We start from the raw sequence: 171,793 nt of genomic DNA on the forward strand, positions 1-171,793 counted from the left end.
TCCAGAAAAATAAAAAGGTGTAGTTACAAACTACACCTAGTCAAATTTAACGCTCTACACCCAGAAGGGGAATAAAGTGAATCTACCCCCTGCTGAGTGTAGTCTACGCTTTGAGGTGGCCCTTCCCACAGACTCAAACAACACGAATTACTTCTACAAGAACAGTTCTAAATCTACCTAATGCCTATTTCTGACGAAAGGTATCTGATACAAATGATAACACTTCGGGAAGGGACGTTCTCCAATAGGTCCAATTATGAGCGCCATCCCTTATTCTGAACTCATGGGGGATATCTTTTTTCTTCATTGCGATATGAACTAAGCTATTTCCTTCATAAAGGAAATCATCATCCCCACAATCAAAATACCATTTTACAGATTTCATCGCTTCCACTTCATTCAATTCGATTTGCCTTAGTGCGGAATGCCGGTCATAATAGCCTTCGAGGTTATCAGTATTTTTTACCTCGGTTTTATTGGTTTGAAGTCCTTGATTGAATTCTTCAAAAGTGGAATTCCTCAATGATGCACTTAAAGGGCAAGCGGAAGAAAACAAGTCAGGGCGGTGCATGGCATAGAAAAATGTACCACCGCCTCCCATGGACAATCCAGCTATTGCCCTATACTTTTTCTCAGATTTGATTCGGTACTTTTTTTCTACCTCAGGCATCAGTTCCTCAAAAAAGAAATCTTCATATCGCCATTCATTGTTGATATCATTGAAGTTACCCCGCTTACCTGTATTGGCATCCGGCATGACAATAATCATGGCCGTAGATTTTCCTTCTAAGATGGCTTTGTCAGCGATATGTTGGACTTCTCCAAACTGTACCCAACCTGTCTGATCGTCTCCGGCTCCATGAAGGAGATACAAGACAGGGTAAGAGCGCTGCGAGGTCTCATATCCGGGTGGCAGATAGATCGCATATTTACGCTCCATATTGAGTATTTTACTCTGCATTGTCATTTGGTCAAAAACCTTACTGTCTTGTGCAAAAGCAATTATTGAAAACAATAAACAGAAGGATAAAGCAAGTGTGTATTTTTTCATATCGGTTGGGGAATTTGGATTGAGTAGCTGTTTGATTTTTTGGATAAAAAAATATGAATGCATTAATCTACCATAAAGATGAATATATAAAAATCGTTACTTTTTTTTCGGACTTGCAGATTTTCCGACGGTCACTTTTTGTTTTTTTACTTAGGTTAAAGGATTAAGCGACTACCTCCACTGAGCGTAGTCTAGGCGTTGAGTCTGCTAGGAGTAGATTCCAGCGCTGGATGCTGGCCTCTCGCTAAAATGCTATACCAAAGCATTTTTTACGTTCGATCCTACTTTTTATCCTTATCAATTTGAAATTGAATGTCATGCTGAACTTATTCCAAAATTCAAGTTCGTTAGTAGCATTCTTGCCTGGGTCGTAATTCTTGCAGGTTTTCTAATTGCCTGCCAGCTGGCAGGTTCGTTTATAATCGCTAACTTAAATGCGACATAATCATATTATAAATTAACAATGAAATTAAAAGTATTGACACTTTTGTTTGCAATCACACTTACGGTTTGCAACGCACAGGAAACCAGACCAGGACCTCAGCTACCTCCTGAAACTGGTGAAAGTTTTAAAGTAGGAATAGCGGGTTTCACCTTCGCAAAATTCGATCTCGACAAAGCACTTGAAACATTAAAAGCTGTAGATGTACATTATTTATGCATCAAGGATTTTCATTTGCCAATGACGAGCAGCGATGAGGAAATTGCTGCTTTTCATGCTAAACTGAAAGCCAATGATGTTGTCGGTTACGCAATCGGCCCAATTTATATGAAAACCGAAGAGGAAATTGACAGGGCTTTTGACTATGCAAAAAGAGTTGGGGTAAAGCTGATTGTTGGCGTTCCCAATGTTGAGCTGCTTCCTTATGTCGATAAAAAAGTAAAGGAGTATGATTTTAAATTTGCCATCCATTTGCACGGACCGGATATTAAAATCTTTCCAGATGCCGAAGATGTTTGGAACCACACCAAAGATCTCGATCCTAGAATTGGAATGTGCTTGGACGTTGGTCACGATACACGCAACGGTAAAGACGCTGTGGCAGACCTTGAAAAATACCACACCCGCGTTTTCGATATGCACATAAAAGATGTAACCGCACCAACTAAATTGGGTTATTCACTCGAAGTAGGCCGTGGTGTAATCGATTTTCCTTCACTAGTGAAAATGATTAGAAAAGTAGGTTACACAGGTGTTTGCGCTCTGGAACACGAAAGAAACATGGACAATCCATTTATGGGAATTGCCGAATCTGTGGGTTATTTTAGGGGTGTAATAGAAGCCACTAAATAATAGTTAAACACAATATTTTTGTTGTATAAAAGGCTGAATTCTTTAGAGTTCAGCCTTTTATTTTTAGGATTTTAAAAAACAACTTTTATACGATAGCAAATGAAATGCGCCCCATTGAGCGTAATCTAGGCATAGATTATAACCACGCCTTTATTCATTAGAATTTGTGATTCTCTCAATATTGAACGTCCTTAATTTGATGTGTTTATAAAAAGGTCAGAAAGTTAATTCGTGGAGACTCATTTTTCTAACACTATTTGTTGGTGTGATTTCGTTTAAACTCTTCACGTTAGTAAAAAAAAATACTTCTATAGTAAACCTTCGCATTTGGATTAAATTAAATTTTATACCGACTACTCTATTTGAGATCTCTTTTTTAAATTCATTAAATGCTTAACCAATTAACTTAAACAAAATGGATACAAAACCTTGGACGCAGCAAGAACTCATTAATGAGATTGAAACGACCCATCGAAACTTCAATAAGACACTTTCAAATTTTTCAGAGAAAGAACTCAACACTGTTCCCTTCGAGGGGAGTTGGACAGCAGGGCAAGTAGCAGAGCATATTACAAAGTCAAATGGAGGTATACTTCAACAATTGTCAAACGGGAAAACAGAGTCTACAAACCGCCCCTATGACGAACAAGTCAGTGTAATTCAAAACATCTTTCGAAGCAAGGATAAAATGAAATCTGCATTACCCTTGGAGCCCGAACAACCGCCTCATAATGTTGAAGACTTATTAAAAAACTTAAAGCAACAAAAAGAAAGTCAAATTGAAGTGATAAAAAACTATGACCTAAAAGCCTTGATTTCAGAACTGGAATTTCCACCATCTCCAGATGGTTTGACACGATACGAATGGCTTCACTTAATGATTGAGCACGCTCAAAGACACAGCAAGCAACTTGAAAATATTCAAAAAAAATTGTAGCTATGAAACAAGAAGCATCTAGTTTTCCAGATATTGTTTCAAGAGAAGAATGGCTATGAGGTGTATGAGTAAATTTTGAATTTGATGAATGAATTGACAAAAAACAAGGATAGTTTTTACGAGAAAATCGCTGACTTACTTAAAGGAGCTAGACAAGCTGTGATTAAATCAGTTAATCACACCATGGTAGTCACCTACTTTGAAATTGGTAAGTTGATTATCAATCAAGAGCAAGAGGGAGAAGAAAAAGCTAAGTATGGGCAGAATTTGATAAGTGAACTCTCCCTTAAATTATCCCTAGAATTCGGGAAAGGGTTTTCGGCTACAAACCTTAAACAAATGCGGACATTTTATTTGACGTATTCAAAAGGTCAGATGGTTTCTGACCAATTCAACTTAAGTTGGTCACATTACTTAAAGCTTATGCGGATTGAAGATGAAAATGAACGTAAATTTTATGAGATAGAGAGCTTTAAGAGTAATTGGAGTTTGAAGGAGTTGCAAAGACAATATGACACTGCATTATACACAAGGTTAACTTTAAGTAGAGAAAAAAATAAAGTATCAGAGCTAGCGGAAAAAGGATTGATTATTGAAAACCCAAAAGATGCGATTAAAGACCCATATGTCTTGGAATTCATAGGATTACCAGAATATTCAAGTTATTCCGAAAGTGATTTGGAACAAAAGTTAATAGATAAGCTTGAGCATTTTTTACTTGAATTAGGCACTGGATTTACATTCGTTGCTCGTCAGAAGCGAATTACATTCGATGACAAGCATTTTCGGATTGACCTAGTCTTTTACAATAGATTTTTAAAGAGCTTTGTTCTAATAGATTTAAAAATTGGTGAATTGAAACACCAGGATATTGGGCAAATGCAGATGTATGTAAACTACTATGACAGAGAGGTTAAATTGAAGGATGAAAATAAGACAATAGGGTTGATCCTATGTCAAAACAAGAATGAATCTGTAGTTCAATATACTTTACCCGAAAATAACGAGCAGATTTTTGCCAGTAAATATCAAACGGTTTTACCTACAAAAGAGAAGCTGAAGGAATTGATTTCCTGAATAAGAGTCATTTTATAGGTGTATATAGATGATAGGCTCCAAACTCTCGACAATGTTGAGAGAAAGCTCCACTGACCTTAGTCTAGATTTAGAGCTAAGTATCCTTTCCAGCCTTCCCCTTTTTCTTTACCCCTTCTATCAACTTTATCCTACTATCCTATTACCTCCGATTTTCTTCTAGATCACTTGCATATAAACCCACTTTCTAATCACCCGCTAAAACTGTAATTTAACTTTTTCATTACCCCTGATAACCCACTCTCAATGAGATTTAAGAAAGTATCCAGCTTAGTTACCCTTATCGTCAGTCTTTTTAGTACTGCCACTTTTGCACAAAGAACTGATTCCATACCGGTAAGGCATGACGTCACTTTACCGCAAGCACACAAGGGAACGTTGGAAATTGACAGTTTGCTGCTCGATAGTTATGTGAGATTACCTGAGAATATTAGAAAGTTTTATTTGGAAGCTAGGTCGGTATTTGAGGAGAATGAAGTTGATTTTACAGACGAGAGAATTGTAGCAGCTGCTGTCAAAAATGGCATTCCTTTGATTTCAGGCCCGATGTTGGGTGATTTGAAAGAGAATAGCGTAACTATCTGGTTTAGACCAGCAAGTATAAATCTGATTGAAATTGAAATAGCTGATTTAGCTGGTAAAGAAACAAAGCTATATATTTTTAATCCCAGCGTGGCCGGACAAGCTGAGCGAATCGTCTTAGGGAATTTGTCATCATCGACGAAGTATTCCTATTTAATGAAAATACAAGGTGCAGAGGTTGCTAAAGGTACTTTCCAAACATCCTCAAAAATCGGAGAAACAAGCGAGTTACGACTAGCTTTTGCTTCTGATTTTCATAAAATAGGTCTGCACAATCCTAACTTGATGGACGCTATTTTAGCGAGAAATCCAATCGCGATGCTGCTACTCGGAGACCTTGCTGTGGATGATAGAGATACTAAGCTGAGCATGCATAGAGCTGATTACTTGCTTCGGGATGTTTCGCAGCCTTGGAGAAAATTGGCTGCAAATGTCCCACTTTATGCTGCTTGGGATGATCATGATTATCTAAACAATGATCTTAGTGGTTTGCCAGAAGGAGTTAGCGAGGTGGACAGAGATGCGCTCCGCCGCCTGTGGAAGGAAAACTGGAATAACCCTAAAACTGAGGTGGATGGGATTTACTTCAATACGCGGATAGGAGCTGTAGAGGTAATTATGCTGGATACCCGTTCTTTTCGTGAGAATGACAGAAGAGGCGAATACAATTCCTATTTGGGCGCAGCCCAACTCAATTGGCTAAAGGATGTGCTGGCAAAATCCACCGCTCCGTACAAGCTGATCACTAGTGGAACGATGTGGAGTGATTACATCTCTGAAGGAAAGGATTCCTGGGGAACTTGGGATACGCTGGGACGGGAGGAGATACATAAATTGATAGAAACAGAAAATATACCTGGGGTACTGTTGCTGAGTGGGGACCGCCATGGAGCGAGAGGCTTTACTATTCCCAGAAAGGGAGATTTTGAGTTCTACGAATTTGGCCCAGCTTCCTTAGGTGGCGTTCCAGGACCAGAAGCGATTGCAAAGAATTCATCGACACAACTATTCGGGTATCTTGGATTGGGATTAAAAGCGTTTGGAGAATTAGTATTCGATAGGGAAGGCGAGTTGCCTCGGGTCACCTTCAGATTGATCGATGAATATGGGAATATCATGGAGGAGCATCAGTTGTCTTATGATCAATTAATCCCACGAAATAAGTAATTGGCAATTGCTAACAAGGATAGACATTCGTTCAAAGAATTAACTTTACATCTAGCAAAGCTCCGATTCACAAGTAGCCGTTAAATATCCTTTTCAGGCAGATTTTACTTTTATTTTTCCTGCCGACATTATTCTAGCATATAATCTTAGCTATATAAAGCCATGCATTCTACCACTTTTAGCCAATTGACAAATTACTCTAACCTTACTAAAAATAATTCAAATGGAAATACAAGTTTGGTTAGATAATTCTAACTCCCTATTCCATCAAATTTTTATGATTGTTATGGGAGGACTTTATGGGGTTTCCTTCCTGTTTGGAACTACTTACAACGTAGTAAATATTTTTGTGTACTACCTATTAATTCCATCCTCATGGATTTATTTAATCAGTAGAAAAACGAGTTATTGGTTGAATCTTATTTCGTTAGGGCTTTTAATGGCATTCTCACTACTTCCGAATATCAGAACAAGCTGTGATTATTTTTTTCAACAAAGTGTTGACTTCCTAAATTGGACAGCCGAAATTTTTGATTCAAACTACATTGATATGTCGGTTCATATTTGTGTGACTGGTGTCGGAATTATATATCTAATCCTGATTCTATTTACCTTGACAAAAAAGATTGCAAAAATCACTCTGATTACTACTGTTGTGATTTTTGTGCTATATATGATCCTTGTGTATCCTAATTTTAAGGATCTTATGCTATTTGGCCTAGAGAAAACGGGTGTCCAATACTAGTATATAAATAAATCCCTATAGCCCAATAGTAGTAGTTAGACTTCCATATCAGGCAGATTTCCCTATTATCTTTCCTACCGAGTTTATACTTATCATCCAATTTCACAAAACAGAAACATGAATCAAAATAACTTAACAGCATTAACAGATTAAGAATTATTGCAAAAAGTAAAGACAAGTAAATCCTCTAAAATCTATGATGCTGCCATCATCGGACTATTAATTGGAATTGCTATTTATGGTTATCTTAAAGCAGGATGAGGAAATGAAGATTCTCTGGTTTCCTTATTGTCTGCTAGTGAGTTAACCCAATATCAAGTTAAATCTCTACTCTTTTTCTCGAGTAATCTATCTGAACATTAAGTCCAAAATCGGGTTTAAATCTCTTTAAGAGATATTTCCCACAATTATTCATTTAAAGATGCACAGTAAAATTTCCTATTTGATTGTAAGATTAGCGATAGGCCTCAGTATGTTTGGCCATGGATTGGTTCGCTTACCAAAGCTTCAAGCATTCAGCCAAGGCATGGTGAAGACTTTTGAAAATTCCATGTTACCCGAGTTACTGACAACACCTTTTTCTTATGTTTTACCATTTGCAGAATTGATTTTTGGTTTTTTACTTATCATCGGATTATTCTCTCGAGTGTCTGCTATAGGTACAGCAGCAGTGTTATTGACGCTGATTTTTGGTTCTACCCTGATAGAAAATTGGGATGTAATAACATCTCAGTTAGTTCATATTGCTTTTGTAGCATATCTAGTACATAATGTGAAGGATAACAGCTATGCTGTTGACTGTCTTCTTAGTAAGAAGAGAGCCGGATAAAAAATTAAATGCCCAATCTCTGTTAGTGTGATGAAGCTCGGGCGTTAAATCTCTGTGTGCGATCCGTAGATCCTAGCAACTAGTATTGTATTGTGCCTAGCACAAAACATTTTCGCTTCTAAACTACTTAAGAATTGGAATGATGCCTTCAGTTTAATCTTACAGGCAAGTTTTTGATAAATAGTAGCAGCAAGATGACTGAGCGCGAATTAGATAGAATCATAGAAATGGCCTGGGAAGATAGGACTCCTTTTGAAGCTATAGAAACACAATTTGGAGTGAATGAAGCTGAGGTAATCAAACTCATGCGAAGAGAGTTGAAGGAAAGCAGCTTCAAAATGTGGCGAAAGCGAGTGAATAGCGGAGTAAGTCAGAAACATCTCAAAAAGAGAAATCCTGACATCGAGCGATTCAAGTGCTCCAGACAAAGAAGTATCTCTCTCAATATATTTTCCTAGTGGCTTATTTTCCAACCGATTTAGAATCCATAAAAAAAAGGATTCGAGCGATAGACCTTGAGAACTATGGGGCGACCAGAAATTTTAAAGACGGTGCCGTGACTCGGTTAAGCCCATATATTTCTCGTGGTGTGATTTCTACCAAGCAGATTTATGATTATATCAAAAGCCTAGGTTTACCTTGGTACAAATGCGAAAAGCTTATTCAGGAATTGGCTTGGCGAGATTACTGGCAACAGGTGTGGCGAGCAAAAGGGGAGGCGATTATGTCGGATTTGAAGCAGGAGCAATTTCCTGTTGCTAATCATCAGATTCCTGAGGCAATAGTCAATGCAGAAACAGGAATAGATGCTGTGGATCATGCGATCAAACAGTTTTACGAGAGTGGATACATGCACAACCACATGCGGATGTATGTAGCCTCGATCTGCTGCAACATGGCTAATTCTCACTGGCTTCATCCGGCTAAATGGTTGTATTTCCATCTTTTGGATGGGGATTTGGCAAGTAATCACCTAAGCTGGCAGTGGGTAGCGGGTGCTTTTTCCAGCAAAAAATACTATGCTAATCAATGGAACATAAACAAGTATTTCGACGGGAGCCAGCAGAATACCTTTTTGGATGTAGAATATGAAGCATTTGATCAGCTAGAAATACCTGCTCAATTGAAAAGCACCGTTAATTTTGACTTAGAGACAGTTTTGCCAATCGGCAAAAAACCGCAGCTGGACAAAGAGAGAATTACTCTTATCTATACCTATTACAACATAGATCCTTACTGGCATGCTGGGGAGGAAGTTCAGCGAGTTTTATTGTTAGAGCCTTCATTCTTCGTTACTCATCCTGTGAGTCAGAAGTGTATTGACTTCACTCTCGAGCTCGCCAAAAACATTTCAGGGATTCAGCTGTTAGTTGGAGAGTTTTCGGAAGTAATCGATCAAGTTGGACAAGAATTTATCATCTATAAAGAACATCCGACTACACGTCACTTTCAGGGAAAAGAAGAACCTAGAGATTGGCTCAGTGCAGTAGATGGCTATTTCCCTTCATTTTTTGCTTTCTGGAAAAAATGTAAAATGGAGATCGATTTTAAGACTGATTAAAAAGGGGTTTGTATAAAGTATAAGATAATAACCAGTAAAATGCAGCTGCACAAAATACAAATTGAAAGCTTAGAGCGAAAGTACAAACTGAATCTGATCAACTCGATCTCTGGTATCAAGCCAGCCAATCTCATAGGCACTAAATCACTGGCAGGAAATGAAAACGTAGCAATTTTTTCATCAGTGGTGCATCTGGGATCAAGCCCTGCTCAGCTGGCCTTTATCATGCGCCCACAATCTGAATTCCCTAGAGATACCTATTCCAATATTTTGGAAACCGAGTTTTACACGATCAATCACGTATCTGAATCATTTATAGAAAAAGCACATTACACCTCCGCCAAACTGGAAAGAAGCGAGTCTGAATTTGATCGGATGAAATTGGAAAAGGAGTTCATCGGAGGATTTCATGCTCCTTTCGTAAAAGACAGCCCAGTAAAAATTGGGATGAAACATCTGGAAAGTATTCCCTTGCCCAACGGATGCCTATTTGTGATCGGTTCCGTGGAGATGCTTGTGCTTCCTGATGAAGCTATAAATGAATTAGGACAGTTGGATCTGCAGCATTCTTCCGGCGTCGGGATTTCCGGCCTGAACAGCTATTATGGTTTAACTAGATTGAATTCCTTTCCGTACGTGAGAGAGGAAGAAATCCCCAACTATAAATGAAAAAATCTGATCTCCCAACTAAGATCTGTCTGATCTGTCAGAGACCTTTTACTTGGCGAAAAAAGTGGGAAAAGGATTGGGAAGCGGTGAAATACTGTAGTGAGAGGTGTAGAAGAAATAAGGATAGTAAGCTATGATTAGCGCTTTTTCTTCACATATCCATAAATCCCCGCCACACCGATAATGAGCAAAGCAATGCCAATCCCCCATTGTAATGGGCTATTCATAGATTCTTTGGCAGCCAGATAAGAACTCGCCAGAACTCCCGCAGCGAATGCGAGCACGGTTCGGGTAAGCATCCCTGGGATCCCGTATACCAACACTTTCCACAACTTGATGTTCATCGATGCAAAGAGGAAATTGGAAACTGCAAAGGGGACAATAGGAGAAATCCTCACGAAAAAGACCAGTGATCCTTCCTTTTCCTTTCGGGCTTCTATTTCACGATGAAATTTAGGGTTCTTCCTGAAAAGTAATTCCGTAAAACCCAGATTAGTGAATTTACCCAATGCATAACCTAATACTGAACCTAAGCTGTAGCCAATAACTAAGAAAAGTAAGGACGACCATCCGAAGTAAAATCCAGAGGCAATTGCAATCAGGGTAGTTGGTAAAAATGCTAAACCCATCAATAAAGCACCTAATGTGGTGTAGATAAAATAATCTAAAGGCGTGAGAAGTTGATACTGTTCTAAGAAGTCGTAATTAGTAGCAAAAATCAAACTTCCCACAAAAGGCATTGCTGTGATCCATAGCCAAGCGAAAATTCCCGCAGGATGCTTGCCGAAGTACCGACGGATAGTTTTGAATATCCTGCCCTTTTTTGTCATATTTGATTTGTAATCTATCAGTTCACCGGGAATTCTGACTGCAAGTTTAACACGAGCATTCTAAAAATCACCTCGAAAATCTCAAAAGGTTTTCTTTTCTCTAAGGACAAAAAACTTCTTTATCACCTACAAATGAAATTTGGAACAAAAGCTATACATGCAGGAATAGAGCCCGATCCATCCACGGGAGCTATTATGACGCCTATTTATCAGACTTCCACATACATACAACACACCCTTGGTGGACATCAGGAGTATGCGTATGCACGTTCACAAAACCCTACCCGTACAGCTTTGCAGAATAACTTGGCGGCACTGGAAAACGGTAAGCATGGAATTTGTTTTTCCTCTGGCGTTGCAGCTATCGATGCAGTGATCAAGCTATTCAATCCCGGTGATGAGATTATCAGTACAAATGACTTGTATGGCGGTACTTATCGACTTTTCACCCAAGTATATGAAAGATACGGGATCAAATTTAAGTTTGTATCCATGTTAGAGGCTGAGGGAATAGCGGCTCATATCACAGATAAAACCAAAATGATCTGGGTAGAAACACCTACGAATCCCATGATGAATATCATCGATATCGCGGCGGTGGCAAAGCTGAGTACTGGGAATAAAATAATTCTTGCTGTGGACAATACGTTTGCCTCACCCTACTTGCAAAATCCACTAGATCTCGGTGCTGATATCGTGATGCACTCGGTGACCAAATACCTAGGTGGCCACTCCGATGTGGTGATGGGAGCTTTGGTGGTAAATGATGATGAATTGGCTCAAAAGCTTGCTTTTATCCAAAATTCTTGTGGTGCGATACCAGGACCTCAGGATTGCTTCTTGGTAATTAGAGGAATCAAAACACTTCACCTACGAATGGAACGTCATTCTCAAAATGGCAAAACCATCGCTGCATATTTGAAAAACCATCCAAAAGTAGAAAAGGTCTATTGGCCGGGTTTCGAAGATCATCCTAATCATGAAATTGCCAAAAAACAAATGCGAGATTATGGTGGAATGATCTCCTTTTCTCTGGTGGGAAACATGGAATCAGATGTGAAAAAGGTGATGGAGAACTTTCAGATTTTTGCACTTGCCGAGTCTCTAGGCGGTGTAGAGTCACTTTGTGGTCATCCTGCTTCTATGACTCATGCGAGTATCCCAAGAGAAGAGCGTGAGAAAGTTGGTTTGGTAGATTCCCTGATTCGATTGAGTGTGGGCGTGGAGGATGCCGAAGATCTGAAGAATGATTTGGCGCAGGCATTGGGGAAGATTTAAGGTTTTTAACCGCGGAGGACACGGAGGACAACGCGGAGAGCGTTAGACGGATATATAATATCGATCGTGCCTTTGGCACTCTAATAACTTCCTTTTGGCTTAATACCCCGAATTTCGCAGCACTGTATTCGGGGCTGCTATGGGTTTTGCCTTTGGCAAAAGATTACCGAACCAAAGTCCTATTGTCATACGATTTCGGTTTGTATTGGAATTATTTGTATCAACGATTTTAAAGACTTTTAATTAATATTCGAGCCCTTACCAACGGCAAGACCAATAAAAGCCCAGAATGCAATTCTGGGTTTTAAATGAGATTCATTTTGAATTAGAGTCCCAACGGTACGATCAATGTTTTCTGTCTTAACAAATTATGGTTTAGATAAATTATCGATCGTGCCTTTGGCACTCTAATGACTTCCTTTTGGCTTTAATGCCCCGAATTTCGCTACGCTGTATTCGGGACTGCTATGGGTTTTGCCTTTGGCAAAAGACTTGATATAAGTGGATTTTAAAATGATCAGATTGTTTTTGATTTAGAGTAGTTGTACTTGGATAGAATATTTTGCTTTGGAAAAACAAGCTGAATATATCTTTGAATCCTTGCCAACGGCAAGGCCAGTAAAAGCCCAGAATGCAATTCTGGGTTCAAATCAGAGTAGAAGATTTATAGAGTGCCAACGGTACGATCAATTTTAAAAATAAAATACCTTATCAACCATCTCCGCAAGATTCGGGTTTTGGTATTCTTCGAAACAGGCTACTTTTGGGGAACCTAGCATTCAGGACATGCACGCAAGCCAATCCATCAATTATCAGCGAATTGCCGAAGCAATTGCCTTCATCCAGGCAAACTTTAAAAGCCAGCCTTCTTTAGAACAAATTGCGGAACATGTGAATCTGAGCCCTTTTTATTTACATCGAATGTTTAGTGAGTGGGCTGGAGTCAGCCCTAAGAAGTTTATGCAATACCTCAGCCTGGAATACGCAAAACAGCTTTTGCAAGGAAAAGAGGTCACACTTTTTGAAGCAGCACAGGAAACCGGATTATCAGGGACAGGAAGACTTCATGATTTATTTGTAAAAATAGAAGGAATGACCCCTGGTGAATTCAAGAATGGAGGAGAGAATCTTCAGATCAATTATAGCTTTGCGGAAAGTCCATTCGGAGATATTATAATGGCTTCTACAACAAAAGGAATTTGCCACCTAGCCTTTTTCTCAGAGCAAGAAGAGGGAGAAGCAACGATGAAAGCCCGATTTCCAAATGCAACTTATCAGGAGTCATTGAACGACATTCAGAAAGAAGTTATGCAAATATTTCAGCTTGATTGGAGCAAGATCAACCAGATTAAGTTGCACTTGAATGGCACTCCTTTTCAACTGAAAGTGTGGGAAGCATTGCTAAAGATCCCTATAGGAAATTTGACGACTTACGGTAGCATTGCTTCTGAAATAGAAAAGCCAAAAGCCTCCCGAGCGATTGGAACTGCTATTGGAAGCAATCCTGTTGCTTTCCTTATTCCATGTCATCGCGTGATTCAATCCTCTGGCAAACTTGGTGGCTATATGTGGGGGAATACACGTAAGTCAGCAATTATCGGTTGGGAAGCTGCTCAATTAAACCAAGACACATAAGAAAAAGTATGGATTTATTCAATAAGGATTTGGGCGATACTATAAATCTGCTCCCAAAGGATGGAGAAGTAAATTACTATGGTAAAATCATGCCCTCTGCGAAAGCTCTGAGCTATTTAGACTACTTATTGAATGAGATTCAATGGAATAATGATGTGGCTATTATTTTTGGAAAGCGTATTGTAACCAAGCGTAAAGTGGCATGGTATGCAGAGGAACCCTTCAATTACACTTATTCCAATACCACCAAAATAGCTTTGCTGTGGACTAAGGAATTGCTGGAGCTTAAAAAGATTGTAGAAGATATATCAGGTGAGACGTTCAACTCATGCTTGCTGAACTTATATCACAACGGAACTGAAGGGATGGCTTGGCATAGCGACGCAGAGAAGGATCTGAAAAAAAATGGAGCAATTGCTTCAATGAGTTTTGGAGCTGAGCGAAAGTTTGCTTTTAAGCATAAAGTATCCAAAGTGACGATATCGAAGATTTTGGAAAATGGCAGTTTACTTGTAATGAAAGGAACTACTCAGACACATTGGCTACATAGACTTCCGCCTACTAAAGTTGTATCAAAGCCTAGAGTAAATTTAACTTTCAGGACAATTGAGAGTTGATAAGAAGTAGCTTCGGCAAATGGCTAAAGCAAATACTTTTCAATTCAGGTTAAAATCAGTTTTATATTATGTGCTTACAGGCCCACCTGGGTATCACTTTTTGAAACGTCAAATTCAGCCGCTATTTTTTTACAACATATTAGTGGTGGGAACAGGTTAAGCATTGATTTTTGATTTCGCTTTATTAAGTATTCTTGGGTAAAAATTGATGTGTTTTTAAATTCTCAACAGGCATTTTTCAATTTGGACCCCTAAATTTTACCGAGTCTGTATTTTTATTTTTCTTAATCCATGGATAAGAGTACTTTGAAAGAGAATATAATCCATACACTTTAAACAAGAGTTCAATTGAAATCTAGCAAGACGAAATAGGTATCAATCAGGAATAATAATAGTCCCTGTAAGATTCCATGACCGTTGAAAAATTGTAAAACACATGAAAAGAAGAGATTTTATCCAACGATCCGGAATGGGGCTCGGTGCCCTAGCCACCTCCGGACTATTTATGATGGGCAATCCCGTCTCAGCTGAGCAGTTGCTAGAACCAGGAATTGACACAGCTGCCAAAAAATTATTAGCTGATACTGCCTTGAATGCGGCAAAAGCTAAAGGGGCAACCTATACCGATGTAAGAATTGGCAGGTATTTATCCCAAAGTGTATTTACTCGAGAAAAGAATGTCCAAGGAATTTCTAACGCAGAGACTTTTGGTGTTGGTATTCGAGTGATCGCAAATGGCACTTGGGGCTTTTCTGCCACTTCAGATGTGACGCCTGATGGCATCAAGGCTTGCGCTGAAACAGCTGTTGCTATAGCAAAAGCAAATTCTAAATTACAAACTGAGCCCGTAGTGCTCGCTCCTGAAAAAGGACATGGTGAAGTGACATGGAATACGCCTATTGTGAAGAATCCAATGGAAATTCCTGTAAAGGAGAAAATTGACTTACTGCTCAAAGCAAATAATGCTGCCATGGACAATGGTGCGGCATTTGTCAATTCTGCCATCTTTATGATTAACGAGCAGAAGTATTTTGCTTCTACGGATGGATCTTACATTGACCAGGATATTCATAGACTTTATCCAACCTTTTCCGTAACTGCTGTGAATAAAGCAGCTGGAGGGTTCAGGTCAAGACAGGCGCTAAGTACTCCGATGGGTATGGGTTATGAATACATGGATGGCCTTGCCAAGGACAAAATCATGAATCCAGCAGGGTTTGTGAGCTATAACAACTCGTACGATATAGTAGAGGATGCAATCTCAGCAGCTAAGCAAGCCAAAGAGAAAATCAATGCAAAATCCGTAACTCCAGGCAAATATGACTTGGTATTGGATCCGGATCACTTAGGATTGACTATTCACGAATCTGTGGGTCACCCACTGGAATTGGATCGTGTACTCGGATACGAAGCTAATTATGCTGGAACAAGCTTCGCGACTTTGGACAAATGGAAATCAGGTGATTTCAAATACGGATCTGATATCGTAAATATTTTCGCAGATAAAACTCAGGATTATTCCTTGGGTAACACCGGGTATGATGATGAGGGTGTGAAGTGTAAAGAGTGGGATTTGATCAAAGACGGTGTCTTGGTTAATTATCAAGCTATTAGAGATCAAGTAGCAATTTTGGGAGGAACTGAATCTAACGGTTGCGCATTTGCTGACAGTTGGGGTTCTGTACAGTTCCAAAGAATGCCTAATGTCTCTTTACGTCCTGGTACGGAGAAATATTCCCCTGCCGATATGGTTAAGGATGTGGAGAAAGGTATTTACATCTTGGGTAGAGGTTCATTCTCTATTGATCAGCAGCGTTACAATTTCCAGTTTGGAGGAACCGTATTTTACGAAATCAAGGATGGTGAAATTGTTGGCATGCTAGAAGATGTAGCGTACCAGTCCAATACACAGGAGTTCTGGAATTCTTGTACCAAGATTTGTGATAAGGATGACTATCGATTCATGGGAACATTCAATGACGGAAAAGGACAACCTTCACAATCATCAGCAGTTTCTCATGGCAGTTCCACTACCCGATTTGACGGAGTGAACGTGATCAATACGGGAAGAAATATTTAACCTCAACGCGGAAATTATGGCCATATTAACTAAAGAACAAGCAAAGCAAATTATAGATAAAGTACTTTCCTATTCGACGGCAGATGAGATGGAAGTATCCATCTTTGGAGGGCGAACAGGTAATATTCGTTATGCTAGAAATACAGTAAACACGAGTGGAGAAACGAATGAAATTCGTTTGAGTGTCAATTCGGTTTATGGCAAAAAAGTTGGTTCATCTTCTACAAACGAGATGGATGATGCTTCTTTGAAAAAATTAGTAGCTCGTGCGGAAGAAATAGCCAAGCTCGCTCCAGAAAACCCGGAGTATATGCCGATGCTAGGTCCTCAGACTTATCCTGATTCGACTACTTTCAGCCCGGCTACAGATAAGATCGATCCAGATTTCAGGGCACAGGTAGCTGCAGATAGTATTGGCATCACTCGAGGTGATGACCTTACGGCAGCAGGTTACTTGGAAGATTTTTCTGGATTTGTTGCGAGTGGAAATAGCAAAGGACAATTTAACTACAATACAAGTACTTCAGTTGACTTTTCAGTGACTGTAAGAACTACAGATGGAAAAGGTTCTGGATACGCTATCAGAGATTTCAATGATGTCAGTCTATTGAGCTCCAAGGATGTGACGAACATCGCGATGCAGAAAGCTCAGGCATCTTCCACCGCTCAGGCAATTGAACCGGGTAAATATACGGTGATTCTGGAGCCAACAGCTGCAGGAGATCTATTGAGCCTATTGACTCGAGGGTTTGATGCCAGAAGTGCAGATGAAGGAAGAAGCTTCATGAGTAAAAAGGGTGGAGGAACTCGTATTGGTGAGAAACTATTTGATGAGCGCGTTACCATTACATCTGATCCTACAAATACGGAAATTCCGATGTCACCATGGGATGGTGATGGTTTGCCTAGACAAAAGACTACCTGGGTAGAAAATGGTGTAGTGAAAAATCTAGCCTATTCTCGCTATTGGGCAGAAAAACAAGGAGTAGCACCACTTTCAAGTGCTGGCGGAAGAGGATTTGGTGGAGGTGGATACATTTTTGCCGGAGGCGATGAATCTATTGCTGACATGATCAAAAGCACCGAAAGAGGTATCTTGGTTACGAGATTCTGGTATATCAGAGCTGTAGATCCACAGACCTTGTTATTCACAGGTTTGACACGTGACGGTACTTTCTATATCGAGGATGGTAAAATCAAATTCCCGGTGAAGAACTTTAGATTCAATGAGAGCCCAATCATTATGCTTAATAACATCGAATCTATGGGTAAGCCACAACGAGTAGGAGGAAGCTTAATTCCGCCTATGAAGATTCGTGACTTTACCTTCACTAGTTTATCAGACGCTGTTTAAGAAAGTATTCAGTTTACAGTGATAACCTTTGAGGTTTTTTTATAAACCTCGAAGGTTTCATTGTTTACTGAATTTTCAGAATGCGGTATTCAGGTCACGAAAGAACAGCACTTCTCTTCGAAAAAAGATTGCTTCGGATATAGAAGGGATACTTCAAAAACGAACTTATAATTTATCCTCGCAATGACGTAAGCTGCTGATTGATTACTTGAAACTGCTCATTGATAACTGCCAACTAAAATGCAAGCCTTTTTCTTTACCAGAATAAAATACAATTCCGGCAATTGGGATACAGATCAGCGTATGCCGATCAACTTGCTCAACTCTATCGTGGAGTACACTACAATTCCGGTAGATGAGAAAGAAAAAATAGTAGAGTTGAGTAGCAAAGAGATTTTCAAAAGTCCTTTTAGCTATATCAGCGGACATAAGTTGGTAGAGTTCTCCTCTGAAGAGCGTAGGAACTTCAAGACTTATGTAGAAAATGGAGGCTTTGTCTTTGCCGATGATTGCAATCACGACATCGATGGGCTTTTCGCAAAATCCTTTGAGGCCGAGATGGCCAAAACCTTTGGAGAAGATGCGCTCCAAAAAATCCCCAATAATCACCCAATTTATTCAGCCTTCTTTGAATTCGAAGATGGCCCACCTCCCACCTCATTCGAGCTTAATGGTTGGGGGGATGACCTGATCCATGATTACTTGAAAGCAATTGTCGTAAATGGTAAAATCGGAGTTCTTTACAGCAACAAAGATTACGGCTGCGAATGGGATTATGACTTCAGAAACAAGCGCTTCTTAAAAGTTGACAATACCAAGTTTGGTGTCAACATCGTGGTCTATGCATTAACACACTAATTTTGGAAAACACAGATTTAACAGCCTATAAAGAGCTTGTCGGGAGAATCCCACAACTCAAAACTGAAATAGCTAAAGTCATCGTCGGTCAAGAATCTGTGATCGAAGAAATCATCATCACGCTTCTTGCGGGAGGTCACTGTCTTTTGGAGGGAGTGCCGGGCTTGGCGAAGACTCTGATGGTTAATTCTCTTTCTCAGGGAATGGACTTGAATTTCAAACGAATTCAGTTTACGCCTGATCTGATGCCTGGTGATATCTTGGGTACGGAGATATTGGAAGAAGACCATGAGACCGGAAAGAAGTTCTTCCAGTTCAACCGTGGGCCAATTTTTGCCAATATGGTGTTGGCAGATGAGATCAACCGAACTCCACCGAAAACTCAAGCTGCATTGCTTGAAGCGATGCAGGAGAAAATAGTGACTTATGGTGGACAGCAGCATCCATTACCAGTTCCTTTTTTGATTATCGCTACGCAAAATCCTATCGAGCAAGCAGGAACCTATCCATTGCCAGAAGCACAGCTTGACCGCTTTCTTTTATACATCAAATTAGGCTACCCATCAGAGCAGGAGGAATTAGATGTTTTGGAACGGACAACCGGAACTTATAGCGGCAAACCTGAAGTGGTCTTCACTGGACGGGACATTCAGAATCTGCAAAAACTCACTAGGGAAGTTCATATAGATTCTCATCTATTGGTTTACATCAATAAGTTGATTCGGGCGACACGCCCTGATGATTCAAAAATACAATCCGTGATAGATTACGTGGAGTGGGGAGCAGGTACCCGAGCAGGACAAGCATTAATTCTTTGCTCCAAAGCTAGAGCTCTGGTGAAAGGAAGGTATGCTGTAACTCCAGAGGATATTAAGACACTTGCTTACCCAGTGCTGAGACATAGACTTTCGCTACACTTCAGAGCAGAAGCTGAAAATATCCATGCTGACGCGGTCATCGCTAAAATCCTCGAAGCGCTACCAATCCATGCAAGCAAGTAATCTGGAAATCATCAAACTCAACAACTTGAAGTTGGCCGCAAAGATTATCAGCGAGCAACTCAAGAATGGCGTCCATCTAGGCAAGCGCGTAGGAGTGGGATCTGAGTTTGAGCAGTACAGGTATTACGAGCCTGGAGATGATCCCAAACGCATCGACTGGAAGTACTTTTCGCGTTCAGGAAAACACATGATCAAAGAATCTCAAACAGAGAGCCATTTGCACGTGCGTGTGATGCTTGATTTGTCTGGATCGATGAACTACGAGGAAAATGGAATTAGACGCTTAGACTACGCTAAAAACCTTATTGCTTCGCTTGCTTACCTAGCGAATCAGCAAGGAGATGCATTGAGCTATTTTACCTGCCAAGAGGGGAGAGTGGAGAAGAAGGTTGCTGAATCCCCAAAGGCTTTTCAACGCATGCTTTATTTTTTGGAAAAGGATAAGGCATCGGGCAGTTGGCCGGTGGAGAGGCAGGACTTCCCAGCATTGAAAAGTAAGCAAAAGGAATTGGTGATCTTGGTTTCTGATTTCTTGCAAAAAGATAACGAGTGGATAGATATCATAGAACAAATGAGACACCCCAAAAAAGAGATCGTGTTATTTCAGATTTTGGGAAAGCAGGAGGAGAAATTTGAACTCAAGGGAAATTTCAATTTTCATGATTTAGAGTCTGACCACAAGATTATTTTGGATAAAAAAGCGATAGAGAAAACCTATAATGAGTCTATAACTTCTTACTTATCAGAATTCAAACAGTCGTTACTTCTACCTCAAGTTCACTTATTTCAAGTGCGATTGACAGATTCAATCGCCGGTGTGATCAGTAAGTTTCTCTCCGAAAGATCCCTATCCTGATGCAATTTCTTCAACCCATATTACTCTGGGGTTTGCTGGGAATCAGCATTCCAATCCTTATCCATCTCTGGAAAGGCAAGCAAGGAAAGGTAATCCATTGGGCAGCTATGCATTGGCTCTCCACGGAGGAAAGTTCTGTGGCAAAAGGGATTCGATTAGAGAATATATTGGTGCTATTGCTACGGATCTTGATGCTCGTTTTGCTCGTGTTACTGCTCAGTCAGCTGTTTTTCACAGAACAGAGCAAGGTAGCTGAAGATCGAATTATTCACTTGGTTCAGCCGAATAGACAGATCACAGAAGAGTTTAAATTCGAGCTTCAGCAAGCCTTTGAAAATGGTCAAGAAGTCTTTTGGATGGATGACAATCTGTCACCCATAGAAAATATAGATGATTTAGAATCAGATGGTAAGGTAAATTCAATTCAAGCCTCACTTAATAATATCCCAGCTACTTCTACCCAACTGAATCTCTACTTGAGTAACTCCCAAAATGCACTGAAATCTGAGTTTTACCTCAGTCCAATCAAGCCAAACCTACTATTGGGAAGTGCTGACTTCTCAGAGTTGCCCAAGCAGATGATCTCAGTAGAAGGAGGAAAAGAACTCTATATTAATGAAAAGGGTCTTCTGGATTCATTACCGGATGAAGGCAATGGTGCCAAATCAGTTGCTTTGAAGAAGGAAGATTTCGCTTACTTTTTGGGTGAAATATCGAATGCAGAGCAAGTATTTATCAAGGCTTCGCTAGATGCGATTCGAGATATTTATGGATTTAATTTCTTGGAAATTGATCAGATCCGGGATGCAAATTTGGTTTTCGACAGTCAATTACCGGCGGAAAACAGCAGTGATAAACTCTATTTTATCTCTGGTACTTTCTCCTTTTCGGAGGCTTCAAATGTGGTTTCCTTTTCTGATCAACTCGACTTTGAGCATGCAGAATTGGTGCAAACAGGTAAGTTGCCTGAAGTGATTTTGGAGAGATTTTTGGCATTTTTAGGAGTTGAAAAACATGATATTGCCTTAAGTAAATCTCAACTTGAGCGTAGATTTTTAGTTAAAAATCACGTCGGTCAAGACAAGAAAGCTAATACCAATATGCTTCTTTTGGGACTTTTTATTCTTTGTTATGGAGCTGAAAGATACCTTGCAAATCGTCAAAGGATATGAGTATAGTCGAACACTACATCGCCAAAATTGAGCTGCAACTCCGAGTGCAGGCAGGTCTCAAAGCAGTGCTTTCTGGTTTGGTAATAGGTGTGTTTTCTATGGTTTTTTTTGCATCAAATCTCCTTGTAGGGCTTCTTGCTTTGGTAGGATTTCTGATAGCTGGGTACTTTTTAGGATTGTTCCAAAGTAAGAGAATTCAAGCAATTCGGGTGATGCATGAGCAGTTCCCAACGCTGGAATTTAGTTTGGAATTACTCGAAAAACCCACCAAAAACATAGCCGAGCAATTGCAATGGGAGCGTGTGAATTCGTCCTTTCAAGGAGGCAAAATCCATCTTTGGTACAAAAAAATCGGGTACTATCTGATTGCCTTATTACTAGCAATCGGTGTATATAGTCTTACCTTTTTGAGTTTTAAAGCCGAGAAATCTCCTACAATTCAAGCTGAAATAGGAGATAAAACAGAAGCATTTACTGTAGCTAATTCGCCTGTAGAGATGACATCTGCACAAGTGACCATCATTCCTCCAGGCTATACCGGCTTGCCAAAACTGAGTCAATCCAACCTTGATATCAAGGTGCTCAAGGGTTCTAGGATTGAGTGGGTGATTTCTCTTGCTAACGCTCAGGATGCTGACTTAGAGCTGATCAATATCAATGGAGAGGGATTAGCATTCGGCAGGCAAGAAGATCGTTATGTCCTTCGGGATCAGGTGATTAATTCAGGGATTTATGCTCTTCAAGCGAGCAAATCAGGTGTAGTCGTTTACAAAACTGAGTATTATCCGCTTGAAGCTATAGACGATTTGGCCCCTGTGATTGTACCTACTGAGAAGGAGGTTTACAAGTACCATTTTGCTAAAGACCTGAAAATCATCAATGTCACAGCCAAAGTGACTGATGATTTTGTGGTTAAGGAGGTTTATCTGGTTGCAACTTTAGCTAGGGGATCTGGAGAGAATGTGCGGTTCAGAGAAAGTCGAATAGCGATATCAAACACCAATTTTAAGTCTGCTGATCTCAGTGTAAAACTTGATTTGAATTCTTTTGAATTCAGCCCAGGGGATGAATTGTATTACTATTGGGCGGCTATGGACAATAAATCTCCAGACCCTAATTTTTCACGATCTGACACTTATTTTCTCAATTATGTGGATTCTACGGGTGTAACTGAGACTGACTTAATAGGAATGGCGATTCATGTGATGCCTGAATATTTCCGAAGTCAGCGACAGATTATCATTGATACTGAAAAGCTCTTAGCAAGTAAAAAAAGCAAAACTGAAAAGGAGTATAACTCTACTTCAAATGGGATAGGAGCCGATCAAAAAGTACTCAGAATGCGGTATGGACAGTTTCTAGGGGAGGAATATTCAGAACCACAAGATGGCTCAGAGCCTGTGGATTTTCTCAATGGGCACGATCATGATCACAGCAGCCATGCAGCTGGAATGCATGAAACTCCTACAGGGCCGGAATTGTCGGGGGAAGAAAAAGCTGAGGTGGATAGTATCAGAAATTCAGGTGATGATGGTTTGGGTGGTCTGATGAATTCATTTCTTAACACTACTCAAAACAAGGCTCAAGCTGAGGTGGATGAGGTTTCTTCGATTGCTTTGTTGAAAATGGCAATTGAGGAAATGTGGGAATCTGAACTTCACCTGAGGCTTTTGGAACCTGAAAAAGCCTTACCATTTCAATACAAAGCGCTGGAATATTTGAAAACCGTGCAGCAGAAATCAAGAGCCTATGTGAAAAGATCAGGCTTTGATCCGCCACCTCTGAAGCAGGAGGAGAAGCGGCTGACAGGTGAATTGGAGGATTTAAAGGCCCAATTAGATAAGGAGCAGATGATATTAGAAGGGCAATTGGCTCCTCTGGCAGCAAAAATTTTGGGTTTACTGCCCAAGCAGCAGCTCTCGGCATCTGATAAAGTAGCTGTGCAGCAATTTGGAGAGCTCTGGACTGCTCGAATGAACTATTCAGGAATACAGGATTGGTCAGTCTTGTTGAGACTTCAAGAACTCTCTGCTGGTAAAATTACTGAGGAAGGAAAGAAGGAGTTATATCAAAAACTTAATCCATTAGTTATCAAAAACAGTGGTGTCAATTCCTCTTTTCTCAAACAAAAAGAATTAGAAAAAGCCTTTTGGAGTAAGCTACAATGATTCAATTTGAACCTTTAGTATCTGGGATTTGGTCCTGGCTTTTCGCTGGGATGATGCTGCTTATCTTAAGCTTCCAACTAGTCTGGGTTCTTAAATCCAGTTTATCGTTGGGTAGAAAGACAGCTAGAATTGCTTTGAATACACTTTTAGCGCTAGTATTGATTGCTTATGTTTTTCAGCCAGTTTGGAAGTCAATCAAGCCGGAACAAGGTGTTATAGTGTATGCTTCTAATGTAGTTAAGGAAGATATTTCTTTTTGGAAAGATAGTCTGAACATCAAAAAAGCAATAACTATCCAAAAATATACGGGTGAAGGAAATCCGGTCTATTTGATTGGAACTGAATTTTCCAGTACTGATTTATTGGAAATTGGTAGAAAAGATATTCATTGGATAGGGGAAAATGAACTGAATTCAATTTCTTATCTGGAATGGAAAGGAATACTTCGCCAAGGTGAAAATCAGACAGTTGCGGGAAGGATTGAAAAACAAGATTCTGTTACTGTATCCCTTTCCCAGCAAGGTGTATTAGTATCTGAAACTATCTTGATTCCTAATTCAGGGAGTTTTAAACTTGAATTCCCAACACGAGTCCTTGGGAAAAATGAGCTGGATTTAATGGTGAATGATAGTTTGTATGGATCTGTCAACTTTTTTGCGACAGCTAAAATGCCAATTCGGTATAACTTGAAATTTGCGTTTCCTGATCCTGATGTTCGGTTCTTGAGTCAATATCTTGTCAACTCTGGAGAGAACATCACTGAGCGGATCGATATCTCAAAAAATGTTGCTATTCACTCGGGAATTGCTACGACGGATTCACTTCAATTTCTGATTATCGACCCGAGTCAATTGGCTGAAAAAGCAACTCAAGAGGCAATTAAGGCTGGAGCTTCCGTTTTGCTGATTAATATAAATGAAGTCGGTAATGATATTTCAGCGATAAATAAGGCTTTCGAAACTAGTTTTAAAACCAAACGAATTACTTCAGAAGAGCGTAGAGATATAGAGTCAGATCTTGACGCTGAGCCATTTGCGTTTGAAACTCTGATAGCCCAAAAATTATTTTATGAAAATGCAGTTGCAGTCCAGCAAATCGGAAATTCCAAAGTTGGTGTAAGTTTATTGGGGAAGACTTTTCCGATCAAATTGGCCGGAGATAGTATACGATATCAAGCGATTTGGCAGAAAATTCTAGGAGCAATGATGCCTCAGGAATCTGGTGCTGTTCAGATCACTCAACCTGTTTTCATGGGATTAAAGGCTGAAATTCAAGTGAATCAAGCGGAGTTTCTAGATGATTTTGTAGCGATTGAATCTGATTCAGTTTTTCTTCAGCAATCACTTATCAACCCTTTTTCTAAATCAGGAAGCTTTATCAGCTTAGATTCAGGATGGGTATCGATAGGAGATAGCTTAGAATTCTATAGCTATGGCGCAGCAGAATGGCCAAGTCTGAGAGCTTCAAAGTTGAGAGCAGATTTTTTAACGGAGTATTCCAAAAAAGCTATTATTTCACAAGATTTGGATTTTAAAAGGAAGATTTCAGACTGGGTTTGGTTAAGCTTATTTTTAGCTCTGTTGACAATGGTCTGGGTGGAGCCTAAGGTTAGATAGACATTTAATACAAAATGTTTTTGCGTGGTACAAAAATTCAAACTGTTTTTAATAGAAAACAATCGCTTAAATATTTATCCCAAAGCCATGCATTAAGACTAGCCGTAAGCCTACATATATAACCAGTATGGCTGTCAGCCCACCGAGTATTCTCAGGTTAAATTTTTTACTGGATAGGTAAGAGCCAATACCACCGCCTATAACTACCGCGAGAATTAGTTTCCAAATCAATTCAGGATCTACCTGTAACGTACCTGCAACGGTCAGTCCCACCAATCCTGAGATCGAATTCACCAAAATGAAGATGGATGCTAATGCCGCGACGGTTCTAGGATTTGACCAGTTCAATAGATTAAGTGATGGGCTCAGGAATATACCTCCTCCAATCCCGGAAACACCCGCTAGAAAACCTACACTTCCTCCCAAACTCAGCTTCTTTGCCAAGCTAAATTCATGAGATTCTAGCTTGGCGTTGATGTAGCGAAGTATCATAGCTACGCCAGAGAGAATTAGTGCCGAACCGAGAATTAAAAAGAATACTTCCTGTGAAAGTTTCAATTGCGCTCCGAAATAGGCCAAAGGGATGCTGGAAACCAGGAAGGGCCAAAAGAGCTTAAAATCGAACACTTTATTTCGAATGAAAATGATGGTGCCTATGGACACCACACAGATATTTAGGATGAGTGCTGTAGATCTTATCTCATAGAAATCTGTGAGAAAAAGGCTCATAATAGCCAAGTAACTTGAACCACCTCCAAATCCGACGGAACTATAGAATAACGCTATGATGAAAAATATGAGGGGAAGGTATTCTATAGAAATCATTCAATTAGCGGATTGTTATTGAAATTTACTGCTTCAAAAACCTAGTGATGTTGAAGAATCAGTTGGGGTTGCGGTCTTGAAATTGACTATTTTTTATTAATCAACCTACGATCCTTTAAAAGGGCACACAATTATTCCTATAGTTGATTACATGGGCTTTTCCCAAAAGTATTCAATAAATCATCTCATATTATGAGAAGAATTAGTCTTTCCAAATACATGTTTTAAAACATTGAGCCTTAAATTCGCAGCTGAAACTGTACCAATCCTATTATGTCAATCTTAAATACCCAAATGCTAGCGAAATTATCACTCGCCGCAGGAATCTGTTTAGCTTCCCAGATTTCTTTTGCCCAAACCAACGATACCATTCCTGAAACTCAGCTCGGTGAAGTCATGGTAACTGCTCAGAAGGAATCTGAAAACCTACAAAAAGTACCTTTCAGTGTATCCGCCATCGACGATCGTAAAGTCGAGGAAATGAACCTGTGGCAGACCAAAGATCTCCGTGGCTATATTCCCAATCTATATTCGTCCAATCCTGGAGATAACCGAAACGTGATCTCCATTCGTGGTATTACCACTACTTCATACGAGCCTGCGGTGGCTACTTATGTGGATGGTGTGAATCAATTTGGATTGGATACGTATTTTTTCCTTCTAAATGATGTGGAAAGAATCGAAGTGCTTCGTGGTCCACAGGGAACACTTTATGGTAGAAATGCGATGGGTGGGGTGATGAACGTCATCACCAAACCCAAGTCGGATGAGCTTACTGGCTTTGTACGTGCAGATATCGGGAATTACGGATTTACCCGATTTGCAGGTGGATTGAAGACTATGCTGTTGCCGAAAAAGTTGTACATGGGCGTCTCCGTATTGTCAGACAAATTGGACGGTTATTACACTAATTTATATGATAACAGTGATTTCGATAGCCAAAAGAACTTCTTGATCGCAGGAAATATCAATTACCTTTTTGCAAAAAACTGGGAGGCAATTCTGAATGTGAAATCTAATGCTGGGCGAAATAATGGACCATTTTCTCTTGCGCCAGATCCTGGATCTGCTATAGAAAACCCGTATGAGGTCAATCAAAATGCTATTACCCAAATGGTGGACAATAGCCAAAATGTTTCTTTTGTACTCAAAAACTCTGGGCCAAGATTTAATTTCTCTTCTCAGACTTCCTACCAGAATAACTACCGCTACTATAAGACGCCAATAGATGGAGATTTCTCGCCAATTGACGGCGTTTCTATCGTGAATAATTATGGAAGTGATTGGAATACAGTTTCCGTTTGGACTCAAGAATTCAGATTGGCTTCCGCAAATACAGGTCAGAAGTTGAATTGGCAGGTAGGTTTTTTTGGCTTTAATTCAGATGCACCGACTAGACAGGGAGTTTATTTTGGAGATGATGCGGAATTGATTGGTTCGCCTATCCCCAATTTCACGATGCTCAATACTAATGTAGCTTCAGGTTACGGACTGGCATTTTTCGGACAGGCTACTTATAGCTTAACTGAGAAATTTAACCTGACTGCTGGTTTAAGATCTGACTATGAGAGCAAGAAATTAACTGTGGGGCAGGAGCTGGACTTTGGGCAGGGAGACCCAATGGTAACCCAGCCGGATACTACCGGAAATGTGAGTTACAATGCAATTTCACCAAAACTGGCCCTTGCTTACCAGTTGGCAGCTTCCAATGAGATATACGGAAGTTATAGCCGCGGCTTTAGACCTGGAGGTTTGACGCAGATCGGTTCAGATCCGAGTAATCCACCTTTATTTGGATATGACCCTGAGTTCTCAAACAACTTTGAAATTGGCAGCAAAAACTACTTTTTCAACCGGAGAATGAGAGTCAATGTCTCCGCATTTATTACCACGATTTCAGACGTTCAGGTTCCGGGATTGATTTTACCAGATGCGATAGTTGTAACTCAAAATGCCGGAGATTTGACCAGCACTGGAGTGGAGTGGGAGATCAACACGATTCCTGCAAGAAACGTGAGCTTAGATTGGAGCTTCGGATATACCCATGCAACTTTTGATAAGTTAATGCTTCCAAGCGAATCTGGAGAGGTGGATTACGCTGGTAACAGACAGATTTTCACACCAGAGCTGACCTCCATGATAGCAGCACAATGGACGCCACAGTTTTTCAGTTCCAAAGATTTGACCTGGATAGCAAGAGGTGAGTGGTTATACTTCGGTGAGCAGTTCTTCAACCTGGAAAACACCATCAGCCAAAATGCCTATCAGATCGCAAATGCTAAGTTTGGTGTGGTATCCGACGCTGTGGAGTTAACCTTTTGGGCTAAAAACATCTTTAATGAAACGTACATTGACTACGCTTACAGCTTTGGGCCAGCGCATTTAGGCAACCCAGCAACCTTTGGGATGACAGCGATGTATAAGTTTTGATTAGGTTGAAAAACGTTGTCCTGCTTCTCCCGAAGCTGGACTTCATTGTTGAATTATAATAAGTGAAGCCTCTGAAATCGGATGATTTCAGAGGCTTTTTTTATGGGGAGAACTAAGAATATGAACGAGAACCAGGAATGGACATGTCCTGATGGAGAATTCTATTTCGTAGCTGGGTTACCGAACAGATCATCTGATTCTTTTAGAGGGCTCAAAAGAACTCTAAATATTACTCTCGGCATGAACCTCTACATATGTGGCGGTTTATAAACCTTCAAATTTTTGTCATTCAATCTTCAGAAACTCCTTGAAGTACTTCGACAGATACATGTATTCTTCATTTTCAATTTTCCTATTCCCTATTGCATGCTCCACTACTTCATAGATTTCATTAAATGGATAAGTTGCACTTAAGTACTCATTTTCATCCATCCACTTTTTAAGCTTTTCGAGTTCATATTTGTTAATATCTCCATCTGCCATGATACCGTAGCAGACACCTTGGAGAAAGTGTAGATTCGATTTAGTTTTATCCTTTTCTTGGAAGCTAAGCGCATGTTTTTCGAGAATCTCTTGGAGTTCAATAATCTCTTCGGAACCAATTGTACCAGTTTTTACTTTTGAAGAAATTTCTTCAAAAAAAGTATTGAAAGGCTCTTCAGAACAAAGACTTTGATGCGTCTTACACCAAGCTTTTAGCACCTCATATTCGCTTTTTGTGATTGTGCCGTCCATGGCGATGCCATTTACTAAGCCGTTTAAATTGTGAAAAGCTACTTGGGTTCGGGTTAAAAAGTTGTTATCCATTTCCTGTTAAGTTTTTTATAAGTTACAAAGTCTTGATTAACAATGAAATGAAGTAGCCACGGTATTTTATGTTCGCTATGGCATATTTAAAAAAAGACTTGCACTGCATTGACCTCCTTACCAGACTAAATGCAGAAAGACTTCTCTTATCGAAGAAGCCTTTCTGCATTTATTAGAAACCTTTAACCGTATTAATTATCAAACAATCTCAGCTTTGAGCGTTAAGCTAAATGCCTCAATTTCATTTTTAAGGTTGTGGAACTGTCCTTTCATTTTCTGCAAAATTTCATCAGAATCCACCTGAACTGAGCTGATCATTTCCTGATAGTAGCTTACGCCTTCGATTAGATTGTTTCTGAATTTCTCCAAATAGACTTCCCTCTTAGCTACTTTCTCTGTGATTTTTGTGTCAAATTCTTTTTTCAAATAAGACACATATAGTTGCAGTTCTTTCACAAAAACATGCGGTCTATCTAGATCCATGTTGATTGCCAGCTTGCCATAGATATGATCCGCCATTTCTTTGAGTGTGAAGCTGCCTTTGAAATAAGCTAAATTTGGCCCAGGGCAAATTGTCACTGCTTTGAGATTTCGTCTTGGCATTTCTCCTGCCGCCAGAATTGCTGGTGCGCTCAAGCCTTCACAAAGACAATCTTTAGCTTTCACTTTTTCTATTTCTTCCGCATCAATTTCCCCTGCTTCAAATTGCTTGGCTTTCAGGTTTTGATACTGTCTGGAAGCAGTGCAAATAGGCTTATCAGTGAACTCCGTGTTATTCATTAGGAACTTCTTGTAGCAAGGACTACCTGAGCGGTTTTTTTCAATTCTGGACATACGTTGCTCCTCACCGGAGGAAGTTCTGAGGTTGTTGAACGGCACTCCAAGAGGAGAAGCGTGACTCAGGTAATAATCAGATTTCTTTGCGTGGAACAGGCGCTCAAGTGTGTCGTCATCTACAGAAGTAGCCTCTGGCACGAGCAGAAATGGGCTTCCCCAGCCAGTACCGTCAAGTTCATAGTACTCACGCAGGAAGCTATCTTCAGTCGCCGTCCCAATTCCGCCTTGATAAGTTATTTTAAAGGTTGGACTCTGTGAAAGCGGATTTGCTTCTTTGGATTGCAAAGCGCTTTGACAGGTTTCATACAGCGTTTGAAAAAGCTCAGACCTGTTGGTTTTGAATTCTTCCAGAATCGGCCCAATCAAAAATCCATCAGTAGCAAAGGCGTGCCCACCACAGTTTAAACCTGATTCAATTCTGAATTCTGAAACCCAAAGGCCCTTTTTTGCCAAAAATTTCCCTTGGATTAGAGCTGATCTGTAATCGCTTACTTTCAGGATTATTCCCTTTGAAATCTCTCCAAATTGATTTGGGTAGAATTCTGAAAATTGCTCAGCATAGCCATAAAGTGATGGGTTCATTCCAGCAGAGAAAACTACAGATCCATTGGCTTTGCTTAGTGCAAATCCTCTTAAAGCCGATAAGGCATCGGAATACTCTCGGGGTAATTCATTTCCAGACTTGTCATGGTTGATCTTATCGATTTTGGTCATGATGTTCACATCGACAGCACCCATACTAAGCTTGGATTTGAATTCCTCTTTGAGCTGGAATTTCTGTGATTCTGAGGCAGTTTCTAGCTTTTCAAACAAGTTTATCAACAGCGTATTCTCTGGCAAAAGATCAAGATACTTTCGGAATTCTGTATTGTTGGACCAGTCCTCATTGATCAATTTATTGAATTGTTCTTCCACGAGCGATTGAGTTAAATCTAGGTAGGCTGTGATTCTTTTGGCTCGATAATCTTCTTCGGTATCAGAGATAGGAATGAATTCCCGAACATATTTCTTAGAGTAGATTTTTCGCATATCTTCCAAAAGATGATCATCCATGATGGAGACCACGCTTGAAATCCCGTATTTGGCTACTTTGATCGGAGTGTCCACAGTATATCCAAGACCCATCACAGGTATGTGGAAACTATGTGCGTTGGTTTGATAAGGCATATCTAAAGAGAGAAATTATACTTGTTTATGAAAAAGTAAAATTAGGCCTAGCCGTCTCTTTTTAGGGTAGCAGATCTCATTGCTACAAGTGACTTTTATCAGTTTTTAGAGGTTGACATTCATGCATTATTATGAAAAAAGCTCAAGTCTGAAGACTTGAGCTAATTGTTTTGAATGATTTTAGGACTGTTTTATTCCTTAGCTTTTTCGGCATAGCCAAATACCTTCTGTAAAAGCATGGTACTTCTGGCCGCAGCATTTTCGCGGATTTTCAATTCTTCTTTCGCTATCTCATAAAATAATCCGTCAATCGCTTTTTGAGTAACGAATTTTGATAAGTCCGTATCAATCGGTGTCATTAGTGGTATTTTGTTATACCTCCCGATTACGTCACTCCAATACCTGGTTGCGCCAACTTTGGTTAAACTGCTTTCAATGATAGGCTTGAATTTACCTTCAAGAGATGTAGTCGTTTTTCCTGCAAAATATTGCGTAGCAGCATTGTCTGCTCCTAGCAGAATGTTCTTCACATCATTGATGCTCATATCTTTGATAGCAGCTACAAAAATGGGTTTTGCCTCGATGGCTGCATCTTCAGCGGCCCTATTTAAACTCGTGATCACCTGATCGCACAGGTCGCCTAAACCTAAAGATCGAAGTGTATTCTCTACTTTTTTGGCCTCTTCTGGAAAGGCAATTTTGACAGCTAAATTACCTAGATATCCGTCTTCTTTCGAAAGACGATCCGAGGCGTAGCTTGTTCCATATTCCAAAGCTTGCTTTAAACCTGAGTTTATTTCCGAATCGGTTGGTGTTCCGAGGTCCAAGGCCTTGCTTAGCTGACTTAGCGTATCGCAACTTGAAAGAAACATTGCGGTGACTAGCGTAAACGTAATTGAGATTTTTTTGAAAGTAGTATTTTCTGATTTCATAGTGATTTGCTTAGGTGATTCTAACATCCTTTCAACAATGATACCCGAGATTGCATTTTATAGAAAATTAAGGAGCTTAGTCGATTCAATAAATTGAATGTGGGTAAAAATCACTTCATCATAAACCCACATTATGCCAAGCGCATTATTAGAAAACTTATTTCATTCCAATGAATTTATAGGCATGTTTACGTATCAGGATTATTTGTTGGTAGATTTTATTTTAAGATAAATAATTGGTTTCATAAAGGAGCTGCAAGTTTAATTTGAGAAAAATATGAGTGCAAAAGAGCTTTATCTTCTTAACCTTTCTAGGATTACTAAGTACTATGATAAATAGAAAAAACATGACTACTAGGAGGAGAATAACAAATTTGTCTGCGGATAAGATGACAGAGGAATCAGCAATCAAAGGCTTTAAACTATCATTTCTCCTAATTTTAATTGCTTTACTAGGATGTCCCTTAGTCAAAGCTCAGACTGATAGGCCCAATATTATTTTAATTTATGCAGATGATTTGGGAATAGGATTGCTAAGTCATGAAGGTCAAAAAATAATTAGTACGCCTCACATTGATCAATTAGCGATGGATGGGATTAGGTTCCAAAGAGCTTACGCTAATATGCTTTGCGCTCCAGCTAGAGCTTCCCTGATTACAGGACTACACGATGCGCATTCAGTTCCGTTTCCTATTTCCAATGGAGCGGCATATATGCGAGCGGAGGAATCCACCTTGGCAATGATTGAAAAATCAATCAATGAAAAGTTGCCAGCAGTTTCTGCTGATCAGGTTTTCTTGGGTCAGGTAGCTCAAGGGATGGGGTATAAAACCGCTCAGTTTGGTAAATTGGAATGGGGTTTTTCTACCACTGACGAGCAAATGAAGCGGCATGGATGGGATTATTATCTGGGGTATTTGGATCACGTTCGTGCACATGGATTTTATCCGCCATTTTTATTTGAAAATGGTAAAATACTACGATATGAAGGTAATACTCTTGTCAACGCAGGGAAATCTATAGAGCCAGAGACGGAGGAAAGTTATCAAGAACGCTGGGATAGAACTGGAAAAGAAACATATTCTCAGGATATTTTTATGGAAGGGATACTTGACTTTATTAATTCAAATAGAGACAATCCATTTTTCATCTATTTCCCTACTCAGTTGCCTCATGGTCCAGTTTCCATTCCTGAAATACATGCCGATTTTGTTGCTAATGATCAATTGACTTCTATTGAAAAAGAATATGCCTCCATGGTCAAGATGCTTGATGACAATGTGGGGCAGATCGTGCGAAAACTTAAGGAGTTAAACTTGGATGAAAATACGATTGTGATTTTCACTTCTGACAATGGACATGAGATTTACTATAGTAAAGAAGGAAGGATAGAGAAGCCTTACACCAATATCCAAACAGGAGAACGATTTGACGACCATACCAATAAATATTACAGTGAGCTAGCAGGGGATGTTTTTGATGGCAATGGCGGGCAGGCTGGGATGAAGCGGAGTAATCTGGAAGGTGGCATCAGAGTGCCATTGATTATCAAATGGCCTGATAAAATTGAAAAAGGAAGGGTGAGCCAACGCCTGACTGCCAATTATGATTTACTAGCCACGATTGCTGAGCTGACTGGTTATTCAGAAGATTTCGAAACAGATGGGCTTTCTTTTTTGAACGAGCTAATGAGCGTTGGGAGTAAAGACCCACAGCATGAATTCCTTGTTTACTCTTCTTTTACTGGCCCGACCTTAATTACACAGGATGGTTGGAAATTGAGGACAATTTTAGCAAAAGATATATTCGAATTATTTTATTTACCAGAGGATTTAAAGGAACAGCATGATTTATCTGTACTTCATCCAGCTAAATTAGAATCCTTAAAAAAGAGTCTATTAGAAGCCTGTGATGGAGATTATCAAAATGGACTTTACTCAACTACTAAAAGCCAGATCAAGCTGAACTGATAGGTGTCAACAGGCTGATTCAATGGAATCTAGTTCCAAGCAAAACTTTATTAATTGAGATGTAAAGTTCAAAAATAAGGACTTAGAAATTCTCCCTACTCTTAGTTATCAAAGAAGGATCTTCTTCTAGAGACTTTCAAATCCTGCAGGATAGTTGATTTCACGCGGATGTCAATATTGTAGGAAGTGAATGCACCAAAAGGCACCCAGTTGACATTCATTTGCCAGCAATGCAGGTCTCTGGCAATACCGATCATGGTTTGAGTCAGCTTTTTTGTTTGCGCGTCAAAGCCTGTATTGAAGTTGATTTTCCACTTTTCAGATAGGGAAAAATCGCCATTCATGCTGATCGTCTGCGTGATGTTTTGACTTCCGGATACTTGTTTACTGTATGAAAGCACATAGCCAAAGGAGACGTTCCACGGAATGTCCCAATCGATATAAAGACTAGGGTCGGTTGCTATTCTATTGATTTCACTTTCCACAAAATCATTCATCACTCCCCCTTGCTGGAGAAAATCACTTGTCATTTCATCTCTGACTTCTCCCTGATTTTGAGCACTGTTAGGATTTATTGAGGCGTTCATATTCAGTGAGGCACTACGAATAGTACCGATCCCACCACCGTTTTTCCAGGCAAATTCATTGATAGATCTGTACGAATCTACACCACCCGTGGTGACATATGCTTGGCTCGCATAGGGATCAAGTGTTGAACTCATATTTACAGAAAGTTTTCTGTTGAAAAAGCTTGTTCTGGCGCTGATTCGAATAGGAGCAAGCTGAAAAGAATCAGCGGCAAAGTTATAGCTGGTTCCTAGATCAAGATTTTCTAATAAGGGGATTTTCTTCGTTTTTCCTTCTCCGGTAGAATCAGCTTTGTCAAGAATTTTAGCTTCCAGTACACTTCTAAGGCTGAAACTCATTGCTCTACTTTCACCTTGTGGAGCACCACTGTACGCAAATCCATCTTGGCGAGAATATCTACGTATATCACCTTCATCATTGACTCTCACGTCCTGAAAATAGCCGTAGGATGGGTCTGAGAAATCCGGAGTGAAGTTGAAACTAATAGCAGGCTGGATCAGCTGACGAATTGTTCGGATGTTTCCTTTATTGAAATTGAAAAAACCATAAATATTCGTATTCATGCTGAACGAGGTATTGTAATAAGTCACCCGATTAAATCCGTCCTCCAGAATTTTATCCACACGCTCCTCTGCTGGGTTATAGAAGTAATTGATACGTTTCAGATACCAAATCTCAGTTAAACTAGCCGATGCAGTACCAGTGAAATATTTGAGGAGTCTAAAATTTGAACTTACCGGAATTCTGGTTCTAGCGCCATTGTTTGCATTTTCTAACAAATACCCGAAGTTCGCTGGCGTAAAAGGCACCAAGTCTGGCGTCCCGTCACTGTCCACTAAATCTGGATCCACGCCAAAATCCTGAGTGACTTTATTTGTTATAGAGTTCTGCAAATCAAAACTGTAGCCAATATTGAAGGTTTTTAAAGGCTCAAATTTAGAGTTTTTGAAAGGGCTTTGCCTGTTCATACTCAGGTTCATCGTAGGTAAGCTGAGTTGCACTTCTCCCGTTTGCACACTCTGAGAATGCCTCATACTTGCGCCAAACGAGAACGGCGTCCCTGTAAAAGTTTTGGTGTAGTTGACGGAAGAAGACAAATCCGAAGTCACGTTGTTATAGAAATTATTTGGGTTGACGATATTATTGAAGTAACTCGTCGATCCGGCATTTACAGAAGCAGAAAAACTGCTATTTCCTCGAGAAACGGGGTTATGAGACCATTGAATCCGGAACGTGTTATAGTCAACAGGATTCAGCTCAGTTTCTGGAGACTTGAATTTCTGAAAGTCAATATTGAATGAACCACCGAATCTATAGCGTTTTTTATAAGCAGCTTGAGACTTTAAACCCCAGCCTCCATTGGAATAGATGTCTCCTGTGATTCGAGCATGTATGAAGTCATTAAAGGCAAAATAGTATCCCAGGTCACGTAGATAAAGCCCTCTTTTTTGCTCTTGCCCATAGGAAGGGAAGATCAGACCTGAAGCTTTTTCCTCTGGAGTGTTTGGGATGATACCAAAAGGTAAGCCGAGTGGAGTAGGGATGCCATTGAAATAAAGATTAAATGGGCCAGCCACAACCTGCCCGCCTTCTATAGATTTGATTTTATTGGCTGCCACATGGTAGTGAGGCGTAGTGAGTTTACACGTGGTATAATATCCATTCGCCAAATATATACTTCCATCTGCCGTCTTTTTAATTGTCTCCCCACGAAGAATTCCGTCTTGTTGCTCAGTGACTACATCTTTGATAATTGCTTTCTGAGTTTTAAAATTATACCGCATTTCCTTTCGGATCTCATAGGAGGCATTGCCATCTTTGAAGAAGGGGCTACCAGAGATATTTCCTAAGCTATCAGTGACTCCTGAGGCGTAGAGTTCAGAGTTTTGCCAATCGATCACGATCAAATCAGCTTCTAGCCTCATTGTCCCATACTCAAACCAAGCTTGCTTATGTAGGTAAATTTTGTTTTCAATAAAATCAGAAACGATACTATCTTCACCGTAATAAGTAATATCTGTAGCGATAAAACTCCCGGGCATCATTTTTGTCGAATCAGAAAGTGCGAGGGTATCGGAAGTAGTGGGCAAGGTGTCTAAAGCAATGAGATCTCGCGAAGGCGGCATCAAAGAATCGGGAAGTACAAGTGGCTTTTCTTCAAGTTTGCCAACAGGTTTTTGAGCAGTCGCTATCAGCGGAACAATCAATAGCCCAAAAAAGCAAAATAAAAAGAGCCTGAATTCCTGCACTGTTGCTTACGCTTTATTTAAATTTGAGTGAATTTTCGTGTAAAGTTAATTTTATTGCCCTCATGGAACGGTCGAAAAACAAAAAAATTCTTCTTAGTCTAATATTATGTATCCCCTTTGTATTTGGGGGATTCATTACAAACGATTCAATGATGCCGTATTTCCGGATGAAAAAAATCGTTTTGGATGCCGGTCACGGCGGCAAAGACCCTGGTAATGTGGGTTCTAAAGCTCGGGAGAAAGACATTAATTTAGCAGTCACACTCTTGGTTGGAAAATATATTAAGGAAAACATGCCTGACGTTCAAGTTATCTACACTCGTGATGATGATAGCTTTCCTACGTTAAAAGAACGACCAACGATCGCAAATAATAATAAAGCGGATTTATTCGTGTCCATTCATTCAAATTCTGCACCTAACAAATCAGCTTTCGGTACTGAAACATTTGTGATGGGAACCAAGCACTTTGACGCCAACTTTGATATTGTAAAGCGAGAAAATTCGGTGATACTGCTGGAGGACAATTATAAGGAAAATTATGAAGGTTTTGATCCCTCATCTCCAGAGTCCTACATGATGTTCAACTTGATGTCAAAAGTACACTTTGAGAATTCAGTGGTACTTGCAGACCATGTAGAGACACAATTTAGAGATAGAGTAGGCCGTAAAAGCCGAGGAGTTAAGCAAGGTCCTTTCTATGTATTGTGGACTCCGTCTATGCCATCTGTTTTGGTTGAATTAGGATTTCTTTCTAATTCTGAAGAAGAAAGATTCTTAATGAGTCAGGAAGGTAAGGAGTATATGGCATCAGCGATTTACAGATCTATTCGAGATTATAAAGAAGCAATTGAGAAAAATTGATTATCTCATTTCATAGTAAAAAAAGCCCTTTTTCGTAAGAAGAAGGGCTTTTCGGTTTAATGTGTTTTATGTAAATCCGCATTTGCAACATTAAAAGCTATAATGATGCTCAATTAGACAGTGTTGAATTGAGACTACTTCGGTCACCCGTCTTCGGTCTTCCAGCCTGTTAATCAAAGGAAACAATAATACAGGCAAGATGGCGGATAATCGTCCTGTTTTTTATCTCGGATCAACTCTCAAAGCCGGGCTTCACATTCTCCCAAAATTCGTCCAAAGCGATAATTCGAGGTTTGAGAAAAGAGATTATGGCTGGCCAATCGTCTGTATTCATCACATTAACATTTGGAAGAATTTTCTCGATTCTTGAAACGGGTTGTCCAAATTCATTTTGAACTAGCAGATTCCAGTCCCATTTCTCACCGACGATTGACTCCAACATTCCTCTAAACTGTGCAAACTGGTCAAAGTACAGTTCCTGCAATTCTTCGTCGGCATGGCCTAATTCTATGCCTATTGACGCAAAATCGTTCTCTGCTTTCATGCGGAAGTAGATATGTCGAACACCAGTTTTGTAATTCGGCCAATTGATACGTCTTCCTTCCGAATTCGGAATTGGCTTCATGTATTGCCCAAAAGCAATCCAAAACTCCGAACGGATTCTCGATGTTTCAGCTTTATTGTACAAGATTAATAAGTCGTGTGGCTGTCGCTTGGTAGGACAAGGATGATTTCCCCCGATTTGGTATTTTCATCATCCAGCTTTTCCAATTGATCCTGCGTCACCATATGGATATTCAAGGCTTTCAAAGTTGGAAATTCTCTTTTCAGATACCAAAGTATCCCTTCTCCATCTTTGGAATGATAGGATCCATTAATGTGGTAAATTTTTTTGCCTGCATACAGCGGCTCGAAGAGTGATTCTGCCATTGTTGCATCTTTCAATGCCTGTGCCTGAATCATGTAATCTGAGTTTCCCGGGGCTCCATGCATCATATCTTTCATCGCAACATATCCTGGCAAGCTCATATCTATTGCCATTGGAAGCTTTGCAAAGTAATTTTTCGCCTCTCGAGAAAGTGAATCCAAACCAGATAAACCTGCTTTACTTACCAATGATGCATATTTCCGAGGCACATTTGTCGCAATAAATCTTAAATTTTTCTCTTTCGCAAAGCGTAGAACAGGACGGTAATCCGTGCTGTAATTTTTCCAAAGTTTGGCTTCACCTTCGAAACTACTTTCGGTTATTTGATCCGAAAACCACTCGTCGAGATTTAACTGATCTTCACGCTCGAAAATCTCTGAGCCCACGACCAACTCTGGGTTTTCAGCTTGTAAGCCTTTCAAAACCTGCAGCTGTAACCAATGCCCCAAACTATTATTGTGAAGCTCACCGAAAAATACAACATCCGCACTTTTTGCCTCTTTGAGTACTTGCTTTAGAACGACTTTTTTGCCTTTTTTGGTGAAAAACTGATAGGCTTCACCTTGTGCTTTTACAGTTCCAATAGATACAAACACAAAAAGTAAGGCTAAGAAATGGTTACGCATAATCTTCTGGATATTGTATTTGAACTGACGAAAAACTCACTAATCCGCCGAGCGCTGGGTGGTGTTTCTTGAGGGTAAGTCTGATTTGCTTGGTGTCCGGGTAAGTCTCCAGGATATCTGTGACGATCATATGGCCGAGATGCTCCAGCAGCTTCACCTTCACGTCCATTCTGGATTTTATCAATTTATACAATTTGGAATAATCCACCGTGGCACTGAGATCATCATGTAGCATAGCTTGACGGAAATCAGTTTCTAATTCCAGATCTAATGTGAAGCGATTACCGAGAATAGATTCTTCTGGATAAGCACCGTGATAGGCATGAAACTCAATACCCTCTAAACTTACTTTTCCCATTAGTTGAACTGGTCAAAAAATGATCCCGATTGGTTCTTCGGTTCATCATTGTATTTTGGTTGAGTGGCTTGAGGTTTGACTGGTTCTTCGAATGGACTTTTGTCTTTGGCTTCGTCTAGGTCATCTATATCCTCTTCGAGTGCTTCATCTTCCAATTCCATCCTTGTATCCTCAATTTCTAGCTCATCTTCAGCTTTTTCAGCTTCCATTTCCCAATCAGGATTTGTTTCCTCTTCCTCCAATTCTAATTGTTCTTCGATGACTTCCACTTCCACAAGTTGATTTTCCTCAATTTCCTGCTCAACAACTTCCTCTTCGTATCCGAGTTTTTCCAAGTTTGCAAAAGTATAGGTCTGTGATCTACTCAATTCATCTATCGCTCGTGCATGTGCTTTGGCATCGATTCTGGAGAAATGTGCTTCAGACAAATCAATCTGGTTTGCAGTATCCTGTGCAATTCTTCTCAGACTCTTCACCATAGATTCTCTTTGCTCTGCAAGACCTTCATACGATCTCACCAAACCTTGCATGCTTTCTCTTAGCTCTACGATGGTTTCTTTAGCTTTTATTTCTGCTGCGCCTATGATAGCCGCTGCTTGTTCTTCCGCCTGTCTTCTGGTGTCTGCAACTAGCTGATCTATATGTTTAGTAGCATTATCAGCTATCTCGTTTGCGTCCGCGATGATCAAATCTGCTGCTTCGTTTGCCTCCACAATTATGGCTGCGCCTGTATCTTCGGCAGTTTTTAAGGTGCGGAATAGTGATTCCTCTACGTCTTTCAGGCGCTTAGCCTCCGTTTCCGTATTCTGAAGCTTCGTTTTGAGCTCCATATTCTCTTTGTGTAGTCCATCGACCACTTCACTTATTTCATCCAAAAAAAGCGTGACTTCTTTTTTCTCATATCCTCTGAATCCAACTTCAAAGTTTCTCTGCCGAATGGCTGCTGGTGTGATCTTCATAGATTAATTTTCTTCAATTTGCCAAATAGAAATAGTACGGTCATCAGATACGGATATGACATGGCCATGATAGCTACTCCAAATTACTTTATTTATTGAAGTGCCATGACCAGCATTCCGCGCTTTGTCGATGACTTTAAGGAGTTTTTTCTCACCAGCATCCCAAATCTTAATCGATTTGTCCATGGAACAAGTGACTAGGAGATTTCCGTCCTCCCGGAAATATAAATAATTAATGGCATACATATGTGCCACGATGGTTTCTTGTAATGAATAGTCGGTTGTATCCCAAAATTTCAATCGTGCGTCCCGTCCTGCACTGACTAACATAGACTCATCTGGAGAGAAAGAAAGTGCAAATACAGAATTGGTGTGTTCCGCCATATTAGCAATGGGATGAAAATCGTTTGATAGATCCAGAATCTTAACCGTATGATCGCTCAAACCAATTGCAAGCTGTCTTTTCTCTTTTGCAACAGACATCACACGAATACTTTTTAAACTCAGTTTGATATGCTTTTTGACGGTTTTTGTGTTGATATTAACTACAATTAGAACTCCATCTCCAGTTCCGATATAGGCTTCATCTCCAAAGACTTTAATGTCAAAAATTGCTTTATCAGTTAATTTCAGTGACCAGATTTCCTTGCTTTCATTTAAGTCTATGACATTGATTCCCTCGAAATTATGACCTATGAAAAGTAAATTTCTAAGTGGGTCAGTTGCAAGTGCATAAACGGAGTGTGGTAATCTTGCGATCAACTTTCCATTTTTAGGATGGTCCAAATCCCACGCTACTACCATTCCATCTCCGGCCCCAGTATAAAAATATCTGGGATCACAGCCTTCTACCAGCGCGTAGATGCAGTCATTGTGCCCGGTTAGTGTTTGTAATTTATTAACTTCTATTTTTGACATATATTGGACGGAGCCTTTCGGTGCCCTTCTAGCCTATGCAGACAAAAATAGAAAAAATAGATTCGTCCTCGGCTTTAGCCATCAAGATTATCGAGGCTCAGGATGAAAATGATCTTGATTTCCTCAGCTTTCGTGAAAAACTTGCCTATGCAAATATTTCGCATCATGAAAAAAAACGTGAATGGGCCACTGCTCGTATGGCGATCCGGGATGCCTTGAAGGTATTGCATGTCCCATACCCTGGTTTTTTCAAAGATGAACATGGCAAATCTCAGGCGATGAATGGTTACGGATTTATTTCGCTTACCCACACGATAGGCTATGCAGGAGCAATCTATCATCGTGACAATCCAGTGGGAATAGATATGGATTATGTTCGGGAGAAAATACTTAGAATTGGGCGTCGTTTCTTAGATCATTCGGAATTGGACTTTCTGGAAAATGATCCATTACATTATACAATGGCTTGGTCGGCTAAAGAGTCTATCTTTAAGTGTCAGGGAAAACGTGGTGTTTCCTTTCGAGAAAACATATTATTGGAACCCTTTGATTCTAAGACTGGAATCATCAAAGGCAAGATCCGAGGAACGGATTTTACCGATCATCATTATACAGTACAAGTTAGGGTGCTCTCTGACGTTGTACTCACTTACACCATCTGGTAAATGTATTTGAGCCTACCTGCCGGGCTGACCTTTGAAAATCAAATTAGATACAGATGAAAAAAATAAGCTTAGCACTTCTCCTAATTCTTTTCACATCACTCTCTCTTTTTGCACAAACACTGCAAGAAATAAATCTGACAGATGCGGTGACAGGTAAAGTTATCAACATCCAATCACAGGTAAAAGGGAACGGATTGGTATTAGTTTTTCACAGTGTGGCCTGTCCTTTTGCTAAAATGTACGAGGCGCGAATGATAGCTTTGCGCAGCAAATACCAAAATCAAGGCTTTACCTTTATTCTGGTGAATCCAGAAGTCAGTGGAAATGATGCTGATAAAACTGTATTAAGAAGTTATATAGATGATTCTGGTATGAAAATGCCCTACTTGATAGACGAAAATCAGGTATTATCCAAGCATTTCAAAATCACTAAAATCCCAGAAGTAATTCTCATTACTCCAGGGTCAGAAGGGACAATAATTAGCTATAGAGGAGCCTTGGACAATAATCCTCAGGCAGAGAGTGCGGTGTCAGAAAAATACCTGGATCGAGCAATGGATTCTATTCTCAAGCGTGAATCACCACTTCCCAGTCAGGTCAGAGCAGTAGGTTGTAATGTGCGGACGTTTTAAGAATTCAGCAGGTTAATAAGTTCCTTGATCTCTAGAACTTTGTCAGTTTCTCCGAGTTTCTCGAAGGAATTCTCTAGGTTTCGAAACATCCGCAGCATCATTTGTAAATGTGCACAAGGCTCAAAGTAATCTTCCTTCACATCTATTTTTAATTGCTCTAAGTAATTGATAATATCCTTTCTGCTGAAAATTAAGCCCTTATTGAAAGCATTAATGTAAAAAGTGATGTCTGCTGATTTATAGGTAAGCACAAATAGATTTGGGAGATTCACGCCGTAAATAGGCAGGCCCAGCTTCTTTGCAACAAGCAAATAGATAGAGCATAAAGTAAGTGGGTTGCCACGCTTGGAATCCAAGACAGAGGAAAGCATGCTATTGGCAGGGGAGTGGAAGTTTTTAGTGTTGGCAGAGAAGCGAAGCCTATTATACAACACATCATTGATAGAACGAACCTGCTCATAAGGGTTTAGATCATTCTTGAAAGCAGTCCAAACTTCAAAATAAATCTGATGCATTTCAGCATTCAACTTGGAATACTCAAGATCTGGGTACTGATAGGTATTGATAATCCAAAGGCCCGTAAGCAAATCACGATCATCAGTATCTCTCCAATCGGTGAGTCTGGCTTTTAAAAGCGAAAATTGAAGATCGTGTACCAATTCCTCTATTTCCTTCTGAATATCCGGGTTAAAGCTATTCTCCCACTTATTTTCCAAAAAAGGGATAATATCATTCCCAATTGAAAGGATTCGATCCCGAACATGCATTCTCACTTCTTGATCTGAATCATCCAATAAGGAAACTAAAGCATTTAATTCTCCGGGAGTCAATTCGTTCATATCTATAGGCTACGGAAATAAAAGGATATTAGATTACCAGGGGTTATGTGGTTAGGTTGATAAATAAAGTAAGAAATTAAAATGAGAACTATACAGTTTGTGCTGTTATTTCGATTAATAAAGGACCACATGTAAGCTATATTATTTGACGATTAATGCATCAACACGTTCGTTTTCCGCAGGCTTCTCAAACCATCCTTCCATAAAATCAAAGTCTTCTAGACTCACTTTAAACACAAATGTTTCACCTTTTTCATTATTTCTCTTGACCACACGCCTGAGCCTGGTTTCTTTTGAAATATCCAAATAATGAAGCTTCAGCTCAAACCCATTTTTATGAGCAAATTCTCTGAATTTCTATCGGTGGTCATATTTGGAAAGCCCTAGGTCTTAGATTGAATCTGTTCCTGAATCCTCAAGCTGTACAAACAATGTCATCATTAATTTTTCTGCTCGATCAAGTCTCTTGAGGGAACATTCCAGTCCATCGCTTGGCTTTTTATCGATAAGGAAAAGAGTGTTATTCCATTGATCTATTGAGAAAATAACACCTGCTAATTTGCTCTTTAATTGGTGTGCATAAGTCGTTTTTCCAGAACCAGTATTTCCAACTATAAGATGTATCATTTTAATTGGTTCAAATGTGAGCCAAACCTTTAAAGGCCTAGGTTTGAATTACACCAACATTAAATCTTTCCGTAATCGGTGAATGATTCGCCGCTTCTATTCCCATACTGATTACTTTTCTAGTTTCCCGAGGATCGATCACCCCGTCTACCCAAAGTCTGGATGCAGCATAATATGGGCTCAATTCCTCGTTATATTTTGAGGTGATTTCATCTAGTAATTCCTTTTCATCTTCGGGGGATATCTCAAGACCTTTCTTTTTCAGTCCTGCTACTTTGATTTGCAAAAGTGTATTTGCAGCAGCTGCACCAGACATTACTGCCATTTGCGCTGTGGGCCAGGAATAAATTAATCGAGGATCGTACGCTTTGCCACACATAGCATAGTTACCTGCGCCGTAGCTATTTCCTAACAGAAAGGTGAATTTGGGAACCACAGAATTTGCCATAGCATTCACCATTTTCGCTCCGTCTTTGATGATGCCTCCATGCTCAGCTTTGCTTCCCACCATAAATCCACTGACATCTTGTAAGAAAATCAACGGGATTTTGCGCTGATTACAATTCATTATAAAACGCGCTGCTTTGTCTGCTGAGTCAGAGTAAATCACACCGCCCATCTGCATTTCGCCTTTGGCGGTTTTGACAATTTTACGCTGATTCGCTACGATTCCCACAGCCCAGCCATCTACTCTTGCAGTTCCACAAATTAGAGTCTTTCCATAATCCTCTTTGTACTCATCAAAGTCGCCTCCGTCTACCAACCCTTTAACTATCAAAAGCATATCATAAGGTTTGACACGCTCGGTTGGGAAATTTGCAATTAATTCTTCTCCGCTGAAACCAGGTGCCTGAGATTCTGCACGGTCAAAACCAGCTGTAGGATTATGCCCTATTTTATCAAAAATCTTTCGGATCGCATCTAAGCAATCCTGATCTGTATCATATTTATTGTCTGTGACTCCAGAGATTTCGCAGTGCGTAGTCGCTCCACCTAGTGTTTCATTATCAATCGTTTCTCCGATTGCTGATTTCACTAAATAAGAACCAGCAAGGAAAATAGAGCCCGTCTTATCCACTATCATCGCTTCGTCAGACATGATAGGTAAATATGCTCCTCCAGCTACACAGCTGCCCATAATTGCGGCAACTTGTACAATTCCCATGGCAGACATTTTTGCATTATTTCTGAATTGACGGCCAAAGTGCTCCTTGTCAGGGAAAATTTCATTTTGCATAGGGAGAAAAACTCCAGCGCTATCGACTAAATAGATCACAGGAATTTTGTTCTCCATGGCGATCTCCTGAGCACGAAGGTTTTTCTTGGCTGTCATAGGAAACCAAGCTCCCGCTTTCACAGTGGCATCATTGGCTACAATCATGCACATTCTGCCACTCACATAACCAATACCTGTCACTACTCCACCTGATGGACAACCGCCCTCTTCGGCATACATTCCATCAGCGACAAATGCTCCAACTTCTAAAAATTCCGTATTCTGATCACGTAAATAGTCTATTCGCTCTCGAGCGGTAAGTTTGCCTTTTGCATGTTCTTTTTCTATTCTTTTGGTTCCTCCGCCTAGCTTTACTTGCTCATATTTTGCCTGCAAAGACTGGAGTAATCCCTCCATTACTGAGTTTGAATTATTGGTAGTTGGTGTCATTTGTAATATTTGGGTTTATTAAATCAAAAACTATTGCGTTACACAAATAGTTTATCCTCGAAGGTAAAAAAACAATCCTGAATTGGGGCTCAAAAGGTCAGAATGAAGGGTAAATTTCATCAGGAAGATTTAATAGACACAAACCTGCTCATTGATTCAGCATCATCAACAGTCATGAATTTTAATTATCTGCGTGCTACTAAAACTTCTTCTTCACATAGTTCAACTCTTCCTTTGTCCTTACTCCATTTTCTGTAAGTGCTAGCCAGAGTTTGAGTTTGTCACCTTCTCGATTCATAGTCAAGCCATGAAAATAAATAGTATTTTCTGCTATTTCTACCAACCGAAAGGTCGTCCACTCTTCTTTTTTTTTTTCCAGGGAGAAAGGTCAGCATTGAAGTGCTTAATTTTAAGGGAAAAGTTTTTTCCTTCTTGGACGATATTCATATACTCTGAAAAAATGAGTTTCCTTTCACTCCAATAGCGAAAATTACCAATCATATTTCCATCTACTGCAGGCATCCACACTTCCTCATAATCTCCCCCAAACCCGGTTCCGGTCCAGAAACCCTCTAGCTATGATAAATCAGAAACCTGGCCTTTCCCCGGATCTTGGTCTTTTTCGAGTTGTTCCACTTGGGAAAAGGCGATGAATCTGATGAGAAATAGAAGGGAGGTAAGAAGGGGATTTTTCTTTGGAGAGAGGGATTTAATACTAGCTGAAGTTAGATAAACTATTGAGTGTAAATAGTCAGAAAGACACGGTAATGTGGCGTAGCACCAATGACTCCTAACCATTCAGGGTTTTGAATGGGAGTGAATAAAAAATGATAAGCGCCTGATCTAGAGCCATGAAAAGACTATGATTTGAAAAATTTGAAGTTTTACCCTTTTCGGGGCTCCTATTCTACAACTAGTTATATCGCTCCCGGCTTTGTCGAGGGTTCTGCCACAGCGGACAGATGTAAATAGTTTCAATCCTTCGGATTTATTTTTGAGGGATTATAAATAATATGTATATCCGCTTTTCTACCAGTAAGACGTCAAAAGCAATGTAAGATATGTTAAACTTAAGAATTGAGGCCACTTCGGTCTTCGGTCATCGGTCTTCCAACCTGATAAGCAAAGAATCTAAGGTGACTGGCATCATTGCGGATAATCATAATAAATAAATATGTAATTATAAAACAGTGCTCTCTCTGTATCCCGACGTCCTTAATAAATATTGGTAGAACTCTGTATTCCTACATGTTAATACGTTGCGCCGTTGCGCTGCAGCGAGAGATTTTTTAGGAGAGTATATTGTACTTACACATCATGTCGCACTGGAATCTCAGGATTGATGAAAGTAAAACCTCGTGCTTCATCTCCTTCAAAAAAATCTATTTGCATCCCCATCAAAAACATGTAGTGCCTCTTTTCAATAAGCACAGGGATGTCTGAAATTGTAAATTTTTGATCATCGTCCTTCGCTTTATCAAAGCCGAGCGCGTAAGACATTCCACCACATCCACCGCCTTTGGTTCCTATCCGCAAAAAATAGTCAGTTGGAATATTTTTATTTTCCATGATGTTTTTGATTTCTGCTATGGCTTTTTCGGTAATTGTAATTGGCGCTATCATGGGATTCAAATGATTTTGGCAGGAAATTGGTTCGTGTAAAATTAAATTTACCATCCTCGAAGTTTTCTAACGGGGATAATTTGTGCAAATTCGAGCTTAATCCCCAAAAATGGAATATACAGTCGATTTATTGAAAATTCTTTTGCCAGCCGGCATCGTCCTATATGGCATGTATCTCGTGGTCGTATCTTTCCTTTCGAAAGAAAGAGAAAAGATGCTAGTGGAGTTGAAAACGCAAAATTCTCAGACAATACTTCCAATTCGATTGCAGGCTGCTGAGAGAATGTGCCTTTTTCTGGAACGCATTACTCCGAATAATTTGGTACGTAGATCTAATCCTGGAGGACTAACATCTGGTGAATTGCATTCACTTTTGCTTGCAGAAGTTCGAGAGGAGTTCAATCATAATTTTTCCCAGCAAGTATATTTCTCGGAGGAAACATGGGAGGCAGTAAAGCGTGCAGTGGAAGAAGTGACGACGATCATCAACCAAAGCCGTCAACTCCTTCATGAGGAGTCTACTGGCCTAGATATGGCTAAGGCAATTTTTGGACAATCACTGGAGAGAAAAAACGATCCCGTTGGATATGCGTTGAAACAAGTGAAATCTGAAATTCAAATTTATTTCTAGAAATGACATCCATTAGATCAAAAACCTCCGCAACCATAGAAGATGCCAAAGCCCTTTTTGGAAAAAAAGTGGAGGCTCTTGGGAAGCAAAAAGAGAAAGTCACAGAACTGATTGCTGGGGTAGGAAATAAAATTTTGAGATTTGGAGATGATTCACGAGTAAAAAAATTGATTGAGCCTGTTTCAGTATTTGTTCGGATGCTTAAAGCTCATTTTAATGGCTCGCATAAGCTTACAAATAGTACTCTGGGGTTGATTTTACTAGCCTTAGTATACTTTGTGTCGCCTATAGATATCATCCCGGATTTTTTAGGTTTCCTAGGTTTTGCTGATGATTTGAGCGTGATTTTGGCAGTTTATGCGAAGATTAAAGATGAGATAAGTCAGTTTCTCGATTGGGAGAGAACTCAAGTTTAAGTACGGCTGTTACTCCCCAAATCACCTATTTATGCAAGATCAAGAAACACACTTAATCAATCCTGAATTAATTGCTTCTGCACAGAATTATTCTGACTACCGCGCAATGATTGACTCACTTCTGGTAGAAAATAAAACCACCGGAAGCGATCATTCTGAGAGCTATTTAGCCTATACCAAAATGAATGTACAGCGTATGAGTCGCTGGGACAAAACGGCTAAGATTTCGCCTGAACTGGAAAAGATCGTTTCTTCGATTTCTGCTCCCCAAGTATGGCTAGTAATTACTGAAGCTTGGTGTGGTGATGCAGCGCAAACTATTCCCTTTATGGCGAAACTTGCGGAATTGAATTCATTGATAGATTTGAAACTGGTGCTCAGAGATGAGAATCCAGAACTGATGGATGCTTATTTGTCAGAAGGAGCTAGGTCAATACCTGTATTAATTGCCTTGAGCGGAGATTTGAGCCAGGAGTTATTTGTGTGGGGACCAAAGCCTGAATTTCTTAAAACACGCATGAAAGCCTACAAGCTCGATCCACAAAATATTACTTCCCAAGAATTTTCTGACGGTACACATCTTTGGTACGCAAGAGACAAAAATAAAGCATTGGCTGAGGAATTGACTCCACTCATTGCCGCAACTATATAATTTATGAAAATCGCATTGATTTCTGGGGCTTCAGGCCTTGTTGGCAAGGAAGTTCTCCACCAACTTTTCAAAAACTCAGCCTATGATTATGTGCTTAGTATTGGTAGGAGAAAACTTGCGATTAAGCAGCAGAAGCTCGTCCAGATTGAAGGTGATATGACAAAGTTAGGGAGTTGGAAGTGGGAGGATAAGATCACATCACAGAGTTTGGGCGGAGCGTATAACGCTCTTGTTGAGAGCTTGAATGAGGGAAAAGCTGAGATTCATGCTTTTTCCTCACTAGGCACGACGATCAAGCAGGCCGGCTCCAAAGAGAAGTTTTATGCGGTAGATCATGAGCTGGTTATAGGCTTTGCAAACTGGGCCAAAAAGCTTGGTGCAAGCAAATTTCTCTATGTTTCTTCTTCAGGAGCAGACATGAACTCTTCGATTTATTATAGTAAGGTGAAAGGCGAAGTGGAGCGGGATCTGAAGATCATAGGGTTTGATTACGTCGCCATTTTCAGACCTTCCTTGTTGATGGGAAATAGAAGTGAATTCCGACTTGGAGAAAGCGCTGCACAAATTCTAATGAAGCCTTTAATCTGGTTAAAGCTTTTCAAAAACGTGCGCCCGATCTATGATTATCAAGTAGCCAAAGCTTTGGTTAGAACTGCATTGGCAAAACAATCAACTTCTTCTGAAATCATCAGTTCTGGAGAGATGCAAGATTTAAGCGAATGATAGTAGTACTCCAGCGAGTATCAGAAGCATCGGTGAAAATCGATGGTGAATTCAAAGCAGAAATCGGAATTGGTTTGATGATTCTAATAGGAATCGAGGAGGCAGATGGAGAAGAGGATATAATTTGGCTTGCTAATAAAATTTTAAACCTCCGAATTTTCCCTGACGAAAATGGAGTGATGAATAAAAGTTTGATTGATGTGGACGGAGAAATTTTACTGATTTCTCAGTTTACACTTCAAGCCAGTACTAAAAAAGGCAATCGGCCTTCCTACATTAAAGCGGCTAAACCCGACATCGCTATTCCACTTTATAACCAAATGATTCAGGTTTTGGAGAAAGATCTTGGCAAGCAAATCGGCACGGGTGAATTCGGTGCAGATATGAAAGTTGCATTGGTGAACGATGGGCCAGTGACGATTTTAATAGATAGCAAGAATAGGATTTAACGGAAATTAAGTAGGAAGCAAGAGAGTTGAAGTCGTAACCTTCTAGTTTTGAAAATGTTGATTTGCACAGATATCTTAACTCTTCTTCTTCTTTTACTCGCTTTATGAATTTGAATTTGAGCGATTGTCAGGAGAGAACAGGATAGAAGGGAAGCGTGATTTTTTCATTTTGGGCATAGTCATCCAAAATTCACTTCTCATGAAAGCTACTTCAGCCTTACTACTTTTTACAGCATTTCTATTTATTCTATTCTTTTTTACCTCCTGTGGTTCCAGCCAAAAAGAGACTCAAGAGGCAGAGGTAAAGCCCAACGTGATCATTATCCTAGCGGATCAATGGAGAGCTCAGGAAGTTGGGTACATGGGGAATACCCAAATAAAGACACCAAACTTGGATAAGCTCGCTGCGCAAAGTTTGATTTTCGATAATGCTGTTACGACCATGGCTGTATGTGCTCCGTGGAGAGCGAGTTTTTTGACAGGTCAATATCCGCTCACCAATGGGGTTTTCTACAATGACAAGCCACTTCCAAATGAAGCACTGACGATGGCGGAAATCTACAAAGAGCAAGGTTATGTAACTGGGTATATTGGCAAATGGCATCTGAATGGGCATGCTAGAGGGGAGGAGTCTGCAAGGGATTTGCCAGTTCCGAAAGATAGAAGACAGGGGTTTGATTACTGGAAAGTCAGAGAGGTCACACACAATTATAACAACAGCTTTTATTTTGATGAAAATGACGTGAAGCAGACCTGGGAGGGTTATGACGTTTTTCCTCAGACGGACAGCGCGATCAGCTATATCCAAAAGAATAAGGAGCATCCTTTTGTGCTGATGCTTTCGTATGGTCCTCCTCACGATCCCTACTTTTCTGCTCCCCAAGAATATCAGGATATGTATGACGTGAATACGCTGGAAGTTCGCCCGAATGTGCCAATTGCTTATCAGGACTCTGCTCGCAAAGTTCTGGCTGGATATTATGCGCATGCTACGGCGATTGATTTTGCGATCGGGAATTTGCTAGATGCCTTGGATAAAGCAGGAGTGGCAGATAATACCATCCTTGTATTTACCTCGGAGCATGGTGATATGCTGATGTCTAAAGGTGTATTGAAAAAGCAGCGACCTTATGACGAAGCGATCAAAGTGCCCATGTTAGTAAGGTATCCGGCGAAGTTAGGTACAAAAAGTCGGCACGTGATAGACCCGATAGGTACGCCGGATTTACTGCCGACACTCTTGGGATTAAGTGATATTTCTTCGCCTAAAAGCGTTGAGGGAAAAGACTTTTCTCGTGAATTACTTGCTGGTAAGGATCTGGGAAATGAAGCTGCATTGATCATGCTACCTGTTCCTTTTCACGAGTGGAAGTTTTCAAACGGAGGTAGAGAATTCCGTGGTATTCGCACCAAAAGATACACTTATGTGAAAGATCTTAAAGGGCCTTGGTTGTTTTATGACAATGAAAAAGATCCGTATCAGGAAAACAATTTGGCAGATAATCCAGAGGTAAAAGACTTACAAGATGAGCTGGAAGCTATTTTGATGGAAAAATTGAAAGCGACAAATGATGACTTTCTCCCTGCGGATGATTACATGACTCAATACAATTACCTCTACGATGCGAAGGATAGTTTGAGAACAGCTAATTATTTGGACTTGGGTAGATAAATAGGTTTTGTCACTGGGAAAAATTCCTCCTAGTCTTTTTTGCTAAGGATTAAAGAAGATATTTCGATATCAGATGGTAGTCAGTTGTTAACTTTGAATTTTTCAATTTTAAAATTTTCCAATCTTCGAATCATTTCCATTTTGCAATCTCTTTTACAAATCAATTCCGCAAACATCCAATTTAAAGCCCAGCAGGCATTTCAGAATTTAGAATTCAAATGGCAAGAAGCTCAGCACTGGGCTATCATTGGGATTTCAGGTTGGGAGCTAACTGCTTTTATTGAATCCATCCGAGGAAATTCGGTTGTATCTAGCGGAGAAATCTCTAGACCCTTTGCGGTAGCCTATTCTACTGAGAAAAGTCAATCCAAGGAAATTCACAGCTTTCGCGATTTGATCGCATATGTCTCGCAGAAATACGAATTCCACAACAAATCCCATCAGCAAAACTTCTACTTCCAGCAGCGCTTCAATTCCACCGAATCTGAAGAAGCGGCCACTGTACTCGAATATTTGAAAGAAGTTGATGCCAAAATAGCTGGGCTTTGGACGTTGGAATCTGTATCCAAATTACTTCGTTTGGAGCACTTGTTAGATAAGGGGATCATCAAACTTTCCAATGGTGAAACTCGAAGACTTGCCTTAGCACTAGGTCTTTTGCGCCAGCCAAAAATCTATCTGATGGATCAGCCGATGACTGGTTTGGATGTGAAAAGCAGAGAAGAATTTGGTGAGGTCTTAAAGGAAATAATCGCCGCCGGGGTTCATGTACTGATCAGTACTTCGGCAGATGAAATCCCCGAAGGAATCACGCATATAGCCAAAATTGATAAATCAGGAATTCTAGAAACGTGGACCAAATCGGAATATCATGGGTTAGGAGTTCAGCTTAAAAGTACTGCTTCATGGGGTTGGCAGGAATTAGGAACTTTGCTTCCAACGTCTTTTCCTCAGCGAGAATCCATCATCAAACTGGAAAATGTAACCATCAAGTACGGAGAAAAGACCATTCTCAATCAGCTAAATTGGGAAGTTAAACCTGGAGAGCGCTGGTTGCTCAAAGGCCCAAATGGCTCGGGGAAATCCACCTTACTGAGTTTGCTGATCGGAGAAAACCCACAAGCCTATTCACAGGATTTCTGGTTATTTGATAGAAAGAGAGGAACAGGCGAAAGCATCTGGGATATTAAGAGACCGACAGGTTTTGTAGCACCCGAACTCAGTCGCTATTTCCCAACCAATCAAACGTGCCGGAAAGTCATTCTTTCTGGTTTTTTTGACACGATGGGTTTGTTCAAAAAAGCAAGTAAAGAACAGGAAGCTTTGGGTTTACGATGGATGAAATTGTTCAACCTAGAATCTCTGGCTAATCTTCCAATTTCGAGACTTTCTCTCGAAAATCAGCGCTGGACACTACTAGCCCGAGCCTTGATCAAAAAACCAGAGTTGCTGATATTAGATGAGGCTTCACAGGGAATGGATGAGTTTCAAAGACGCCTTTTTAAAGACACCATACAGCAAATCTGCGAACGAAGCACCATGACCTTGGTCTATGTCAGTCACTATGCAGCCGATGTGCCTGATGCGGTGGGGAAGGTGATGGAGTTGAGATAATGAATGATTTTATAGCTAAGATCTCACTGATTAGCTTTATTTATTCTAATTGTTAAGCCCTGAAAGGGCTAAATAGCGCAGCGATGGGCGAAGCCCATCGATATTGATATAGTGGCTAGCCCTGAAAGGGCGCCATCAAAAACAGTTTCATCCCCAAACATATCGCTCGTCATAATCCACCTTATATTTTTTCAAAAAAGCTCTGTACTCATCTTGGAACGATTTGCGTTGATGATGTTCTCGCTGGTTTTTAATATAGTCAGTCACAGTATCAACCTGACTCGGATTAACTGAAAATGCACCATATCCATCCTGCCAATAGAAATCTCTCAGTTCGTTTGCTCGCTTTTTCATCCATTTGGAAGAATCTGTTTTTACTTCTTCCAGTAGATCTGCAATAGTCATTCTTTTAGATAACAGGCATAGGATATGCACATGATCCAGATGACCTCCAACTTGAATTGGAGTACATTCATGAGCTTTGCAAACACCACCGAGGTACTTGAAGAGTTCGTCCTCATATTCCTGAATGATGTATGGCTGTCTATTTCTGGTGCTAAAAATAATATGCACATAATTTTTTACGAGTGATTGTCCCATTATCTATTGCGCCCTTTCAGGGCTTTAAAAATGATCATTACTTTTCTTGACAACGGCCTTGCGACCGTTGCTCTTTTATTTTGCCCTTTCAGGGCTAATAAATTTAATAATTATTGCTCTCAATTTCTTGATTTGTGTTGTGGTCTGTGAGGGCACAAACCACTGTCAAAGCGCCCTCACCTAAGCGTGTGGTCATCTCAGGGCTTTAAAAATGAAATCTACTCATTCCCTTACAACGGCCTTGCGACCGTTGCTCTGTTATTTTGCCCTTTCAGGGCTAATAAATGTAATAATTAGTGATCTCAAATTCTTGATTTGTGTTGTGGTCTGTGAGGGCACAAACCACTGTCAAAGCGCCCTCACCTAAATGTGTGGTCATCTCAGGGCTTTAAAAATGAAATCTACTCATTCCCTTACAACGGCCTAGCGAACCTTGCTTTGTTATTATGCCCTTTCAGGGCTAATAAATATTATATCTTCAGATCTGCCATGTGTTTAAGATTATTGAAGACAAGACCATTATGCGTAGGGATTTCATACTTTCATCCTTGTTCACTAAAAGGGCTCGATACCTTAGACGGGAGTAGACCATCGATATTGATATTATCATCATTTAGTGGCTAGCCCTGAAAGGGCGCCATCAAAAACAGTTTCATCCCCAAACATATCGCTCGTCATAATCCACGTTATATTTTTTCAAAAAAGCTCTGTACTCATTTTGGAACGATTTGCGCTTATGATGTTCTCGCTGGTTTTTAATATAGTCAGTCACAGTATAAACCTGACTTGGATTAACTGAAAATGCACCATATCCATCCTGCCAATAGAAATTTCTCAGTTCATCTGCTCGCTTTTTCATCCATTTGGAAGAATCTGTTTTTACCTCTTCCAATAGATCTGCAATAGTCATTCTTTTAGATAGCAGGCATAGGATATTCACATGATCCAGATGACCTCCAATCTGAATTGGAGCACATTCATGTGCTTTGCAAACACCACCGAGGTACTTGAAGAGTTCGTCCTCATATTCCTGAATGATGTATGGCTGTCTGTTTTTGGTGCTAAAAATAATATGCACATAATTTTTTACGAGTGATTGTCCCATTATCTATTGCGCCCTTTCAGGGCTTTAAAAATTATCATTACTTTTTTTGACAACGGCCTAGCGACCGTTGCTCTGTTATTTTGCCCTTTCAGGGCTAATAAATGTAATAATTATTGCTCTCAATTTCTTGATTTGTGATGTAGTCTGTGAGGGTACAAACCACTGTCAAAGTGCCCTCACCTAAGCGTGTGGTCATCTCATTGCTTTAAAAATGAAATCTACCTATTCCCTTACAACGGCCTAGCGAACCTTGCTTTGTTATTATGCCCTTTCAGGGCTAATAAATGTAATAATTATTGCTCTCAAATTCTTGATTTGTGTTGTGGTCTGTGAGGGTAAAAACCGCTGTCAAAGCGCCATCACCTAAGCGTGTGATCATCTCAGGGCTTTAAAAATGATCATTACTTTTTTTGACAACGGCCTAGCAACCGTTGCTCAGTTATTTTGCCCTTTCAGGGCTAATAAATGTAATAATTAGTGATCTCAAATTCTTGATTTGTGTTGTGGTCTGTGAGGGCACAAACCACTGTCAAAGCGCCCTCACCTAAGCGTGTAGTCATCTCAGGGCTTTAAAAATTATCATTACTTTTCTTGACAACGGCCTAGCGACCGTTGCTCTGATATTTTGCCCTTTCAGGGCTAATAAATTTAATAATTATTGCTCTCAATTTCTTGATTTGTGTTGTGGTCTTTGAGGGCACAAACCACTGTCAAGAGTTGCAACATAAAGGAGAGTCTTTTGTGAGAAAAGTAAACTTAGTGGTTAATTAATCACTTTAATGGGAAATCTATACGATATCATATCGTATTTTTATTTAAATTATAAAACTATGAAAGTCACAGCATTAATTGAAGATGAATTGATCCAAGAAGTCATAGATCTCTCAGGTGCGAAGAATATCACTGAGGCCTTAAAAATAGCCTTGAATGATTATCGGTCCAGGAAGTTGATGCGTAACTATTCCAATAGCATAGTAGCTGAGCCTCTGCAATTTACTTATGGAGCAAAGCAGCTTCGTGATTTAAACCAGAAATGAATCGAGTCATAATTGACACTTCTGTCTGGATAGAATTCTTCAAAGCTAATCAGCCCTATTTTGATAGGTGTCTGGAGTTAATTGATAACGCAGATATTTACTCGGTAGAGTTGATTTTTGCAGAACTGCAGCAAGGAGCTAAAGGGAAAAGAGAATTTGATATGATCAATAGTTTCTTTGCACAGATGAAAATTCTTGATGCGCCAGGTTTGATATACCATGCTGGAATTTTTTCTAGAGAACAGAAACTGTTGGATCGTGGGATTGGATTGATAGATGCCTTAATTATTTTCACTGCGATTCGATATAATTTGAAAGTATGGACGCTGGATAAAAAGGTCTTAGGATTTTTGGATGAAAAGAATATATTTTCAGGGTAATCAAAAGTCAGTACAAACCTGAAATCCTGTAATTTAATCTGTCTCCTTTTCAATTTGTGATCCTATAAATGGGATTTTCGGAGCCAGAAAATACCCTGTCAAACTTGCAAAAAGAATCGGAATAAAGTAGGTGAATCCAGTAAGCGAAGCCAGCAGAATGGTGGTGCTCATCGGCGTTCTCGTAACGCATGCATTGATGCCGGCCATGCAGCTAACGATAGTTAGGGTGAGATTGGTCTCAGGAAAAATCTGATGGATAATTAAGCCAAGCGTAGCTCCTACAAAAAACAGAGGGATAATAAATCCGCCTCTCCAGCCAGAAGTGACGGTAATTGAAATTGCCAAAACTTTAAAAATCAGTATTGCGATCAACGCTTTTAAAGCGAAATCCTCTGCCAATAATTCGTTGATCTCTTCATGGCCAAAATACCGTGTGATCGGAAAATAATAGGAGATAACTCCTAGAATTACGCCACCGATTAGCGTTTTTATGTAGATCGGAAGTGATCTTTTGTTAAAGAGATTTTTGAGGATTTTAGTGCAGAGAATAAAGCCCCAACCAATTGCGGTGGCTGCCATGGCAAATAAAACAGCATAACCAAAGTCAAATACACCAGCGTATTCGTAGGCAGCGACATTCCACGTGGCTCCTAAACCAAGTTGAATGATAATCGCAAAAACTAGGTAACTGAAGCAACTGGCAACTAATGCTGGAATGATGGCTTTGTAATACTCTACAGCATGCTTGTGATGCAATATTTCCAGCGAAAAGAGGCTTCCTCCAAGTGGTGCTCCAAACAGAGCCGTGAATCCTGAAGCCATTCCTGCAATACTCATAGATCTCAAATCTTCACCTTTTAATCGAAATACTTTTCCCAACCAAGTTCCTGTGGAACCAGTCACTTGGACAAGTGGTGCCTCCGGGCCAAGGCTGCCTCCTGATGCCACGCATAGAAGTGAGGAAATGATCATAGAAGGATTGTTCTTTGGATCGAGCTTTCCTTTATTGAAGCGAATATTGTTGACAATCAGATGGATTTCTCCAGGATCACCGATAAAGTGAATTACTAAGCCAGCTAATAAGCCGCAAATTGCCATGACTGGAATCACTTCCCAGCCTTGAAAAATTGATATTTTGTGTGTGAGAAATTCCAGTACAATCCAATAAACTCCAGCGATGGCACCACCGATCAATCCAAGTAAAGCCCACAATAAAAAGCTGCGGCTAAACAAAAAGGGATTGAATCGGATGGGCTGATCAAGTATATCAAGTGCTTTAACCAGTTTTCTTCTTTTCCTTAATTTCAATTGCTGACTAGAGTTTGTGAGTTTAAGACAAATTTCCAAAAAGCGAAGTAACCAAGACTAGTCCGATTTTACAACTATAAGCGCTTAAGTGAGATTTGAGGAGTCTTAGGATTAAACCTGAGGCCCTTTATACCGAATGAATAAGTAAAGATCTTTACTCCAAACTCCCTTCGAACGGCTCAATATGAATCAATACATTACCGAGTTCAGGGATGACTTCACAAAGTTTGTCCTTCAGCCTATGAGAGATATTATGTCCTTCGGTGACAGTCAGTTCACCTGATACTAACGCATGCAGGTCAACATGATATTCCATTCCAGCTTTGCGGATGTAGCATTTTTCGGTTCCTTTCACGCCCGTTACGGTTAATGATACTTGTCTTATCTGCAAGGTGAGTTCCTCATAATTATTTTCGTCCATCACCTCACTTAGTGCTGGGCGAAAGATTTTATAGCAATTATATAAGATAAAAATTACTGCAAATAAAGCTGCGTAGTCATCAGCTACTTCAAATCCTTTTCCGCCAAAAATCGCAATGGTAATCCCTATAAAGGCAGCTACTGAAGTAATAGCGTCGCTACGGTGATGCCAAGCTTCTGCTCTCAGCGCAGTGCTGTTAAGCTTTTTGCTTCGTTGCATTACTATGTGAAAGGAGAGTTCTTTCCAAATAATAATTCCGGCCAATACGATTAAGGTGAACGGCTTGGGTAATTCATGTGGTATGATGATGTGCTGATATGCCTGCCACGCTATAGTACCAGCAGAAATAATCAGAAAAACTACCACCAAGAATGTCACTAAAGGCTCAGCTTTCCCGTGGCCGTAAGGATGATTTTCATCGGCTGGTCTTGCAGAGTATTTCAACCCAAAGAGAACAAGCAAAGAAGCAAAAACGTCCACTACTGACTCAATTCCATCAGCGATTAGGGCATAGGAATTTCCAAAAATACCCGCAAGAAATTTGATTATCGCCAGTGCAATATTCCCCAGCATGCTGAAAATGACTGTTCTTATTGCAAGATTGGATCTACTCATGGGTTGTACTGAAGGCGGGCATTCAAAAGTAGGGAAAATTGTTAACTGAAAAGATTAGCTATGCTAAGTGGTAAAAACAATTTCTTGCCTTATAAATAGAGATTAGGATGCGAAGGATTTGCTGTTTTGTTTTCTACTGATCGTTCCCGGGATATATTGATCCATTTTCAACACTACAAAACCTCCAAGCGCGCAGATTGCCATACCCATCACCATAGGAAATGCAGAGGAAGCATGGAGCAAACTTACGATAGCCGTAACGATACCACCGAATGCCATACGCATACTTCCGAGCATAGCTGAAGCAGAACCTGCATTCTTAGAAAATGGCGTCATCGCAAGTGCTGTTGTATTTGGACTGTTCAATCCATGAGCGGTCAGGAACACAAACATCAACCCAATCAGACCGGTGACATTCAGCAAATTGAAAAATATGCCTATGACTAAGAGCAAACCAGTAAAACTTTGATAGTGCAGAGAAAAATAGATGATTTGGTGAGAACTATATTTCTTCAACAAAATATGGTTGAGCTGAGTCGAGCCGATCATGGCAAAAGCTAAAATTGCGAAAAGCCAGCCAAACTGATGTTCTGTAAATCCATACAAATTCATGAATACATCTGCTGAACTCGCGATGTAAACAAAGGGTGCAGAACCTGCTATCCCTCCCACAAGCATATAAACCAGGAATTGACGATTCTCTAAAACCTTGAGGTAGCCTTTCCAGACCTGCTTGGGTTTTAAAGAAACTTCTCCATCAGGAACTGCTCCTGATGGAAGTACCACCACTGCTGCAATCCAAATCAGGGCAGTCAGAGCTGCTAAAATGATAAACACCCAGTGCCAATCATAGGCTGAAGTCACAAATCCACCCAAAGTTGGAGCAATCATCGGGGAAACTGCGATCACCAAAACTAGCAATGACATGGCTTGCGCAATTTTCTTTACAGGGAAAATATCCCTAACAATTGCTTGAGCTGAAACCATCCCTGCACAGCCACCGACTGCCTGTAGGAAACGCATAAAAATCAAATTCTCTACTGACTGCGACATAGCACAGCCTATTGATGCTAAGATATAAATTGCAAGTCCTACATATAAAGGCTTTTTACGGCCATATTTATCTAAAAGCGGCCCGTAAAATAGTTGACCGATTGCAATACCAACGAGATAGGCAGTTAGCGAAAGCTGAATATTAGAAATTGGAGTATTGAGTGCCACTGCCATCTCCGGAAAACCCGGAAGGTACATGTCAATAGAAAAAGGGCTAATTGTACATAAAGCCCCTAATACTAGGATAATTTTGAAGTATTCCTTTTTACTGTATTTCTTTTCCACTCTAAAAATAAATTGACTCGAATCATTAACTAATTAACTATTTGGGATAAACAGGCTAGGGCGTTTATGAGTTCGTAAATTTTAGCTTTATTTTTTTGTAGAATAGTTAAGTGAAATTAGAATATGTTGAGAAATCAATAAAAGCTAAAGTTATCTGGCAATCAGATAGTTCTCATTTATAGAAAGCTTCTGAAATTTTGAACAGAACAAAAGAATCATTTTATGATTAAGCAGTTTTATCTGCTTCTATTATTTTTTCTATCCGTAAGTCTGGTATTAGCCACATTAGAGCAACTAATACGTAAATGACTCCTGCAATCATAGGATGTACCCAAGTTGATGCTATTGCCATCAAATAAAGTAGTGGCGAGATTAAACCCTTTTTATCATTTCCAACTGCTTTTGCTAAAATAGAATTTTGTCCTTGACAACGTAATAAGGTGGTTTGTAAGATTTTATATGCAACTGCCGACATAAAAAGCACAACTCCATAAAGCGCCATGGGAGCCGCACCAAAGTTATTCTCTCCCATCCATCCTGTAGAAAATGGTATCATTGATAGCCAAAATAAGAGATGAAGATTAGCCCATAGAACCTTTCCACTTATTTTAGTTGCGGTGTGCATCATATGATGATGGTTGTTCCAATAGATTCCTATGTAAATAAAACTCAAGACATAACTTAAAAACACGGGTGTCAAGATCTGCAAATCTGACCATTTGTCTCCGTGCGGCACCTTAATCTCAAGCACCATGATTGTAATGACGATCGCTAAAACACCATCGCTGAAAGCTTCTAGCCTGTTTTTGTTCATATTGAATCAATTTTATAACGGTCTATTTTTTCTCAAGCTCCACCCAAAATGGGAAATATCGCTTGCCTGCTACTGTATAAAAAGGGAGTAAATCACCGACAGTCTGTTCGAGTTTCACATTTTTCATTTCCAAAATATCAATAGGGGCAGATGACTGATCAACCTCAATGCTTGCATAATTCCCTGTTTCCAAAGTCATTTTTCCTTTTGGAGGCACCGGTTTCACAAATTTGAATTTGATGTCATAGACTCCTGGCTCTATAGCCACTTTCCAATAGCCAAAAATATCCTCCTGATCCCAGATCCCTCGCTCACCTGCGGCATCGTTTCGATTGAGAAATACTGGGTTTTCGGCTTTATTCCCGATTTGAATTACTGGCGGATTTACTAGATTTTCCTCGTTTATCAATTCTCTATAGATCCCATCCATTTCTGACTTCAACTCAAGAGCTTTCGCGGAGTTGCTTGCTGATAGATTTTGCTGCTCATAAGGATCTTTGCTCAGATCAAAGAGGTCAAAGCTTTCTATACTGGAATTGTAATCCGTATTCCCAACCAATTTCCAACCTTCTTTCTGAATGGAAATGTTCTCATAAAGCTCAGGGTACTTACGCGTCCAGTAGGCAAAATAGCTTCGATCTGGTGTGCTGCTTTTTTCTCCCTTAATCAAAGGAAGCATGCTATGACCATCAATTTTCCGATCAGTTGGCACCTCAAATCCAACGAGCTCTGCCAGCGTAGGCATCACATCCAAGTGCGCAGATAGTGTGTTGACTTCCTTATTGCCTTTGAAACCGTCTGGGTAACGAATGAAAAAAGGCGCTCTTATTCCGCCTTGATAAGCACTGCCTTTACGTCCTTTTAATCCTGCTACAAAGCGCTGTTGCTGGGGACCATTGTCAGTCATGAAGATAACTATGGTATTTTCTTCTATTCCTAGCTCTTCGAGTTTTAGGAAAAGCTTTTTCAGATTATCATCGATGTTTTCCACCATCGCATAGACTTTTCTCGCGGCCTCTTTATCCCCTTCTGACATAGGATAGAATGGCTTCCCATCTTCGCCAAAACCGGCTGACGGATCTATGTCCTTATATTTTTGATAATACTCATCTGGAACTTGAAGTGGCGTATGGGGCGCATTGAAGGATAAATAGGTGAAAAATGGTTTGTCTTTATTCTTCTCTATGAAGTTGATCGCCTCAGTTGCGAAAATATCGGAGCAGTATCCCTCATAGCTTTCTTGCTCATTGTTATGCCAAAGAACCGGGTCAAAATAGCTTCGATCTCCTTGATAATAGGTAGTGAAATCACCCACTTGGCCCATTCCGCCAGAAAGGTGAATGACTGACTCATCAAACCCCTGATCGCTCGGACGCATAGGGTAATTGTCTCCCAAATGCCATTTTCCGAAAATTCCAGTTACGTAATTTTTAGATTTTAAAAGTTCGGCAATCGTGACTTCGGACTCTGCCATCATCGCGCCGCCATTGTAGGTGTCACGAACTCCAGTTCTCAGAGAATATCTTCCTGTCATCAGGCTAGCTCGTGTAGGAGCACAAACTGGAGATACATAGAAATTGGTGAATCGGACACTCTCCGCTGCAAATGCATCTATCGTTGGCGTATTGATATGAGGATTGCCATTTGTTCCCAAGTCACCGTAGCCTTGATCATCGGTGATGATGAGGATTACATTGGGAGATTTAGTTTTTTGCTGCGCAAAGCTAAAACTGAAGGAGATGAAAAAAACTAAGGTAAAAAGGGAACGATGAATGTGCATTAGACTAAAATTAGGTGGTAACAATAGTCTAAAAATATATTCTTTTGGGAGAAATGCTATCCTGTTATGAATTTGGGCGGTCATAAAGATCAGTAATTTTATGACCTACCTATCAGAATTAGAAGTTTTTTGGCAAGGATAAATCCCCCTGATCCCGTTTAAAAAAAAAGGGAAATTGCCAAATTGCACCATCAATAATTTATTCTAGGAATACAGGTATTGTAAGCTGATTTAAAACTCAATCTCATCTATACTTCTCAGCTGAACATGCTTTTTCATCTTCTTTTGGATGATTTTGAAGTGATGCAATTCTTCCTCTGATACCAAAGAAATAGCCTCTCCAGTTGCTCCTGCACGCCCAGTTCTACCGATTCTATGCACATAGTCTTTTGGTGAGCGAGGCAATTCGTAATTGATCACCAATGGTAAAAACTTGATGTCAATTCCTCTTGCTGCCAAATCAGTGGCTACAAGAATTCTTGTTTTCCCAGATTTGAATGTATGCAATGCTTCGGTTCTAGCACCTTGGCTTTTGTCCCCATGAAAAGCCAATGCTTCAATCCCGTTTTTGTTGAGTTTGGTAACGATGTTGTCCGCTGCACGGATAGAAGATGCAAAAACCAAAATCTGTGACCAGTCGCCTGAGTTTATCAAATAACGAAGAAAAGGCCCTTTTGACTCCATAGGAACACGGTACGCATACTGTTCGATAAGATCAGGAGAAACAGTGTCTGGTTCGGCAGAGATTCTAACAGGCTCATGGAGCATCTCGTTGATCAAATCTTCTACAGATTCTTCACTTGTCGCCGAGAAAAGTATGTTTTGACGTTTTTTAGGAAGTCTTTCTAGAATTTGATCCACTTCTTCTTTGAAGCCCATATTCAAAACCTTATCTGCTTCATCCAAAACTAGAACTTCCACTTGATTAAGATTAAGCGAGTTCTTTGAAAGTAGATCCAATAATCGACCCGGTGTGGCTACCAAAATATCCGTTCCGTAGATCTTCATCATCTGCGGGTTGATTGAAACTCCTCCGAAAACAGCCAAAGCTTTTACTGGTCTAGTCAAAAAACGCGCAAAGTTCTCCGTGACTTCAGCAACTTGGCTAGCCAGTTCCCGAGTAGGAACAAGCACAAGAATAGGAATCATTCTACCTTTATTTGGCTCTTTTTCCTGAAGTCTCTGAAGAATAGGGAGGATGTATGAAGCAGTCTTTCCAGAACCAGTAGGCGCGATACCAAGCACATCTTTCTTCTGCAAAATAGCGGGGATAGCTTCTATCTGTATAGGATAAGGGCTATCATAATTAGCCTTTTTGATAGCGTCAAGTATTTGCTTGGAAAGTCCTAAATCTGAAAAGTTCATGAGTTTGTATTTTGCGCAAAGTTAAGTGATAGAAATTAGAGCCGAGTTGTTAGGAAGTTTGATTATCGAAAAATCAATTCATTAGTTAAATATCTAATCTGCTATCTACGACTAGCCAGCTTGTGCCTTCTAATTCTGAGGTGATTTCCAATTGACAGGAAAGTCTAATCGAAGCATAATCTTCATTGGGATACTCGGACAAGAGATTTGCTTCCTCTGTATCAATTGGTCCAGTTGCACTGCCTTTTACTTGCTTGACTATGCAGGTGCCGCACCAAATTCTCCCTTTACAATCACCAATATCTTCCAGAAGCTCATTGACGATCAGCTCCATCAAAGATGGGTAGGACTTCTGCTGGGTTACTATTTCATGTATTTTCCCAATAGTATCTATAAGTGTAAAGGTGATTCGCGACATTAGAACTTAGCGTGCTTCATAGCGGGATTGGATTTTACTTTTTTTCATAAAAGCAGACTGTCTAAAGTAAAGAAAATGTATTAAAGCGTGGTAGAAAAGGAATAAACCTAAGTTTGTATGAAATCATCAGTTTTCTATCTACCGTTATTGTAATTCCTGTTTGTGTATCAGCCGAATATGTGTCAAATTGTACAGACCCTTTTTTATGCTTTCCATATTTATATAGACAAGCTTGAATTAGGTTGCCTAGATCAAACCCAAAATCCAGTAGTTGTAGTATGTCGATTACCCGAAGTATATCTTACTTTTTTGCAGTAATGATTTTGGCCTCTTGTGCCAAAAATACCAGTGATGATCCCTCAAACCCTTCTCCTGCAAGAACTGCTGAGGAAGAATTAGCGACTTTTCAATTAGAATCTGGATTTGCTATTCAGTTAGTAGCGGCCGAACCTATGGTGGAGGAACCTGTTTTTATCACTTTTGATGAAGATGCAAGACTATGGGTAATAGAGATGCGCGGATTTATGACCGATACATTGGGGTCTGAAGAGGATAAACCCATAGGGAGAATCTCCATTTTGGAAGATAAAGATGGGGATGGGGTGATGGACAAAAGGACCATTTACATGGATAGTTTGATTATGCCTCGTGCCCTTGGTTTTTTTGCGGATGGAGTTTTGGTAGCGGAAAATAGTGCGCTTTGGGTGACACAGGACTTGGATGGAGATATGAAAGCTGATACCAAGATTTTGTTGGATTCAACATATGCTTCATCAGGAAATCCGGAGCATTCAGACAATGGCTTGCTTCGAAACGTTGATAACTGGTATTACAATGCAAAGTCAAAAATCAGATATAAATATCAGAGTGGGGAATGGATCAGAGAATTGACCGAATTCCGTGGGCAGTGGGGAATTAGCCAAGATGATCAGGGAAGACTGTTTTACAATTACAATTGGTCGCAACTTCATGCAGACTTAGTTCCTCCCAATTATCTTTCTCGAAACCCCAACCATAGTCCATCCACTGGGATCGATCATGGAGTGGCGCAGGATCGTAGAGTTTATCCTATTCGGGCCACTCCTGCAGTAAATAGGGGTTATATACCGGGAGTTTTGGATGAAAATCAAAGGCTCATGGAATTCACAGCTGCCTGTTCTCCTTTGGTTTTCAGAAGCACACTTTTTCCGGAGGAATATTATGGAAATGCATTTGTGGCTGAGCCAGCAGGTAATCTTGTGAAGAGGAATGTCTTGGCAGAGAATGGGAATACTATCACTGGAATTGATCCAAATCCTGGGAAGGAGTTCTTGGCTTCAACTGATGAGCGTTTTCGTCCTTCCGATTTTGCAACTGGACCTGATGGCGCGCTATACGTTGCCGATATGTATCGCGGTTTGATCCAGCATGGAGAATATCTCACGCCATATTTGGCTCAGCAAACAGCGGATAGAGGTTTGCTGATGCCTATTCATTTGGGTAGAATTTGGAGGATTGTTCCTGAAGGAAAAAGCAAACGAGCAATGCCAAAACTTTCTCAAGCGACTAATGAAGAGTTAATCGCATTTCTTTCTGACAAAGACGGCTGGTACAGAGATATGGCTCAGCGACTGTTGGTGGAGAGAAATGATAAAAGTGTGAAGGAAGAATTGATGAAAGTCATTTCTGATTCAAATTCTAGCGAGATGGGCCGATTCCATGCACTGTGGACTTTGGAAGGGCTGGGCGTACTTTCCGAAAATTTTCTTATTTCAGTTTTCGAGCAATCTTCTGGCTTGATACAAAGTACTGCGCTTAGACTGTTAGAGCCATTTGCGCAAGCATCTTCTGCAATAGGATCAAAACTAGCTATAGCTATGCAGGATGCAGCTGCAGAAGCAACACATGAAGAAGCTCTTCAACTTGCCTTGAGTAGTTATGTGCTTTCTGCAGATGAAGCTGGAAAAATGCTAACTGCAATTTTTAAGTTATATGGAGAAGATGCCCTTATTCGGGATGCAATGATGAGCAGTTTGGCTGGGAGAGAATATGGTTTCTTGAAAAAGCTCTGGGTGTCTGCAGATTGGGAGAAGCAGGATCAGATCAAAGAGATTTTGCTTGAAACACTTGCTACTTCAGTATTGAAAAATGGAAATGCTTCTGAAGTTAATTGCCTTTTGAGCATGGCTGATGCTAAAAAGCTAGGTTGGAAAGAGAATATATTGATTTCCGGAATGTCTATTCAGGCTGCCAATTTAAAGGACAAGGAACCAATAGCGCTAAAATTTGAACCTTCGCTTTTCAAGCGAACTGACCTCCCGATCGATGGAAATCGTCTGGATATGTTAATGAGAATATTTTCTTGGCCTGGCTTTGAACCTTCTCAGGTAGCTGTGGCTGAAAGCCAGTTGGATGAAAAGGGAATGCAGCAATTTGCACAAGGCCGGCAGAAATTCCTCATAACCTGTGCAGGATGCCATGGGTCTGATGGAGGAGGAGCTCCGAGAATGGGGCCACCTTTGACGAATTCTGAGTGGGTATTGGGAGATGAGCGAAGACTTGCGATGATTTTACTGCATGGTTTGGAAGGTCCAATTGATGTGGCTGGAAAAACCTACGATGCGCCTGATATTCTACCTGTTATGCCAGCTCATTCTACCATGGATGATGGAAGTATAGCAGCAATTTTGACTTATATTAGAAATGAGTGGGGCAATCAAGCTCCACCAATATCAGGTCGTACAGTCAGCAAAACTCGCCTCACCACTCAAGGGAGAGTATATCCTTGGAAAGCAACTGAGTTGAATGAGTATATCGAAGCTTTGCCTCCTGAGGAAGCCCCAAAACCCTGACCTATGAAAGACCTGAATGCTAATTTTACCGGTTTTGATTCTAACAGAAGAAATTTCATCAAGACCGCAAGCTTGGGAGCAATGGCGATGAGCTTTCCAATGCCTAGTATTCCAGATTTTCTAAAGGATGATCCGATGGGAATAGTCGTGCATTCCTATGCTGCTAGATGGCATTCTGATACCCCTAGCTCAAAATATCCCGGATTTGAAAATGCACTCAGTTTGATGCAGCATTGCAAGGCTATAGGAGCAGGAGGGGTTCAGACAGTGGTGAATGGATGGGCTACCGATTTTGCAAAACAAGTGCGGGATGTACGCGAAAAAACTGGTTTGTATCTGGAAGGAAGCATTGCGCTTCCCAAGTCAAAAGATGAGTTAGCGAAATTTGAATCAGAAGTTTTAGCTGCGAAGGAAGCTGGTGCAAGCCTACTTAGAACTGCCTGTTTGAGTGGACGTAGATATGTGAATTTTAAGACAAAAGAGGAATTTCAGGAGTTTAGAAAAAACGCGTTACAATCCATAGAACTGGCCGAGCCTATAGTAAGAAAACACAAGATCAAATTGGCGGTAGAAAATCATAAGGATTGGACTGCAAAAGAGCTGGAAGCAATTATTGTTAACCTTGGAAGTGAATGGGTGGGAGTGACCTTGGATTTCGGTAATAATCTATCTTTCATGGAGAATCCTAATGAAGTTATCGAAACTTTGGCTCCCTATGCGTTTTCCACGCATGTGAAAGATATGGGTGTGAAAAGCTATGCCGATGGTTTTTTGCTTTCTGAGGTGCCCTTGGGAGAGGGAGTTGTTGATCTGAAATCAGCTGTTGCATTATGCAAAAAGCATAATCCAGACATTAACTTTAGCTTGGAAATGATCACACGTGATCCACTAGAAATCCCAACTTTGACCGAAAGTTATTATAACACCTTCGATCACCTGTCTGGTTTAGAGGTGGCAAGAATAGATCGCTTGATCCATAAAAATGAGTTCAAAGGTGAATTGCCTCATGTAACAGGAATGTCTAAAGAAGAGCAATTGGCTTATGAAGAGCATAACGTTTTAGCATGCTTGAGTTACAGCAGAAATTCCTTAGGATTGGTTTAAGTGGTTTTTAAAAAATGTGTAAAATCAATGTGATTATCAGTAATGATGCAACTAGTCTTATTTTCTTTGGTTTGCTGGCCCGAAGACCGAAGACCGGTGACCGAAGTAGCCTCAATCCTAGCTTTAACCACTTCCTTTAATGCTATACTGGCAGAAAAGTGGATATACATATAAATCAATAATTAATATCTAACCATTAACCTATTAACCCTTAACTATCATGTCTGAAAAATTACCAGGAATCAAACTTTTTGACCTAAGCGGAAAAGCAGCTATTATCACCGGTGGCTCGAAAGGTCTAGGCTTAGCCATGGCGGAGGGACTTGCTTCAGCTGGATCGAATGTGATGCTAGTAAGTAGAACACTGAAAGAAGCTGAGGAATCAGCTAAGAGAATCTCTGAATTATATGGAGTGAAAGCAATAGCTTTTGAAGCGGATGTAGTGGATAAGGATCAGACAGAAGCCATGGCAAAAGCGGCTTTTGATGCCTTTGGAAGTATAGATATTCTGATCAATAGTGCAGGAATCAATATTCGCGGTGCGATCGATGAATTGCAACTGGAAGAATTCAGCAAAGTGATGGATATCAATGTTACTGGAACTTGGCTTTGCTGTAAGGCTGTCACCCCCTATATGAAGGAAGCTGGCAAGGGAAGCATTATCAATTTAGCCAGCACCTTGGGATTGGTTGGACTATCAAATAGAACTCCGTATGCATCTAGCAAAGGAGCAGTAGTTCAGATGACTAGAGCGCTTGGTTTGGAGTTTGCACCATTCAATATCACGGTGAATGCGATCTGTCCTGGGCCATTTTTGACGGAAATGAATTTGCCGATTGCTGATACAGAAGAAGGGAAGAAATTTATTGTGGGTGCTACTGCACTTGGCAGATGGGGGAGAATGGAAGAAATCCAGGGAGCAGCCATTTACCTGGCTTCAGCTGCAGGAACGTACATGGTGGGCTCGATGCTGACTGTAGATGGGGGATGGACAGCGAGGTAGTTTGAGATAAATGATGTCTAGTGGCGGCGCGCCGGCACAGCGTTTTGTTAATACTTTATAAATCAGAGACTCTCAAAATCTCTTAGGATGGCAAATCCTCGGATAGTCCTTCGGAATTACAAATTCAAAAGAACAGAAAATCACAAGTAATTAGTCTTGTGATTTTTTGTTTTTAAGTCTTTCAAGTGAATTCTCAGCATAGTTTCTATACCACTCTATTTCGCAGGAAGATGCGTATTCTTCATATTCCCTAATCATCATATCCGGATCTGATTTTCTGATTTTTGCTTCTAAAACAGTTAGTTTTTTTGCCCAATATGAATGCATTTGATGAATAAGTTTGACCGTATCGATCGGATCATTTACTTCTATAGGAATACCGTAGAAATCAATTATCGATTTTATCACGGGTAAATACTTATCATCAAAATTCTCTTCGGTGTCTGTGAGGAGTTCAGCGTATTCTTTCAGATTTATTAGCCTATAATTCTCGGTAGCAATATGACTGTTGTTCAGCGCTTGAATTGACCAGGTAAGCGCTTTTTCAATTTTGGAAAGCATTCTGTTACTTCGTATTAGTAGATTCAGCGCAAGAAAATATAGTGAAGGCTTGTCTTCCGGTTCCATATTCTCCACCACAATTTCAAAATGGGCAATAGCATGTTCATAGTTTCCCGCTTCCCAGTAAATATGAGCAATTTGATTATTCTGAATAATCTTTAGAACCTCGGCATCATATGAACCTTTGACGCCTTCGATGTAGTCATTTATAAGGGTTATTTTATCTGGAAGTTTTGTTTCATTCCCAAAGAGTTTTAAAATAAGTTCTGCCGGAAAAATATCTTTTTGAAGTTGTTCTCGGTTCATTTTGACTGAAGTTTCTTATTGATTCTAAAAGAATTGGAGATAAAGTAAATTAAAGGGAGAAAAAGAAATGCTAAAGCAATGGGCAGAAACCAGTCTCCTAATCCTTCTTGATTACCATAGGCAACTTGAATGTTTTTAAAAACTATAAATCCAAAAATCACTACTAATATCATTTTTAGATATCGTATCATTCGTGTCATATTCCTGTACTGAACCAGAGCGCTTACTCCAGTAATTTCAACTGGATAGTTAAAGATTTCTGGGAATCTATTCAGGAAGGTCAATCCGAAAAAAGTAAATGTTGACATGATCGGTACGAGGAATAAGTTTGCCTTTCCGCCAAATCTATCTGGCAAACCCTCTGCATTAAAATGGACAGGAATAGAATCCGGAAGGCTGGAATAGTGTGAGATTACCAATCCCCAAAGTGCTAAAATCGCCAATGAGCCGAGCATTTCCAGCATTATATCTGCTGGGCCAAGTTTTAATTTGAGTTGTGGTCTTTCTGACATCTTTTGAATTTCTGCTTTTGATATGTAGTTAGCATATCTAATAGCCGTAACATTAAAGTCGCTTTTACCAGCTTCCGCCACCACCGCCACCAAATCCACCTCCAGATGATCCTCCGCCTCCAGATCCTCCAGAACTTGAAGGAGAACTTACCATAGTTGATTGGGTTGATTTGATGGAGTTAGTGAATGACTTGGAAAAATGATTCATTGACATAATTCTACCTGTGGAGGAATTATACCAAGTAGGAGGTTGGAGATTAAGCCCATCGAATTTTTTTGCCCATTTGTCAAACATTCCGAAGGCCAAAGCATAGCTCATCGTGGTCTCGAAGTAAGTGGGATCTTCTTTGAGTAGCATTTTGAGTTTGTTCTCTTCAGCTACTTTGATAAACTGCTTGAAGCCTTTTAGCTCAGAAAGAATCATGGTCCCTTCTATATTCTTCTTAATCATAAATTGACTTATGATGATTAAGAAAATAAAAGAGCCTCCTACAGCTATGGCAGCTAATATTCCCCAATAGAAAAGGAATGTAGGCACTAGGATGAACATCAATAGGATTAAACCGATGATGGTGTAATTCTTGATTTGGCGAGACTTATTGACATAGTATATCTGAGCAGCATCTTTTAAGCCTTCTCGTGCAGTGGCCATCGTAGTATAGAATTTTTCCTTAAGGCTACTGACCAATAACTCTGTTTTTCCAGCAAATAAACCATTGAAAAGCTGAGTCTGATATAATGGAGCATCTGTTTCAATGTCTTTCAATTTGATGAGTTTGGTGTCGTCCTGTGCAAACCAGCCTTTTTTATCGATCTCCTCAATCGTCAGGTAGCCTAGAGAAGCCCAATAAGGAATAAGTGAAATCAAATCTGCCGTATCTCCCGAATCATCTATCAAATAACCCACCATTGCAGGATCCATTCCTTTTGGCGGGTAATAGCTCGTGGTGGTGGTGGCATGGTCGTCTTTACCATGCTTTTTCCAAATAAAATAAAAGCTAAAATAGACCAAGGGTAGAATCAAAGTCCATCCATATTCAGTCCAAAATGGCCAGACAGGTTTTATTTCCTTGATAGATTTCAGTGGTAATTTCAATAAAACAGTAACTGCTTCACCACCAAACGACACCACATCAGGTTTACTTTTTCCAGAGTAAATTCCATTAGAATACGAGGTTTCAAAGTCTGTTGCTGGGATGTCAGAGCCAATTTCGCCAGTATACATGAAGTAGTCTCCCTCAGCTAAGGTGACTCCATTAGGCATATGAACCCGAAATTCGATTTTATTGAAAGGAGCGTACCAATCACTAGGCTTGATATTCCAATAAAAGTGGATGGCTTCTTCATCGTGGATGAATGCATTCTCAACTCTATACCTGATTTCGTATTGCTGCGTCCCTTCTAAAGTCACATCCGCATCGCCGATTTTGATTCGTGCATTTTTAGAGAATTTCTGTCCAAAGGCAGAAGGCGCATCAAATTGGTGATTAGGTACTTCGATGTTACTAAGTTTGATTTGACGTTTCTCCTCTCTGTCTTTTTCGCTTAGAAAATCATAGGAAAGCAAAATATCCCTGAATATTCCATGCTTCGGTTCTTCAAAATAAATATCGTACTTCTCGACGACGTCAAAGTAGCCTTCCTTGTGAAGTGTAATATTCACAACATAGCTCGTGACCGTAAAATCTTGTGCATGGGATACTAGCTGCGCAAAAAGTAAGAGAAATAGAAGGGTAAATTTTTTCATACTACTGCTATTGTACCTGCAAAGCTCATGTGAATTTCTTGTTTTTAGACTAAAATATGTGAGTTTGATTATGCGCAATTAAAAGAGAAAAAAGCATCATAAAATAATCTACAATTAGCATTTTAGGCCATTTCGGTCATTCGTCTTCGGCCTACCGTCCAGTAAATAAAAGAAAATAAGGTTACTTGCAAATTTGCGGATTACCTCATTAAGTGAAGCTCACTTTTACATTTTCACGGCTTTCTATTTCAGCCTCGAAATATTCAAAATGCTGGTAATTGAACATGCCGGCAACAATAACTGCTGGGAAGCTTTCGCCATAAGTGTTATTCTCCCGAACAGTGCCATTATAATACCGTCTGGCTCGTTCCAGGTTTTCCTCGATCTCATTCAGTTTATCCTGAAGCTGTAGAAAATTAGTATTTGCTTTTAGATCAGGATATGCTTCACTCAGCGCAAAAATACTTCTCAGTGTTTGCTGAAGCTGATTTTCTGCCTTGATCTGCGCATTGATGTCATCTGATGGTACAGACATAGCTGCATTTCTAGCTTGAATCACTGCCTCGAGCGTTTCTTTTTCGTGGCTTGCATAGCCCTTTACAGTTTCTACAAGATTTGGAATAAGGTCATAACGTCTCTTGAGTGCCACATCAATGTTACTCCAACCGTCTTTTACAGTATTCTTGTTTTTTACAAATTGATTATAAATACCAATTAGTATGATACTCAGAAATAAAATAATTCCAGCAATAATGAGAAGTGGTAGCATAATGAGTTGAATTTGAAATAAGGTGGACTTGAAATATCAAAAAAGGAAAATAGGTTAGAGCTTCGGTATCCTAAAGTTTTTCGTTTTCAAAATACCACCTTTTTTTCAGAATTCAAGAGAATCAGAATAATGCAATATGATTATCCGCAAACATGCCAGTAACCTTGTTTTCACAGTTTGACTAGCGAGAAGACCGAGGGCGGCTGACCGATGTATATGCAATCTTGGTGTTTGCCATATTAGAAGTTGCTTTTAGTCTTTTACTTGCGCAAAAGCATTTATACATATAATTCACTCTTGATAACTTAATCATACGCTAATGCAGTGATGGATTATATAACTATTGCTATGGAACACCTATTATAGGAAGTCGATTTTATCGTAAACGCCAACAGTCATAGTTATTATCAATAGGATTTTCAATTACATGCGTTTTTCATTTGCTATATTAGCTTTCATAATAAATTGAAAAATAAATTTTTATAAGATGAGCGATAAAGAAAACGGAGACAATTACACAGATCCTGTGTGGGATGTAAATGATAGTTCGGCCAAGTGCCCTTTTACCAGTGGATCAATTCATCAGACTGCAGGTGGTGGAACAAAAAACCGCGACTGGTGGCCAAATATGTTAAATTTGAATATTCTGCGTCAGCATTCTTCGAAGTCTAATCCTCTGGGTCCAGACTTTAACTATGCGGAGGAATTTAAGAAATTGGATTTAGCTGCGGTGAAGAAAGATCTTGCTGATCTAATGACTGATTCTCAGGACTGGTGGCCAGCAGATTTCGGGCATTACGGTCCATTTTTCGTCCGAATGGCCTGGCACAGTGCAGGCACTTACCGTATCGCTGATGGTAGAGGTGGGGCAGGTTCTGGTTCCCAGCGTTTTGCGCCGCTTAATAGCTGGCCTGATAATGCCAACCTTGACAAAGCCCGTTACTTACTTTGGCCGATCAAGCAAAAATATGGCAACAAGCTTTCTTGGGCGGATTTGTTGATCCTAGCGGGAAATGTCTCTTTGGAGACGATGGGATTGGAAACCTTCGGTTTTGCCGGCGGTCGTGTGGATGTGTGGGAGCCAGAGGAAGATATATACTGGGGATCTGAGGGAGAATGGCTTGGCGATCAGGAACGATATGCAAGTGAAGGTGAAGATAGAGAATTGGAAAATCCACTAGGTGCTTCTCATATGGGATTAATCTATGTGAATCCAGAAGGGCCAAAAGGTGAGCCAGATCCAATCGGGGCAGCGCATGATATTCGCGAGACTTTTGGCCGAATGGCTATGAATGATGAGGAAACTGTAGCCTTGATCGCTGGCGGTCATACCTTTGGGAAAACTCACGGTATGGCAGATCCAGGAGATTTTGTAGGTCACGAGCCACAGGGTGCAGGAATTGAAGAGATGGGATTGGGTTGGAAAAGTTCTTTTGGAAAGGGACACTCAGGAGACACGATTACATCTGGTCTTGAAGTTACTTGGACTCAGACACCTACGAAATGGGATAATACTTTCTTTGAAAATTTATTCGGATTCGATTGGGAATTGACTAAAAGCCCAGCGGGTGCACATCAGTGGACACCTAAAGCAGGAGGCGGCGCAGGTACTGTTCCTGATGCTTTTGATCAAGCTAAATCACAGGCGCCAGGTATGTTGACGACAGATTTGGCATTGAGAGAAGATCCAGCATACGAAAAGATTTCTAGGCGGTTTTTTGAAAATCCATCTGAGTTTACAGAGGCTTTCTCTAGAGCTTGGTACAAATTAACTCACAGAGATATGGGACCTATTCAGCGTTACTTAGGCCCAGAAGTTCCTGCTGAAGAATTGATCTGGCAAGATCCGATCCCAACAGTTTCTCATGAATTAGTGAATGAGCATGATGTAGCTTCGCTAAAAGGGAAAGTGCTGGATTCTGGACTTACGATATCTGAGTTGGTTTCTACAGCATGGGCTTCTGCTTCTACTTTCCGTGGATCAGATATGCGTGGAGGTGCCAATGGTGCGAGAGTTAGACTTTCTCCACAGAAATATTGGGAAGTAAACAATCCATCTCAGCTTGGAAAAGTAATCGATAAACTGGAAACTATTCAGAAGGAATTCAATGCTCAGGCTGGTGGAAAGCAGATTTCTTTGGCTGACATGATTGTATTGGCAGGATGTGCTGGTGTAGAAAAAGCAGCGAAAAATGCTGGAAGTGACATCCACGTTCCTTTCACTCCTGGGCGTGGAGATGCTTCTCAAGCTCAAACTGATGTAGCTTCTTTTGCGGCTATGGAGCCGGGAGCTGATGGATTCCGTAATTATTTCAGACCTGCACATAATGCTTCAGCAGAAGAAATGCTTATTGATCGTGCGCAATTACTGAAACTTACTCCTCCAGAAATGACTGTTCTTATTGGTGGACTTCGAGTGATCGGTACCAACTATGATGGATCTAGACACGGTATGTTCACTTCCACTCCAGGTGCTTTGACCAATGATTTCTTCCTTAATATCTTGGATATGGGTATTACTTGGAAAGCAGCGGATAAAGGGCAGCATGCATTCTTAGGATCAGATCGCAAGTCTGGTCAGGTTAAATGGACTGGAACTAGAGCTGATTTGATCTTCGGGTCGAATTCTGAGCTTAGAGCATTGTCTGAGTTTTATGCAGCTTCTGATTCACAGGATAAGTTTGTGAAGGACTTCGTGGCAGCATGGGATAAGGTGATGATGCTTGATCGTTACGATCTGGCTTAAGTCGAATCTTTAAATAGATAGAGAATAGGTGATCTGGAAACGGGTCACCTTTTTTTATTTTTTTTAACTGCTGGGATTACAGAGTTTTTCGTAGGAACATAAATAAAGAAGGTGTTTTTAGCCCACGAAGTGCACAAAGAATCACGAAAAGGTTGGTCGCCTTGTTGACCGGAGTTGAATTTTGTCAGGATGAGCAGAGTCGAAGAGTGTCAGGTTGAGCGGAGTCGAAACCTTGTATTCTACTTTTAACAGATACTAATTACTAAGCTTTTTAGAAAAATCAGGCTTTATCAATCGCTTGGCTACATTCACATCTATGAAGTCCTCCAGTTCTCGCATTGAAATAACTGTGAAATCATTTTCCTTGAGGTACTGCAAATATCCCTTAAAAAGCTCTGGTAGCGTATTCACCCAAGGATGCTCGATATCGGGAACGCCGTGAATTGTCAGAACTACAATTTTCCCATCCTCGGCTTGATTAAAAGCTTTCATGATCTCAGCTTTGTTCGTCTCATCCGTCGCCCAACTAGGAATCAAAAATGGATGATCCTTCACGGGATCATATACTCTGCTACCTCCAGCGCGCGCAAAGACGTACTCTTTTTCTCCCAAAAACGCTAAAGACTGAGCGTTCAATCCATAACCAGGATAGGCGAAGTTAGTGGGTTTTGGAATTCCCAGAGAGTCACATTTGGATTCAATGTATGTGAGCTGATGGTTGAATTCTGCCTGTGATAATTTACTGACATTGGAATGGGTATGGGTGTGATTTGCGATCTCAAAACCCATCTTGTCCAATTCTTGAATCTGGCGCCAATTCATGTATAAGGTGCTGTCCGAATAATTAGGTTGAAACTCACAGACGAAGAAAGTACCACCAAATCCATATTCCATCAACATAGGAGCTACGATAGTATAATGACTCGCCGGTGCATCGTCAAAGGTCAACACAACCAACTTGTCTGGAATCGGTTGTTTAATGATTTGGGCATGGCTAGTGAAAATAGAGAGAAAAGCAAAAAATAAGATTATGAGTTTTGCATGATCGTTTGTTTTTGGAGAAATGAAAGTTAGCCAATCAGGGGATTTACTATGTGGTTAAAACTTATTCTTCCTTTTTTTCACAAATGAGTAATTATCTCTATTTGTACCGATTAGCCAATTGATTAAGCACTTTAATTGCCTTTTCCGAATCCTTAATATCCACAAATATGTGATCGTGATAATAACCAGCGACGACATTACAGCTTATGTCATTTTTCGCTAATTCAGTTGAAAAAAGTGCTGTTAATCCAACGGCCTCCAGTGAGGAGTGAATCATCAGTGTAATCCAAGAAGATACGTATTGATAGGATAGATTTAGCTCATCCGCTCTTTGCCGTTCGACGATAATAGTGGTTCCTTCACTTTCCTTGAATTCACAAATCGTGTCGGCACGGTCAATTTCATTTATGTTTTCTATTGTGGCAAATACGTATTCCCCTTCATTCAGTTTTGGGGTCATTCCTTTAATTAATTGGGCTAATCTTGTTTCTCCTGTCATTTAAGTCAGTATATATTTTAAATGAATTTATGTTTCTGAGGGCTTTAATTTAGAAGCTTTACCAATTCTTAATTTACGACCAACGTAATCAGATAAATGACACTAATAGCCGTCACGGACATAATCAGCGTTCCCAGACTGTGTGTTTGATTGCCTTGCTTGATGGATAATCCGGAGAGTTGGGTGACTGCCCAGAAGAAACTGTCATTGGCATGGGAGATCGCCATGGCTCCAGCTCCTGTAGCTAGTACTGCAAATACACGCATGGTTTCTGTGTCGAGTCCCAGAGAGCCTAGTAATGGAGCGACAATGGATGCGGTAGTGATCATCGCTACTGTTGAAGATCCCTGAGCTGTCTTCAGCGCAAAGGCAATTAAGAAAGGAAGGAAGATCCCCCAACTCGCCCCGCTCATGCTGCTGCTGACCATATCGCCGATTCCTGAGTTTTGAAGCATTTTCCCAAATACTCCTCCTGCACCCGTAATCAGAATTACTGGAGCAGCAATCAGGATTGCTTCACCCAACCAGCCACTAGAAGAAAGTAATTTAGCATCGAATTTCTTAGGTAATGAAAAGGCTAGAAAAGCTCCTAATAATAAGGCGATCACGGGACTTCCTGCAAATTGCATAACCGTATAAAAAGTACCTTCTCCCAGTGGTTTGGTGGGATACTTTGCAATGGAAGCTACAATGATCAAGATCAGTGGTACAATTACTGGCAAGAAGGAAGCAAAAGCTGAGGGTCTATTTTTGATGTCAATTTCCTCAGTATTCACTGCCATTTTTGGAGTCAAAGGAATTTTGTAGGCCACTTTTTTCACAAATATATAGCTGGGAATCAAGGCGATAATACTGACGATAAGTCCGTAAAAAATAATCATTCCAAGATCTGCCTCATAGATTCCTGCCGTAGCAATAGGGCCTGGAGTAGGAGGGACGAGTGAGTGCGAGGCCGTAGCACCTAAAGCTAGCGCGATAGTGGTGGCAGCGTAGGGAACTTTACTCTTCAACGAAAGCGACTTACTGATCGGATTCATCATGATAAAGGTGCTGTCTCCAAAGACCGGAATTGAAAGGATATATCCTGATATCATCATGGAAAGCGTCACTGACTTTTCTCCAATCCACTTCAGGATTTTTTCAGCTATAACTAGTGCTCCACCTGTTTTTTCCAAAAACACGCCCATCATCACACCTAGCAATATCAATAATCCTATACTTCCCAGCACTCCTCCAAAACCTTCAGAAATGGATTGTAAGATTAATTCCCCTGGCATACCTACAAGCAGACCATAGAGTATGGCTCCACAAAAAAGTGCAAGAAATGGGTGGATGTCGAATTTGACGATGGCAATAAGAATCAGTGCCAAGGCAAAAAGGATAATCAGTAGCGTGAGCATTTTGGGTTAGGTTGGGTTTAAAAAAGGGATTGAATAGATTGGTTTTCAAACCTTCAAGCTAAAAATTAGGGAAAAAAGCGGAATAATAATGCGCAGCACTCGTTTAGCTTTCCAATTGTTTGTTGAACGGCTTCTTAAAGGATGAATATTTGGTATTTTAGCCGATTCAAAATTATTTTTAAAACATAACCTCTTTACATGCGCTTATTTTCACTAGTAGGATTGCTGTTAATCGCTGTGATTTTCGCTTCCTGCACCACCACTCCTAAAAAGGAAGGGATCTTCATGATTTTACCTAGCCCTAGTTCGGTTGTGATTTCAGGAATTTCTGAATTGTCTGCTTCTGACGTTGAAGGGCTAGTAGATCAAGCTAAATCGGATTATATTTCTGGTAAAGCACTCCAGGAATCTGTAGACAAGTCTGTGACTTTTACACTTGATACCAGTTTAGACCTGAAGGCAGAAGGGTACACACTTGAGATTTCCGAAGATCATATTGATATTTCAGCTTCTAGCAAAGAAGGACTTTGGTATGGTGTGATCACGCTAGGTCAACTGGTGGAAGATGCACTAGATCAGGATGCGGCCATACCTTTGATCTCTGTGAAAGACGAACCTGCACTTCAGTACCGTGCGATTCAGCTCGATGTGAAGCATCATTTGGAAAAGAAGGAATACTATTACGAACTGATGGATCGCTTGGCTGATCAGAAAATCAACGGGATAATTCTTGAAATAGAGGACAAGTTGGCTTTTGTGAAACAGCCAAAAGTAGGTTCTGCAGATGCCTGGTCTATTGCAGAATGGAAGGAGCTGAGCGAGTATGCCATGGCTAGAAATATTAGAATTTCACCTTTGGTACAAGGTCTAGGACATGCTTCTTTTATACTAAAACATGAAGAATATAAGGATCTCCGGGATGATCTAACAAACGACTGGGCTTTTAATCCTCTGGATGAACGCACATACGAAGTGCAATTTGATTTGTATTCTGATGCACTAGCCGCATTTCCTTTTGCGCAATACTTACATGTAGGCGGAGATGAAGTGCATACTACAGGTAGAGGGAGTGGGAAATCAGATTTGGAATTGCAATTGACTTGGTTGAATAGAGTTAGTAAGTATGCAGAAGAACACAATGTTACTCCGATTTTTTGGGACGATATGCCTCTTCAAAATGCTGGGGTTTATGGATCGATTTTCAATCGAAAACTAACAGAGGCACAGGTGGATAGTATTTGGACTGTGAATGAGCCTAATCTCAATAAGTATGTGGATTTGTTCCCTAAAAATTGCATTTACATGCGTTGGAATTATGAAATGCCCGAGACCCATGGGAATAATCGTGCCATGAAGTGGTTCACTGATCATGGTTTCCAAGTGATGGGAGCTACAGCAGGGCAAACACGTTGGGTTCTTATGCCACTCGAAGAAAGCAATACAGCAAATATTCGGGATTTTGCAAAGATTTCTATAGATAATAAGGCGGAAGGTTTGCTGCTAACACTTTGGGATGATGATTCTCCACATTTTGAATTGTATCAAAGAGGAATCTCCATTTTTGCTGAATATACATGGTCAGGCGAAAAACGAAGCTCAGAAGAACTTAATTCAGCCTTTAGACAACGAACTTTTGGAAGTGAGTTGGCTGCCTCAGACTATGCCTTTATTAATGACTTGGAAGCGCCAGTTGCTTTTTGGAAAAATGCCTTGCTAGATTCTAGAGATAGAAATCGATTGAAAAGAATGGAAAATCCTATGCAGGATGCTGTTTTGACTTTGCCGGAGGCAGATTCCCCTGGCGAATGGTCCGAGAGAAATAAAGAGAAACTAGCGAAGGCCAGAGAGAGTCAGCAAATGGTGGATTCTGTTTTGGTTAAAATTGCAGCTTCTAAAAAGGTGGCTTTACGCAATACCTACACGCTTGAAGTCTATGAGCAGGTGGCAAAGGTTACTCAGTTTTCTAACAAGTCTTTACTTCTTCTAGCGGAATGGGACTTAGCAAAAACAGTTGAAGAGAGGGATGCTACTAAGGACAAATTATTGAGTCTTGAAGGTGAATGGAAATCTCAGATGGGGGAGTTGGAAAAAGTTTATGGAAAAACTAGAGTACTTGACAAGCCTGCTGAATACATCTTGGATCAAGATCACCATGCGCATCTAGCGAATCAGGCAGTTAAGTTTTCGGACTGGCAATTCTATGTGGAGAACTTGTTTATCCAAAAAATCAAGGAAGGTAATAGCTTTGAGATGACTGGTGATTTGAAGAATAAATAAGGTAGAATATGACTTTTGAGGTTTTCAGAACCTCGAAAGTCTTATATTCTGCACTTTTGCTAGCCACCAAGGTCACAAAATTTGGCAAGGTAGGTTGTCCTGCTTCTCCAGAAGCAGGACTTCTTTTTGATTGCTGAACTTAACTTTCATTAAATTCTAAACTAGGAGGAAACTTTATTCACCAAACGTTCCGATGGAACGAATAAGCTTAAATCCATTCCTTTTCTACAAAAGTATTGTACCGCTGGAAGAGAATTGAGCTTGGTATTTACTACTCACAAAACTTACAACTAACGACATTTAATATCTCACTATTTGTCACCTAAAAACTACTCATTAAAGAAAGGTTTCATCTCGTTATGGATGTGCTCTCTGAGTGCTTTTAGCTTGATTGCATACTCTTCCAATTTTTTCTCTTGATCTGTTTCTGGTATCCAAGGCTTCACCTCTTGAGGATTACCATTCTCATCTACAGATACAAAAATGATGATGCAGTGCGTCTTTTTCTCAAACTCTTTGTGACCAAAATCTCTAGAATAAACCTCCACCATGATGTGTATGCTGGAGCTTCCGGTGTAGATCACAGCGCATTCCACTTTGATTACCTCACCGATATTGATAGGCTTATAGAAGCGGATACCGCCGACATAGACAGTCACGCAGTAGGATTCTGACCAAGTTCGAGCGCAGGTATAAGCCGCCTGATCAATCCATTTCATCACCACACCTCCATGTACTTTGCCACCAAAATTGATATCTGAAGGTTCTGAGATAAACTGGAAGGAGGTTTTATGTGAGGTGTCCATAGGTTTGAGTGATCTTTAAAAGTTGCTAAGCTAAGGTAAATTTCGGTTTACTGAAGGATATAGAGGAAGTCCAGAGCTGTTACATTAGATTGCTGCACCTCCTTTTAGGATAGCCTTAAATGTATTTTTCGCCCTTCCTTCACTATTATCTCAATAATTTCTACAACGTCTTTCTCGGAAGTTCTGAAATTCACAAAACAAGCTCGCAGGCAATACTTGTCAAAGACTACGGCATTAGATAAAAAGACTTCTCCACCAGATTGCAAATCATTTACCAGATGCTCATTTAATTGATTCAGATACTCCTCTTCTAGAGTGTTCTCTAGCGGAATATATCTGAGCGTAGTGATGCTTAAATTTTGCGAAACAGCTTCCAACTCTGGGTGGTTGTCGGCTAGGTGGTATAACATTTCTGATAGCTCAATGTCCTCACGGATTAATTTTTCATAGCCACGTCGACCTAACTGCTGTAGGGTGAGCCAGACTTTTAAGGCTCGAAATCCACGGGAGTTTTGTAATCCATATTCATAAAAGTTTTGAGCTACACCTTCACCGTTATTACTGAAGTTGTAATATTCTGGGTGCGAACTAAAAGTGTCTATTAAATGCTGTGGATTTTTCACCAAAGCACACCCAGCTTCGAGCGGGCAATAAAGCCATTTATGAGGGTCTAGTGCAATTGAATCTGCATCTTTCATCCCTTCAAAGAGAGGACTGAGCTCAGGGATGATCGCAGCGGGAGCACCATAAGCTCCGTCAATATGAAACCATAGATCGTATTTCTTACAAATAGCTGATAGTTCACTCAGATTATCCACGACACCAGTGCTCACATCGCCAGCGGTGCCAATAACCATCAAGGGTAAACAATCATTTTCTAAATCGTTTTTAATCGATGTTTCTAAGGCCTGAGTATCCATCCTATTGGATGGGTCGGTTTTTATCCATCGTATCGAGTTGGAGCCTAAACCAAATAGAATAGCTGCCTTTTCAATCCAGGTATGTGTAGTTTTAGAGCAGTAAACGGTCAGTTTCTTCGACGAACTTCCTACCCCATCATCTTTAATACTCATGGGTGCCTTAGCTGTTCTTGCGGCCAAGAATCCGGTGAAATTTGCCATGTTTCCACCACTGACTAAAAGCCCACCATAATCAGATGAAAGGCCAATAAATTCTGCCAACCATCCAACCGTTTGTTTTTCAATTTCAGTAGCAATAGGGCTTAAAATATGTGCTCCAACGTTTGGATTGACAGCAGCAGCTAGCAAATCGGCTAAGGCTCCAATAGGGGCTGGAGAGGAAGTAATGTATCCTAGGAATTTAGGGTGTCCGTTAAATAAGGAGTGGTTAAATAATAGCTCGGTAGATTTAGAAATTAACTCTTCCGCATCCTGACCATTTTCAGGTATAGGAAGATTGCCAACTAATTTCTGTAATAGAATTGGGCTTTCATGTGGAGTAACAAGTTTCTGATCAATTGACTCAAAAAATTCCGCAATATCATCGATTAACTGATGGCCTATTTTTCGAAATTCCTCTGGGTTCATTTCGATGGACGATTTCCTTATTTTAGTCATGATTTTGCTTTTTAACTTCTTCGCTCCAATTGTATAAAAAAATAGAAAGGGATTAACTCGAACCTTCTTTTACAATAGTAAGATACTTAATAAATAGAATAGCAGTTTGGATACATATCCAAACTGCTATTTGCTTTCAAAAAATAGTTAAATCTAAATAGCATAAGCTCATAAAGATATGTGCCAAAGTATATCTCATAGTTGCCTGTTTGTAGGGAATGTTGATTTAAGCCATTTTAAAAGTATTGATGGTATTAATTTATAGAGGAATGCTTGAAAATGAATCGAATAAATCTCCTTCTTACTTGATATATGAACTCAATAAAAATCTCTTTTTTGGAGGGATAGCTTTGCTGCTTGCAGCGATTTTCAAGAGCTCTTGATTTTTATCTTTAGCAAAAACCAATTGGAATAAATCGGCTACTGAGATACTATTCTCAGGTCGCTCAACTAGAATAAATTCATCATTAACGTCCACATAACCATCTTCTAAAATACTGAGATAGGTCCCACCAAAGCCATGTTGGATAAATTGCTTGATGACATGTTGTGTCCCAAACTTATAACCGAATTTATAACAAGGTTCACGATATTGAGAGATCTGTACCAAGGTTTCGCCTACTTTATAAATATCACCGAGGTAAACTGCTGTTTCGTCAAAACCTGAAACTGTCAGGTTTTCTCCAAACATGCCCCAAGACCAATCTAAATCTGGGTATAGCTGTTTCCAATACGGATATTGCTCTGCAGAAAAGATGTAGCAGGCTTTGTAATATCCTCCATGATTTAGTCTGTTGGATACCTCATCGTTGATGACATCGTTTTTTGTTAAGTAAATGGGCTTGCCTGTAGGTGTTTTATAAATCCCGGTTGTTTCTTCTTTTCCATTCCAGATAAAGCTGGTAGGCTTTCCAATATTGGTAGAAATGATTTTCATAAACTTTTTTTTAAGCTCGATGATTATTGGTTAATGCTTCGCAAACTTCTATTAGAATCAAGACCAATATTCGGATAATATCAGTAAGACTTATAGTGAAAATAGGTATTCAGTTCAGTTAAAATTGCTTAGTTTGAATTTAGAGTTTTTCAAATCATTAACTTGTCAATCATTGATTATGAGAATTTTTTCGACTCATCAGTTATTGAGTTTCAAAATTTTAAATCGCCTGGTAGCAGCACACAATAAGTAAATAAAATCATATGCGGTGTACGGGGTTTGCTATATTATCTAGTTGTTATTTCTGCTTTTAAATTGATTGTATTGACGGTTTTCCCCTCTTTCAAGTCATTTAAAATCCAAGAATACTTGTTTTGACCTTCTTTCAAGCTCCAATTTCTTTTAGGATCAGCTAGTAGTTTTTTTATACTTTGTGGAAAGGCATTAGCTGCACGTGCATCTTCCCAAGTCCTAATTGTTTTGAAAATAGCCTCTTTCTCAGGACAACTTTCCACATCCTTTTGATTCAGAATCAGGCTGTACGTCGTTCCAAGACCAACAGATATAGCTTGTATATGTTCGTATTGTTCAGCTGTTGATTGAGCATTAATAGCGAAATTTGCTCCCATGCCTACCGGGAAAAAATTGGCAAAAGTAACATCTCTAAGGTCTTTGCCCTGGCTTGTGGTGCTACCCCATTCACGTGTTTCGACATCATAGAGATTTTTGCCACCACCCACATTCCAGATACTTTGATAATGCCATGAACCTTCCGATAAGGTGGCACCTGTAAAACGAATAGGAGGAATACCAAGTTCTTCAGCCCGTTCAAACATCTTGCGAAAAAAACGCTTCGCCGAATAATAGCCATGTCCATTATTAAACAAAAATTCTTGCCCATCAAAATCATAATAACCGAGCCCGTTAATGAAACTAACATCGGCATAGTATTCGGCGATTTTGTCCTGAAGCTGCATATTGGGAATTAACCCATCATAGCCATAATTCAGTGTAACTTGAAGCTTATAAATAGTGTCATTGGTTTGATGGCTAGCAGCTGTTGTTCCCCAGTATCCGCGTTTTACATTCAAAAGTCTGTAAGGTTCTTCTTCGGAAACTCCTAAATAATGAATTAACTCCTTACCGATTTTAATCATATTTAGGCTCTCGGCATGTCCTTCCCAACTGGCTATTTCTTCTAAGTGTCTCGGATTATCCACGAAAATTATCGTGTCGCTTGGACTAATACTATTTGTGAGTAAGCGTTTTTGCTGATACCACACACTGTCACTAGGTATGGGGCTTGCGTCTTTAGTACCAGGAGCCAGCGCATTGGTTATCGGAGTTCTTCCGATGGTGATCCCATGTTTTGCAGCCATCTCCGCAAACTCCTTATGTGATTTATTTCCAGCGGTTAATTTTATCGGTTTTTGGGCGAAATCTTTCCCGTCTATATACCCTTCATTTCCTCGGTCTGGCTTTAGAAAACCTTGGTCGTAAAGACTAATCGCCTTAAAACCCAACCTAGCTGCATAAGATATTATACTATCATTTAAGTTTCCACTGGCAAAGGCATCCGGCACAAAGGCGCTAGGATCTTTCACCCATTTCCCATCAATCGTGGGATAGGGTAATCCCTCTTTCAATACAATCTCCTGAATAACATCCAGCAATGCACTGCTATCTGCGCTGCCCCAGAGTGCAATGGATGAACCTATATAATCTATCCCAGGTAATGGCTGAACTTGCAGGTGATTTGGTGTATTGGCTGCCATATTGGGAATAAGAGAGTAATAAACCTCTCTTTCAAATGTCCTGTCTCTGGAGTGGTAATTAATAGAAACCTGGCCTTTTTCATCGACTACCGCAGAGTTGCCATACATGATTCTATAGTAGGGTTCTTTATGTGCGTAAAAGGCCACATCGCTGATTCCATCTCCTCCGAGCGTGAAAATTTGACCCTCATGCAAAGATTCCGGGAGTGGGTAGAATTCTGGGTCAGGCGAATGAATTATATACTGAAAAGGCGCTGCGTCGGCTATAGTTTCAGAAGTGCCTCCAATCGTATTGTCATCGAGCGCAAGCATACCAATGGCATAATTGACCAGTTCACTTGTGTCTCGAGCAACTCCAATGATTTCTCCAAATAGTTTTGTGATATTCGTGTGATAGGGACCCCATTGAATGCCATCAATTCCATTTCGTGGACTAAGAGACTCAAGTGTGAATTTTAGGTATTTTTCCTCAGAAGACAAAAGGATTTTAGCAACTGAACCGTTGGAATACTTAAGTGAAATCGAGTTGTCAGATTTACTAAATGTCGAACTTACAGGTTCATGGTATTCTTTCTTTTTCCCATCATAAAGCTGCATAAGTGGCGATGGTTTCTCCAAAGGGCTAAATTCTCGATAGGGTTCTTTCGTGATATCCATCATGCTAGTGATAAAGCCATTAGCATTGATTTCTATTTTGAAATACTCGGTAGTAAAACTTGCGTTCTTTTCATTTGAACAAGTGTAAAATGAAAATGCAATCAGCAGTAAAACTATAATTCTTGCCAGTCTTTTTTTAATGGGAAAATTACCATTCATGATGTTAAATAGGTTGGGATTCTGTTGTTGTTGAGGTTTCAAACTATCTTAATTTGTGCATAATTACAAAATTTATAATGTGCACATAGAGCCTCTTAACTTGCAAAGGCTTTGGAAAAGTACATCATCATAATTTCACTAAAAACTTAAATTTCGCCAGGATTCGAATTGTTTTTCTTCTCCAAAAGCAGGACTTGTTCTATGGAATAGGTCGGTAAACTTTTCCAAAGTTCTAAACTTTGGAAAAGTTACACGCAGGTTTTTTCCTTTGCCTGTACTTCCTTTTAGCTAGTATCAATCTATATCTAAGATCATCGTAAAATAAACTCATCAACAGAATTAGAGCTGCAACTATCAAGGTGTTCAATTTCCAATCAGCTTTGGAATACAGAAAACCACCAATTAGCCCGCCTAAGAAGAAAAAGGAGATAATATAAATTCGTAATCTGATATTCGCTTTCAGTTTTTCTCTTTTAGGATATGATTTTGGGAAAAATAATTGGGAAATATCAATTCCCAAATCCGTAAAAAGTCCTGTAAGGTGTGTTGTTCTAACTATGGCATTGGAGATTTTTGTTACAAAAGAGTTTTGTAATCCCATTGCGAAGAGCAACAAACAGATGATAAGGTCAGGATATTCTATGGTAATGAAATAACCTAGTAGGGGGATTGAAATCAAGATTAAACTTTCAATGACAGTGGGTAACACAAAAACGTTGAGTTTTCCATTTTCTTTGAACTTCTCGATCAGAAAGCTGGATGAAAATGAGCCGAAGAGAAAGGAGAGAATGTAGAGGAAATAGATTGTCCCTTTCCAAAAATTAAAGCTTGCGACATCGTAAATAAACAGCGCAAAATGTCCGGTTACGTTAGTAGTTAACTGTTGAAACGCTAAAAAGCCCGTGACATTAACGATACCAGCTACAAGCGATAAAATGGTAGCGATTTGCAGATTATGTTTAGCAGTTCTGCTTTTGCCTTGATGTCTAAACATTCAGAAATTTGTTGCTTTGTTTTTCTCAAAGTACGGTGTAACGCAATAATTTTTAATTCTATAGCACTTATCCACCATGTAAAGTGATAAGAGCTATCAATGATTGAATCACCTTATCCCACCTATTCCCTCAACCCAAAATCTTCTCAAACAACAGAAGTGCCTGCTTCTCGGCTTGGGAGGCAAGGCTAGTTTTATGTTCTTTGAGTTCCTTCAGCCAATCCAGGTATTTTTTGCCAGCTTCGGGCTTATCTCTCAGAAAATGTGTGAGGGATTGAAGCGAAAGCTGATTAGAGTACCAGGGCTTGAGGTTGTCTTTTAACTCGGCAATGTCTTGATGTATCGTGGAGATAAATATGGAATTAAAGCCAAGATGAATAAGCAAGTTTTCAAGCATGATAATCGTCCGCAGTCCTTCAAAAGTATCTTTAAGAGCTTTGCTGTCCATAGCTCCTTTTTTGTCCAGTTGAAAAAAATCTAATTCCTCTTGGATGATTTGATTTACAGCAGTGTTAATTCCAAGTGGTTTGATTCCACGACTGGCATTCTTTGCCTTATCATGGAAATTTTCCCAGCTTTTGAGCGTACTTCCGACGATCAGGTCAAAGGCTTCGGTATACAGTTGCTTTTTGTATTTATCGAGATGAATTCTATAGCCATTGAATTTTACTCCCAGTTTCAGCTCGCGATCATTCAGGCTTTTCTCTGCCAATTTGAAATGATGGATTTTCCGTAAGCTCCTCTTCAGATCTTTGAAATCCTTGAAAATATCGAAATTTAGACCCTCGATTTCAAAGTGAACTTTAGCCATCAAGTCAGCATATAGCTCCAGGAATTCCATTTTACCAAGAAGTTCTATTGCCTTTTTTGACTTGATTTGTTTTCCCAAAGTCAGGAAAATTGCCTTCGCCTCTTGGTGCTGTAACTCAAAAAGCTGAAAGACAGGGGATACCTTTGCCTGCATAGATTAGGAGATTCTGACCAGTGTCGCGCCGTAGCCCCACTGATCTTTTTGCGTATCCTGAAAGTACTTAATATTTTGGAGTTGACTGAGACGCTTGTGGATTTCTTTGCGCAGCACACCATTACCTATACCATGAATAAAGGTGATTTCGTCCATACCGGAAGCCATGGCTTGATCCAGATTTCTCTCAAAAGACTCCAATTGTACTCTCAGCATTTCAGAATTGCTCATTCCTTTGGGATCTGTCGCAAGCTTTTCTATATGCAGATCAATCGATCTGGAAGGTTTCACAGCCTTTGAAGATTCTGACTTTGGTCTGATTTCATCCAGTTCCTGATTCAGCGCACGGATATCGAGCTCTTTGGTGGCTTGCTCTAGGTGAAATATGTAAGCGGTTTTATCCAAGCGAGGTGCTTTGCTCAAATGCTTGAAGAACTGCGTAGGTTTCATCTTCAGTTGACGCTCAAAAGCAGGAATTGCTTTCTCCAGTGTGTTATGAATCGGGATAAAGCGCAGTAAGAATGCTGGCCACTCATCCATTTCCTTCAACATTCTGTCGTCAAATTTCTTTGCTTCACCAGGATTTAGTGTGGCAGCCAGAAGGGTACGTTGATTTGTGCCAAAGACTTCTGATGCATGCGCCAAGTAGGGCTGACGGCTGTCGTTGATCAGATATAGGCTGAGACTTTGATCGTTGATAGGAAGAAAGGCTAGATACAATCCCTGATCTTTTGGGCCTGATATAGGAATAGGAGTGTCGATTTCTTTCTCTTCCACTGGCTTTTCTCCAAAATACTGCTTTTCGGCTTCGTGGATCAGCACTAATTCTGACTTCAATGCGGGGATAATAAATCCATCCTCGATTTCTATCTGCATTCTACCACTGGAGGAAATTTTGCGGATAATTCCTTCTTCATTTCCATGTAGTAGTCTTACTCGGTCTCCGATATTCATTGATTCAGGGCTGATTTGTAGGTATTGATTGCACGTTGCCTTGCAAATTTATGATCTACGATCGGTTTTGGGTACTTATCCGAGTTTATTTCAAGAATCCATTTTTTGATGTACTTCCAATTCTTGTCAAATTTCTCCTGTTGCGAGGTAGGATTGAACACCCGAAAGTAAGGTTGGGCATCAGTGCCGGTGCCAGCTGCCCACTGCCATCCTCCATTATTTGAAGACAATTCATAGTCCAGTAACTTCTCAGCAAAGTATGTTTCTCCCCAGCGCCAATCGATCAGCAAGTGCTTTGTGAGAAAAGAAGCCACGACCATTCTCACGCGATTGTGCATATAGCCAGTCTCGTTGAGTTCCCTCATGCCGGCATCTACGATGGGGTAGCCCGTCATTCCTTCGCACCAAGCGGCAAATTCCTCCTCGTCATTTCTCCAGGGAATTTGGTCATAGGCGGGTTTGAAAGCCTTATCCACCACTTGTGGATTGTATGCCAGGATCATCATATAAAACTCTCGCCAGATCAATTCATTGAGGAAAGTAGCATTGAGTTCGGAAGCTTTCACTGCAAGTTTTCGAATAGAAATTGTACCAAAGCGTAGGTGAATACCCAGTCTTGAAGTCCCATTTTTCGCTGGAAAATCACGGGTTTCATGGTAATTTGAGATTACTTCCTCGTTAGCAGTTTTGGATGGGATGGAAATCTCACTTTTCTTAAAACCCATTTCTTCCAACTGAATAATCTCCAATGAATGACTTTGAAAAAGGTTTTTCCAATGCATGGGTTTGAAGTCTTTGATTTTTTCTGGATCAAACTTACTCAGCCATACCTTGCTAAAAGGAGTGAAGACTTTATAGAATTCCCCTGATCCATTCAGGATTTCTCCAGGCTCGAAGATCATCTGATCCTTGTAGAGATGCAGCTGAATATCTTTCTTATTGAGCAACTTAGCTACTTTCTCATCCCGATCATTTGCGTACGGTTCGTAATCTCGATTGGTGTGCACAGATTGGATTTCGAAATCATTGCTGAGTTCTGTAAAAATCGCTTCCGGTTCACCGTATTTGACTAGGATTGAGCTTCCTTTTTTTGATAATTCCTGATGAATTTTGCTGACTTGATCGTGGATGAATTCGACTCGGGCATCTGCTTTATTTTCCAGCTTGTCGAGTATGTTTTTGTCGAAAATGAAAAGTGGAAGTACATTTTCATTGTCCTTCAAAGCCTCAAATAATCCATGATTATCATCTAAACGTAGATCTCTCCGAAACCAAAAAATGCTAACTTTTTTCATGAGTAGTTTTTGTGTAATCAATCGAAAACGTGAAGGGATTGTTTAGAGTTTTTTATTTAGACATGTTTTCACATGGATATACGAAGATAAGGAGCGCAGAAGTTCGCAGATTTCATGCCGACCAATTCCAACAAACATAATCAGCGCAAATCAGCAGTTTTTTCCCCGTCAATCTGCGAAAATCGTTTTAAAAACTCCAGTCGTTCATCAATCTGATCTTTCTCTCCTTATCCAAAGAGTCTAGTCTTTCCTCCATGTTGTCCAGCTCAATCGGTTTCCATTCCTTGTTTTCTAACTGATATCTCAAGAAATCATCTTGATCGTTGATGATCAATTTGTCTTTTTTCTTCCTGGTGATTTTGCTGAAAAGCTCCGAAAATGAATTGAAAGATACACTTTGGGATACCGAAACGCCGTAGGTTGAGACATTTTCTGAAAGAGAGAGCGAGGTAAATGTATTGTAATTATTACGGTTAAAAATTCGAATTCTATACACGCCGTCTTCAGTGAGCATGTATTCGGCTTGCCAATCTCCGATGATGGAGGATGTACTGGTATTGCCCTGATTATTGGTGAAACCACCGTCTCGTGACACACGCAGGCGACCATCAAGGAAAGTGTATGCAACGCTTAGCTGGAAGGTTTCCAAGGCATTTTGATCCAAACTTGCTACATCAAGATCTACTTCAAGATTTTTATCCACCTGGCCGAGGAAGCTATTCAGTTGAGAAGAAAGCAATTGACCCAAACTTGAGGAGATATTGGATACCCCGGAGAATTGTCCTTCTGGGGAGAATGATCGGGTCATAATTACCGAAAACACTTGTCGGTTCATCTCCTGCTCATCATTTGCGACTTTATTCTGGAAGGAAGAAATGGTCGTTTGTGCTTCTCCGCTGGAAGGGAATTCGGTAAAATCAAAACCAAAACTAATGAGAGGTGATAGTAGCTGACCATCCAAATTCAACAATACTTTGACAGGGTACCTACGGCTGGAGTTTTGGGTGTCTGCAGTTATCGTTGAAGCAAGAAGTGGCTGCAATGAAACACTTTCTGTGTATTCTGCCGAAATGTCCATTATGCCTGTGTAGGGGTCACCATACCATGAGATTCGACCGCCTGGCTTTATGCTGAATTGTTTTTTCAGCACATTGTAAAGGGAGAAATTATACATCCCTTCAGTGATTTCGTAAGTACCATTCAGCGTAAAATTCCCCTGTGTATCAATATTTAGGGTTAATATTCCACGGCCTCTTCCAGAGATCCCTTCTTCTGTTTGTGGGTCAATGATAATCTCTGCATAGGCATCAGGCGTGATATCTAAAACAAAATTCATTCTTACATTCTCTATTTCCAGTCTATTGATTTCCTCAGCGATTTGCTTGATCCGCACGGTGTCTTGAATATTGATCATGTGGATAAAATCCTCTTGAGCCTGAGTACTGCTATTTCGTAGAGGGATATAGATACTCGTGTTCGGTTGGCTTGTTACTCTCGCATTAATATCCATGTTTTTGGTAGTACCTACTACCTCGGCTGTTCCGGTGACGAAAGCTGTCCCATAAAAAGTCTCATTGTCCTTGTCAGTGGTGTTCATCACTTGGAGGTTGTTCAGATTTGCTCGGATGTCCAAGCGTATATTCTTAAATCCCTGATGATTTATTCCACCGGTAAGAGTTGCTCTATTTCCAAATATGTCACTTAATACGAGCTGTTGAAGGCTGACTTGATTGGGTTTGAAGAGGATATTTCCATTAAGAAGGTAAGAGGTTTTAAGATAATTTACGGTGAGTTTTCCGTTGTTCAATTTACCGATTCCATCAATCTGAGGATTTGACATTGTGCCAGTCAAGTCCATTTTACCAGCAATAGTCCCACCCATATTGGAAACATAGTTAGATAAAAATGGCTCTAGAATCACCAGACTTGCGTCATTTAGAGAGGCTTGCATGTTCAGCTCCTGATTTTCCACCAACATGTACCCATTTAGGTCAATAGTCTTTTTACCTTGATTTACATTCGTCAGTGAGAGGTTTAGTCTTTCCAAATCCAATTCAGCTTTGGCGCTCATGTCTCCTATGGGGAATTTATTTATTGAAAACTCACTAAGTGTAAATTCACCCTGTAAAGTCGCATTTTCCAGCAGGTGATTCACAGAGATTAAGCCGTTTGCTGTGCCGTCAAAGTCCTGAGGGAAAAGTGTATTAAGTAGATCAATATTTACATTGTTCACTGTCAGATTCAGTTGATCGTCGGGTTGTGCACTGGCCTTTCCCTGAAGAGAAATAGATTGATTTTCATTGAAAAGCTTAAGGCTATCCACTTGGATCAATCCTGGCGTGATAGTAATCAGGTTGAGAGAATCAAATTTCCATTCCCTGTCAAGTACTTTCAGGGAGGATGGAGCAAAAGCGAGCTGCGTATTCAGTGAGGCAAAGCGAGCAGTAGCATTGATTCTAGCTGAACTTTCAGTGGAGTCTTGATCCAAAGTGAAGTCGATATCCATTTCATCCCTGTCCCAAATTGCCTCAAAACCAAAGTTGGTAAACTGAATAGATTTGCCAAGATCCTGTGTTTTGGAAAAGACGTAAAAGGAAGCCAAGATATCTGGGCTATTAATTAGCTTGGATGTATTGAAGTCAATATTGACCTTTTGAGCGGTGTTGTTTTTAAATTTTAGCGTATCAATACTGGTGAAAAAGTTAAAGACAGTATTTTCTTTAGTCTGGTAGAATGCACCTTCAAGAATCATATTTCTGGATAGACTCAGATCAGGCTCAAACAGCTGTAAAATTGGATTGATATTGATCAGGCGGAGGTTAAGATCGAGGTTGTAAATCTCTGAGAAATTCCGTTCGAGATCAGCGATGGGCTGTTCCTCATTGAGGACTATAGCGACGTATTGTTGAAGCAGAATATCCAAATCCCGACCCATTTGTTCGAGGTTAAATTGACCAGATGCTGCCGCAACTAGGTAATCAGAATTAACGGACATCGTGCGAGTGCCACCGGCAAAAAGTGACTGAAAATTGAAATTTCCCACGTCTAAAAATCTGCCTTCATAACCAACTTGGATGTTTCGGAATCTTGCAATTCCTTGAATGTCATCAATTTCTATTCCTTTCACATCGATATCCAGATTTCCACTGATGAAGGTCGCCTTGTCTGTAAGATTTAATTGATCAAGGAAGGCCGTGTCGATTTGAAGACTCATGCGTACTGAATCTGTGGATTCACGGAGGTTTAGTTCTCCATTCGCTTTAATTTTAAGATTGGGATCATTTATAGCTAGATTTCCCCTAAATAAATCTAATCCGTAAGTAGCATCTGTTTTTATATTTGTGTACACATAGTTATTCACGCCAAAGCTCGAAACGTTCGCGTCCACGTCTATCAGCAAATTTTCGAGAGTATTACCTGTTGTATTTACGCGTCCTTTCAAAGTGATTTTTTGAAATAAATCTCTGTTTTCAGCAATTACGCCGAGGTCAAGATTCTGTGTGCTGATATTTGAAACAGTTTTAGGTAAGCCATCGACCACATCGAAATTCACTCTACCTGTGATATTGCCAATGGAGGTTTTAAATTCCCCGTTCGTATCGAATCTGTTTACATAGCCTGCAAAATCCGCTGTGAGCCGGATAGTGTTGAATTTGTTAATTTGTTTGGAGATGTCTTCAGGCAGGTAGGGCGCTAGATCTTTGGAGATAATCGTAGAGTTTTTCAGAGACAGATTGATGTATGTCTCTTTGATATTTGGCAAGCCGTCCAATCTAAATGCTCCGAAAATCGCGGTTTTTTCTCCAAGCCGTAACAGCAGTTCTTCTGAGCGCAAATCAGAAACTGGCCCTGCTACTTTTCCTGATAGGTAGATTTCATCATTAATATCTGGGAGAGCCGGAGCAAAAAGTTTAAGATCTTGGAGATCAAGTTTGGTTTCATCCAAGTTGGTGATGATGACAACTTCTTCTACAAAATTGGCAAATGCGGCAGGTGTTGCATATTCGAAGCGTAAAAAATTCTTGATATGGCTATTGACTGACTTCAGACTGAGCTTGTCAAACTCCATAAAATCAGGAGCATAGGTCATGTTAGTTTTAAGCTCTATGATATCAAAACCAGAAGTCAGTTCGGTTCCCGTTAGCATTGTTACGTTAATTCCTATCTCTGGTCCGTCTAGGTAAAAGTCTTTTGCATTTAAAGTGATGTCAGAAAACCTTAGCCTATTGTAATTTAAACCTTTGGTAATTGCATCTGTGATGTCATTCACCATAAAGATTTCAGAGTTTCTCAGCTCTACTGAGTTTATCTGAAACTGGGTTGGACTAGCGCTTTTGCTTTTCGAACTGAACGTTTTCGCCAATTCCTCAATCCAGAGATTGATGTTCATCGCAGAATCACCTTCGTGGGTGAGCATATGCAACTTGGCATTCTCCATGCGCACCGCATTGATGGTAGTGATCCCAGGGGGAACTAGAGCGAGTAATTCAAAGTCGACATTGATCTTTTTGGCAGCGATCATGAGACTATCATGATGATCTCGGATAATAACGTTATCCAATGCAAGGGCATCCCACCAGGTAAGTTCGATCCTGCCGATTTCAGTATAGAATTCAGAATTATTGTTAAGAATGCCTGTAACTGTATTGATTACCTTATTTTGAACCCAAGTGATTTGAAGACTCAGAGCCACAACTATGAAAAGCATGACCAGCGAAAAGACCATCCATAGAAGTAACCGTAACGCTTTGTGCAAAAAATCCGTAACTTTTGCGTTCTTTTCCAATGGGTATAAACAATATTATAATTTTAGCAATTGAATCCTCGTGCGACGAGACCTCTGCCGCAGTAATTGCTGATGGCAAAGTACTTAATAATATTGTCGCTACGCAATCGGTTCACGAAAAATATGGCGGTGTAGTTCCCGAACTTGCTTCGCGTGCGCATCAAGAAAACCTGATCCCAGTTGTTCAGGAGGCAATTTTGACCTCTGGAATTTCAAAAGATCAACTTTCAGCTGTTGCTTTCACCCGAGGTCCAGGGCTGATGGGTTCTTTGCTGGTAGGAGTGAGCTTTGCCAAAGCTTTTGCCTTTGCTCGAAACATTCCTTTAATCGAGGTGAATCACATGAATGCGCATATTTTGGCACACTTCATTGAGGATCCCAAACCAAATTTTCCGTTTATCTGCTTGACAGTGAGTGGTGGGCACACGCAGTTGGTGCTGGTGAGAGATCATCTGGATATGGAAGTGGTAGGAGGGACACAAGATGATGCAGTAGGAGAAGCTTTTGATAAAACGGCAAAGTTATTAGGCCTACCTTACCCAGGTGGTCCGCTTATTGACAAGTATGCGATGGAAGGGAACCCGCATGCATTTAAATTTCCCATCACCCGAATGCCAGAATTACACTACTCGTTTAGCGGAATAAAAACTGCTGTTCTTTATTTTCTTCGTGATCAATTGAAGGACAACCCTAATTTTATTAAGGAGAATTTAGCTGATCTTTGCGCCAGCATACAATATTCGTTAGTGGAGATGTTGCTGATCAAACTTAAAGTTGCTGTGAAGCAGTTTGGGGTGAATGAAATTGCAATTGCTGGAGGTGTTTCGGCCAATTCTGGATTGAGAGAAACCTTAACTCAGCTTGCTGCGCAAAAAGGCTGGAACTTGTACATACCAAAATTTGAATACTGTACAGATAACGCCGCCATGATAGCCATGGCAGCACATTACAAATATCTGAAAGGAGATTTTTCGTCAATGGACGTGACTCCTCTCGCAAAAATGAAAATCTAAGCATGGCTAAGGATAATAAATTTGACAAAGTCATCAATTTAAAAAATAGAAAAGCTCGCTTTGAGTTTGAGTTCATAGATACCTATGTCGCAGGAATGGTGCTGAAGGGCACGGAGATCAAGTCTATACGCGAGTCGAAAGTATCACTAACAGAGTCTTTTTGCATTTTCTTAGATGGAGAACTCTTTGTGCGACAGTTGCATATCGCACCTTATTCTATGGCAGCCAGTTATAATCACATCGCGATTCGAGATAGGAAATTGTTGCTGAGCAAAAGAGAGTTAGAAAAACTTGAAACTAAGTCTCAGGAAAAGGGTTTAACTATTATTCCTGTCCGTATATTTATCAATGACCGAGGAATGGCAAAAATGGAAATTGCACTGGGTCGAGGAAAGAAATCACACGATAAAAGACAGGATCTGAAGGAAAAAGATGCAAAAAGAGAAATCCAGCGAATGGCCTTTGATTGACGCTTTTGGGATCTGTAGGCAAACATTATTACCTCTTTATCTCAGACCTACATTTGACTCCGCACTGGTGACTCAATTACTTTTTGGGGAATGCTATCAGACGATAGCGATGACCTCGGATCAGCAGTGGTTCAAAATATTTCATGAAGGCACTGGTTTACAAGGCTGGATTACTACTCAGTCGTTAAAAGAAATTCCCGCAGGTGACTATTACAAATATCTCAACACAGACTTTCAAATCGTAACAAGTCCTGTCGCTGCTATAGAGTATCAAAGTACAAATTTGTATCTCCTTCCTGGGAGTAGGCTTCATTTCTCCGACTTAGAACTGTTTAATTGGCAAGACCACATTGGTTTTACTGGCTCGGTGCGCAGTCATGTAGTGAAAGCTGATAGAGCTCAGTTGATAGATATTGCTTCCAAATTTGTTAATTCCCCCTTTCAGTCGGGAGGTAGAAGCCTTTTTGGGATGGATGAAATTCAGGGATTTGAGTTGATTTTTAATATTGCAGGTTATTCTTGGAAGTCTGGAGATATACTTGGGAGAAAAATTGACTCTGAACTCATTTTACCTGGTGATTTGTTTATTTTCAAGGAGTTAGAAAGAAAACATGTGAAATACGCCTTGTATCTTGGAGCTGAAGAAGTATTGTGGATGGATAACAGACTAAGAGTTTCATATCTCAGCGAATGGGAAACCATCATCTGGAATAGCAAGGATAATCATGCAGAGCTAGAGACACGGTCAATAATAAATTAAATTATGGAAAAGCGGGTGTTGGTATTGAATTTAGATCATTCTCCCGTGGCGGTCGTTTCTCCGCAAAAAGCCATCGTTCTACTTCTATTGGATAAAGCAAATTGTCTTTCAGTATATGACCTACTGCAAATCCGTACGGTTAGCCGCAGCTTTGAATATCCAGCGGTGATTTGTCTAAACAATTATAAAAATATCCCTTATCGTGGAGTAATGCTCAATCGAATAAATCTCTTCAGAAGAGATAGAGGGGAGTGCCAGTACTGTGGTAGCAAAAGGCAACTGACTATAGATCATTTAATACCTCGATCTAAAGGAGGAAAATCCAATTGGACTAATTTGACCACAGCATGCCATCGATGCAATGTGATCAAGGGAGATAAAAGTCCCGAACAAGTTGGACTTACAATTCAGACCAAGCCTTTTAAGCCATCTTTAGCCTATTTTTTATCTGAGTATGCCGAGAGGCAAGCTGAGGAATGGTTGCCATATTTGCATAGCAAGCAGGAGAATCTCAAGTTTGAAATTTGAATTCTTAAATCCTTTAGCTATTGTGGCAAAATAATTGCCTTTGAAGGAGCATGTATCTTTCGATTATTCCTTCTCTTTTACTGGCTTTTATTCTTCAGACTAGTCAAATTAAATTTCAGCAACTTATAGGAACTTGGCAATTAGTGCATTTTGATGCTATGGATCAGTTGAGAAATTCTCCGCAGTACCGAAATGCAGATTCATCCTTGCGGGAAGGGATGGAGTACAAGATCCAAAATAGATTGGAAAATACCGTTTATGTTTTTGCGCTTGGTGATAGTCTTAAATACACAGATTTTGTACTGCAGGAAGTTGTACAAAAGAGAGCTAAAATTGAGATTAGTCCAAGTAATGTGTTGACTATTCAGGAAGGATCAAAAACTAAGAAAGCTAAAATTTTAGAGTTTGGAAAAGATAGAATGGTATTGGAGCCTATCAGCAGTAATCCAGGTTCCGGAAAGTTGGTTTTCGAAAGAATAAAGTAAATTTTTTAAGCATATCGACTTAAAAGGATCCAAGGTATGCATCTTCTACAAAATCTTAGTTGTCGAGGGGTAATTTAAAGAGTCAGAAATTCCACTCTATTAGCTTCCTTATTTTGGGGTGAATATTCCCCAAAAACCATCTTCATTAGCTTATAACAGCCTAATTATAGCGCACATAGGCATATTGTAGACTTGGTATGATTTTGAATTATTATAATTCGAACCATCAACCAATATAAACTATGTTACGCTGGATTGTAATTTTCTTAGTGATCGCTTTAATAGCGGCAGTTTTAGGATTTGGAGGAGTTGCCGCAGGAGCAGCTTCCATTGCCCAAGTCATCTTCTACATCTTCTTGGTTTTGCTAGTGATCTCACTGGTAATGCACCTAGTCAAAAAGGTCTGATTTAGAGGTATTCAAAAACCACCAACTAATTATAAATCGTGCAAACCAAATTGGTTTGTGCGATTTTTCTAAACTCCACAAACCCATGATCACTGAACAGAATTCCCCAGAAGAAATAAAAAATAAATCTCAACGTGGGTTTGTGTTGGATAGTTTGTTGCAAGGCTTTTTGATCCTGCTTCCACTGACTATAATTTTGATTTTGCTATCAATCATTTTCAACTTTATATTCGGCATAGTAGCACCATTAAGTGCGATCTTAGAGCCAGGTTCTGAGGATCCACATTGGTTAATAAATGTGTTATCCCTGGGTATCCTTTGTGTTTTTATTTTTATAATTGGCTTGCTAGTTCGTAATAGAGTTGGTAAGGTTTATTTCAAAATTTTCGAGAAGAAGTATTTAGCAAAACTCCCACTATATAATTTAATTCATCAAACTGTCTACCAGTTTGTAGGCTTGAAAAAGCTTCCCTTTTCTGAAGTAGTTTTAATAGATCCATTTAGGTCTGGCACTATGATGACTGGCTTTGTCACTGACCAGATCGGTGAGCATCTCTATACCGTTTTTGTACCTACTGCTCCAAATCCAACAAATGGTAATATTTATCATGTGCCAAAGGAGCTTATAACTTTTTTGAAAGCAACTACTCAAGATGCCATGAGAACCGTAATGGGTATGGGTACGGGTACTGCAGATATGCTGTCAGGAATGCAGCTTACAGATATTTTAACAGATGGAAGTGTAAAGGAAATTCAGAAAAATAAATTCATCGATGATACCTTGAATCCATTAGAATCAATTTCCTAAATAATAGAATTTCTACGATTATTTAAAAAGCACCTTATTTGTAAGATTACTACAAGAGAACTTGTTAAATCCAATTTCAACATACCTCTCTATCTTTCTTAATGAAAAACGAGGTTAATGTAAAGTATTCTTGATTTTCATTATTTATAATTTACAGTGAAAGTGATTGTAAATTCCATGGACAATGCTTGATATCCCTGACCCTAATCAATTAGAAGACACGAATTTCAAACCGATAATTGACCCAACTAGTGTAGCAAGGAAGAAAATCCTCCAGAATTCTGCAGATTCTTTGAAAACAAAGATTCCAACCAAAACTGTTCCTACAGCACCGATACCAGTCCATACAGCATAAGCTGTCCCTATTGGTAGTGTCTGAGTAGCTTTAATTAATAAAAGCATACTGATTGTGAGACAAACAATAAACCCAGCATACCAACCATATGCTGCCATCCCGATAGCATCCTTTGCTTTGCCTAGGCAGGAGGCAAAGCCCACTTCAAACAATCCCCCAATAATTAATAGTATCCAGTTCATAGGATTTAATTTTCAATAACTATACAATTGCTTCTAATGATGCTTTTATGTGACTTAATTTCCTTATAGATGATAAAAATACATTGAATTATAAGTCCATGATCACCTGCTTCTTCAACAACCTGAAACTTTTTCTATGCCAAATGCAATCACCTGAAAGCTCTAATCCTAATCTATGTGCTTTGGTAGGATAGCCAGCATTACGTTCCCAGGCATAAGCTGGATATTCAATTGCGAGACTTTCCATAAATTGGTCCCGATAAACTTTTGCTAGAATGGAGGCTGCTGCGATACTGGCATATTTGCCATCGCCTTTAATCACGCAGGTATGAGGGATGGTCAAACTGGATTTCCAGCGATTACCGTCTATCAGCAGATGTTCAGGAGTGTGGACAAGACCTTGTACCGCACGTGTCATTGCAAGAAAAGAGGCATTTAGAATATTTATCTTGTCGATTTCGGCTACGCTTGCTTCAGCGATTTGCCAAGCTAGTGCTTTATCTTTTATCTCTTCGATGAGATCTTCCCGTTGCTTTTTTCCAAGTTTCTTAGAATCATTGATCCATGGATTAGTATAATCGGCAGGTAAAATCACTGCTGCAGCCACCACTGGCCCTGCTAGACATCCACGACCGACTTCATCGCATCCTGCTTCTACCCGATTAGCTTCTAAAAAGGGTTTTAGAATCATGATCCTTGTCCTCTCTGATTTTATAAAATTTGTGAATCATCTCTGTAATCAGGCCAGTCCAACCTGTCTGATGAGAAGCTCCTAGTCCAGCTCCGCTGTCCCCATGGAAATACTCATAGAAGAGAATGTAATCCTTAAAGTGTGGGTCCTCCTGGTATTTTTTATGACTGGCAGAATAGACAGGCCGATTACCATTTTTATCCTTCATGAAGATACGCATGCAACGGAGCGAAAGCTCCTTAGCTATGATATCCATAGTCATGTATTTACCAGACCCAGTTGGATATTCTATGGAGAAATCACCTCCATAATAGAAGTCAAATTTTCTAAGGGATTCGATAAGAAGGAAATTGATTGGAAACCAAATCGGACCTCTCCAGTTGGAATTACCACCAAACATCACTGTTTCTGATTCGCCTGGTGTATATTTTACGGTAAGAATTTCCCCTCCTATATCCATGGAGTAAGGATTTTTCTCGTGGTATTTGGATAGAGATCTGATTCCATAATCACTTAAAAACTCATCAGAATCCAACATTTTTTGCAAGACACTCTTCATCCTATGTCCTCTCAAAAGAGAAAATAGTCTGCGTCTGTCATAGCCAGGTTGGATCCAGCTAGAGACCAATGCTGCTAGCTTTGGCTTTTCCCTAAGGAAAAAATCCAGTCGTTTCTTGAACTCAGGAAGCTTGTTGAAAAGGTCCTCTCGTATTGGTTCCACAGCGAAAAGTGGTATCAAACCTACGATAGAGCGGACTTTCATTTTCCTAGGATCTTGACCTGGGATATGGAATACATCATAGAAGAAATCATCCTCATCATCCCAAAGTGAAATGTGCTCATCGGAGATGTTACTCATCGCTCCAGCTATATATAGGAAGTGCTCTAGGAATTTGGTGGCAGTGAATTGATATACGGTGTTGAACTCGCATAAATCCAAAGAAATTCGGAGCAAATTCAGAGAAAACATTGCCATCCATGAAGTAGCGTCTGCCTGCTCTAGTTTGCCGTGATATTTCTGGGCATGACTTCTGTCAAAAACAGATATGTTATCAAGTCCTAAGAAGCCACCTTCAAAGATGTTTTTGCCATCACTATCTTTCTGATTGACCCACCAAGTGAAGTTGAGCATTAACTTGTGCAAGGCTCGCTCCAGAAACTCCTGATCACCAACGCCATTGTTAGCCTTTTTATCAATCTGGTAAACACGCTGAACAGCCCAAGCATGCACTGGAGGATTCACATCGGAGAAATTCCACTCGTAAGCTGGAATTTGTCCGTTGGGATGCATGTACCATTCATTCAAGAGTAGTAACAGTTGACCCTTCGCAAATTCAGGATCTAATCTTGCCAAAGGAATGGCATGGAAAGCAAGATCCCAAGCTGCATACCAGGGGTATTCCCACTTGTCTGGCATAGAGATGATGTCGTAGTTTTGAAGATGTTTCCATCCGCTATTTCTGCCCTTTTTCCGTTCTACAGGCGGCACGAATCGCCCCGAATCTCCTTCTAGCCAGCGTTCTACATCGTAATAATAGAACTGCTTGGACCACATCATGCCTGCATAAGCCTGACGTTGGATATTTACTAAATCTTGATCAATTACTCTTTCTTGAAGAATAGCATAGAATTCATCCGCTTCTTTTTTGCGCTGCTCTAAGCATGTGTCACAAATTTCCAGAGGATTATCATCCACTTGGTGCTGCATACGGAGTTTTACCTGTCTGCTTTCTCCCGCTGGGATAGTTAGCTCATAGATAGCCGCTGCTTTGGTTCCTTTATTTGCTGGATTGAGGTGTTTAGTATCACCTGAAACTACAAAATCATTAATTGCATCTTTCAGATACTTTTTCTGATTTTTGATTTGATAGATTCTTTCACGGTTGGTCTCATTATCACAAAATTTCAGGTCAGGATTTCCGTCAAAAGTGATAGAATAGTTGCCTGACTTTGGATTAAAAGCTTTGATAGTATTATCGCTGGTTTTAGTCAGTTTAGGCATAAAAGGTTCATTGCCTGTCACCCAAGTTTTTCTGAACCAAAGCGTTGGCATCACCCAGATCTTTGCTTCCTCAGGACCTCGATTATGAATAGTCGCAACCGCAATAATGTCTTCTACATCTTGCTTGGCGTACTCGATGAAGATGTCAAAGTATTTGTCTTCGTCAAAAAGTCCTGTGTCTATCAGCTCATACTCAGGGTCTAATTTGGTTCTCTTGTAATTTTCCTCCAAGAGATGCTGATAAGGAAACTCAGCCTGAGGATACTTATACAGCATCTTCATGTAACTATGAGTGGGAGTGGAGTCTAAATAATAATAGATTTCCTTCACGTCCTCACCGTGGTTTCCTTGATTTCCAGTCAGACCATAGAGGCGCTCTTTAAGAAAAGGGTCTTTTCCATTCCAAAAAGCCCAGGCTAAACAGAATTTCTGTTTGCTGTCAGAGATACCCCCAATTCCTTCCTCTCCCCATCGGTAGGACTTAGAACGAGCATCATCGTGGGTGACATTTTCCCATGCCGAACCATCTGGACTATAATCTTCTCGTACAGTTCCCCATTGTCTCTCAGTGAGGTATGGTCCCCATTTCTTCCAGTGCTTGGTTAAATCCTTATCTTCTTGTAATCGTATATTTTCTGCTGACATGTAATTCTCTCTAGCGATAATCGTCGAAATTATCAATTTCTATGAATGTTAGCCTTACTTATAGGCTTCCATAACGAGCTGATAGTTGTTTTTTGAACTTGCTAACAAATCGTATTTTTTGTTCAATTGATGAACAATGGGTGGGAAGGGAATTTTTTCGACTCCCAACCCACAAAGATTCGTAAAAAATTATAGAATAGATGATAGCATACGAAAAAAGTCTTGCCTCAAATTATTTTAATAGATTTTACATCTACACTTGTAGATCTCAATTAAACTTCTACATTTGTAGATGTAATTTGATTTGAAAGCTATGAAACTATCTAGAACAGAAGAAGAACTGATGAACCATTTATGGAAGCTAAAGCGCGCTTATATGAAGGATCTATTAGATGCTTATAGTGAGCCCAAGCCAGCTACTACCACTATTTCCACATTATTAAAACGTATGCAGGATAAGGAGTTTGTAGGTTATGATGCAGCCGGCAAGCTACGTGAGTATTACCCATTGGTTACTAAGGAGAACTACTTTTCAAAGCATTTGAAAGGCTTAATCAAAAACTTCTTTAACGATTCCCCAGCACAGTTTGCTTCTTTCTTTACCAAAAAAGCGGAACTCTCAGAGGAGGAATTACTACATCTGAAAAGTATTATTGATGAACAGCTAAATCAGAAAAAATGATGGTTTACTTACTCAAATCCATAGCCTGCTTACTTATTTTACTGCTTGCGCATCGACTGCTCTTGCAGAGAGAAGTGTTACATAGATTCAACCGATTCTTTCTGCTGTTTTCGGTGGTTGCATCCTTTCTGATTCCTCTTTGTACTATTGAAGTTCATGAGGAAATAGTAGCCGCTACTATTGAAGTGAGTTCTGACCCAGTTTACTTTGGAGCTCACCCATCTGACGTGATTTCTGAGCCTGTTTACTTTGAAGCGGCAAGTCAGGATTCTAATCTGGAGCAGGTATTTACTGCCGTTCCTGAATCTCAATTTAATTGGGAAAACCTTCTGTTTGGGTTTTATGGCTTGATTTCTTTTGTTTTCTTGTATCGATTTGTGAAGAATATCAAAATCTTGGTGAATCAGATTCAGCGAAATATTAAAGTCAATTATCGTGGGCAAACGCTGGTTTTACTCAAAGGAGATTCCCTTCCTTTTTCTTTTCTCAAATACATTTTCGTGGCGGAAGCAGATCTGGAAAATGGGAAATTTACCGATGCTGTTTTTGCACATGAGTGCACACATATAGAAGAGAAACATAGTTGGGACAATCTATTTATTGAGGCATTGCTTGTGCCGCTTTGGTTTCATCCGGGATTGCATTGGGCAAAGGCAAGTATCAAGCTCAATCATGAATTTATTGCAGATGCAGTGGCTTTGCGCAGCACTCCTCTGGAAAAATACGAGAGTCAATTACTAGCCATGATGCTTTCTAACCAAAAGTATGGATTGGTCAGTAGTTTGAATTTTTCATTAACCAAAAAACGATTTAAAATGATGAAGAAAAAATCAATGAGTGCAAATGGCTGGATCAAACTTTTGGTCTTGGTGCCAGTAGTAGGAGCGTTGGTGTACTTTTTCTCTGAAAGAGTTGCGGCAAAAGCCGGTGATACTTTACAGGAGAGTGAGGTATATGTAAACACTGCAAATCAAAAATATCTGGAGCCTATGGATTTTGATTTGACTTTCACGCTGAAGCCAGATAGAGTAATTCAATATGAAAATGAGAATTATGACTTGGACGCTGTAAAGGAATTGATTCTTGAGACTAAAAATTCAATTGATGCTTTAAAGATTAACTTGATCACTTCCTCAGCAAGTTCTATGGGAGAGTTGAGTGATTTCCAGGCATTATTAAGAGATCTTGATATCCGGAGGATTCATTATGTTTCTTATGATCAAAATGCAAATGATAGTACAAATAAAAAGTTTGGTGAAGTAGATAAGTATATGATTGAAAGCCAAGATCAATTACCAAAGCTTACTGCCGAACAAATTGAAGAGAAAGAAAAGTATTACAGAAATGCATCAATTTTTGTGGAGAATGAAGCGGGAGAATTAATTGCTAAAACTTATAGTGAGCTATCTGAACCAGTAAAAGCTTCTTTGATGCCTCCTTTGAAGACACCAGCTAAAAAGCAACTAAGCAGAAGTGATTTTGAATCTTGGAAGAAATCTGAAGATTTTGCCCTATGGTTGGACGGTAAGGTTATTCCTAATTCTCAATTAGAGAATATGAGTCCTACAGATATTGTTTATTACACTAGCAGTTTTGTTCATCTAAATGCCCGTTCGGAGCGTTTCCCGCAGGAGCATCAAGTTAGTTTGTATACCCTAGAAGCATATGAAACAACGTATGGTTCGAAATCTAAATTTGGGAAACCTCTCAATGAGGCTAACAAACTATATATCTATCCAAAAGACAAAAGAATAAATCATGGCAAACCTTGGGTGAAAAAAGTAAAGGATCCTGTGACCGAACAGAAAGATGATACTTCAGAAAAATGGCCTCCAGCAGTGAAAACAGCCCAGGTACAGAATGATCTTCAAGAATACATAGATGCCTATGTAGCCTACGAAAAACTTCGAAAGCAAGCTCCGCATTTCGTAGACAGAAGCAAAGCTGAGCAAGAGAAGTTAACCGAAATGTATTCTGAACTCAGAAGCATGTACTTCCAGGTTGCATTCCATGACAAGCCAAAGGTCAGGCGCGCAGTGATTCCTTACGTTCCTTACATTAAATTGACATCCAAAGGCGAAGTTTATTACAAAAAGGGGAAGGATCTAACTGCTGAAGAGCTTAGTATAGTGGGTCCACCACCTCCTCCAACTACTCCTGCAGAACTTTTAGAGTCCTACAAAAAGGTCTCTAACCAATATGAATTTATGCGTAATAAAGGTAGAAATGATGCTTCTTTATCCATGGAGGAGCGAAATACTTTGTTTCTAATGTACAATGAGCTTCAAATTATATTCCTGAATATGGGTGCTCCTGAGCGTAGACAAGTCAAAATGGTCAATTTCCCTTACTACCGCGTAGAGGAAAATGGAAAGAATGTATTCAAAGCAGTATCTGAGCTCACCCCAGAGCAAAGAGCTTTGAACAACTGCTAGTTTGATATAAAAAATTATGAAAATGACTGAGTCAGGATATAATCTGGTTCAGTCATTTTTGTTTTTGAGCAAATCTGCTTGAGTGTCTCAGGCCAGGAGTTTGTCCAGACCTTCATCCCATTCTCTGTCGCGAATTGTGATTGAATCAAGTACTCCAGTTTGGAGAAATCAAAGTTGTCCGAGGCTATCCCCGCACCAGAATAAACAGTGTCAATTGCATTGCAAGCCTGTTCGTATTGACCTTTTACAGGAATAACCATCACTGGCTTTCCCAGATACATCGCTTCACAAATCGATTCAAAACCTGCTGTAGATACCAGGCCTTTGCAAGCGGCCATATCTCGAAGGTAGTTTTTATCATGAACTCGGTGCATGCTCAAATTTGGAAGAGGATTTTCCGTCTCCGCAGCATCTTTTTTATCCCAATAGGCTTTGATCTGAAGGTTCGGATTTAACTTTGCAAATGTGATCACTTCCTCACTATAGCCAGAGTTGACGATGTAGGTTAAGAAAAAATCACCAGTTGTAGCTGTTAGACTTTTCACTTCTGTGCGTAGGAGTGGAGGAACTACGGTGATATGCTCAGTAGAGTCTAATTTATAGGAAGAAAGTGCCAGTTTCTCAGTGGCTCCAATAGCGGTTAATCGAGTGTTTAATTTGAAGAAGAACTTATTGAGTCCCTTGGAAGGAGCAAATTTGAAGTTGGGATGATAACTCAAATATTGATGTCCGATGACCCAGTACTGAGCTTTTGGTCTAAAAATTCCATTGTAAATCCCACCCAGTAAATCATAAAAATTCAGGATCACGTCGGGTTGTTCGCTTTTTACAACCTCATCGATTTGCTTCAGGCTTCGCCAAAAAGTACTTGCTTTCGCGAGATTCTTTCGGATAGTCTTACCGATCAGAATCTTCTTTTCGTCTTTGTCACATGCAAAATTTGGGCTTTCTACCTCATGTATTGGAGCTGCTATTTCCCTTGCAAAAAACTCAGGAATAGCTCTTCGCTTAGATTTCCCGATGATTACACCCACTAATTCATGCCCTTGTTTTCCCAAGAGATTAGAAAAAGCAATAGCTTGTGTCATGTGTCCCCGGCCTTCACCTTGGACTATAAATAGGAACTTCATTGGGTGGAGGATATTGCTGGTGGTTCCAAATCCTTTTTTGGCTTGAGGAAGGAAACTTCTCTCATTGGAATAACTGTAGCCTCGGGTTTGCCGATAAAAAATTGCTGAAGACTATCGTCATGCACTTCCTTGAAATTGATTTCGTTGTAGTATATCAATTGCCAGTTGCCCTCATGATCTTCAGCCAAAGCACTCATCGTTTCTACCCAGTCACCAGAATTCATGTATTCTATTCCGTCAATTATTCGGTTTTCGGCTTTATGAATATGACCACAGATGATGCCATCGCAACCTTTAGCCTTCGCCATTTTTGAAAGCTCTTCCTCGTATTGATCGATGTAAGAGACTGCTGATTTTACTTTGCCTTTTACATACTGCGAAAGTGAGAAATAGGGGAGACCACGCTTGATGCGATAGTGATTGACCACGCTGTTTAACCAGAGCAAAAAGGTGTAGCCCATGTCCCCCAGATAGGCAATCCAGCGAAGATTAGTCGTGATGCTGTCAAATACGTCACCGTGTGTGACGAAATACTTTTTACCATAACTTTCATAGGTCATGTCTTTTTGGATTGAAAGATTACCGATTTGAAAGGGTAGAATCTGATCTAAAAAATCGTCATGATTGCCTCGTAGGTAATACACCTTGGTGTTATGATTCTCAATCATTTTCAGGACTCTATTGAAAAAGCGGGTGTGCTTCCTCTTCCAAGATCCTGACTTCTTGAGTTGCCAGCCGTCGATAATGTCGCCGTTCAGGATGAGATTTTCACAGGTGTACTGCTTGAGAAACCGTGAGATCTCTTTGGCTTTGGAGCCTTTTGTACCCAAATGCACATCGGATACAACTAAGGTTTTGTATTGGGTCTTCACTATTCTGGTTTTGGTTGAAAGGTATTACTCCCAATTGAACTCAGTGTCAGTGGATTATTATGAAATTAATAAGGTATTATGGGTTTGGAGTCCGAATGTAATGTCAGTGTTAAAATGATGTGAAAAGTGCTGTTCTATACCTATATGTCTGTAACACACACCAGGGTTCTCCTAGAAATTGACCTGTGATTGGCTGAATTTTATATCAGTGGTTCTAGAGTTAAAGGTTGATTGGTCTAGATTCGTTTTCCCAAATAGAACAATTATGAAGCACACGCTATTCGCATTGGTATTCTTGTTGACTTTGAATACTGTCTTTTCACAAGACCAGGTTATCAAAGGAAATTATGAATTAGCCGCCCGATTTTCTCCTGAGAAAATGAAGAAGATGGTTTTTTCCACTTCTGTATCTCCACATTGGTTGAAGAAATCAGACCGCTTTTGGTACGAATATAAAACCAGCACTGGTAACAACTGGTATCTAGTCGACCCGGCTAGGAAATCTAAATCCCAGCTTTTTGACAAAGATAAATTGGCGATGGAAATCACCAAAATCACTAAGGATCCTGTAGATGGACAACATTTGGAGCTGAGCGATCTGAAATTCCTAGAAGATGAAAATACAATCAGATTCAAAATAAAAGGAACTGAGGAAGTTTTGAAAAAGGACTGGGCTGAGATCAAGACAAAGGATAAAAGCAAGAAGGATTCTATGGAGAAAAAGACCTTTGTCTTTCATTACAATATCAGCAATCAGCAGTTGTCAGAAATAACTGACGCTCCAAAAGATCCTGAAAGAACTTCTTGGGCTAATATCGCTCCTGATTCATCCAAAATCGTCTTTGCGAAGCATAACAACCTTTATTGGATGGACAAGGCAAACTTTCTGAAGGCTGTGAAGGATGAAAAGGATAGCACTATCGTTGAGAATCAGATTACCGAGGATGGTGTTGAAGACTTCGGCTATGGTTCTAGTGGAAGAGGCGAGGATAATGAGGAGATGGAAAAAAATAAGGATAAAAGAAAACGAGCTGGTGTTCTTTGGAACGAAGCTTCAAACGAATTTGTAATCTCCAGATCTGATCAGAGAAAAGTAAAGGACCTGTGGGTACTACATAGTACGCGTGACCCAAGACCTACTTTAGAGACCTATAAATATCCTATGCCAGGTGATAAGGAGCAGCCTGTAGAGTATATCTATCATTATTCTTTTGGCACTAAGGAAATTAAGAGCCTGCCTATTTCTTCGTTTAAAGATCAAACAATCAGCATTTATTCTACACCGGCTCCAGCAAATGCGCGGGATGATGATTTTAGAGCTTCTACTTGGTTAGGAGATGAAGATGAATTCTATTTTGGGATTACCTCCAGAGATTTGAAAAAAGTAGATATCGCTAGATGGAATTTGAGTTCTGGTACCAAAGAGGTGGTGATTGAAGAACGAAGCAATACCTACATAGATTTTGCAAGACCAGAGCTTGTAAACGGAGGAGAGGAATTGATTTTCTGGTCGGAGCGTGACGGTTGGGGCCATTTCTATCTTTATGGAAAAGATGGTACGCTGAAAAGGCAATTGACTTCTGGCACTTTTCACACAGACCGAGTGGAGCGCGTAGATGAGAAAGCAAGACGTTTGTTTTTTGTGGCGAATGGACGCGAAAAAGGAGAAGATCCTTATTACGAGCACTTGTATTCGGTTAGTTTAGATGGTGGTGCGATTACCTTATTGAACAAAGGGGATTTAAATCATTCTTCGGATATGAATGATGCCGGTAGCTTTTTTGTCAATAATTACTCAAGGGTGAATACGATACCAGTTTCCGTGCTACATGATAGAAATGGTGCAAAAGTTATGGATCTGGAAACTGCAGATTTGACCAATCTTTTTGCCGCAGGCTATCAGTTCCCCGAACCATTTACTTTCAAATCGGACGATGGAATAACTGATTTGTATGGGGTGATGTATAAGCCATTTAATTTTGATTCTACACATCAATATCCGCTAATTCAGTACGTATATCCAGGTCCACAGACAGAAGCGGTGGACAAGGCTTTTTCGGCGAGATTGGATCGCACGGATCGCTTAGCGCAGTTTGGGTTTGTGGTGATCACGCTTGGGAATAGAGGCGGTCATCCAGGTCGCTCCAAGTGGTATCACAACTATGGCTACGGAGATTTAAGAGATTATGGATTGGCGGATAAAAAGGCTGCAATCGAACAACTTGCGGATCGTCATGATTTCATTGATAGATCTAAAGTTGGGATTCATGGACATTCAGGAGGTGGATTTATGTCCACTGCGGCTATGTTGGTTTATCCTGATATTTTTAAAGTTGCGGTTTCTTCTGCAGGAAATCATGAGAATAACATCTACAATCGATGGTGGTCTGAAAAGCATCACGGCGTGAAGGAGCAGATCAGTGCAAAGGGAGACACTACGTTTATTTACCAGATCGAGAAGAATCCTGATCTGGCGAAAAATCTAAAAGGGCATCTGATGCTTTCTCATGGAGATGTGGATAATAACGTGCATCCTGCGAATTCAATCCGGATGGCTAATATGCTAATGAAAGCAGGAAAGCGCTTCGACTTAGTATTGCTTCCAGGACAGCGACATGGATTTGGTGATATGACTGAATATTTTTTCTGGAGAATGGGGGATTACTTCGTACAGCATTTGCTAGGAGATAATACTCCACCTCCAGTGGATATGATAGAAATGCAACGTGATAAGCCGCTGTCAAAGTGATTTGAAGATTGATTTTCAAAATTTTACAAAGGCTCGATTCTGTTTCAGAATCGAGCCTTTGTAATTTAGGGAGCGTCATTAGGAGTCTAGAGAAGAGTAGAACCTTTGTCAAAATAGCCTAGAGAACAATGATTTTCTAATAGGCAAATCTATTTTTGACAATAGACATGCTTAATTGAATATATATGAATATTAAAGTACTCTTCGAACCACTTCCAGCATGAGCCTGTTCAGAGATAGGAGCTATTAGTTTAACTTAAAGAATTTACTTATGTCATTACTAAAAGGAAAGGTAGCCTACATCTCTGGTGGAGGCTCTGGAATTGGGAAAGCAATTGCAAAAGCTTATGCTCGTGAGGGAGCAAAAGTGGCTGTGTCAGATATAAATGTAGCGCATGGACAGGAAGTAGTCGACAATATTACAAAGCAAGGGGGTGAAGCTATTTTTATTCATGCGGATTCTTCCAAACCTGAGGATAATAAGAGAGTAGTAGAGGAGCTGGTAGCAGCATATGGTCGACTTGACATTGCCTGTAACAATGCAGGAATCGGGGGACCAGCTGCTTTGACAGGAGAATATGATATTGAGGGTTGGGATAAAGTAATTGCATTAAACCTATCGGGGGTTTTCTATGCGTGTCGTTATCAACTAGAACAAATGGAGAAAAACGGTGGAGGGAATATTGTGAATATAGCTTCAATCTATGGTACTGTGGCTGCTCCGATGAGTCCTGCTTATACAGCTTCCAAACATGGAGTTGTTGGACTCACCAAAAATATAGCTGCGGAATATGGATCAAAGAATATTCGATGTAATACTGTAGGGCCTGGATATATTGCAACGCCACTTTTGGACGATAATCTGGACGATAAGACTAAAGCAGCGATTGCTGCTAAGTCAAGCATGAACAGACTTGGAACAGCTGAGGAAGTAGCTGAACTGGTTATATTTTTGAATTCAGACAAATCTTCCTTTACTAATGGCTCATATATTATTGCAGATGGAGGCTATACGGCGGTTTAATAGTCATATAAATTGGTAATCAGAGATTCATCTACAAGCTCTTAGATTGAGTAATTGAGTAAGCAGTTATAGGCTTATTATATCTACTATGACTGAAGTTCTGAGAAGGATTATTGACTTCACAAAAAAAGCCGGCTTTAGGAAATAGCCGGCTTTTCGAAGTCTATGTTTATCCTATTTTTTCATACAGTAAATAGTTTCCTTCACAACAAACCAGCAGAAGCAACCTATGCCTACAGAGAAAACGGTATCACCGATCATTCTCATCCATTTAAGTAGTTGTACAGTTGGGCTATAGAGCAATTCTGAATCTCTAGCATAAGAATATCCGTGAGTGATGGAAGCGTATGCCTGGATGATTCCTATAGGTAAAAGACTTAATACTACCATCAATATCAATCCGATATTTAATAGCCAGAATGCATATTTGACAAGATTTTCATTCCAATGCTGATCAGAATAAAATCGTAAACAAATAAGAATAAATCCCATTCCCAGCATTCCATAGACACCAAACAAAGCAGTATGCGCATGTACAGCGGTGGTGTTTAGACCTTGGATATAGTAGAGTGCAATAGGAGGGTTGATCAAGAAACCAAATACTCCGGCTCCAATTAAATTCCAGAACGCCACTGAGATGAAGAAGAAGATTGGCCACTTGTAACGCTGAATCCACAAGTTTTTCTTCAGAAGATTCCAATTTTCCCGAATCTCAAACCCCATCAGCGTTAATGGTACTACTTCGAGAGCGCTGAACGTAGCTCCAAGCGCGATAGCCTGAACTGGAGTTCCAGAATAGTATAAGTGGTGGAGAGTTCCAATAATCCCACCAGCAAGGAATATTGTAGCAGAAGCAATTGATGCTTTACCGGCCGTCTTCATCGATATAATCTGCATTCTTGAGAAGATGTAGGCGATGACTACAGTAGCAAATACCTCGAAGAAACCTTCTACCCATAAGTGCACTAACCACCATCTCCAATAATTGATCACGGGAAGAGAACTGTTTTCTCCATACATCAAGCCAGAGAAGAAAAATAAGCCTATAGCTACTACAGAGACCATTAATATGATCAGAATGTGCTTTGATTCGGTATTTTCTCTGATTGCGAAGAGTACATGACGGCCTACCATAAGAACCCATAATACCAATCCAATTCCGAGAAATATCTGCCAGAAACGCCCAAGATCCATGTATTCATAACCTTGGTGGCCAAAGAAGAAATTGGTTGTAAGATCAAGAAACTGATGTACTCCCAACCATTCGCCCAGCATGGAGCCAAGAACTATTATCAACAATGCCACGAAGAGGAAATTCGTGCCAAATACCTGGTATTTCATCTCTTTGCCAGAGATCATTGGAGCCAAAAATAATCCTGTAGCTAGCCACGTAGCTGCTATCCAGAACACAGCTAGCTGCGTGTGCCAAGTTCTGGTGATAGAGTACGGGAGGAATTGAGAAAGCTCAAAACCGAAGAATGCCTGACCTTCTACAGTATAATGGACGGTAAGTATTCCAAACACAATCTGCAAAACAATTAGGAATGAAATAATAATAAAGTATTTCAAAACAGCCTTTTGAGAACGGAACAAGGTCATTCCCAGTAGAGGATCAGATTCGCTTTGTGTGACAGCGTCACCTTTTTCATGATTTCTCAGGTAATAATAGGTCAAAATACCGATAAACAGTATTAGTAATACAATGGAGAATCCTGACCAAATCTGAGAATCCGGCGTGATGGTATTACCGATTAGCGGTTCGTGAGGCCAATTGGAGGTGTAGGTGTAGTCATGATTTGGTCTATTGGTACTTGCAGCCCAGGACGTCCAAAAGAGAAATGCATTGAGTTGCTTTAGCTTTACAGTGTCTGTCAATGCACCTCTAGGAATAGCATACTGCTCATGACCTTCGGAGAATGTAGAAGAGTAATAGGCTGTATTTGTCTCTATCGCTAGTTTACGTTCAGCAGAAATAGTGATTATCTCAGTGGACTCTTCAAAAGTATTAGTTTTGATGTCTTTTATCAGTCTAGCTTTCAACGCAGCTTGCTTCTCTACATCTAAAGCTTCGTAGCTGCTATTGAAATCTTTCTGAGCCCAATATTCCAGTAGGAAAAGTGCCTCTTTGTGGATCCAATCTGCTGTCCAGTCAGGAGCTACATAGCTTCCATGCCCCCAGATTGAGCCGACTTCCATTCCACCGATGGACTCCCAAACGTTTTGGCCAACCTGTATATCCTCCTTTGTGAGGAATATCTCATTTGTACCCTGAATTACTACACTTTGTGGTATGGGAGGTTGAGTTTGATAGATCTCAGTCCCCACCCAGATGAGCGCTATAAACGAAATCGTTACTACGCTTATGAATATTATCCAAATATTTCTCATGCTTTGATTGTAATGTTTTTTCTATCGTGATTGATTTTCAATTGTTGGACTTAATTTTTGTTTTTATTTGGTCGTGTAGAGGGGTTTAAGTGAAATAAAGAATAAAGGATCTTAATATCCTTTATTTAATAAAAATATTTTCCTATCGATTCAGCCAAAATATTTTCTTCACATTGTCCGTGAATAGAATATCCTGCAGTGTATTCGACTCAAACATGATTCGTAAATCTTTCTTGACTTTTACAAATTGGGTGTGCAGTGGGCAAGGAAAGTTTTCATCGCATTGGTCCAATCCAAGACCACATCCATAGAATATTCTATCGCCATCTAAAACCGTAATTATTTGAATCAATTTGATTTCAGATAGGCGTGACTCTTGAATCATAAATCCTCCATTTGGACCTTTAATAGAAGTAACAATATTGTTTTTGCTGAGAACCTGCAGGATTTTGGCAGTAAAAGCCTCTGGAGAATTTATAGCTTTGGCAATACTTTTCAATCCTATCGTTTGATTGGAGGAAGCTTGTTCGGCAATGAAAATAGAGGCTCTAAGTCCGTATTCGCAAGATTTTGAAAACATATTAACAGATATTTTACCCGGGCAAATGTAGGGTATTTTGCATAGCGGACAAAACTGTCCTTTATTAAATATTATTTTTTTGTACTTTTAGTTTAGAGTTTTGAAAAATGGTTTCAACTTATCAAGAGGTATTAGCACACAGGGCGAATTTTGGAATAAATAAGTGATGTCTTTTAGCAAGAGCACATAAAGATTCACTGCAGTGCATGAGAAAAAGTAAGTCAAGAATTAAAAAATAAAACACTATCACATGGGGAATACTACGTCACTATTCTGGGAACGCTATCATAAAACTCCAATAGTTGGGATTATTCGAGGACAAGCGAATGAGACAGTGCTCAAAATAGCGGAAGCTTTTGAAGCTGCTGGGTTTACCACATTGGAAGTTACGATGAATACAGCTGGAGCAGCTGCTATGATCTCTACATTGAGAAGTAAATTTCCATCCCTGAATGTAGGAGCAGGAACTGTTTGTAAGTTGGGTGACCTTCGGGAGGCAATTGATGCCGGAGCGCAGTTTATCGTGACACCAATTATTGATGAGACAGTCATCGAGCATGCCGTAGATGAGAATATTCCGATTTTCCCTGGTGCATTTTCTCCCACCGAGATCTATAAAGCCTGGTCACTTGGCGCTTCTGCGGTTAAGGTTTTCCCTGCTACCAAGCTAGGGGTGGACTTTATAAAAGATGTGCTGGGGCCGCTGGATAAAGTCAAATTGCTTCCAACTGGCGGCGTATCTAAATCCAACATTAGATCATTTTTTGAAGCAGGTGCTTTCGGAGTAGGGATGGGGAGTTCGTTAATTGATAAAAAACTGGTGACTGCAGGTGATTATGAAGGATTGAAAAAGCATTTTGAAAGTGTGAAAGATGAGGTAGCGGATTTTATCAGGGGTTGATTGTTCTCAATCAAAGTGAAGTCTTGGCTTGAGGGATTTGAGATACTCGCGACGGCATAAGTGATGTGTAGAGATGAATACAGAAGCTCATGATGGCCTGAGCGTTTATAAATACACTTTTTTCTTTATTCACGTGTTTTCGTGGCTAAAAGCATAATAAAAAAAAGTGGCCTTTTGGAAAAGCCACTTTTATTATACTATAAACCAATTTTCACCTAATTACTTACTATTTCATTTTCTAATTCTACTAAAGCTACAGCGCCGTGAATAGCAGTTTCGTCCATTTCTGAAAGTAGAATTTCAAATCTTTCAATCACAGTTGGATAGTTAAAAGTAGAAACTGACTTCCAAAGAGATTTTTTAAATAGAGGATATGTTTTTCTTATCGATCCACCTAAGATTATTGCCTCAGGCGCGAGTGAATACAAAATGTGTTTGATGAGTTCGCCTAAATGATGGCCAAATTCGTCAAACGCTCGAATAGCGGTAGGATCTCCAGCGAGTGCAAGTTTGGCTAAAGCTTTAGGCTTACTTCGATAATATTTATCAAAAAACTTCCCACTGCAATAGTGCTCAAAATTATGATCCAAATAGTTTGCACTACACCATTCACCAGCGGCAGAGTTAACTCCACTGTAAAGATGCCCGTTAATCACGATACCTCCTCCAATGCCTGTGCCTAAGGTAAGCCCCACGAGGTGATTGAATTTCCTGCCTACTCCAAACTTGTGCACTCCAGACGCAAAGCAATTAGCGTCATTATTTATGAAGACAGGCTTCGAAAACCTCTCTGTTAGAAACTTCTTAAGCTCTACATGCTGAAAAGCGGGGATATTCGAAAGACCTAGCACAATGCCTTCTCGGACATCTACCAATCCTGGAATACCTACACCAATTCCTACTAGGTCATAGTCCAAATACGTTTCGATGAATTCGGCAATAGTTTCTAATATGAACGCTTTACTTTCTTTTGCAGGCGTAGCAATGGATCGGATATCCTCCAAATGTCCATTAATTAGTACACCACCTTTGATTCCAGTGCCTCCTATGTCTAATCCCAATATGGCTTTTTCCATTCGCTACTAATAATAAGTTTGTTAGGTTTATTACATAAACTGTGGCTGATCGATTTACCGTCAGCCACAGCCTAGTTTAATTTTAATTACAACATTCCTTCGATAGACTTCTCTAGCTCTCTCGCGGTAGCTAGGAATTCCTTCACGCTCATATCTCGGAAGAAAATAAGTCCATGACTTGATCTTACTTTAGCGCGCTCGTGTTGGTAAAAGTAATTCTTACCGAGCAGAAGTTGAATAGCATCTAGTTGGTCCACCCAAATTCTTTTTGCAACAGTACTGAACTTACCATTGTGAGAGTAGCTTGGGAAGGATGCATTCACCTGACTCATGTAGCAATTGGCAAAGGAATCTTCCATCACCGACATATCTCCAAGAGATACAGGGACGATTACGTTGACTTCATGTGGCTCAAACTTGAACCAAACGTTTCTGTAGCCAATGATTCTCAATTTACTGATATCTGCTTCTTCTCCCCACTTTTTCACAGCAGCAGCAGTAGCCTGTAGCACTTTATAGTGAGTGTCAGGCCCAGAACCTTCTGGATCAAGCGTCAAGCTAATCTTTGTTGGATTAACTTTTTTGAACATTTCCACGATCGGTTCTACGTCGCGATCCTTGTCAGGCTGCTCTGTAAAGATATCACCTGTGTAAAAACCAAGTCTTAAGTGATGAACATTTTTCACTTGTACTCCAAAGTGTGCCCAAACCAATTCTTCCTCAAACTCACGAATCATTCCTTTCAGCTTTTGAACTTTGGCCGAATTTTTCTCACCATCATAGCTATTCTTCAGAATGCTAATGACATCGTTGATTGTTTCCCTGAGTTGAGTTTTATTCTTTATCTCATATACAATCACCAAGGCTCGCACTACACGGTGGCATAAGCCTCTTAACCGGGCATTAAGATCCTCAGAAGCTACATTTGTGAGGTAATGATAGACGTCCTTGTCAGTTTTGAGGCTGTAGCCTACCTCAAAGAAATCTTCAAAGTGAACCATTTGGATCTTACCGCTATCCAATAACTTCTTAGTATGCTGAAGAGTATCTATTACAAACGTATTAGTCACAGCTGTAAAACCAGAAGTCAATACGGAGAAGTGAGCTTTATTAGTAGGCTCATGAAGCTGGTTGGTAATGTGAGGTAAAATACCCAATGAAATATCGTCGTGATGAGGACCTGTGTGAAGTAGAACTTCGTCACGCTCCTGCTCCAAGCCTTTGCTTAGCTTGTTCTCGATACTAGTCATTACCTGATTCACTGTCTCTTCAGACAAGTCAGGAATTAGCTTGGTATATTTATCAGCCTTTAAATCTGATAGTTTTATTCTGTGTCCGTATTTTCCTAGTTTTTTGCAAAGATCGATTACAGATCTCTCCGTCTTTTCCCATGTCCATTCACCTTTCTGATAGTAGGCGTCTATAGAATCTGTCAGCTTCACTCCAGCACCTTTGGTGACATAGAATCGGCCATTTTTCAGTTTCTGAAGAACAGTTCCTGGGAAAACGTTATTGAGAGGGGTTTCAAGAGAATCTTTTACTATTCCAGCTTTTGCTTCACCTGCTGCAATAATTATAGCTACTGCCTCTGGATTATAAACGATTGTATCTAAACCAATGGTGATGACCAGTCGATTGGAAGAAATCTCTATTCCTCCAAGATCTCCAGCTGCTACTGCCTGAGTTTCAAAATTGGTCTCAGTCAATCTTGTGACAGAGAATACATGTGATCCTCTTGTGTTAAATGCAATGTGACCATCTGGACCGATTCCGCCAAGGAAGAATCCAATTCCTCCTGCATCTCTGATTTTTTGCTCGTATCCTCCACACCATTGATCTATCATATAGATCGATTCCTGCTGTAATTTCTCCTGATCGTTCTCCGGGTCACGGAATCTCAACGAAAGATCAACTTTCAAGTCAGGAAAGATTTCTTTAAAATGAAGTCCATTTGCCAAAGGGATCTCATCTGAATTGATCAGAATGGCTTTTTCTTTCGAAAGTCCGAAACCTTGGATATAAAACTTATTGACGTAATCGAAAAAGCTATTATTCTGCTTAGAGGAAATCGGGTAAAATTCATCAATCTGTACAAAAGTCAGATCTTTCAAAACAGGCTTTTGAGTATTCCCTAAGCCGTATTTTTCTCTTACATCTTTTCCTTTTTTATTATCCCAGTTTTCAAGTAGAAACTGAGTCCATTTGATAAAAAATTCAGGACTTTTTCCCGTTGGTAAACTAATGACTCCCTCAGGATTAGCAGCTACCCATTCCAAAAATCGGCATGCGGTGAGCAAGCCTAGTTTAGGGAAGTTGTCAACTTGAAGGTATGGAATAAGGGTGCTGATTTTCTCGACACCAGATTCCTGAAGAAAACTTTTTTCGACTTCTGAAAGCGGATACTTACTTAGCATACTATTTTGACAGGTTTATTTAATGGGACAATGTTAGATAAGCTGTAGTTAATCGATAGGTAATCAATGTCTTGTCTGATTTGATTCTTCAATAAAGATCTATTGTATGGGGTGTCAATACATTAGATCAAAACATTTTTCTCTGAGGTAATTTACTAAAACAAATCTAAAAAATGTTTTTTAATAAAACGAACTTTTATAAAAATTTTATAAAAGTTTTATTTTATCAATGTTAGTGCTTTAACTTTAAGATATAGTAATCTGATATTTTTCTTAACGGTGATGTTAATTTTAGTCCTACCAGAAGCTGAAAATCCGTTTGAATAAAATCAATATCAGCTAGTATAATTATTACTTGTGATAATTACTTGTGCATGTTTTCCATTTAGAGGTTCACGCCATGGATAGAAGGAGAGTATTCCTGCTTATAAACTTCAATCAATAATTCAATGGACATGGGGCATAGTAAGCAGAAACATTTATATTTTTCCTTAACTTTCGGTCATGCTAATTATAGTCACTGGAGTCTCAGGAACGGGTAAAACAACAATTGGGGTAGGTGTATCTGAAGCCTTGGGTTTGCCATTTTTTGATGCTGATAATTTTCATCCGAAGGAAAATATCGCGAAAATGAGTGAGGGACATCCTTTAAATGATGCTGATAGAATGCCATGGTTGCAAGCTTTGGCAAATCTTTTAATTGAGTCTGAGAAATCTGGTGGCGCGGTGTTGGCATGTTCTGCTTTGAAAGAGAGCTATCGTCAAATTTTGAAGGTGAACGAAGATGTCCTTTGGATTCACCTCAAGGGAGATAGAGAATTAATCTGGAGAAGAATGCTTGCCCGAAAGAATCATTACATGAAGGCTGGAATGTTAGATTCCCAATTTGATACATGGGAAGAGCCTAATTATGGCTTAAAACTGAATATTTGCCAAACTCCAGAGGAAATGCTTAATGAAGCGTTGAGATACTTGAGAGTTTCGGTCAGCACTGATCAATAGTTAAATGGTGAATTCTAGGATTGGCAATGTAATTGGCACTTTGATTAAAACACTTTTAAAGCGAAATTGAAGCTTACTCATCAAATTGCCTTATGAAGAAGCTACTCACTGTTTTTTTTATACTCTTCCAAAGCTCCTATAATTTTGGATTTGCTCAAACCTATGTGATTTCGAATGTGAACATCGTTTCCATGGAAAATAATCAGGTGCTTAAAAATCAGTCAATTATTGTGGACGATGGGAAAATCCTGGAAATTGTTCCTATGACTGATCCTTTCGACTTTGATGGAAATCAGATAATTGACGGTAAAGGATCTTATGTATATCCTGGCTTGGCAGAGTTTCATTCGCATATTCCTGTTGCTCAAAATGGTGATTCCCAACTACAAGAAGAAGCAATGTGGCTTTACTTAGCCAATGGAGTGTTGCATGTGAGAGGGATGATAGGTCACCCTTCTCATCTTGATTTAAAGGCAAGAATAGTAAATGGTGAAATCGCAGGTCCAAGACTTTTTCTCTCAGGCCCATCTTTTAGTGGTGGATCAGTTTCAACGCCTGAGCAGGCTGCGCAAATGGTAAGAGATGAGAAGACAGCCGGCTATGATCATCTTAAGTTGCATCCAGGATTATCGATGGATGAGTTTATGGCAATTTCAAAAACTGCCAAGGAACTTGACATACCTTTTGGAGGGCATGTTTCCTTGGAAGTTGGTTTGGAGGCAAGTTTAAAGAATGGCTACAAATCTATCGAGCACATGGATGGATACATTGAGGCGATGATTCCTGATTATTCTAGGGTGTTGGATCCCGAAATTGCCGGACCATTTACAATGCTGTTGGTAGATGAAGTTGACCTGAGTATCCTTCCCGAATTAGTAGATTTGACCTTGGAAAACAAAGTATGGATGGCCCCAACATTGACACTTTTTGATCGATTTTTTGGTTGGAAACCCGCTGAGGAGTATCGTAATGCTCCCGAAATGAAATACATGTCCGCTCAACAGATCCAGAGTTGGATCAATGCCAAGACTCCATATGAAGAAAAAGGTATTTTGACTGAAGAGTATGTTCAGCCTTATCTCGATTTCAGAAATAAGCTTTTTATGACCCTCCACAATGCTGGAGTGCCAATGATATTGGCTTCTGATTCACCGCAGGTATTTAATGTCCCAGGATTTTCCATTCATCATGAAATCGATTTGATGTCTAAAGCTGGAATGTCCAACTTTGAGATATTGAAGACGGGATCGGTGAATGCTGCAAAGTATTTTGATCAAGAAAATGAATGGGGAATGATCAAAGTGGGAATGTCTGCTGACTTTGTATTAGTTGAAAATAATCCTCTGGAAGATTTAAATACCATGAAAAAGCCAGTTATGGTCGTTATGAATGGGAAAGTCTATGACAGAATTGAACTTGAAAAACAGCTAAATAGGATAGAGGCTAACCATAAAAGATAGTAAGAGATTATAGATTAAGAGATTTTTAAACTTTCCCTCTATTTAACGCAAAGTAAAGCGCATTTGACTTTTATCTTAATTTTCCAATCTTGAATTTTCCAATTTCTCAATATTATCCCATGAACATAAAATTAAACCTAGTCACATTAATTATACTTATTTCAGGCTCAGCCTGTCTATCCCAAACCAAAATGACATTGATTGAAAAAGAAGCTACTCTGGAAATAAGAGTGGAAAAAGTGGGTGCCTGGGACGACAAAGATGTGTATAAATATACCCTTGACAATGGGAATATGCAGGTTGAGTTGACAAATTACGGTGGCATAATATCTCGAATAATCACCCCTGACAAAGATGGTAAGCTGGAGAACGTGGTATTAGCACTAGAAACAGTGCCTGACTATTTCACAAAAAATGGTCCTTATTTAGGAGCAGCCGTTGGCCGGTACGCGAATAGAATTGGTAAGGCTTCATTTACGCTAGATGGTGAAACTTTTTCCATCACCAAAAATAATGGCGAAAATACGCTGCATGGAGGCGCCAAAGGATTTGGAGTTAAAGTGTGGAACGCCGAAACCGTAAGTGAAAAAGATGCAATAGGAGTGAAGATGATCTATGAAAGTGTGGACGGGGAAGAGGGGTTTCCTGGAAATCTGACTACAACGCTATGGATGGCATTGACAACCAATAATGAACTGAAGCTTCGTTTTGAATCTACCACGGATAAGAAGACAGTTGTAAATCTAACTAACCATTCTTATTTCAATCTGAGTGGAATCACGGGTGATGTGCGCGATCATGAGTTGCAGATTTTTGCAGATGCGATCACTCCAGCCGGTGCAGGTCAGATTCCTACTGGGGAGATAAAAGCAGTAGCTGGAACTCGTTTTGATTTCCAAACACCAAAGAACCTAGGAGCTCAGTTGGATGCGTTGGGTGAAGGCTTCGATCATAATTATGTAACCAAAAGGGATAATTCTGATGAGCTGAAGAAAATAGCTATTGTCAAACATTCAGGAAGTGGACGTGTGATGGAAGTTTATTCTACTGCTCCAGGTGTACAGCTTTATACTGCCAATCACGTTAGAAATTTCGCTGGAGCAGATGGCAAAACGTACCAACCGCATTGGGCACTTTGCCTAGAGCCAGAAGCATGGCCCGACAGTCCAAATAAGCCAAACTTTCCATCTACAAGTCTAGCACCTGGAGAGAAGTATGTCCATAAAATCGTTTATATGTTTGGAGTTGAGGTAAAATGAGCCCTGTATTTTTTTAAGTGCAAAATTTTCAACAAAGTGAGTATGCAATACACATACTGAAAGTTGATAAAAGGCTCAAGTGCCCTTTTAAACGATAGGAATGGTCATTGTAACAATAGTTGGGAACACTAAACCAACTAATTATATTATGAGAACCAACAACATTAACCAAACCTCAACAAACAAATTTCCTAGAAAAGCCAAGATCACTGGCGCACTTATGTTATCTGCATTTTGCTTGGTAGGTATGACCTCCTGTGAAGACAATGATGACCCTATTCTAACTACTTACAATCAGCAAGACAGAAATTTTGCAATAGCTTCATCTGAGAATATTAATGCACAAATCAAGTTTGGGCAGTTAGCACTTGATAAGGGTGAAGATGATTCTGTATTAGAATATGGCACCATGCTTCTTTCAGAAAATTCTTCGAGTAAAACTGAGCTAGAAGGAATAGTAAATGGAACGGATGTAGTATTATCTAAGGAAGTATCCTCTGCTATGAATGCTAAATTTGACGAATTAGGAACTATGAGTGGAGAGGATTTCGATTTGGCATTTATCAATTATCAAATAGAATTGCTTGAGAACTCTAAGTCAGTTTATGAAAATCAAAAAGACAACGGGGAGAATAATACATTGAAAGCTTTTGCTGACAAGACTCTTGATAAAGTAAAAGATCACAAACTTGATGCTGCTGAAGTTAAAGCAGAATTACTTTTAGAAGGTATCTAACATAGGAAGTCAGAATGTAATTGAAGCTGATTAACCCAGCGGAAAATGCATAATGATTTCTTTTAAGGCCGGTTCTCCTGCAAAGGAAGCCGGCTTTTTTTGTGATATTTTTTTCACAACAGTGCACGCAATTGATAATGATTGTTGTCCTGCTTCTCCAGAAGCTGGACTTAATTATAGGAATAAATTTGAAGCTATTGTTTGTGCCTCCTCAAAACTCTGATACCCACAAATCACTCCTTCAAAATCTTCCAAATTACCTAGATGGGATAAAGCCAAAGGATTTCCAAAATGCACTAAAATGCAAGATTTGGATTGGGCTAGCTTCTTAATTTCATACAATGTCTTGTCGTCCATACCGAATTGATTCAATGGCTTGTGAGAGGGGAGAAAAAGGGAAATGATAACTTTTTCAGCGCTTTCAATTGGAGTTTTTGAAAGGTTTAAGCCATACTTCTGAATTAGATTTTTGGAGAAAGTTGATTCTAGCTGTCCGTAATAACTCTGATGGATAAGTTTCCCTTCATCCGCCAAACGTTGCAATTCTTCGGAGTCAATGGTTCCATAAATTACCGATACATACTCAGAAGCCAATTTAGATTGAAGTTCAGAATGACTTTCCCAGTCGAATTCAGGAGCTTCTAGATTATTCGATCCTAAGACTCCAAGCTGCTCTTTCAATTTCTGGATTTTCTCAAAAATCACATTAATTTGTTCCTCAGATGCATTCTCAGAAATTTGTTCAATTCCTTCTTTCACATGATCTGAAAAACAAAGAATATCATTTCCTGCATGAAAGGCTACCCATTCCAATTGACCTGGAGTAGAGAATAAATCTGCTACAGCTTTCATATTTAAGGCATCGGAAATAACCAATCCTTTGAAGCCCATTTCAACTTTGAGCAAGTCGGTAATAATTTCCCTTGAGATGCTAGAAGCTATTTCTTTTCCGCCAGATAACGCTGGAGCGGCCAAATGCCCCACCATAATCATCTCCACTCCTTGATCTATTCCATATTGAAAAGGCAAAAGCTCTTCAGCTAAAAGTTCTGCCTTGTTCTTTTGAATCACAGGTAAACCCAAATGAGAATCCGTCTGTGTATCTCCATGTCCGGGGAAATGCTTCAAACAAGCGCCTATTCCTGCCTTTTTCATGCCTTGATACATGGCTACTGAATTTTCGGCGACTTGCTGTGGATTTGTCCCAAATGATCTATAGCCAATCACGGGATTATTCGGATTGGTATTTACATCTGAGCAGGGAGCAAGATTCAGATGAACTCCAGCCCCTTTCATATCCAAACCCATTCTATACCCAACCTCTTCTATCAGTTCTAGAGCGTTTTCTTTGATGGCACCAAGAGTAATGGCAAAAGGGTACTGAGGGGTTTTTTCTATTCGCATCGCCAAGCCATATTCTCCATCTATGCTAATGAGCAAAGGAGTTTTTGAAATAGCCTGATAGCGATTAATCAGCCCTATCATTTTCTCCAAAGTACCACTGACATCCAGAACTTCAGCACGCTTTTCGAAGTTGGCAGCAGCGGAATGGCGGCTATGAAAGAAAGTCAATCCACCAATTTCCTGCTCTAGGATCAAAGAATCAATTAACTGATAGTTTTCCTCCGTATCATGGATAAATGCGGCAGGAGAGAAGCATTGTGCTATTTTTTGGTTTAGATTCATAGCTTATTATTTAGTAGATGTTCACCGAACTTCATTATTCATCATTCGGCGTTCAACATTCGACATTACAGATTTTTAGAGAAATTAAAGCGGTTTTTCCATTCCTATTTGAGTCAGTTATCTACTTAGATATTGAAATAATGAATGATGAATGTTGAATTTCGAATAATGAAGATTAGAAGGTTGAAGTAAAAGGAAGTTATTCCATTTTCTTTCCAAACTCCCTCGGATATTTCACACTTGCAGCGATTGCCAGCGCGGGGATCATAGCTATTCCCACCCAGATAAAGAATCCAGTGTAACCTAGATACTCTTGAATATATCCAGAAAGCATTCCTGGCAGCATCATTCCCATAGCCATAAAGCCTGTTGCCAAGGCATAATGGGAGGTTTTAAATAGTCCCTCCGCGAGATAAATCAAGAAAATCATGTAAGCCGCAAATCCAAACCCGTATCCGAATTGCTCGAGGACCACTACAGCTCCTACATAGATTATATTCTCAGGTTGGAAGTGGGATAGCGCTATATAAAGCAAGTTTGGAAGATTGAGAGAAAGTGCCATTGGGATCATCCACTTACCCAATCCGTGACGAGAAATTGCAATACCTCCTAAGATCCCACCAAGAAGCAATGCGATCACTCCAACTGTCCCATACATAAAGCCTACCTCAGAGGTACTCAGTTCCAATCCACCGGTTTGTCTTTCTTCCAATAAAAAAGGAGCTGCCATTTTCACTAATTGAGATTCACCAAGACGATAGAGTAGGACGAAAGCCAGCGAAATTCCAATGTTTTTCTTTGTGAAAAAAGAGCTGAATACTTTTCCGAAACTTGCCTCACGATCAGTTTTTACGGTTGATTCTTCCTCAACTTTTGGCGTAGAATAGAAATTGATTGCAGTTAATATAAGCATCAATCCTCCCACGATAATCATGGTGTATGACCATGCTTTGGTATTATCCCCAAGACTTGTCTCGAAATATCCAGCCACCATCACGATCAATCCTTGTCCCGTGATCATACCGATTCTATAGAACGTTCCTCGTAATCCCACGAAGAAAGACTGTTGATCTGGTTTTAAAGCGATCAGATACATGCCATCAGAGGCAATATCATTGGTGGCGGAAGCAAATGCTCCCATCCAGAAAAATGCTAAAGTCATGAAGAAAAAGCTATTTCCGGAGGTAGTAAGTCCTACACCAAGAAAAACAAGAGAGAGGATGAACTGCATACTTAGAAACCATTTTCTCTTGGTACCAAAAAGATCAATAATCGGGCTCCAAATCGGCTTGATCACCCAAGGAAGATAAAGTAAACTGGTATACAGACCGATGTCTGCATTAGAAACTCCCAGCTGTTTGTACATGATCACGGAGACTACAATGATGACGATGTAGGGAACCCCTTCCGTCATATACAGCGAAGGAATCCATATCCACGGACTTTTTTTAGGGGATTTGCTCATGATTTGCGGAGCAGATTTTCATAAATACTGATTTCTGATCCTTCTATTACTTTAGCATTAACCATTTTTTTGTAAAATTCTTCTGGCCCAACTCCGCCAATAATTGCATAGGCATAACCCATTTCTCTCATGGATTCCAATGATTTAATCAGCAATATTTTGCCTAAACCTTTTCCTCTTTCGGATTCCAGAGTTCCTGTGGGACCAAAGAAATTGCGAGCCGTACTTTCATAGCAGGCAAATCCTAATATCTCATTTCCTCGTTGCGCTAGCCAACAAGCTACTGGTTGACGGCTAAAGGCTACCTCTAGCTCAGATTTCCAATATTCTCCAAAATGCTCCCAAACCCAAGCGCTTACGATGTGCTTTTCTGGAGCAATTGCTCTGCGAAAGACAATCTTCTCGGTTTTCAATAGCCGTGCTTCTTCGAGAGAAATATCTGGCAAACCGATTAATTTGACAAGCATGTCTTTCATAGGAGAGAGTTTAAGGGATTTGGTACACTTGAGTTTGGACGATTCTACCGTAATGATCGATCCAACGGATGGCGAGATATTTTGTATTCAAACTTTCTACTTCCAACGTTCTGGCTCTCAACCCTCCCACCCAGACTGGATGAATTTCGGCTGTTGACAATAAGCTTAGATCATTAGCACCTTGAATCAATGCATAGCGAATAGCAGGGTCAAGTGGTCGATCCATCGTGATTTTAGTAGAAACTGCATTTGCCTCAACGCTAAATACAACCGGCGTATCGATAATGGATGTAGTTTTTGGTTGAAAAGCTGGAGGCAGGGTAGGCTCGTTATACAATTCACTTTTCAACAGTTGAGCGATATCCTGATTTTTGATTTTCATGGATTTCGCTGAGAAAAAGGCATTTCCCTGAATAGTAGGAAGTGTACGGGTATAGGATATTTGTGAGTTAATCTCACGAGGATTATTCCAAGCTACATCAGAGTCTTCACGGATTTTATATGGACCATTACCAATATAGACATTTGTGTTGTAGTGGTTTTTTGCCCACCAGTCGTTCAGCGTTTTGTGTGAAGCTAGTTTGTGATCCATGCTCCAGTAGAGTTGTGGAAGCATGTAATCTACCCAACCATTTTTCATCCAAAGCAATACATCAGCATAGAGGTCATCATAATTCGTCTGTCCAGCTCGAGTAGGGGATCCTTTTGGATCCATACTTTGATTTCTCCACACGCCAAAAGGCGATATACCAAACTGTACCCAAGGCTTACTTTGTTTGATTGTCTGATTCAACGCAAAAATCAACTGATTGACGTTATCTCTTCTCCAATCATCTTGGGATTGCCCCGGCTTTTTGTATTTGTCGTAAGTGGATTTATCAGGAAAATCCTGCTTTGCTATCTTATAAGGATAGAAATAGTCGTCAAAGTGAATTGCGTCAATGTCGTAATTGTCCACGATCTCCTTGATCACAGCTAATAGATGCGCTTTGACTTCTGGCAGCCCGGGGTTGAAATAATATTGGGTTCCGTATTTCAGCATCCAATTGCGATGCACGTTATAGGCATGATCTGGACTTAGTCCTTCTGTGCTCAGGGTCATCGTGGCTCGATACGGATTTAGCCAAGCATGAAACTCTAAACCACGTGCATGAGATTCTTTGATCATCCAAGTGAGTGGGTTTTCTTCGGTTTTCGGTGCTTGGCCTTGTTTACCAGTTAGATACTTAGACCATGGTGCCAAATTGCTTGGATAAAATGCGTCACCTGATGTTCTGACTTGGACGATTACTGCGTTGAAGTTCAGGTTTTTGTAGTAGTCTAAAAGCTCTAAGAAATCCCTCTTTTGTTTTTCGTAAGGCTCAGTTGAAGAAATGGGCCAATCAATATTTGCTACTGTGGCTATCCAAACTCCACGAAACTCTCTGGGCATTTCTGGCATTTGGAAGGTTAAAGGCTGCAGCGCAACCGGAGTCATTGGTAAACTTTTGATTGGTAAGTTTGAGCCAGGGTTAGGAATTCCAGGAGTAGTTTTGATAGTGCCGGAAGGCCTGCCTCCAGAACCTGTATTTTTCTGAGATTTACAGGCGGAAAATAGTAGGCCAAAGGCCAAAATAATAAAGAGATGCCTAGAAAAGGATTTCATAAATGGGTAATCAGAGCGTTGGTAATGGTTTCAAATTTAAGTCGGAAAGGTTTTTTCGGAGCTTTTTCATAAACGAATCTCCTGGGTCAGTCTTGACGGTGCGATAGTCTGGATTGGCTTCTTTCCATAAGTCAGTGGATTGGAAATTTTGGTATTCATGATGACCGATCACGTAATCAATAGCATATTTTCTTTCCAGATATCTGATCAGTTCTTCATTTGCTTTTAGCTGATTTTTGGTCAAAGGCATATCATCACTACCTATATTTTCTATGCCTATTGCCAGATAATTCAATCCAATTGTATGTCTGGCGAAGGTGGTGTCCGGCAACAGTCTAAAAATCGTGCCGTCTCGATCAATCAGGAACTGGCTAGAAACATTAAGATTGCTTGCACCTGTCAAATCAGCTCTTCCTTCCAAAGTTGGAGGATTGAACACATCAAAAGTGAGTTCAATATTATCAATTGCAGTCCAGTGAACAACCACAATTTTGGGATCAATTGATGCAGTTTTCTGAACCAAACCATGTCGTTCTTTTAAGTAATCAAGCGAAAGGTCTTCTCTCTCTTGGTTCCAAGTGATGGGCTTGTCAATAATTCTAAAGGTGGATTTGGAACTACATGAACTTTGTAATACTGAGAGGATAAAGAATGCGAGTAGTGTGAGAATAGTATTTAAGGACTTGAACTTCATTGTGTTTGAGCTAATTGGATCTTAACATGCAGAGAGAGCTGCATTGTTTTTCACAGCTAAACTACCCAGAATATAGGAAGATAGAGAAGGAACTCTCGCTATTTTTTGCCAGTAATTCCAATTCACGATTAATTTTGCAAGTTTTTGCTGTTTTTGTTAGATTCCCCAATCTGAATTATTTATTCCATGCTGAAAGAAGAAAGACAGAAGTACATTTTGGATCAAGTACACCTGCATCATAGAGTCTTACTTAATGATCTATCAGACTCATTAAATGTGTCTATAGATACCGTAAGGCGGGATGTGAAAGAGCTGGATCATGAGAAAAAGCTCAAGAAAGTCCATGGAGGTGCGACCTCTTTTGGCTTTATGACTTTCACCAAGGACGATGGAAACATCTACCTTAAATCAAAGAAAATATCTATTGCTGAGAAGACAATTTCCTTGCTTTCAGATGGTCAAGTGATCCTAATGAGTGGGGGCACGACTAATATGGAGGTGGCGAAGTTGATCCCGAAAAAGTTGGAACTGACAGTGTTTACCCCAAGTCTTCATGTGGCTATGGCCTTGCTGGATCATGAAAATGTAGAGGTGATTTTCTTGGGAGGCAAGCTTTTGCACGACGCCAAATTCGCAGTGGGAGGAACTGTGGTAAATGCCCTTTCTCAACTTCGAGTAGATATGTGCATTCTCGGAACCGGCTATCTGGATGCTAAGTTTGGCCTGACGGAATTTGATTGGGAAGTGATTCAAGTCAAGCAGGCTATGATCAGAGCTGCAAAGAAGACGGTAATTTTGACTGTGTCGGATAAGCTTCACTCCGTGCAAAAGTACAAGACCTGTGATATGACGGCCGTACACACCTTGGTGACTGAGCTTGATCCATCCGATCCGTTATTGGATACGTTTAGGCCGTTTGAATTGGTGTTGGTTTGAAAGAACAAAAGATTTAATGCGGTATTTCAAAACCTCGAAGTGGTGAAATTATTCTAGAGATAGATAAAGGTAAAATGCATTTTAAAACCCTGAAAGAATGATTTTTTTCTTGAAATGGACTAATATGAATATTGCGACTTCCTTACAATCCTTCGTGATCTTCGGGGCTGAAAAGCACAAAAAAACCTCTCAGAAATGAGAGGTTTTTTTGTGCTTATATTAATTATCCTTTTTCTTAGGAACGTCATCATCATGCGCGCCATCCTTACAGCATTCATCCAATTTTGCATAAGCTTTTGGATCACGCTTGAGAGAATCAGCATGGTAGCCGACCATAGTGACGCGCTTTCTGAGCTTTTCTGGATCTGTTTTTGAATCCAGATAAGCGATGTTCAAGACCTTAGTTTCAAGGTCTAGGTTAACAGATTTAACTCCTTTTTCGAAGGTGAGATCTTTTTCTAAGGTCTCTTTACACATCTCGCAAATCGCTGATGTTTTGATCCCTATAGTTTTTACTTGAGCTTGTGCTGCAAATGCAAAAGCGGCAATAAAGAAAGTTAAGATTAGCTTTTTCATAAGTTTGTATTTATTCGTTTAAAGTTCATACCTGCTTTAAGACAGGGTAAATATTTGTCTGACTGTGTAGTGCTTGTTTTTCAGACAAGCACTTTAATTTATTTTATACCTGATACCAGTGTAGATAACTCTGCCAGCTATAGGTCCCCAAGTCATGGAAGCATCGAAATTTGAGCCAAAGGGATTTTCAGGGTCTATGATAGGATTTGCTTGTTTGAAATTTAGAATATTTTCTCCACCTAAATAGATGCTTCCCCATCGAAACCCGCGACTTACTTGGGCATTCATCATGAAGAAATCAGGTGACTCATTAGGTTGTTGAAATTCCACTGGACTTTCTTCTGTATTAGGAATTCTCATCGGTCCATTCCAGTTCAAGGTCATATCAGCTTTCCACTTATCATATAGCGTTGCATAAGAAAGGTTTAGGAAGAAGCGATCCTGACTTTGTAGGGGAATCTGCTGAAGAATTCCATTGGTAGTCATCATCATCTCATAATGCTTGTATGCAGCTTTGGCTTCAAGCCTTTCTGCGATAGGATAGCTCGCTTCTATCTGGAAACTATTTGCAAAGGAACCACTATGAAGGTTGTTGATCACAAGCAATTCTGAACTTACATCACGATCATAGACCAATTGATTTATGAAATCTGTGTAGAAATAGTCAGCAACAAGTGTTAATGGGCGATCATCAACTAGAAAGCTTCCCGCCACGCTGACCCCTGTATTCCAAGACTCCTCTGGCCTAAGTTCCGCGTTGAAGACCAACTGTCGTGCTGAGATCCAAACTGAGCTATTTTCCATCAGCGCATTTGGTGTTCTATAGCCTTTGCCTACAGAACCTCTCAAAGTCCAATTTGGAGTAAATTCCCATCTAGCGTGAACTCTAGGCGTGAAATATGTTCCGAAGAGATTATGAAAATCCGTTCTAGCTCCAGCTACTACTGTGATTCTATCATTTGGGATATAATTGTACTCGAAGAATAGGCCAGGAACCTTTTCGGTTCTATACATCGCTGTATCCAGTCCTGCTGGTGTATTGGAATCGAAAGATTCATCAAAGTCATCGTACAGAAAGCTTGCGCCAGTTTTGTATTGATGAAAGCTGGAACCGAGCACATTTTGGTAGATGAAGTTTGCGTAAGCAGTTTTTTCTGTTCCCTGGTAGATTCGTCTTCCTGCTCCTCCATTGAAATCCTGATAGGATAATGAGTACTGAAAGCCCCAGCTTTGAGTGGGTTTTTCTGGATAAATCATACCCAGTTTGCCAAATATCTCTGCTTTTCGAGTGTCCATTTCGTATCCATACATGCTGCTGCTAGCTAGATCACTGTTGAAGCCAAATCCCTTTTGACCACCCGCATTGTCGGACATAAACAGGTTGACACCGATCTGGGCCATAAATCGATCCCCCTCATATTTGTATCGATTAAGTAAATTCAGCTGTCGAGCTTTTGGCACATCCATAAAACCGTCGTCATTGCCGTCGATTTCTGAACTTAGATTACTAGCGTGAAATAGTACGCCAGAGCTCCATTTTTCACTAATGGGAATCTGATGATTTGCATTAACTTCCATCCTTCCAAAAGAATTTAGGTAGCCATTGAGGTACCAAGTGTCCATGGATTCTGGTTTGAATAAGTCTACGTTGATCTGCCCTGTCATGGATTCGTAGCCATTGATCACAGATCCCGCACCTTTACCTACATCGATTGATTGGATCCACGTTCCTGGCACGAACATCATTCCTTGTCGGGAATTTAGGCCTCGGATATTAGGTATTCCTTCTCTGCTGATCAGCACATAGCGTCCATCTAGGCCCATCATTTGGATCATTTTGGTGCCAGTGACAGCATCTGCATAGGATACGTCCACAGAAGCGTTAGTTTCAAAACTCTCAGAGAGATTGCAACAGGCGGCTTTTTGAAGTTCGTTCTCACTGATCAGGATATTGAGAAAAGGAGCCTCATCTACTACAGACTCAGATCTCGCTCGAATAGTAACTCCTTCGAGTGCTTCACCACTTTCCTGAAGGATGATAAGCATGTCTTGCCCAAAAACTGGAGCCAAAGTATCTGCCTCATACCCGAGATAACTGATGACTAAACGGTCATTTTTCGCCACATTTTCTACCTCAAACTGTCCATCGATACTAGTGATGGCACCTTGTCGTTTAGCTAGAACTTTGATGCTAGCCCCAATTAAGGGCTCATTAGATGCAGATTGCACTTTACCTTTTACGTTGCTTTGGGCAAATAAAAGAGCTGGCGCTAATACGCATGCTATAAATAGTGTTGTACGTAACATTAAGAATTGCTTGAGAGTGAATAAAATTCATTTCGCCAAAGACGAAGAAAAATCAAGCAATTTTTAAATCAGAAAAGATTGGTGAAGAATAGTCAAATCTGAAACTGACCTATCTAAGAGGAGATATGCAATATTGGAGAGCTGAAGTTCTTCAACAACTAAGCCTGGAATAGTCAGCACATATACCAAAACGAAGTCTGCTGAAAGCTGAATTTGGAAATCAGCTTTCCCAAAATAATCATCTGAATCTGCCGAAGAAAATTCATCAGAGCAGCAGCCTGGATAGGTAGCCAAACTCAAATCGGCACCACAGCAATCTGTTTTCTCGGGAGCCATAGTTACCTCAGTGCTTTTCAACTCATCACCACAATAATGCGCTGCCAAAGTCAGATTGATCTGACCCGTCAGGAAAAATAGAAGCATTACCGAAGAGATGATTGTTTTCATGCCGATAGCAAAGGTCAGCAATTTGGTTGAATAAGAAAAACCAACCTTTTCTGCTACAAGAGAGAAGGTTGGTTTTGTATGTGATTCAATCTAAAATTATTCCGAAGACCCAGCAGGTGAGAATTTCACTACTTGGTTAGAAACTGGCGCTAGGGTTTTAAGGTAGGAGTAAATCGCTTTTAGATCTGATTCCTCCATTCCTGCATACATTACCCAAGGCATGACGGAGTTGAACTCTCCTGGCAGAACCTTAGGCAAGTGGTAGCCAGAATCGAGATATTGTTTGAACTTGCCTACAAACATATCCTCAGTCCAACTGCCTATGCCAGTATCGTTGTCTTGAGTGATATTCGCTGTGCGAACGACCGAACCATCAGGGAATAAAAATCTTCTTCCACCTTCAAATTCCTTTCCAGGCAACAAGCCTCCTTGTGCATCCACGGGCGTATGACATTCCATACATGCAGCGGCGTTAATTAAGTATTTTCCATAAGCGATTTGGTCTGTTTTGGCAGGTTTTTTTTCTGGAGATGCATCTTTTGGAATAGTCTTTAGAATAAAACTTACTGGGAAATCGGCTTTGGAATCAGGAACATCATTGTCGATCGGTTCAAGTGTACGGATGTACGAAATAATGTCATAGATATCCTCGGGATCCATCTTTCCATAGTAAGAATAAGGCATTAAAGGGAACATCGGCCTGTTTTCGTTTGTCACACCAGTGGTAATAAGACGAAACAATTCACCATCTGTATAATCAGAAATCCCCACTGGTGTTATATTTCTTGCATAAAAAACTCCTGGAAGTCCCATGCTCTGGTCGAATCTATCTCCACCAGATCCCAGTGTTCCTGGTGTAATCGGCCCTGAAAATTGTGAGAAATCGCGGACCGAATGGCAATCCACGCAGACAGTGACATGATTTGCTAGGTAAGCTCCTCTAGCTACTCGATCTGAACTAGTATCAATCGTTAACTCTGGAGCTGGGCTTACTTTTGGGAAGGTGAAACTGATATAGACAACGCCACAAACAATCAGCAAAACAAATGCTCCAATCACATATGCTAGAACTTTAAAAAACTTTTTCATATTAAAAATGGATTTGGTATAATAAAATTTACATTTTAAATTAACTCGTTGATTATTAATGGCCTACTTATTTTTCAGAAAAGCAGATAGATTAAAAAATATCTTGATATACTACTATTATCTTGTTAAGTAGTTCTGTTTTAAAATATTATTAATTGATGAATACCTATTGATTCATTGTGTATTTTGAGATCAATTTCAACCACCAATCTCAAATACATGAAAACATTATACTTTGTAGGACTATTTTTTATAGGGTTTGTAGCCCATGCACAGGAGGAAAAAGTACTCCAGAACCTTGATGATAAAGCAGGCTTCTACGGAGCAATTGCAAAAGAAATCTGGTCTAATCCGGAATTGGGTTATCTCGAAAATAAAAGCAGTGACTTATTGCAAAAAACATTGTCGGATGCTGGATTTACCATTAAAGCCGGTGTGGCAGGCATTTCTACAGCTTTTGTAGCAGAATATGGCTCAGGCAAACCTGTAATCGGAATCATGGCCGAATATGATGCACTTCCGGGTGTGTCTCAAAAAGCGATACCAGTTAGGGATCCGGTTGTCGAAGGTGGTTCAGGTCATGCATGTGGTCATCATCTGTTTGGTACGGCATCCGTGGCTGCAGGTATTTCCATCATGGAATGGATGAAAGCAAATAATATCAAAGGTACACTTCGTGTTTATGGCACTCCTGCCGAAGAAGGTGGAGGAGGTAAAGTCTATATGGCTAAGGCTGGAATAATGAATGACGTGGACGCCATGATGCATTGGCATCCTTCATCGTCCAATAATGCAGGAGCAAACTCATCCTTGGCTAATATTTCTACCAAATTTAGATTCTACGGAGAAGCATCGCATGCAGCTGCTGCTCCGGATCGTGGAAGATCTGCTCTTGATGGTGTAGAATCAATGAATTATATGGTAAACATGATGCGGGAACATGTTCCTCAAGAGACTAGGATGCACTATGTGATTACAAAAGGCGGTGAAGCTCCAAACGTGGTACCAGCATTTGCAGAGTCCTATCATTATGTAAGGCATCCTGATGCGCTGAAAGTGAAAGAGATTTTCGCAAAAATGATAGATGCTGCAGAGGGTGCAGCTCAGGGTACTCAGACTAGAATGGAATATGAAATCATTAATGGTGTATATAATTTGTTGCCAAATGAGACGCTAGCGACTATTATGCAAAAAAATCTGGAGCGAGTTGGAGGTGTCACATATACAGCTGAAGAGCGCAAGTTTGCTGAGGCTATTATTAAAACATATCCTGCCGGAGTTCAAGTATCTCCAGAAGATGCTTCCAAAATTGAGCCTTTCGAGGTGAATGAAAAAGGTTCAGGTGGATCTACGGATGTAGGTGATGTGAGTTGGTTGGTTCCTACAGTAGGCTTAGGAACAGCAACCTGGGTTCCGGGTACTTCCGCACACACTTGGCAAGCAGTAGCTGCCGGAGGAACAAGCATAGGAGAGAAAGGGATGATGATAGCAGCTAAAACTTTGACTCTTACGGCTATGGATATATTTAAAGACCCTTCAGTTACCAAGAAAGCACTAGAGGAGTTGAATAGGAGAAGAGGTAGTGATTTCAAATATGAGGCTCTTACAGGAGATAGAGAGCCACCGCTGGATTACCGTAAAAATTAAGCTTTAATTTCAAGGACAGTCTGCTGGCTGTCCTTGTTGCGAAATACGATATAAGAGATTGAGTTTTATGTTAAAATTACCTTCGTCAATGCTTTTACCACTCCTTCTAATGCCATGAAGCAACAGTTGCGGATATTTTAGAAGGCTGGTTTTACAACTATTAAAGTGCAAGACTTACATTCGGATCCTAGTTCGGATATTCACGAAATGGAAGGGGTGCGCATATGGCATGATCCAAAAACTTCACTTTTGAATGAGTACAATCAACTTAATGCCTGTAAAAATGTCTTTGTGACTGAATCTGCAAGTATGACGAGTACAAGCTCCCAAAACCCGATACTTACCTTTATGGCCTTGACTGCCCGTGCTGCAACTTATGTAGTTGAGAAACTGAATGGGCTGATTTTGGGGGTGAAAAGTGAGGGGAAGGAGATTATAGAATTAGAGAATAGAGAATAGAGAATGAGAGAATAGAGAATGAGAGAGGAGAGATAAATGAAAATTAAAAATACACTAATGGATAAGCTTAAATTGATTGTTTTAACACTGCTAAGTTTTGGGATGGCAGCTATTAGTTGTTCCCCGAAAGAAGGAGAACCCTTGATGGAAGCTCCACTTGGAGTGCAGGCTTACACTTTCCGAAATCACTGGGCAAATGGTGTAGAGCCCACATTAGATATTATCCAGAAACTTGGGTTCACTGAGTTGGAAGGGAGCGCGCCAAAAGGAATGAAAGCAGAGGAGTTTGTTGCCCTTTGTGAAGCGAGAGGAATCAGCATCCCATCGACAGGAACGAGTTTTGAGCAATTGGAGTCTGATCCGCAAGCGGTGGCTGATCAAGTGCAAGAGCTCGGCGCCAAATACGTGATGGTAGCTTGGTTACCTCATAATGGAGATTTCACCAAGGAAAATGCAGATCGAGCGATCAAGGCATTCAACGAAGGAGGAAAAGTGTTGGCAGAAAAAGGAATTACGTTTATGTATCATGTGCATGGATACGAATTTCAGCCTTATGAAAATGGCACCTTGTTCGATTATATCGTGGAGAATACTGACCCGAAGTATGTTTCCTTCCAAATGGATGTGATGTGGACACATTTCGGTGGAGGCGATCCAGTAGCATTGCTACAGAAATACGGTAATAGATGGGTTTCTCTACATCTGAAAGACCTGCGTAAAGGAGCTCCAAAGAATCTATCAGGAGGAACTGGAGCGGAAAACGACGTGATTTTGGGGACTGGAGAATTGGATATTCCAGGGATTCTTCGAGAGTCCAATAAGCTTGGGATTAAGCACATGTTTATTGAAGATGAAAGTGATGAAGAGTTGGTGAATCTGCCAAAAAGCATCGCATATCTGAAAAGCTTAACTTATTAATAATTTTAAATGACCATGCTCACTCACTCAGTATTCTTCAAGTTGAAATTTCCACAAGGATCTTCGGAGGAGCGCGAGTTTCTCCAAGCTGCAGCGAAGTTGGCATCAATTGCGGGTGTTCAGAACTTCAAGTCATTGCGTCAACTTAGTTCAAAAAATAATTTCGATTATGGGCTGACAATGGATTTTCAGAGTCAAGAGGCTTATGAAAGCTACAATAAGCACCCTGATCATATGACTTTTGTAGCAAACTTTTAGGGCAAGTATGTGGCAGATTTTATGGAGATAGATTATGAGCAAATGGATGGGGAATAGTTTTAAAGACATGTTGCATCAATGTGTTTCTGGATAAAAAATTTCTTCGAAATACTAAGTGATTTTAAGAAAATAAAGGGGTTGAATCTATTTTTGATAAGATTCAACCCCTTTATTAATTAGCTGTAATTCAGCTTAGACTAGAGTGCAATATCTCTGAACCTATTTACTGAACAACAGGGAAAAACTGTTTTGTGCGGGAGTGCCTGATGCGGTTGAACGAGTTTGCAAGCTGGCGGAATGGGAATTCATGTCTTTTCCAGATAAACAACCCTCGAAGTAGTTCAGCGCTATCATCTATTTACTGGGAGGTGGATCCATTCCATCAAAATTGAGCTTAAGCTTTTGGCACCGAATGCATACCGAAAGCAGTGACGTGGATGTATTGAAAGAAATACAAGATATTGAAGAACACAATTCCCCTTTGATACAAAATACAGTTATTAGATAACTAGTAAAATTAAGTACATTAGAATCAGCCCATTAATTTAAATCAACCAACTGCTGCTATGCCAATCTTTATGGACAGACATGATGTTTCTGATTCTGTGACAGCAGAACATGTGGCACAATTGCACAAGGAAGATCTGAAAATTCAGGATGCTTTTGGCTGTAGGGGCTTAACTTATTGGTTTGATGATAAAAGAAAAACTGCTTTTTGCCTGGTTGAAGCACCAAATGAACAGGCAATAAGAGATATGCATGATCAGGCTCATGGACAGATACCGCACAGTATTATCGAAGTTGATGCTGTAGTAGTAGAATCATTTTTAGGAAGAATTGAAGACCCGAAAAAAAACCAAGACAGTACATTAAATATTATAGACGATCCTGCTTTCAGAACGATCATGGTCATAGCGAAAGAATCAGCGCGCTCAGAATCTAGTAACGTTCATCAATCAACCGATTTATTAACAGCGTATTTTGAAGCTATTCATTATGTACTTAAAACTAATGATGGAAGAGTGGTGAGAGAAACCAAAGATCTTTTTATCGTATCATTTGAATCAGTCTCAAAAGCAGTTAAGGCCTCCTTGGAGATAAAATCAAAATCTCATGAGTTGCGATTTGATACTATACCTTTAAAAATCGGGCTGAGTGCAGGCGTTCCGGTCACAGAAAAGAAATCTATTTTTGAAGACACAATAAATCTGGCAGAACGGATTTGTGCTATTATACCTGGAGAAATTATAGTCTCGGCAGAAGTTGCGGATCTTTCGGGCAGCGATAATTTGAATACATTTATCAAAGCTGAAAATATTGTGATTTTGAAGCCTGATGAAGAACATTTTATAACCCAGCTGATGGATTTTATAGATTCAACTTGGGGAGATTCCAATTTGAAAGTTGATGACTTCAGTAAGCCGGCGGGGTTGAGTAAATCTCAACTCTACCGTAAATTAAAAACACTCACGGGTAAATCCCCCAATACTTTCTTAAAGGACTACCGTTTAAAAAAAGCATTAGCATTGCTCAATAAAAATACGGGCAATGTATCAGAAATTGCATTTGAAACTGGCTTTACCAGTCCCTCTTATTTTTCAAAATGCTTTCAAAAAAAATATGGCCATTCCCCTTCGGAATATTTACCTGCCAATGCCTAATCGGCTTCTTTTTAACCGATTAACATTCAGTTGAATCAAAATTACATGCATTTGAATTAAATGTGACAGACAAAGCCTGCTTTAGCTTATACATTTGAGTTTATAAAAAACCTTTAAATAAACTACTATGAGCATGACTAAAAGTCTTTTTGAAAACCTGGGAGGTACCGTGGGCATCACTGCAATTGTTGACGATGTGGTAGAGGCTCACATGAATAACCCGGCCATCAGTGCCCGGTTTTTACCTTATAAAGATGAGCCAAAACGGCTGGCATCGATCAAGAAACATACGGTGGATTTTTTCAGTGCTGGAAGTGGCGGACCTGTTACTTATATAGGAAGAGATATGTCCACCACACACAAGGGCATGAATATCAACCCAGAAGAATACCAGCATACGATTGATGATATCATGAAAGTTTTAAGTAAACACAACATTGATGAACAATCACAGGTAAATGTGATGGCCATTCTGAGTTCATTAAAAGACTCGATTGTAGGCAAATAATGTTCAACAACCTTTAAAATCATGATTATTAAAACTTTAATAAAAGATCTTGATCCTACTGTAATTGAAAAATTTGCAAGCCAGTTTAGGGGTACCATTATACTGCCTGCTCACAAAGAATACAATGGGATCCGTAAAGTATTCAATGCAATGATTGATAAGCATCCGGGGATGATTGTGAGATGTGTGGATGTTGCGGATGTCATGCACGCTGTAAATTTTGGAAGATCTTTTTTAGTGCTTCATTCTACTCGTCACTTGAGTTGCCAATAATTTTTTGGTCGTGCTGGCCGGCTCAAAATAGACATGGAAAGCCCTCAGTACCAAATTCTACTTTATGCAAGTCTGACACAGGAAGGAATCAGCGGATCTACTCCAGATGACCCAGTATCACTGCATTAGTAGTAAGTTCTGGCATAATCTTTACCAGCCTGATTTCCCTGATGCTCACATTACCTGCATGTGTCCTGATAGCCACTTGATTTCACTCAAATATTCTTTGCAATCTAGGTTCTATTGTAAACTTTTCTCAACCTCTTATATTTCATTACCATATAAAATTTTGATTTTACCCACTTTTTAGCAGTTGAATAATTGAAGTTAACCCATCAATGCTGAAGATTAAATCGGGGGATGTTCGCATTTCTCATAACGCAGGTTGGGGAATGAGCCTCAAAATCGGGGTATATATCCCCTTCAATTTTTTTAAAAACCCTTATATCAGCTCAGAAATGACATGGATTAATAATTGAACTGTTCTTTTGGAAATGCTATTAAAACCAGTCAAGGAATATTTCCTTACACTGGTAATTTAAAGACGAATCAATAGTTCAATACAACAGTTAATCCATACACAAATAAGACGTTAAAGTCATTCGATGAAATGTCTTAGAAAGCAGTTGAATTTAAATTAGCGAAAGCACAACTGGCTTTTACTCAAGGCTAAGAAACGAGCTACCAGCAATGGACTGAGTTGCTACATCAAGTAGCTACAACCATTCGAGTAGGTGAACCGATTGATTCGTTTAAACAGAGAGCTATAGGTCTCTGATAAAACAAAAACTACTAAAATTTTCTAGAAACTTTAGGTGGTATTTTGACGCCTATCAAAAATCCAGACTAAAATATTATGAATAAAATACTACTTAACTTAAAGGTTTTAGTGCATGCTGTCTTCTTAACCACGGCATGCGAAACCAAGCAACCGGTAGATTAAATTCTAGAAAATGATACCCAGCGTTCCGAAATCATTGAATCATTTATCCATCACCACCCCTATAGAATGGAGATGATGAATGCCATGATGGAAAATGATAGTTGCAGGAATATCGTGGGTCAAAGGATGATGCGGAATCCCGAAATGATGGGAATGATGATGAAAAACCCTTCATGAATTGAGGGGACGATGTTCAAATGGTCAACATGGAGGCTGGTGATAGCATTGTGTTTAATGATATAATGCAAATGATCAGATAACAGCCGCAAATGTGGGAAAAGGTTATTAATATAAAAACAGCTACAATTAAATACAACTAACATCATGCATGATAATACCTGGAATTGGGGAATGGGATGGGGAATGTGGCTTGTGCCACTGTTTGTCATAATATTACTTCTCTATTTTGTGAAATTTAGAAGAAGGAAATGAAATATCTATGTATGTCTATGATTTACAGATTTGATGTGAATAACATTTAAAACTAATAATCATATAAATCTAAATTTAGGTAAGGTTATTTTTTTCCATCATAAGAACAGTTTTATAGGAGTTATGTGATAAATGTTACAGTAGGTTGATTGCAAAATAATTAGTATGATATTAACAAACTAAATAACAGTAAGTATGAAATCTTATCACGAAAAGACACTCAAAAATATCAACTTCGATGAGGCTATATAAAAAAGTTGCTGATGCATTGAAAGAAGAAGGGATTGGTATCCTTACTTAAATTAATATTAAGGAAATTATCTGGAAAAAACTGGGTGAAGATTTTCGTCCATACAGAACTTCATGTACCTGCATCCCACCCTTTACCTATAAAGCACTTCTGGCCGAAGACAAAATTGGAGCTATATTGCCTAGTAATGTATTCGTACAACAATAGGAGGATGGTGTGGAAGTGGCGGCAGTGAATCCGGTGACCTCCATGCTGCCGGTAGAAAATAAAGCATTGGAAGAAATAGCCATTGAGGTAAGGGATAAATTGCGATCGGTCATTCATATTCTTTGAACGGAAACCTTAAAGTGTCAGGTCAAAAGTCTTACTACTTAATATATTTTACCCTTAAATACACATAAACTAACATCAAATTATGAGAAATAAAAAACAACATATTGCAAGGATTTTCATCATTTTACTGCTTCCGTTTTTCACATTAGCCTGTGGCAATAATAAGAAACATAAAGAGCAAGAACATGGTGATATGATGGAGAATGAACACCAGATGGATGGTGATCAAGAAATGATGAAGGATTCTACTTCTATGAAAATTGATAAGAATGGATAAAAAATCATGAAGTAAGGATATTTTAGATCAAGTCTATATTTAATAAATCATTAAACACTAAAATAATAATTATGAAAACTATAACCGCAATACTAACCGCTTTTGTATTAACATTTTCAATCGTGGGGGTGCAAGCCCAAAACGTCGAGAAGATGATGAAAAAGGAGGCAAAGCAGCAGGAAGTTTTTGATGCCATCCTAAACGACAGTGAACTGAGGAATAAGTTCATAAACAATCTTTCGGACAACCCTGAAGCTATGAAAGTCTTGCATCAGCAAATGATGCAGAACCAAGAACATAGAAAAATGATGATGAAAGACATGATGGGTAACAAGGAGGATAATCAGATGATGATGCAACAAATGATGGCCAATAAAGAAAAAAAGGAGATGATGATGCAGAAAATGATGGAAGATAAAGAGGCCAAAAAACAAATGATGCAGCAAATGATGGGAGATAAGGAAGCCAAAAAGCATATGATGGATAAGTTGATGGAAGATGAATCCATGAAGAAAATGATGGAGGAGAATATGATGGAAAAACATCACGAACAGATGATGGATAAAATGATGGAAAACCCTGAAATGATGAAAAAAATGATGCAAAAGATGCACGATAAAGACATGATGGATGAAAAGTCGATGAAGAAAGGCAAAGAAATGATGGACAAAAAGAAAAAAGATATGGGGAACTAGTAGCACAGGATAAACCTAGAATATAAGATTTTACCGGAAGCCTCCTATCACGAGTGAGACTTTCGACTTTTCTTACGCACAGATTTTTTAAATTATGATATAAAGTGGATTATCAGTATTGTTCTAGTTGGACTGCTAATATCACTTTCAGCAAGTGTGGCTTTTTTAAAACAAAAAGTCAATAGTCTTCGGGAAACAGTGCTCGTGTCGGGAAGCAATGAGACACTCAAAATGCGCTTTTCTTAAAGATATAGATATGGCTGCGTTTAAAGAGAAAAAAGCTGAACTCGAAAATTAAGTGTATACTAAGATGAAATGATGAAGAATCCAATGTCCACAACTATTGAAATTCTCACCTGATGGAGAAACTAAGCCTTGGCATTTTTGTGGCGCCTATTATTGCTTTAACCTTGATAATTACGCTTTATTTCTATTTTCTCAAAAGAGAAAAAGACAAGCACAAGTATAAGCAATTCGTTTTGACCACAGCTAGTTTAGCATTTATACTGAACCTAATATGGGAAGAGGCACATGGTCTGTTATATGAAGGATTCCAATATGATTTAGGACATATTGCTTTTTGTGCGCTGGCTTCAGTGGCAGATATGTTCATGGTTTTGATTCTGCTCTTTGCGTTTGGTCTTATATACAAACATGTGCTTTGGATTGTGCCTGTAAGATTCGGGAGAAGCTTAGTACTGATATTGGTTGGTGGAGTAGGGGCTATTTTGGCAGAGATGTGGCATACATCAAGAGGCGATTGGTCATATGCAGATACAATGCCGTTGATTCCTATTGTTGAAGTAGGTCTTTCCCCAGTTTTGCAGTTTGCTATTATACCACTGATCGTTTTTGTGCTGAGTAAAAAAATCCTAAAATTATAGTTTTTACTTTTTAAATGGTTATATCACATGGAAGATCATGACCTATGCATTGATGAACTTGAAAGCTATATGGTGACAGATCACTTTTTTCTTTATCAGCCTATCCTTCCTATTGCGGAAAAAGAGCCTGACCGGGCCCAAAATGAGTCTTCTCGGGAGATGGAGTGAGGATTGATACCACACTGAATTGTATAGAAGTGCACTTCATACTTGATTTTTGAATTTCTCCTCAATGCCTGACGCCCACAATTAAGACTGAAAAACTTAGGTCTTATCTTTATTAAGATTTTTTCTAAATAATCTTTTTAGAATTAATCTAAATAAATACCTTTGCCTCAGATTTTAATCAAAACGCCACTTTGTAATGTATCAGTACTTCAAAAAATCTTACCTATTTATAGGATTAGCTTTGTTAGGAAGCACAGCCTGTATAGATGAATCAGATAATCCAAAACTCAGAGCTAGTGTAGAATACAATAGCCTAGACTCCAATAGTTCTTATGCTTCTCAGTTCCTTGATGCGAATGGAATTTCCACAGTATCTTTAGAGGAAGGAAATACCTCTCTGATGATGTTTCAGTCCTTGAACAAGTACGTGACGTCCAACGTCAGTGCAAACACCCAACTGGATAAGACCATACTTTCAAATCTATTTACTAATACTCAGTCTCCTTTTTCAACGCTGGAATTAACAGGTGATTTATTCACTGCTGCTGATTTGAACAGCTCTGATATCAGCTTAAGCGAGAGAGTTGCAACTTCCAAATCCGCACAGGAAGTTGAAAGCACTAAAGCAAACTTCGAATTACTTTTTGCAGAGATTGAAGGCATAAGCTTATCTCTCAATGAGGAAGCGGCAGTAAACAAGGCCGGGAAACTAGGAAGCTACCTTGTAAATGAGGATGGAGTTGAAGTGGCTCAGGTCATTCAGAAATCTTTGATTGGAGCATTTCAGCTTGATTACATTGGCAACGTGCTTTTATCAGCTGGGCTAAATGCTGATAATTCTACACTAGTAGCTGGAACAAACTACACGCAACTTGAGCATAACTGGGATACAGCCTACGGAACGCTTACTACTAATCCAATCTACCTGGAAGGTTTCACAGACAGTGAGAAGGGAAGTGTGTCAGAGTTTGGTGCTGGATCTTACATCTGGGAGTACAATAAAGCGAGCTATGCTAAAATTTACCCTGCATTTCTAAGAGGAAGAGCTGCGATTGCTAACAATGACCGTGTTGAATTAGAAACTCAAGCTTTATTTATCCGTCAGGAGTTTGAAAAAGCGTTGGCCAATGCTGCCCTAGGTTATTTAGGTAAGTGGAGAACTAGCGCAACTGAAGATAAGAGAGCGCATGCTATTGGTGAAGCCATTGGATTCATTTACTCCTTACGATTTGCTACTGCTTATCAAGCTGATGCAAATTTCTCAGACTCAATTTTACTCGCACTTATTGGAAGTGAGAATGGATTTTGGGACTTAGATGCTTCTAAAATCAACAGCGCTGAAGCTGCCATTAAGGCGAAGTTTAACCTCTGATAAATAAAGATTTCCAAAAATGTATCGGCCTATTTACTGGGTCGATACATTTTCATTTCTGACAAAGCATAACGATGAAAAATAATAAGATTCTAATTCTATTTTTGCTTTTGGCTGCCATGAGTAGCTGCGTAGATTCTGCCGAGAAGATCACTCAGCCGGACGTTTCCAATGACCGTAAAGAAATGCTGACTTTCTGGATAGAGGAATTGATTCTTCCTTCTTACGCTGAGTTTGACAAGGATTTGCAGGCAATGGTGATCAGTGCAGAAGAATTCACCACCAATCCCACTGAGGCTAGCCTATCGGCTTTTCGAACCTCCTGGACTGAAGCTTATATTTCTTGGCAAAATGTAGAAATGTATGAAGTAGGACCTGCTGAGAAATACACCCTGAGAAGTTTCTATAATATCTATCCTGCGGATGTAGCCGGAATTCAAAGCAACATCAATTCAGGTACTGCCAATCTAAATTTGCCCTCCGCTTATGCCCAGCAAGGATTTCCAGCATTGGATTTTCTTTTGAATGGAGTGGCAGCTCAAGATGAAAATATCCTTGCCTATTATCAAGACTCAGAAAAAGGGGCGCAGAGACTTTCTTATGTAAATGTGCTTGTTTCCAGAATGAATACCCTGTTAGATCAGGTCATTTCTGATTGGAATGGAACTGCAAAAGCGGATTTTATCAGTCGAACTGGTTTGGATATAGGTTCATCCACTGCCTCTCTGGTGAATGCCTATGTGCTTTATTATGAGAGACATGTGAGAAGCGGGAAATTTGGTATTCCTTCAGGAGCAACGATTGCCAGTGCAGGTACTACCAACCCTAAAAAAGTAGAAGCTTATTATAAAGGAGACATTTCCGGGAAATTAGCTAAGACCGCTCAGCTAGCTTTCAGCAATTTTTTCAATGGAATTGCAAATGGAAAACAAGGACCATCCTTGAAGTCCTATTTGAATTCAATTGATGCAAAAGATCCTAGCACTGGAAAATTACTATCGGAATACATCAATGAGCAATTATCACTTATTGATAATCTTGTTAACGGTTTATCAGATGATTATACCTATCAAATAGAAACTGATAATGATGCCATGGTTAAGGTGTATCAGGAGATGCAAAAAGCTGTGAGAATTCTTAAGGTTGACATGACTTCAGCCATGAGCATCACCATCACTTACACAGATAATGATGGTGACTGATCTGAAAACATCATTTTCATCCTATTTAAACCAGACATCATCTGCTGCAGCCTTGGCTGTTTTCAGGATGATGTTTGGTGTTTTGATGATGATCAGTATGTTACGCTTTTGGTACAAGGGCTGGATTTTTCAGCTATACATTGAACCAAAGCATCATTTCACTTTTTATGGTTTCGAATGGATAAAGCCATTAGGACCCTATACCTACCTACTTTTTATCGTGGCGATGCTATCCGCATTGTTTATCTGCATTGGCCTATTTTACAGAGGAGCGAGCATTCTGTTTTTCCTTAGCTTCACCTACATAGAGCTGATGGATAAAACCACCTATTTAAACCATTACTATTTCATCTCACTTCTCAGTTTTCTCCTGATTTTCTTGCCAGCAAATGCCTATTTCTCTGTGGATGCCTGGAGAAAACCCAGTATAAACTCAGACAAAATTCCAAGCTGGTGCACTGATTCCATCAGATTGCTAGTAGTTATCCTGTATTTCTACGCCGGGCTAGCCAAGCTGAACTCTGACTGGTTATTCCATGCCTTGCCTATGAAAATATGGCTACCGGCAAAAAATGATATTCCGCTTATTGGAGGATTATTCAACGAACTGTGGGTGGCGTACCTGTTCAGTTGGATCGCTTGCCTATATGATTTGAGTATAGCTTTTCTCTTGCTCTATAAGCCTACCCGTAAACTGGCTTTCCTTTCAGTGGTTACTTTCCACTTGCTTACCTCGCTACTCTTTCCGATTGGGATGTTCCCTTACATCATGATAGGGACGGCAATGATCTTCTTCTCTACTGGATTTCACCAAGCCCTGATCGGGAAAATAGCTGCAATTCTCACCATTAGCCATTCCTTTCTTACACCTGTTCGAACCTATAGTTTTTCGAAGGTCCAGCAAAATCTTGCAACAGGTGGACTGCTTATTTTCTTCTCCTTTCAGCTTCTTTTCCCCTTTAGATACCTGCTATATCCGGGTGAGTTGTTCTGGACGGAGGAAGGTTATAGATTTTCCTGGCGTGTTATGCTTATGGAAAAAATGGGGGCAGCCTCATTTATTGTAAAGGATGAGTTGGGGAAAATCATTGAGGTGGATAACGAGGAGTTCCTGACTCCACAGCAGGAGAAAATGATGGCAACACAGCCGGATATGATGCTACAGTATGCCCATATTCTCAAAGAACATTATGAAATAGCGGGTTTTAAAAACCCTGAAATCTATGCGGACACCTACGTCTCTCTGAACGGAAGAATAGGAAAAGCACTGATTGACCCAACCGTTGACCTGTCAAAGGAAAAAGAATCATTTCGCCCTAAACATTGGATATTACCATTTCAAGATGAAATTAAAGGTTTATAATACCCTGATATTAAGCTTGTTTCCGCTGATCCTTATGGCTCAGCACAAACTAAGCGGAACTGTCAAGTCGTCTGAGGATCAGAGCATCATTGCACAATGCACGGTCTACTTGAATGATGGATCCAAACTGGTAGAGGTAAATAAGAAAGGAGAATTCAGTTTCGAAAAACTTCTAGATGGAGCCTATACAGTACATTTCACCAGTGAATCCTTCCAGTATAAAAATATACAGGTGCTTATCTCAGGTAAAGATCAAACCCTGCAAGTCCTTCTCATGCCCCAAAGCCAAGACTTAGCCGAAACGGTAGTGACAGATTCAGGATCGGATTTTGGGCTTGTCCGAATGCAGGCAGTGGATAATATGGGCCTATATGAAGCTAAAAAGTCCGAAGTGATTCTAACCGAGAATTTGACAGCAAACCTATCTACCAATAATGCCAGACAGGCTTATTCCAAAGTAGCTGGCTTGAATATCTGGGAAAATGATGGGGCAGGACTTCAGCTCAGCATAGGAGGCAGGGGCTTGGATCCCAATCGCTCTTCCAACTTCAACACCCGACAGAACGGATACGATATCAGCGCCGATGCCTTGGGCTATCCTGAGAGTTATTATACTCCTCCTTTGGAAGGTGTAGGGAAAATTCAAATCGTCCGTGGAGCGGCTTCCTTGCAGTATGGAACTCAATTCGGTGGGCTTATTAACTTCCAGATGAAGCGCCCGGTGGAAGATAAAAAGTTTGAACTTACAGCCAGACAGACCCTGGGCTCCTTTGGATTCTACAATACCTTTACCAGCGTCAGTGGCACTGCAGGCAAACTCAGTTACTACTCCTTTTTTCAATACAAAAAAGGGGAGGGCTGGAGACCGAATTCTCAATTTGAGAGCTATAATTTTTACTCAAACATCAATTACCAGTTATCTGAGAAAACCAGTGTGGGAGTGGATTTCACCAAGATGTCTTACCTCGCCCAGCAGCCGGGTGGATTTACCGATGAGATGTACCTGCAGGATCCCCGACAAAGCAACAGGGAGAGAAACTGGTTTAAGGTGGATTGGAATCTTTATGCCCTGCATTTGGACCATAAATTCAATAAAAGTAATTCCATTAATCTTAGAGTTTTCGGCTTGAATGCCAACCGCTATTCTGTGGGCTTTCGTCCCAACCGTGTAGCAACTATAGACGACAACTCGGAAAGAGATTTGATAAAAGGGGATTTCGAAAACTGGGGAGCAGAACTTCGTTATTTGAAAAGATACACGATAGGGAATATTCAATCGATAGGACTTGCGGGCATCAGGTATTACCATGGGTATAACCATAGCAGTCAGGGCTTTGGTAGCACAGGGTCAGATGCTGATTTTGACTATGTGCCTGGGGAAAATAAGTTGCTGAATGATTACGAGTTTCCTAATAGAAATACCTCCCTTTTTATGGAAAACATCTTTTTCATCAATGAGCAGTTTTCCATTACTCCGGGGGTAAGATTTGAGTACATCAAAACCTCATCTGAGGGATACTATGCTACGGAATTTAAAGATCTTGCCGGCAATATTTTGGATAGGACGGTCACTGAGGAGTCCAGGTCAAATACCAGAAGTTTCCTGATAGGAGGGCTAGGTTTCAGCTACAAGCCTACGCAGCAGGTAGAACTTTATTCTAATATTTCCCAAAATTACAGATCCATTACCTTCAGTGATATGCGGATATCTAATCCCTCCGCGACCATAGATCCCAACTTGCAGGATGAAAAAGGCTATTCTTTGGATTTGGGAATTCGCTCAGATCAGGGGAAAATCCTCAATTACGACCTGAGCTTTTTCTACCTGAATTACAACAACAGAATTGGGGAAGTGCAGTATTACAACGAAAGCAATAGAGTGCTTAGACAGAGAACCAATATAGGGCAAGCCATCCTCAAGGGCCTAGAAAGTTATGTGGAGTGGAATTATATCAACATTTTTCTTCCTGAAAATAAGCTTTGGAAAGGGTCTGTTTTCACCAATATTGCCCTTATTAACTCCCAGTATAAACTGAGCGAGGTGCCTGGAATCACAGGCAATCAAGTGGAGTTTGTACCCAAACTCAACTTCAAAAGTGGTGTAGCATTGGGTTACGATAAGTTCAAATCCTCCCTTCAATACAGCTTCCTTAGTGATCAATTCAGTGATGCCACCAATGCCACTGAAGGCGGTGTTTCGGCAGTAGTAGGCTTGATTCCAGCATACCATATTCTGGATTTGAGTTTGTCTTATGAATTCCAAAAATTCAAGCTGGAAGGTTCCGTAAACAATTTGACAAATACCATCTATTTCACCCGAAGAGCTACTGGATATCCAGGGCCCGGAATTCTGCCATCCGACGGTAGAGGCGTGTATTTGACGCTTCAGTTTAAATTATAATTAGCTTTTAGTAAGTGGCTCTATAAGCTTATTGAAATAATATTTTCCAGACGATTGCAAATTGTAGAAAGGGTTCTCTGCTCTCAATGCCTTGATAGTTGTAAGGAATCTTATGGTTAATGGTCCTTTACAAATTCTTAAACACCAATTAAACAGCGGCTTTAAGGTTATTCTCTCTAATTGAAATGTAGATTAGAGTGAGATAAATGAGCTAATAATATTAATTAGAAAAGAGCTTACTACTAGAGATCCATTATGTGAACAAAGCAAGTATTGAAATCGGTTTTTACTTGGAAATTGCTTTGGCATATTAATAAGGGTACCTTTATGACGATATGAAACAGGCAATGACTCATGGATTTTATTGTGATTTCGCTCCAAAGCGGATTGTCAATCCATTGATGTCATTTCTTTTGGATGATATTTTTTTAATGGATTCTAAAGAATTTGTGATTTAATCCCAGCTAGACTCAGGGCTGGGAAATTTTTAAGATACTCTCTCAATCACATCTATCTGTTCTTCGTTTTTCAAAATCTCTATCATTACAGAGGTCTTCTGATATTGTCTGAGTTGGGCAATTTGATCAGCCAAGAATAACATTTCCATTTATTATGCAAGAACCAATAATGGTTACTACAAGTATTTACGACTTTATAAAAGATCGTATTCGTCGCAAACGTGTCACGCCTGCAGAAGAGCAGCTTCTGACAGCCGAATTACAGACTGCAAAACAGGTAGTTAGCAGAGAGCTGCCCGAAAATGTCGTGAAAGTTGGAAGCCGTGTTTCAATCAAGGATCACACTTTGGGAATTGAAAAAGAATATCACTTTGTGGGGATGGGCAAGTCCAAGCCTAGCAAAGGTAGATATGCAATAGACTCAAGTATTGCATTGGCAACTTTAGGAAGAAAAGAAGGCAATGTCATTGATTGGACTTTTGATGATTCTATGCGGAAAATCGAGATCCTTAGCGTAAAGAATACAGTGTAATATATTAAAAATGAGCGCAGAAAAGCGCTCATTTTTTTTGGCTCTATGTGAAATCGCGTGGGTAATCGAATTCTTGTTTCAATGCAATAAAGTAAACCATGTTGATGAAGTTATTAATTTACCGTTATCCAAGAGATTTTTATTTGCGAATTGAATGTTTGAATTGATCTAGAATTTCAATGTTTAGATTGTCCGAGTAATTTACGAACCAAACCTTTGTGCATTCAGGGTTTTTGCAGCCTTGATAAATGGGTTAATTTCTGATTTTTCTACCAAGACACGCCAGTAGGGTATTATGCCCATGTTTCCTTTTAAATCCTGACTGTTTAAAATTCAGTAAATAGCTTCTTGAGTTTTTGCAACTCTTTGATTCACGGCTCTCGCCAATGGCGTCTTTATGCCATCACCTACGATGCTTGATAAAGCATAAATTATCATTCTCACATGTAGATATGATCTTTTTTTGAGCTAGTCCCATAAATTTAAGAATAGATATGTGGAATTTAATCCGCTAAGTGACCTTTTCCTATCCAATATAAAATTAGGGTCCTAAGGAGCTATAAGTAAACATCCATTATATCTGCGGCTATTGTCATAGTCATTTCAGATTCAATTAGTAACATACTGAAGGCTTCAAAAAACAACTTTGAGCAACTCCTTGAATGTGCCGATTGTACATTGACTGTCTAGGTCTTGCTTTCATAAGTCTGAACCTTTCCTCTTAATAAAATAGAGAAATTCACGAAATTTAATCACCATTAATAAATTGAAAATTTTATTTGGACAATTTCCAATATTTCTATTTCAATTTGAAATTTTAACACTCGGTGTGAAATCAGTTGGCATGCATGTTGAAACTTTTCAATTGTATGACAGACCTTAAAAACCAAAATTTAAAAGCAAGCATATCTAGCAAGCACAATTTATTTTCCACATTAGAAGCAGGTTCGCCTCACTCATTCTCATTACTTTCTGATGAAGGTTTCTCATCTAATAATAGAATTTACAATGATAGATTTGTCCTATCAAAAGGACAGGATTCACCACTATTAAATGCCTTATTTTCATTTTCTGGAACATTTACGTTGGAAGAAACGAAAATCCAACGAAATTTTCGAAGTCATGATAATGGAGATAATGATTTGAAATTTGACATTGTGGATGGAGCATGCGAGTCATCGGATGGTCATGCTCTTTCGATTGGTGCAGGTTTGGCGTTAGATAGTAAAAATGGAGATTACGGAAATAAAATCTATGTTTTACTAAGTGGTGATGAGTTGGAGAAGGGTCTAGTTTGGGAGGCAGCTAATTTCGCGAGCTACCACAAATTGGGCAACCTAATTGCCATAATGGATATAAATCACATTTCAGGAAGGACGGCATCGATGTATGGTTTTCATTCTGAAGATTATGAGAAAAGATTTAGAGCCTTTGGATTTGAAGCGTTCACTATTGATGAAGATCTAAATGATATCGACACTGCATTTTATATAGCTCATCAAAGTAGAACCAAGCCAATTGCTATAATCGTCAATGACTTAAGAGGCAACGGAATTTCAAGGATTAAAAATAAAGACTCAGTCCATGGAAAATCTTCAGGTGCTGATCAGCTTTGGAAGGCACTTGTAGAATTGGATTTAATGTAACGACTAACAACATAGAATTGAAAGCTGCGATATATGTTAAAATTTCAGATTTTTTTGAATCTGGCAACACTAAGTATTTAGAATATTTGATTTTCAATAAATAAAAAGGAAGCATGTGCCGAGTGTTTTCCTAGTGTAACTAGTTAAGTTTTTTAGAAACTTTACATCTTTTTTCCTGAAGATCACTCATGATTTATTTAATTTCTATTCGAAATAAATGCTTTCATATTTTCGTAAGTAAAATATGAAAGCATATTGGATAATAATAAAAGCACCACTATAACAATTAAAAGAGGGGACATTTTTCAGATGTTCTCTTGTTAACGTGCGCAAAGTGTAGAGTAAAATTCCCACAGTGGAAATATATTGTGGGATTGTTGTAGATCTAAGTCTTTGAAAGTTATATATGGCAGTATAAAAAGCTGTTAGAATAATTTGCACAACTATTGCATCGGTTTTTTGTAACTAACGGATAAAAATAATGGTCTACTCTGATACGATTCCTCAAATTTCAACACTCGGAAGATTTATAAATTTCATCGCTAATCCAGCAACTTTTGTGAATTCCATTTCCGACAACCGAATGTTTTCTTATTATCCACATAAAAAAGATGATGAACTGGTAACTCCTGAAGATTTTCCTGTGCCAGATGGGGACGAAATCAATCCAAATAAGGATGTTCCTAAAGAGGAAGAGTATCTACCCGATGAGCAAGAAGTACCGATTGAAGAACCTATAAAGGAAATTGAAGAAGATCCCTATTTTCCAAGAAGGGAAGATGGTCTACCACCTGCACAGGAAGAGGAGTTTCCTAAAACTGATCCGGATTGATGTGAGTTAAGACTAGTAGGATATTGAGAAAAAATTATTTCTCTTGCTGTGAAACATATAGCTTATATGATAAGGAAATTACCGAAATTAATAGTACTTGTAGCAGATCACAATAGCTGTAAATTATCTTATTAAGCGGATTAATAATACCATAGAACTTGCATTATATTCTACATAATGAGAATAATAATTCTTATAATTTAATGCGTAATTTACATATTTGTTATGTACGTAAGATAATCATAGCATGTCTTAAAACTGGCAGCTTATTTGATTTAAAATTTATATAATAAATCCATGTAATTTTCAATAATCAAATTTTAATTAAAATAATCTACCATGAAAAATAATAATCAAGCTGCTGAAATTTTAAATGATTTGGTGCAGATCAATAATGACCGAATTGAAGGTTATGAAAAAGCTATTCATAACTTAAAGAGCGAAGATCAGGATTTGAAAACTTTATTCGTTTCAATGATTGATGAGAGTAGAAAGTGTAAGATGGCCCTTTCTAATGAATTAAATGTTTTTAAAAGTAAAACAGAAGATAGCTCAACTACGAGTGGCAAACTATATAGAGCTTGGATGGATGTAAAAGCTGCTTTTACAGGACATGATAGAAAAAGCGTCTTAGAGAATTGTGAGTTTGGAGAAGATGCCGCGCAAAAGGCATATAATGATGCTGCTAAAGACGAGGATTTGCCAGCTCATCTTAAGACTTTGATTCTTGAGCAAAAAAGTACTTTAAGAAAATCTCATGACAAAATTAAGCAATTAAGAGATCAGCAAGCTTAATATATATATTGTTATTTAGTTCAATAATTTATAATCCCGGCACATAGCCGGGATTATTTTTTTATATGCCGTTCATGTCTTTCAACTAGATTGTGAAAGTTTAGGAAGAAGGTTTAAATTGCCAGCCATTTGCAGATAGGAAGGATGTCCACATCGAGGTAGAATTCGAATGAAGATCTCTGCAAAATTCTGCCCTGAAGCACCGCTACGCTAGGCTCAAAACTTGCTAAGCAAAAATTATACAGCTCTATCTATGAGTCATTGTGGTGAAATAATAATTTTTTATTTGAGAAGATTGGAGCATGATAGTCCTACTCCTGATTATTTAATTTGACGAAGCTATTAGTAAAACATTTATAATTGCTGATTTTCTGAAATCTCAATAATTTTATTAACTATTTTTTCGGAGGAAACTTCGCAAAAATCCAATCCAGAGTAGTCAGGATTTAAACCAGAAATAAATGGTACGGCCATTATATACAATCTCGGATTAGCTACACCATATTGATTTAATGGTTGAAAATGATCATTAATTAGGACCCCAGGTAAACGATGCGAAAAATTTCCTAAAGCATCTTTTTGAACATCTTTATTTCCATTATCAATTTCTTTTTGAGCAGCTTTTTGATCTGCAAAATTTAAAAACGCTGGACTAAGTGTGTTTTTATTAATTAAGCCCTCAAAAGGTAATTGTTTAAAGTAGAATGGTTTTTGACCTACTGCGTCTATAAAAATATTGTAATGTTTTTGTTCTTCCTGTTTCTTTTCATTTCGATAGGAATAGATACATCCCCCAAGTTCTGCGGGTTCTACAGAACTGTCCTTATCTACATTGACTACTTCTAGTAAGCCTGCTTTGTGCAGTGCTAACATTTCCCTAGCAGAACTCTGGGGCACAAAAGCTATTATAAGAGCTATCAATGGGCTAACTGATCTCTTAAATCTCAGCATATCTTCTGCTGAAAAATGCTTGATAGCATAGTTTATCACATAGCTCAAGTCCGTAAGGGTTTCTTTCCAGGGAATAGATTCGTGCGCATGAATAGAACGCTCAGCCTCTTGATACTCGTCTAAAAATAACTTAAATGCATCTAGTTTTCGCCGTTTCTCCATCATAAAATCCATAAATTCTTCGATGGATTTCCCTTTAGAAATGAGGTAAAGCTCAGGCTGCTTTGCCTTCAGAATCTTTTTGAAGTATACTTCAAACAAATAATCAAGAGGAATAAAGCCCTTGTTTTTATTTTTGATATCCGTGATTTCTTCTTCAGAGATAAGATGTGTAGGATCTGGTTGGCTTTCTTCTAAATGAATTCGTATTCCAGGTAGCAATCCTCCCAATGAGAACAACTTAATTTTGAATCCTTTACTTTCCTCATTTAAGTGATAGGTGTAAAAGTCATCTTGGTCGTGCGTAAAATTCCCATTAGCTCTAGCTAAGGTACGAACAGCATCTACGGCAGTTAACGAAGCCCCGCGAATAGCCACTTCAAAATCAATTTGTAATGTTAATTTTTCTGGTGGATACGGGGAGTCAAACCAACCTTTGAGTTTCTTTTCTCTTTCCTGAGGAAATGAATGACCCGTACAGATTATTACCTTGTCAAAAGTAAACTTTTTGCCAGCCTGTAACATGACACTCACTTTTTCAGTGTTTTCATTATCGATCACATCGACCACAAGGGAATTGAAATGAACTTCAGTATGGATACCACTTTTTTTTGCCTCTTCTAAAAGTAAATCAAATTGTCCAGCAAGATATTCTCCAAATAATAAACGGGGTAACACTTTATATTCATTCAGACTAACCTCATCCATGTCGAACCTCTGCAGAATTTCAGCTTCAGCATGGGATAGCCATTCTTTTACATTGGTTCTGATTTCTGGTATCTCATTGTCAGATACATTGGTAATGTGCTCAGTCGAAGCCCCAAATTTACTATAGGGTAATCCCGCACCTAACTTATCGTTCGCTTCGAAAATATGAACGTTATATTGCTTTAGATTGGCTTCCAGTATTCTTTTAAACATAAAAAGTGAAGCAGGTCCTCCACCAATTAAAGCAATTGTTAGCATAATATAGAGTTTGAATTTTGTATTAAACTTGATAGTTAAAAGAATGTTTTAATCAAGTTGATTGAGGAATGGACCCACTTAAAATGTGTAAATCTGATCCGCAATTGGCTGTAGATGTTACCCTCAAAAAAACATCTCGGTCATTTTCTGTACGTGGATCCTCTACATTATCTACTTGAATCTTACCTGGCTTGTGAAAAACTGCTGCCTTCACAATCTTTGGAATTTATATTTAAAGAGTTCAATAGAAAAATATAGTAGGCCTTAATAATTGCATAGCATTATAAAAGAGGGAGGCTGCCTTGTAAGTTACTTTTAAGGCAGCCTCATTTTAGTTATTCAGAAGCAGCTTCTTCGTTAATTTCAGATTCGGCTAGTTTGGATAACGAAACATCGGTTTTTTTCTCTTCTGCTAAAGTTTGAGACAGAATTTCTGCGATATCATCCATCCCCATCTTTTTTGCAAAAGCAGCCAATGTTCCATATGATGCTATTTCATAATGCTCTACTTTTTGACTTGCGATAATGATACCTGCATCCCTGACCATAGTATCGGGATCAGTATCATCGAGAATGCTTTCTGCTTCTTTTAGCAAGCCTTCCATAGCATCACATTTTTTAGCAGTAGCTTTCATTCCAAGGATTTCAAACACATCTTCAATACGTTTGACATGTTCCTTTGTCTCCTCTAAATGCTTTTCAATAGCTTTGATAAGTTTTGGTGAAGTTGCGCCTTTTACCATTTTAGGTAATGCTTTCACTAAATGTTTTTCTGCCCAATAAATGTCTTTTAATTCATCAACGAACAGTTTTTTGAATTTTGAGTCTTTCGACTTTTGCTTAGTTGCCATAGTTAGGAATTTATTTGTAGTTAAATATTCACAAAATTATTTTTCAAATCTTGAGCCTAATTAGCTTAACTCTAAAAAGGTTCTTAAGCGAGTTTAGAACTAGGTAATGAGAAATAATTGGCTTATGAAGTCCTGAATCCTTATCTCTAAATGTTGAAATAATTCAACGGGATGAGAATTTTTGTCACACCATTGTTTACGTATAATCTATTAATTATTAGCTACTGATACAGGGGCGGTAGGTAAAGTTCGGAATGATAAATGATTATACTTTCTCTTAACCAAAATGACGCTTTTATGGACAATCTTTTTTATTCAAGCTGGGAAAGCACGATTCAAACAATAATTCTTACAGTCCTAGGATATATAGCTATCGTATTAATCCTGAGGGTTTCAGGAAAAAGGACTTTATCAAAAATGAATGCTTTTGACTTCGTTGTAACAGTAGCATTAGGATCTTGTCTTGCATCAATCTCATTGAATAAAAATGTTAGCCTGCTAGATGGTGTTTTGTCCTTCTCAATATTTATTTTTTTACAGTTCATATTTTCATATTTATCAGTTCACTTAAGTGGATTTAGAACTTTAATTACAAGCAAACCCACTATTATATTTCATGAGGGATCGTTCTTGGAGAAAGAAATGAAGAAGGAGCGTATTACCAAAGAAGAAATTTTAAATGCGGGAAGAGCAAATGGTTTGTCAGATCTAGATGATGTTTATTTAATCATTTTTGAAACGACTGGTAATCTTTCAATAATTGAAAAAAGACCTACTGGATCTACAACAACCATCCCATCAGATCAATGCTCATTATAGAATAAAATTTAAATTTTGGCTCTAAGACTATTGAAGTTTTTAAGTAATCATAAACCTGCAATGAATGTTAGAGTTTTATTCAATGTCTCAGGTTTCAATTAAATTTTCTATCAGATAAGAATTAAAAAATAGTATGATCGTAACTAAAAATCCTGGCGGGTGGAACATATTTTTCCACAGATCTCATGCATTACTTGCTTTCAAAATAGGTTTTAAAATGAGTGAATCGCTTTGGCCACTTCCTGAATATAGATTGGATGGGTTGTCTGCGATAACTGATCATGATAATGGTCAGCCGAAGTGGAATAAAAGTGATAATCTCACCAAGGCAGGTGCTCCTCTTGATTTTCGGCAACCTTCACCTATGCATCTGAAATATGTAAAATCTCTGATCAGTGAATGCTTGCACAAATCTGCCTTTATGACTTTAATGGTCTCGATGCATTGCTGCAGTATTTACAAAAATCAAAGTAGCAAAGAGGTCGTAAAATTTCTACGTGAGTTAGAAGAACTAAGCGAAACAATAGGTAAGCACCTGAATTTAAAAAAGGAAGATATAAATGAATGCTATAGAATCGTGAGATTTTGCGATGAGCTTTCTTTAACACTTTGTCAAGGAGATTTGCCCAAAATGGGAAGAAAAATTCAGGTGGAACCACTACCTGGAATGGAGGAAAACTTTATCAGTAAAGATGAGGATGGGATTATTACTCTTGATAACTGGTGCTTTGATCAATCAGAATTCAAACTTTCCGCTGAATTTTACACGGCTAAGAAGCTAAAATACATTTCAGATCATGAGTTAATTTCAGAAATTCCATTGGGTAAACCAATGTTTGAGGAATTTTATTTCAAGAAGTTATAATGACTCTTATTTCTACCTGTTTAAGTACCTAGACTTGTTTTGTTGTCTGATGAGGAACAAAATAATCTAATGCTATTAAAGATGCCGAACTTTCATCGAGTGGTCGCAAACACTTATCTTACATTAAAGACTGTCATTTTTGGAGGATGATTCTTCTAGCTTACCTTGCCCTGAATATTGTCGAATATAGCGACTAATCCCCAACCAATATATAACTGTCGATCAAACAATATCTCAAAGCTATTATGAGTATCAAAAATTAAAGTGAATTCCAGAAATTCCGAATTAAAAGAGCTCAATATCTAAAGTGAACCTGTTAAAACTGAAGGTTTAAAAAGATCTGACGAATAATAGTAAGCTAAGATTTTTTAAATGGATATAATTTAATTTTTATCCATTTTTTCCACGCAAATAAATATTAAAGTTTCTACTGTAATTTAGATTGGATCTGTTTATAGGTTACTCATCTCTGGCTTTTTCATTAAGTTTTGTTTACTACACCTTACATCAATGTTGACCAAAAGAAGAACTCTATTAGATTTTAAAATTTTTTGAAACAGGTAGTTTTAAGGATAGATGATATTTTATCCTATATGATTTATTATTATATGATTATCCGCAATCTTGCCAGTAACCATTTATTCTTTGCTCATCAGGCTGAAAGACCGTAGACAGGTGACCGAAGTGGCCTAAAATTTAGAGTAGAGCTTATTCCGTATTGCTTGAGTCTCCTTACTGGTAGAATTGCGGATATACATATATTATTAATTACAAATGAAAACCATTTAGCTCTTATAATTAAGAACAGTTTTTAAATTAGTCTTTCTTCTTTTTTTTGTTTGGATCGGGCTCAATAAATTCTTCTTTAGGAGCCTCATCTGGCACATCACGTTTTTTATTGATTGTTCCAAAGGGAGTTACTTTGATGTCCTCTTTATCTTTGGGAATTCTTCTGGATTTATCTTCCGGTTTAGCTTTCATATTTATGATTTTAGGGATGGTGAATATGAGATAAGAATTAGTAGATAGTTTCCCAAGATTAGAGCCAACAGTAATGACTACTGATTACTTTTTCTTCACTTAACTCAAACCATATTACCGCAGTAAAATTTTTAAATAAAGATTCATCTATTTGATTTCATTTTCAGGAAGAGAAGTAGGCTTAAACTAACTATATCTACAAGATGCGGGTAGTTATTTATTTAGAATATTTATCAGACAAATAAAAATATTCCTTCATTGAAAAATTAAATTCAGTTCCATCTTACCATGTTAGTTCGTTTTCGAGTAAAAATTTCCACATGAGGGGGAAAGAATTCTTTAGCATCAATCAGTTTTCAGTAAAAAAAATGTCTTAGTTAAATGCGAAAAATGCAGTATAATTCAACAGCATATTATGTTCAAGCTTGTAGTTTGATTTCAGGCAAATCTTCTAGCAGATTATGCAGATATCCCATCCCCGTAGCAACCAATTTATATCCTCCCAATTCAGTAAATACAACTTTAACATTGATTTCATTACGATCTTCTAAGATGTAAAACTCCCATAAACCTGCATTTATACCATTTATTGCTTCATGGGCAGGAATAGTCCAACGATCGCCTGTGTTATTAATTCCTCCCAGCTGAAGAATATTGAAGAAACTGTTTTGATCAGTATCTCTGATAATAAAATAGATGCGATATCGAGCCATAAGCGGAACTATTGGTTAAGACATAGAGATAAAATCCAAACTATAGTAACATAAGCAGGGACTTCTAATCTGATTGACAATTCAAATTAGAAGCCTAATTTTACTATAAATATTCTTTTCTGTCTGTTAGAAAAGTTTAAGTGGCAGGTGAAAGAATTTTGCATCCACATAGACTAACTCTACAACTATGACCTTTTCCACGATATAGCATTTATCTGTATTCTATCTACAGAATACCAGTAAGTGAGAGTTAGCTAATTGCAACTTTTAAATAACATTAGCCTTGGTCTTTGATGTCAAGAAATATTTCTTTCAGTTTTGAAACTTTATTGATTTGAGTTTTGAAGTATTCTAAAAATTAAATCCTAATATTCCTCATCAAGTTTGAAATCTAAATCTTTCTAGCTTCCATAGATTATATATGAAATAATATTGGCAAAAAAGCCCCTCAGAATACCCACCCAATTCACGATTTTTTTTGAAAACTTCTATATGATTTAGAGAAGCATAAGATGTCATTGCATCATGAGATTCCCGCATGCTAAAAGTGGATTTCATTAATTGATTTTAATTCCTTATTCCGATTGAACTATTAGCACCAGATGCTTGATCTATTTGAGAGGGTGTATGATGACAAAATCTCAGGTGAAATTTCAGTATTATCCTAAGCTCTTATCATCAAAACAATTGGGACGATTGACATGATCTTTTCTGTTTGGTAAGGAAAATTATCCTCCCCCCGAGTCCTTGAACTTTGGATGAATTAATAGAAATAGTATATGCTTCGGTTTTCCTACATCTGAACCCAAATACTCCCGAATTAATCCAGTAGAACTTAATAGGAATGGCACCTCAGTTTAGGTCTACGATTCCCCTCTATGCGAAAATTAAAATGGAAGGTTTTCCTCAACTAATATTTTGAAAAGGAATATTACTTTTAATTAACAAGTAAATATCAGGGACTTTAATAATCATTTTTAATCTGTTTGAATATCAAAAAATGTATAAGACCATTTTTAATGCAAATTTAGTTAAGCTTTTAATTTTTTAAATTGTCTATCATGAAGCTCTTTTTTACAGCGCAAAACGATGATACTCAACAGCTTTATTGCCAACCTAATTTAACCTAAAGATTTCTGTCTTTCGAACATTTTTCTGATTTAATTAATTGAAAATCTAAAACCTTTTATGAATCTCATATGAGGTTTTTTCATTTTGGAAGACTGGAGCTAATAGGTAGGAATTTATGGTATCTGAGTTGTATTCCGCAGCATATAGTACTGTGGTACTCAACCATAAATTAAAAAAATAAATCCAATCTATATGGAAACCAACTATTATGATATGATTGTCTTTTGCCATTTACGATGGCAATTTGTTTATCAGCGTCCACAACATCTTATAAGTAGAATGTCAAACCTCTACAAGGTTTTACTTGTCGAGGAGCCTATTGGTTTTGCTGAGGGACAGGAATTCACCGCAGTTTTTTCGGAAGTGAATCCTCATCTGCACATTCTTCAACCTCGTGTAAGTCGAATGGAAGATATCGGACAGGTGTTGCAAGCTTACGTGTCTAATGAGACAGTGCCTTATGGCTGGTTTTATTCCGCATCCTTCAGTACTATTTTAAATAGCAGAAAGTTTGAAACAGTCATTTATGATTGTATGGATGAATTAACTCTTTTTAAAGGGGCACCTCAATCTCTAATTAACCAAGAAAACTTCCTGCTACAAAAGGCAGATATTGTTTTTACAGGTGGCAAATCATTGTTTGAATCGAAGCAAAAATTGCATAGTAATGTATTTTGCTTTCCAAGTTCAGTGGATGAAAACCATTTTGCAAAAGCATTGAATGGTATATCTATACCTGAAGACATAAGAACTATTGAAGGCCCTATAGTTGGATATTTTGGAGTAATTGATGAGCGGATTGATCTAGATTTAATTCGACTAACTGCAGAAACTCTTCCCGAAATCTCCTTTGTAATGATTGGCCCCTTGGCAAAAATTGACGAAAACGATTTACCCCACTTGCCAAACATTCACTATCTAGGGATGAAATCATACGATGTACTTCCAGCATATCTCAAAGCCTTTGATATTGCTATGATGCCTTTTGCTCTAAATGATGCAACGAAATATATATCCCCTACCAAAACCTTGGAATATATGGCTGCAGGAAAACCTATAATTTCTACACGCATCAAGGACGTAGAACGTGACTATACTCATTGCGTGAGAATTGTAGACAATGTGGACGATTTTTGTGAAGCTATTTTAAATAATCTATCTGTAAGTTTTGATGGGGAAGGTGCCTATCAAGAAATCCTGGCTAATACGTCATGGGATGCTACTGCAAACAAAATGCAAAACATATTAAAAGAAACTGTCTTATGAAACATGTAGATATTTTAATTATTGGTGCAGGAATTTCCGGTTCTGTTTTGGCTGAACGATATGCATCAGCAGGGAAGAAAGTTCTCATTATTGAAAAGAGGAGTCATATTGCCGGAAACTGTTTCGACCATTATGATGAAAATGGAATTTTAGTGTCAAAATACGGTGCACATTTATTTCATACTAATGATGAAGAAGTATGGCAATACGTTAATCGATTTACTGCTTGGTATCCATGGGAGCATAAAGTAATAGCCCGGGTGGAGAATAAGACGGTTCCCATACCCGTAAATATCACCACAGTTAATACTTTATTTGAAGAAAACATTGAGACAGAGGATGAAATGAGAGCATGGCTTGATGCTAATAAAATTCATTTTGAAAGCCCTAGTAATGGAGAGGAGGCAGTTTTAACCCGAGTTGGTCCGGTGTTATATGATAAAATGTTTAAACACTATACAAAGAAACAGTGGGATAAATATCCAATAGAGCTAGACGCATCCGTTCTAAACAGAATTCCTGTTAGGCACAATTACGATGATCGATATTTTTCTGATAATTATCAAGCCTTGCCCGAGGGTGGATATACCCTCCTATTTCAGAAGATTTTAGATCATCCTAATATTGAGATTCTTCTTAATACCGATTATTTTGATGTGAAGGAGAATTACGTAGGCTATGAGAAATTATTCTATACTGGGCCTGTGGATAGGTTCTTTGATTTTAAGCATTCTCTCGATGAAAAATTGGAATACCGCTCCATAAATTTTGTCAAGGAAACTGTTGATGCAGAATTTTTTCAGGAGAATTCAGTTGTCAATTATCCAGGACTAGATGTTCCCTATACTCGAATAGTGGAGTATAAACATTTTGGAAACCAACAGTCCAAAAAAACAACTATTGTCAAAGAGTTTACTGTAGATGAAGGTGATCCCTACTATCCTGTGCCCAATTCGCGGAACCAGGAAATCTATGCAAAATATAAAATTGAAGCTGATAAATTATCAGATGTATACTTTGTAGGCAGGCTTGCTAATTATAAGTATTTTAATATGGATCAGGCATTTAAGAATGCGCTTGATTTGTATCATTCATTAGAAATGGAATGCGTGAGTAAATTTGAAAGTGATGTAATATGAGTCCATTTAAAACTTACTTTATGGGTGGATTTGAGTGTGCAGACCATATCAATCGAAGCGGAGAGCGCGTTAATTTAAATCAAGAGACTCAACATGACATTCGGGTAGAGGAAGATTATAAGCTTCTTAAGGACATGGGTATTTCTGTTGTGAGAGAGGGGATTTGTTGGAGTTTTGTCGAATCAACCCCCAATAAATATGATTTCCACGAAGTACTCAATAGAATGGAGATTGCAGAAAGAATGGGGATACAGCAGATCTGGGATTTAATTCATTTTGGATATCCGGATGATCTTTACCCAACCCATCCAAAGTTTGTTGAAAGATTTGTTCAACTGTGCCGGGAGTTTGCCAGATTCTATTTGAGTTACTCAAAGCAGCCTTTATATGTTGTTCCCATTAATGAGATAAGCTTTTTGTCTTGGCATTCTGGAGATGTACGGGGAACAGTTCCATTTGCTGTGAATAGTGGGTGGGACATAAAATACCACTTGTGCAAAGCTGCTATATTGGGTATTCAAGCACTCAAAGAAACTGATCCGACGTGTAGAATAATTCTCGTTGAACCTTTAGTTGAGATACATAATAATGGTGTTGTAGATGAAAACCACTTGGTAGAACTAAATCAACATCAATTTCAGGCGATGGATATCATAGCAGGTCGTATGTGTCCTGAACTTGGCGGGAAGGAAGATTACTTAGATATCTTGGGATTTAACTATTACTGGAATTGTCAATGGGAGGCATTTGGTGAATCACTTGATTGGCCTGATGTCCAACAAATACGGATGCCTCTTAGAGACATGCTGTCTGCGGCCTATTTTCGCTATAAAAAGCCTTTTTTCTTGTCTGAAACTGGGCATATCGGAAGCGGGAGAGTTGAGTGGCTGGAGGAAGTAACTTTGGAGTGCATTGCTCTGCAAGAATTTGGGCTCCCGTTCTTAGGTATATGTATTTATCCTGTGACTGATCGACCAAACTGGGATGATTTAACTAGTTACAGTAACTGCGGCATTTATGATTTGGATGAATATAGGAACCGCATACCCGAAAATGAGGTGATCAATAGTATCAAAAAACTTCAGAATTTAGTTGAATCACTCATTCACACAGGCTAAAATCATTCAAGAAATAATTTTAATTTGACAACTAATTAGTAGTAGATGATTTTGAAGTCATTAGTGGCAAAAATCAATGAAGTTGACTCACTGCTGACAATTTAAATTAAGTCCTGCTCTTTTTACCAAATGAATATGGTTTTTTCTCTCTGCATTAATTCATTTGCCAATCTTATTTCAATGCGCTAAGAATTAAACTCTGAAGTTTGGAAGAAAGAAAAGCTCCAATATTGTATAAAATCCTAAAAATAAAACCAAATCGCTACTGATTTCGCTATAAATTTAAAAAAAAACCCCCTCTGAGGCTAGTTTAAGGTTGAATTTTTAGAATGACGTTGCTTAGGCGTAATTTGCAATTACGACTTTCTATCCATACAAATTTGTAATTTGCTACTTTCGAAAACCTTCATTTTTATGGGAGAGGCCTACCAAATCAGAGATCAAGAAATGCCTTATTTTTTAACCTTCCAAGTGGTTGGTTGGGTAGATGTTTTTACCAGGAAAATCTATCGAGATTTGATTTTAGAGAACCTTTCGTATTGCCGATTAGAAAAGGGATTGTACTTATATGGTTATGTGATTATGAGCAATCATAATCATTTGGTGGTTCAGCAGAAGGACGGGAAGCTTTCCGACTGGGTGCGTGATTTTAAAAAGTTTACGAGTAAGAAGTTGTTAAAAATGATTTTAGAGAATCCGCAAGAAAGCAGGCGAGAGTGGCTAAAGATGATTTTTGAGTATCATGCAGCGTTTACTAAGCGATCAGGTAATTTACAGTTTTGGACTCATGAAAATCATGCGATAGATTTGTATCGACCTGAAATTATCGAGAGTCGTATGAAGTACATTCATGAGAATCCCATTAGGGCGGGCTGGGTTGAAAATGCAGAAGAATACCTATATGCCAGCGCAAGAAATTACTCAGGACTAAAGGGTTTAATTGAAGTAGATTATTGGTGAAAAGAGTGTCTCGACCAATTGCATCCCGACAGCTGTACGGAATGGTAAGAATATGAAGGTGGAATTGCTCCCGACAATTGTCGCGGATTCCACCCAGCGCTCAATTGAACTTCCAATGTATTGAGAAGGTACTACGACCAGGAGGGGTAAAGTTTCCAGGTATAATTCTATTGGCATTTTAAGACATAAGGAATTACAAGGGTTTGCACTTCAAACAAGTGTTGGGAATTATTCATTAAGTAATTCAATTTCTTATAGTATTGGAAGCCTTTTCTTTAATGATGTCACTGGTTATTCTTTTTCGTCAGGACCAAGTATTAATTTTCCAATTAAAACAAGTTTTAGTGTCGGTATAGGTTATAGTTTCAATTTAACTCAAATGTTCAAATAAAATGAAAAAGTTCTATTTGTTGATAATATCGTCTGTTTTCATTTTTTCTTCTTGTACCTATTGTGATAAATTGAATGAACAAACAAATAAAACATTTACTGGAGTAGTGTTTGATAAAAATGAGTATGAGTGGGATAGGGGAATTAGAGTTCTTACCATTATAAATGAAGGAAAATCAAAATTGAAGTACTATTTTCCGAAAGATTACGAACTAGATAATTCATGGAGAGCTATTTCTGTAGGTGACTCAGTATATATAAAAGAAAACACTAAAACATTTTATGTTCTTAGATTAGGTTCTTTAGTCGATAAGTTTGAGATGAATTTTGACTGTTTAGATTAATGGGATAGAGTGTTAAAAGCTCCGATTGGAAGCGTGATTTTAAAAAGTTTACGAGTAAGAAGTTGTTAAAAATGATTTTAGAGAATCCGCAAGAAAGCAGGCGAGAGTGGTTGAGGATGATTTTTGAGTATCATGCAGTGTTTACTAAGCGATCGGGTAATTTACAATTTTGGACTCATGAAAATCATGCAATAGAATTGTATCGACCTGAAATTATCGAGAGTCGTATGAAGTACATTCATGAGAATCCCATAAGAGCGGGCTGGGTTGAAAATGCAGAAGAATACCTATATTCCAGCGCAAGAAATTACTCAGGACTAAAGGGTTTAATTGAAGTAGATTATTGGTGAAAAGAGTGTTTTAGTCAATTATAAATTGGTAAGGATAGTAGGGTGGAATTGCTCCCGACAATTGTCGCGGATTCCACCCAGCGTCCACCTGGACTTCGAATGTATTGAGAAGGTACTACCACCAGGAGGGGGTAGAAAGACTGGTTTTGATGTTTAGGGACCTCAATTGATATACCTAGCAAAGGAATAAAACATTGGCCTTGGCATCAAATTGACAAATGGCATAGAGGAGTTAAATGATATTACTTATGGAAGAAAGAAAAATAGTATTAGAGTTGATCCATAATGTTCTAAATGGTGAATTAAATTCATTAAATGAGTTATATCTCAGGTGGCCTGAAACGTTGATCGATAATGAGTTTTATGAAAGTATTTATAATGATATAGAAAGCGTTGTAGAACACAGTATAGTGAAAAACAAAGAAAAAGGAATAAAAGAAAAGCTATTTTTGGAATCCATTGACTATAGAAATTTAATTATTGATTATAAAATTTTGAATTTAGAAATAAATATAACCCTTTTGATAAATTTGAGAAATGAATTTCGCAAAAGGAGTAGTTTATCATTAGAAGGTCTTGATAAAGAATTATTTCAATATTGCACGTCTATAAATTGAATTTTTGAGAATTAAAGTATTTTAAAATTGATTTGGATATAAGAATTGGTTTGCATTACTTATCAAATCGGTTATGATTTTGGGTATGGGTCTGAAAAAGCTTTAGAAATAGCAGTAACAAGAGGAGTTTACACGGGTTCTGGTGTAGGGATAGGTAGTTTGAGGATGTTGTCTAATACTTCAATGAGAGGTACAACTTTGTTTAAGGCTGGCAAGAATTTTAGGATTGATTTGGATATGAGAAATGGCTTACATTACCAAAGAAGAGGGCCAGGAGGCATTGGAAGACATAGACAATGGCAGGTGAAACCTGGCGATCAAGGTGTTTTTGGAAAAGATTTTAACAAGACAATTATGAATCAATTTATTGTGGAGCTAAGGTCTTTGTTACAAAAAACGTTGGGCTGGTCAGAAGAATTTAGGAACGGTAACCGAGATTATTCCTTTGATGTTGATGATGATATTTATCAACTATCTAATAAGTACAACAAAGATTTTAAAAAAGGTGATCTGAATTTACTATACAATCTTTTAGACTTTTATAGT

151 protein-coding genes and 1 pseudogene are annotated in these 171,793 nt (G+C 39.3%); 87 read left to right on the forward strand and 65 right to left on the reverse strand.

From position 1 onward, the window contains the following. Positions 1–184: 184 nt before the first annotated feature. The gene (locus BVH02_RS15550; protein ID WP_086502523.1) at positions 185–1,051 is read right to left on the reverse strand and encodes an alpha/beta hydrolase; all 867 of its coding nucleotides are present in this window, start codon (positions 1,049–1,051) and stop codon (positions 185–187) included. Between the two features lie 463 nt (positions 1,052–1,514). On the opposite strand from BVH02_RS15550, the gene BVH02_RS15555 reads away from it, so the two are divergent. The 10 genes from BVH02_RS15555 (at position 1,515) to BVH02_RS15600 (ending at position 10,067) form a co-directional block, all read left to right on the forward strand. After that, positions 1,515–2,345 carry a sugar phosphate isomerase/epimerase family protein gene (locus BVH02_RS15555; RefSeq protein WP_086502393.1) on the forward strand — a complete coding sequence of 277 codons (831 nt, stop codon included), beginning with the start codon at positions 1,515–1,517 and terminating at the stop codon, positions 2,343–2,345. Positions 2,346–2,760: 415 nt separating this feature from the next. Then, positions 2,761–3,282: a DinB family protein gene (locus tag BVH02_RS15560; protein WP_086502394.1), complete on the forward strand. Its 522-nt coding sequence runs from the start codon at positions 2,761–2,763 to the stop codon at positions 3,280–3,282. Positions 3,283–3,366: 84 nt separating this feature from the next. Further along, on the forward strand, positions 3,367–4,359 hold the full coding sequence (locus BVH02_RS15565) for a PDDEXK nuclease domain-containing protein (RefSeq protein WP_086502395.1): 993 nt from the start codon (positions 3,367–3,369) through the stop codon (positions 4,357–4,359). 264 nt (positions 4,360–4,623) lie between these two features. Then, complete coding sequence (locus BVH02_RS15570) at positions 4,624–6,126, forward strand: alkaline phosphatase D family protein (RefSeq protein ID WP_086502396.1); 1,503 nt, start codon at positions 4,624–4,626, stop codon at positions 6,124–6,126. Positions 6,127–6,349: 223 nt separating this feature from the next. Then, entirely contained in the window at positions 6,350–6,871 is a 522-nt protein-coding gene (locus BVH02_RS15575) for a hypothetical protein (protein ID WP_086502397.1), read from the forward strand. Between the two features lie 421 nt (positions 6,872–7,292). Then, on the forward strand, positions 7,293–7,700 hold the full coding sequence (locus tag BVH02_RS15580) for a DoxX family protein (RefSeq protein WP_086502398.1): 408 nt from the start codon (positions 7,293–7,295) through the stop codon (positions 7,698–7,700). Between the two features lie 194 nt (positions 7,701–7,894). After that, entirely contained in the window at positions 7,895–8,158 is a 264-nt protein-coding gene (locus BVH02_RS15585) for a TIGR03643 family protein (RefSeq protein ID WP_086502399.1), read from the forward strand. Further along, positions 8,158–9,261 carry an FAD-binding domain-containing protein gene (locus tag BVH02_RS15590; protein ID WP_086502400.1) on the forward strand — a complete coding sequence of 368 codons (1,104 nt, stop codon included), beginning with the start codon at positions 8,158–8,160 and terminating at the stop codon, positions 9,259–9,261. The genes BVH02_RS15585 and BVH02_RS15590 overlap by 1 nt, the downstream gene beginning before the upstream one ends. A 39-nt stretch (positions 9,262–9,300) precedes the next feature. Further along, positions 9,301–9,930 (forward strand): flavin reductase family protein, encoded by a 630-nt coding sequence (locus BVH02_RS15595; protein ID WP_086502401.1) that lies wholly within the window; start codon positions 9,301–9,303, stop codon positions 9,928–9,930. Beyond that, positions 9,927–10,067 (forward strand): DUF2256 domain-containing protein, encoded by a 141-nt coding sequence (locus BVH02_RS15600; protein WP_086502402.1) that lies wholly within the window; start codon positions 9,927–9,929, stop codon positions 10,065–10,067. Before BVH02_RS15595 ends, BVH02_RS15600 begins: the two co-directional genes overlap by 4 nt. Here the strand turns inward: BVH02_RS15600 and BVH02_RS15605 are convergent, their stop codons facing one another. Then, positions 10,068–10,760 (reverse strand): TVP38/TMEM64 family protein, encoded by a 693-nt coding sequence (locus BVH02_RS15605; protein ID WP_086502403.1) that lies wholly within the window; start codon positions 10,758–10,760, stop codon positions 10,068–10,070. Between the two features lie 132 nt (positions 10,761–10,892). Between BVH02_RS15605 and BVH02_RS15610 the strand changes: the two genes are divergently transcribed. From BVH02_RS15610 to BVH02_RS15660, 11 genes are all read left to right on the forward strand, one after another. Beyond that, the gene (locus BVH02_RS15610; protein ID WP_086502404.1) at positions 10,893–12,038 is read left to right on the forward strand and encodes a cystathionine gamma-synthase; all 1,146 of its coding nucleotides are present in this window, start codon (positions 10,893–10,895) and stop codon (positions 12,036–12,038) included. Between the two features lie 786 nt (positions 12,039–12,824). After that, entirely contained in the window at positions 12,825–13,673 is an 849-nt protein-coding gene (locus BVH02_RS15615) for a methylated-DNA--[protein]-cysteine S-methyltransferase (protein WP_086502405.1), read from the forward strand. Positions 13,674–13,681: 8 nt separating this feature from the next. Next, positions 13,682–14,290: an alpha-ketoglutarate-dependent dioxygenase AlkB family protein gene (locus BVH02_RS15620; RefSeq protein ID WP_086502406.1), complete on the forward strand. Its 609-nt coding sequence runs from the start codon at positions 13,682–13,684 to the stop codon at positions 14,288–14,290. A 436-nt stretch (positions 14,291–14,726) separates the two neighbouring features. Then, complete coding sequence (locus tag BVH02_RS15625; RefSeq protein WP_086502407.1) at positions 14,727–16,370, forward strand: TldD/PmbA family protein; 1,644 nt, start codon at positions 14,727–14,729, stop codon at positions 16,368–16,370. 16 nt (positions 16,371–16,386) lie between these two features. Continuing rightward, complete coding sequence (locus BVH02_RS15630; protein WP_086502408.1) at positions 16,387–17,724, forward strand: TldD/PmbA family protein; 1,338 nt, start codon at positions 16,387–16,389, stop codon at positions 17,722–17,724. A gap of 240 nt (positions 17,725–17,964) precedes the next feature. Further along, complete coding sequence (locus tag BVH02_RS15635) at positions 17,965–18,582, forward strand: DUF4159 domain-containing protein (protein ID WP_086502409.1); 618 nt, start codon at positions 17,965–17,967, stop codon at positions 18,580–18,582. Positions 18,583–18,584: 2 nt separating this feature from the next. After that, entirely contained in the window at positions 18,585–19,583 is a 999-nt protein-coding gene (locus BVH02_RS15640) for an AAA family ATPase (protein WP_086502410.1), read from the forward strand. Next, positions 19,570–20,439: a DUF58 domain-containing protein gene (locus BVH02_RS15645; RefSeq protein ID WP_086502411.1), complete on the forward strand. Its 870-nt coding sequence runs from the start codon at positions 19,570–19,572 to the stop codon at positions 20,437–20,439. Before BVH02_RS15640 ends, BVH02_RS15645 begins: the two co-directional genes overlap by 14 nt. Further along, positions 20,439–21,611: a BatA domain-containing protein gene (locus BVH02_RS15650; RefSeq protein WP_086502412.1), complete on the forward strand. Its 1,173-nt coding sequence runs from the start codon at positions 20,439–20,441 to the stop codon at positions 21,609–21,611. Before BVH02_RS15645 ends, BVH02_RS15650 begins: the two co-directional genes overlap by 1 nt. Further along, positions 21,608–23,779 carry a hypothetical protein gene (locus tag BVH02_RS15655; RefSeq protein ID WP_086502413.1) on the forward strand — a complete coding sequence of 724 codons (2,172 nt, stop codon included), beginning with the start codon at positions 21,608–21,610 and terminating at the stop codon, positions 23,777–23,779. The genes BVH02_RS15650 and BVH02_RS15655 overlap by 4 nt, the downstream gene beginning before the upstream one ends. Further along, a complete protein-coding gene (locus tag BVH02_RS15660; protein WP_086502414.1) occupies positions 23,776–25,395 on the forward strand; it encodes a hypothetical protein in 1,620 nt (539 codons plus the stop codon). Before BVH02_RS15655 ends, BVH02_RS15660 begins: the two co-directional genes overlap by 4 nt. Positions 25,396–25,461: 66 nt before the next feature. On the opposite strand, the gene BVH02_RS15665 is transcribed toward BVH02_RS15660, so the two are convergent. After that, positions 25,462–26,220: a sulfite exporter TauE/SafE family protein gene (locus BVH02_RS15665; RefSeq protein ID WP_086502415.1), complete on the reverse strand. Its 759-nt coding sequence runs from the start codon at positions 26,218–26,220 to the stop codon at positions 25,462–25,464. Between the two features lie 294 nt (positions 26,221–26,514). Between BVH02_RS15665 and BVH02_RS15670 the strand changes: the two genes are divergently transcribed. Then, positions 26,515–28,650, forward strand: a complete 2,136-nt coding sequence (locus BVH02_RS15670; RefSeq protein ID WP_111357163.1) for a TonB-dependent receptor — start codon at positions 26,515–26,517, stop codon at positions 28,648–28,650. Between the two features lie 285 nt (positions 28,651–28,935). Here the strand turns inward: BVH02_RS15670 and BVH02_RS15675 are convergent, their stop codons facing one another. The 3 genes from BVH02_RS15675 to BVH02_RS15685 all read right to left on the reverse strand — a co-directional run bounded on the left by BVH02_RS15675 (position 28,936) and on the right by BVH02_RS15685 (position 32,393). Then, positions 28,936–29,457: a hypothetical protein gene (locus tag BVH02_RS15675; RefSeq protein ID WP_086502417.1), complete on the reverse strand. Its 522-nt coding sequence runs from the start codon at positions 29,455–29,457 to the stop codon at positions 28,936–28,938. 198 nt (positions 29,458–29,655) lie between these two features. Next, entirely contained in the window at positions 29,656–31,461 is a 1,806-nt protein-coding gene (locus tag BVH02_RS15680; RefSeq protein ID WP_086502418.1) for a hypothetical protein, read from the reverse strand. Between the two features lie 191 nt (positions 31,462–31,652). Then, on the reverse strand, positions 31,653–32,393 hold the full coding sequence (locus tag BVH02_RS15685) for a DUF4197 domain-containing protein (protein ID WP_086502524.1): 741 nt from the start codon (positions 32,391–32,393) through the stop codon (positions 31,653–31,655). 347 nt (positions 32,394–32,740) lie between these two features. Between BVH02_RS15685 and BVH02_RS15690 the strand changes: the two genes are divergently transcribed. Further along, on the forward strand, positions 32,741–34,363 hold the full coding sequence (locus BVH02_RS15690) for an arylsulfatase (RefSeq protein WP_223271886.1): 1,623 nt from the start codon (positions 32,741–32,743) through the stop codon (positions 34,361–34,363). A 101-nt stretch (positions 34,364–34,464) separates the two neighbouring features. On the opposite strand, the gene BVH02_RS15695 is transcribed toward BVH02_RS15690, so the two are convergent. Further along, positions 34,465–37,200: a putative LPS assembly protein LptD gene (locus BVH02_RS15695; protein ID WP_223271885.1), complete on the reverse strand. Its 2,736-nt coding sequence runs from the start codon at positions 37,198–37,200 to the stop codon at positions 34,465–34,467. 62 nt (positions 37,201–37,262) lie between these two features. Between BVH02_RS15695 and BVH02_RS15700 the strand changes: the two genes are divergently transcribed. Continuing rightward, positions 37,263–38,063: an N-acetylmuramoyl-L-alanine amidase family protein gene (locus BVH02_RS15700; RefSeq protein ID WP_086502420.1), complete on the forward strand. Its 801-nt coding sequence runs from the start codon at positions 37,263–37,265 to the stop codon at positions 38,061–38,063. A gap of 232 nt (positions 38,064–38,295) precedes the next feature. Here the strand turns inward: BVH02_RS15700 and BVH02_RS15705 are convergent, their stop codons facing one another. Genes BVH02_RS15705 through BVH02_RS15725 form a run of 5 tightly spaced genes read right to left on the reverse strand, consistent with a single transcriptional unit; the run spans position 38,296 to position 41,852 of the window. Beyond that, positions 38,296–38,751 (reverse strand): DUF4268 domain-containing protein, encoded by a 456-nt coding sequence (locus BVH02_RS15705; RefSeq protein WP_086502421.1) that lies wholly within the window; start codon positions 38,749–38,751, stop codon positions 38,296–38,298. A 2-nt stretch (positions 38,752–38,753) separates the two neighbouring features. Next, positions 38,754–39,617, reverse strand: a complete 864-nt coding sequence (locus BVH02_RS15710) for a ChaN family lipoprotein (RefSeq protein ID WP_086502422.1) — start codon at positions 39,615–39,617, stop codon at positions 38,754–38,756. Then, a complete protein-coding gene (folB, locus tag BVH02_RS15715) occupies positions 39,610–39,975 on the reverse strand; it encodes a dihydroneopterin aldolase (RefSeq protein ID WP_086502423.1) in 366 nt (121 codons plus the stop codon). Before folB ends, BVH02_RS15710 begins: the two co-directional genes overlap by 8 nt. Next, positions 39,975–40,934, reverse strand: a complete 960-nt coding sequence (locus BVH02_RS15720) for a DivIVA domain-containing protein (protein WP_086502424.1) — start codon at positions 40,932–40,934, stop codon at positions 39,975–39,977. Before BVH02_RS15720 ends, folB begins: the two co-directional genes overlap by 1 nt. Before the next feature lie 3 nt (positions 40,935–40,937). After that, on the reverse strand, positions 40,938–41,852 hold the full coding sequence (locus BVH02_RS15725) for a WD40 repeat domain-containing protein (RefSeq protein ID WP_086502425.1): 915 nt from the start codon (positions 41,850–41,852) through the stop codon (positions 40,938–40,940). A 35-nt stretch (positions 41,853–41,887) separates the two neighbouring features. Here BVH02_RS15725 and BVH02_RS15730 point away from each other — a divergent pair, with 35 nt between their 5' ends. Beyond that, on the forward strand, positions 41,888–42,517 hold the full coding sequence (locus tag BVH02_RS15730; RefSeq protein WP_086502426.1) for a 4'-phosphopantetheinyl transferase family protein: 630 nt from the start codon (positions 41,888–41,890) through the stop codon (positions 42,515–42,517). Between the two features lie 53 nt (positions 42,518–42,570). Continuing rightward, complete coding sequence (locus BVH02_RS15735) at positions 42,571–43,149, forward strand: redoxin domain-containing protein (RefSeq protein WP_086502427.1); 579 nt, start codon at positions 42,571–42,573, stop codon at positions 43,147–43,149. On the opposite strand, the gene BVH02_RS15740 is transcribed toward BVH02_RS15735, so the two are convergent. The 6 genes from BVH02_RS15740 to BVH02_RS15760 all read right to left on the reverse strand — a co-directional run bounded on the left by BVH02_RS15740 (position 43,146) and on the right by BVH02_RS15760 (position 47,904). Beyond that, complete coding sequence (locus BVH02_RS15740) at positions 43,146–43,988, reverse strand: transglutaminase-like domain-containing protein (protein WP_086502428.1); 843 nt, start codon at positions 43,986–43,988, stop codon at positions 43,146–43,148. The genes BVH02_RS15735 and BVH02_RS15740 overlap by 4 nt on opposite strands. 141 nt (positions 43,989–44,129) lie before the next feature. Continuing rightward, complete coding sequence (locus BVH02_RS21660; protein WP_205635742.1) at positions 44,130–44,294, reverse strand: hypothetical protein; 165 nt, start codon at positions 44,292–44,294, stop codon at positions 44,130–44,132. 84 nt (positions 44,295–44,378) lie between these two features. Further along, the gene (locus BVH02_RS21665; RefSeq protein WP_205635743.1) at positions 44,379–44,615 is read right to left on the reverse strand and encodes an AAA family ATPase; all 237 of its coding nucleotides are present in this window, start codon (positions 44,613–44,615) and stop codon (positions 44,379–44,381) included. A 37-nt stretch (positions 44,616–44,652) separates the two neighbouring features. Further along, complete coding sequence (locus BVH02_RS15750; RefSeq protein ID WP_223271889.1) at positions 44,653–46,248, reverse strand: acyl-CoA carboxylase subunit beta; 1,596 nt, start codon at positions 46,246–46,248, stop codon at positions 44,653–44,655. A 369-nt stretch (positions 46,249–46,617) separates the two neighbouring features. Next, positions 46,618–46,803, reverse strand: a complete 186-nt coding sequence (locus BVH02_RS21810) for a DUF6265 family protein (RefSeq protein WP_223271884.1) — start codon at positions 46,801–46,803, stop codon at positions 46,618–46,620. Positions 46,804–47,589: 786 nt separating this feature from the next. Continuing rightward, the gene (locus tag BVH02_RS15760) at positions 47,590–47,904 is read right to left on the reverse strand and encodes a HesB/IscA family protein (protein WP_086502526.1); all 315 of its coding nucleotides are present in this window, start codon (positions 47,902–47,904) and stop codon (positions 47,590–47,592) included. A 109-nt stretch (positions 47,905–48,013) separates the two neighbouring features. Here BVH02_RS15760 and BVH02_RS15765 point away from each other — a divergent pair, with 109 nt between their 5' ends. The 7 genes from BVH02_RS15765 to BVH02_RS15795 all read left to right on the forward strand — a co-directional run bounded on the left by BVH02_RS15765 (position 48,014) and on the right by BVH02_RS15795 (position 54,061). Next, positions 48,014–48,535, forward strand: coding sequence for a DUF7935 family protein (locus BVH02_RS15765; RefSeq protein ID WP_086502430.1), 522 nt, complete (start codon positions 48,014–48,016; stop codon positions 48,533–48,535). 2 nt (positions 48,536–48,537) lie between these two features. Beyond that, positions 48,538–48,951 carry a YkvA family protein gene (locus tag BVH02_RS15770; RefSeq protein ID WP_086502431.1) on the forward strand — a complete coding sequence of 138 codons (414 nt, stop codon included), beginning with the start codon at positions 48,538–48,540 and terminating at the stop codon, positions 48,949–48,951. A 31-nt stretch (positions 48,952–48,982) separates the two neighbouring features. Continuing rightward, positions 48,983–49,603, forward strand: a complete 621-nt coding sequence (locus BVH02_RS15775; protein ID WP_086502432.1) for a thioredoxin family protein — start codon at positions 48,983–48,985, stop codon at positions 49,601–49,603. A 3-nt stretch (positions 49,604–49,606) separates the two neighbouring features. Then, positions 49,607–50,326: an NAD-dependent epimerase/dehydratase family protein gene (locus BVH02_RS15780; RefSeq protein ID WP_086502433.1), complete on the forward strand. Its 720-nt coding sequence runs from the start codon at positions 49,607–49,609 to the stop codon at positions 50,324–50,326. Then, complete coding sequence (gene dtd, locus BVH02_RS15785; protein ID WP_086502434.1) at positions 50,323–50,775, forward strand: D-aminoacyl-tRNA deacylase; 453 nt, start codon at positions 50,323–50,325, stop codon at positions 50,773–50,775. The genes BVH02_RS15780 and dtd overlap by 4 nt, the downstream gene beginning before the upstream one ends. Positions 50,776–50,974: 199 nt before the next feature. Continuing rightward, the gene (locus BVH02_RS15790; RefSeq protein WP_086502527.1) at positions 50,975–52,447 is read left to right on the forward strand and encodes a sulfatase family protein; all 1,473 of its coding nucleotides are present in this window, start codon (positions 50,975–50,977) and stop codon (positions 52,445–52,447) included. A gap of 141 nt (positions 52,448–52,588) precedes the next feature. After that, positions 52,589–54,061 (forward strand): ATP-binding cassette domain-containing protein, encoded by a 1,473-nt coding sequence (locus tag BVH02_RS15795; protein ID WP_086502528.1) that lies wholly within the window; start codon positions 52,589–52,591, stop codon positions 54,059–54,061. A 147-nt stretch (positions 54,062–54,208) separates the two neighbouring features. On the opposite strand, the gene tnpA (BVH02_RS15800) is transcribed toward BVH02_RS15795, so the two are convergent. Together tnpA (BVH02_RS15800) and tnpA (BVH02_RS15805) are read right to left on the reverse strand one after the other, a co-directional pair. Then, positions 54,209–54,661, reverse strand: coding sequence for an IS200/IS605 family transposase (gene tnpA / locus BVH02_RS15800; RefSeq protein ID WP_086502435.1), 453 nt, complete (start codon positions 54,659–54,661; stop codon positions 54,209–54,211). 652 nt (positions 54,662–55,313) lie between these two features. Further along, positions 55,314–55,766: an IS200/IS605 family transposase gene (gene tnpA, locus BVH02_RS15805; protein WP_086502436.1), complete on the reverse strand. Its 453-nt coding sequence runs from the start codon at positions 55,764–55,766 to the stop codon at positions 55,314–55,316. Between the two features lie 830 nt (positions 55,767–56,596). Between tnpA (BVH02_RS15805) and BVH02_RS15810 the strand changes: the two genes are divergently transcribed. Together BVH02_RS15810 and BVH02_RS15815 are read left to right on the forward strand one after the other, a co-directional pair. Beyond that, complete coding sequence (locus tag BVH02_RS15810) at positions 56,597–56,803, forward strand: type II toxin-antitoxin system VapB family antitoxin (RefSeq protein ID WP_086502437.1); 207 nt, start codon at positions 56,597–56,599, stop codon at positions 56,801–56,803. Beyond that, positions 56,800–57,183 carry a PIN domain-containing protein gene (locus BVH02_RS15815; RefSeq protein ID WP_086502438.1) on the forward strand — a complete coding sequence of 128 codons (384 nt, stop codon included), beginning with the start codon at positions 56,800–56,802 and terminating at the stop codon, positions 57,181–57,183. The genes BVH02_RS15810 and BVH02_RS15815 overlap by 4 nt, the downstream gene beginning before the upstream one ends. 33 nt (positions 57,184–57,216) lie before the next feature. Here the strand turns inward: BVH02_RS15815 and BVH02_RS15820 are convergent, their stop codons facing one another. The 7 genes from BVH02_RS15820 to BVH02_RS15850 all read right to left on the reverse strand — a co-directional run bounded on the left by BVH02_RS15820 (position 57,217) and on the right by BVH02_RS15850 (position 65,242). Further along, complete coding sequence (locus tag BVH02_RS15820; RefSeq protein WP_086502439.1) at positions 57,217–58,491, reverse strand: chloride channel protein; 1,275 nt, start codon at positions 58,489–58,491, stop codon at positions 57,217–57,219. A gap of 154 nt (positions 58,492–58,645) precedes the next feature. Further along, positions 58,646–59,527, reverse strand: coding sequence for a cation diffusion facilitator family transporter (locus BVH02_RS15825; RefSeq protein WP_086502440.1), 882 nt, complete (start codon positions 59,525–59,527; stop codon positions 58,646–58,648). 102 nt (positions 59,528–59,629) lie between these two features. Then, positions 59,630–60,865, reverse strand: a complete 1,236-nt coding sequence (locus BVH02_RS15830) for a multidrug effflux MFS transporter (RefSeq protein WP_317045439.1) — start codon at positions 60,863–60,865, stop codon at positions 59,630–59,632. A gap of 226 nt (positions 60,866–61,091) precedes the next feature. Beyond that, a complete protein-coding gene (locus BVH02_RS15835; RefSeq protein WP_086502442.1) occupies positions 61,092–61,679 on the reverse strand; it encodes a TMEM175 family protein in 588 nt (195 codons plus the stop codon). A gap of 22 nt (positions 61,680–61,701) precedes the next feature. After that, positions 61,702–63,459, reverse strand: a complete 1,758-nt coding sequence (locus tag BVH02_RS15840; protein WP_086502443.1) for an arylsulfatase — start codon at positions 63,457–63,459, stop codon at positions 61,702–61,704. A gap of 231 nt (positions 63,460–63,690) precedes the next feature. Continuing rightward, complete coding sequence (locus BVH02_RS15845; protein ID WP_086502444.1) at positions 63,691–64,824, reverse strand: DEAD/DEAH box helicase; 1,134 nt, start codon at positions 64,822–64,824, stop codon at positions 63,691–63,693. 85 nt (positions 64,825–64,909) lie between these two features. Then, positions 64,910–65,242 (reverse strand): 2Fe-2S iron-sulfur cluster-binding protein, encoded by a 333-nt coding sequence (locus BVH02_RS15850; RefSeq protein WP_086502445.1) that lies wholly within the window; start codon positions 65,240–65,242, stop codon positions 64,910–64,912. A gap of 278 nt (positions 65,243–65,520) precedes the next feature. Between BVH02_RS15850 and BVH02_RS15855 the strand changes: the two genes are divergently transcribed. From BVH02_RS15855 to BVH02_RS15865, 3 genes are all read left to right on the forward strand, one after another. Next, complete coding sequence (locus BVH02_RS15855; RefSeq protein WP_086502446.1) at positions 65,521–68,073, forward strand: DUF7133 domain-containing protein; 2,553 nt, start codon at positions 65,521–65,523, stop codon at positions 68,071–68,073. Positions 68,074–68,076: 3 nt separating this feature from the next. After that, a complete protein-coding gene (locus BVH02_RS15860) occupies positions 68,077–69,177 on the forward strand; it encodes a sugar phosphate isomerase/epimerase family protein (RefSeq protein WP_223271883.1) in 1,101 nt (366 codons plus the stop codon). A 220-nt stretch (positions 69,178–69,397) separates the two neighbouring features. Beyond that, a complete protein-coding gene (locus BVH02_RS15865) occupies positions 69,398–70,180 on the forward strand; it encodes an SDR family NAD(P)-dependent oxidoreductase (RefSeq protein WP_086502447.1) in 783 nt (260 codons plus the stop codon). A gap of 150 nt (positions 70,181–70,330) precedes the next feature. Here BVH02_RS15865 and BVH02_RS15870 read toward each other — a convergent pair whose 3' ends face one another. From BVH02_RS15870 to BVH02_RS15885, 4 genes are all read right to left on the reverse strand, one after another. Then, complete coding sequence (locus BVH02_RS15870) at positions 70,331–71,047, reverse strand: hypothetical protein (RefSeq protein WP_086502448.1); 717 nt, start codon at positions 71,045–71,047, stop codon at positions 70,331–70,333. After that, positions 71,044–71,559 carry a DUF1648 domain-containing protein gene (locus tag BVH02_RS15875; protein ID WP_086502530.1) on the reverse strand — a complete coding sequence of 172 codons (516 nt, stop codon included), beginning with the start codon at positions 71,557–71,559 and terminating at the stop codon, positions 71,044–71,046. Before BVH02_RS15875 ends, BVH02_RS15870 begins: the two co-directional genes overlap by 4 nt. A gap of 64 nt (positions 71,560–71,623) precedes the next feature. After that, entirely contained in the window at positions 71,624–73,306 is a 1,683-nt protein-coding gene (locus BVH02_RS15880; RefSeq protein WP_086502449.1) for a DUF2207 domain-containing protein, read from the reverse strand. Positions 73,307–73,514: 208 nt separating this feature from the next. After that, positions 73,515–74,075, reverse strand: a complete 561-nt coding sequence (locus tag BVH02_RS15885) for a LemA family protein (protein WP_086502450.1) — start codon at positions 74,073–74,075, stop codon at positions 73,515–73,517. 487 nt (positions 74,076–74,562) lie between these two features. Between BVH02_RS15885 and katG the strand changes: the two genes are divergently transcribed. Beyond that, on the forward strand, positions 74,563–76,821 hold the full coding sequence (gene katG / locus BVH02_RS15890; protein ID WP_086502451.1) for a catalase/peroxidase HPI: 2,259 nt from the start codon (positions 74,563–74,565) through the stop codon (positions 76,819–76,821). Positions 76,822–77,076: 255 nt separating this feature from the next. Here the strand turns inward: katG and BVH02_RS15895 are convergent, their stop codons facing one another. The 3 genes from BVH02_RS15895 to BVH02_RS15905 form a co-directional block, all read right to left on the reverse strand. Then, positions 77,077–77,886, reverse strand: coding sequence for a polysaccharide deacetylase family protein (locus BVH02_RS15895; protein WP_394363991.1), 810 nt, complete (start codon positions 77,884–77,886; stop codon positions 77,077–77,079). Positions 77,887–77,962: 76 nt separating this feature from the next. Then, positions 77,963–78,364, reverse strand: coding sequence for an ACT domain-containing protein (locus tag BVH02_RS15900; RefSeq protein ID WP_086502453.1), 402 nt, complete (start codon positions 78,362–78,364; stop codon positions 77,963–77,965). 68 nt (positions 78,365–78,432) lie between these two features. Next, a complete protein-coding gene (locus tag BVH02_RS15905) occupies positions 78,433–79,764 on the reverse strand; it encodes a GntP family permease (RefSeq protein WP_086502454.1) in 1,332 nt (443 codons plus the stop codon). 198 nt (positions 79,765–79,962) lie between these two features. Between BVH02_RS15905 and BVH02_RS15910 the strand changes: the two genes are divergently transcribed. After that, positions 79,963–82,041 carry a family 20 glycosylhydrolase gene (locus BVH02_RS15910; protein ID WP_086502455.1) on the forward strand — a complete coding sequence of 693 codons (2,079 nt, stop codon included), beginning with the start codon at positions 79,963–79,965 and terminating at the stop codon, positions 82,039–82,041. A gap of 329 nt (positions 82,042–82,370) precedes the next feature. On the opposite strand, the gene BVH02_RS15915 is transcribed toward BVH02_RS15910, so the two are convergent. The 9 genes from BVH02_RS15915 to BVH02_RS15955 form a co-directional block, all read right to left on the reverse strand. Beyond that, entirely contained in the window at positions 82,371–82,847 is a 477-nt protein-coding gene (locus tag BVH02_RS15915) for an acyl-CoA thioesterase (RefSeq protein WP_086502456.1), read from the reverse strand. A 104-nt stretch (positions 82,848–82,951) separates the two neighbouring features. Further along, the gene (locus tag BVH02_RS15920) at positions 82,952–84,424 is read right to left on the reverse strand and encodes a pyridoxal phosphate-dependent decarboxylase family protein (protein WP_086502457.1); all 1,473 of its coding nucleotides are present in this window, start codon (positions 84,422–84,424) and stop codon (positions 82,952–82,954) included. A gap of 301 nt (positions 84,425–84,725) precedes the next feature. Continuing rightward, positions 84,726–85,361, reverse strand: coding sequence for an MOSC domain-containing protein (locus tag BVH02_RS15925; RefSeq protein WP_086502458.1), 636 nt, complete (start codon positions 85,359–85,361; stop codon positions 84,726–84,728). 287 nt (positions 85,362–85,648) lie between these two features. After that, the gene (locus BVH02_RS15930) at positions 85,649–87,994 is read right to left on the reverse strand and encodes a hypothetical protein (RefSeq protein WP_205635744.1); all 2,346 of its coding nucleotides are present in this window, start codon (positions 87,992–87,994) and stop codon (positions 85,649–85,651) included. A gap of 190 nt (positions 87,995–88,184) precedes the next feature. Then, on the reverse strand, positions 88,185–88,946 hold the full coding sequence (locus BVH02_RS15935; protein ID WP_086502460.1) for a YoaK family protein: 762 nt from the start codon (positions 88,944–88,946) through the stop codon (positions 88,185–88,187). Between the two features lie 130 nt (positions 88,947–89,076). Continuing rightward, entirely contained in the window at positions 89,077–89,910 is an 834-nt protein-coding gene (locus tag BVH02_RS15940; RefSeq protein ID WP_086502461.1) for a hypothetical protein, read from the reverse strand. Between the two features lie 3 nt (positions 89,911–89,913). Further along, the gene (locus BVH02_RS15945; RefSeq protein WP_086502462.1) at positions 89,914–90,864 is read right to left on the reverse strand and encodes a Smr/MutS family protein; all 951 of its coding nucleotides are present in this window, start codon (positions 90,862–90,864) and stop codon (positions 89,914–89,916) included. Further along, the gene (locus BVH02_RS15950; protein ID WP_086502463.1) at positions 90,861–92,159 is read right to left on the reverse strand and encodes a cryptochrome/photolyase family protein; all 1,299 of its coding nucleotides are present in this window, start codon (positions 92,157–92,159) and stop codon (positions 90,861–90,863) included. The genes BVH02_RS15945 and BVH02_RS15950 overlap by 4 nt, the downstream gene beginning before the upstream one ends. A gap of 187 nt (positions 92,160–92,346) precedes the next feature. Further along, positions 92,347–96,945 (reverse strand): translocation/assembly module TamB domain-containing protein, encoded by a 4,599-nt coding sequence (locus BVH02_RS15955; protein WP_240507445.1) that lies wholly within the window; start codon positions 96,943–96,945, stop codon positions 92,347–92,349. On the opposite strand from BVH02_RS15955, the gene tsaD reads away from it, so the two are divergent. The 7 genes from tsaD (at position 96,945) to BVH02_RS15990 (ending at position 101,416) form a co-directional block, all read left to right on the forward strand. After that, complete coding sequence (gene tsaD, locus BVH02_RS15960) at positions 96,945–97,958, forward strand: tRNA (adenosine(37)-N6)-threonylcarbamoyltransferase complex transferase subunit TsaD (protein WP_086502464.1); 1,014 nt, start codon at positions 96,945–96,947, stop codon at positions 97,956–97,958. The two genes, BVH02_RS15955 and tsaD, sit on opposite strands and share 1 nt — an antisense overlap. Positions 97,959–97,960: 2 nt before the next feature. Further along, positions 97,961–98,428, forward strand: a complete 468-nt coding sequence (gene smpB / locus BVH02_RS15965; RefSeq protein ID WP_086502465.1) for an SsrA-binding protein SmpB — start codon at positions 97,961–97,963, stop codon at positions 98,426–98,428. Then, complete coding sequence (locus BVH02_RS15970) at positions 98,391–99,188, forward strand: hypothetical protein (protein WP_143244228.1); 798 nt, start codon at positions 98,391–98,393, stop codon at positions 99,186–99,188. Before smpB ends, BVH02_RS15970 begins: the two co-directional genes overlap by 38 nt. A gap of 3 nt (positions 99,189–99,191) precedes the next feature. Beyond that, on the forward strand, positions 99,192–99,716 hold the full coding sequence (locus BVH02_RS15975; RefSeq protein WP_086502467.1) for an HNH endonuclease: 525 nt from the start codon (positions 99,192–99,194) through the stop codon (positions 99,714–99,716). A gap of 50 nt (positions 99,717–99,766) precedes the next feature. Continuing rightward, positions 99,767–100,201, forward strand: coding sequence for a hypothetical protein (locus BVH02_RS15980; RefSeq protein WP_086502468.1), 435 nt, complete (start codon positions 99,767–99,769; stop codon positions 100,199–100,201). 242 nt (positions 100,202–100,443) lie between these two features. Continuing rightward, entirely contained in the window at positions 100,444–100,608 is a 165-nt protein-coding gene (locus tag BVH02_RS15985) for a DUF1328 domain-containing protein (RefSeq protein ID WP_086502469.1), read from the forward strand. A gap of 85 nt (positions 100,609–100,693) precedes the next feature. Beyond that, positions 100,694–101,416 (forward strand): DUF502 domain-containing protein, encoded by a 723-nt coding sequence (locus BVH02_RS15990; RefSeq protein WP_086502470.1) that lies wholly within the window; start codon positions 100,694–100,696, stop codon positions 101,414–101,416. A gap of 207 nt (positions 101,417–101,623) precedes the next feature. Here BVH02_RS15990 and BVH02_RS15995 read toward each other — a convergent pair whose 3' ends face one another. From BVH02_RS15995 to BVH02_RS16005, 3 genes are all read right to left on the reverse strand, one after another. Further along, entirely contained in the window at positions 101,624–101,953 is a 330-nt protein-coding gene (locus tag BVH02_RS15995) for a DMT family transporter (protein WP_086502471.1), read from the reverse strand. Positions 101,954–102,041: 88 nt separating this feature from the next. Beyond that, the gene (locus BVH02_RS16000) at positions 102,042–102,641 is read right to left on the reverse strand and encodes a ribonuclease HII (protein ID WP_086502532.1); all 600 of its coding nucleotides are present in this window, start codon (positions 102,639–102,641) and stop codon (positions 102,042–102,044) included. After that, positions 102,616–105,291: an MGH1-like glycoside hydrolase domain-containing protein gene (locus tag BVH02_RS16005; RefSeq protein WP_086502472.1), complete on the reverse strand. Its 2,676-nt coding sequence runs from the start codon at positions 105,289–105,291 to the stop codon at positions 102,616–102,618. Before BVH02_RS16005 ends, BVH02_RS16000 begins: the two co-directional genes overlap by 26 nt. 313 nt (positions 105,292–105,604) lie before the next feature. Here BVH02_RS16005 and BVH02_RS16010 point away from each other — a divergent pair, with 313 nt between their 5' ends. Next, positions 105,605–105,973, forward strand: a complete 369-nt coding sequence (locus tag BVH02_RS16010; protein WP_086502473.1) for a BlaI/MecI/CopY family transcriptional regulator — start codon at positions 105,605–105,607, stop codon at positions 105,971–105,973. Continuing rightward, positions 105,970–108,408 carry a M56 family metallopeptidase gene (locus tag BVH02_RS16015; RefSeq protein WP_086502474.1) on the forward strand — a complete coding sequence of 813 codons (2,439 nt, stop codon included), beginning with the start codon at positions 105,970–105,972 and terminating at the stop codon, positions 108,406–108,408. The genes BVH02_RS16010 and BVH02_RS16015 overlap by 4 nt, the downstream gene beginning before the upstream one ends. Positions 108,409–108,422: 14 nt before the next feature. Here BVH02_RS16015 and BVH02_RS16020 read toward each other — a convergent pair whose 3' ends face one another. Both BVH02_RS16020 and BVH02_RS16025 read right to left on the reverse strand, forming a co-directional pair. Further along, positions 108,423–109,538 carry a glycosyltransferase family protein gene (locus tag BVH02_RS16020; RefSeq protein WP_086502475.1) on the reverse strand — a complete coding sequence of 372 codons (1,116 nt, stop codon included), beginning with the start codon at positions 109,536–109,538 and terminating at the stop codon, positions 108,423–108,425. Beyond that, complete coding sequence (locus BVH02_RS16025; RefSeq protein WP_086502476.1) at positions 109,535–110,410, reverse strand: UDP-2,3-diacylglucosamine diphosphatase; 876 nt, start codon at positions 110,408–110,410, stop codon at positions 109,535–109,537. The genes BVH02_RS16020 and BVH02_RS16025 overlap by 4 nt, the downstream gene beginning before the upstream one ends. A gap of 265 nt (positions 110,411–110,675) precedes the next feature. Between BVH02_RS16025 and BVH02_RS16030 the strand changes: the two genes are divergently transcribed. Beyond that, the gene (locus BVH02_RS16030; RefSeq protein ID WP_086502477.1) at positions 110,676–113,159 is read left to right on the forward strand and encodes a S9 family peptidase; all 2,484 of its coding nucleotides are present in this window, start codon (positions 110,676–110,678) and stop codon (positions 113,157–113,159) included. A gap of 271 nt (positions 113,160–113,430) precedes the next feature. Further along, positions 113,431–114,183, forward strand: coding sequence for an SDR family NAD(P)-dependent oxidoreductase (locus BVH02_RS16035; protein WP_086502478.1), 753 nt, complete (start codon positions 113,431–113,433; stop codon positions 114,181–114,183). A gap of 174 nt (positions 114,184–114,357) precedes the next feature. Here BVH02_RS16035 and BVH02_RS16040 read toward each other — a convergent pair whose 3' ends face one another. Further along, entirely contained in the window at positions 114,358–116,571 is a 2,214-nt protein-coding gene (locus tag BVH02_RS16040) for a nitric-oxide reductase large subunit (RefSeq protein WP_086502479.1), read from the reverse strand. A gap of 142 nt (positions 116,572–116,713) precedes the next feature. Further along, on the reverse strand, positions 116,714–117,151 hold the full coding sequence (locus BVH02_RS16045; protein ID WP_086502480.1) for an RrF2 family transcriptional regulator: 438 nt from the start codon (positions 117,149–117,151) through the stop codon (positions 116,714–116,716). Positions 117,152–117,401: 250 nt separating this feature from the next. On the opposite strand from BVH02_RS16045, the gene BVH02_RS16050 reads away from it, so the two are divergent. Next, positions 117,402–118,052 carry a bifunctional 4-hydroxy-2-oxoglutarate aldolase/2-dehydro-3-deoxy-phosphogluconate aldolase gene (locus BVH02_RS16050; protein ID WP_086502481.1) on the forward strand — a complete coding sequence of 217 codons (651 nt, stop codon included), beginning with the start codon at positions 117,402–117,404 and terminating at the stop codon, positions 118,050–118,052. 215 nt (positions 118,053–118,267) lie between these two features. Here the strand turns inward: BVH02_RS16050 and BVH02_RS16055 are convergent, their stop codons facing one another. Next, positions 118,268–119,128 (reverse strand): ROK family protein, encoded by an 861-nt coding sequence (locus BVH02_RS16055; protein WP_086502482.1) that lies wholly within the window; start codon positions 119,126–119,128, stop codon positions 118,268–118,270. A gap of 86 nt (positions 119,129–119,214) precedes the next feature. Further along, complete coding sequence (locus tag BVH02_RS16060; protein ID WP_086502483.1) at positions 119,215–121,542, reverse strand: PIG-L family deacetylase; 2,328 nt, start codon at positions 121,540–121,542, stop codon at positions 119,215–119,217. A 504-nt stretch (positions 121,543–122,046) separates the two neighbouring features. Here BVH02_RS16060 and BVH02_RS16065 point away from each other — a divergent pair. The 4 genes from BVH02_RS16065 (at position 122,047) to BVH02_RS16080 (ending at position 125,999) form a co-directional block, all read left to right on the forward strand. Continuing rightward, positions 122,047–122,544: a gluconokinase gene (locus BVH02_RS16065; protein WP_086502484.1), complete on the forward strand. Its 498-nt coding sequence runs from the start codon at positions 122,047–122,049 to the stop codon at positions 122,542–122,544. A 92-nt stretch (positions 122,545–122,636) separates the two neighbouring features. Next, a complete protein-coding gene (locus BVH02_RS16070; protein ID WP_086502485.1) occupies positions 122,637–124,004 on the forward strand; it encodes an amidohydrolase family protein in 1,368 nt (455 codons plus the stop codon). Positions 124,005–124,195: 191 nt separating this feature from the next. Beyond that, a complete protein-coding gene (locus BVH02_RS16075) occupies positions 124,196–125,263 on the forward strand; it encodes an aldose epimerase family protein (RefSeq protein WP_205635745.1) in 1,068 nt (355 codons plus the stop codon). Positions 125,264–125,411: 148 nt separating this feature from the next. Next, entirely contained in the window at positions 125,412–125,999 is a 588-nt protein-coding gene (locus BVH02_RS16080; RefSeq protein WP_158093901.1) for a DUF4142 domain-containing protein, read from the forward strand. A 174-nt stretch (positions 126,000–126,173) separates the two neighbouring features. Here BVH02_RS16080 and BVH02_RS16085 read toward each other — a convergent pair whose 3' ends face one another. The 5 genes from BVH02_RS16085 to BVH02_RS16105 form a co-directional block, all read right to left on the reverse strand. Continuing rightward, entirely contained in the window at positions 126,174–127,685 is a 1,512-nt protein-coding gene (locus BVH02_RS16085; protein ID WP_086502488.1) for a glycoside hydrolase family 3 protein, read from the reverse strand. Positions 127,686–127,884: 199 nt separating this feature from the next. Next, on the reverse strand, positions 127,885–129,150 hold the full coding sequence (locus BVH02_RS16090; RefSeq protein ID WP_086502489.1) for an MFS transporter: 1,266 nt from the start codon (positions 129,148–129,150) through the stop codon (positions 127,885–127,887). Next, positions 129,147–129,626 carry a GNAT family N-acetyltransferase gene (locus BVH02_RS16095; protein WP_086502490.1) on the reverse strand — a complete coding sequence of 160 codons (480 nt, stop codon included), beginning with the start codon at positions 129,624–129,626 and terminating at the stop codon, positions 129,147–129,149. Before BVH02_RS16095 ends, BVH02_RS16090 begins: the two co-directional genes overlap by 4 nt. A gap of 10 nt (positions 129,627–129,636) precedes the next feature. Then, entirely contained in the window at positions 129,637–131,271 is a 1,635-nt protein-coding gene (locus BVH02_RS16100) for a glycoside hydrolase family 10 protein (protein WP_223271880.1), read from the reverse strand. Positions 131,272–131,281: 10 nt separating this feature from the next. Next, positions 131,282–131,965 (reverse strand): peptidoglycan recognition protein family protein, encoded by a 684-nt coding sequence (locus BVH02_RS16105; protein ID WP_086502491.1) that lies wholly within the window; start codon positions 131,963–131,965, stop codon positions 131,282–131,284. A gap of 186 nt (positions 131,966–132,151) precedes the next feature. Here BVH02_RS16105 and BVH02_RS16110 point away from each other — a divergent pair, with 186 nt between their 5' ends. Further along, entirely contained in the window at positions 132,152–132,901 is a 750-nt protein-coding gene (locus tag BVH02_RS16110) for a DeoR/GlpR family DNA-binding transcription regulator (protein ID WP_086502492.1), read from the forward strand. Between the two features lie 219 nt (positions 132,902–133,120). Here BVH02_RS16110 and BVH02_RS16115 read toward each other — a convergent pair whose 3' ends face one another. From BVH02_RS16115 to BVH02_RS16130, 4 genes are all read right to left on the reverse strand, one after another. Beyond that, positions 133,121–133,477, reverse strand: coding sequence for a heavy-metal-associated domain-containing protein (locus BVH02_RS16115; protein WP_086502493.1), 357 nt, complete (start codon positions 133,475–133,477; stop codon positions 133,121–133,123). A gap of 93 nt (positions 133,478–133,570) precedes the next feature. Further along, positions 133,571–135,784, reverse strand: a complete 2,214-nt coding sequence (locus tag BVH02_RS16120; protein WP_086502494.1) for a TonB-dependent receptor plug domain-containing protein — start codon at positions 135,782–135,784, stop codon at positions 133,571–133,573. A 63-nt stretch (positions 135,785–135,847) separates the two neighbouring features. Then, positions 135,848–136,231: an HYC_CC_PP family protein gene (locus BVH02_RS16125; protein ID WP_086502495.1), complete on the reverse strand. Its 384-nt coding sequence runs from the start codon at positions 136,229–136,231 to the stop codon at positions 135,848–135,850. A 96-nt stretch (positions 136,232–136,327) separates the two neighbouring features. Continuing rightward, positions 136,328–137,320: a c-type cytochrome gene (locus BVH02_RS16130; RefSeq protein WP_086502496.1), complete on the reverse strand. Its 993-nt coding sequence runs from the start codon at positions 137,318–137,320 to the stop codon at positions 136,328–136,330. Between the two features lie 219 nt (positions 137,321–137,539). Between BVH02_RS16130 and BVH02_RS16135 the strand changes: the two genes are divergently transcribed. From BVH02_RS16135 to BVH02_RS16225, 20 genes and pseudogenes are all read left to right on the forward strand, one after another. Further along, entirely contained in the window at positions 137,540–138,967 is a 1,428-nt protein-coding gene (locus BVH02_RS16135; protein ID WP_086502497.1) for an amidohydrolase, read from the forward strand. 141 nt (positions 138,968–139,108) lie between these two features. Then, a pseudogene (locus tag BVH02_RS16140) lies at positions 139,109–139,426 on the forward strand (hypothetical protein); the annotation flags it as partial. A 57-nt stretch (positions 139,427–139,483) separates the two neighbouring features. After that, positions 139,484–140,344, forward strand: a complete 861-nt coding sequence (locus BVH02_RS16145) for a sugar phosphate isomerase/epimerase family protein (RefSeq protein ID WP_086502499.1) — start codon at positions 139,484–139,486, stop codon at positions 140,342–140,344. Between the two features lie 15 nt (positions 140,345–140,359). Next, the gene (locus BVH02_RS16150) at positions 140,360–140,602 is read left to right on the forward strand and encodes a Dabb family protein (RefSeq protein WP_086502534.1); all 243 of its coding nucleotides are present in this window, start codon (positions 140,360–140,362) and stop codon (positions 140,600–140,602) included. A 566-nt stretch (positions 140,603–141,168) separates the two neighbouring features. After that, positions 141,169–142,263 (forward strand): nickel-binding protein, encoded by a 1,095-nt coding sequence (locus BVH02_RS16155; RefSeq protein WP_086502500.1) that lies wholly within the window; start codon positions 141,169–141,171, stop codon positions 142,261–142,263. A gap of 133 nt (positions 142,264–142,396) precedes the next feature. Next, complete coding sequence (locus tag BVH02_RS16160) at positions 142,397–142,771, forward strand: group I truncated hemoglobin (RefSeq protein ID WP_086502535.1); 375 nt, start codon at positions 142,397–142,399, stop codon at positions 142,769–142,771. A 21-nt stretch (positions 142,772–142,792) separates the two neighbouring features. Continuing rightward, the gene (locus BVH02_RS16165; RefSeq protein ID WP_086502501.1) at positions 142,793–143,044 is read left to right on the forward strand and encodes a hypothetical protein; all 252 of its coding nucleotides are present in this window, start codon (positions 142,793–142,795) and stop codon (positions 143,042–143,044) included. A 1,706-nt stretch (positions 143,045–144,750) separates the two neighbouring features. Then, positions 144,751–144,876, forward strand: a complete 126-nt coding sequence (locus tag BVH02_RS21815) for a DUF302 domain-containing protein (protein WP_240507447.1) — start codon at positions 144,751–144,753, stop codon at positions 144,874–144,876. Positions 144,877–145,084: 208 nt separating this feature from the next. Then, positions 145,085–145,279 carry a hypothetical protein gene (locus tag BVH02_RS16175; RefSeq protein WP_086502502.1) on the forward strand — a complete coding sequence of 65 codons (195 nt, stop codon included), beginning with the start codon at positions 145,085–145,087 and terminating at the stop codon, positions 145,277–145,279. Between the two features lie 71 nt (positions 145,280–145,350). After that, on the forward strand, positions 145,351–145,974 hold the full coding sequence (locus tag BVH02_RS16180; protein ID WP_086502503.1) for a hypothetical protein: 624 nt from the start codon (positions 145,351–145,353) through the stop codon (positions 145,972–145,974). A 359-nt stretch (positions 145,975–146,333) separates the two neighbouring features. Then, complete coding sequence (locus tag BVH02_RS16185; RefSeq protein ID WP_086502504.1) at positions 146,334–146,858, forward strand: hypothetical protein; 525 nt, start codon at positions 146,334–146,336, stop codon at positions 146,856–146,858. Positions 146,859–146,885: 27 nt separating this feature from the next. Continuing rightward, positions 146,886–147,026, forward strand: coding sequence for a hypothetical protein (locus tag BVH02_RS21450; protein ID WP_158093902.1), 141 nt, complete (start codon positions 146,886–146,888; stop codon positions 147,024–147,026). A gap of 196 nt (positions 147,027–147,222) precedes the next feature. Continuing rightward, complete coding sequence (locus tag BVH02_RS16190) at positions 147,223–148,398, forward strand: DUF4856 domain-containing protein (protein WP_086502505.1); 1,176 nt, start codon at positions 147,223–147,225, stop codon at positions 148,396–148,398. A gap of 74 nt (positions 148,399–148,472) precedes the next feature. Then, positions 148,473–149,600, forward strand: coding sequence for an imelysin family protein (locus BVH02_RS16195; protein ID WP_086502506.1), 1,128 nt, complete (start codon positions 148,473–148,475; stop codon positions 149,598–149,600). Further along, the gene (locus BVH02_RS16200) at positions 149,587–150,963 is read left to right on the forward strand and encodes an HTTM domain-containing protein (RefSeq protein ID WP_223271879.1); all 1,377 of its coding nucleotides are present in this window, start codon (positions 149,587–149,589) and stop codon (positions 150,961–150,963) included. Before BVH02_RS16195 ends, BVH02_RS16200 begins: the two co-directional genes overlap by 14 nt. After that, positions 150,944–153,364: a TonB-dependent receptor domain-containing protein gene (locus tag BVH02_RS16205; RefSeq protein ID WP_086502507.1), complete on the forward strand. Its 2,421-nt coding sequence runs from the start codon at positions 150,944–150,946 to the stop codon at positions 153,362–153,364. The genes BVH02_RS16200 and BVH02_RS16205 overlap by 20 nt, the downstream gene beginning before the upstream one ends. A 612-nt stretch (positions 153,365–153,976) precedes the next feature. Continuing rightward, complete coding sequence (locus tag BVH02_RS16210) at positions 153,977–154,354, forward strand: GreA/GreB family elongation factor (RefSeq protein WP_086502508.1); 378 nt, start codon at positions 153,977–153,979, stop codon at positions 154,352–154,354. 869 nt (positions 154,355–155,223) lie between these two features. After that, the gene (locus BVH02_RS16215) at positions 155,224–156,000 is read left to right on the forward strand and encodes a thiamine pyrophosphate-dependent enzyme (protein WP_158093903.1); all 777 of its coding nucleotides are present in this window, start codon (positions 155,224–155,226) and stop codon (positions 155,998–156,000) included. A gap of 481 nt (positions 156,001–156,481) precedes the next feature. Then, a complete protein-coding gene (locus tag BVH02_RS16220) occupies positions 156,482–156,832 on the forward strand; it encodes a hypothetical protein (protein WP_086502510.1) in 351 nt (116 codons plus the stop codon). A gap of 339 nt (positions 156,833–157,171) precedes the next feature. Beyond that, on the forward strand, positions 157,172–157,627 hold the full coding sequence (locus BVH02_RS16225) for a PA2169 family four-helix-bundle protein (protein ID WP_086502511.1): 456 nt from the start codon (positions 157,172–157,174) through the stop codon (positions 157,625–157,627). A 354-nt stretch (positions 157,628–157,981) separates the two neighbouring features. Here BVH02_RS16225 and BVH02_RS16230 read toward each other — a convergent pair whose 3' ends face one another. Beyond that, positions 157,982–159,703: an FAD/NAD(P)-binding protein gene (locus BVH02_RS16230; RefSeq protein ID WP_086502512.1), complete on the reverse strand. Its 1,722-nt coding sequence runs from the start codon at positions 159,701–159,703 to the stop codon at positions 157,982–157,984. A gap of 335 nt (positions 159,704–160,038) precedes the next feature. Continuing rightward, the gene (locus tag BVH02_RS16235) at positions 160,039–160,554 is read right to left on the reverse strand and encodes a YciE/YciF ferroxidase family protein (protein ID WP_086502513.1); all 516 of its coding nucleotides are present in this window, start codon (positions 160,552–160,554) and stop codon (positions 160,039–160,041) included. A gap of 297 nt (positions 160,555–160,851) precedes the next feature. On the opposite strand from BVH02_RS16235, the gene BVH02_RS16240 reads away from it, so the two are divergent. Together BVH02_RS16240 and BVH02_RS16245 are read left to right on the forward strand one after the other, a co-directional pair. Next, positions 160,852–161,373 carry a DUF421 domain-containing protein gene (locus tag BVH02_RS16240; protein WP_086502514.1) on the forward strand — a complete coding sequence of 174 codons (522 nt, stop codon included), beginning with the start codon at positions 160,852–160,854 and terminating at the stop codon, positions 161,371–161,373. 133 nt (positions 161,374–161,506) lie between these two features. Further along, positions 161,507–162,238, forward strand: a complete 732-nt coding sequence (locus BVH02_RS16245) for a DUF3891 family protein (protein WP_086502515.1) — start codon at positions 161,507–161,509, stop codon at positions 162,236–162,238. An 816-nt stretch (positions 162,239–163,054) separates the two neighbouring features. On the opposite strand, the gene BVH02_RS21455 is transcribed toward BVH02_RS16245, so the two are convergent. Continuing rightward, a complete protein-coding gene (locus BVH02_RS21455) occupies positions 163,055–163,219 on the reverse strand; it encodes a hypothetical protein (protein ID WP_158093904.1) in 165 nt (54 codons plus the stop codon). Positions 163,220–163,638: 419 nt separating this feature from the next. After that, the gene (locus tag BVH02_RS16250) at positions 163,639–163,932 is read right to left on the reverse strand and encodes a hypothetical protein (RefSeq protein WP_086502516.1); all 294 of its coding nucleotides are present in this window, start codon (positions 163,930–163,932) and stop codon (positions 163,639–163,641) included. A 1,323-nt stretch (positions 163,933–165,255) separates the two neighbouring features. Between BVH02_RS16250 and BVH02_RS16255 the strand changes: the two genes are divergently transcribed. From BVH02_RS16255 to BVH02_RS16290, 8 genes are all read left to right on the forward strand, one after another. Further along, positions 165,256–166,329 (forward strand): glycosyltransferase, encoded by a 1,074-nt coding sequence (locus BVH02_RS16255; RefSeq protein ID WP_086502517.1) that lies wholly within the window; start codon positions 165,256–165,258, stop codon positions 166,327–166,329. Further along, positions 166,326–167,468, forward strand: coding sequence for a UDP-galactopyranose mutase (glf, locus tag BVH02_RS16260; protein WP_086502518.1), 1,143 nt, complete (start codon positions 166,326–166,328; stop codon positions 167,466–167,468). Before BVH02_RS16255 ends, glf begins: the two co-directional genes overlap by 4 nt. After that, on the forward strand, positions 167,465–168,586 hold the full coding sequence (locus BVH02_RS16265) for a glycoside hydrolase family protein (protein WP_086502519.1): 1,122 nt from the start codon (positions 167,465–167,467) through the stop codon (positions 168,584–168,586). Before glf ends, BVH02_RS16265 begins: the two co-directional genes overlap by 4 nt. A 414-nt stretch (positions 168,587–169,000) precedes the next feature. Beyond that, entirely contained in the window at positions 169,001–169,546 is a 546-nt protein-coding gene (locus BVH02_RS16270) for an REP-associated tyrosine transposase (RefSeq protein ID WP_086502520.1), read from the forward strand. A 461-nt stretch (positions 169,547–170,007) separates the two neighbouring features. Then, positions 170,008–170,280, forward strand: a complete 273-nt coding sequence (locus BVH02_RS16275) for a hypothetical protein (RefSeq protein WP_143244229.1) — start codon at positions 170,008–170,010, stop codon at positions 170,278–170,280. A gap of 71 nt (positions 170,281–170,351) precedes the next feature. Beyond that, positions 170,352–170,630 carry a hypothetical protein gene (locus BVH02_RS16280; RefSeq protein WP_191278348.1) on the forward strand — a complete coding sequence of 93 codons (279 nt, stop codon included), beginning with the start codon at positions 170,352–170,354 and terminating at the stop codon, positions 170,628–170,630. Positions 170,631–170,878: 248 nt separating this feature from the next. Continuing rightward, positions 170,879–171,247 carry a hypothetical protein gene (locus BVH02_RS16285; protein WP_086502522.1) on the forward strand — a complete coding sequence of 123 codons (369 nt, stop codon included), beginning with the start codon at positions 170,879–170,881 and terminating at the stop codon, positions 171,245–171,247. A 45-nt stretch (positions 171,248–171,292) separates the two neighbouring features. Then, positions 171,293–171,793 (forward strand): hypothetical protein (locus BVH02_RS16290; RefSeq protein WP_205635746.1); only part of this gene is annotated, 501 nt, incomplete at its 3' end.

The sequence above is a fragment of the Algoriphagus ratkowskyi genome (assembly GCF_002150505.1).
Taxonomy (GTDB): domain Bacteria; phylum Bacteroidota; class Bacteroidia; order Cytophagales; family Cyclobacteriaceae; genus Algoriphagus; species Algoriphagus ratkowskyi.

Excerpts from the sequence above, each read along its gene's own strand:
- BVH02_RS16125 (WP_086502495.1), bottom strand. The coding sequence starts at position 136,231 with ATGAAAACAATCATCTCTTCGGTAATGCTTCTATTTTTCCTGACGGGT.
- BVH02_RS15620 (WP_086502406.1), top strand. The coding sequence starts at position 13,682 with ATGGATTTATTCAATAAGGATTTGGGCGATACTATAAATCTGCTCCCA.
- BVH02_RS15725 (WP_086502425.1), bottom strand. The coding sequence starts at position 41,852 with ATGTCAAAAATAGAAGTTAATAAATTACAAACACTAACCGGGCACAAT.
- BVH02_RS15735 (WP_086502427.1), top strand. The coding sequence starts at position 42,571 with ATGAAAAAAATAAGCTTAGCACTTCTCCTAATTCTTTTCACATCACTC.
- BVH02_RS16080 (WP_158093901.1), top strand. The coding sequence starts at position 125,412 with ATGAGAACCAACAACATTAACCAAACCTCAACAAACAAATTTCCTAGA.
- BVH02_RS16120 (WP_086502494.1), bottom strand. The coding sequence starts at position 135,784 with ATGTTACGTACAACACTATTTATAGCATGCGTATTAGCGCCAGCTCTT.
- BVH02_RS15935 (WP_086502460.1), bottom strand. The coding sequence starts at position 88,946 with ATGTTTAGACATCAAGGCAAAAGCAGAACTGCTAAACATAATCTGCAA.
- BVH02_RS15865 (WP_086502447.1), top strand. The coding sequence starts at position 69,398 with ATGTCTGAAAAATTACCAGGAATCAAACTTTTTGACCTAAGCGGAAAA.
- BVH02_RS15910 (WP_086502455.1), top strand. The coding sequence starts at position 79,963 with ATGCGCTTATTTTCACTAGTAGGATTGCTGTTAATCGCTGTGATTTTC.
- BVH02_RS15920 (WP_086502457.1), bottom strand. The coding sequence starts at position 84,424 with ATGACTAAAATAAGGAAATCGTCCATCGAAATGAACCCAGAGGAATTT.
- BVH02_RS15655 (WP_086502413.1), top strand. The coding sequence starts at position 21,608 with ATGAGTATAGTCGAACACTACATCGCCAAAATTGAGCTGCAACTCCGA.
- BVH02_RS16245 (WP_086502515.1), top strand. The coding sequence starts at position 161,507 with ATGATCGTAACTAAAAATCCTGGCGGGTGGAACATATTTTTCCACAGA.
- BVH02_RS16100 (WP_223271880.1), bottom strand. The coding sequence starts at position 131,271 with ATGAAATCCTTTTCTAGGCATCTCTTTATTATTTTGGCCTTTGGCCTA.
- BVH02_RS15985 (WP_086502469.1), top strand. The coding sequence starts at position 100,444 with ATGTTACGCTGGATTGTAATTTTCTTAGTGATCGCTTTAATAGCGGCA.
- BVH02_RS15605 (WP_086502403.1), bottom strand. The coding sequence starts at position 10,760 with ATGACAAAAAAGGGCAGGATATTCAAAACTATCCGTCGGTACTTCGGC.
- BVH02_RS15775 (WP_086502432.1), top strand. The coding sequence starts at position 48,983 with ATGCAAGATCAAGAAACACACTTAATCAATCCTGAATTAATTGCTTCT.
- BVH02_RS15675 (WP_086502417.1), bottom strand. The coding sequence starts at position 29,457 with ATGGATAACAACTTTTTAACCCGAACCCAAGTAGCTTTTCACAATTTA.
- BVH02_RS21450 (WP_158093902.1), top strand. The coding sequence starts at position 146,886 with ATGGAAGATCATGACCTATGCATTGATGAACTTGAAAGCTATATGGTG.
- BVH02_RS16145 (WP_086502499.1), top strand. The coding sequence starts at position 139,484 with ATGGATAAGCTTAAATTGATTGTTTTAACACTGCTAAGTTTTGGGATG.
- BVH02_RS16065 (WP_086502484.1), top strand. The coding sequence starts at position 122,047 with ATGCTAATTATAGTCACTGGAGTCTCAGGAACGGGTAAAACAACAATT.
- BVH02_RS15760 (WP_086502526.1), bottom strand. The coding sequence starts at position 47,904 with ATGATAGCGCCAATTACAATTACCGAAAAAGCCATAGCAGAAATCAAA.
- BVH02_RS16015 (WP_086502474.1), top strand. The coding sequence starts at position 105,970 with ATGATGGTTTACTTACTCAAATCCATAGCCTGCTTACTTATTTTACTG.
- dtd (WP_086502434.1), top strand. The coding sequence starts at position 50,323 with ATGATAGTAGTACTCCAGCGAGTATCAGAAGCATCGGTGAAAATCGAT.
- BVH02_RS16265 (WP_086502519.1), top strand. The coding sequence starts at position 167,465 with ATGAGTCCATTTAAAACTTACTTTATGGGTGGATTTGAGTGTGCAGAC.
- BVH02_RS15700 (WP_086502420.1), top strand. The coding sequence starts at position 37,263 with ATGGAACGGTCGAAAAACAAAAAAATTCTTCTTAGTCTAATATTATGT.
- BVH02_RS15665 (WP_086502415.1), bottom strand. The coding sequence starts at position 26,220 with ATGATTTCTATAGAATACCTTCCCCTCATATTTTTCATCATAGCGTTA.
- BVH02_RS15950 (WP_086502463.1), bottom strand. The coding sequence starts at position 92,159 with ATGAAAAAAGTTAGCATTTTTTGGTTTCGGAGAGATCTACGTTTAGAT.
- BVH02_RS15980 (WP_086502468.1), top strand. The coding sequence starts at position 99,767 with ATGTATCTTTCGATTATTCCTTCTCTTTTACTGGCTTTTATTCTTCAG.
- BVH02_RS16200 (WP_223271879.1), top strand. The coding sequence starts at position 149,587 with ATGATGGTGACTGATCTGAAAACATCATTTTCATCCTATTTAAACCAG.
- BVH02_RS15565 (WP_086502395.1), top strand. The coding sequence starts at position 3,367 with ATGAATGAATTGACAAAAAACAAGGATAGTTTTTACGAGAAAATCGCT.
- BVH02_RS16155 (WP_086502500.1), top strand. The coding sequence starts at position 141,169 with ATGCCAATCTTTATGGACAGACATGATGTTTCTGATTCTGTGACAGCA.
- tnpA (WP_086502435.1), bottom strand. The coding sequence starts at position 54,661 with ATGGGACAATCACTCGTAAAAAATTATGTGCATATTATTTTTAGCACC.
- BVH02_RS15810 (WP_086502437.1), top strand. The coding sequence starts at position 56,597 with ATGAAAGTCACAGCATTAATTGAAGATGAATTGATCCAAGAAGTCATA.
- BVH02_RS16180 (WP_086502503.1), top strand. The coding sequence starts at position 145,351 with ATGAAAACTATAACCGCAATACTAACCGCTTTTGTATTAACATTTTCA.
- BVH02_RS16105 (WP_086502491.1), bottom strand. The coding sequence starts at position 131,965 with ATGAAGTTCAAGTCCTTAAATACTATTCTCACACTACTCGCATTCTTT.
- BVH02_RS16070 (WP_086502485.1), top strand. The coding sequence starts at position 122,637 with ATGAAGAAGCTACTCACTGTTTTTTTTATACTCTTCCAAAGCTCCTAT.
- BVH02_RS16045 (WP_086502480.1), bottom strand. The coding sequence starts at position 117,151 with ATGTTTTCAAAATCTTGCGAATACGGACTTAGAGCCTCTATTTTCATT.
- tnpA (WP_086502436.1), bottom strand. The coding sequence starts at position 55,766 with ATGGGACAATCACTCGTAAAAAATTATGTGCATATTATTTTTAGCACC.
- BVH02_RS15995 (WP_086502471.1), bottom strand. The coding sequence starts at position 101,953 with ATGAACTGGATACTATTAATTATTGGGGGATTGTTTGAAGTGGGCTTT.
- BVH02_RS15900 (WP_086502453.1), bottom strand. The coding sequence starts at position 78,364 with ATGACAGGAGAAACAAGATTAGCCCAATTAATTAAAGGAATGACCCCA.
- BVH02_RS15905 (WP_086502454.1), bottom strand. The coding sequence starts at position 79,764 with ATGCTCACGCTACTGATTATCCTTTTTGCCTTGGCACTGATTCTTATT.
- BVH02_RS15630 (WP_086502408.1), top strand. The coding sequence starts at position 16,387 with ATGGCCATATTAACTAAAGAACAAGCAAAGCAAATTATAGATAAAGTA.
- BVH02_RS16240 (WP_086502514.1), top strand. The coding sequence starts at position 160,852 with ATGGACAATCTTTTTTATTCAAGCTGGGAAAGCACGATTCAAACAATA.
- BVH02_RS15570 (WP_086502396.1), top strand. The coding sequence starts at position 4,624 with ATGAGATTTAAGAAAGTATCCAGCTTAGTTACCCTTATCGTCAGTCTT.
- BVH02_RS15945 (WP_086502462.1), bottom strand. The coding sequence starts at position 90,864 with ATGAATATCGGAGACCGAGTAAGACTACTACATGGAAATGAAGAAGGA.
- BVH02_RS16175 (WP_086502502.1), top strand. The coding sequence starts at position 145,085 with ATGAGAAATAAAAAACAACATATTGCAAGGATTTTCATCATTTTACTG.
- BVH02_RS15600 (WP_086502402.1), top strand. The coding sequence starts at position 9,927 with ATGAAAAAATCTGATCTCCCAACTAAGATCTGTCTGATCTGTCAGAGA.
- BVH02_RS16030 (WP_086502477.1), top strand. The coding sequence starts at position 110,676 with ATGAAGCACACGCTATTCGCATTGGTATTCTTGTTGACTTTGAATACT.
- BVH02_RS16185 (WP_086502504.1), top strand. The coding sequence starts at position 146,334 with ATGGAGAAACTAAGCCTTGGCATTTTTGTGGCGCCTATTATTGCTTTA.
- BVH02_RS15875 (WP_086502530.1), bottom strand. The coding sequence starts at position 71,559 with ATGTCAGAAAGACCACAACTCAAATTAAAACTTGGCCCAGCAGATATA.
- BVH02_RS15940 (WP_086502461.1), bottom strand. The coding sequence starts at position 89,910 with ATGCAGGCAAAGGTATCCCCTGTCTTTCAGCTTTTTGAGTTACAGCAC.
- BVH02_RS16230 (WP_086502512.1), bottom strand. The coding sequence starts at position 159,703 with ATGCTAACAATTGCTTTAATTGGTGGAGGACCTGCTTCACTTTTTATG.
- BVH02_RS15710 (WP_086502422.1), bottom strand. The coding sequence starts at position 39,617 with ATGCGTAACCATTTCTTAGCCTTACTTTTTGTGTTTGTATCTATTGGA.
- BVH02_RS16225 (WP_086502511.1), top strand. The coding sequence starts at position 157,172 with ATGAAAAATAATAATCAAGCTGCTGAAATTTTAAATGATTTGGTGCAG.
- BVH02_RS16210 (WP_086502508.1), top strand. The coding sequence starts at position 153,977 with ATGCAAGAACCAATAATGGTTACTACAAGTATTTACGACTTTATAAAA.
- BVH02_RS15660 (WP_086502414.1), top strand. The coding sequence starts at position 23,776 with ATGATTCAATTTGAACCTTTAGTATCTGGGATTTGGTCCTGGCTTTTC.
- BVH02_RS16130 (WP_086502496.1), bottom strand. The coding sequence starts at position 137,320 with ATGAAAAAGTTTTTTAAAGTTCTAGCATATGTGATTGGAGCATTTGTT.
- BVH02_RS15845 (WP_086502444.1), bottom strand. The coding sequence starts at position 64,824 with ATGAACTTTTCAGATTTAGGACTTTCCAAGCAAATACTTGACGCTATC.
- BVH02_RS15680 (WP_086502418.1), bottom strand. The coding sequence starts at position 31,461 with ATGCCTTATCAAACCAACGCACATAGTTTCCACATACCTGTGATGGGT.
- BVH02_RS21455 (WP_158093904.1), bottom strand. The coding sequence starts at position 163,219 with ATGAAAGCTAAACCGGAAGATAAATCCAGAAGAATTCCCAAAGATAAA.
- smpB (WP_086502465.1), top strand. The coding sequence starts at position 97,961 with ATGGCTAAGGATAATAAATTTGACAAAGTCATCAATTTAAAAAATAGA.
- BVH02_RS16165 (WP_086502501.1), top strand. The coding sequence starts at position 142,793 with ATGATTATTAAAACTTTAATAAAAGATCTTGATCCTACTGTAATTGAA.
- BVH02_RS15645 (WP_086502411.1), top strand. The coding sequence starts at position 19,570 with ATGCAAGCAAGTAATCTGGAAATCATCAAACTCAACAACTTGAAGTTG.
- BVH02_RS21665 (WP_205635743.1), bottom strand. The coding sequence starts at position 44,615 with ATGATACATCTTATAGTTGGAAATACTGGTTCTGGAAAAACGACTTAT.
- glf (WP_086502518.1), top strand. The coding sequence starts at position 166,326 with ATGAAACATGTAGATATTTTAATTATTGGTGCAGGAATTTCCGGTTCT.
- BVH02_RS16235 (WP_086502513.1), bottom strand. The coding sequence starts at position 160,554 with ATGGCAACTAAGCAAAAGTCGAAAGACTCAAAATTCAAAAAACTGTTC.
- BVH02_RS16220 (WP_086502510.1), top strand. The coding sequence starts at position 156,482 with ATGGTCTACTCTGATACGATTCCTCAAATTTCAACACTCGGAAGATTT.
- BVH02_RS16020 (WP_086502475.1), bottom strand. The coding sequence starts at position 109,538 with ATGAAGTTCCTATTTATAGTCCAAGGTGAAGGCCGGGGACACATGACA.
- BVH02_RS15750 (WP_223271889.1), bottom strand. The coding sequence starts at position 46,248 with ATGGAGGGATTACTCCAGTCTTTGCAGGCAAAATATGAGCAAGTAAAG.
- BVH02_RS16010 (WP_086502473.1), top strand. The coding sequence starts at position 105,605 with ATGAAACTATCTAGAACAGAAGAAGAACTGATGAACCATTTATGGAAG.
- BVH02_RS15765 (WP_086502430.1), top strand. The coding sequence starts at position 48,014 with ATGGAATATACAGTCGATTTATTGAAAATTCTTTTGCCAGCCGGCATC.
- BVH02_RS16285 (WP_086502522.1), top strand. The coding sequence starts at position 170,879 with ATGGAAGAAAGAAAAATAGTATTAGAGTTGATCCATAATGTTCTAAAT.
- BVH02_RS16195 (WP_086502506.1), top strand. The coding sequence starts at position 148,473 with ATGAAAAATAATAAGATTCTAATTCTATTTTTGCTTTTGGCTGCCATG.
- BVH02_RS16110 (WP_086502492.1), top strand. The coding sequence starts at position 132,152 with ATGCTGAAAGAAGAAAGACAGAAGTACATTTTGGATCAAGTACACCTG.
- BVH02_RS15585 (WP_086502399.1), top strand. The coding sequence starts at position 7,895 with ATGACTGAGCGCGAATTAGATAGAATCATAGAAATGGCCTGGGAAGAT.
- BVH02_RS15770 (WP_086502431.1), top strand. The coding sequence starts at position 48,538 with ATGACATCCATTAGATCAAAAACCTCCGCAACCATAGAAGATGCCAAA.
- BVH02_RS15840 (WP_086502443.1), bottom strand. The coding sequence starts at position 63,459 with ATGCACATTCATCGTTCCCTTTTTACCTTAGTTTTTTTCATCTCCTTC.
- BVH02_RS15815 (WP_086502438.1), top strand. The coding sequence starts at position 56,800 with ATGAATCGAGTCATAATTGACACTTCTGTCTGGATAGAATTCTTCAAA.
- BVH02_RS15555 (WP_086502393.1), top strand. The coding sequence starts at position 1,515 with ATGAAATTAAAAGTATTGACACTTTTGTTTGCAATCACACTTACGGTT.
- folB (WP_086502423.1), bottom strand. The coding sequence starts at position 39,975 with ATGGGAAAAGTAAGTTTAGAGGGTATTGAGTTTCATGCCTATCACGGT.
- BVH02_RS16150 (WP_086502534.1), top strand. The coding sequence starts at position 140,360 with ATGCTCACTCACTCAGTATTCTTCAAGTTGAAATTTCCACAAGGATCT.
- katG (WP_086502451.1), top strand. The coding sequence starts at position 74,563 with ATGAGCGATAAAGAAAACGGAGACAATTACACAGATCCTGTGTGGGAT.
- BVH02_RS16215 (WP_158093903.1), top strand. The coding sequence starts at position 155,224 with ATGACAGACCTTAAAAACCAAAATTTAAAAGCAAGCATATCTAGCAAG.
- BVH02_RS16090 (WP_086502489.1), bottom strand. The coding sequence starts at position 129,150 with ATGAGCAAATCCCCTAAAAAAAGTCCGTGGATATGGATTCCTTCGCTG.
- BVH02_RS16060 (WP_086502483.1), bottom strand. The coding sequence starts at position 121,542 with ATGCTAAGTAAGTATCCGCTTTCAGAAGTCGAAAAAAGTTTTCTTCAG.
- BVH02_RS16160 (WP_086502535.1), top strand. The coding sequence starts at position 142,397 with ATGACTAAAAGTCTTTTTGAAAACCTGGGAGGTACCGTGGGCATCACT.
- BVH02_RS15575 (WP_086502397.1), top strand. The coding sequence starts at position 6,350 with ATGGAAATACAAGTTTGGTTAGATAATTCTAACTCCCTATTCCATCAA.
- BVH02_RS15635 (WP_086502409.1), top strand. The coding sequence starts at position 17,965 with ATGCAAGCCTTTTTCTTTACCAGAATAAAATACAATTCCGGCAATTGG.
- BVH02_RS21810 (WP_223271884.1), bottom strand. The coding sequence starts at position 46,803 with ATGCCTGCAGTAGATGGAAATATGATTGGTAATTTTCGCTATTGGAGT.
- BVH02_RS16190 (WP_086502505.1), top strand. The coding sequence starts at position 147,223 with ATGTATCAGTACTTCAAAAAATCTTACCTATTTATAGGATTAGCTTTG.
- BVH02_RS16115 (WP_086502493.1), bottom strand. The coding sequence starts at position 133,477 with ATGAAAAAGCTAATCTTAACTTTCTTTATTGCCGCTTTTGCATTTGCA.
- BVH02_RS15650 (WP_086502412.1), top strand. The coding sequence starts at position 20,439 with ATGCAATTTCTTCAACCCATATTACTCTGGGGTTTGCTGGGAATCAGC.
- BVH02_RS15915 (WP_086502456.1), bottom strand. The coding sequence starts at position 82,847 with ATGGACACCTCACATAAAACCTCCTTCCAGTTTATCTCAGAACCTTCA.
- BVH02_RS15730 (WP_086502426.1), top strand. The coding sequence starts at position 41,888 with ATGCAGACAAAAATAGAAAAAATAGATTCGTCCTCGGCTTTAGCCATC.
- BVH02_RS15925 (WP_086502458.1), bottom strand. The coding sequence starts at position 85,361 with ATGAAAATCATTTCTACCAATATTGGAAAGCCTACCAGCTTTATCTGG.
- BVH02_RS15595 (WP_086502401.1), top strand. The coding sequence starts at position 9,301 with ATGCAGCTGCACAAAATACAAATTGAAAGCTTAGAGCGAAAGTACAAA.
- BVH02_RS16005 (WP_086502472.1), bottom strand. The coding sequence starts at position 105,291 with ATGTCAGCAGAAAATATACGATTACAAGAAGATAAGGATTTAACCAAG.
- BVH02_RS16250 (WP_086502516.1), bottom strand. The coding sequence starts at position 163,932 with ATGGCTCGATATCGCATCTATTTTATTATCAGAGATACTGATCAAAAC.
- BVH02_RS15860 (WP_223271883.1), top strand. The coding sequence starts at position 68,077 with ATGAAAGACCTGAATGCTAATTTTACCGGTTTTGATTCTAACAGAAGA.
- BVH02_RS16280 (WP_191278348.1), top strand. The coding sequence starts at position 170,352 with ATGATTTTAGAGAATCCGCAAGAAAGCAGGCGAGAGTGGTTGAGGATG.
- BVH02_RS15990 (WP_086502470.1), top strand. The coding sequence starts at position 100,694 with ATGATCACTGAACAGAATTCCCCAGAAGAAATAAAAAATAAATCTCAA.
- BVH02_RS16135 (WP_086502497.1), top strand. The coding sequence starts at position 137,540 with ATGAAAACATTATACTTTGTAGGACTATTTTTTATAGGGTTTGTAGCC.
- BVH02_RS15855 (WP_086502446.1), top strand. The coding sequence starts at position 65,521 with ATGTCGATTACCCGAAGTATATCTTACTTTTTTGCAGTAATGATTTTG.
- BVH02_RS15740 (WP_086502428.1), bottom strand. The coding sequence starts at position 43,988 with ATGAACGAATTGACTCCCGGAGAATTAAATGCTTTAGTTTCCTTATTG.
- BVH02_RS15720 (WP_086502424.1), bottom strand. The coding sequence starts at position 40,934 with ATGAAGATCACACCAGCAGCCATTCGGCAGAGAAACTTTGAAGTTGGA.
- BVH02_RS16095 (WP_086502490.1), bottom strand. The coding sequence starts at position 129,626 with ATGAAAGACATGCTTGTCAAATTAATCGGTTTGCCAGATATTTCTCTC.
- BVH02_RS16255 (WP_086502517.1), top strand. The coding sequence starts at position 165,256 with ATGGAAACCAACTATTATGATATGATTGTCTTTTGCCATTTACGATGG.
- BVH02_RS16075 (WP_205635745.1), top strand. The coding sequence starts at position 124,196 with ATGACATTGATTGAAAAAGAAGCTACTCTGGAAATAAGAGTGGAAAAA.
- BVH02_RS16035 (WP_086502478.1), top strand. The coding sequence starts at position 113,431 with ATGTCATTACTAAAAGGAAAGGTAGCCTACATCTCTGGTGGAGGCTCT.
- BVH02_RS15970 (WP_143244228.1), top strand. The coding sequence starts at position 98,391 with ATGCAAAAAGAGAAATCCAGCGAATGGCCTTTGATTGACGCTTTTGGG.
- BVH02_RS16055 (WP_086502482.1), bottom strand. The coding sequence starts at position 119,128 with ATGGAAAAAGCCATATTGGGATTAGACATAGGAGGCACTGGAATCAAA.
- BVH02_RS15690 (WP_223271886.1), top strand. The coding sequence starts at position 32,741 with ATGACTACTAGGAGGAGAATAACAAATTTGTCTGCGGATAAGATGACA.
- BVH02_RS15610 (WP_086502404.1), top strand. The coding sequence starts at position 10,893 with ATGAAATTTGGAACAAAAGCTATACATGCAGGAATAGAGCCCGATCCA.
- BVH02_RS16205 (WP_086502507.1), top strand. The coding sequence starts at position 150,944 with ATGAAATTAAAGGTTTATAATACCCTGATATTAAGCTTGTTTCCGCTG.
- BVH02_RS15625 (WP_086502407.1), top strand. The coding sequence starts at position 14,727 with ATGAAAAGAAGAGATTTTATCCAACGATCCGGAATGGGGCTCGGTGCC.
- BVH02_RS15780 (WP_086502433.1), top strand. The coding sequence starts at position 49,607 with ATGAAAATCGCATTGATTTCTGGGGCTTCAGGCCTTGTTGGCAAGGAA.
- BVH02_RS16270 (WP_086502520.1), top strand. The coding sequence starts at position 169,001 with ATGGGAGAGGCCTACCAAATCAGAGATCAAGAAATGCCTTATTTTTTA.
- BVH02_RS15550 (WP_086502523.1), bottom strand. The coding sequence starts at position 1,051 with ATGAAAAAATACACACTTGCTTTATCCTTCTGTTTATTGTTTTCAATA.
- BVH02_RS15825 (WP_086502440.1), bottom strand. The coding sequence starts at position 59,527 with ATGAGTAGATCCAATCTTGCAATAAGAACAGTCATTTTCAGCATGCTG.
- tsaD (WP_086502464.1), top strand. The coding sequence starts at position 96,945 with ATGGGTATAAACAATATTATAATTTTAGCAATTGAATCCTCGTGCGAC.
- BVH02_RS15580 (WP_086502398.1), top strand. The coding sequence starts at position 7,293 with ATGCACAGTAAAATTTCCTATTTGATTGTAAGATTAGCGATAGGCCTC.
- BVH02_RS15685 (WP_086502524.1), bottom strand. The coding sequence starts at position 32,393 with ATGAAATCAGAAAATACTACTTTCAAAAAAATCTCAATTACGTTTACG.
- BVH02_RS16050 (WP_086502481.1), top strand. The coding sequence starts at position 117,402 with ATGGGGAATACTACGTCACTATTCTGGGAACGCTATCATAAAACTCCA.
- BVH02_RS15835 (WP_086502442.1), bottom strand. The coding sequence starts at position 61,679 with ATGAACAAAAACAGGCTAGAAGCTTTCAGCGATGGTGTTTTAGCGATC.
- BVH02_RS15790 (WP_086502527.1), top strand. The coding sequence starts at position 50,975 with ATGAAAGCTACTTCAGCCTTACTACTTTTTACAGCATTTCTATTTATT.
- BVH02_RS15560 (WP_086502394.1), top strand. The coding sequence starts at position 2,761 with ATGGATACAAAACCTTGGACGCAGCAAGAACTCATTAATGAGATTGAA.
- BVH02_RS15850 (WP_086502445.1), bottom strand. The coding sequence starts at position 65,242 with ATGTCGCGAATCACCTTTACACTTATAGATACTATTGGGAAAATACAT.
- BVH02_RS15975 (WP_086502467.1), top strand. The coding sequence starts at position 99,192 with ATGGAAAAGCGGGTGTTGGTATTGAATTTAGATCATTCTCCCGTGGCG.
- BVH02_RS15880 (WP_086502449.1), bottom strand. The coding sequence starts at position 73,306 with ATGAAAAAATTTACCCTTCTATTTCTCTTACTTTTTGCGCAGCTAGTA.
- BVH02_RS16085 (WP_086502488.1), bottom strand. The coding sequence starts at position 127,685 with ATGAATCTAAACCAAAAAATAGCACAATGCTTCTCTCCTGCCGCATTT.
- BVH02_RS15670 (WP_111357163.1), top strand. The coding sequence starts at position 26,515 with ATGCTAGCGAAATTATCACTCGCCGCAGGAATCTGTTTAGCTTCCCAG.
- BVH02_RS16040 (WP_086502479.1), bottom strand. The coding sequence starts at position 116,571 with ATGAGAAATATTTGGATAATATTCATAAGCGTAGTAACGATTTCGTTT.
- BVH02_RS15870 (WP_086502448.1), bottom strand. The coding sequence starts at position 71,047 with ATGAACCGAGAACAACTTCAAAAAGATATTTTTCCGGCAGAACTTATT.
- BVH02_RS15615 (WP_086502405.1), top strand. The coding sequence starts at position 12,825 with ATGCACGCAAGCCAATCCATCAATTATCAGCGAATTGCCGAAGCAATT.
- BVH02_RS15885 (WP_086502450.1), bottom strand. The coding sequence starts at position 74,075 with ATGCTACCACTTCTCATTATTGCTGGAATTATTTTATTTCTGAGTATC.